We start from the raw sequence: 226,020 nt of genomic DNA on the forward strand, positions 1-226,020 counted from the left end.
CGTCCCGCGCGAGCCCCGAAACGAGGCCTGCGCACCCACCCTCAGTGCAGAATCTTCGCGAGAAAATCCTTCGCGCGATCCGACTTCGGATTCGCGAAGAAGTCTTCCTTGCGGTCGTCTTCGACGATCAAACCCTTGTCCATGAAAATCACGCGATGCGCGACCTTCTTCGCGAAGCCCATTTCGTGCGTCACGCACATCATCGTCATGCCTTCCTGCGCGAGTTCGACCATCACGTCGAGCACTTCGTTGATCATCTCCGGATCGAGCGCCGAGGTCGGCTCGTCGAACAGCATCGCGATCGGGTCCATGGAGAGCGCACGCGCAATCGCCACGCGCTGCTGCTGACCGCCGGACAACTGCCCCGGATACTTGTCCGCATGTGCGCGCAGACCGACGCGATCGAGCAGCTTCAGGGCCTTCGCGGTCGCCTCGTCGTTCGAGCGGCCGAGCACCTTGACCTGCGCGAGCGTCAGGTTCTGCACGATCGACAGATGCGGAAACAGTTCGAAGTGCTGGAACACCATGCCGACCTTCGAGCGCAGCTTCGACAGATTGGTTTTCTTGTCGGTCAGTGACTGGCCTTTGATGACGATCTCGCCCTTCTGGAACGGCTCGAGTCCGTTGACGGTCTTGATCAGCGTGGACTTGCCCGAACCGGACGGCCCGCACACCACGACCACTTCGCCCTTTTTGACTTCCGTCGTGCAGTCGGTCAGCACCTGGAAATGGCCGTACCACTTCGAAACATTCTTGATAGAGATCATCTTGCGACCTTTTTCTGAAGACCTTTGACGAGGCTCGACGCGATCACGCAGATCACGAAATAACACGCGCCCGCGAACAGTACCATCTCGACGTTCGTGCCGTCACGATCGCCAATATTCGTAGCCGTGCGGAAGAAGTCGGCGAGGCTGATCACGTAGACGAGCGACGTATCCTGAAACAGCACGATACCCTGCGTGAGCAGCAGCGGCACCATCGCGCGGAACGCCTGCGGCAGCACGATCAGGCGCATCGCCTGCCCATAGGTCATGCCGAGCGCGAACGACGCGTTGACCTGACCACGCGGCACCGCCTGAATGCCAGCGCGGATGATCTCCGAATAATACGCGGCCTCGAACAGCGAGAACGCGACCATCGCCGAGGCGAGCCGGATGTCGATGTCGGCCGACAGACCGAGCACGCTTTGCAGCACCTGCGGCACGATCAGGAAGAACCACAGCAGCACCATCACGAGCGGGATCGAACGGAAGAGCGTCACGTAAGCCTGCGCGAACCATCCGAGCGGCTTGATCGGCGACAGTCGAAACATCGCGAGAATGGTGCCCCAGATGATGCCGAATACGATCGCGATCAGCGTGATCTTGAACGTGATGATCGCGCCGGTCCATAGCGTAGGCAGCGCGCCCGGAATACCGCTCCAGTCGAAATGATGCATCACTTTCCTCCGATATAGCCGGGCAGCCGGGCCTTCACTTCGACCCAGCGCATCAGTTGCATCACGATCAGATTGATCAGCATGTATGCGACCGTGACCGCGATGAACGACTCGTAAGTTTGCGACGTGTAGTCGACGAGCTGGCGCGCCTGCGCGGACAGATCGAGCAGACCGATCGTCGAGGCAACCGCGGAGTTCTTGAAGATGTTCAGAAACTCGGAGGTGAGCGGCGGCACGATGATGCGGTACGCGACCGGCAGCAGCACATAGCGATACGTCTGCCACTGCGTGAGGCCTACCGCCAGACCGGCCGCGCGCTGGCCGCGCGGCAACGCGTTGATGCCCGAGCGCACCTGCTCGCACACGCGCGCGGCGGTGAAGAGGCCCAGACACACGATCGACGATGAGAAGAACTGCGCGCCCGGCGGCAATTGCTTGAACCAGTTGCCGATCGACACGGGCAGCAGCTCCGGTATCACCAGATACCAGATGAAGAACTGCACGATCAGCGGAATGTTACGGAAAATCGCGACGTAGACGGTGCCGACGCCCGACGCCCATTTGTTGGGCACCGTGCGCAGCACACCGAAGAGCGAGCCGACGATCAGCGCGATCACCCATGCCGACAGCGACACGGTGACCGTCACCCGCAGCCCCGAGAACAGCCAGCCCAGATAGGTGGTCGGCTCGCCCGTGGAGACGGGACTCAGCAGAATGCCCCAGTTCCAGTGATATGACATGGCCAAGACTCCGGCAAAAAGAAACGGAAGAAGCGCGTGGCCCCTTCCGTTGCGTTCAGCGTTTCGAAAGTGTCGAAAAAGCAGCTAGGGTTTAGTCGATTGCCTTGTCGTTCGGATTCTTGAACAGCGCACGCATATCGTCGCTCATCGGGAAGTTCAGGTTCAGGCCCTTCGGCGGGATCGGCGATTCGAACCAGCGCTTGTAGATCTGTTCGCCTTCGCCCGACGTTTGCACCTTCGCGATGGCGTCGTCGGCGACCTTCTTGAAGTCGGGGTCGTTCTTGCGCAGCATGCAGCCGTACGCCTCCCGCGATTGCGGCGTGCCGACGATCACGAAATCGCCCGGGTTGCTCGACTTGGCGCGCTCGCCGGCGAGCAGCGCGTCGTCCATCATGAACGCGGCGGCACGGCCCGTCGACAGCGTCAGGAACGATTCGCCGTGATCCTTCGCGCTGATGATGTTCATGCCCATGTTCTTGTCCTGGTTCATCTTGCGAAGCAGGCGCTCGGACGTGGTGCCGGCGGTCGTGACGACCGTCTTGCCCTTCAGGTCCGGGAAGTCCTTGATGCCGGAATCTTTCTTGGTCATCAGGCGCGTGCCGATCACGAAGATCGTGTTCGTGAAGGCGGCCTGTTGCTGACGCTCGAGGTTATTCGTGGTTGAGCCGCACTCGATGTCGACCGTGCCGTTCTGCACGAGCGGAATGCGGTTCTGCGACGTGACCGGCACGAGCTTCACCTTCAGGTTCGGCATGTTCAGCTTCTGCTTGACGGCCTCGACGATCTTCATCGCGTAATCCTGCGAGTAGCCGATCACGTTCTGCTTTTCGTCGTAATAGGAGAACGGGATCGACGATTCGCGATGGCCCAGCGAAATGACGCCCGTATCCTTGATCTTTTTCAGTGTGCCCGAGTCTTGCGCATGCGCGCCAACCGTAAACAGTCCGAGAGTCGCGAGCAGCAGCGCAGCTTTTTTAATCTTCATCTTGATCTCCTTGGCAAGAACCGGCGCCAGTGTAACAAAGTAATTTTTCTGAAAGTATCGCTATTAACCATTCTGTTGCGCGCACGCCGCGATGGGCTCGCGGCGCCGTGGCACGGCCGTTTCGCGCATATGAGAAGGCGGGCGGCATCGATAGGATGCCGCCCGCCGGTCAAACACGCCGTCTTGTGGACCGCGTTGATGCACGAAGTTTCGGCGGTGTGCGCCTCCCGGCCCGGATACCGGGCCGCGTCACCGCCGTTTCAAACAAGATAGGACACGGTCCATCACGGATACAAGCCGCGCATCTCGCGCGCCTGCAAAATCCGCTTACACGCGACGATGAACGCAGCCGTGCGCACCGACACGTTCTGCTCGCTCGACACCTGCCACACCGCCGCGAACGCTTCGCGCATCACGCGCTCGAGGCGCTCGTTGATCTCGTCCTCGGTCCAGAAGAAGCTCGAGAAGTCCTGGACCCATTCGAAATATGACACTGTCACACCGCCGGCATTCGCGACCACGTCCGGAATCACGAGGATGCCGCGATCGTGCAGGATGTCGTCCGCCGCCGTAGTGGTCGGGCCGTTCGCGCCCTCGACGATGATCCTGGTCTTGATCTTGCCGGCGTTTTTCTCGGTGATCTGATTTTCCAGCGCCGCCGGAATCAGGATGTCCGACTCGACGGTCCAGAACTCATCACCGGTGATCGCATCGGCTTCGGGGAAACCGCCGACGCCGCCCGTCTTCGCGACGTAGTCGAGCAGCGCGACCGCGTCGATGCCGGTGGACTTGTACACCGAGCCTGTATGGTCCTGCACCGCGACGACCTTCGCGCCCGCCTCCTGGAACAGACGCGCGGCGATGCCGCCGACGTTGCCGAAGCCCTGCACCGCGATACGTGCGCCTTCGATGTCGAAGCCGATGCGGCGAGCCGCTTCGCAGCCCACCACGAACACGCCGCGGCCGGTCGCCTCGCGACGGCCGAGCGAGCCGCCGAGCGTGATCGGCTTGCCAGTCACGACGCCGGTGGCCGTCTGGCCCTGATTCATCGAGTACGTGTCCATCATCCACGCCATGATCTGCTCGTTCGTGTTCACGTCCGGCGCGGGGATGTCGGTATTCGGTCCGATGATGATGCCGATCTCGCTCGTGTAGCGGCGCGTCACGCGCTCGAGCTCGCCACGCGACAGCGTGCGCGGATCGACGCGGATGCCGCCCTTCGCGCCGCCGTACGGCACGTTCACCGCCGCATTCTTCACCGACATCCACGCGGACAGCGCCATCACTTCGGATAGCGTAACGTCCTGGTGATAACGCACGCCGCCCTTGCCCGGACCGCGCGACACGTTGTGTTGCACGCGATAACCCTCGAAGTGCGCGACCGTGCCGTTGTCGAGTTCGATGGGCACGTCGACGACGAGAATGCGCTTCGGGCGCTTCAGGGTTTCGAGCCAGCGGGACAGCGAACCGAGATACGGCGCGACGCGGTCGACCTGGCGCAGATAGTTGCCCCATGGGCCGAGGTCTTCCTTATTGAGGTAGGAGGGAACGGCTTGCAACGTTGAGGCGGCTTGTACCGATTCTGCGGCTTGTTGCTGGGATGACATGAACGCTCCGGCGTTTGATCGAGTACGGGCATTGTGGAAAAACGCCGTATCGAAATCCAATGCCGTTTCCTTATCCCGTTATGTTTTTCTTGCATAACGTTCGCAAAGCCGCAAATTCGCGTCGTCGCGAGGCAGGTTCGAGTTTGAGTTTTATGCCGCGGCTCAGGCGGCGCTCTGCCGGAGTTCCTCCGACACCACGTCCCACAACCGGCGCACGAGAATCTGGCGCGCGTCGTCGCTTTTCGCGGCGAGCTTGTCGCGATACAGGCGAATCTCCATGCTGAGCGTCAGTTGCCCTTCGGGCGTGCCGCGCGTCGCGCGATCGAGGCGGATCAGCCGGCCTTCGGCCACCGCATCTTCGACCGCGCTATGCGGCAGAAACGCGATGCCGTGACCAGCGAGCGCCATCGCCTTGAGCCCCTCGGCCATGTCGGTTTCGTAGAGCCGGTCGAGGTACAGGCGCTCCGGCGCGTTCGCGAGAATCACCTCGGTCATGCGCCCGAGGTACGCGTTCGGCGTGTACGACAGATACGGCGCGGGCGCATCGGCCGAGCCTGGCAGCGTGTGACGCGGCCGCCCCGCGCGGGCCGGCGCCGAGAACGGGCTGATCGGCTCGTGGCCGAGCGTCAGCATGTCGTAGCGCGCCGGATCGAGCGCGACCGGATGGCTCGGATGGTGGTAGCCCATCATCAGATCGCAGCCGCCTTCCACCAGCGAGAGCGCCGCGTCGTGCACGTTCAGCGCGCGCAGCCGCGTGTGGATCGGGCCCATCTGCGCCTCGATGCGCTGCAGCCAGCGCGGGAAGTAAGTGAGCGACAGCGTGTGGGGGACCGCGAATTCGATCGTCGCCTGGGGCGTCGCCGTGTGGCCGCGCAGCAGCGCACGCGCCTCGTGGAATTGCGACAGCATCGCGAGCGCCTGCTCGTTGAACACCTGACCGGCCGCCGTGAGCCGCGTCGGATAAACAGAACGGTCGATCAGTTCCGTGCCGAGCCACGCTTCGAGCGCCTGGATGCGGCGCGAGAAAGCCGGCTGCGTGACGTGGCGCAACTCGGCCGAGCGGCTGAAGCTACGCGTTTCCGCGAGCGAAATGAAGTCTTCGAGCCATTTCAGTTCCATGCGATTGCGCTTGCCGTCGAGAGGGAAGAAGTCAGCATTCTAGCGGCGCGGATTGCGACCCACGCATCCGGGCGGGCCCATCGCGTCACAGTGGTAAAATCCACGGTTCCCTCCGTTCCCGACCCGCTCGCTGAGCGCTCAACCGCTTCAACCCGGTCCTCATCATGTCCGACACCCGCCCCGACACCCTGTTCGCGCTGAACGCGCTTTCCCCGCTCGACGGCCGCTACGCCGCCAAAACCGAAGCCCTGCGCGACTGGCTCTCGGAAGCCGCCTTCATGCGCAATCGCGTGACGGTCGAAATCCACTGGCTGATCGCGCTGTCGCGCGCCGGCTTCGCTGAAGTGCCGCGCTTCTCCGAGGCGTCCGAGCAATTCCTGCTGCAACTGGCCGAGCGCTTCACCGCGCACGATGCCGCGCGCATCAAGGAAATCGAGCGCGTGACGAACCACGACGTGAAGGCCGTCGAATACTGGCTGAAGGAATCGGTGAAGGGCCATGAAGAACTGGAGCGCGCGAGCGAGTTCATCCACTTCGCGTGCACGTCGGAAGACATCAACAACACGTCGCACGGCCTGATGCTCGCCGGCGCGCGCGAACACGTGATCCTGCCGGCGCTGCGCTCGGTGCATCAACGCCTCGTTGCGCTCGCGCACGCGCACGCCGCCCAGCCGATGCTGTCGCGCACGCACGGCCAGCCGGCCAGCCCGACCACGCTCGGCAAGGAAATCGCCAACGTCGCCGCGCGGCTCGCGCGTGCGATCGAGCGGATCGCGAAGGTCGAACTGCTCGGCAAGATGAATGGCGCGGTCGGCAACTTCAACGCGCACCTGTCCGCGTATCCGGAGTTCGACTGGGAAGCATTCTCGAAGGACGTCGTCGAGAACCGTCTGAAGCTCGCGTTCAATCCGTACACGACCCAGATCGAGCCGCACGACTACATGGCCGAGCTGTTCGACGCGATCTCGCGCGCGAACACGATCCTGCTGGATCTGGACCGCGACGTGTGGGGCTACATCTCGCTCGGCTACTTCAAGCAGCGCACGAAGGCCGGCGAAATCGGTTCGTCGACGATGCCGCACAAGGTCAACCCGATCGACTTCGAAAACTCGGAAGGCAACCTCGGCCTCGCGAACGCCACGTTGCGTCACCTCGCCGACAAGCTGCCGGTGTCGCGCTGGCAGCGCGACCTGACCGACTCGACGGTGCTGCGCAACATCGGCGTCGCGTTCGGCTACTCGCTGCTCGCGTACGACTCGCTGATCCGCGGCCTCGACAAGCTCGAAGTGAATGCGCAGCGTCTGAACGAAGACCTCGACAACTGCTGGGAAGTGCTGGCCGAGCCGGTGCAGACCGTAATGCGCCGTTACGGCATCGAGAATCCGTACGAGCAGCTGAAGGAGCTCACGCGCGGCAAGGGCATCACGCGCGAGGCGCTGCAGAGCTTCATTGGCGGCCTGGCGATTGCGCAGGACGCGAAGGACCGCCTGCTCGCGATGACGCCCGGCTCGTACATCGGCCGGGCCGTCGAACTGGCGAAGCGGATCGGCTGATCGGCTGGGCCAGCTTCTTCAATGCGTAAAAAAGCCGCTCCGGGGAGCGGCTTTTTTTTCGTCCCGCGTTCGAAGCTGGAACGCGAAGCAATCAGAGACTCAGCGCGCTTCGACCTGCCTGAGCACCTCGTCGACGATCTGTTCCGGCGTCAGATCGATGCTGACCGTGATCGCTTCGTCGTCACCGGGCTCCTCGAGCGTATCGAGCTGGCTTTGCAGCAGCGACGGATCGAAGAAATGCCCGGTGCGATCCCCGAGACGCTCCGCGAGCACCTCGCGCGAACCCTTCAGGTAGACGAAGCACACGTCCTTGTCGCCGGCACGCAGAATGTCGCGATACGAGCGCTTCAGCGACGAACACGTGAACACCGCCGTCTCGCCCGCTTTCTGCTTTTCCTCGATCGCCGCGCGGATCGTCTTCAGCCACGGCCAGCGGTCTTCGTCGGTGAGCGGAATGCCGTGGTGCATCTTCTCCTTGTTCGCCGCGCTATGGAACGCGTCGCCGTCGGTGAACGCGCAATGCAGGCGCTCGGCCAGCATTTCGCCAATCCTCGTCTTGCCGGCGCCCGACACGCCCATTGCGATCAGAATCATTTGAAACTCCTTACAGGACCGCCGCGAGTGCGAAGGTCAGGCCCAGCCCCATCACCGAAATGATGGTTTCGAGGAGCGACCACGTCTTGAAGGTCTGCACCACCGTCATGCCGAAATATTCCTTGATCAGCCAGAAGCCGCCGTCGTTCACGTGCGAGAAGATCAGCGAGCCCGAGCCGGTCGCGAGCACCATCAGTTCCGGCTTCACCTGCACCGCGCCCGCCGCCGCGATCGGCGCGACGATGCCGCAGGCGGTCGTCATCGCGACGGTGGCCGAGCCGGTCGCGAGACGCATCATCGCCGCGACGAGCCAGCCGAACAGCAGCGGCGACAGATGCACCGCGGTCGCCACGCTGGTGATTTCCTTCGAAATGCCGCTATCCATCAGTACGCGGCCAAAACCACCGCCCGCACCGACGATCAGTGTAATACCCGCGATCGGCGCGAGACACTCGCCGCAGAACTTCTGAATCTGCTCGCGGTTAAAGCCGCGGCTCGCGCCGAAGGTCCAGAAGCTGACCAGCACGGCCGTCAGCAGCGCGACGTCGGTGTTGCCGAAGAAGCGCAGCAGATCGTTCGGCAGCGTCTTCGGCTCGAAGACCAGGTCGGCCCAGCTGCCGACCAGCATCAGGACCACCGGCAACAGGATCGTGACCAGCGTGATGCCGAAGCCCGGCAGTTCGCGCTTCGGTGCAGCGGCCTTCGCGGCGTTACCACTTTGCACGCCGTTGGCGTCCTTCACGTCGCTGCCCAGAAATTGCGCGGCAAGCGGATTTTCCTTCGGCAACTGGATATGACGGCTCACCATCAACGCGAACAGCGGACCGGCGACGATCGCGCACGGCACGCCGACGATCAGACCGTAGGCGATCGTCTTGCCGATGTCCGCGTGATACGCCTGCACGGCGAGCAGTGCGGCCGGGTGCGGCGGAATCAGCCCGTGCACGACGGACAGACCCGCGACCATCGGCAGGCCGACCAGCAGCAGCGATTTGTTGGTGCGCTTGGCGACGTTGAACGCGATCGGAATCAGCAGCACGAAGCCGACTTCGAAGAACACCGGCAAGCCGACGATGATCGCGACCACCATCATCGCCCAGTGAATGTGTTTCTCACCGAACCAGTTGATCAGCGTGGTCGCGACGCGCTCGGCGCCGCCCGATTCGGCCATCATCTTGCCGAGCATCGTACCGAGACCGACGACGATGGCAATGTGCCCGAGCGTGTTGCCGTTCCCCGTTTCGAACGATTTGACGATGGTCTGCATCGGCATGCCGGCCACGAGGCCCAGCAGCAACGACACGATGATCAGAACGAGAAACGGATAGACCTTGAAGCGCGTGATCATCAAGATCAGCAGCGCGATCGCGATCAATGCGTAGACCAGCAGCAAGCTGCCGTGGGCAGATTCCATGAATCCCCTCCTTTGGTTTATTGACTTCAGAGTGCGGATGCCGCCGGCACTTCGTCTCACGGCAACCTGCGCGATGCCTGAAAACCCGGCTAGCCGCGCGGACGCTGAATTCTACTGTTTGTTTCCAGAAAGCGCGCGCAAATCCAGCACGCATATCAGGTAAAAAAAGAGTCTCGGCGCGACAGCCTGATGCGGCTGTATCGACGAGACTCCTGGGCCCGGTTCAGCTGACCGATGCGCTATTGGGTTGTGGGGCTTAGTGCGCGGGTGCCGCCAGCTGGCTCGCGGCGCGCGCGAGGCGGGTGAGCTCGTCCCAGTTCTGCGCGGCGAGCGCGGCCTTCGGCGTGAGCCACGAACCGCCGACACAGACCACGTTCGGCAGCGACAGGAAGTGCGGCGCGCTTTCCGGCGTGATGCCGCCGGTCGGGCAGAACTTCAGCGCCGGGAACGGGCCGTGGAACGCCTGCAGCATCGGCACGCCGCCCGCCTGCTGTGCGGGGAAGAACTTGACGATCTCGTAGCCGAGCTCGAGCGCGAGGATGATGTCCGACGGCGTCATCACGCCGGGCAACAGCGGCAGACCCACATCCTGCGCGGCCTTGTGCATGTCCTTCGTCAGACCCGGCGACACGCCGAACTGCGCGCCCGCCTTCTTCGCCTGGGCGCAATGCTCGGGCTTCGTGATCGTGCCGACACCGACCACGATATCGTCCGCGAGTTCGCACGCACGCTCGATCGCGCCGAGGCCCGCCGGCGTGCGCAGCGTGATTTCGAGCACCTTCACGCCGCCCGCGTGCAACGCGCGCGACACGTGTTCGCCCTGTTCGACCGTGTCGAACGCGAGCACCGGAATCACCGGGCCAAGGCGCACGATATCGCTTACTGTTTTCGACGTCATAGTCAGACTCCTTGTTTCTGCGGCGCCGCGCCGGCTTGCGCGGTGCTCGTGTGATGGTCGCTGGGTTGATGGCCGTGCTGATGGTCACCGTCGTGGCCGTGCTTGTGATGGCTGCCGTGGCCGTGCTGGCCGTCGACCGTGCCGCCCTCGCCGACCAGCTTGCCGAACACCGACGCGCCCTGCTCCGCCGGCGCCGCCGCCGCACGGAACACGCCGAACAGCTCGCGGCCGAAGCCGACTTCGTTGTCCGCCTGATGCAGCGGCTCGGCGTTCGGACGCGCGGCCCACTCGGCTGCGTCGATCTCGATGTCGAGCACGCCCGCCTCGGCGTCGATCACCAGCATGTCGCCCGTGCGCACTTTGCCGATCGGGCCTTGCAGCAACGCTTCCGGCGACAGATGGATGACCGCCGGCACCTTGCCCGACGCGCCCGACATACGGCCATCGGTCACCAGCGCGACATGGAAACCCTGATCCTGCAGCACACCGAGCAGCGGCGTCAAACGATGCAACTCGGGCATGCCGTTTGCGCGTGCGCCCTGGAAGCGCACCACCGCGATGAAGTCGCGCTTGAGCTCGCCCTTGTCGAACGCTTCCTGCACCGCTTCCTGCGAATCGAACACGATTGCCGGCGCCTTCACCTTGCGATGCTGCGCCGCGACCGCCGAAATCTTGATTACGCCGCGGCCGAGCTTGCCCTGCATCAGACGCAGGCCGCCGTCCGGCTGGAACGGCTCCCTGATGCCGCGCAGCACCGCTGTGTCCGCGCTCGCCTCGACACCTGCCACCCATTGCAGCTTGCCGTCGAGCAGCTTCGGCTCCTCGGTGTAGCGCTTCAGACCCTTGCCCGCGACCGTGTTCACGTCTTCATGCAGCAGACCGCCTTCGAGCAGATTGCGCACGAGGAACGCGACGCCGCCCGCCGCGTGAAAGTGGTTCACGTCGGCCTTGCCGTTCGGATAGATCTTCGCAAGCAGCGGTACCGCCTGCGACAGCGTGTCGAAGTCGTCCCAGTCGATCACGATGCCGGCCGCGCGCGCGATTGCGACGAGGTGCAGCGTGTGATTGGTCGAGCCGCCCGTCGCCAGCAGCGCGACGATGCCGTTGACGATCGCCTTCTCGTCGACCACATGGCCGATCGGCATGTAGTGGCCGCGCTCGACCGTCAGATCGAGCACGCGGCGCGCGGCCTGCGCGGTCAGCGCGTCGCGCAGCGGCGTGTGCGGATGCACGAAGGCCGAGCCCGGCAGATGCAGGCCCATCACTTCCATCAGCATCTGGTTACTGTTCGCGGTGCCGTAGAACGTGCAGGTGCCGTGGCTGTGATAGGCGGCCGCTTCCGCTTCGAGCAGCGCGTCGCGGCCGCACTGGCCGGTCGCGAACTGCTGACGCGTCCTGGCTTTGTCGTCGTTCGACAGGCCGCTTGCCATCGGGCCGGCCGGCACGAAGATGGTCGGCAAATGGCCGAACTGCAGCGCGCCGATCAGCAGGCCCGGCACGATCTTGTCGCAGATGCCGAGGCACAGCGCCGCGTCGAACATGTTGTGGGTGAGCGCGACGGCCGTGCTCATCGCGATCACTTCGCGCGAGAACAGCGACAGCTCCATGCCCGCGTTGCCCTGCGTGACGCCGTCGCACATCGCCGGCACGCCGCCCGCGAATTGCGCGACGCCGCCGTTTTCGCGCGCGGCCTGCTTGATGATGTCCGGGTAGTTTTTGTACGGCGCGTGCGCCGACAGCATCTCGTTGTACGACGACACGATGCCGATATTCGGCTCGCGGATCTGCTTGATCACGAGCTTGTCGTTGCCCTCGAGGCCGGCGAAACCGTGAGCGAGGTTCGCGCACGACAACGCGCCGCGCGCCGGAAAGCGCCCCTGCGCATGCTCGATGCGGGCCAGATACGCTGCGCGCGTGGGCTTGCTGCGCTCGATCACGCGTTGCGTGACCTTCAACAATTGCGAATGCGGGGAAACCATCGGAGCTCCTTCGTCGCTGGCGGCAGGCGCACGCATGACACCTGGCGGTATCGCGGGGTTGTGATATCGAACGACGCCATCTTAGTAGAAAAACTACACGATCACAATGACGAACTCTGTTGCAGCGCCGCATGGCGCGGATCGCCAAGTCGCCCTACTGGCGTCGCCTTAGCGCTTTACAGCAGAAACCCAGGGAATACACTTACTCGCCGATATGTAGTTTTTGTACCTAGCTTTTGTGCGTCAACGACCAATCGGATATAGTCCACACGTTCTTCAGCATAGTGCGAGTTTTCCGATGATGCTGTCCCAGGTGGAAGAGATGCGCGACCAGTTGCGCCCGTCCGAGCGCAAGCTGGCCGATTACGTGATCGAGGCGCCGCGCGAGGTGCTCGATCTGTCGATGACCGAGGTCGCCGCGCGCGCGGGCGTGAGTCAGCCGACGATCGCGCGCTTCTGCCACGCGCTCGGTTTCTCCGGCTTTCGCGAATTCAAGATCCGTCTCGCGCAGGGCATCGCCAGCGAAGTGCCCGCCGTCTATCGCGACGTGCGGCCCGACGAGCCGACGCCGGGCGTCGCCGCGAAGGTGCTCGACCGGACGATCGGCGCGCTGATTCAGGTGCGCAACAATCTGTCGTCGGATAGCGTCGCCGCGGCGATCGACATGCTCGCGCAAGCGAAGCGCATCGAGTTCTACGGGGCGGGCGGCTCAGGCATCGCCGCGCTCGACGTGCAGCACAAGTTCTTTCGGCTCGGCATGCCGAGCGTCGCGTATTCGGACCCGCATACGTTTCTGATGTCGGCCGCGCTGCTCGGACCTGGGGACGTGGTCGTCGCGATTTCCAATACGGGCCGCACGCGCGACATCATCGATGCCGCGAAGGCCGCGCTGAACGCGGGCGCGAAGGTGATCGCGATCACGCACGGCAATTCGCCGCTCGCGCGGCTCGCAACCGTGGGCCTCTTTGCGAACGTCGACGAAGACACCGACATCTTCTCCCCGATGACCTCGCGCGTGTCACATCTGGCGATCGGCGACATTCTGGCGGTCGGCGTCGCGCTGAGCCGCGGGCCCGAACTGCTGGAGAAGCTCGCGCAAACGAAGGAAGTGATCCACCGGCGGCGGGTGGATTCGCAGGGGTGATCCGCTGCGATGGAACGCGGAACGACGGGATAACGCAAAAGGGCGGTGTGCCATTCAACCGGCATACCGCCCTTTGATCTTTTCCAGCGCCCTGCTTAACGCCGTCAGCCGCTCAGAACGGCTTGATCACCACCAGCGCGACCGCGGCGAGCATACCGAGCACCGGCAGCTCGTTGAACATCCGATACCACTTGTCCGAGCGGCGATTCTCGCCGCGCTCGAACCTGCGCAACAGCACGCCGCAATACGCGTGATAGATGACGAGGAGCACGACCACGCCGACCTTCGCGTGAATCCAGCCCTGCCCGCTGCCGATGCCGATCACGAGCCACAACCACAGGCCGCACGCGATCGCGGGCACGGCGATGAAGCTCATGAAGCGGAACAGCTTGCGCGCCATCAGCAGAAGACGCGCCGTCGCGGCGGGTTCCGTTTCCATCGCCAGATTGACGAAGATGCGCGGCAGATAGAACAGGCCGGCAAACCAGGAGGCAATCAATACGATGTGAAACGTCTTTACCCAAAGCATCGGCGGGGGTCCTTGTGGTCCTTGTTGTTGTGGCGCTTCGATTCGTGCTTTATTGACGGCCTTCGCCATGACCCAGCACGACGTATTTCAGCGACGTCAGCCCTTCGAGGCCGACCGGGCCGCGCGCGTGCAGCTTGTCGTTCGAAATGCCGATCTCGGCGCCGAGGCCGAACTCGAAGCCGTCCGCGAAACGCGTCGACGCGTTGACCATCACGCTCGCCGAATCGACTTCGCGCAGGAAGCGCATCGCGCGGTCGTGGTCTTCGGTGACGATCGCGTCGGTGTGCTGCGAGCTATACGTGTTGATGTGCTCGATCGCCGCGTCGATGCCGTCGACCACCTTGATCGCGAGCACCGGCGCGAGATATTCGGTGCGCCAGTCTTCCTCGCTCGCATCGACGAGCGGACCGACGCCCGCGTCGGCCAGCACCGCGCGCGCCGCCGCATCGACGCGCAGCTCGACGTCCTTGCCGCGATACAGCTTGCCCAGCGGCGGTAGCACTTCGGCCGCAATGCCGCGCGCGACCAGCAGCGTCTCCATCGTGTTGCAGGTGCCGTAGCGGTGCGTTTTCGCGTTGTCGCAGACGTTCAGCGCCTTCGGCAGGTCCGCGCGATCGTCGACATAAACGTGGCAGATGCCGTCGAGGTGCTTGATCATCGGCACGCGCGCTTCGTTCATCAAACGCTCGATCAGGCTCTTGCCGCCGCGCGGCACGATCACATCGACGTACTCGGTCATCGTGATGAGCTTGCCGACCGCCGCGCGGTCCGACGTCGCGACCACCTGCACCGCGTCCTGCGGCAGACCGGCCGCTTCGAGGCCCTCGCCGATCAGCTTCGCGAGCGCGGTATTGCATTCGAGCGCTTCGGAGCCGCCGCGCAAAATGGTCGCGTTGCCGGACTTCAGGCACAGCGCCGCCGCGTCGATCGTCACGTTCGGGCGCGATTCGTAGATGATGCCGATCACCCCGAGCGGCACGCGCATCTGGCCGACCTGGATGCCGCTCGGCCGGTACTTCAGATTACTGATCTCGCCGATCGGGTCGGCCAGCGCCGCGACCTGGCGCAGGCCTTCGACCATCGTTTTCAGCGCCTTGTCGGACAGCGTCAACCGGTCGATGAACGCGGCATCGTGGCCCTTGCCGCGGGCGCGTTCGAGGTCGCGCGCGTTGGCGGCCTTCAGCAGATCGGCATCGCGCTCGATCGCCTCGGCAACGGCCGCAAGCGCCGCATTCTTCGCGGCGGTCGACGCCCGCGCCATCGCGCGCGAAGCCTGACGGGCGCGTTGGCCGAGGTCGGTCATGTACTGGTCGATATCCATGGTCATTCTCGTGATGCCCCGCACGTTGGCATGCGGTGGTCGGGCAGGATTAGCGAAAGATCAAACGATTGTAAGTCGGGTACCGGGGCTTTGCTCGCACGCGGGCGGCGGGTGCACTGTGCTGTCACAGGTTCGCCGATGCGTTTCGTTCGGCGCGTGGCACGCGAAACACGCTGGTCTGTATGTGTGGAACGACTGGCAGTTGGTACACGATGGCTCGCGTCAGCCACTGCTTCGACGCTCGCGCGAATCAGCTGTGCCGCTTCAGACTGGCCGCCGCGCTGGCGCCGCCGTTGGCACCCGAGGTCGCGGCGGCGGCACTGGCGAAGCTGCCGACGGTTTCGGCGCCGCCACCGTCATCGCGAGTTCGAACAGGCCGTCCCACGGATCGGGCGGCGGATCGTTGCGATGATTGCCCGGCGTGCCGCCCGACAGCCCCTTCACCTGCCGGTCGAGCCGCGCCGCCAGCGCGAGTGCCTTCTCGAGCGCCGCTTCGCTGACGCGCGACAGCGCAGGTCCGATCAGCCGTTCGCGCGGACCCCACACGCGGTTCTCGCGCGTGAGCATCGCGAGCGGCTTGCCGGCCGCGACGCCGCGCTTGATCCGCAGCAGCGTGCGCACTTCTTCGACGACCGCCCACAGCACGAGCACCGCGGCCTCGCCCTCACCGCGCAGCCCGTCGAGCATGCGCGCGAGACGGCCGACGTCGCCCGCGAGCATCGCCTCGTTGAGCTTGAACACGTCGTAGCGCGCAACGTTGAGCACCGCGTCCTGAACCTGATCGAAGCTCAGCGAGCCGTTCGGATACAGCAGCCCGAGCTTCTGGATTTCCTGATGCGCGGCGAGCAGATTGCCCTCGACGCGCTCGGCGATGAACGCGAGCGCTCGCCGCCCCTCCTCGCCGGCTGCGACGCGCTGACCCTGGGCCGCGAGCCGCTGCCCGACCCAGTTCGGCAGCTGCGCGCGCTCGACCGGATCGATCTTCAACGCGACGCCGGCGTCGGCGAGCGCGGTGAACCATGCCGACTTTTGCGTGGCCGCATCGAGGCGCGGCAGCGTAATCATCGTCAGCACGTCGTCGTTGACGGTGGATGCGAGCGCCTTCAGCGCATCGGCGCCTTCCTTACCGGGTTTGCCCGACGGAATGCGCAACTCGACCAGCTGACGGTCGCCGAACAGCGACATCGACTGGCTCGCGCCGAGCAGCGAGCTCCAGTCGAAACCGCGCTCGACCGTGAACACCGAGCGGTCGGTGAAGCCGGCCGCGCGCGCCGCCGCGCGGATGCGATCGCACGCTTCCTGCGCGAGCAGATGCTCGTCGCCGTATACGACGTACAGTCCGGCGAGGCCGCGGGCGAGATGCGCTTCGAGCGCGTCAGGTCGCAGTTGCATGGCTGGCGGTTGACGGGATGAATGAGATTCGACGAATCACGAACGGCGCGATGCTCACAGCGGCGGCGGCGGCAGCGGTGCGCGCGGCACAATGGCCGGCACGGCCTCGGCCGGCGTCGGATGCAGCGAGCGCACCACGCCGAGACGGCGGACGAGCTGATCGACCGCGTCGTTTTCCATGTCGGCGAACAGGATGTCGGACTCGGCGGCCTTCGCCTGCGAGAACTGGTCGCTATAGGTCATCGCGCGGTTCAGCGCGATCACGCTGCCCGGAATCAACACGGTGCCGTCCTTGCCGGTCAGCGTGTAGGTCATCTGCAGATTCAACTGATACTCGGCGACGACGCCCAGCGAATTCAGCGTCAGCGTGCTGACGTTGCGGTTCTGCGTGATCTGCAGGAGCGCATCGGCATTGGCGGGCGAGCTGACCACCACGGTGTCGCTGCCGCCCTGCACGATGCGCGTGAAGCGCGCCATGGCCGCGGGCGAGCCGCCCGCCACATAGAGGCGCTTGAACGCGAAGTCCTGCTGGCCGCGCAACTGGAAGCCGCAGGCCGACAACATCATTACGCTGCAAGCGAGCGTCAAAAACGATCTGCGAGTCACATTCGCTCCCGGTTCGCAGTGGATTCGCGGTGCCGAGGAACGCCGCCGGGCGGGCGGCGCTCCGTCTGCCGGATGAGGGCCTGGAACGTCAAACGACCACGTTCACGAGACGGCCCGGCACCACGATGATCTTCTTAGGCGCCTTGCCTTCGCTGAACTTCACGACCATTGCGTGCTCGGCCGAGAGCTGCTCGATCGCTTCGCGAGACGCGTCCTTCGCGACCGTGATCGCGCCGCGCACCTTACCGTTCACCTGCAGCACGAGTTCGATCTCGGCCTGTTCGAGCGCCTTCTCGTCGACCTTCGGCCACGGCGCGTCGAGCAGTGGGCCGAATTCGTCGGCATAGCCGAGCTCCTGCCACAGCTGGAACGTCAGGTGCGGCACGACCGGGTACAGCACGCGCAGCATCACACCGTAGGTTTCACGCAGCACGGCGGTCTGCGCGCCCTTCGCGCCGTCGAGCGCGTTGAGCATCTTCATCGCGGCCGATACCACCGTGTTGTACTGAAGACGCTGATAGTCGAAATCGGCCTGCTTCAGCACGCTATAGATCTCACGACGCAGCGCCTTGTCGGTGTCGTTGAATCGTGCGGCGTCCAACTGGCCGCCCGCGCGCAGCGCGGCTTCGTTCGTACAGCCGAAGTTCCACACGCGACGCAGGAAGCGGCTCGCGCCTTCGACGCCCGAACCCGACCACTCGAGCTGCTGCTCGGGCGGAGCCGCGAACATCACGAACAGACGCGCGGTGTCCGCGCCGTGCTGATCGATCAGCATCTGCGGGTCGACGCCGTTGTTCTTCGACTTCGACATCTTCTCGACGCCGCCGAGCACGACCGGCTGGCCGTCAGCGTTCAGCACCGCGCCGACCGGGCGGCCCTTGTCGTCGAACGACACGGTCACTTCCGCCGGGTTGTACCAGGTCTTCTTGCCCGCTTCGTTTTCGCGGTAATAGGTTTCGTTGAGCACCATACCCTGCGTGAGCAGGTTCTTCGCCGGTTCGCCGAACTTCACGAGACCGAGGTCGCGCATCACCTTCGCCCAGAAACGCGAGTACAGCAGGTGCAGGATCGCGTGTTCGATACCGCCGATGTATTGATCCATCGGCGCCCAGTAGTCGGTGCGCTCGTCGACCATCGTCTTCGCATCCGGCGACGCGTAGCGGTAGAAGTACCACGACGAATCGACGAAGGTGTCCATCGTGTCGGTTTCGCGCTTTGCCGCGCCGCCGCAGCTCGGGCACGTGCAGTTCAGGAACGCTTCGGACTTCGCGAGCGGATTGCCCGTGCCGTCCGGCACCAGGTCTTCCGGCAGCACGACCGGCAGGTCTTTTTCCGGCACCGGCACGTCGCCGCACTTCGGGCAGTGGATGATCGGGATCGGCGTGCCCCAGTAACGCTGGCGCGACACGCCCCAGTCACGCAGACGCCACGTGATCTGCTTGTCGCCGAGGCCCAGTTCCTTGAGATCGGCGGCGATACGGTCTACGGCCTCGTCGTAGGCAAGGCCGTCGTACTTGCCGCTGTTCACCAGCGTGCCGGTCTTCTCGCCGTACCACTCCGCCCACGCTTCGGTCGAGAATTCCTTGCCCTCGACCGCGACGACCTGCCTGACCGGCAGACCGTATTTCTTCACGAACGCGAAGTCGCGCTCGTCGTGCGCCGGCACGCCCATCACCGCGCCTTCGCCGTAAGTCATCAGCACGTAGTTGCCGATCCACACCTCGACCTTCGCCTGCGTCAGCGGATGCGTGACGTAGAAGCCGGTGGCCATGCCTTTCTTTTCCATCGTCGCGACGTCGGCTTCGGCGACGCCACCGCGCTTGCATTCGTCGATGAACGGCTGCAGTTCCGGCTTGTCTTGCGCGAGACGCGTGGCGAGCGGATGCTCGGCGGCGATCGCGCAGAACGTGACGCCCATGATCGTGTCGGCGCGCGTCGTGAACACGCGCAGCAGCTTCTGTTCGCCGTCGATTTCATACGGGAAGCCGAAGTTCACGCCGAAGCTCTTGCCGATCCAGTTCTGCTGCATGATCTTCACGCGCTCGGGCCAGCCGAGGCCTTCGAGATCGTTCAGCAGTTCATCCGCGTACTGCGTGATGCGCATGTAGTACATCGGGATTTCGCGCTTTTCGACGAGCGCGCCCGAGCGCCAGCCGCGCCCGTCGATCACCTGCTCGTTCGCGAGCACGGTCTGGTCGACCGGGTCCCAGTTCACGGTGCCGGTTTTCTTGTACGCGATGCCCTTTTCGAGCATCTTCAGGAACAGCCACTGGTTCCACTTGTAGTAGTCAGGGCTGCAGGTCGCGACTTCGCGTGACCAGTCGATCGCGAGGCCCATCGACTGCATCTGCTTCTTCATGTAAGCGATGTTGTCGTAGGTCCACTGCGCGGGCGGCACGTTGTTGGCCATCGCGGCGTTCTCCGCCGGCATGCCGAAGGCGTCCCAACCCATCGGCATCAGCACGTTGTAGCCGTTCATCCGCAGATAGCGGTACATCACGTCGTTGATCGTGTAGTTGCGCACGTGCCCCATGTGCAGCTTGCCCGACGGATACGGCAGCATCGAGACGCAGTAGAACTTGGGCTTGTCGGTGGTTTCCGTCGTCTTGTAGGCGTCGACGGCGCGCCATTGCCCTTGCGCGGCGGCTTCGACGTCGGAGGGAACGTATTTTTCGTGCATGGTGTGATGGGATCGCCAGGTTCGGTGCTTTCGCACCGGCCCGGTGCTCTGCAGAATGTCGTTGCGTCGTGTCCCCTTCGGCGGGGAAAGGGCTGATTATACCGTTCGCGGACGGGTGCGCCGCGCGGCGTGGCGCGGGACTGGGTATGCCGGATTCGTGAACGCGGTGCGCACCCGGTGGCGCTCAGTGCTGCGCGGCGGGCGGTGGCGGGTCCGTCACGAAGCCGATCCGCTCGAGCCCCGCCTGCTGCGCGGCGCCCATCACCTGCGCAATCACTTCGTAGCGCGTCGAGCGCTCCGCGCGCAACTGGAGGTCCGGCTGGTCCGCCCGCTTGCCGCCCTCGGCGAACTGCACGCGCATCTGCGCGAGCGTGATCGGCTTGCCGTTCCAGTAGAGCTTGCCGGCGCCGTCGATCGAAAGGGAGATGGTTTGCGGGGTCTGGCGCGCGGGCGCCGCCGCGACCTTCGGCAGATCGAGCCGGATCGCGTGCGAGAACAGCGGCGCGGTGATGATGAAAATCACCAGCAGCACCAGCATCACGTCGATCAGCGGCGTCATGTTGATCTCGGCCATCGGCGCGGCCGTCTGCTTCTTCTCGAGTCCGCCGAATGCCATGTCGCCTCCTTGCGTCTGAGCTTGCCCGTGCGATGGGCGGTGTGTCGTGCGAGGAAGGTCGCGATGTGCCGAGCCCGCCGCGCGTGACAAGTCAGCGGTGCGCCTCGCGCGCCGCCTGCTGCGCGCGCGGAGGCGTCGGCGCGTGCTCGGTTGGGGAGCACACGTACGCATGCAGATCGTGCGCGAAGCCGTCCAACTCCTCGGACAATTGCCGCACGAGGCGGCCCAGCACGTTGTACGCGAGCACCGCCGGAATCGCGACCACCAGACCGAACGCGGTCATGATCAGCGCCTCGCCCACCGGTCCCGCGACGTTCTCGATCTGCGCCTGCCCGCTCGCCGCGATGCTGCCGAGCGCGTGATAGATACCCCATACGGTGCCGAGCAGACCGACGAACGGCGCGGTGCTGCCAACCGACGCAAGCAGCACCTGACCGAACTCGAGCCGCCGCTGCGACGCATTGAGCGCCTGGCGCAGCGCGCGCAGCACCCGTTCGCTGCGCTCGACGCGCGCGAGCAGCGCGCCCGGAATGTCGACCTCGGCCGCATTCAACGCCGCTTCGGCGAGCGGCGCGAACACGCGCTCACGATCAGTGCGGCGCAGGATGGCGACGCCTTCGGCGAGCGTCGGCGCCTGCCAGAAGCGCGCGATCGCCCGGTTGGCCTGGCGTTTCGCGCGCGTCAGAATCCAGCTCTTGACGATCAGAAAACACCAGCTCGCAATCGACATGGCCAGCAGCACATAGGCGACGCCATGCGTGATTGCGTCGCTCGTTTGCAGGTAATGGATGATGCCGCTGCTGCCTGCCATCTGACCTCGCCTTGGGAAAGTGACTTCGGGAGGGCGCGCTCGGGATGCGCTACTCCGCCTCTGCGCAACGGGCTTCGCTCAACGCAGGCCGAGCACGTCCTGCATGTCGAAGAAGCCGTTGTCGTGGCCTTCGAGGAAGCGTACAGCACGAAGCGCGCCTTGTGCATATGACAGGCGGCTTGCCGATTTGTGCGTGATCTCGATGCGCTCGCCGATGCCCGCGAACAGCACCGTATGATCGCCCACGATATCGCCGCCGCGAATTGCCGAGAAGCCGATCGTCGACGGATCGCGCTCGCCGGTCACGCCTTCGCGACCGTAGATCGCGCAGTCGTCGAGATTGCGGCCGAGCGCGCTGGCGATCACTTCGCCCATCGTCAGCGCGGTGCCGGACGGCGCGTCGACCTTGTGACGATGATGCGCCTCGATGATCTCGATGTCGTAGCCGGTCGAGAAGTGCCGCGCCGCGTATTCGAGCAGCTTCAGCGTGACGTTCACGCCGACGCTCATGTTCGACGCGAACACGACGCCGATCTTCTGCGCCGCCGCGCGCAGCTGCGCTTTTTGCGCGTTGTCGAAGCCGGTCGTGCCGATCACCATTTTCACGTCGTGGCGCTGCGCGGCTTCGAGATGCGCGAGCGTCGCGTCGGGACGCGTGAAGTCGATCAGGTAGTCGGATTCGGCGAACACACGCTCGATGTCGTCGGACAGCAGCACGCCGGTCTCTTTGCCGAGGAACGCGCCGGCGTCCTGGCCAAACTGCGCAGCGCCCGTGCGGCAGAGCGCGCCGGACAGCGTCGCGTCGGCATCGTTGAGGACGGTTTCGATGAGCATGCGGCCCATCCGGCCCGATGCGCCTGCAATGGCAATTTTCATGACGATGAAGATTCGAAAAGAGTCAACCGGTATGGAGCCCGGCAAACGCGGCCCGGCGAATGCCCGGACCAGTGTGCCGGGGAATGCGCCCGGTCGATCTAGGGACACGCGGCGGCAGGGAGCAAAGTCACCCGGCTCGCTGCTGGAGCCAATGCGGGCGGCCAACCGGGACGGCTCGCTCAGGTGACTGACCGATACGGCCCGCTGCGGCGACCCACTGCCGCGGCAACCGCGGCAACACATTCATGCGGCCCAAGCGGCGCATTTCCGAGCTCGGCTGGTGCCGGACAAACACACATCTGGCGGGCGCCGCACATGTGGCGCGCAGCCCGCCTCACAACACCGACGAGCAAATCAGTTGCTCGTTCCCGGCGTCGCCGGCGAAGTGTTCAGCGTCGGGCTGCCGCTGCTTTGCGAGCCCGTCGGGCCGACCGGGTTGCTTTCGTTCTCCTGAGCGGGCGGCGGCGGACGCTTGAACTGGAACTGCGGCTGACCGCCGGACGTCGGGCCTTGCGTCGGGATCCCGCCGGCGTTCGCTCGCGGCACGGCGGAACGCACGGACGGCGGGCCGTTCGACGTCGACACCGCATTCGTCGCGCGATTGGCCGCCTGAGCGGCTTCCGCGTTGGCGTCCATGGACGGCGTGGCGGCCTGCTGGGCGCCTTCGACCGACGGCGAGCGCGTCGTATCCACGGTAGCCGGTGCCGCGGCGGCCGCCGCACTGGCGGCGGCTGCGTCGCTGGCGGCCACGGCGTTGGCGGCCTCGGCCGCGCTCGTCGCGCGCGGCGGCGTCGCGTTCGGGCGGCGGCCACGGCGATCACCGTCGATTTCGGCCAGCAATTCGAGATTGGTCGGCAGATCCTCGCCGCCCGTCCAGTGGGTCACGAGGTCGCCGGAGAAGTACACGACGAAGTCACGCTGCTGCACGATCGACGTCGAGCCGCGCTTGAAATAGAACACGTAATCCCAGCGATTCGCGTGGAACATGTCGGTCAACAGCGGCGTGCCGAGCAACTGACGCACCTGCGCGCGCGTCATGCCGACCTTCATCTGGTCGGCCATTTCCTGCGACACGAAATTACCTTGCACAACCGTAATCCGATACGGCGTAATGCGTTGGGCAATGCGCTGGGTCAGGCTGTCGTATGTGGAACATCCGGCAAGAACCGCGACAGTCGCAACAGCGATCAAGGTACCCCGCATGCGGCTCCCCCGGTAGATCAATTGAGATTTAGAAATCATTTCACTCACCGTGCGGGCCCGCTTGCGGGCCGCGCTCATTCCATCGAAGATGACCAGAACGGCAAAAACACATTACTATGAGAGCCCAGCATTGTACTCTAGGGATCCCTTGTCATGACCAATCCAACCGATCTCAAGAACATCGGGCTCAAGGCGACCCTTCCGCGCCTCAAAATCCTTGAGATTTTCCAGCATAGCCCGGTGCGTCACCTGACCGCCGAAGACGTGTACCGCAACCTCCTGCACGAGGAACTCGATATCGGTCTCGCCACCGTGTATCGTGTGCTGACGCAATTTGAGCAGGCCGGCCTGCTCTCGCGCAGCAATTTCGAATCGGGCAAGGCGGTGTTCGAACTGAACGAGGGGTCGCACCACGACCACCTCGTGTGCCTCGATTGCGGGCTGGTCGAAGAATTTTTCGACCCCGAAATCGAAAGCCGTCAGCAGTCCATCGCCAAGGCACGCGGCTTCAAGCTGCAGGAACACGCGCTGGCACTGTATGGGGCGTGCACGAAGGAGAATTGCCCGCATCGCAAGCACTGATGCGTCGCGGGTCGCCTGCGAACGCGACCTGGCAAGTCAGAAAAAAGACCCGGCCGATGGGCATCGGCCGGGTCTTTTTTATTCAGGCGGCGACAATCGCCGCTATCCGACCAGCTCCACGCTCGGCTCGAAGGCGAGGCGCCACGGCTCGGCCAACTGCAATTCGTCGCAATTCGGCGCATCGCCGCCGCGATCGACGACGATGAAATCGCTGACCTGATCGAGCGCGAGCAGCGGATGGTGCCAGACCCCTTTCGCGTAATTGACGCCCTGCCACGCATCGGTCCAGAACGCGCGCATGCGCGCGGCGTCGAACTCGCCGGCCGGCGCGACCACCATCAGATATCGGCCCGCGCGTAAGGGAATGAAAGCCTGGCTGCCGAGCGGATGCCGCTCCATCATCGTGATCTCGACGGGCAGCGCGCGCGGCTGCGCGCGAAACAGACTGACGAGCGGCCGGCCGCCCTGCTCCACCACGTCGACGCGCGCGAGGTCGTGATAGCGCTCGGTGGTACCGCCGTTGATCGGAAAACGACGCGCGCCGTCGAGTTCGATCACGTCGCCGAACGGCGCGAAGGCCGCGCGCGTCAGGCGTTCCATCTGCAGGATCTTCATGCGTGCCGCTCCATGACGTTGCTTGCGTTAAGCGATCTCGCCCCACAGACGCAGGCGCGACACGCCGCCGTCCGGGAAGATGTTGAAGCGCACGTGCGTGACCGGCCCGAGCGCGGCGAGGTCGTCCGCGAACGCGTGCACGTGATCCATCTGCAGTTTCTGTTCGCCGAGCAGCACCGGCCAGAACATCGCCTGCGTGACGAGGGAATCGTCTGTGCCGCCCGTCACCGATGCCGCCTGCAGCGAGCAGCGATCCGGGAAGTTGCCCTTGAAGTGCGCGGTGTCCACTTCGATCTTGCGGATCACGCCGGGCCGCGCGAGCGCGACGATCGCCCAGTCGTTGCCCGGCTCGCGACGCCGCCGCGTTTCCCAGCCGTCGCCCATGTTCACGCCACGGCCCGGTATAAGCATCTGCGAGGCCGGCCCGAAATGCTGGTTGTTCGCGGCGACGAGGTACGCGCCGTTTTCGATCGCGGCGAGATCGAGCAGCGTGCCGCGCTCGACGCGGCTCCAGTCGCGCTGCGGCTGGCCATACACGCGCAGTCGCGCGAGCCCGCCGTCCGGATACAGATTCACGCGCAGATGGGTGACCGGGCGCGCGTCTTTCACCTCGACGTAGTGATGCTGGTTGCCCTGTAGCGTTGTCGCCGGCACGAGCGGCTGCCAGTCGGCGTGCTCGGGCGGCACGTCAGCGTCGCTATGACAGGCATCGATCGACGCCGCCGGCGGGAAATTGCCGGTGAAGTGGCTCGTATCGAGATCGACCCCATGCACGACGCCCGGCCGCGCGAGCCGGATCACGCAATGGTCGTGGCCGGTCGTGCGCTTGCGACGCGTCTCCCAGCCGTCCATCCACTTGCCGTGGTCGTCGTATTTGCCGGGGATGAACACCGCCGGCTGCGGGTCGAGCATGCGCTCTTTCGGCGCGAAGAATTCGTCGCTGGCGAACAGCGCCTTCGCGCCGAGGCGCGGATCGGCGAGGTTCATGTAGCGGCGTGTGAAGGCGGGAGCGTTCGGGTCGAGGATCGGGTTGGCCATGATGTCGGTCGGTGTCGAAGAGGTCAGAAACAGCCGGCGACGCCACGGCAACCGCCGGCTTTACGAAAAAAGGTCGAGGAGCTATCTGGAAAGCGATGCCGGTTCGTCTGGTCAGACCAGATCCCCGCGCAGCCGTCAGACCGCCGGCGCGGGTTCGGCCGCACCGGGTTCGACGAGCGTGTCGTCGACGACGGGCACGTAGCGCAGCGCAGCGTCGCGATTCAGCACGCGATGCGCGCGCGCCTTGTCGATATCGTTTTCCCACACGGCGACCACCACCGTCGCGACGCAGTTGCCGATCAGGTTGGTGAGCGCCCGGGCGATGCCGACAAACCAGTCGACCGGCAGAATCAGCACGAGACCGAGCACAGGAATCGCGGGAATCGCGGAGAGCGTCGCCGCGAGAATCACGATCGCAGAGCCCGGAATGCCGTGCGCGCCCTTCGATGTCACCAGCGACACCAGCACGACGACGATCAGGTCATGAATAGACAGCGGCGTGTTGGTCGCCTGCGCGATGAACAGCACGGCGAGCGTCAGATAGATCGAGAAGCCGTCGAGGTTGAACGAGTAGCCGGTCGGAATCACGAGACCGACCGTCGAATCCTTGACGCCCATCCATTCGAGCTTGCGCATGATCTGCGGCAGCACGGCGTCGGACGACGCGGTGCCGAGCACGATCGACAGTTCTTCGCGCAGATAGCGGATCAGCTTGAAGATGCTGAAGCCGGCGAGCCGCATCACCGCGCCGAGCACGAGCACGACGAACACCACGCAGCTCGCGTAGAACACCAGCACGAGCATGCCGAGCTGCTTCAGCGACTCGACGCCGTAGGTGCCGGTCGTGAACGCGATCGCGCCGAGCACGCCGAGCGGCGCGAGCTTGATGATGAAGCCCATCACGCGGAAGAACACCTGCGACAGCTCATCGATCAACCCGCTCACGCGCTGCGCGCGCTTGCCGAGCAGCGACAGCGCCGAGCCGAACAGCACCGAGAACACGAGGATCTGCAGAATGTCGCCGGTCGCGAACGCGTTGATCGCCGTGTCGGGGATGATCTTCAGCAGGAAGCCCGCTGTGTCCTTCAGGCTCTTCGCGTGCTCGGTATAGGTCGCGAGCGACGCCGCATCGAGCGAGTTCAGGTTCACGTTCATACCTGCACCAGGACGCGTCGCGTAAGCGAGCACCGCGCCGATCACGAGCGCGATCGTCGTCATCGCCTCGAAGTAGATCACCGACTTCAAGCCCACGCGGCCGACCTTGCGCAGATCGCCCGCGTGCGCCATGCCGCTCACCACCACGCAGAACACGATCGGCCCGATCACCATCTTGATCAGCTTCAGAAAGCCGTCGCCAAGCGGCCGCAAGGACTGCGCGAAATGCGGAAACACGGCACCGAGCACGATGCCGACCACGAGCGCTATCACGACCCGGCCAAATAGCGAATTGAAGAATTTCAACACGGCTTCCTCCTGCAGATGGTTGTAACGGTCACTTCTGTTCAGACTGGTCCGACCAGTGCTGTTATGGCGAATAGTAGGAAGCCGATATACCCGCGTCAAGGACTCATCGAGCAGTGTTTACCCGTTGTGTTTTCGGCGATTTCGGGTCGGATTTCGGGTTTTCAGACGGCGCGCGGCGCGCCTTCTCGCGCGCAAGTATTAGAATTGCGGTCAGACCACGCTACCGAACGATCCCTCATGAAAAACGTCCCGCACACCGTCACCGACGCGGCCATCGCGACCATCCGCGAGCGTATCGAGGGGGGCGTCTATCCGGTGGGCAGTCTGCTGCCGGCGCAGCGCCAGCTATCCGATGAACTGTCGATCAGCCGCGCGTCACTGCGCGAAGCGCTTTCCACGCTGGAAGCGCTTGGTCTGCTGGTGATCCGCCCCGGCAAGGGCGTCTACGTGGAAAGCGCGCAGGCGAAAAACGCGCAGGCGTGGCGCTTCGCCGAGCAGTCGTCGCTGCCCGACACGTATCAGATGCGCTACGCGCTCGAAGGCTTCGTCGCGCGCATGGCGGTGCTCGCGGTCACCAACGACGACCTCGCGTGGCTCGAGGAAAACATCACCGCGATGCAAAGCGCGCTCGCCTGCGAGGAACTCGACGAAGCAGCTCGGCTCGACTACGCGTTCCATATGCGCATCGTCAGCATCGCGGGCAATGCGGCGATCGAGTCGATCCTGCGCAGCAGCGCCGAGATCATGCAGGAAAGCCAGCGCATGCCGTTCTACCGGCGCGAGCGGGTGCTGTCCACGTACACCGAACATCGCGCAATTCTCGACGCGTTGAAGGCCCGCGATTCGCTCGCCGCGGGCAAGGCGATCGAGACGCACATCGCGAACGCCGCGCAGCGCGCCGGCGTCTATTTCCCCACGCCGTAGACGGCAAAAATCGCAGACGAAAAAAAACCGCTCCGAAGAGCGGCTTTTTCATGCAGCGTGAAACCCGAAACTTACTTCGCGTTCGCGAGCGCCACAGCCGTGTCCAGCATGCGGTTCGAAAACCCCCACTCGTTGTCGTACCAGCTCGACACTTTCACGAGTCGGCCCGACACCTTGGTCAGCGTCGAGTCGAACGTCGACGAAGCCGGGTTGTGGTTGTAGTCGATCGACACGAGCGGTGCGTCGTTGTAACCGAGGACGCCCTTCAGCGCACCTTCCGATGCTTCCTTCATGATCGCGTTGACTTCCTCGACCGTCGTGTCGCGCGCGGCGATGAACGACAGGTCGACGACCGACACGTTGATCGTCGGGACGCGGATTGCGTAGCCGTCCAGCTTGCCGTTCAGTTCGGGCAGCACGAGGCCGACCGCCGATGCCGCGCCGGTCTTGGTCGGGATCTGGCTATGCGTGGCCGAACGCGCGCGGCGCAGGTCTTCGTGGTACACGTCGGTCAGAACCTGGTCGTTCGTGTACGCGTGGATCGTCGTCATCAGGCCGTTCACGAGGCCGATCTTGTCGTTCAGCGGCTTGACCAGCGGCGCGAGGCAGTTGGTCGTGCACGATGCGTTCGAGATGACCGTGTCCGACGCCTTCAGCACGTTGTGGTTCACGCCGTAGACAATCGTCGCGTCGACGTCCTTACCGCCCGGCGCCGAGATGATGACCTTCTTCGCGCCGCCCTTGATGTGCGCGCTCGCCTTTTCCTTGGTCGTGAAAAAACCCGTGCACTCCATCACGACGTCGACGCCCAGCTCGCCCCACGGCAGTTCGGCCGGGTTGCGGTTCGCCAGCACGCGGATCTTGTCGCCGTTCACGACGAGGTAGTCGCCGTCTACCGACACGTCGCCCGGGAACTTGCCGTGCGCGGTGTCGTACTGCGTCAGGTGGGCGTTGGTCTTCGCATCGCCCAGATCGTTGATGGCAACGATTTCGATATCGTGCTTCTTGCCGTTTTCATAGAAGGCGCGCAGGGTATTGCGGCCGATCCGGCCGTAGCCGTTGATTGCGACGCGAATCGTCATGATTTATCTCCTGATGGCTAAAAAATCCGTTTAGGTTCGCCTGGTCGGACATCCGGTTCGGTGCGTTGCCGCGCGCAGCCACGAGGGGCACGACGGCAACGCGACGCAACCATCAGCCGAGCGCGGCCTTGACCGTCGCCACCACGTGCTCGACGGTGAAACCGAAATGCTTGAACAGCACGCCTGCCGGGGCCGATTCGCCGAACGTGTCGATGCCGACCACGCCGCCTTCCAGACCCACGTACTTGCGCCAGAAATCCGACACGCCCGCTTCGATCGCGACGCGACGCACGCCATGCGGCAGCACGCGTTCGCGGTACTCGGCGTCCTGCTTGTCGAACACGGTCGTCGACGGAATCGACACGACGCGGGCGGCGATGCCTTCGCGCGCGAGCGGCTCGACGGCTTTCATCGCGAGTTCGACTTCCGAGCCCGTCGCGATCAGGATGATCTTACGCGCGACGATCTCTTCATCCCAGTCGCGCAGCACGTAGCCGCCCTTCTCGATGTTGGCGATCTGCGCGTCGGTGCGCTCGTTGAACTGCAGGTTCTGGCGACTGAAGATCAGGCACGACGGACCTTCATGCTCGATCGCATGGGTCCAGGCCACCGCGGTTTCGACCGTGTCGGCCGGGCGCCACGTTTGCAGATTCGGGATCAGGCGCAGGCTCGCGACGTGTTCGATCGACTGGTGGGTCGGGCCGTCTTCGCCGAGACCGATCGAGTCGTGCGTGAACACGAAGATCGACGGCGACTTCATCAGCGCGGCGACGCGCAGCGCGTTGCGGCTGTAGTCGGAGAACGTCAGGAACGTGCCGCCGAACGCCTTGTAGCCGCCATGCAGCGCGACGCCGTTGATCGCCGCGCTCATGCCGAATTCGCGCACGCCGTAGTTCACGTAGTTGCCGGCGGCACGGCCTTCGGCATTCACGCGCACCGGCTTGGCGGCCTTCCAGTTGGTGAGGTTCGAGCCGGTCAGGTCGGCGGAACCGCCGAGCAGTTCGGGCAACACGGCCGACAGACCTTCGATGGCCTGCTGCGATGCCTTACGCGTCGCCACGGTCTCAGCGCGCTCGTTCGCGCCGGCGATGATCGCTTTCGCCTTATCTTTCCAGTCGGCCGGCAGTTGCTTCGCGCTGCGGCGCTTGAATTCGGCCGCTTCCTGCGGGTACTTCGCCGCGTAGGCAGCGAACGCCTCGTCCCATTCCGCTTCGAAGCGCGCGCCCGCTTCCTTCGCGTCCCATGCCGTGTAGACTTCCTGCGGAATCACGAACGGCTCCCACTTCCAGCCGATCGCTTCGCGCGTCGCCGCGATTTCCTTGTCGCCGAGCGGCGCGCCGTGCGAATCGTGCGAGCCCGCCTTGGTCGGCGCGCCTTCACCGATCACGGTCTTGCAGCAGATCAGCGTCGGCTTGTCCGACAGCTTCGCCTGCCTGATCGCCGCGTCGACCGCGTCAACGTCATGGCCGACCACGTTCGGGATCACGTTCCAGCCGTATGCTTCGAAGCGCTTGGGCGTGTCGTCGTGGAACCAGTGCACCACTTCGCCGTCGATCGAAATGCCGTTGTCGTCGTAGAACGCGATCAGCTTGTTCAGCTTCAGTACGCCCGCGAGCGAGCAGGCTTCGTGCGAGATGCCTTCCATCAGGCAGCCGTCGCCGACGAACACGTACGTGTGGTGATCGACGATCCTGGCGTCGGGCTTGTTGAATTCGGTGGCGAGCAGCGATTCGGCGAGCGCCATGCCGACCGCGTTCGCGAGACCCTGGCCGAGCGGGCCGGTGGTCGTCTCGACGCCCGGCGTGATGCCGTATTCCGGGTGACCCGGCGTCTTCGAATGGAGCTGGCGGAAGTTCTTCAGCTCGTCCATCGGCAGGTCGTAGCCGGTCAGATGCAGCAGCGAGTACAGCAGCATCGAGCCGTGACCGTTCGACAGCACGAAGCGGTCGCGATCGGCCCATTGCGGGTTCTTCGGGTTATGGCGCAGATGACGCGACCACAGGGCGACGCCGATTTCGGCCATGCCCATCGGCATGCCGGGGTGACCGGAGTTCGCCTTTTGAACGGCGTCCATGGCCAACGCGCGGATCGCGTTGGCCATCAGGGAGGTGGGTGCGGGAGACGGGGTCGTCATGTCGAGTCCGGAGACAGAGTCAGAAAGCGGGGGCGCGCTTGAGGCCCGGAAGCTCGGCGGTCACTTCGCTACGGCGCACGATGCGGCGCCAGGAGACGCGAAACGGGCAGAGCAAGCGGACAAGGCTGAAAGCGTCACATTCTAGCAGAAGGCTACCCCCTATCCGGCCGGAAAGCCGCCTGGCCGCGTGGTTCAACGCGCACCGCCAGGCGGCGGCATTTACAATTCGAGCAGCTGTGTGTCCGCACTACCGATCGAGCCCGTCCGCCGTGAACGCCCCGCTATTGTTCCAGCCTTGTCCCGACGCCGTCTACGGCTTTCCTCACGCGCGCCTCGTCGAGCGTGTCGAATCCCGTTATCAGACGATCGAGATCTGGGACACGCCGCAGCTCGGCGCGCTGTTCACGCTCGACGGCCGTCCGATGACGTCCGCAGGCGACGAGTTCATCTACCACGAATGCATGGTGCATCCGGCCGCGCTCGCGCATCCTGCGCCGCGCGCGGCGCTGGTGCTCGGCGGCGGCGATGGCGGGGCCGCGAGGCAATTGCTCAGGCATCCGGGCATCGAGCGGATCGTCGTCGCTGAGCTCGATCCCGAGGTCGTGCGGCTCACGCGCGGACATTTGCCGCAGGTGCATGGCGGTGCGTTCGACGATCCGCGCGTCGAGCTGGTGATCGGCGATGCGGCGGACTACGTCGCGGCGGCGGCCCGCGCGACGCAGGGTGCAACGAACGTCGCGGCCGCGCAGTTCGACCTCGTAGTATTCGACCTGACGCCACCCGATTCGCCCGCGGCCGGCCTGTACACGCCGAGCTTCTACGCGCAGTTGAAGCGCGTGCTGCGTGCTGATGCGTTGCTGTCGCTTCATCTCGGCTCGCCGTACCACCACGCGCCGCGCATCGCCGCGCTGCTCGGCGATCTGCACGCCGCGTTCGCACAGGTGCGCACGCTGGGCACCTTCGTGCCGCTCTACGGCTCGCTATGGCTGATGGCGATCGCCAGCGACACGCTCGACCCCGCCGCGCTCACCGCCGACACGCTCACCGAGCGTCTCGCCGCGCGCGGCATCGATTCGCTGCGTCATTACGAACCAGCCCTGCACGCGGGGCTATTCTCGGCGGCGCGATCGGCGCGCGATAAACTGAGCCCGTTGACGAAGTCGTCCTTTTGAAGCGCGGACACCTTGCGCGAATCGGTTCGTGTGATGCCGGCGTGCCGCGCCCGACCGAAACCCGCAACCGTGGCCTCGCCGCCTCACGAGATCCGGAGAACTCCATGACCGCCCCCCACCCCGCCGGTGTGCCCTGGCTCACCCCCTATCTGACGGTGCGCGACGCGCGCGCGTCGACGGCATTCTTCTCGGCGGCGTTCGGTTTCGACGTGCGCGACAGCGTGCAGGACGACGGCGTCGTCATGCACGTCGAGATGACCTATCAAGGCCAGCTGATCGTGATGTTCGCGCCTGAAGGCGCGTTCGGCTCGACCGCGAAGACGCCGAAAAGCGCGGGCACGATCGCGCCGCAATCGTTCTATGTCTATGTCGAGGACGTCGATGCCGTGTATGCTCGCGCGCTCGCGGCCGGCGCGAAGTCGCTGAGCGAGCCACAGGACCAGTTCTGGGGCGACCGCTTCGCGCAGGTCGAGGATATCGACGGCTATCGCTGGGCACTCGCCCGCCACCTGTCCTGAATTCAAGAGTCTCCCGTCGATGCCCCGTTTTTTTGTTGATATCCCGCTTTACGCCGACGACGTGATCGCACTGCCCGACGACGTCGTGCGCCACGTGGCCGTGCTGCGTCTGCAGCCAGGCGACTCCCTGGCGTTGTTCAACGGCCAGGGCGGCGAATACGGCGCCGAGCTCGTGGAGGTCGAGCGTCGTGCGGCTCGCGTGAAAATCGGCGAATTTCGCGCGATCGAGGTCGAGCCGCCGTATCGGCTGACGCTCGCCCAAGGCATCGCCGGCGGCGACAAGATGGACTGGCTGATCGAGAAGGCGGTCGAACTCGGCGCCTCGGGCTTCGTGCCGCTCGCGACCGCGCGCAGCGTCGTGCGGCTTACCGGCGAGCGCGCGCAGCGGCGGCAGCAGCACTGGCAGGGTGTGGTGCGGGCGTCGTGTGAGCAGTGCGGACGTAATCGGGTTCCGGACGTGATGCCGGTGTGCGAGATTGGCGCGTGGCTCGATACGCTGTCGCGCGAGCCGGCGCCTGACGAGCTGCGCCTGCTGTTATCGCCGCGCGCGAGCATCGGCTTTGCGGCGCTGCCTGACGCGCCGCCGCCTGGTGGCGTGACGCTGCTGATCGGCCCCGAAGGCGGCCTTTGCGCCGACGAGGAAGCCGCCGCCGGCGAACAGGGCTTTACCGCGATTGGCTTGGGACCGCGTGTGCTGCGCACCGAGACCGCCGGCATCGCAGTGTTGGCGGGGCTCGCGGCGCGCTGGGGCGGCTGGTGAGCGGGTGCTTGCCCAAGCAGCGCGACAAAAGCAAAGGCCCGCCAATTAGCGGGCCTTTGCCGTTTATACCGCGACGTTCACTGTCAGACTCGAGCAGCTACGCCTGAACAGGCGAAAATCCGGCGAACTTCAAGCGAACGAGTAGAACACCCGGAACGCGACCTTGCGCTCGGCCCAGAATTCGGCCGCTTCACGGAACACGTCGAGCAGCGTCTCGCGCCCTTCCTTGTCGAATTTCTGCGCGATCGGCAGGTGTTCGAGCACGATCACGAAGCCGGGCTGCGCGCCGGCCTTGTGCACGAGGTCGGTCAGGCAGTCGTAGAGCGCGTCGTAGTTCTTGCCGAAATGCTTGGGAAAAAGGAACGACGTCGCGATCGTCTCGAGCACTTCCTGCTTCGAGGCGGCGTTCGCGCAGTACGCATACAGAAAGTGCTGGCCGAGCAGGTTGGCCTCGTCGGCGAGATCCTGCACGCGGAACGCGCGGATCGACTGCACGATGTTCGGCCGCACCGTCCTGAAAAGGCTCATGGGCTCCTCGTTCGATGAAACCACCGTGGCAGCCTCGCTTTGTTTGTCGCGACCCTGCTCGTCGGCGCGCATCTTCATGACGCGTTGGAACAAATTGCCGTCGCCGGCCGCGAAAAGATCCGTCGCGACTCCGGAATCGTGCGCGTAGATGTTGTCGCTCATGCCGTTCATCCCAATGTCATTCAACAATATGGTTAAAACTGGTGTAATGGTCGTCCGAGTAATAACAATTGTCGGTCCGCTGTAGCGGACCTCCGCAGACGATGCGGCGCGCCCCGCGATTACGCGCGTGAGGCGTGGGGACGGTGTATTCGTGGTAATAGCCGCGCCGGTGGGCGGGCAGCACCCGTTCGTAGTTGCCGAATACGATGCCGTCCTTCTGATACGGGTAAGGCCCGCCGGCGGCAATGAGGTTCAACGTATCGACCGCCTCGCGCGGCAATTGCGCCAGCGCGATGGTGCCCACCTGCGCTTCCACCCCAGCTGGCGCCGAGTAATCTCGCGCCAGCGCTTCGGGCGCGGAACTGGACAACGCGCAGAGTGCGGCGGCACCGATCAGCACGCCTTTCATGCGCAACCAGTTGCGTGCCATGTATCAGGTTTCCCCGCTGTCAGATCACGAGTTTGACAACCATGAAAGTCGTAAGGGTATCGCTAATAGCCTTTGGAATCAACGTTCGACGGCCGATGGCACCCCGCCTCACCCCGCGGAAAAGCCGGTGGCGCGGACTTTGACGACTTTTGACAGAATGTTTAGCTCGATCAGGCTAAACTGAGCTCAACCGTGATCGAATGCAGTGCGGGCGGTGCAAGCGGCCGCTGGCCGAGGCGCTCGATTGCGGTTGTTGGAGCCTGAAACCACTGAGCCGAAAGGCCGTGTCATTGCCATTTTTCGGGGTGGCGATCCCCAGCTTGCCCTGAGGGCGTGCCCATTGCGGGCACGCCTTTTTTTTCAGGTACGCCGGTTGGAAAACCGGCGCCGGGCCCGTCGCGGCCCGATCACGATGCGCAGTTAGCGGGTTGCGCTGACGTCCGCGACCAGCAGCGCCGTCATGTTGACGATCCGGCGCACCGTCGCCGACGGCGTCAGCACGTGCACCGGCTTGGCCGCGCCGAGCAGAATTGGGCCAATCGCAATGTTGTTGCCGGCCGCCGTCTTCAGCAGGTTGTACGAGATATTGGCCGCGTCGATGTTCGGCAGCACCAGCAGGTTCGCGTCGCCTTCGAGCGTCGAATCGGGCAATACCTCGCGGCGCAAGTTGGCGTCGAGCGCGACGTCGCCGTGCATTTCGCCGTCAACTTGCAGCCCCGGCGCGCGTTCGCGCAGGATCTCGAGCGTATCGCGCATCTTCTGCGCGGTCGGCGCGTTGCTCGAACCGAAGTTCGAGTGCGACACGAGTGCAACCTTCGGCTCGATGCCGAAACGGCGCACTTCCTCGGCTGCCATGATCGTGATCTCAGCCAGCTCGGCCGGTGTCGGATCGACGTTCACGTGCGTATCGACGAGGAAAATCTGCCGATTCGGCAGCACCAGCGCGTTCATCGCCGCATAGACTTTCGCGCCGGGCTTCTTGCCGATCACCTGATCGATGAAGTGCAGGTGGCGGTGCGTGGTGCTGACCGTACCGCAGATCATGCCGTCCGCCTCGCCCTTGTTGACCATCATCGAGCCAATCAGCGTGGTGCGGCGGCGCATCTCGAGCTTGGCCATCTGCGTGGTGATGCCCTTGCGCGACATCATCTTCGCGTATTCCTGCCAGAACTCGCGGTAACGTTCGTCATGATCGGTGTTGACGACCGTGTAGTCCTGCCCCGCGACGAGCCGCAGGCCATAACGCGCGATCCGCTGCTCGATCACGGCCGGCCGGCCGATCAGGATCGGCTTTGCGAGCTTTTCGTCGACGATGATCTGCATCGCGCGCAGCACGCGCTCTTCTTCGCCTTCCGCGAACACGATGCGCTTCTTCTCCGGCTCGACGCTGCGCGCGAGCTGGAAGATCGGCTTCATCGTCGTGCCGCTGTGATAAACGAACTGCTGCAGATGCTGCGCGTATGCGTCCATGTCCTCGATTGGACGCTCGGCGACGCCGCATTCCATCGCGGCCTTCGCCACCGCGGGCGCGACCTTCACGATCAGACGCGGATCGAAGGGTTTCGGAATCAGGTATTCCGGTCCGAACGATAGGTCCTGGATGCCGTACGCGGTCGCGACGATGTCGCTCTGCTCCTGGCGCGCCAGCTCGGCGATCGCGTTGACGGCGGCGATTTCCATTTCGCGCGTGACCGTCGTCGCGCCGGCGTCGAGCGCGCCGCGGAACAGGAACGGGAACACGAGCACGTTGTTGACCTGGTTCGGGTAGTCGGTGCGGCCCGTGCACAGCACCGCGTCCGGACGCACTTCGAGCGCGAGTTCCGGCAGGATTTCCGGCGTCGGGTTCGCAAGCGCGAGGATCAGCGGCCTGGCGGCCATCTGCTTGACCATGTCCTGCTTGAGCACGCCGCCGGCCGACAACCCGAGGAACACGTCCGCGCCTTCGATCACCTCGGCAAGCGAGCGCGCGTCGGTTTCACGCGCGAAACGCTCCTTGTCCGGGTCCATCAGTTCGGTGCGGCCCTTGTACACGACGCCCGCGAGGTCGGTCACGGTGATGTTTTCGAGCGACAGGCCGATGTCGACCAGCAGGTCCAGACACGCGAGCGCCGCCGCGCCCGCGCCCGACGCGACCAGCTTGACTTCCTTGATGTCCTTGCCGACGACCTTCAGGCCGTTGGTGACCGCCGCCGCGACGACGATCGCGGTGCCGTGCTGGTCGTCGTGGAAGACCGGAATCTTCATGCGCTTGCGGCATTCGCGTTCGACGATGAAGCAGTCCGGCGCCTTGATGTCTTCGAGGTTGATGCCGCCGAAGGTCGGTTCGAGCGCGGCGATCACCTCGACCAGCTTGTGCGGATCGTTCTCGTTGATCTCGATATCGAACACGTCGATGCCGGCGAACTTCTTGAACAGGACGGCCTTGCCTTCCATGACCGGCTTCGACGCGAGCGGCCCGATGTTGCCGAGGCCCAGCACCGCGGTCCCGTTCGTGACGACGCCAACGAGGTTGCTGCGCGCGGTGAAGCGCGCGGCGTTCAGCGGGCTCTCGACGATTTCCTCGCACGCGAACGCGACGCCAGGCGAATACGCCAGCGCGAGGTCGCGCTGGTTGATCATCTGCTTGGTCGGGGCGATCGCGATTTTGCCGGGAGTCGGGAACTCGTGGTAATCGAGAGCTGCTTCGCGGAGTTTGGTATTGACGGGATTCGACATAAGGCGGGCTTCGGAGGGCAGATTAGAATAGACGTTCGACGGCATTGTAGCCCCAATTGCCTACGCAATTCCTTCAATACGGGTACAACAGCCGCGACTGAAACAGCGTGAAAGCGCGCGTTGCCCGTTGTCCGGATGGTCCGGCGCTTGCGACGGGGCATCACGCTCAATCAGCCTGATCCGCGCCATTTCTCCAATCGTTCTCCGCTCACCGTCCGCCATCATGCTTTCCGAGTTTTCGCTGATCGATCGTTTCTTTGCCCGCCGCGCCGCCGCCGTGCGGCCCGCCAATGCCGAAGGCGGCACGCTCGGCATCGGCGACGATTGCGCGTTGCTGGCGCCGCCTGCCGGCGAAATGCTGGCGATATCGACGGACATGCTGGTCGAAGGCCGTCATTTCTTCGCCGATATCGATCCCGAAGCGCTCGGTCACAAGGCGCTTGCCGTCAATCTGTCTGACCTCGCCGCAATGGGCGCGCAGCCGCGGGCGTTCACGCTGGCCTTCTCGCTGCCGAAAGCCGACGAAGCCTGGCTTTCCGGTTTCAGCGAAGGCCTGTTCGCGCTCGCCGAGCGCTACGGTTGCGAGCTGATCGGCGGCGATACGACGGGCGGGCCGCTCAATCTGTGCATTACGGTATTCGGCAGCGTGCCGCCACGAACAGCCTTGCGCCGCGATGCCGCGCAACCCGGCGACGACATCTGGATCTCCGGCACTCTCGGCGACGCGCGCGCCGGCCTCGGCGCGCAGCGCGGCGAATGGTCCGCCACCCCGAATGACGCCGCGACGTTCCGCCGGGCGCTCGAACGCCCCGAGCCGCGCATCGCGCTCGGCCTCGCGCTGCGCGGCATCGCACACGCGGCGCTCGACCTGTCGGATGGACTCGCCGGCGATCTGCGGCACATCCTCGAACGCTCGTCGGTGGGCGCGAGCGTCGACGTCGATGCGGTGCCGCGCTCGGCCGCGCTACGCCGCCTGCCGCCCGACGTCCAGCAGCGCTGCACGCTCGCCGGCGGCGACGACTACGAGCTGTGCTTCACCGCGCCCGCCGCCGCACGCGCCGCGGTCGAGGCCGCCGCGCAGAAGGCCGCCGTGCCGGTCACCCGCATCGGTACAATAAGCGCACGGGAGGCGGCCACCGACCGCCCGGCCATCGCGTGGCGCAACGCCAGCGGCGCGCCGCTCACTCTGACCTTGCAAGGTTTCGATCACTTTCATGCAGAATGACCCCCCGCTCGGCCCCGCCGACGACTTCCTCGGCGGCGAGCCGCCCCAGGCGCCTGGACCGCGCGAGCCGAAGCCTGCTCAGCCGCGCCGCGCGACCGCGCGCTTCATGCTGTCGCATCCAGTCCACCTTCTGTCGCTCGGCTTCGGCAGCGGGCTGTCGCCCATCGCACCGGGCACGATCGGCACGCTGCTCGGGTGGGCCTCGTTCGCGGTGCTGAGTCGTTATCTGACAGTTATCGAATGGGGCGTGCTGATCGGCGTCGGCTTTCTCGGCGGCATCGCGTTGTGCGGCTTTACCGCGAAGCGGCTCGGCGTCGAGGATCCGTCGGCGGTCGTGTGGGACGAAATCGTCGCGATCTGGCTCGTGCTGCTGATGGTCACGCCTGCCACGCTCACCGGCCAGGTGTGGGCGTTCCTGATCTTCCGCTTCTTCGACATGGTGAAGCCGCCGCCGATCGGCTACTTCGACCGCCGGCTGAAAGGTGGCTTTGGCATCATGTTCGATGACCTGATCGCCGCATTTTTTACGTTGCTGGTGATTGCGCTGTGGCGGATGTCGGTTTGAGCGCTGCCTGTTCACCGTTCGAGTACCGTTCGACTGTTTTGGTCGCCGCCCGGCCCCTGCCGTTCGCCGCGCCGCCCGGCCGGCTTCGTTTTCCGGATTGACTGAGATCATGCCTACCGATTCCGTCGTTCACCAGCTTGCGATCCGCGTGAGCAACCGTCTGCGCGACGAGCGCCTGATGCTCGTGACCGCCGAGTCCTGCACGGGCGGTATGGTCGCGACCGCGATCACCGACATCTCCGGCAGCAGCGGCTGGTTCGAACGCGGCTTCGTCACGTATTCGAACCAGGCGAAAAGCGAAATGATCGGTGTGCCGGCCGACCTGATCGAAAAGCACGGCGCGGTCAGCGAGCCGGTCGCACGAGCGATGGCCGAAGGCGCGCTGCGCAACAGCCGAGCGCAGGTGTCGCTGTCGATCACCGGTGTCGCCGGCCCCGGCGGCGGCACGGAAACCAAGCCTGTCGGCATGGTGTCGTTCAGTTGGAGCAACCGGCTGCACACGTCGGTGGAAACGAAGATTTTCAAGGGCGACCGCGACCAGATCCGCGTGCAGGCCGCGGCGCACGCGCTGCGCGGCCTGCTGGCGCTACTCGACGAACGCGAGCATTGAGCGGCGGCTAACTATCACTGAGGAGGCGGACAATGCCGGATTCGCGCGCGATCGCAGACGAACTGATCCGCCGCTTCGATCTGAAGCCTCATCCTGAAGGCGGCTTTTTTGCGGAGACCTACCGCTCGGCCGCGCGCGTGCTGCGCGCCGGCGAGCCGAGCGAGGTTGGGAACGCCCGTGCGGCGTCGACTGCGATCCATTACTTGCTGTGCGACGGCGCGCATTCGGCGTGGCATCGGATCCGTTCCGATGAAGTCTGGCATTTCTATGCCGGCGAGCCGCTGCTGGTCCACGTGCTCGATGAAAGCGATGCCGGCGGTGCGCTCGTCACGCACCGGCTCGGCAATCCGCTCACGCATCCCGATACGGTCTGTCAGGCCGTCGTGCCGGCCGGCTTGTGGTTCGCGGCCGAGTGCGCCGATCCGGCATCGTTCGCGCTGGTCGGCTGCACGGTCGCGCCGGGTTTCGAATTCAGCGAGTTCGAACTCGCGGAGGTGGACGCGCTGAAGGCGCGGCATCCGCGGCATGCGGGGTTGATCGGGCGGCTCGCACCGGCGCGCTGACGCGCCGCGCCGGCCGTCGCGGGATCGCCCGCCGCGGGATCGCCCGCCGGTTCAACGAAACGCGTTGATCCGGTCGCGGGTGTCCTTCGCGGCCTGCGCGGCCGCTTGCACGAAATCGTCGCCCTTGCCCGCGTAGATGATCGCGCGCGAAGAGTTGATCAGCATGCCGGTGCCGTTCGCGGTGCGTCCGGCGCTCACGGTGGCCTGCACGTCGCCGCCTTGCGCGCCGATGCCCGGAATCAGCAGCGGCATGTCGCCGACGATTCCGCGCACCACTTCGATTTCCTTCGGAAACGTCGCGCCGACCACGAGCCCAAGCTGGCCGCTCGCATTCCACTTCTGCGCGGCCAGTTGCGCGACGACCTGATACAACGGCCGACCGCTTGTCTCGAGAAACTGCAGATCCGAGCCACCCGCGTTCGACGTGCGACACAGCACGATCACGCCCTTGCCTGCGTGCTCGAGATACGGCTCGATCGAATCGAAACCCATGTACGGATTGACCGTCACCGCGTCGGCCTGGTAGCGCTCGAAGGCCTCGCGTGCGTATTGCTCGGCCGTGCTGCCGATATCGCCGCGCTTGGCGTCGAGAATCACCGGCAGGCCCGGATGGTTCGCGTGAATGTGGGCGATCAGCTGCTCGAGCTGCTCTTCTGCGCGATGCGCGGCGAAGTAGGCGATCTGCGGCTTGAACGACGACGCGTACGGCGCGGTTGCATCGACGATCGTGCGGCAGAACTCGAAGATCGCGTCGGCGCGGCCCGCGAGCGCACCCGGGAATTTGCTGGGCTCGGGATCGAGGCCAACGCACAGCAGCGAGTTCGTGCGCTGCCAAGCGTCGTTGAGTGTCTGGATGAAATTGGACATGGTGAGTCTCGCGGCGAGCCGGTAATCGGAGGAGGCGCGTATTTTACCTGTCCCACGAACGCCGTCCGTCGATGGCGGTCACCGCGCGGCCCGCGCCTCATAGGCGATAGCAGCGCCAGGCCGCCCGTTCGGACGTTCGTCCGGCCGGCGGCCCGGCGGCTACGACTGCGGCTACTTCCTGCGCCGCGCGCCGCGCCCGCCCGGCATCGAGCGCAGTCCAGTCCGCTCGACCGTGAAGCGGAACGTGCGCGTCAACCGCTCGCCGCGCTTGAGCAGCGTCATGCCGTTTTCGCTCGCGCCGCCCGCCAGGTTCATTGCATTGATCGGATGATCGACCGGTTCGAAGCAGAAGAAGTCTTCGCCGGGCGGCGTGTACAGCACGTAATAGTCAGTGTCGGCGGCGATGTTCAGCGACAGACGGCGCTTCGGCCACACCACTGCCGCCTGGCCGCTCCAGCCGGTGAACGCGTGATTAACGATCGTCTCCGGCAGCGGATACGCGACGCCGAACTGCCACGCGGGGGGCGCCGGCACGTGGCGCACCGGCAGCCAGTCGTCGCTCGAGAGCCACAGGCCGCCGGCCGCCGCCGACAGCTCGGTGTCCGCGTCGCGCACGAAGAACGGATGCACGCCGAGCCCGAACGGCAGCGTCTCGCGGCCAGCGTTTTCGATGTCGAGCGAGACGACCAGCGTTGGGCCGTCCAGCGTGTAGGTTTGTGTCGCGCGGAACGCGTATGGCTTGCCGTCGCTGCGGTCGAGCGCGAGACGCACGTGCTCGCGGCCCGCGTCGAGCACCTGCCATTGCGCGAGCCAGCCGTCGCCGTGAATCGGCAGCGGCTCGTCGGCGCGGTTGCGCGGTACCTCGACGCGCCGCCCGGCCACGCTGAAATGGCCGCCGCCGATGCGGTTCGAGTACGGCAAGAGCGGATAGCAGGCCAGCTGGTTCGGTTGCGTATCGCCACCGACGTGACTGCAGCGCCGGAAGATCGGCGTCAGCGCGCCGTCGTCGCGCCAGTCGAAGCGGGTCACACCGCCGCCGAGCGTCGGCGCGACATCGAGACGCAATTGCGAGTTGGCGAGTGTGATGCACGCGACATCGCCGGCGCTGCCTTCGCCGAGGGCCACCGCCGACGTGCTCGGGCCCGCCAGCACGGGATTGGCCGCCGCGGCGAGTCGCGAGCGTCGCGTTTGAGAGGTTGGGGATGAGGCTGAAACGAGATTCGCAACAGTCATATCTGGCTCCATCGAGAGGCGTGGGACGTTGCCGTCAGGGTTGACGGGAGTTGCGGGCGACTTTTTGTGACCAATTCGCCTCGAGTCCGAACTGCATGCTGCCGATTCGTTGCCGGCCGGTCGCGGGCGTATTGCTCGCGGACCGAAACTGCCACATCGACTTCTGCTTCACCTTCAGGATCGCGGCCCCGGCGTGCGGCCGGGGCTGCGTCATTCTGCGCTAGATAGGCGCGCCCTGGAACAGCGGCTCCGCAACACCGCGCCGCGCGAGCGTCGCGACGAACAGGTCGCCCGCGAGCGTGTCGGCCGCGCGCGCCGTCGCATCGAGCTCGGCGTAGGCGCTCGTGATGTACAGCGTGTCGAGCGCCGACTCGCCCTGGGCGCTGCCCGTGGCCTGGCCGAGCGCGGCACCGCCGATCGCGACGCAGCTCGGCTGCGTGGTGGGCACGTCGATGCGCTCGGTTTCCACGCCATCGGGGCCGTAACGCACCACGCGCGCGCCGCCCCATTGCGCGTTCCACAGGCCGCCGTCGCTGTCGACGGTCGAGCCGTCGGGGATGCCTTTCGCATCGGTCAGGCGAGTGAACAGGCGATCGTTCGCGATGCCGCCGTCCGCGCGATAGTCGCACGCGCGGATTTCACGCGTCGGCGAATCGCAGTAGTACATCGTCGCGCCGTCGGGACTGAATGCGATGCTGTTCGAAATCGCCGGCGCTGGCAACGGTAAACGTTCGAGCGACAGATCGTGATTCAACCGATAAAAGCCGGCGACCGTCTGCCGTTGCCCGCTTTCGTCCTTGGTGCCGAACACGAAACGCCCTTGCCGATCGCAGCGGCCGTCGTTGACGCGCGTGTTGAGACCGGGCTCGACGTCGACGATGCGCTGCGTGCCGCCCTTCTCCAGATCGAAAAACGCGAGGTGCGATGCGAGCCCGAGCAGCACGTAGCGCGGGTTTTCGCACAGTGCGAAGGTGGCGAGCCGCTCGGGCATGTCGAACGAATCGCTGCGGCCGTCGGCCGGATCGTAGCGCCACAGCCGCGCGCCTTCGATGTCGGTCCAGTAGAAGCGGCCGCTCCTCGCGCACCAGGTCGCGCCTTCGCCGAGCTCGCATTGCGCGTCGAGCAGCAGCGTGGCCCGTTGCACGCGCGGGTTGGCGCTCACGCCCAGCCTCCGTCGACGACGATGTCCTGCGCGGTGATCATGCGGCTGTCGTCGGCGGCGAGGAACAGCGCCATGCGCGCGAGGTCGGCCGGCATCAGCTCGGCGTCGATGCACTGGCCTTCCTTGATCTGGCGGCGGCCGTTGTCGTCGAGCCACAGGCGCAGCTGCTTGTCGGTCATCACCCAGCCCGGCACCAGCGTGTTGACGCGGATATTGAAGTGGCCGAGGTCGCGCGCGAGCCCGCGCGTCAAACCCTGCACCGCCGACTTCGACATCACGTACACCGGATAGCCGCCGTTCTTCAGCATCCAGCTGATCGAGCCGAGGTTGATGATCGAGCCGCTACGCGCGGCCTTCATGTCCTCCATCACGGCCTGCGCCGCGAAGAACTGATGGCGGATGTTCACGGCGATGCCCGCGTCGAACGACTCGCGCGTCACGTCGCCGATCTGATGGCGCTTGTCGTTCGCCGCGTTGTTGATGAGCACCTGGATCGGACCCAGCGCGGCCTTCACGTCGGCGATCGCTTTTTGCAGCGCGTCGACGTCGGTCAGATCGCAGGCCAGAAACAGCGGCTTGTGCTTCGAATCGCCGAGCTGGTCGGCGAGCGCGTCGCCCGCGCTCGCGTCGATATCGAAGAACGCGACGCGCGCGCCCTGCGCCGCGAAGTGCTCGACGAACGATGCGCCGATGCCGGTCGCGCCGCCCGTGATCAGCACCGTACGGTCGACGAGGCTCGGATAGCGCGCGTACGCGGTGTCAGCGAGGCTGGCGTTTGCATTGGCCGGAGACGACATCGTTCGATTCCTTTATGAGCTTGGATGTGCTTGGGATGGGGTGAAAGCGACTCAATCGCGCGAGCCGCGGTTCTTCAACTGGTCGAGCAACACGGCCGCGAGCAGAATCGCGCCGCGCACCAGGTACTGATAGAACGCGTCGATGTTCAGCAGGTTCATCACGTTCTCGACCGTACCCATGATCAGCACGCCGATCACGACGCCGGAGATCGTCGCGCGGCCGCCCAACAGCGACACGCCGCCGAGCACGCACGCGGAGATCACGTTCAGCTCGAAGCCTTCGGCGGCGTTCGGCTGACCCGACGTGATACGCGACGCGAGAATCACGCCGGCAAGCGCGGTGACGGCACCCTGGATCAGAAAGATGTAAACGCGCGTGCGCTCCACGTTGATACCGGCGAGCCGCGACGCTTCCGGATTACCGCCGATCGCCAGCGTATTGCGGCCGTACACGGTCTGGTTAAGCATCACGCCGAACACGATGAAGCAGATCAGCGTGACCCAGATCGGCAGCGACACGCCGAAGAACGTCAGGCCGCCGAGCGCGATGAACGTATCCGACGACACGCCGACCGCCTGCCCATGCGACACGATGAAGCCGAGGCCACGCACGATTTCCATCGTCGCGAGCGTCGTGATCAGCGCGTTGATGCGCAGATAAGCGATCACCGCGCCGTTGACGAAGCCGATCACCGCGCCCGCCGCGACCGCCGCGATGATCGCGATGACCGTGCTGTTGGTCGCGTTGAGCACCATCGCGCACAGCACGCCGGCGAACGCGACGGTCGAGCCGACCGACAGGTCGAAGTCGCGCGACGCGAGGCAGAACATCATCGTGCACGCGACCATGCCGATCTGCGAGATCGACAGCGCGAGGCCGAGCATGTTCTCGATCGAGAAGAAATGATCGACGGTCAGCGACATCGTGACGAACATCAGGATGAAGATCACGATCAGGCTGTATTCGGTGATCTGCTGCCACCATTTGGCCTTGTCGCCGGTCTGCGGGATCAGCGCGTCGGCCGCGCTCTTGGCGGTCTGCTGCGCGAGGTTTTCTCTGGCTTGCATGTTCAATACTCCTCCCCGTTCCCCACGGGTTGCGGACTCGCGTCCGGATAAGGTTCAGGCCGCGCGCGACGCGCTCTGGTTGGCGGCGTTGGCGTTCGCGTTTTCAGGCAGCGCGGTCGAGCTTTGCGGCAGCGCGAGGCTCAGCACCGACTGTTCGGTCGCGTCCTTGCGCGCGAGCTCGCCGGAAATGCGGCCTTGGCGCATCACGACGATCCGGTCGGACACGCCGAGCACTTCCGGCAATTCCGACGAAATCATCACGATCGCGCAGCCGCGCTCCGCGAGCTGATAGATCACGTTATAGATCTCGTGTTTCGCGCCGACGTCGATGCCGCGAGTCGGTTCGTCGAGAATCACGACTTTCAGATCGGGCTCGGCGAGCCAGCGCGACAGAATCGCCTTCTGCTGGTTGCCGCCCGACAGGAAGCGGATCTTCTGCCGCCGATGCGGCGTCTTGATCTTCAGCAGCTTGATGAAACGATCCGCCGTCTGCGCCTCCTTCTTGCGATCGAGAAACACGCCCGCGCGCAGATAGTGACGGCGGCAGCTGATGTTGATGTTCTCCGCGACGCTCGCCATCGCGACGATGCCCTCTTCCTTGCGATCCTCGGGACACAGCACGATGCCGTGCTTAATCGCCTCGCCCGCGCTGCGCACCTTGATCGGCTTGCCGTCGAGTATGAGTTCGCCGCCCTTGCGATGCTCGGCGCCGTACACCAGATGCATCAGCTCGCTGCGGCCCGCGCCGACGAGTCCGAAGAAGCCGACGATCTCGCCGCGCCGCACCTCGAAGCTCGCCGGCTGCGCGAGCGGATGACCTTCGATCGCCTTCGCCGCGAAGCGCACTTCACCGAGCGGCCGCGCCGAATAGCTATAGATGTCCGAAATTTCGCGCCCGACCATCTCGCTGACGATCGTGTCGCGCGACACGCCTTCTAGCGTCGGATGCGACGCGACCTTGCGGCCGTCGCGGAAGATCGTGCACGCGTCGCACAGCTCGTAGATCTCATCCATCCGATGCGAGATGTAGATCATCGCGCGGTTGTCGGCGCGCAAATCGCGCACCAGCTTGAACAGCACCTCGGTCTCGCGGTGCGACAGCGAGCTGGTCGGCTCGTCGAGCGCGATCACGCGCGCGTTGCGCATCAGCGCCTTGCAGATTTCGACCATCTGCCGTTGCGCGATCGACAGCTTGCGCAGCTTCGCGTTCGGATCGAGCGCGACGCCCATCGCTGCGAGCCGCTCGCGCACGAAGCGCTTCGCCTCGCGCTTGTTGACCCAGCCGAGCGCATTGGGCAGTTGGCCGAGCAGCAGATTTTCCGCGACCGTGAGGTCGGGCACGTACTGCAGTTCCTGGTGAATCACCGCGATGCCGGCACCGATCGACGCGGCCGCGCTCGGAAAGCGCACCTCGTTGCCGTCGATCATCATGCGGCCCGAATCGGGCTGATACTCGCCGCCGAGAATTTTCAGCAGCGTCGATTTTCCCGCGCCGTTTTCGCCCATCAGGCCGTGCACCTGGCCGACGTTGACGTCGAAGGACACGCCGTCGAGCGCACGCACGCCTGGAAAAACCTTGCCGATATTGTCAAAACGTAGCGTCGCTGACACTTCGCCTCCTTGTCGACCGGAGTTAGCGCTTTAGCGCTTACTCCGGTGCCATGCAAGATATTGCTGCTTCATGTTGACCGTACGCGTTTCGCGCGCGGTCCGTCTGTCTACCGCAGATCGTCTCTCGCCGCCGGCGCGCCGTCTCCTGCGCCAGGCAGGGAAAGCGACGCGCCGGCGGTGTACTTCATACCACCGCAAGTGTTGCGATTACTTCGACGCGAGGCCCATCTTCTCGCGCACTTCGCCGACGTTGTCGCGCGTCGCCAGCATGCCGGTCGTCAGCGTCAGCAGCGGCGGTTCCTTGCCCTGCGTGATCCACGCGTACATCAGTTCCGAGGTTTCCTCGCCGTGGCGCTTCGGGCTGATGATCACGGTGCCGTAGAAGCCCGTCGGCTGCGGCTTCTTGAACTCGTTCATCGCGGACTCCGAACCGCCGATGCCGATGCCGATCATGTTGTCGGCCTTGAAGCCACGGCCTTCCGCCGCGCGCACCGCGCCGAGCACGCCTTCGTCGTTCAGCGCGTAAGCGACCCAGTGCTTGAACTGCGGGTTCTTCGTCAGCGCGATGTTGGCGGCGTTGAACGCGTTTTCCGTGTCGGTCTTCGCCTGCGGCGCGGTGACGATGTTCGCTTTCGGGAAGCCCGCGGCGACCAGCGCGTCGGTTGCGCCGGTGGTGCGGTCATGCGCGGTCGGCAACTGCTCGTAGGTCACGTCGATCGCGCCGACGTCCTTCATGTCCCAGCCGCGCTTCTTGATTTCAGCCGCGATGCCGTCGCCGACCTGCTTGCCGATGTTATACGCCGAGATGCCCATGTGCGGCACCGCTTCGATCGGCTTGCCCGCGCCGTCGACGAGGCGGTCGTCGACCGTCATCATCTTCAGGCCGTCCGCCTTCGCCTTCGCGACGATGCCCGGCCCGAGCTTGACGTCGGGCGTGCAGATCACGAAGCCCTGTGCCTTCTGCGCGGCGAGGTTATCGATCGCGCTCATTACCTTCTCGCCCGACGGCGCGCCGATCTTCACGAGCGTGAAGCCCTTCTGCTTGGCGGCGATCTCGGCGAACTTCCATTCGTCCTGGAACCAGGGCTCTTCCGGCTGCTTCACGAGGAAGCCGATCTTGACCGTATCGGCAGCCTGTACGACCGGTGCGTTGAAGAGCACACCCGCCGCCGCCGCTGCCAGCGTGAGGAAAATTCTGCGTTTCATAATGCGTGTCTCCTGACTAATTGATAACGAGAAGGTAATCGGCCGCGTCTTCTTGTACCGGTCTGACACACGCGGCCAGCGCGTCGTCCGGTGTTCTGTGCATCTCTTCGCGATGCGAATTCAGTCGTGATACAGCGCCGAGCGTCCGCCATCGACAGTGATGCAGCTCGCGTTGATGAACGGCGCTTCGTCCGACGCGAGGAACACCGCGGTCATCGCCACCTCCTCCGGGCGGCCGATGCGCTTCATCGGCTGCAGATCGAGTGTCGCCTGCTGCGCGGCGGCCGGATCGGACTGCTCGTTCCACCAGTCGTGCGTCAGCTGCGTTTCGATGTAGCCCGGCGCGATCGCGTTCACGCGCACGTTGCGCGGCGCGTACTCGATGCCGAGCGCGCGCGTGAGGCCAATCACGCCATGCTTCGCGACCGGGTACGGAAAGCAGCCCGGAATGATCTTGAACGCGTGCGTCGACGCGATGTTCACGATGCTGCCCGCGCCACGCTCGACCATGCCCGGCAGCACCGCGCGACAGCCGTTCCACACGCCGTCGAGATCGACCGCGAAGCAGCGCCGCCAGTCGGCGTCGGTCATCGTCAGCGGATCGCAGAACACGTTGATGCCCGCGTTGTTGACGAGGATGTCGAGCGCGCCGAACGCGCGTTCGCCTTCGCCGACCGCATGCTGCAGCGACGCCGGTTGCGTCACGTCGGTCCGCACCGCGAGCACGCGCGCGCCGGCGCCGGTGCCAACTTCCGCCTCGATCTGCGCGGCCGTGCGCTGCGCCAGGTCGAGGTCGAGTTCCGCCAGCACGACTGCCGCGCCCTCGCGCGCGAACGCCAGCGCGATCGCCGCGCCTATGCCGCGCCCAGCGCCCGTCACGAGAGCGGCTTTGCCGGCGAGCCGGTTCATTTCTTCGCGCCCGCGCGGGCGATCCGCAAACCGTTGATGAACGCCTTCGCATGCGACGCGGTCACCGCCGCGCTCTGGCCCGGCTTGTACAGCGCCGAGCCGAGGCCGAAACCGTTCGCGCCGGCGCTCAGGAACGGCCCCATGTTGTCGGGCGTGACGCCGCCGACCGGCACGAGCGGCACCTGCGCGGCGATCACCGCGCGCCATGCCTTGACGACCTGGCAGCCGAGTTGCTCGGCGGGGAACATCTTCAGCACGTCCGCGCCGTTCTTCAGCGCGATGAACGCCTCGGTCGGCGTCGCGACGCCGGGCGCGCAGGCGAGGCCCCGCGCCTTCGCGGCGATCACGACTTCCGGATCGCTGTGCGGCATCACGATGAGTTCGCCGCCCGCGGCCTTCACGTCGTCCACGAACAGCGGATGCAGCACCGTGCCCGCGCCGACGATCGCGTCGGCCGGCAGCACCTTGCGGATCGCCGAGATGCTGTCGAACGGCTGCGGCGAATTGAGCGGTACTTCGACGATGCGAAAACCGGCTTCGTACAGGGCCTGACCGTGATCGGCCGCGTCGGCGGGCGTGACGCCGCGCAGGATCGCGATCAGCGGACAGGCTTCGAACGCGGCGATCAGACCCGCGTGCGGCATGTACGGTGCGGGCAGATTGATGTGTGGTTGCATGTCGGTTCCTTGTTTCGTGAGCGTCGTAAAGGGCTCTGCCGCCGGTCAGCCTGCGCGCGCCGCCTGGGCGGACGGCCGGACGAGCCCCGCTTCGACGGCGACGCGCCACAGGCCGCGTTCGGTTGCATGCCTGACCGGCTCCGCGCGCAGACAGCCGAATTGCGCGAGCGCGAGGCGGTAGCGCTCGCACAGCGCGTCGTTGCCGATCAGCCGCAGACTCTGCTGCGCGAGCGAGCTGCCTTGCTGCGCGAGTACCGCTTCGAGGCCGGCGAGTTCGTGCCCGATCAGCAGGCCCGACAGATAGTCCGGCTGTGCCTCGCTCGACAGCGCGCCGGTCAAGCCGAGCGTGCGCGTGCTGAACACGGTCGCGAGCACGCCTGCCTGGCCCTGCTCGCGCGCGATGTTCACGCCGCGCAGAAATGCTTCGGTATCCGGGCGATCGGGCGTGACCATCGTGCGGCCGAGAATCGTGTGCTCGCGCAGCGCGGCGAACACCTCGCCGGTCATGAACGTATGAAAACGCTCGATGCGCTCCGCCTGCACGACCGCCCATTTCGCGTGCGTGCCGGGCAGGCCGATCAGCGAGCGGGTGTTGCTGTCGACCGAGTTCGCGTCGTGCGCGCCGTCCGCGTCCGCGCTGAGCGCGCCGAAAATTTGCGTCTCCTCGCCGCGCATCACGTTCGGCAATTCACCGCGTTGCAGCACGCCCGGCACGATATGCAGCGTCGCGCCGCGCGCGGTCTGCACGCGGACGATACCGGCCACCAGCGCATCGGCGTTCGCGGGTGTCTCGACATACGGCGCTTCGAGCCAGCCCTGCGCGCTGCCGACCATCCCCGCCGCGATCACCGGCACGCCGCGCGCATGGTCGAGCCATGCGCCGCAGGCGTCGTCGAACGCGGCGTCGAAGCCGCCCTCGGCCGCGCTACGCGGCAGATTCATGATGCCGGCCGTCGATGCGCGCATCGCCAGCACGCGACCGTGCGCGTCGAACAGATAGGCGCGCAGCGACGTCGTGCCCCAGTCGAGCGCGATCAGCGCGGCGTGCGTGAAATCGACGGCGGCGGTATCGGCGGCGGCGGTCGCGTCCGGCTTCACGCCCGAGGTGGGCGCGGCGGGCGCCCGGTGGTTCGCCGGCGTGGCGGTGCCCGCTTGTTTCATCGCTTGATCCTGCGCGTGGCCGGTCGCGGTGCGCGCCAACCGAGTTCTTCCGAAATCGCGCGCGCCTCGCGCTGCACGACCGGAATCAGTTCGTCCATCCGTTCGAGCGGCATATAGGGAATCGTGCTGGCCACCGACAACGCCGCGACGATCGCGCCCGACGCATCGCGCACCGGCGCCGCGACGCAACGGATCGCCGCTTCGTTCTCTTCGAGATCGAACGTGTAGCCGCCGGCCGCGTAGTTCGTCATGCGCTGCAGGAAGGTCGGCGCATCGGGGCGGTTGTCCGGCTTGAAGCTGACGCCTGCGAGCGCGCGGCGCGACGCGTCGAACAGCGACTGCCATGCGTCCGGCGCGAGGTCGAGCATCATCGCCTTGCCGATGCCGGTCGACGCGAGCGGCATCCGATGGCCGACGCGCGAGCGCATTTCGAGGCCGCGCGTGCCGGGGATCTTGTCGATGTACAGCACGTCGTCGCCGTCGCGCACGCCGAGGTGGATCGTGTCGAGCGTCTGCTCGGCCAGCGACTCGAGGTGCGCACGCGCGACGGCCGTCAGCGGCATCTGTTCGAGCGCGATCGTGCCGAGCTCGATCAGCTTCGGCCCGAGCAGATAGCCGCCCTGCACCTGGCGCAGATAGCGCGCCTGCACGAGGCTGCTGACGAGCCGGTGCGTGGTGCTGCGGGTCGTGCCGAGCGCGGCGCCGAAGCTGCGCAGATCGCGCACACCGGCCGCGGCTGCCTCGAGAATCGCAAGGCCGCGCAACAGCGTCTGCGTGCCGGCCTGCTGCGGCGTGATTTCCAGCAGCGTGACCGGCAGCCCGAGACCGTCGACGGTCGCCGCGCGCGCCACCGGGCGCGACGCCCTCGCGGTAGCGGACGCATTGGCGGCGACATTGGCGGTGACGGCTGAAGCCTCGCGCGGCGCGGAATTCAGCGCCGGATTCGCGGCGCTGTTCGGCCCGCCGTTCGAGCCCTGCGCGGCCTCGGCCGCGCTGGCGGCGGGAGTGGGCATCGCTTTGTTCATGGCGATTCGCCTTCGGATGGTTTCTGCGCTTAGCGCGCGGGGCCGGAGAACAGGGCGGGAACGGGTGCGGCGCCGCGCTCGCGCGGCTGCTGTGGTTGGCTGCCAGACATGGTCGGTCTCGTCTCCGGTTTTTTTCTGTCGCTGTTCGCTGTTTCGGCGCGCTGGGGCGCCGACTCGCGATGCATGTTGGCTTGGATTGTAGGGCGACTTTTGAGAATCACCAATATGTGAATGTTGAGTCCATATAGTGAGATTTTAGTGGGCGATCGAGTGTTTAGCGAACTGTCGCGGTCGCGGTCTGCTGAGGCAAAAAAGCCCGCGCGAGGCGGGCTTCGAAGCAGGACAACGGGATCGAGGGCTCTTTCAATCCGGCAATTCAGCCGCGCCCATCCGCCGCGCAATCACGCGCGCGCGTTGCGTGAGATACGCCGAATTCCTGTGTTCATCGAAATACCTGGGGCGTGGCAGCATCACCGCGAGCCGCGCCGACTGCGCGGCCGTGAGCTTGCTTGCCGAGGTCTTGAAGTAGTACTGCGCGGCCGCCTCGGCGCCGTACACGCCGCTGCCCCATTCGACCGAGTTCAGATAGATCTCGAAGATGCGCTGCTTGTCCATCAGCGTTTCGAGCATCCACGTGATGATCAGCTCCTGGCCTTTGCGGATATAGCTTTTCTCGCGCGACAGAAACAGGTTGCGCGCAAGCTGCTGCGAGATCGTCGAGCCGCCGCGCACGATCCGGCCTTGCGCCTTGTTGCGCTCCCACGCCTGCAGGATCGCGTCGGTTTCGTAGCCTTTGTTGTTGACGAAGTTCGCGTCTTCGGACGCGATGATCGCGCGCTTCAGGTTGCGCGAAATCTGCTCGTACGGGACCCACGTACGCTGCACCGACAGATCCGGCCGGTCCTGCGACAGACGCCATGCGTCCGAGCGCATGAACGCGGTCGAACGCGGATTGACGACGTTCCAGATTGCGATCTGCGCGAAGTAGTACGCCTGCGTCGCGAGCCAGGCGATGGCCACGACCGCGGTCAACCAGGCGAGCCAGCGCAGCGGGCCGGACTGGCCGCGCGAACCGCTGGCGCGCCGCGTCGCTGTCATGGTGCGTGCTATCCGCGCGCCGACGTTACGCGGGCGACGGCGCCGTCAGCAGCGCGCGCAATTCGGCGAGCACCGGCGCACTGTCCGGACGCACGCCGCGCCACACATAGAACGATTCGGCGGCCTGCTCGACCAGCATGCCGAGTCCGTCGGCGCCGCGCGCGCCGAGTTTCGCCGCGTGCTGCATGAAGATGGTCGGATGCGCGCCGTACATCATGTCGTAGGCGAGCGTGCCGTTGCCGAACGCGCGATCGTCGCACTCGGGCAGCGACGCATCGAGGCTGCCCGCGGTCGCGTTGACGATCACGTCGTACTGGCCCGCTTCGATCGCGCGGGCGCTGCCGCCGGTCAGACGGCAGTGCGCGCCGCTGGCAGCCTGCGCGAACTGGTCGACCAGCGTTTCGGCCTTCTGCGCCGTGCGATTGACGATCGTCAGCGTATGCGGTGCGCGCTCGAGCATCGGCAGCACGACACCGCGCGCGGCCCCGCCCGCGCCGAGCAGCAGGATGCGCGCGCCCTTCAGCGACACGCCGAGATTCACCTCGATGTCGCGCACGAGGCCGAAGCCGTCAGTGTTGTCGCCGTAGATGCCGTCGGCGTCGACCCGCAGCGTGTTCACCGCACCCGCCGCCGCCGCGCGCGGCGACAGCGTATTCGCGAATGCATGCGCGTCGAGCTTGAACGGCACCGTCACGTTCAGGCCGCGTCCGCCCGCTTCGATGAACGCGCGCACGTGCGGCACGAACGCGTCGAGCGGCGCGAGCAGATGACCGTACTCGACCGGCTCGCCGGTTTGCGCGGCGAAGCGGCCGTGGATGAACGGCGACTTGCTATGCCCGACGGGGTTGCCGATGACCGCGTAGCGCTCGCGCGTTGGGTTGCCGCTCATCGTCCCGGCTCCGTGACGTGTTGGTCGCGGTCGGCGTTGTTCGCGGCGTCGTTGCCGTCGCCGGTCGCCGCGGATTCGTCTGCGCTGGGGTTGTCGTTGGGATTGCCGCCTTCGCCTTCGGCTTCGGCTTCGGCTTCCGCTTCAGCTTCGGCTTCGCTTTCGGCGCTGTCATCGGATGCGTCGAGCAACTCTTCCTCGCTCTCGTCCTCGCCTTCTTCGGCTTCGGCGCCGCTCGTCACGGTCGGTGCATCGAGCACGTGCAACAGACGCACCGACGCTTCGATCGTCAGTTCATCGATCGACATGACTTCCATCTGCAAACGCGTGCCGCGCGCATGCACGCCGAGGCCCGGCACGTGCAGCAGCAGCGGAATTTCCTCGAGACGCACGAGATCGCCCTTCACGACCGACGCGACCACCTGCTTGCGGTTTTCCTGGGTGAGCCAGCGCAGACACCAGAAGTACTCCATGCGACGCTGATAGTCGGCGTACGCGGTGTAGGTGTCGTCGAAGCCTTGCACGACCGCGAACAGATCGGCGTCCTTCGGCTTGAACGGCGCGGCGAGCTTGGCGGTCACGCCATGCTGCACGCACGCGATCAGCTGCCACTGATTCACGAGGTCGACGTAGCGGCGCAGCGGCGACGTGCTCCACGCGTACTGCGTGACGCCGAGCCCTTCGTGCGGCGCGGCGTTGGTCTGCATGCGCGTGCGCTTCGGGCCGCTCGGCACGCCGAACGCGCGCTGCGTGCGATAGATGCCCGGCACGCCGTGATCGTGCAGGAACCCGCCCCACGACGAGTTCGCGAGAATCGCCAGCTCGGCGACGATCGTGTCGAGCGGCGAGCCGCGCCGGCGCGGCGTAATCGTGACATGCTCGCCGTCGACGTAGAAATTGAAGTCGGTATTGCGCTGCACTTCGCGGCGCAGGCCGTAGCCGGCGCGCGCGGTCTGGCGCTTTTCGAACAGCGCTTGCGCGAACGGCCACAGCACGGCGATATCGTCCTTGTGCGGATACTCGCCGGTGCCCTCGGCGAGCGCCTTCTCGGTGACGATTTCGTCGAGCGTGTTGTGGCGCAGATTGTTCTTCACGAACACGCGCTCGGCGCGCGTTTCGCTCGCGACGATCTCCTGCGTCTCGCGATTGACGATCACGTACAGCGACAGCGCCGGCCGATACCCACCCTCGGCAAGCGTGAAGGTGTCGACGACGCTGTCGGGCAGCATCGTGATCTTGTCGCCGGGCATGTAGACCGTCGACAGACGCGCGCGCGCAATCGCATCGACTTCGTCGCCACGCTGGATGCCGAGCGCCGGCGCGGCGATGTGCACGCCGATGCGCACACGGCCGTCGGCCAGATGCTCGACCGAGAACGCGTCGTCGATTTCGGTCGTGGTGATGTCGTCGATCGAGAACGCTTCGACGTCCGCCTGCGGCAGATCGTCGGGCACGTTCGCGGCCGCGACGGACGGGAAGCCGGTGCCGTGCGGGAAGAACTCGGACAGGAATTTCGCTTCGTGCAGCGCGCGCGGCGACGCGATCGCGCCGCATTCGAGCATCAGCCGCGCCTGCGAGATGCCGCGCGCGGCCGCGGCGCCCTCGAGCGCCTTGTACTCGATCGTGTTCTTGTCGGGCTTCGTCAAGAGCGCGAGCCCCTTGCCGCCCGCGAACGCTTCAGGCAGGCGGCCTGCCTTCAGCTCTTCCTCGTACTGCGCCTGCACGAGCGCCTGCTGACGCTTGCGCTCGAGGCCCGCGAGCGCCATCTTCAGCTGCTCTTGCGGCGCGCGCTGGTACATGCCGCGGCCCTTGCGGCGGAAGTACACCGGCGAGCCGTGCATGCGCAGCACCAGCGCCGCGCGCTCGATCGCGCCGAAGCTCGCGCCGAAGTACTCGGCGCCCAGCGTCGCGAACGGGAACTCATCGTCCGGCGCGCATTCCCACAGGAAGTCCAGATCGATCTCTTGCGCCAACGCGTCGGCCTGCTGCATCAGTTCGGCCGCGGTGGGCTTCTCGAACTCGATCAGCACATCCTTCGCGCGCACCTTCGCGCGCCGCCCGCCCGGCAACTCGACCTGAAACGCGTCGCCCTGGCGCGACAGCACGCTGCCGGCCTTGAAACTGCCCGATTCCTCGAAGAAGACGTTCACTCAATACTCTCGTTCTGACTTGCGTCTGCCGTCGCGCCCGACGCCCTGTGGCGGTCGATCACTGCATGCGCGGCACGGCAACCTGTTCGTGATAGTGAATCCGCGGCGCGCACTGCGCGTGCCAGCGGGTTGAATCTTGCGACCAGCGGTGGCGGTCGGTGTGTCTTTCTAATTGACGTCCTGGCAGGGTTCGGTGCCGCCGCCCTTGCGTGCCGTCAGGCCGCTGCGCGCGGCACCGGCGGCTCGACATGTTCGGCGTCGCAAAAGGCCAGCACGTCGCCGAGATACTGCGCGAACTCGCTGATCGCGTGGTCGCTGCCCTCGATCAGCGTGGTGCGCGCGCCCGGATAGTGCGCGAGCATTTCGCGGTAGTCGAGCACTTCGTCGCCGGTGGCTGCCATCAAATAATAGCGTTCGGGCTGCGTGATCGACGCCACGCCGAGCGCGCGCAATTCATCCAGATGATGCGGCTCGACGACGATGCTGCCGCCACCGTGCCACAACGGCTGCTCGCCGAGATACGCGCTCAGGTCGCGCTGCGGCACGACCGCCGGGTTCAGCAGCACGGCCGGCCAGCCGTGTTTCTCGGCCAGATGGGTGGCGAAGTAGCCGCCGAGCGAACTGCCGATCACGGTCACCTGCCGCGCATCGCCCTTCGCGCGCGCGTCGGCGACCAGCGATTCGGCGAGCGCCACGGTTTCGAACGGCGACACCGGCAGCATCGGGCAGCACCACTCGTCGGCGCGGCCCAGCTCGGCGAGACGCGCCGCGAGCAGGCGCGCCTTGAACGAATTCGGCGACGAACGGAAACCGTGCAGATACAGAATCACGACACGCCTCGCGTCGAAAGACCGTCGAGCAGTTTCTGATGCACCCCGCCGAAGCCGCCGTTGCTCATCACCAGAATCTGGTCGCCGGGGCGCGCCGCGCGGACCACCGCCTTCACGAGCGCGTCGAGGTTGTCGAACGCCTGCGCCTTGCCGTCGAGCGGCGCGAGCGCTTCGCCGAGGTTCCAGCCGAGCGCGTCGCGCCCGCTCGGCGCGCCGTAGCCGAACACGAGATCGGCGTCGGCGAGGCTCGCCGGCAGTTGCGCTTTCATCATGCCGAGCTTCATCGTGTTCGAGCGTGGTTCCAGCACCGCAAGGATTCGCGTGTTGTCGCGGCCGACCCGCGCGCGCAGGCCGGCCACCGTCGTCTCGATCGCGGTGGGGTGATGCGCGAAGTCGTCGTACACGGTCACACCCTCGACGCTGCCACGCACTTCCATGCGGCGCTTCACGTTGCGAAAGCCGGACAGCGACTTCGCGGCCTGCGCGGGCGGCACGCCGACATGGCGCGCGGCGGCGATCGCGGCGAGCGCGTTCAGGCGGTTATGCTCGCCCTGCACCCGCCAGTCGACCACGCCGACGCGCTCGCCGTTGTGATAGACGGCGAAGCGTTCGTCGACGGGCACGCCCTGCTCCGCCGCCTGGATCTCCCAGCCGCCCTGGACGCCGAAGCGCTCGACCTCGCTCCAGCAGCCGCGCGTCAGTACGCGCTCGAGCGCGTCCTCGCGACCGTTCGTGACGATGCGGCCCAAGCGTGGCACCGTGCGGATCAGATGATGGAACTGCGTTTCGATCGCGGCGAGATCAGGGAAGATGTCGGCGTGATCGAATTCGAGATTGTTCAGCACCGCCGTTTTCGGGCGGTAATGGACGAACTTCGAGCGTTTGTCGAAGAACGCGGTGTCGTATTCGTCGGCTTCGATCACGAAGAAGCTCGAATCGGTGAGCCGCGCCGACACGCCGAAATTGAGCGGCACACCGCCGATCAGGAAGCCGGGGTTCAGGCCCGCGTCTTCGAGCAGCCAGGTCAGCATCGAGCTCGTGGTGGTCTTGCCGTGCGTGCCGGCCACGGCCAGCACCCATTTGCCGTTCAGCACGTGCTCGCCGAGCCACTGCGGACCGGACACGTACGGCAGGCCGCGGTCCAGAATCGCTTCCATCAGCGGGTTGCCGCGCGTGACCACGTTGCCGATCACGAATAGATCCGCGTTCAGGCCGTTCAGTTGGTCCGCGTCATAACCCTCGATCAGACCGATGCCTTGCGCCTCGAGCTGCGTGCTCATCGGCGGATAGACGCCGGCGTCGCAGCCGGTCACCGTGTGGCCCGCATTGCGCGCGAGCACCGCGAGACCGCCCATGAAGGTGCCGCAGATGCCGAGGATGTGGATATGCATAAGCCTGTCGTGCCGCGGGGGCGTTTCTTGCGAGGGATGAGAGAGCCACAGGACGGTCGGAACGACCGTCTGCAAAGGACGCTATTGTAACCGACGCGACGCGCGCTGCCCCCTGCCGGCCACGCCCGGCGCCGCCCCGTGCGGGCCGCCGAACCGCGTCGCAGGCTCGATCGAGTATCATGCAAGGATGGTCCGCAAATCACATTTCGACCCGCAGCGCGTGCGCGAGGAAATCGCAATCGCGGCGGCACGCCTGATTGCCGAAGACGGCCTGGATTACGCCAGCGCGAAGCGCAAGGCGGCCCGGCAAGTCGTCGGCGAGACTCGTGTTGCCGGCGAATGGCTGCCGGACAACGATCAGATCGAAGAAGAAATCCGCGAATATCAGTCGCTGTTCCAGAGCGACAGCCAGCCGGCGCTGCTGCGGCGCCTGCGCATGATCGCGGTCGACTGGATGGAGCGGCTCGCGCCGTTCAATCCGTATCTGACGGGCGCGGTGCTCGGCGGTACGGCCGGCGAGCATTCGGATGTGCATCTGCAGGTGTTTTGCGACAACCCGAAGGAAGTCGCGATCTACATGCTCAATGCAAACATCCAGTACGACGTGTCGGAAACGCGCCACTTCGCGGGCCGCGGCTACGTGGAGACGCTGAGCTTTCTGTGGCGCCCCGCGGGCGAGCGCAACGCCGAGCCGGTCGGCATCCACGTCGCGCTGTACGAAACCGACGACCTGCGTGGCGCGGTACGCGCCGACGCGCGCGGCCGCACGGCGCGGGCCAATTTGCCGGCGGTGCAGGCGCTGCTCGACGGCGACGAAGTGCCGTCCTTCACCAATTGATCAGACAGAACGGAGCACGATGAACACGAGACGTATGCTGGCGGGCGCGGTCGTTGCGCTGATTGCCGCGGGCGGCGGCGTACTGGCCAATCACTGGCTCAATCGCGGTTCCGACGTCGCGTACGCGGCGCAGGCCGGAGCGCAGCCTGCCACCTCTGCGAGTCCCGTGCAGCAACTGTGGAGCGCGCCGGTCACGAACGTCGACGGCAAACCGCAGTCGCTGAGCCTGCTCAAGGGCCACCCGATCGTCGTCAACTTCTGGGCGTCGTGGTGCGCTCCGTGCGTCGAGGAAATGCCGGCGCTGTCGCAGATCCAGCGCGAGTACGCGAAGAAAGGCGTCCAGTTCGTCGGCCTCGGCGTCGACTCGGAAAAGAACATCCAGACCTTCCTGCAGAAGGTCAAGGTCGCGTACCCCGTCTACGTGACCGGCTTCGGCGGCGCCGACCTCGCGCGCGCGTTCGGCAACAATGCGGGCGGTTTGCCGTTTACCGTCGTGATCGACGCAAAAGGCAACATCCGCTCGACAAAATTGGGCCAGATCGACCCGACGGCGCTGCGTCAGACGCTCGACGCGCTGTAAATTCCCCGATTTCCCACGCTGCGCTTTTTGGCATGCGATTCCGTGCAGAACGAGCAAAAATACACGGATAATTCCCGAATTTGAGTGAAGTTGGACCCAAGGCTGCGCCGCGGCCCGCGCCGGCCGTCGCCGCGTACGCGCGCGAAACTAGACAAGTTTCTCTAATCAGCGCTAAAGTGCGCGCAATTCCACGGAAAAAGAAGCGACCATGACGCGACTGCTGGTACTGCACGGACCCAACCTCAATCTTCTCGGCAGCCGGGAACCCGAGGTCTACGGTCGCGTGACCCTGCCGCAGATCGATCAGGCGCTGGTGGACCGCGCAGCCGACGCAGGCGTCGAACTCGCGTCGTTTCAGAGCAATCACGAAGGCGCACTGGTCGACCGTATTCAGGCGGCCCGCACCGAGCAAACCGATTTCATCCTGATCAATCCCGCCGCGTACACACACACGAGCGTGGCCATTCGCGACGCACTGGCGGGGGTCGGCATCCCGTTCGTCGAGATCCATCTGTCGAACGTGCATCGCCGCGAACCGTTCCGGCATCACTCGTATTTCTCCGACCAGGCTGAGGGCGTCATTTGCGGCCTCGGCTGGAAGGGGTATCTGTACGCGCTCGAATTCGCGCTCGACCGGCTCGCGGCCGGGTCGTCGCGCGGCTGAATCCAAACACGTCCAATTTGAGCCGGCTACTGCGACTTGTACACGCCGGCACACTACGCATTGAAAGGGGCAACCTGATGGATCTACGTAAACTCAAAACTCTGATCGACCTCGTCTCGGAGTCCGGTATTTCCGAACTCGAAGTGACCGAGGGCGAAGGCAAGGTCCGCATCGTCAAGAATGCGCCGCCGGTTTACGTCCAACCGTCCGTCTCATACGCCGCACCGCAATTCGCACAACCGGCACCGTTCGGCGCTGTCGAAGCACCGGCAGCCCCCGCGGGCGCTCCGGCCACGCCGGCCGCCGCCGCGCCGCAGGGTCACGTCGTTACCTCGCCGATGGTCGGCACGTTCTACCGCGCGCCGTCGCCGGGCGCCGATCCGTTCGTGCAGGTCGGTGACACGGTCAAGGAAGGCCAGACCATCTGCATCATCGAAGCGATGAAGCTGCTCAACGAGATCGAGTCGGACAAGTCCGGCGTGGTCAAGGAAATCCTCGTCGAAAACGGCCAGGCGGTCGAATACGGCCAACCGCTGTTCGTGGTCGGCTAACGCGGCACGCACGATTTGCCGCCCGCGCGCCGCTCGTCCCGAGGCGCGCGACCGATCCTCTGCGGCAGCCGGCGTCGTGACCGACCCGGCGCCCATTGATGAGTCGAAAACCCGCTATGTTTGAAAAAATCCTCATTGCCAATCGTGGCGAGATCGCGCTTCGTATCCAGCGCGCCTGCCGCGAGCTCGGCGTCAAGACGGTCGTCGTCTATTCGGAAGCCGACAAGGAAGCCAAGTACGTGAAGCTCGCCGACGAGGCGGTCTGCATCGGCCCGGCACCGTCGAATCTGAGCTATCTGAACATGCCCGCGCTGATCAGCGCGGCCGAAGTCACCGACGCCGAAGCGATCCACCCCGGCTACGGCTTCCTGTCGGAGAACGCCGACTTCGCCGAGCGCGTCGAGCAGTCCGGCTTTACCTTCATCGGCCCGCGTCCGGAAACGATCCGCATGATGGGCGACAAGGTCACGGCCAAGCAGACCATGATCAAGACCGGCGTGCCTTGCGTGCCGGGTTCGGAAGGCGCGCTGCCGGACGATCCGAAGGAGATCGTAAAGATCGCCCGCCAGGTCGGCTATCCGGTCATCATCAAGGCGGCTGGCGGCGGCGGCGGCCGCGGCATGCGCGTGGTCCACACGGAAGCGGCGCTCGTCAACGCGGTCATCATGACCCGCGAGGAAGCCGGCCGCGCGTTCGGCAACCCGCAGGTCTACATGGAGAAATTCCTCGAGAACCCGCGGCACATCGAAATCCAGGTGCTGGCCGACTCGTTCAAGAACGCCGTGTGGCTCGGCGAGCGCGACTGCTCGATGCAACGCCGTCACCAGAAGGTGATCGAGGAAGCGCCGGCGCCGGGCATCGCGCGCCGTCTGATCGACCGCATCGGCGATCGTTGCGCGGACGCGTGCAAGAAGATGGGCTATCTCGGCGCGGGTACCTTCGAGTTCCTGTATGAGAACGGCGAGTTCTACTTCATCGAGATGAACACGCGCGTGCAGGTCGAGCATCCGGTGACCGAACTGATCACCGGTGTCGACATCGTGCAGGAACAGATCCGCATCGCGGCCGGCGAGAAGCTCACGTTCCGTCAGCGCGACATCCAGTTCCGCGGCCATGCGATCGAATGCCGGATCAACGCCGAAGATCCGTTCAAGTTCACGCCGTCACCGGGACGCCTGACCTCGTGGCATATGCCGGGCGGTCCCGGCATCCGCGTCGATTCGCACGCCTACAATGGTTATTTCGTGCCGCCGAACTACGATTCGATGATCGGCAAGCTGATCGCTTACGGCGCCACGCGCGAACAGGCGATCATGCGGATGCGCATCGCGCTGTCGGAAATGGTGGTCGAAGGTATTCAGACCAACATCCCGCTGCACCGTGAGCTGATGCTCGACGCGAAGTTCGTCGAAGGCGGCACCAGCATCCACTACCTCGAAAACCGGCTGGCCGCGCGTCAGCAGGTCGCGGAAGAAGCGTAAGTCATGAGCTATCGGGAACTGGTTGCCGAACTGGCGCGCGAGCACGCGGAGGAATTGTCCGACGCGCTGCTCGAGCTGGGCGCGCTGTCGGTGTCGGTCGAAGACGCCGACGCCGACACGCCCGACGAGCAGCCGCTGTTCGGCGAGCCCGGCCTCACGCCGGATCGCACGGCATGGCAGCATTCGCGCGTGATCGCGCTGCTCGCGCCGGAACACGATCCGGCCGTGCTGCTGACCGCCGCGGCCAACGAGATCGGACTCGATGCCGCGCCGGCATATACCGTGCGCGAGGTCGAGGAGCAGGACTGGGTGCGGCTCACGCAGTCGCAGTTCGATCCGATCCAGATCGGCGAGCGCATCTGGGTCGTGCCGTCGTGGCACGATGCGCCGGACCCCGAGGCGCTCGTGCTCGAACTCGATCCGGGTCTCGCGTTCGGCACCGGCAGCCACCCCACCACGCGTCTGTGCATGGAGTGGATCGAGCAGTCGATCAAGCCCGGCCAGTCCGTGCTCGACTACGGCTGCGGCTCGGGCATCCTCGCGATTCTCGCGAAGAAGTGCGGCGCCGATCCGGTGATCGGCATCGATATCGATCCGCAGGCGGTCGAATCGGCGCGTCACAATAGCGAACGCAATCACGCCGAAGTCACCTATGGCCTGCCCGACGCCTGTCCGGCCGGCGAATTCGACGTCGTGGTCGCGAACATTCTCTCCAATCCGCTCAAGCTGATGGCGTCGATGCTGTCGTCGAAGGTGAAGCCGGGCGGCCACATCGCGCTGTCGGGCATTCTCGCCCGCCAGGCCGAGGAGGTCGCGCAGGTCTACGCGCGCTGGATCGATATCAGCGTGTGGCGCGAACATGAAGGTTGGGTGTGCCTCGCCGGAACGCGCCGCGAAAGCAATTAGAATAAGGCGTATTGTCAACCTAACGGCCTCAGGCTCAACGGCTCGATATGCACCTGGCGACGCGTTGCCCCTTCTGCGAAACTGTCTTCCTTCTGCAACCGGCGCAGCTTGCGCAGCGCCGCGGCCTCGTGCGGTGCGGGCATTGCCAGGAAGTCTTCGACGCGTCGAGCAGTCTGTTCGACGTCTCCGAAGGCGGCGATTTTTCCACGGCCAAACCGGTTGCCGCCGCGGCGGCAATCGAAGCGCTGTCGGGTGTGCGGCAACCCAACCCGGACTTCAGCGGGGTCGCGTGGGACCCATGGGCGCCGGCTTCGGAACAAGACTCCACCAGCATTTCCCGCGGCACGCTCGATGCCCGTTTGCGCGACCACGCGAGCAGCGTGCCGCTCGCGCCGCTGCCGCTTGGCGGCAACGAGCACGCACCCGTCACATCGGGCACTCCTCGCCAGGCGACCGAACCGGAATTGCGCGCCGGCGCTTTCACGACACCGCTACCCGCGGACGATGAGCCGACGCTGGCCGACGCGCCGCTCGAACCCTTCGCCTATCCCGCCGACAACGCGGTCGATGAACCACCTGTCGTCCCGCCCACCGCGCCTGCTCCCCCACCGCGAGTCGAAGACGAAGCGCCGCGCGTCTGGCACAAGATCGAACGCCCGGAGCCGTCCACGCTCGATGAACCGGCGCTGCGCGAACCAGCAAGTCTGCATGGCATGCCCGACAACGAGCCGCACTTCGGCCCGGTCGGTGGGGGCGTAGGCGGCTTCGGCGCCGCCGCAGGCATGGGTGCCGCAGGTGCTTCGGGCGCCGGCGGTCCCGGCGGCCCGCGCCCGCCGGGCGGTCCGTCGCTCGCCCCATCGAGCGGCGAGCCATTCTCGGTTAATCCGCCCGTCAGCGATGGCGACGATCCGTTCCCGGTCGTGCGCGAAACCCGCCCGGTGGACGCCGGACGCGTCGGCTGGATCGTCGCCGGTGTGGTGCTCGCCGCGCTGCTCGTCATTGCGCTGCTCGCGCAACTCGCGTGGTGGCAACGCGAGACCGTGATGGTCAACCTGCCGCGCTCGCAGATCCTGTACGCGCAGGCCTGCGCGCATCTCGGCTGTCAGCTGACGCCGCCGCACGACCTCGAAGGCCTGCTGGTCGAGCCCTCCGATCTGCGGCAGATCGACGGCCCGCACAAGCTCGAGTTGAAGATGCCGCTGCACAACCGCCTGAACATCGCGCTCGCCTACCCCGCGATCGAACTCACGCTGCTCGACGAACAGAACAACGTCGCCGTGCGGCGCGTGCTGTGGCCGCAGGATTACGTGCCGCCCGGCACCGTGATCGCGTCCGGCCTGCCTGCGCACGCGACGCAGACGATGATCGTGCACCTCGACACCGGCAGCGCGATTGCCTCCAATTTTCGCGTACAGATTTTTTATCCGTAACGCACCCTCGCGCGCCCGCTCCCGAGCGGGCGCATCATTGTCATCACTGACGCCCTTTTCGGAGCACAACACATGAGTCAAGTCACGCTGGGTGGCAACCCGATCGAAGTAAGCGGCACGTTCCCGTCGGTCGGCCAGCAAGCCGCCGCATTCTCGCTGATCGGCCGAGACCTGAAGTCGCTCACGCTCGCCGACTTCGCCGGCAAGCGCAAGGTGCTCAACATCGTCCCGAGTCTCGACACGCCGACCTGCGCGACGTCGACGCGCAAGTTCAACGAAGCCGCCGCGAAGCTCAGCAACACGGCCGTCATCGTCGTGTCGGGCGACCTGCCGTTCGCGGCGTCGCGCTTCTGCACGACCGAGGGCATCGAGAACGTGGTGACCGCGTCGACGTTCCGCGGCCATGAGTTCGCGCAAGCGTACGGCGTCGACGTGACGAGCGGTCCGCTGACCGGCCTGACCGCGCGCGCGGTCGTCGTGCTCGACGAAAACGACAAGGTCGTGCACGCCGAGCTGGTCGGCGAGATCAAGAACGAGCCGAACTACGACGCAGCGCTCGCCGCGCTGAAGTAAGCCCTCTCGCGCGCGAACCACGGCGCCGCGCCTCGCGCGCGGCGCTGTCGGCGCGGCGCGTCTCTTCCCACCGCTTTCATACAGGAACGCTCGCCTTGGCTACGCTCATCTGCGGCTCGCTCGCGTACGACAACATCATGACCTTCGAAGGCCGCTTTCGGGAGCACATCCTGCCGGAGCAGGTCCACATCCTGAACGTAAGCTTTCTCGTGCCGACCATGCGTCGCGAGTTCGGCGGCTGCGCGGGCAACATCGCCTATGCGCTGAATCTGCTCGGCGGCGACGCACGCATCATGGGCGCGATCGGCGCCGTCGACGCACGGCTCTATCTGGACCGGCTCGCGCAGCTCGGCCTGTCGACGGAAAACGTGCTCGTCGTGCCCGACACCTACTCGGCGCAGGCGATGATCACGACCGACCTCGAGAACAACCAGATCACCGCTTTCCATCCGGGCGCGATGATGCAGTCGCATCAGAACCGCGCCGACGAAGTGGCGGGCCTGACGCTCGGCATCGTCGCGCCGGACGGCTATGACGGCATGGTCCAGCACTCCGAACAGCTTGCCGCCGCAGGCGTGCCGTTCATCTTCGATCCGGGCCAGGGCTTGCCGCTGTTCGACGGCGAGACGCTGCGGCGCATCATTGAACTTGCTACTTATGTAGCGGTCAACGATTACGAAGCCGCGCTGGTGAGCAACAGGACCGGCTGGTCGATCGAACAGATCGCCGGCAAGGTCGACGCGCTGATCATCACGCTCGGCGAGAAGGGTGCGCAGATCCATCACGGCGGCGGTATCGAAGAGATTCCGGCGGTCACGGCCAGGCAGGTGCTCGATCCCACCGGCTGCGGCGACGCGTTTCGCGGCGGCTTGCTCTACGGTATCGAGAAGGGTCTCGGGTGGGCCACGACCGGCCGTCTCGCCAGCCTGATGGGCGCACTGAAGATCGAGCATCAAGGCCCGCAAAACTACGCGCCCAGTCGGGCGGAAATCAACGAGCGGTTCAAGCAGGCCTTCGGATACGACCTGCACTGATATCGCGTGCTATGGGAGTTTGGGAATGAGAACATCGAGTCGCCTGATCGTCGTCACCTTGTTCGCCGGTTCGCTGGCCATGTCGGGGTGTGCGGTCAACAGCAGCTCTCCCGACGTTTTCACCGCCTCGCAGGCGCAGCGTGAACAGACGGTTCGCATGGCCACGGTGGAGAGCGTGCGCGCGGTGCGGATCAGCACGAACGACGGTCAGCCGATCGGCATCGGCGCACTCGGTGGCGCGGCGCTCGGCGCGCTCGCCGGCAGCACGATCGGCGGCGGACGTGGCTCGGTCGCGACGGGTATCGTCGGCGGCATCGGCGGTGCGGTCGCCGGCAATGCAATCGAAAACCGCGTCGCCATGCGCGACGGTATCGAAATCACCGTGCGCCTCGACAACGGCGACATGCGCGCCGTCACCCAAACTGCTACCGGCGAAATCTTCCGCGCCGGCGATCGCGTGAGGCTGCTGTCGAGCGGCGGCGTCACGCGCGTCACACACTAAGCGCACCTCCCGCGCGACGGCGCGTAGTTCAGCGCCGCGACGACGACTTCACACGCATGGGTCCTCACGGGTCCATGCGTGTTTTTTCTTTTCGGGACGACGGGCAAAAAAAACCCGCCACCGACACACCGGTAACGGGTCATTGACCGGGTGGCGCCCGCAAGAAATCGAGCACGACCCGGTCATCCGGCACATCGTACGATGTGTCGACTTACTGCTACTGCTTACGGACGGCTGCCCGTCGGGAACGGCCATGCCGCTGCCGGGTTCAGCGCGGTCTTCACCGTCGCCGCCGGTGCGCTCGAGACAGCGGGCGCAGCGGGAGCAGGCGCGGCCTTCTTGGCGACAGCCTTCTTCGCAGGGGCAGCCTTCTTCGCAGGCGCAGCGGCCTTCTTCGCGGCAGCCTTCTTGGCAGGTGCAGCTTTCTTGGCTGCAGCCTTTTTGGCAGGCGCCGCCTTCTTGGCAGCGGCCTTCTTCGCCGGTGCTGCCTTCTTCGCTGCGGCCTTCTTCGCCGGTGCTGCCTTCTTCGCTGCGACCTTCTTCGCTGCAACCTTCTTCACCGCGGCTTTCTTCGCCGGTGCTGCCTTCTTCGCCGCGACCTTCTTGGCTGCAACCTTCTTCGCCGCGACCTTCTTCACTGCGGCTTTCTTCGCCGGTGCTGCCTTCTTCGCCGCGACCTTCTTCGCTGCAACCTTCTTCGCTGCAACCTTCTTCGCAGCGACCTTCTTCACTGCGACCTTCTTCGCGGCGACCTTCTTCGCGGCGACCTTCTTGGCCGGAGCAGCCTTCTTAGCCGGAGCAGCCTTCTTTGCTGCGGTCTTCTTTGCTGCGGGCTTCTTGGCCGCGGCCTTCTTTGCAGTTGCCATCATTTTCTCCTTCAGGTTTTCAGATGAGGTCAGTTCAAACTACACCCTTCGTCAAAACCCGCTTCCCGCGGACGCTTCTCAGGGCGCGCGCTACGAAGCGGGCTATTCATCGGCGTACGCAGGTGCGGCGCGCTTACGCTAATGAATGCGGTAAGGCGCGCCGTGCCCGAAGGCACCGCGCGCCAAATCTGGTCGGCGTCGCAAGGCGACGCCGGCAATTGCTTGATCGGGCCGCCGGCAACGACGCCAGCGGCTTTTTCCGGGGGGAAGTTTGCCCATCCCACTGAAGGGTCCGCAAAGTGCCTGTCATGTTTGTGGGCCGTCAAGGCACCGGGCACGCTTTGCATCAGGCCGTTCTGCTCCTAACCCGGGGCGCCGCGGCCACAGGCGGCGGCATCCCCATCAATGAATACATCCGCGATACGAATCCCGGCTTACTCCCAGGAAAGCGCACCGCCAGTCTGATATTCGATCACTCGCGTCTCGAAGAAATTGCGTTCCTTCTTCAGGTCGATCATCTCGCTCATCCACGGGAACGGGTTTTCCTCGTTCGGGTACAGCGGATCGAGACCGATCTGCTGGCAACGGCGGTTGCAGATGAAGCGCAGATAGCTCTTGAACATCGACGCGTTGAGGCCGAGCACGCCGCGCGGCATCGTATCTTCGGCGTAGCGGTATTCGAGCTCGACCGCCTGCTGGAAGATCGCGCGAATTTCGGCGCGGAATTCGGCCGTCCACAGGTGCGGGTTTTCGAGTTTGATCTGGTTGATCAGGTCGATGCCGAAGTTGCAGTGCATCGACTCGTCACGCAGGATGTACTGGTACTGCTCCGCCGCGCCGGTCATCTTGTTCTGGCGGCCGAGCGCCAGGATTTGCGTAAAGCCGACGTAGAAGAACAGGCCTTCCATCACACAGGCGAACACGATCAGCGAGCGCAGCAGCGTCTGGTCTGCTTCGAGCGTACCGGTCTTGAAGGCCGGGTCGGTCAGCACGTGGATGTACGGAATCAGGAATTCGTCTTTCGCGCGGATCGACGGGACCTCGTGATACGCGTTGAAGATTTCGCCCTCGTCCAGACCGAGCGACTCGACGATGTACTGGTAAGCGTGCGTGTGGATCGCCTCTTCGAACGCCTGGCGCAGCAGGAACTGGCGGCATTCGGGCGCCGTGATGTGGCGGTAGGTGCCCAGCACGATGTTGTTGGCGGCGAGGGAATCTGCCGTCACGAAGAAACCCAGGTTGCGCTTGACGACACGGCGCTCGTCTTCGGTCAGCCCGTTCGGGTCTTTCCACAGGGCGATGTCGCGCGACATGTTCACTTCCTGCGGCATCCAGTGGTTGGCGCAACCCGCGAGATACTTTTCCCAAGCCCACTTGTACTTGAACGGCACCAACTGATTGACGTCAGTCTGGCCGTTGATGATGCGCTTGTCGGCGACATTGACGCGCGCTTCGGAAGCGGCCGCCGCGTTGGCAACCGCGTTGCCAATATGAGCGACGGGAGCGACAGCGACGTCGTTCGCGAAGACTTCTTGAGCGGAGGGAGCATGCGGAGCGGAACGCGTTCCGATTTGCGAATCAACAGCCGACCCCGCAGCGTTGCGCAACACGTTCGGTTGCGTCGCGCTCGAGGGAGTTACGGCAGTGATCTCGTCATCCCAGTTGAGCATAAATGTCACCATCAATTTAGAACGGTTTGTACCATCTTTTCACGAGCGATAAAAGAGTTCACTCGCGAAAATTCCTGTTTTCGATTCGCGTTGCTACGTTCATACAACACTTTGTTCGACATGCTGCGTGTGACCCATCCAGTGACGCGTGATGAACGCGAGTTGAACATGTGTTGCCGAGGTCCTTCGCGAACTCGAAGAGCAACGTTTCGACACGACGTTTCGTTGCTCTATCTATATGTATTGCGCAGTGCGTTCACGGCATCCGCCGACTGATCGATGGACTGATCGATGCCGCACGAGCCGCGCATCGCGAGAGTCGGCGGTGAGCCGTGTCGAGCGTGTTGCGTCAGCGTTGGCTGTCGAGGTGCGATGCCATGTCGTGCGATCGTCTGGTGTTGCCAACGGCTGGGTTGCTTCGCTGCATCGACGAGCGGTGAGACTTCGATACTGCTCACCGCTCGTCGACCTGCTTTCTACTTCATCGATGGGGCGCGTCGCTCACCGCCTGCGGATCACCACCTACGACCCTCGCGTGCAGTTAGCAAGCATCGCTCCCGCTGCTTGCCAATCTTTACTGGCAAGCCTCGCACTCGTCGAAGCCAGGATCGCCCGGACGCATCATGCAGACCGGACCATCCGCTTCGGGTGCCGCGTCGAGCGCGACCGCGGCAGTCGCTGCGACCGCTGCAGCAGCCTGGAAGCCGCCGCCCACACCACCCGCCGCGCCACCGCCCACGCCGAAGCCGCCTGCCGCGCCGCCTGCGCCACCCGAGCCGTCATGACCCGAGCTCACCGCGTTCAGCGCGCCGTGCGCGACCGTCGACTTCTCGACGTGCGTCGCCGCCATCGTGCGCAGGTAGTAGGTGGTCTTCAGTCCGCGCAGCCATGCGAGCTTGTAGATCTCGTCGAGCTTCTTGCCCGATGCGCCCGCCATGTAGATGTTCAGCGACTGCGCCTGGTCGATCCACTTCTGACGACGCGAAGCCGACTCGACGAGCCACACCGGATCGACTTCGAACGCGGTCGCGTAGATCGCGCGCAGGTCGGCCGGGATGCGGTCGATGCGCGACAGCGTGCCGTCGAAGTACTTCAGGTCGGCGACCATCACTTCGTCCCACAGGCCGCGCGCCTTCAGGTCGCGCACCAGGTAGTCGTTGACCACCGTGAACTCGCCCGACAGGTTCGACTTCACGTACAGGTTCTGATAGGTCGGCTCGATGCACGCCGACACGCCGATGATGTTCGAGATCGTCGCGGTCGGCGCAATCGCCACGCAGTTCGAGTTGCGCATGCCGTAGGTCGAGATACGCGAGCGCAGCGCGGGCCAGTCCATCGACTCGCTCGAATCGACCTCGACATAACCGCCGCGCGCCTCGGCGAGCAGCGCCACCGAATCCTGCGGGAGGATGCCGCGATCCCACAGCGAACCGCGGTAGCTCGAGTAGCGGCCGCGCTGTTCGGCAAGCTCGGTCGACGCGTAGTACGCGTAGTAGCAAACCGCTTCCATCGAGCGATCGGCGAACTCGACCGCTTCCTGCGACGCGTACGGCGTGCGCAGCACGTGCAGGCAGTCCTGGAAGCCCATGATGCCGAGGCCGACCGGACGGTGCTTGAGGTTCGAGTTGCGCGCCTTGGCGACCGCGTAGTAGTTGATGTCGATCACGTTGTCGAGCATGCGCATCGCGACGCTGACCGTGCGCTTCAGCTTGTCGTGGTCGAGCGCGAGCGTGCCGTCGGCCTGCTCCTTCAGGTGCGCGACGAGGTTCACCGAGCCGAGGTTGCAGACGGCGATTTCGGCGTCGCTCGTGTTCAGCGTGATTTCCGTGCATAGGTTCGACGAATGGACGACGCCGACGTGCTGCTGCGGCGAGCGCACGTTGCACGGATCCTTGAACGTGATCCACGGATGGCCGGTTTCGAACAGCATGCCCAGCATCTTGCGCCACAGTTGCGCCGCCGGGATCTTCTTGAACAGCTTGATCTCGCCGCGGGCGACCTTGTCTTCGTAAGCCGTGTAAGCCGTTTCGAACTCGGCGCCGAACTTGTCGTGCAGGTCCGGGCAGGTGGACGGCGAGAACAGCGTCCAGTCGCCGCCTTCCATCACGCGCTTCATGAACAGGTCGGGAATCCAGTTCGCGGTGTTCATGTCGTGCGTGCGACGACGGTCGTCGCCGGTGTTCTTGCGCAGCTCGAGGAATTCCTCGATGTCGAGGTGCCACGATTCGAGGTACGCGCACACCGCGCCCTTGCGCTTGCCGCCCTGGTTCACGGCGACCGCCGTGTCGTTGACGACCTTCAGGAACGGCACCACGCCCTGCGACTTGCCGTTGGTGCCCTTGATGTGCGAGCCGAGCGCGCGCACACGCGTCCAGTCGTTGCCGAGGCCGCCGGCGAACTTCGACAGCAGCGCGTTTTCCTTCAGCGCTTCGTAGATGCCGTCGAGGTCGTCATCGACCGTGGTCAGGTAGCAAGACGACAGCTGCGAGCGGCGCGTGCCGGAGTTGAACAGCGTCGGCGTCGAACTCATGAAGTCGAAGCTCGACAGCACGTTGTAGAACTCGATCGCGCGCGCTTCGCGGTCGATCTCGTTCAGCGACAGACCCATCGCGACACGCATAAAGAATGCCTGGGGCATTTCGATACGCACGTTGTCGTGATGCAGGAAGTAGCGGTCGTACAGCGTCTGCAGACCGAGGTAGCCGAACTGCAGGTCGCGGTTCGCGTCGAGCGCGGCCCCGAGGCGCTTCAGGTCGAACTGCAGCAGCTTGTCGTCGAGCAGCTCGGCTTGCACGCCGCGCTTGATGAACTGCGGGAAGTACTCGCCGTAGCGCTCGCCCATCTCGGCTTGCGTGACTTCCTCTTCGAGAATCTCGCGGCGGATCGTATGCAGCAGGATGCGCGCGGTGACCTGGCTGTAGGCCGGGTCCTTTTCGATCATCGTACGGGCAGCGAGGATCGCCGAGTCGTACACCTGGCTCATCGGCACGCCGTCGTACAGGTTCTTCACCGTTTCCGCGACGATCGGCTCGGCGCTTACGGCCTCGCCGAGGTTCGCGCACGCGGACTCGATGATGCCGCGCAGCGCAGCCATGTCCAGCGCACGCGTGATGCCGTTGTCGGTCACGTTCAGGCCCGGGGTGCTGGCGCTTTCCGCTGTCTGACCTTCAAGAGCGTCATGCGCGCGCGCCTGGTTGCGCTTCTCGCGATACAGCACGTAAGCACGCGCGACGTTGTGTTCGCCGCCGCGCATCAGCGCGAGTTCGACCTGATCCTGAATGTCTTCGATATGGAACGTGCCGCCATTCGGACGGCTGCGCACCAGCGCGCGCACCACGTTCTGCGTGAGTTGCTCGACCAGTTCGCGCACCCGTGCCGACGCCGCGCCCTGACCACCGTTGACGGCGAGGAACGCCTTCGTCACGGCGATCGCGATTTTCGACGGCTCGAACGACACCACGCTGCCGTTGCGGCGGATCACCTTGTAGTCGGCGTAATTCGCTTGCGCCGCGAGTGCCTGCGCGCCTTGGGTCTGGCCGAAGGCCTGGCCAGTCGGTGAGCCCTCGTAACGGGTCGTCACGTTGTCGGTGGTTTGCATGTGCAAAGCTCCTGGTCTTGGAAATATTGCGGCGAGTGCCGCGGATTAAATCGAACGCCGCGCCGCCGCGTGAGCGTGCGATGAGGTGCAGGAAGGCCGGCTACGCCGGTTGGCGGGATGCAACTTCGAGGAAGCCTGGTTCGATTTGATGACGGTCTTCATCGGGTCGGTCGCGATCACTGGCTGGTCCTTTCCTGAATGCTTCTGGATGCGGCCGGAGATCCCCTACCGGCTGCGCCCCAGGAATTTTTTTCGCTGTCTGGAATGCTTGCGGCGCCAGGCTCGGGGAGCGGGACGCCGCAGACTTATCCACTCCTATTCACTCGGTTATGCACATGGTTATTCACAGCACAACACAAGATATAGTGCGAAACTCAGTTGTTGGCACCAAGTATAGTGGAGTTTCGAGACAGGTCAAAAGGTTTTATTTGCGCTCGCAGTCTTGACTTTTGCTTCACGCGGCGCGCAGAAGCTCCCCGGAGAAGCAGGCTGCGCCTCGTTCTCCGTGGATCACGCAAGATCGTGCGAAGGGGTTACCGCGTTTCGGAAAACTTGAGATAGGGGAAATACCGCCCGTCGAGCAACGTGTCGCGCTGCAGTCGCGGCCACTCGAAATACGGACCGGGATCGGTCTTGCGACCGGGTGCGATGTCGGAGTGGCCGGCAAGCGCGTCGATCGGATAGCGTGCCTTCAGTGCTCTGACGAGCGCGGCGAGCGTGCGGTATTGCGCCGCTTCGAAGGCGGTGGTGTCGCTGCCTTCGAGCTCGATGCCGATCGAGAAATCATTGCAGCGCTCGCGGCCGAAAAAATTCGACGGCCCCGCGTGCCACGCGCGCTCGTTGCACGACACGAACTGCTCGAGTGCGCCATCGCGATGAATCACGAAATGCGCGGACACGCGCACGCCGCGCAGATGCGTGTCGTAGTACGGGTGAGTGTCGCAGTCGAGCGCGTTCTGGAACAGCTCGGCAATCGCGGTGCCGCCGAACTGGTTCGGCGGCAGGCTGATGTTGTGAACGACGATCAGCGTCGGCAGCGCGCCTTGCGGCCGCGCTTCGAAGTTTGGCGAGGCAAGCTTGCGTGCGGCAGGAACCCAACCGTCGGCATCGACGGTGTACGCGCCGCTCATCGGGCGTCGCGGCCGCTCGGACGCGCGCCGTGGCGCTGCGCGTGCGCGGCGCAGCAGAACGCCTGCCCCGCGACGCTGACCGAGTCGCTCTTCGGTGCGTGCACGCCGCACTCGACGCAGCGGATCATCGGCTCGGCAAGCTGCGGCTGTTGCCCATTCGAAGAACGCGCGCCGCCATTCGCGGTGCCGGCAGCGTTGGCGCCGCCGGCACCGGTGCGTTGCGCGGATTGCGCGTCGTGGCGGCGCAGCGCCTTCACGAGCCATTGACCGACGATGAACAGCAGAATCAGCAAAAAGATTTGTCGCATGGGGACACTCACACCACGGGCCGGTGCAACAGCACCTCGAAAACAAAACGGCTGCCGACGTACGCGAGCAACAGCGCGACGAACGAGGCCAGCACCCAGCGCAATGCCGCACGGCCGCGCCAGCCGGACACCTTGCGCGCGGTCAGCAGCGCGCCGAACATCACCCACGAAAGAATCGCGAACACGGTCTTGTGATCGAGCCGCAACGCGCGGTCGATCAGCTGCTCGCTGAACAGGATGCCCGACAGCAGCGTCAGCGTGAGCAGCACGAAGCCGGCGCCGATCAGACGGAACAGCAGCTTCTCGAGCGTGAGCAGCGGCGGCAGCGCGTCGAGCCAACTCGACCACCAGCCATTGTCCGCCGCCGCGTGCCTTTGCGCGAGACCACCGCGCATCGAATGCAGACGCCGCTCGACCGCCAGCATCAGCACCGCGTGCAGCGCCGCGATCGCGAACAGACCGTATGCGATATTCGCAATCAGGAAGTGCAGCTTGAACATCGGCGCGGCCGCATACGGCAGCACGCGCACGCCGCCGAACGCGAGCGGCAGCAGCGACGCGACGCACGCGAGTGGCAATACCAGCAGGCGCAGTCCGTCGAGCGGGAAAAAGAAACTCTCGATCCAGTAGATGCCGGCGCCGAGCCAGAACATCGCCGACAGCGCGAACGCGAAGCCGAACACCATCGCGTTCTGCGGGAAGATCGTGCTATGCAGCAGCACGCCGTGAGCGAGCAGCGCGACGAACAGCAGCGCGCGCCCGGGCGCGCTCATGCCGGAGGCCACCAGAGCGCCCGCGTTGGCGGCATGACCGGGCAGCGGCGGCACGCTCTCGAGCAGCGGCCGCACGGCCGCGTGCCGGTGCGAGCGCCAGCCGGCCACGGCAAGACCGCCATAGAGAAGCGCGGTGAGGGCATACAGTACAATATCCATATTCGAAGTTTACACTAGGGTCCTACTCCGCGACGTCTTGCGCTTCGCGCGCTGCGCGGGCCCCACCGTTCATCGCTCCCCATGCTCGACAATCTGACTCAACGGATGGCGCGCGTCGTCAAGACGCTGCGCGGCGAAGCCCGGCTCACCGAGGCGAACACCCAGGAAATGCTGCGCGAGGTGCGTCTCGCACTGCTCGAGGCCGACGTGGCGCTGCCCGTCGTGCGCGAGTTCATCGCGAAGGTCAAGGAGAAGGCGCTCGGCGAGGAAGTGATCTCCAGCCTGTCGCCGGGTCAGGCGCTCGTCGGCGTCGTGCAGCGCGAACTGACCGCGGTGATCGGCGGCGATTACGAAGGCAAGGCCTCCGAGCTCAATCTCGCCGTCGCGCCGCCCGCGATCATCCTGATGGCGGGTCTGCAGGGCGCCGGCAAAACGACCACGGTCGGCAAGCTCGCCAAGCTGCTGCGCGAGAAGTACAAGAAGAAGGTGCTGACCGTTTCGTGCGACGTCTATCGTCCCGCCGCCATCGCGCAGCTGAAAACGGTGACCGAGCAGGTCGGCGCGGACTTCTTCCCGTCGGAGCTGAACCAGAAGCCGGTCGACATTGCCCGCGCCGCGCTCGACTGGGCCAAGCGCCACTATCACGACGTGCTGCTCGTCGACACGGCCGGCCGTCTCGGTATCGACGAGGCGATGATGAACGAAATCACCGCGCTGCACGCCGAGCTGAAGCCGGCGGAAACGCTGTTCGTCGTCGACGCGATGCTCGGCCAGGACGCGGTCAACACCGCGAAGGCGTTCAGCGACGCGCTGCCGCTCACCGGCGTCGTGCTCACCAAGCTCGACGGTGATTCGCGCGGTGGCGCGGCGCTCTCGGTGCGTCACGTGACGGGCAAGCCGGTCAAGTTCGTGGGTGTCGCCGAAAAACTCGACGGCCTCGAAGTGTTCCACCCGGACCGCATGGCGAGCCGGATTCTCGGCATGGGCGACATTCTCGCGCTGGTGGAGGAAGCGCAGCGCGGCGTCGACGTGCAGGCCGCGCAGAAGCTCGCCGACAAGGTCAAGAAAGGCGGCGACTTCGACCTCAACGATTTCCGCGCTCAGCTCACGCAAATGAAGGGCATGGGCGGCCTGTCGTCGCTGATGGACAAGCTGCCCGCGCAGTTTCAGCAAGCCGCGGCCGGCGCCGACATGAGTCAGGCCGAGAAGCAGATGCGCCGCATGGAAGGCATCATCAACTCGATGACGCCGGCCGAGCGCGCCAAGCCCGAACTGATCAAGGCGACCCGCAAGCGCCGCATCGCCGCAGGTGCGGGCGTGCAGGTGCAGGAAGTCAACCGCATGCTGAACCAGTACGAACAGATGCGCACGATGATGAAGAAGCTCAAGGGCGGCAACCTGCAGAAGATGATGCGCGGCATGAAGGGCATGATGCCCGGCATGCGCTAAGCTTGATGGGACCGGCGCGCGCTCGCGCCGAGTGCGGCGCGGCTGACTTCGGCATTGTGCGGGTTTATTCTGTAGCGCATTGCGCCGTCCCTCGCGGGAACGTCTCTCGGGACGTTGCCACTCACACTATGTATACAGTTACCGTCCGTCAGACGTCATGAACCGCGAAGAAGCCTTCCATATTTTTCAACACTCCGAAGAGATAGTTTCGGCCTCGGACGTCACTGCGTCGATCGCCCGCATGGCGGCTGCCATCCGCGACGAGATGAGCGAGGACTTCCCGCTCGTGCTGTCGGTGATGGGCGGCGCCGCAGTATTCACCGGCATGCTGCTGCCGCACCTCGATTTCCCGCTCGAGTTCGACTACATCCACCTGACGCGCTACCGCAATACGACGAAGGGCAGCAACGAGATGCAATGGCGCGTCGCGCCGGCCGAGTCGGTCAAGGATCGCGTGGTGCTCGTGCTCGACGACATCCTCGACGAAGGCGAGACGATGGCCGCAATCCGCGACCGCATCCTCGCGATGGGCGCGAAGCGCTTCCTGTCCGCGGTGCTGTGCGAGAAGATCATTCCGAAGGCGAAACCGCTGCGCCCCGATTACTGCGGCTTCGAAGTGCCGGACCGGTACGTGTTCGGCTGCGGGATGGATGCGAAGGGCTACTGGCGCAACCTGCCGACCATTCGGGCGTTGACCGAGGGAGCGTGAGCGGGGCATCCGCCCCGCCCCACCGGCGAAAAAAAAGCAGCCTGCCTGGCTGCTTTTTTATGGCTGCGACGGTGGCAATGCGCGCACCGGCTCGCGTTTCACAGCTTGTGCACGAAAGAGCGGATTCCACCGAGCATCATCTCGACTGAAATCGCGACGAGCACGAGCCCCATCAGCCGCTCGAACGCCGCCATCACACGTTCACCGAGCCACGCCTGAATGCGCTCGGCGAGCATCAGCACGATCGCACAGATGATCATCGTGACGGTCAGCGCGCCGACCCACTCGACCGTTTTGCCCGGCGCCTGCGAGGTCAGCAGCATGACCGTCGCCAACGCTGACGGACCCGCTAGCGCAGGAATCGCGAGCGGCACGATCAGCGGCTCGCCGCCGCGCGCGTCGCCGCCGAACGGACCGTCCGGATGCGGAAACACCATGCGCAGCGCAATCAGAAACAGCACGATGCCGCCGCCGATCCGCAACGACTGGTCGCTGAGGCTCATCATGCGCAGAAAGCTCTGCCCGAGCATCATGAACACCAGCAGGATCGCAAACGCGATCGCGACCTCGCGCAGGATCACGACCGTGCGACGCTCCGGCGCCACACCGCGCAGACAGCTGACGAAGATCGGGATGTTGCCGAGCGGATCGGTGATCAGGATCAGCAGCACCGTCGCGGACAGGAAGGTGTACTCCACCGCCCGCTCCGCTTAGTTCGCCAGCGCCGCGCGCACTTTGCCGATCACGGTCTGCGCGGCATCCGCGACCGGCAGCAGCGTCGCTTCGGCCTCGCGACGGCCCTGATACTCGATCTTGCCGTCCTTCAGACCACGGTCGCCGATCACCAGTCGATGCGGCACGCCGATCAGTTCCCAGTCGGCGAACATCACGCCCGGCCGCTCGCCGCGATCGTCGAGGATCACGTCGATACCGGCCGCGACGAGTTCCGCGTACAGCTTGTCGGCCTGCTCACGCACCGCGTCGCTGCGGTCATAGCCCATCGGGCACAGCACGACTTCGAACGGCGCAATCGACTCCGGCCAGATGATGCCCTTGTCGTCGAAATTCTGTTCGATCGCGGCGCCGAGAATCCGCGTGACGCCGATGCCGTAGCAGCCCATTTCCATCGGCCGAGGCTTTCCGGTTTCGTCGAGACAGGCCGCGTTCATCGCTTCGGAATACTTGGTGCCGAGCTGGAACACGTGGCCCACTTCGATGCCGCGGCAGATGTCGAGCACGCCCCTGCCGTCCGGCGACGGATCGCCCTTCTTCACATTGCGGATGTCGGCGACGACCGGCTCCGGCAGGTCGCGGCCCCAGTTCACGCCGGTGGTGTGATAGTCGACGTCGTTCGAGCCGACCACGAAGTCGCTCATGTTCGCGACCGTGCGGTCCGCGATCACCTTGACTGGCTTCTTCGTGTTGATCGGACCGAGATAGCCCGGCGGTGTGCCGAACGTCTCGACGATCTCGGCCTCGGTCGCCATGCGGAAATTACCGAGGCCCGGGAGCTTGGCCGCCTTGATCTCGTTCAGATCATGATCGCCGCGCAGCATCAGCAGCCAGATCGTCGGCTCGGCGCCTTCGTTCTCGGTGGCGAGCACGACCGACTTGATCGTGCGTTCGAGCGGAATGTTCAGCAGTTCGGCAACCGCCTCGCACTTCGCCTTGCCGGGCGTCGCGGTCTTCTTCATCTCTTCTGCCGGCGCCGCGCGCTCTGCGATCAGCGGTAGCGCTTCGGCCGCCTCGACGTTCGCGGCGAAATCGGAGGTCGGGCAATACGCGATGTCGTCTTCGCCGGTGTCGGCGATCACATGGAACTCATGCGAGCCGCTGCCGCCGATCGAGCCGTTGTCGGCCGCCACCGCGCGGAAGTCGAGACCGAGACGCGTGAAGATGCGCACGTACGCGTCGTACATCTTGCGATACGACTCGCGCAGACCCTGCGCGTCCTTGTCGAACGAGTACGCGTCTTTCATGATGAACTCGCGGCCGCGCATCACGCCGAAACGCGGACGGATCTCGTCGCGGAACTTCGTCTGGATCTGATAGAAGTTGACCGGCAGTTGGCGATAGCTCTTGATCTGGTTGCGCGCGATGTCGGTGACGACTTCCTCGTGCGTCGGGCCCATCACGAAATCGGCCTGCTTGCGGTCTTTGAAGCGCAGCAGCTCGGGACCGTACTTCTCCCAGCGCCCCGATTCCTGCCACAGTTCGGCCGGCTGCACGGCCGGCATCAACAGCTCGATGGCGCCCGCCCGGTTCATTTCCTCGCGCACGATCGCTTCCACCTTGCGGATCGAACGCAGGCCGACCGGCAGGTAGTTATAGATACCGCCCGCGACGCGACGGATCATGCCCGCGCGCACCATGAGCTTGTGGCTGATGATTTCGGCGTCGGCGGGCGCTTCTTTGAGAGTGCCGATAAAGAAACGGGAAGCTTTCATTCAAGGTGTCCAAAAGCGGCGGCTTCCGGTAGGACCGCCAGAAAGGGGAAAATGAGGGAAATCGACACAGATCCGCTGCGAAGCCGGCAGGGTTCGCCCGACTGGCGGCGCCCTGCCCCCGTGCGGCGCCGAAACCGCCGCGCAAAGCCTCTCTCACAGGGGATAGGCACGGAAAACCGACAGGCTACCGCAAACCCGGGCCTGTTGCGGCGAATCGCTCCATTCTGATGCGATTCGGTGCGTAGGGTCCGTTATCTGTTTATAATCAAAGCAATTTTAAAGGATTCGAAGGTGGTTGTATGCTGGATCGTGAAGGCTTTCGCCCGAACGTCGGCATCATCCTCTTGAACGCGCACAACGAGGTGTTTTGGGGCAAACGACTCCGTGAACATTCCTGGCAGTTTCCGCAAGGGGGCATCAAATATGGTGAGACCCCCGTGCAAGCGATGTATCGGGAGTTACACGAAGAGACCGGGCTGCTTCCTGAGCACGTCAAGGTGATCGGTCGCACGCGCGACTGGTTGCGTTATGAGGTGCCTGACAAGTTCATCAAGCGCGAAGTACGCGGTCATTACCGCGGCCAGAAACAAATCTGGTTTTTGCTCCGGATGGTAGGACGCGACTGCGACATCTGTTTGCGCGCCACCGACCACCCTGAGTTCGATGCGTGGCGTTGGAACGAGTATTGGGTGCCGCTCGACTGTGTGATCGAGTTCAAGCGGGATGTGTATCAGTTGGCGCTAACGGAGCTGTCCCGTTTCATGCGCCGGCCTGCGCCGCGTGCGGAAAAACCTGGCGGGCATCATGGGTCGCGTTATCCCCGGATAGCGTCGTCGATGCAAAGCCCGCCGGATTCCACGGTAAGCACGGTGGTCACCACCGTCACGACCGTAACTTCGGTCAGCGTCGAAACTTCGACGCACGTGCTGGTCGCGCCGGATTGCGGTCCCGGCTCACCGGATGCCAACATGAGATCGGAGGATGAGCGCGAAACGGCCGAAGCCGACGAGGCCGTCGCCCCGTTAGTACGACGAGGCGTGCGCGATTAACCATTCCAGGCGGCGGCTCGCGCCGCCTCTCTCTGGCGCGGCTTTCGAGCCGCGTCTGTCTCTCGAGGGAATCAGATTGAAAGCACTTGCATTCGCCGTGGCGTGCGTCGCCACCGGCGCCCTGCTGGCAGGCTGTTCGAGCGCCGGCAAACCGACCAACAAAGACGACAGCGAGTTCACCTATCTGCTGGATCGCAAGAGCAACTGGGTTGAAAACAAGGTCGACACGTTGCCGCCGCTGCCCTCCGACGCGAACCTGCTGCCGTTCGAAGTCTCCGGCAATACGCCGCTGCAATTTGCGATCGACCCGAAGTCCGTCAGCGTCGGCGACGACGGCGTGGTGCGTTACACGGTGGTCGTCACGAGCCCGGGCGGTGCGCGCAACGTCAATTACGAGGGCATCCGCTGCGACACGTATGAATGGCGTCAGTATGCGGGCCTGAACGCCGATCACGACGGCTGGGACACGACGGTCGCAAACCCGTTTTCGCGGATAGAAAACGGCGCGCTGAATGCGTACCAGGCCGCGTTGTATCAGGACTATATGTGCGCAAACAAGATTCCGACCGGCAGCGCGCAGCACATCGTCGAGAACATTCGTTACAAGCGCACGCAGACGTCGCAGATTCATTGAGGCCGGTTGCGCGGCGCGCGCCCGACTCAGGCGCCGTTGCTTATCCGTGACGATTAAAAAGCCGTTCCAGCCTGCGCTGGAACGGCTTAATTGTTGGCTCTTCATACGCGCGATATGCGCGCCGCCTCGCAGATCAAAGCACCACGAGATTGTCGCGATGAATCAGTTCGGGCTCGAGCATATAGCCGAGCACTGACTCAATTTCGCCGCTCGGACGCCGCTGGATCAGTTTGGTTTCCGCGCTGCTGTAGTTCGTCAAACCACGTGCGACCTCGCGGCCTGACGCGCTCAGACACGCGATCACCTCGCCGCGCGCGAATGCACCCTGCACACCGACGATGCCGATCGGCAGCAAGCTCTTGCCGCCGGCGGTCAGTTTTTCGACCGCGCCGTCATCGATCACGACGTGGCCGCGCACCTGCAGGTGATCGGCCATCCATTGCTTGCGCGCCGCCATGCGCGCGGTGCGCGCGATCAGTTGGGTGCCGATCGCCTCGCCGGCCGCCAGTCTCACCAGCACGTCCGACTCGCGCCCACTTGCGATCACCGTATTGGCGCCGCTATGGGCCGCACGCTTCGCAGCGAGAATCTTGGTCAGCATGCCGCCGCGGCCGAGGCTCGAGCCCGCACCGCCCGCCATCGCCTCGAGCTCGGGCGCGCCGGCGTCGGCTTGCTGGACGAGTGTCGCGGTCGGGTCCTTGCGCGGATCTGCGGTGAAGAGGCCTTGCTGGTCCGTCAGAATGATCAGCCCGTCGCCCTCGATCAGATTGGCAACCAGCGCGCCGAGCGTGTCGTTGTCGCCGAACTTGATTTCGTCGGTGACGACCGTGTCGTTCTCGTTGATGATCGGTACAACTCCGAGCCCCAGCAGCGTGAGCAGCGTGGAGCGAGCGTTCAGATAGCGCTCGCGGTCAGCAAGGTCAGCGTGAGTAAGCAGGATCTGCGCAGTCTGGATGGAATGTTCGGCGAAGCGGCTTTCGTACACTTGCGCGAGACCCATCTGACCGACCGCCGCGGCTGCCTGCAGCTCATCGATTTCACGCGGCCGCTTCGTCCAGCCGAGCCGCTGCATGCCCTCGGCGATCGCGCCCGAGCTGACCAGCACGACTTCCTTGCCTTGCGCGCGCAGTGCGGCAATTTGCGCGGCCCAGCGGCCGATCGCGGCATGATCGAGGCCGCGCCCGTCGTTCGTGACGAGACTCGAACCGACTTTGACGACCAATCGCCGTGAATCTGCGATGACGGAACGCATTGTGCGCTGTCTCCCAAGATGACGCGTGATGCATACCGGCACCCGCCGCTGGCGCCGGCGCTCGAGTTGTTATTCCTGCGGATCGGTGCCGGCTTCGCGGGTCGCGGCCGGTACTTGCGTCCCGTCGCGGAAACGCACGTCGGAGGCCAGGTCTTCGGCTTCGGCCGCGCGTTGCGCGTCGGAGTGCTCGGCGAGGTAGTCGAACACGGCGTAGCAAAGATTTTCACAGCCCTGGCCAGTCAGCGCCGAGATCTCGAACACCGGACCGTCCCAGCCGAAGCCTTCGAGGAACGCCGCCACGCGCGCTTCGCGATCGTCCTCAGGCACCATGTCCAGCTTGTTCAGCACAAGCCAGCGCGGCTTCTGATAAAGCTCTTCGTCGTACTTGCGCAGTTCGTTGACGATCGCCTTCGCTTCGGCGACCGGATCGATCGATTCATCGAACGGTGCGATGTCGACGATGTGCAGCAGCAGCCCGGTGCGCTGCAGGTGACGCAGGAATTGATGGCCTAGGCCGGCGCCTTCCGCCGCGCCTTCGATCAGCCCCGGAATGTCGGCAATCACGAAGCTGCGGCTCGGCCCGACGCGCACGACGCCGAGGTTCGGCGCGAGCGTGGTGAACGGGTAATCGGCGATTTTCGGCTTCGCGTTCGACACCGACGAGATAAACGTCGACTTGCCCGCATTCGGCATGCCGAGCAGACCGACGTCGGCCAGCACTTTCAGTTCGAGGCGGACCATGCGGCGCTCGCCCGGCTTGCCGTCGGTCTTCTGACGCGGCGCGCGGTTCGTGCTGGACTTGAAATGGAGGTTGCCGAGGCCGCCGGCTCCCCCTTGCGCGATTTGCACGCTCTGGTTGTGCTCGGTCAGATCGGCGATCAGCTCGCCGGTTTCCATGTCCGTGATGGTGGTGCCGACCGGCATGCGCAGCGTGATGTCATCACCACCCTTGCCGTAGCAATCCGAGCCGCGGCCGTTTTCGCCGTTGCGCGCCAAATGTTTTTTCGCGTAGCGGTAATCAATCAGCGTGTTGATGTTGCGGTCAGCCACCGCGATCACGCTGCCGCCCCGGCCGCCGTCACCGCCATCGGGGCCGCCGAACGGGACGAACTTCTCGCGGCGCATCGACGCGCTGCCATCCCCTCCGTCGCCGGCGATGACTTCAATCCTCGCTTCGTCAATGAACTTCATGTGTTACTCCGTCCCGTGGTGTACTGCCCGATTCGATGCAGGGGTTGATACTGATTGGATGCTGCTATTTTGCCGCGCGCGCCGCGCGTTGATCAATCGACCGACCGGCATAGTCCGCCTATGAGGAGCGGTCGGCTGCGCGGCTTGGGCGCCAAGCTAAAGGGGCGCCGCAATAAAAAAAGCCCCGCGAACTTCGCGGGGCCTTTTTCCGGTCCTGAAGCCCGTGCCTGATTAAACTCAGGCTGCCGGGACGACGGAAACGGTGTGCTTCTTCGCCGCGCCCTTCGTCGAGAACTGGACGTGGCCGTCCTTCAGCGCGAACAGGGTGTGATCCTTGCCCATGCCGACGTTGTCGCCAGCGTGCATGCGCGTACCGCGCTGACGCACGATGATGCCACCAGCATTGATAGCCTGGCCGCCGTAAACCTTCACGCCGAGGCGCTTCGATTCGGAGTCGCGGCCGTTTCGGGACGATCCGCCTGCCTTTTTGTGTGCCATTTGATTTGCTCCTTAACCGGTGCGCTTACGCGTTGATCGCGTCGATGCGCAGTTCGGTATAGTTCTGGCGGTGGCCGCCATGCTTCTGGTAGTGCTTCCGGCGACGCATCTTGAAGATCGTCACTTTGGCGTGACGACCTTGCGACACGACGGTAGCCTTGACGGAAGCCCCACTGACCAGCGGCGTACCGAACTTAATCGATTCGCCTTCGCCCACTGCGAGAACCTGGTCGAGCGTGATTTCAGCGTCAATGTCTGCCGGTATCTGTTCTACTTTAAGTTTTTCGCCGACGGCAACCTTGTACTGCTTGCCACCGGTTTTTATGACCGCGTACATTGAGAACCTCACTCTGTATTCATTTTTCCCACGCACCGCGCGCGGAAACTGTCGATTATACATAGAGTTAGCTGCTCGGTCAAAACCTGCTTGCCAAACCGTCTACCGTCCGGCTTCGCCCTCCCTCGCAGATGGCATACCTGCGACGCGCGGCGCCCCGCAGACGGCCTTGGCAGGCGCCCCGCGCGCCATGCGGAGCGCATCCACGCCGCAGCCGACGACCCGGAAGCGCCCCGATCGCCTTATAATTCGCGGCACTACCCAATTCAGCCATCATGTCGTCGACTGCCACCACCTCCCCCAACGTCGCCAGCCTGCTTGCTCCAATCGCCGAAGACATGCAGCAGGTCAATCGCGTCATCCGGCAACGTCTTGCGTCGGACGTGATGCTGATCAATCAGATTTCCGAGTACATCATCAGCGCCGGCGGCAAGCGGCTGCGGCCCGCGCTGCTGTTGCTGGTGGCGGGCGCGCTCGGCGATACGACGGGGCACCGGCACGAGCTGGCAGCGGTCGTCGAATTCATCCACACGGCCACGCTGCTGCATGACGACGTGGTCGACGAGTCCGACCTGAGGCGCGGCCGCCAGACCGCCAATGCGCTGTTCGGCAACGCGGCGAGCGTGCTGGTCGGTGACTTTCTTTACTCACGGTCGTTCCAGATGATGGTCGGCGTGGGCAAGATGCGCGTGATGGAAATTCTGTCGGAAGCGACCAACATCATCTCTGAAGGCGAAGTGCTGCAGTTGTTGAACATGCACGATGCCGACGTCGACGAAGCCCGTTACATGCAGGTGATCCGCTACAAGACCGCAAAGTTGTTCGAGGCGGCCGCCCAGCTCGGCGCGGTGCTGGCCGGCGCGGACGCGAAAACCGAAGCCGCCGCCGCCGAGTACGGTCGTCGCATCGGCACCGCGTTCCAGATCATGGACGACTGGCTCGACTACACGGGGACGGCCGAGTCGATGGGCAAGAACGCCGGCGACGATCTGCGCGAAGGCAAACCGACGCTTCCGCTCATCTATCTGATCGAACGCGGCACGCCCGAGCAGTCGGCGCTTGCGCGCGAAGCCATCGAGCAAGGTGGCACCGACCGTTTCGATACCATTTTCGACGCGATCACGCGCTCGGGCGCGCTGGATCACACGCTCGAGTGCGCGAAACAGGAGGCGCATGCAGCCGCGGCAGCAATATCGTCATTTCCCCATTCCATTTTCAAGGAGAGCCTGCTAGAATTATGCTCTTACTCGACGGCAAGACAGTCTTGAACGAGACTGAAACACCGAATTAGTCTGAATCGAGTCAGCAGTACCCAATCGGGGTGTAGCTTAGCCTGGTAGAGCGCTACGTTCGGGACGTAGAGGCCGGAGGTTCGAATCCTCTCACCCCGACCAGAATTTAAGGCTCGTAAGTAACTGATTGAATTGGGAAACCAGGCCAGTCAAGGACTTACGAGCCTTTGTCTTTTCCGGCATCGTCAATCTACCTTGTCAATTCGCGTGTCAAAATGCGCGGATGGACGACATGACGACACTGCCTCCCGGACTGGAACCGCACCCCCAAAGCGGTATCTATCAACTCCGTATCGGCATCCCCAAGCACCTTCAACACCTGTTCCCCCGCACGAGCAGCGGCAAGCTGGCGACCGATGCTTACAGAGCCAGCCTCAAGACCCGCAACCGCACTGAAGCAATCACCATCGCACACCGGCTGATAGCCGAACACCGAGTCCGGTTTCAAGCGCTGGAGGACAGTACGCGCCCCGCGCCATTCGTCCCGCTGTCAGAAGAGCTAGAGGCTTACATCGCCCAGTCTGTACAAAACCTAGTCTTGACACTGGATGAACAAACCCGTGTCACCCCTCGACTGGTTAGCGCCTACAGGGGCCCCCTCCCCAATACCGATCAGGCTACATGGGAGCAAACGGGAGATTTCCTGACCCAAGAGCAGGCCGCAGCGGTGCAACGGTTTGACCAGGAACAGGCCCAAGCTTGGAAGACAGCATTAGCGCGCGGCGACTTCTCGTCCACCCGTGAGTACGTAGACTTCGTTTGCGCCCCTCTGTCTATTCGGGTGGAATGGGACACGACCGGGGGACGCTTGGCACTTCAGCGCATCACGCGAACTCTGGTTAGGGCCATGGAAGCAGTGGCGCAAAGAAGCCAAGGTGAACCCATAGATACGCCGCCTGAGCCTATCATCCCTAGGGAACTCACTCCGAACGGCGAACCTGCAAAGAAGACTCGAGAAGCACCCAAGACCCTTCGGGACATGGTGCCATCCTGGCAACAGTGGAACGGGTATGCCGGGGCAGACAACCCCGTAAGGCGCACCGGGAAGGCGCTAGAGTTATTCGAGGAAGCGTGCGGCACAGTCCCCTTACGCGATCTGACGCGAGCGACCGGAGCGGCCTTCGTCAAGTTCCTGCTGGACAGCAAAGCGCGGGGCTTTGGGGCCAAGACCGCTCACAATCATTACACCGCTGTAAATGCTTTAGTGAACACAGCGGTAAAGGATGGCATCCTCGATCGCAACCAGTTCACGGTTTCATTCGATAAAACCAAGGGCGCGAAGAAACGCGAAGGATGGACTGATAACGAGCTAGAGATATTGTTCGGGGCGCCCCTGTTCTCCGACCGGATGGAGCAGGTACGCCGCTGGGAAAATGTAACCCCCGAAGACGGCCGAGCCGCCCTGCTGTTGCTTCTGCATACCGGAGCCCGCATAGGCGAGATAGCGCAGTTACGCCGCGAGGATTTCCAAGTCCGCCACGGCGTCAAAACCGTTCGCATTACCGCTGAGGCCGGAACGGTCAAAACCGACGAATCGGAGCGTATCGTCGCACTAGCTTCTCACCTGCTGGCAGACCCATGGTTCTCCGCGTGGCATGAGAGGGTCGCGGGTGGTACGGGTGGTGCGTTCCCGTCATTGAGCGGCCGAGCAACCGCACCGGGCGACACCTTGGGTAGATGGTTCCTAGAGCTTAGGCGCTCCCTCGGGCTGCCAACTGGCCGCCTTCACGGATCGCACAAGTTCCGCCATTGGATACGCGGGGCGCTGGCCGATAAGGGGATCGGCACCGAAACGTCTGACTCAATCACGGGCCATGCGGCGCAGGGTTCTAGCGGTCGCGTGGACTACACCAAGGCAGCAAGCCCCAAGACCATGCGAGAGGCACTAGACAGTCTTGAATGGCCTAGGATCACGGCAACACCTCGACCTTACGTTTGCGGTTGATGCGCCCCTCCGTTGCTGCACCATGGCATTTGGCCGAGATCGACCCAGAAGGGACAGTCGGGTTTCTCGACAACGGTCATACATTCGGTCTTGTGTCGTCCCCGCGGACCTCCGGCGATCTGGGGCTGCCCGTGTTGTAGCGGGATGTGGTCCACCAGCATGCGGCCGCTCCAAGCGATAGCCCGATTGCAAAGAGCGTAGCCATGAGTACCCCTTGCCCTGGTGCCCACGCCGTACTCATCAACGCGCCAAAGGCAGCCACCGCGAATGCCGAGCCGCTCTGCCTGCTTGCATTGAGCACGCCAGCCGCCACCCCAGCACGGCCTGTGTCGACAGCCGTCATCACTGCGGCCGTGACGGCTGGCGTTATCACACCCGAGCCAAAGCCAACCGCCGTCAGATACAACGCCACACGCCAGTAGGATGTGTCACTCGACAAGCCGAGCAATCCTGCAAAACCGAGCGCGTAAAGCACGAAGCCCCCGACAACGACATGGCGGGTACCGTAAGCGCGGCAAAGTCGGCCGGCTGCAAAACTACCGCCCGCCACCAGCACCAGCACAGTTGCACCGGCCTTCAATCCACCATCGACGACGAGAGCTCGCCAAGCCGTTAGCCCTGCCGTTGTCAGCGTCGCTGCTTTGGCATGAGTGTAACCCGTCGGTGCGTGTGTGAAGGCGTGTACTGGTGCCACGACCGCTTCGCGTGCGTAACCGTCGATACCGTCGCCCGGCGGCGTCGCGAAATCGGCGATCTGCGGCTCGCCATCAAGCCACGTCGGAAAGAAAGTCGACACGACATGGTCGCCGACTGAGAAAGCCTCTACGTCCGGCCCGACCGCCTCGACCACGCCTGCTCCGTCCGCCATGGGGATGCGTCCCGGAGAGGCTGGAAGCCGCCCCGTCACGACGCCCAGATCGTGATAATTGAGCGAGGTCGCATGCAGGTGGACCCGGATTTCTCCCGGGCCGGTATGTCGGGATCGGGCAAGTCGACCATCGTGAGGGCTTCGAGGCCGACCTGACCGTTGGAGCGGAACGCGCGCATGATTGGCAATCCTGATCAGGCGCGGGCAAGCGCCGCGGGCTGTGATTCGGCTGAGTCCAGGTTCTCAACGGGATCGCCCTGTTGTGCCAGGTGGATGCGGAGGCCCGTTTCTCCGGAACCGAGACCGGGCTTGAGCACCTGCTGTCCATCATAGTGTCCGCCATTCTGAGTGCGATACGGGATTGGCGTGTCGGTGAAGAGATTCTCCATCCGGACCTTGAAGGCTGCCGCGACTTCCACCCAGCGCTCTTCAGACAGGCGGTCGCTCTGATAGATGGGGAAGGGCGGCATAACATTCATGCCCGGATAGAAAAGCTGTCCATGCTGGACGGGCCACAAGATCTCGTCGAGTCGGCCATTGACACCGCGCTCGCTATAGTGCGGCTCGCGGCCGCCCATGCTGACGACAACCATCGCCCGGCGACCGGCTAGCGTTCCTTCACCATACCGATCGCCCCAGCGCTCACCACCCTGCAGGCCGACGCCGTAAGCGAAGCCATGTGCATAGACACGCTCGACCCACCCCTTCAGGATCGCCGGCGTGCTGAACCACCACATCGGGAAGGTGAGGATGACCGCGTCGGCCCACAGCAGCTTCTGCTGCTCAGCCACGACATCGGCGGGTTGGGTGCCCGTGGCGAAGGCGTTGCCCGATTCCGATGCATAGCGTAGCCGATCGGCGTTCTTACGCTGCGGGAAGTCGGCTGCATCGGCGACGGCCTTCCAGTGCATGGCGTAAAGGTCAGATACTTGAACCTGATGGCCCTGCGCGGTCAGCGTTTCGACCGCGAGGTTCTTCAAAGAGCCGGTCAGCGACTGGGCCTCTGGATGGGCGTGGACGATAAGAACATTGCTCATGCGGTGATCCTGAATAAGAAAGGGAAGAGGCAGCTTTCGACCATTCTCCTCAAAGCTAGACAGCCCAAAGGACTTTCACCGTTCATCTCGTTGGTGGTGAAGCATGCAGCGTAAATGGTGATCAGGTATATTTGAAATGAATTTCATAGATACCTGGTATTGCCATGGATAATTTGCGTAGTCTCGACCTGAACCTTCTGCGCACGCTCAATGTATTGCTGGAGGAGCACCACGTAAGTCGGGCGGCCGAGCGCCTCAATCTGTCGCAGCCGTCTGTCAGCGTCCACCTATCGAAGCTCAGAAGAGTCTTTAAGGATCCTCTGCTTTTACCCGGGCCTCGCGGTATGCGACCAACGGCAAGAGCCGACTCGCTGCGGGAGTCGCTTTCCGTGGCCCTAGCTGCCCTGAACGAAGTCATGTCGCCGTTACAGCCGTTTGACCCATACACCGCAGCCCTAACTTGGAATATTGCAGCGACGGATTACAGTGAAACGACAGTACTGCTACCCACGCTTCCAAGGCTGCGTGAATATGCGCCGAATTCTCGCGTTAGCGTTACGCAGATCGCCCCCCGTCTCATCGCGAGACAATGCGAAAAAGGTGAAGTTGATCTAGCATTCCATACGGCGGACGAAGCACCTGACGGGTTGCGCCGAAAGACTTTGTTTCAGGAAAAGTATGTCTTGGTCGGACGGCCTGATCATCCGCGACTCAAACGAAGAATTACCGTGTCGCAGTTTTGCAAACTGGATCATGTAATCGTGTCACCGGATGGAGGGGGATTTGTCGGCGTCACTGATATGACTTTGGCGCAGATTGGTTTGAAGAGGCGAGTTGTACTTTCAGTACCTCATTTCACCTTCGTACAAGACGTTTTGTCGCGTACCGACTTGGTCGCGATGCTCCCATCGCGACTGCTTAAAGGCGAATCCAGATTGCAATCGATCGCGCCACCGGTCGAGGTTCCTGGGTACGAAATGGTAATGCTGTGGCACGAACGGTCACATCGCGACCTTTCGCATCAATGGTTACGAGAGCTTATCGGTTCAGGCATTAAGGGGGACAATTAGGAGGCGCGAAGATGTGACGACTTAGAAAGGGTTCCGTTGAAAAGTGGCCGTCCCGTGCGTCGCGTTGGCGAATTTAACTTATTAGCGTCACTCGGATGTTGAGGTTTTCTCTTTGCGTCGATCCGGCGCTCGCGTTATCGCCAGTTTTGTACCAGTGGCGTGCGGCGTCAGCCCTTGGAATTGAATGATAAGCGCGCGCTCAAAGTTTTCGATCATGTCTGGATAGGCAGCACCGCCCCACATGACTATTTGTCCACCGTGACGCGCAATAGACCGTGTCGTTAATGCGCTGGAGACATCACTCTTTTCGTCCACATCTCTGATTTCGACAACTACACCAAATTTCATGCGTCTGACCGGCCGCACCGACGGTCGGTCTCGCGCCCCAACCCCGCCAAATATGCTGTCCAGATCGGATTATTGCCATCGCATTTTCTATCGCCAACGAACCGTACGTAGAAATTCGTGAAGTCAAGAAGAGCCGCCTCCAAAGGGATGGCCCCTAACTCTGAGACCCTTTCGGCGAACTGAAGCCGAAGATCAAACAATTCTTTGGCGTAAAGCATTCCAATTGCATCCGGCGAGACGTTTTTTCCTGTTGCGAATCTAACGATTGTTGCCAATCCTCGGCTGGTTGTTGAATGTCCGAAAGTGGCCGATCCGCGCCCGACGACCGAGCGCGACGCTCATCCTGGCCGCGCGTGCAATGCAAAAGGCATGTGCCGACTCCGAAGAGCCGTTCGGCTTTCGGTATAACCGACATTCGATTTATCATCGCAGTTACGATTGAACCCGAGTGGACGATGAACCCGAACAGCATACCTCTGCAGCCCTCGGCCCTACGCGCCAGCCTGGCTTATTTGCTAGCCGTGACGGCAGCGAGCACCTATATTGTCGTCTCTAGGTTTCCGCACGTGATTGCACAGAGGGCATCGAGTGGACTGCTACACCCACTCTGGCAAACAATCTTGGTGCTCCTCTCAGACTGCCTTTTCATCGTCATCATTGGACTTCCTGCGGCGTTCTTTTCCGCTCTGCCATGCGTCCTGCTTAACCTACTTGCTCGCCGTTACCACTTCCGAAACCCGCTCTTTTACGTTTTCGTGGGATGCGGCCTAGCGCTTCTCGCTGTCTTCCCGTTTATCTCCGTAACGTCTGGATGGACGTGGTACACCGATCCTCCCAATCCCTCGCCACCGCTTGGGTTTTGGCCGGAGGTTCATTCTGTCGCGTCCGTGTTCGGGGTTGCAGGCGCCGTTGCAGGCCTGACGTTTTGGCTCGTGGCCGGTCGGTACTTTCTCGGGAAGTCTGCACTAGCCTGAACTTCGCTGATATCGTTTCCGGTCAACTGATCCTAACCATGCGTCAAGGACCGATTGTTGACGATTCTCGCAGCATGTCGAACGTCTCAAATTGGCCGGTCTGCGTCATTGCACCTAGGAAGCCCCCGAAGGGACTCCCGATCGATAGCCGGAGGCCGCCTATTGCAACCAGAGTGCGACGCTCCCCAACTGCGCAGCGGTCGGCACGCGATGCTCGACGATGGCGTAGCGGGTCAGCCCTGTCGCCGTCTGGTACTGGTAGGCGTACCAGACATCTGCGGCCTTCGCGTTGTCCTCCGTGTATGGAGTACCGTTCAATGAGGCGGTGAACGTGGCCTCGGGAATCGCGATGTTGCTCGTCGCGCCATTGTTCGTGACCGTGAAATCCGCATTGCCCGAACCGTCGATGGACAGATAGTTGCCCGTCGTCGTCGCTGGCGAAGTGCCGCCTTGAGAGCAACCGGCGTAGTAGCGGTTGAAACTGATGCCGATCAGTTGGGTCGGATCAGTAACGAGTTGGGCATTGGATGGGATCAGGACATCGCTCGATATCTGCGCACCGCCAATCGACTCGCAGACCATCGCAACCGCAGGCAGATTCGAGTCGCCGGCATTCTGGTCAAACGTCAGGCCCGCGACAACCGGCGAAGACCAGTTGAATCCGCCGGTACCATTGGCGGTGAGGGATGTCTGCTGCCCCGTACCGGCCACGGCATTCGTTCCGATATCGGAGATCGTGGCACCTGCCCACGGCGCACCACCGGCGTCTACTGCCGTGACGGTGTCCAACACGCCTTCCGATTCGTAATTGATCCCCGTGTAGCTGACGGTCGTACCGTTCTGGACCACCGAAGACGACAGCGGCTGAAGCTGGGCCACCGAGCCTGCCGAGCCACCACTATCACTGGAGGTAATCGTGAACGCCTGCCCCGTTGCCGGATTCGTTACCGAAGTCGTCACGGAGGTCGCCTGGACGCTTTCCTTGAGCGGCAGGGTCAAGGCCATGTTGTCGAAAGCAAAATCGATGCCCGTGTGATTTGCCGTAAAGACCGCATAGGGATCAAAGCCCGACCATGTCACGCCAGGGTAGGTCGAGGCAGGATACAGTTGCTGCAAGGTCTGAAGCAGATTGTTCTGCGTCGTGGAGAAACTGGATGCCGATACATTGGTCAGTGCCTGCGCCAATGCCGCGCTGCTCACCGTGCTGCTGACCGGCACCGTGCCGAAATAGATCGCGGTCGTGATCGGCGTGAGGCTCATCGTCACGGCGCCATTTGCCGGCAGAGCCTCGCCGGTCGCCATGGCGGCAACCAGTGGCCCCTGCGCCGTCTGTGCATACAGCAGATACGGAATCGTGCAGCCGCTCTGTCCGGTCTGGGCAGTCAACTGGAACGAGCCATCCGCCCCCGTCACCGTCCCCTGAAGACAGACTGCACCGTTCGACGCCTGAATGGCCTGCACCGTCGCACCGACAAGCGGGGCGCCGGTTGCAGCGACGCCCTGAATCGTGGTCACGGTACTCGGTGTCGCAGTCTGATTGCCGATATTCCCGCTATTTCCGCCGCCCCCGCATGCAGACACCACAACCGCAACGGTTACCGCCGCACTCAACACTCTGGCTCGCATCGCCATCCCCCGCAAAAAATGGTTCGGCCACGCTGCGTTGGCCGAACCCGGCATCAGTTAATGATTGTAAGAACCGGACGAATCCGCCTTAACGAGCGGCAGCCGTGTCGGCGCCAAGGCGCTTCAGGCCATCCACGAAGCCGCCCACGTAATCCGGGCTGAATTCGAATATCAAACCCTTGCGGACCTCATGCGCGACCGTCACCGGCTTGTACCCGTCGCTCGTCGACTCGTACCTCGTCAGTGCTCGGCCCGCGAAAATCCGGATAGGCTGATTCTGGCGCCAGGCATCCTCAAGCACCCTGGCCGGCAGGTTAATCATCTGAGTCCACGATGCCCCGCTACCGGTGTTGTTGAAGCATTCGAGGTCTTTGATCGTTTCGCCGTTCATGTCGGCGACGTGGCCCAGCGGTTCGTAGGTGCCATCGTTCTTCACAAGCCAGAATTCGATGCCTTGACCCGCATGGAACCCATGATAGCCATGCACGACCTCGTCATCGGTCGGGCAACGCTCTTCCGGATGGTTCGTACGCCATGCATCTACGAACCCACCGTTCACGATCACGCCAGCGACGATCCGGTATGCCTGTGCATGATCGGCCGTGTTGTAGTTCGTCGAGACGAGTTGCAGATTCAGATCCAGCCAGCCATGGAAATCCGGATCATTGATGAATTGCTGTTGGTAAATCTGCGGTGCGGCATACGTCCGGACCATGTTGCAGCCGTTGCAGCCGGGATACCCCGCCTTGACGGCGACCTTCGCGCCGACCTGGTCCCTGGTGAGCGGTGCCGTATTGACTGCGCAGCCAGACAGCGCAATAACACCCGCGAGCGATGCGGCAAACAGAAACTTCTTCATTGTTGATCCCCGAATTGAAAACGACGCGCAGCGGCGGACAGCATTCTGTCCGCGGCATGGATGACAACCAGATGGAGGGGCAGCAGGAACCTGAAGAGCTGATTCAGGTCAGGCCGCGTGAGCGGCACGTCACGGCAAGGTGTTTCGATGTCGACTTCTCATTTTTCTGGCCCCAGAGGTGCTGTTTTGTTCTTCCGGCTCAATTCTTCGCCGAAAAGTTGCGTTATTTGTAGCTGTTATCGGCATAGATTGCTACGATATTCGTAGCATGTCAACCACCCAGAGAACGACACCCGGAAGGGATAACGGCCACTCTCAATCGAGCAGGAATCTGTATGAATGCTTTTATGCAAGAAGTTGTCAGAGCCGCGAAGGAAAGCCCCAAACTGTTCTTTGCACCGCTGACTGGGGCCATTGATGCCATTCGTCGTGAGATGAATCACCTAGCTGCTGGTGATCGGCACGAGCCGGTTCGCCATTCCCACACAGTCACCAACGATCAACGCTGACGCAGATATTCGGACACGCACTGGCTACCCGGCTACAACCTTTATGCTTACAAGCCGAAAAAATGCAACGAAATACGTTGTATCCGAAAAACCTCTTAGCTACGACATTCGTAACTCTATTCATAGGGTTACGCAATGGCTGCAGCAGGAAATACCGTTTTCGGAGGTCGGCTCAAGGAAGCTCGCCTGCGTACGGGCCTGTCGCAAAAAAAGCTCGGCATCGCGGCTGGCCTTGACCCCTTTGTCGCGAGCAGCCGCATCAATCGTTACGAGCTTGGTCTACACAAGGTGGACTATCCGTTTGCCTGCCGGCTTGCAGCCGAACTGTCAGTGCCCGTCGCCTATTTTTATACCGAGAACGATGAACTAGCAGAATTGATCCTGCTGTATGGACGAGCAGCGCCGAAGGCACGATCAATATTGCTGACTATTGCGCGCGAGCTGTAGACTGCCTACTTGGTCGCAAGTCTTGAGATGATCCAGCATCTAGGCATCGGTGCACTGCGTTTCCCTCTCGTTGCCCTCCTACAATGCATCGATCATTGAGGCATAGCATGCAATTGTTTGCTTCAGGGTTTTCCATTGGAAAACCCTCATCACTCTGATCGCGATCGAGCTATCTGCGGGATGCCAGCACCAATCATTTGAGTCTGCCAAGCTGATCGTGTAAACCGGCTTCGGCATCGGAGTCTTCCGAAATCGCTCAAGAAATCCTTTTGGACGCTGATCAATCCGACTCCATCGCCCAACAATCGGGATTTCCAGGAGATCTCTCTCATTAAAAGTTTCGCGATCTTGACTGACAGCGAAACATTTGATGCGATCTGCCTTGTAAGACCCAATTCCCTTCGAAAGCGCACGCCCAATAATTTCTTGTGCGACGTGAGGATAGGCATACACGTGGATATGAGTTTCCGGATGAACAATTAGTATGGCCGCAACTCTTTCTCCATCTTCCTGTTTCATTAGGCGTGTTGTCCAGAATACAACTTCCGGTGCACCTGAAAAATTTATGAAATAATGGGGAAAGTAACCCCTGCTGCAAAATTTGGCCTGGCTATCGCTCAACAGAACGGCATTTGATGCTTTCCGCCAATTTCCGTCGATATCGAATACGTCGATGTCTTCCTTCGGAATACCATCGTGCGTCCATATTTGATCAGCATTACGTTTAGACTGACGCCAGAACAACCAAGCAGAATCTTTAAGAAAATCGTCATCGATGCGGCAGAATGTATTGAAAAACTGGTGGTCTGCCCTCACGCGCTGGACTACGTGCATACTGGGCCACAGATGATGCCCCATATTCAGCTTGGCAGCATCTAATGATTTCCAAAAACAGATCCGGAAGATTGACTCTCCCGGAGGAACGGTTTTTTCAGCTTCGATCAGAGGTTTGTGAGCCCAAGACCCTGCCGCAAGACTCCATCGTCTTGCGCGAAGCATATCGCCATGCATTTTGATATGTTCATGAAGTGGATCGTAGCGGTAAATATATTCCATTAATATTTAATCGAGTAAGAATATCAAAAAAAAGCAGCAGGAAGATCTTTCGGCCTTCCTGCTGCATATCGGTTAAATGAAGTAATCGCCACCTGACTGAGGCATCACCTTGGGCGGAACGCCACGTTCGAACGGCTGGGCGGTCGGAACAGCGCCGACCTCCGTGCGCACCGTTAGTCCGGTGCTCAGGCATTCCCATCCCCAACCAGTCAGGTCATCACCCTCTGGCAGTCGCCGCATGGACTGTTTTTCGTAGGCAAAAAATCTCCAGACTTGGCCGTGTTGGGTGTGGTGCACCTTCAGGACGCCAGTCTGTCCGATCAGATTGGGATCGATATGCATTTCCGGGGTAAGCGGTTCGCTATCAGTTTCAAAGACGGCGTACCGGTTGCGGATCGTTGTGCGCAGCGTAACGTCGTAGAACTCGTCAATCGTCACATGCGTGTTGATCGAAGGGAAGTTTTCCATGCGTTTTCTCCTGGCGCAAGGTGGCCCGAAATAGGCCGAAATTGCCTTGACCAAGCGTGATGCGGATCATGAATCGATAACCGCTTGAGCATGGAGCCGGTACTACGCGTACCTATGCTGCCAGCCTACTGATCTCAACGGGGGACCAGTCATCAGGCAATCGCTTGATGTATGGCAGAAAGGTCGGTAATGGTGGAGGTGGGCCATTGCGTAGCCGGCGCCATTCGCCTCGGATGTAGTTGACGAGTTCGCCAACCTGTTTCCGGACGAGCCGAAATCCAGCGCATCGGTAGAGGCGCCGGATAATTTCAAGCAGCTGATTTTGGTCGTCTTTTGCAATGGCTCGGTGAATGCTGGTTTTCCACTGTTTCATAGTAGCAGCACTGAACCGCCACGACCACGATACGCCGTCATGCACCATTTCATAGCCGCCAAGTTGGATGCGCGCCTGGTTTGCATCGGCGAGTGCTTCTCGTCGAATCAGCCCTTTACCTTCGGCCGTAACCATCAGGACCCCGCGCACGGTCTGATCGTCGGCCAGAGTCAGGAATTTGGCGCAGGCAATGCCTGATCTCCGGCGACGCCACCGAGCCTGCTTGCTGATCTCAGTTTCGTAGCTGGCGGCAAATTGCCGAGCCAGTTCTTTTGCCTTATCCAGGCTGCACTCGATCATCTGATATTCAGTATAGCCATCGACTAGCGCATCCTGAATCCGTTGCATCAGAACGAAACGGTGAAGATAGTGGCTTCGCATACCGATACGTAATAAAGAGACATATCGTTATCCTAGAGAGTTTTCTGCCGGTATACAAGCACAACACGCGAGACTTGATAACTAGAGGTTCCGGTGCGCTTCGCGCACGATACGGTTTTTATCTGTGCGCGTTACTCATACCCATCACGACCGTGTAGAACGGAGCGAGGTCGCCACCCTCGGCAGGATTCAGGGAGGCCGCCAACCTCCCGAACACACATACGTCGATCACGAAGCGGGCACGCCAATGCCCGTAAGTGCGCTGTAGCGTGGTGCATCTAACAGTGCTCGCCATGCTGCGAAGGGCGCTGGCCGGTGAAATCCCGGCCTTCGACCCAATCCTGAACGTGAGTTTGGGCGACGTGGAAACGGCTCATGGGAGGAAATGCCCATGAGACCTGGTCGTTGTGAAACTGGGTGAAAGTCCCTGCCGCGGGACCTGCCGAAAGGGGGTGACGCGTGCCGCACACGTGGGCTGCTGAGGTCGCTGAAATGCGACAGGGTGTCGAGGTGAAAACTGGAGACACTGGGACCTCTGGAAACAGGGGCTCGCTGGATAGCTTAAGCGTGTAACGGCGTCCAGAGAGGATGCTGTGCGGAGTGGTGCGAAGTCTGCGGTGCGGGAGGTGGAAGCCCCGCATCAGTCAGGCCGTGATGAGGCGTGCGCGTAGTAGTCGAGTTGCTTTGGAACCTCGGACCGATGAAACCCCGGAACATTGGGGGTAGGGTCATAGACCTAGGCGCGCATGGCGGAGCGGGCAGGCGTCGTATCACGTAGTAGTAACGATCTAACACGGGAACCGCTGACTGCCGGTGACTCTGGGTGGCACCAGGGTAGGTAAAAGCGAGGGAGCGCGGTTGAGTAGGGGTGATCTGTACCGTTGACCTGGCGGTGATGGTGTAGGGACCGAAAGACCGCAGCGTGCGTTTGATCGATGTATGTGTGTTTCGTGGCGGATCGGGGTTGGCGCCTCGATCCTTTTTACATGGAAGACTGTGGCTCGGATGAGCCGAACCAAGCTAATGGCCTGCGTGCCGAATGAAAAACCCGCGCGATCGCGGAAATGGCGGATGCCAGGATGGCTATCGCCTGTGAATGGCTGCGCCGACAAATCGGCGCAGTGAATCTAACCTCTATCCCCCGCGCACTGCAAAGTGCCCGGGGGATTTTCATGGGCAAGGGCTGAGTATTCACTGGATATTGTCCGCAATCCAACTTGGACTGCCGACGGGTTGTATCAGTAACCGTCTTCTATTCGAAGCCTTCTTGCCGGTAGAGGCAAACCAACTGTGCCCGAAGAATTCTCAAATCATGATTCTCGGTTTCCGGATCAAATTCATTAATTGAACTCCTAAGTATATTTACAGTGTCTTCCCAAGCCATGGATTTTTCAGAATTCTCCGGGGTAGCTGTCTTGTCCCCACGCTGCTTCCCTTCCCGGAATTCGACTTTTCTTTTCTTGGGCATCCCATTTTTACTACAAGCGTCTTCCAGTAGCGCATTCACGATGAGTCGAGCGGATCGGTATTTATAGGTATCGCTTGGCGGTGGGGCGGGCAGTGTTGTCAGGCCTTCGGGAAGCTGGACTGCAACTGCCTGAATGATTTCATCGGGCAGTTCAGCGATCTCGCCGGCGATGTCATCCAGCATTAGCCACTTTAGTTCCTGCGCCTTGGTGATCACGTTCTGGCGCGTGTAGTCACGTGCAATGCGATCTCCATTCATCCAGCATCTCCATAGCCGACCAGTGCCATCCCCGCACCCAAAAATGGCTTCTAGTCGCCAATACGGAACGCGCTTACTTCTGATAGTTGCCCTGTTTGAGATGCAGACGGTTATGAGCGACCACGCGACCGCCTGCTTCGTAAGTTTATCCTCTTTGTATTGTTTCATAACTGGTTGTATCGAACCGCATGAATTCGATTATTTTTTATTAAAAATCATATAGTTATTCGGTACAGATTATAGGCGAACTTTCTCGATTTGCCGCCCAAAATTGCACACCATGCACCTGACCGAATGCCCCACGGCAGGTGCGCTTGGGGCGAATCTCACCGGAAGTCATCATGGAAGAAGCAAAAGATTCTGTGGCAGGGAAGTCACAGACGAACATCACGCCGGGTCGTGATGCAGCAAGCCACGAGATGCGGGCGCAGCCGATGCTCCCCCCGAAGCGACCCGCGGAGCCGCCTCGCGGTGGCATCATGCTCTCGCGTGCCTCGGCAATTGTGCCCGAGCCGATTCGGTGGGTCTGGCAGGACTGGCTCCCCGAGGGGAAGTTGAGCGTGCTCGCGGGCTCGCCGGGAACGGGTAAGACCACGCTGGCCAGTGCGATGGCGGCGATTGTGTCTGCGGGGGGAGCGTGGCCGGACGGTCCCAGCTGCATCCACCAGGGCAATGTACTGTTCTGGAGTGGTGAGGACGATGTCGCCGATACTTTGGTTCCCCGCCTGATGGCGGCGGGTGCCAATCTCGATCGTGTGTACTTTGTCCGCAGCCGGATTGATGAGAAGGGCAAGGTTCAGCCGTTTGACCCAGCTTTTGACATCCCTCTGCTCGGCGAACGGATCGAGGCCATGGGTGGCGCAAGCCTGCTGGTCGTCGATCCGATCGTTAGTGCTGTATCGGGCGATGCGCACCGTGCAAATGATGTGCGCCGGGATTTGCAGGCACTGGTCGACATGGCCGCCCGGTACAGGTGCGCGGTGCTCGGGATTTCGCATTTTGCGAAGGGGACGAGGGGAACCAGTCCCGCCGAGCGGGTCATTGGTTCTGGCGCGTTTGTGGCGCTTGCCCGCATGGTGTTGGTGGCGGGAAAAGACGAAGCCGAAGAGCGCCGCATCCTTGCTCGCGCCAAAGCCAACATCACATTTGACGATGGCGGCATCGCCTATACGCTTGAGCAGGTTGACGTGGGCGGAATCCCTGCCACCAGGGTCGTGTGGGGTGGGCGGATCGAGGGCAACGCGCGTGAAATCCTGGGGGATTTGGAAACACTTCCCGGTGAAGACGAAAAGACTGAACGTGAAGAAGCTGCTGATTTCCTCGCCGGTCTTCTCGCCCAGGGTCCCGTGTCCGTCACGAGCATCAGGGCTGATGCGACCGGGGCCGGCTATGCATGGCGAACGATCGAGCGCGCCAAGCGCGACCTTGGCGTCGAGGCGCGCAAGACTGGAATGAAGGGCGGCTGGATGTGGGCAATTCCTACGGCCGTCAACCAAGATCGCGGCGAAGAAGCGGTGGACCACCGCACTCTCTCCGATGGCGGTCTTCGTCATTCGTGGCGGCCTTCGGAGGATGCTCGCCTTTCCATGAACGGTACTTCTGAAGACCGCCAGCTTTCCGAAGACCGCCACCGTAAGGAGAGTGATGGTTCTCGCGACTCTTCTGCCTGGCCGGCCGATGACGCAGCGGATGGCGTGGACCGCGACGACACCCCGTCGGAAAAATGACGCGTGCACACCCTGACTTCGGGTGAGGCGGTTTGCCCAGCGATGGCGGCTCCCCCTGCCTTCCCGCATGGCAGGAGGGGCTACGCGCTGAACGCACTACGCCCGCTTCGCAGCACCCGAAGCCCAGTGGTCCCTCCCCTCGGGGGAGGGACCAAGAAACAGAGAAAGGCACTTCGCGAAAAGCGTGGAGGTGGGGGCGGAAAGCGTTTGCAAATAAGAGGCCAGCGCAATCCCGGAGAAAACCCGCGCCTTCCGTGGTAAAGTGAGCACCAGTTACCTTGTCAATTCGACGCGCGTTTGACGTTGACGGATTGCCCGGAAAGCCTTATTCCATGGTCGACACAGAGAGGTTCGAATCCTCTCACCCCGACCAGATTCTCCTTGTTAGCTCAAGGTTCAAAACCGCCGCAGTGTTGCTGGGCGGTTTTTTGTTTTGCGCGGCGCTTTTTTCGTTGCTCTCGTGCTGCCCTTCGCCGCTTTCTTTCCTCCGGCTCGCCAGGCACAGCGCGTACGTTGCCACGTTGTCGTCCTAGCGGCGTCAGCCTTCGTCCACACCGGAGCGCGCGGCCCCCTCTGCTATATTCTCTCCATCCTTTCCCTTATTTTTCACGACGCGTGGAACAACTTCCCTTATGGGCGCAGATCGGCGCCGTCCTTCTGCTGCTTGTCTGCTCCGCCTTCTTTTCCATTTCCGAGACAGCGATGATGGCGCTCAATCGTCATCGCCTCAAACATCTCGCCAGCAAGAACACGCTCGGCGCAAAGACGACTCAGGGCCTGCTCGCAAAAACCGATCAGCTGCTCGGCGTGATCCTCATCGGCAACAACCTGTTCAACACGATCATTCCGGTACTGACGACATCGCTCGCGCTGCATACGTTCGGCCGCAATAGCCTCGTGCTGTCGATCGCGACCGGTATCGTCGCGTTCCTCATTATCGTGTTCGCGGAGATCACACCGAAGATCGTCGGCGCGACGTTTCCCGAGAAAATCGCGCTGCCCGCGAGCCTGCTGATCGCGCCGTTGATGCGCGTCGCGAGACCACTGATCTGGTTTGTCAACCTGTTCGCGACCGGCATCCTGCGCGTGCTGCACATCAACACGAAGGGCGCGCGCGACCAGCGGCTGTCCACCGAAGAACTGCGCACCATCGTGCTCGAGTCGGGAAGCTTCATGCCCACCAAGCACCGCAGCATCCTGCTGAACCTGTTCGACCTCGAAAACATCTCCGTCGATGACGTGATGATCCCGCGTCGCCGTATCGAGGCCCTCGACTTCGATGCCCCGTTCGAACAGATCCTGCATCAACTGGAGACCTGCTATCACAACAAGCTGATCGTCTACCAGGGCGACATCGACCGCGTGCTCGGTGTGCTGCACGTGCGCAAGACGCTGTCAGCGCTGCACAACCAGGAGCTCGAGCGCGATACCTTGCGCGAGCTGCTCGCCGAGCCGTACTTCGTGCCAAGCGGCACGCCGGTGTTCCAGCAGCTGCAATACTTTCAGGAGAGCCGGCAACGCATCGCGCTCGTCGTCAACGAATACGGCGAACTGCAAGGCCTCGTCACACCGGAAGACATCATCGAGGAACTGATCGGCGAATTCACCACGTCGATTCCGCGTAGCGCCAGCTCGCGCGGTGGCTGGAACGAGGCGGGCGAATGCATCGTCGCGGGAAGCATGCCGTTGCGCGAGCTGAACCGCTGGCTGCAACTCGGGCTACCCACCGATGGCCCCAAAACGCTGAACGGCCTGATTCTCGAAATCCTCGAAGACATCCCCGACGGCGACGTCTGCGTGCACATCGGAGACACCAAGCTCGAAGTGATGCGCAGCGACGATCAGGCGATCCGCACCGTCAAGCTTTTCAAACCGCCGTCGCGCACGAAGGCCGGTAAAGCAAGGTCAGGCTGAACTTCGCGCCGCCGCACGCTGATGTACGGTCAGCATCGCACAGGCTCGCGAAACGCGCCATTAGCCGAATGGCCGAATGGCATTCGGACGCCCGCAACCGGAAGATGAAGCCGTCATGTTCTAAAGGCGGCTCATCACCGGTCTCTCATGCAAACACCTTTTGCCACCGCCGCGGCATTGCCGCGCCCACTCGCTGTCGACGGCGAATCCAGCGCAACGAGTCTGAACGATCCCGACAACGCCCCGGCCGTGCGTCTGTTGACCGACACGTTGCACGAAGCGACGCGGCGCAATGCGTCGGATATCCACATCGAGCCGGCCGAGCATGGCTGGCGTGTGCGCCTGCGTATCGACGGCGTGCTGCATGAAATCCCGCGGCCGCCCGCCCATCTGCGCGACGCGTTCGTCACGCGTGTGAAAGTGCTCGCGCGCATGGACATCGCCGAGCGACGCGTGCCGCAGGACGGCCGGCTACGCCTGGCGACGTCGCCAGGGCGGCTCGAGGATTACCGCGTCAATTCGCTGCCGACACTGTTCGGCGAAAAGCTCGTGCTACGACGGCTCGACGCGTTGCCCGCCGATCTTTCGCTCGATTCGCTCGGCCTCGATCCGCGGCAGCGCGAAGCCGTCGACGCCGCGATCCGCGCGCCGCACGGTCTGATGCTCGTCACCGGACCGACGGGCAGCGGCAAGACACTATCGCTGTACTGCTTCCTGAACCTGCTGAATGGCGAGGCACGCAACCTCTGCTCGGTGGAAGACCCAGCCGAGATCCAGTTGGCCGGCATCAACCAGGTCAGCGTGCGCGAAAAAGCCGGACTGACTTTCGCGGTCGCGCTGCGGGCTTTTCTGCGTCAGGACCCGGACGTGATCATGGTCGGCGAAATCCGCGACAACGAAACCGCCGACGTTGCCGTGAAGGCCGCCCAAACCGGTCACCTCGTGCTGTCCACGCTGCATACGAACGACGCGCCCGCGGCCATCGCGCGGCTCATCGACATCGGTGTCGAGCCGTACAACCTTGCCGCCGCGCTGCGCATGGTGACCGCGCAGCGGCTGGTGCGGCGACTGTGCGTCGCATGCCGCGCGCCCGCGCCGCATTCGCCGGCGGCACTCCACGCCGCGGGCTTTGGCGAACATGAGCTCGACGGCTGGCAACCGTATGCGGCGACCGGCTGCGCGGTTTGTCATGGCATCGGCTATCGGGGGCGCGTCGGCATTCATCAGGTGATGCCCGTCTCCGACGCGATGCGTGAGCAGATCGTCGCGAGCGCGGGCGCGCACGAGTTGGCCCGCCTCGCGCAGATGGAACAGGTCGCGACGTTACGCGACGCGGCGCTTGCGCGCGTGCGCGACGGCACCACGAGTCTCGCCGAAGCGCTCGCCGCGACGGAGGTCGCATGAGTACCGCCGCGCTGTCACCAACCCGGTCCGTCTCAGCCGACCTACGCTTCAGATGGCGCGGCGTCGACGCGGACGGCACGCGCCAAAGCGGCACGCTGATCGCGCCCGACGCGAGCGCCGCACGCACGATGCTCAAACGCGACAACCTCTTTATCGTCGAACTCGCAACGCAAGGGCCGGCGCCACGCCCGAAGACGAGCGCGGCCGCTGTCACGCTGTTCACGCGACAACTGTCCAGTCTGCTGCGTGCCGGTTTGCCGCTCGCGCCCGCGCTCGAACTACTCGCGCAGGCGTCGACGTCGGGTCAGCGGCAAGGCATGCCGCGCATCGTCGGCACTATCGCGCGCGACATCACCGCCGGCCTGCGGTTTTCGGCGGCCTTGCAGCGGCACCCGGCGCAGTTCAATGCGCTGTATTGCCAGCTCGTCGAGGTGGGCGAAGCGGCGGGCGCGCTCGTCACCGTGCTCGCCCGCCTCGCCGACGATCGCGAACGCGCCGCTGCGCAGCGCGCGAAGGTGCGCGCGGCTCTCACCTATCCAGCCGCGATCCTGCTGCTCGCGCTCGCGATAACTGCCGCATTGCTGGTGTGGGTCGTGCCGACGTTCAAGCAGATCTTCGATGGCTTCGGCGCGAAGCTGCCCGCGCCGACGCAGTTCGTGCTGGCGCTCTCGGCGGCCGCCGCGCGCTGGAGTGTGCCGCTGTTCATACTGATGCTCGCAATGAGCTCGGCCATCACGCTCGTGCTGCGTCGTTCGGTAAGCGCGCGCATCCGCTTCGCGCGCCTGTCGCTCGACCTGCCGGTGGCCGGCCCGCTGCTGCGCACGCTGTGCGCGGCGCGCTGGAGTCGCGCGCTTGGCACCTTGCTGTCCGCCGGCACGCCGCTCGCCGACGCATTCGATTCGCTCACTCAGGCGACCGGCAATGCCTTCTTCGATCGCGCGACGGCAAGCATCGCCATCAGATTGCGGCGCGGCGAACGGCTCGCCGCGGCTATGCTCGCGGCCCGCTGCTTTCCTCCCGAAGTCGTGCAGCCCGTTGCGGTCGCGGAGGAATCCGGCGCGCTCGACAGCATGCTGCTCGATGTCGCGTCGCTTGCGGATCGCCAGGTCGACGACAGGATCGGCACGCTATCGAGCCTGTGTGAACCGCTCGTGATCGTCGTGCTCGGCACCCTGGTCGGCGGCCTCGTCATCGCGATGTATCTTCCCATTATTCAACTCGGCAACGTGGTGTAGCATCGCAGCCGAATCCACTTCGTCACCATGCAGGCTCCTCTTCCGCTCGTGTCACAAACTTCCTCCAGCCTGCTCGCGGGCTTACTGCCGGGCCGCTTTGCCAGCGATATCGGCCTCGCGCTCGCGAGCCTGCCCGCCGGCGTGCAGATCGCATTCGCGATCGTGCTTGGCCTCGTGATTGGCAGCTTCCTGAACGTGGTCGTGCATCGATTGCCGATCATGCTCGAGCGTGCATGGCGCGCCGAAATCAGCGAGACCACCGACGTGCCGCCGCCCGACCACGGACTGCCCGCGCGCTACAACCTGTGCGTGCCGCGCAGCGCGTGCCCGCATTGCGGCCATGTGCTGAGCGCGTGGGAAAACTTGCCGGTGCTGAGCTACCTGCTGTTACGCGGCCGTTGTTCCGCGTGCGGCACGCATATCAGCGCACGCTATCCGCTGCTCGAAATCGCGAGCGCCGCTTTCGCGGCAGGCGCACTGATAGCGTTCGGCCCGACGCTGATGGCACTCGCGGCGTTCGGCCTGTGCGCGACGTTGCTCGCGATGAGCGCGATCGACGTCGACACGCATTTGCTGCCCGACTCCTTGACGCTGCCGCTGTTGTGGGCCGGCCTGATCGTCAATTTCAACGGCATGTTCACGAATCTGCATGATGCGGTGCTCGGCGCTATCTTCGGATATCTGGCGTTGTGGGCCGTGCATTGGGCGTTCAAGCTCGTGCGTGGTATCGAAGGCATGGGCTATGGAGACTTCAAGCTGCTCGCCGCGCTCGGTGCGTGGCTCGGCTGGCCCGCGCTGCCGCAGATCGTGCTGGTCGCCGCGGTGGCCGGTGCCGTGATCGGCCTCGCGGCGACGTGGCGCGGCCGAATGCGCTTCGAGGAGCCGCTGCCGTTCGGGCCGTTTCTCGCGGCGGGCGGTGTGTTGACGCTGTTTGCCGGCACGCCGCTTTATCTGGCTCTGGGGGGCTGAATCATGTTCGTTGTGGGACTCACTGGCGGCATCGGCAGCGGCAAATCGACGGTGGCCGATCTGTTCGCCGCGCGCGGCGTGCCGCTCGTCGACACGGACGTGATCGCGCATCGCATCACCGCGCCGCATGGCCTCGCAATGCCGCACATCGCCGCCGCATTCGGCGCGCAATTCGTCGCCGCCGACGGCTCCCTCGATCGCGCGCGCATGCGCACGCTCGTGTTCAGCGACGAGACCGCGCGCAAACGTCTCGAAGGCATCACGCATCCGCTGATTCGCGCGGAAACCGAGCGCGAAGAGCGCGAAGCGAAAGGACCGTATGTGATCGTCGTGGTGCCGTTGCTGGTCGAGTCCGGGACCTGGAAGAACCGCGTGAATCGCGTGCTCACCGTCGATTGCAGCGTCGACACGCAGATCGCGCGTGTGGTGAGCCGCAACGGCTTCAGCCGTGAGCAGGTGCTCGCAATCATTGCGCGCCAGGCCACGCGCGAAGCGCGGCTCGCCGCCGCCGACGACGTGATCGTCAATGACAATGCGCCGCTCGAAGAACTCGAGGCGCAGGTGGACGCTCACCATCAAGCCTATCTGTCGCTGGCGAAGGGCGATGCCGAGTTGTAGCGCGCGCAGACGCGTCGTCACCGGCACATTGAACTTTGCGCGCACGCGGGAGCCGAAGCGCTCGTAACACCGGGAACTCACAAAAAAGTTGCGAAAGCGCGCAGAAAAAGTGCGTGATTGCCTGGGTAGTCCCACGGCATTAGAATGTTTTGCATTCCTGTCACCGACCACGCCCGAGGCGAGCCCGCTTGATCCTTTACGAGTACCCCTTCAATGAGCGAATCCGGACGCTGTTGCGGCTCGAAGATCTGTTCGAGCGCTTCACGTTCTTTCTGACTCAGGAAGACGCGCGGGAACATCACGTCGCACTGACAACGCTGTTCGAAATCTCCGAAGTGGCGGGCCGCGCGGATCTGAAATCGGATCTGATGAAAGAGCTCGAGCGGCAGCGGCAAACGCTCGCGCCATTTCGCGGCAATCCGGGCATCGAGCAGAACGCGCTCGAAGCGGTGCTCGGCGAAATCGAGCAGACGCTTGCGGGGCTCACGCAGATGCAAGGCAAGACCGGCCAGCATCTTGCAGACAACGAGTGGCTCGCGAGCATTCGCAGCCGCGCAATCATCCCCGGTGGTACCTGCAAATTCGACCTGCCCTCGTATTACGCGTGGCAACAGTTGCATCCCGATCAGCGTCGCCAAGACATCGCCAAGTGGGTGACACCGCTTTTGCCGCTGCGCGACGCGGCCACCATCGTGCTGCGGCTCGCGCGTGAGTCGGGCCAGGCGTCGAAGGTGATGGCGATGCAAGGCAGCTATCAGCAAATGCTGTCGGGCCGCTCGTATCAATTGATGCAGGTTCGCGTCGCTCCCGAATTGCGCGTGATTCCCGAAGCGAGCGCCAACAAGTACATGCTGTGGGTGCGCTTTACGGTGCAGGACGGCGATCTGCGGCCGCGCGCGGTCGACGTCGACGTGCCGTTCCAACTCACGCTCTGCAGCCTGTAATCGCCTGTCAATCACCGCCGCGTTGAGCAGCGCACACCGGATTTGACCGAACGCGCCTTTGAACCGGCGCGAAATAGCCCTATATTCGTTACTTGTTCCGTTTGCGATTGACCGTCCGACCGTATGCCTACCGTCGTCAAATGTCCTACCTGCGGTAAAGATGTCCGCTGGACCTCCGAGAGCCGCTTCCGTCCGTTCTGCTCCGAGCGCTGCAAACAGACCGATCTGGGCGCATGGGCCGCCGAAAAATACAGGATTGGCGGCAACGAACAGGAAGGATCTTCGTCCGAAGAGGAACCGCCGCGCGGCGACTACAATCCGCACTGAGCGAGTCAGTAAAAAAGCCACGCGAACCGGCGCTGCCGATACAGCGCCCGCTACCGCGTGGCTTTTTCAGTCACTGCCTTCAATCAATCACTTCTTCTCAGCCGCGAGCCACTCCAGCACCGGGATCGTGGCCGGCAGCAACGGCGAGACATCCGCAGGCAAGCTCTGCCAGACGAAAGCCTGGCCTTCACGCCCATGCGGCTCGCCCGACCACTGCGTCACCTTGCAGAAGAAGAGGCGCACATAGGCGTGCGGATAATCGTGTTCGAGCGTATGCCACAGATGGCTCGCCTCGACCTCGATTCCCAGCTCCTCGTGCAGCTCGCGCGCGAGCGCGTCCTCGACCGATTCGCCCGCTTCGAGCTTGCCGCCCGGAAACTCCCAGTAGCCCTCGTACGGCTTGCCCGCCGGACGCTGCGCGAGCAGATAGCGCCCATCTGGCTGCACCAGCACGCCGACCGCGACTTCGGTGACCGGACGGCCAGCGCCGTTGGCGCCGACGCTATTGCCGGCACTATTGCCGGCGCTTTTGTTAGCGTCGCTCATGCCGGCGTCTTACGGCCGGACCAGTCGCGCGCGAACTGCCATGCGACCCGTCCCGAGCGCGAGCCACGTTCGAGCGCCCACACGAGCGCATCGCCGCGCGCCGATTCGATCTCGGCGTCGTCGCAACCGAAATGGCGCAGCCAGTGCGCGATGATCGTCAGGTAGTCGTCCTGCTTGAACGGATAGAAGCTGACCCACAGCCCGAAACGCTCGGACAGCGAAATCTTCTCTTCGACCAGTTCACCCGGATGAATCTCGCCGTCCGAAGTGTGCTTGTACGTCTCGTTGTCGCTCATGTACTCGGGCAGCAGATGGCGGCGGTTCGACGTCGCATAGATCAGTACGTTGTCGGACTGCGCGGCCACCGAGCCGTCGAGCGCGACCTTCAGCGCCTTGTAGCCCGACTCGCCTTCTTCGAACGACAGGTCGTCGCAGAACACGACGAAGCGCTCCGGCCGCTTCGCGATCAGATCGACGATGTCGCCGAGGTCGTGCAGATCGTCCTTGTCCACTTCGATCAGGCGCAGGCCGTCTTTCGCATACGCGTTCAGGCACGCCTTGATCAGCGACGACTTGCCGGTACCGCGCGCGCCCGTCAGCAGCACGTTGTTGGCCGGCTGACCGCGCACGAACTGGCGCGTGTTCTGTTCGATCAACCCCTTCTGGCGATCGATGTTCTGCAGGTCGTCGAGCGTGATCGGCGAAATGGCATGCACCGGCTGCAAGTAGCCGCGACCCTGGCGCTTGCGCCAGCGGAAAGCGACCGCGGCCGACCAGTCGATGTCCGGCGCGGCGGGCGGAAGCATCGCTTCCAGGCGGCCGAGCACGGCTTCGACCCGGTTCAGAAACTGTTCGAGTTTGTCCATGGCGAGTAGGCGGCCCGTGGCCGCGCTTTGAAGCTGATTACGAGCGGTAGTCGGCGTTGATGCTCACGTAGTCGTGCGACAGATCGCAGGTCCAGATCGTGGCTTGCGCATTGCCGCGGCCGAGCACGACGCGGATGCCGATCTCGCTTTTTTTCATCACGCGCTGGCCGTCTTCTTCGCGGTAGGCCGGGTTGCGTCCGCCGGCAGTCGCGACCAGCACGTCGTCCAGATACAGATCGATCTTGCCGACGTCGAGATCGTCAACGCCGGCATAGCCGATGGCCGCGAGAATACGGCCGAGGTTCGGGTCCGATGCATAGAAGGCCGTCTTGACGAGCGGCGAGTGGCCGATCGCGTAGGCGATCTGGCGGCATTCGCCGACGCTCGAGCCGCCTTCGACATGCACGGTCATGAATTTGGTCGCGCCCTCGCCGTCGCGCACGATCAGTTGCGCGAGGTTCTGCGCGACCTCGGTCACCGCGTCGCGCAGCGCTGCATAAACGGGCGAATCGGTCGACGTGATCGCGGGCAGGCTCGATTTGCCCGACGCGATCAGGATGAACGAATCGTTGGTCGACGTATCGCCATCGATCGTGATGCAGTTGAACGAGCGATCCGCGACGTGCTTCACGAGCTCGTCGAGGACCGGCTGCGCGACGGCTGCGTCGAACGCGAGGAAGCCGAGCATGGTCGCCATGTTCGGCTTGATCATGCCGGCGCCCTTGCTGATGCCGGTCAGCGTGACCGTGTGACCGTCGATCGTGACCTGGCGCGAGCTCGCCTTCGGCAGCGTGTCGGTCGTCATGAGCGACTGCGCCGCGTCGTACCAGTTCGCTTCCTTGCGGCTCGCGAGCGCGGCCGGCAAGCCCGCCTTCAGACGATCGACCGGCAGCGGTTCGAGAATCACGCCCGTCGAGAACGGCAGCACCTGCTCGGGCACGATGTCGGCGAGACGCGCGAGTTCCGCGCAGGTTTCGCGCGTCGCGGCGAGGCCCGGCTCACCGGTGCCCGCGTTCGCGTTGCCGGTGTTGATCACCAGCGCGCGAATCGGCTTGCCGCCCGCGCGCACGCGCTGCAGGTTCTCGCGGCAGACCGTGACGGGCGCCGCGCAGAAGCGGTTCTGCGTGAACACGCCGCCTACCGTCGCGCCTTCGTCGACGGAAATGACGAGCACGTCCTTGCGGTTCGGTTTGCGGATATTCGCTTCCGCCCAGCCTAGCGTGACGCCGGCGACGGGGTGGAGTTGAGCGGGATCGATCGAGGGAAAGTTGACAGCCATGGTCGCGACCTGTCGAAGAAAATGCCGGCGGACGCCGGCATCGGGGAAACGGAACTGATGACCCGGGTGTGTTGCCGGGTCACCCGCGAAATCAAAACGGCCAAACGGCGCTTAAAAACGACACGGCGCGCCCGGAAGCGCGCCGCATCGCCATCAGGCGATCTTGCCGTGGCACTGCTTGTACTTCTTGCCGCTGCCGCACGGGCACGGGTCGTTGCGGCCGACCTTCGGCACGTTGTCGGCATTCATGTGCACGGCCGCCTGCGGCGCTGCGCCGTGGCCGTGGCTCATCGCGTCGCCGATCATCGCGGCGGTGGCCGCTTCGGCCGCGACCGGCGCGGCGGCGCCGGCTTCCGCGAACTCGGCATGACGGAACTCGACGTTCTCCAGATGACTGCCCTGCTCTTCCATCTGCTCCGCGGCCGCTTCGAGCTGCTCCGGCGACTGGATCTGCACGTTCATCACGATGCGCGTGACTTCGAGCTTCACGGCGTCGAGCATCGCGGCGAACAGTTCGAACGCCTCGCGCTTGTATTCCTGCTTCGGGTTCTTCTGCGCATAGCCGCGCAGATGGATGCCCTGACGCAGATGATCGAGCGCGGCCAGATGCTCGCGCCACGCGCGGTCGAGCGTCTGCAGCATGATCGAGCGCTCGAACGCGCTGAACGATTCGCGGCCGACCAGTTGGACCTTCGCCTCGTACCCTTCGTCCGCGGCGGCCTCGACCGCTTCGAGAATCTCTTCCGCGCTGATCGAGTTCGACTCGTTGATCATTTCCTGAATCGCGAGGTCGAGCTGCCATTCGTTGCGCAGCACTTCCTCGAGCTCGGGCACGTCCCACTGCTCTTCGATGCTGCCCACCGGCACGAACTGATGCACGATGTCGCCGACCACGCCGTGACGCATCGCGCTGATGGTCTCGGTGATGTCGTTCGCTTCGAGCAGTTCGTTGCGCTGCTGGTAGATCACCTTGCGCTGGTCGTTCGATACGTCGTCGTATTCGAGCAATTGCTTACGAATATCGAAGTTGCGCGCCTCGACCTTGCGTTGCGCCGATTCAATCGAGCGCGACACGATGCCCGCTTCGATCGCCTCGCCTTCCGGCATCTTCAGGCGGTCCATGATCGCGCGCACGCGGTCGCCCGCGAAAATGCGCAGCAGCGGATCTTCCAGCGACAGATAGAAGCGCGACGAACCCGGGTCACCCTGACGGCCCGCACGGCCGCGCAGCTGGTTGTCGATCCGGCGCGACTCGTGACGCTCGGTGCCGATGATGTGCAGACCGCCTGCGGCCTTCACCTGATCGTGCAGCGTCTGCCATTCGTCGTGCAGCTTCTGGATGCGGCGCTGCTTTTCGTCGGCGGCCAGCGTTTCGTCCTGCTCGATGAACGACGCCTGCTTCTCCGCGTTGCCGCCGAGCACGATGTCCGTACCACGGCCGGCCATGTTGGTCGCGATCGTGACGCGTTGCGGACGGCCCGCTTCGGCGACGATCTCCGCTTCGCGCGCGTGCTGCTTCGCGTTCAGCACTTCGTGCGGCAAGCTGACCTGCTTCAGCAGATGCGACAGCAGCTCCGAGTTCTCGATCGACGTCGTGCCAACCAGCACCGGCTGACCTCGTTCGAAGCACTCGCGAATGTCGCGGATCACCGCGTCGTAGCGTTCCTTCGCGGTCTTGTAGATCTGATCCTGCTTGTCGATCCGCTTCGGCGGACGGTTGGTCGGGATCACGACCGTTTCGAGACCGTAGATCTCGTTGAATTCGTACGCTTCGGTGTCGGCCGTGCCGGTCATGCCGGCCAGCTTCGCGTACATGCGGAAGTAGTTCTGGAACGTGATCGATGCGAGCGTCTGGTTCTCGCTCTGGATCTTCACGTGTTCCTTCGCCTCGACCGCCTGGTGCAGACCGTCAGACCAACGGCGGCCGGCCATCAGACGGCCGGTAAATTCGTCGACGATGATCACTTCGCCGTTCTGCACGACGTAGTGCTGATCCTTGAAGAACAGCGTGTGCGCGCGCAACGCCGCGTACACGTGGTGCATCAGCGTGATGTTCTGCGGCGCGTACAGGCTTTCGCCGTCGCCGATCAGGCCCCACTCGGAGAGCAGGCGCTCGGCCTTTTCGTGGCCCGACTCGGTCAGGAAGACCTGACGGCCTTTTTCGTCCAGCGTGTAGTCGCCCGGCTTCTCGACGCCGGTGCCGTCCGCCTTCTCTTCGCCGATCTGGCGCTCGAGCAGCGGCGGCAACGCGTTCATGCGCACGTAGAGTTCGGTGTGATCTTCGGCCTGGCCGGAGATGATCAGCGGCGTACGCGCTTCGTCGATCAGGATCGAGTCCACCTCGTCGACGACCGCGAAGTTCAGGCTACGCTGCACGCGCGCGTCGGTCTCGTAGACCATGTTGTCGCGCAGGTAGTCGAAGCCGAATTCGTTGTTGGTGCCGTAGGTGATGTCGGCGGCGTAGGCTTGCTGCTTCGCCGTGTGCTCCATCTGCGACAGGTTGATACCGACCGACAGACCGAGGAAGTTGTAGAGACGCGCCATCCATTCGGCGTCGCGCTGCGCGAGGTAGTCGTTGACCGTGACCACGTGGACGCCGCGGCCCGACAGCGCGTTCAGGTAGACCGGCAGCGTCGCGACGAGCGTCTTGCCCTCGCCGGTGCGCATTTCGCTGATCTTGCCGTAGTGCAGCGCCATACCGCCGATCAGCTGCACGTCGAAGTGGCGCATCTTCAGCACCCGCTTGCTGGCCTCGCGGCAGACCGCGAACGCTTCCGGCAGGATCTTGTCGAGCGATTCGCCGCTCGCGACGCGCTGGCGGAATTCACCCGTTTTGGCGCGCAGTTGGTCATCCGTCAATTGCTCGATCTGCGGCTCGAGCGCATTGATCGCCGCGACGGTCTTTTGATATTGCTTGACTAGCCGCTGATTACGGCTGCCAAAAATCTTCTGTAGAAAACCGGTGGTCATCGGATCGGTGTCTGCGTCGCGGCTTCGGCTGGCTCGCGGTATGCACTATGCGCATACCGCGCCTGGGTCGGAAAGTCCTCGGCGGCTTAGTCCAAGAGTGAATTCGAATCGGGCATTTTAGCACGCGCCTCCGGCCGCGCTCGTGTCGCAGGCGTGACGGCGCCGGCCTCCGCCAGCCCCGCCCGGCAACCTCCGGCGCGGCGCGGACCGACTTCGCAAGCTGCCCGCGCGGTACAATCGCGGCGTGAGCGCGCATGGGGCGAGCTCACGTCGTCAATCCCAAACATGAGCCGTTTTTCGTCCTTTTCAAGGCCGCCGAAGCAGTTCGATCGGCGCCGTCCGCAACCGCTTGCCGAGGTACTCGGCCGCACGGACGCGTTCGCTGCGCTGCGCGCAGGCGTCGAGCAGATCGCCGCGCTCGAGAAGGATCTGCGCGAGCTGCTGCCCGATTATCTGGCGACGAGCGTCGAGCCTGGCTTCATCAAGGAGGGCGTGCTGGCCCTGTTCGCCGCGCACAACGCGCTCGCGGCGCGTCTGCGGCATCTGGAGCCGCGGCTGCTGGCGGATTTGCAGCAGCGCGGCTGGCCCGTGCAGGCGCTGAAGATTCGCGTGCGGCCGCAGCCGCTGAAAGAACCGCCGCCCGTAAAACAGGCGCGCATGACGCCGGCGGGCGCCGCCGCACTGCAGGCGTTGAGCGAATCGCTCGAGCCTTCGCCGTTGCAGGAGGCGCTCGCGCGCATGGCCGCGAGGCATCGGCGCAATCGCTGAACGCTCGACGAAAAAAACGGCCCCGAGGGGCCGTTTTTCATTTGCTTGCCTGTTACGCTGGCTTTATGCGAACGCAGTCTGCGTCTCGTACGCGAAGCCGCGCGGGGCCTTCTGCGTGTCGTCGAAAGTGACGATTTCGTACGAGTCTTCGTGCGCGAGCAGCTCACGCAGCAACGCGTTGTTCAGACCGTGGCCCGACTTGTATGCGGTGTACGACGCGAGCAGCGGGTGGCCGACCACGTACAGGTCGCCGATGGCGTCGAGCATTTTGTGCTTGACGAACTCGTCGTCGTAACGCAAGCCGTCGTTGTTCAGGATGCGATACTCGTCGAGCACGATCGCGTTGTCCATGCTGCCGCCGCGCGCGAGGCCGAGCTCACGCATCATTTCCACTTCATGCGCGAAGCCGAACGTGCGGGCACGCGCGATTTCGCGCACGTACGACGTGTTGGCGAAATCCACTTCCAACGCCTGACCGGTTTTGTCCACGGCCGGGTGACGGAAGTCGATCGTGAATTTGAGCTTGAAACCGAAGTACGGATCGAGGCGCGCGAACTTGTCGCCGTCACGGATTTCGACCGGCTTCGTGACCTTGATGAATTTCTTCGGCGCGTTCTGCTCTTCGATACCCGCCGACTGGATCAGGAACACGAACGAACCCGCGCTGCCGTCCATGATCGGGATTTCCTCGGCGGTGACGTCGACGTAAAGATTGTCGATGCCAAGACCGGCGCAGGCGGACATCAGATGCTCAATTGTCGACACGCGCGCGCCGTCTTTCTGCAACACGGAAGCCAGACGCGTATCGCCAATCGCCAGCGCCGACGCAGGAATGTCCACCGGCGTGGGCAAATCCACGCGCGAAAAGACGATGCCAGTGCCCGGCGCCGCCGGGCGGAGCGTCAGATTGACTTTACGGCCGGAGTGCAGCCCGATGCCGACAGTCTTGACGATCGATTTAATTGTGCGCTGCTTCAACATGGTGGCATTCTGTTCGATTGAAAATCCTAATCAGGATTTTTTATTCCATAGCGCGAATTATACTCCAATCCCCAGACCAGCGTCTTTGCGGGGAACGTGACAATCTGTTTCGCTGCATTACCCACTGGGCTCCCCGACGGAAAGCGTGACGGGCCGATGCCCCGGAACGGAGGCGTTTCCGGTCATCGGCCCGCGTAACGGCCTGTCACAAAAGCGTCGTAATCACCGTTGCCGTAACACCACGCGGCATAAGCGCAGGGTCGCGACGAAGGTGCGACGTCAGCAACTAGCTCAACGTGGCGAGAATACTCGCTGCATCGCTGACTTCGAATTTGCCGGCAGCCTCGACGTTCAGCGTCTTGACCACGCCGTCGTCGATCACCATCGCGTAGCGCAGGGAACGGATCCCCATGCCGCGCGCCGACAGATCCTGCTCCAGACCAAGCGCCCGTGTGAAAGCCGCACTACCGTCCGCCATCATGCGCACCTTGCCCGAGGTGTGCTGATCGCGTCCCCACGCGCCCATGACGAACGCGTCGTTGACGGACACGCACCAGATTTCGTCGATGCCGGCAGCGCGCAACTGCTCGGCATGCTCGACATAGCCCGGTACATGTTTGGCCGAACAGGTCGGCGTGAACGCGCCGGGCAATCCGAAGATCACCACGCGCTTGCCCGCCGTCTGCTCGTGCACGTCGAAACTGTTCGGTCCGATCGTGCAGCCCGCCCGCTCGTCTTCGACGTACTCGAAGAGCGTCGCGTCGGGCAGCTTTTCACCTTCCTTGATCATGCTCAGTCCTTTGCATCGATGCGAAGCACGCTCGCACGTCCTCGTGTCGCAGTGAATTTCGGTTCGGCCCATTCAACTATAAGCCAACGCCGTTCGGCGGCAGTCACTTCGTCCGCTTCGCGAATCCGCAGAGGGCAGTTGCCCCTGCCGCGAATCAGACGATAAGCGACCTGCTTGCCGTTCACCCGCCACGCTCGTGCGTTCGTCCGCCAGCGCTGCATCTGCGACCTTACTCGCAACGCGGCAACGAAGCCTGCCCGTGCGCTCAGTCCGCCTGCTTGCGCAGGAATGCCGGAATGTCGTACGTATCGACGCCCTTTTCCTGCAGCGCCTGCACGTGCGAGGCCGCCGTGTCGCGCGAGGTGCGCCACACTGCCGGTGTATCGAGCGCGCCGTAGTCGGCCGTGCTGGCGTGGCCTGCCGCCGGTGCGTACGCCGCATGCGCCATCGCGCCGATCGGCTGGTTGTCGGTGCCGGTGCGCAGCAGCGTCATCGGTGCAGATTGCTGCTTCTTCGCCGCGCGGCCGAGGCCCGTCGCAACGACCGTCACGCGCAGCGCGTCGCCCATCGCGTCGTCGTACACGGCGCCGAAGATCACCGTGGCATCTTCCGCGGCATAGCTCTTGATCGTGTTCATCACTTCGCGCGTTTCCGACAGACGCAGCGAACGGCTCGACGTGATGTTGACCAGCACGCCACGCGCGCCCGACAGATCGACGCCTTCCAGCAGCGGGCTCGCGACGGCCTGTTCGGCCGCGAGACGCGCGCGATCGACGCCGGCAACCGTCGCCGTGCCCATCATCGCCTTGCCCTGCTCGCCCATCACGGTCTTCACGTCTTCGAAGTCGACGTTGACGAGACCGTCGACGTTGATGATTTCCGCAATGCCCGCGACCGCGTTGTTCAGAACGTCGTCAGCGCACTGGAAGCACTTGTCCATCTCGGCGTCGTCGCCCATCACCTCGAACAGCTTGTCGTTCAGCACGACGATCAGCGAGTCGACGTGATCCTCCAGTTGCTGCGAACCGGCTTCCGCCACGCGCATACGCTTGCCGCCTTCGAATTCGAACGGCTTGCTGACGACGCCAACGGTCAAAATACCCATTTCCTTCGCGATCTGCGCGACGACCGGTGCCGCGCCCGTGCCGGTACCGCCACCCATGCCGGCGGTGATGAACACCATATGCGCGCCGCGCAGTGCGTCGGCGATACGCTCGCGTGCTTCTTCAGCAGCGGCGTGGCCCATTTCCGGCTTGGCGCCCGCGCCCAGACCCGTGTTGCCGAGCTGGATCACCGCGGTGGCACGCGAACGCGACAGCGCCTGCGCGTCCGTGTTCATCACGATGAAGTCGACGCCTTGCACGCCTTTGTTGATCATGTGCTGAACGGCATTGCCGCCAGCGCCACCGACTCCGACGACCTTGATGATCGTGCCGCTCGTTTCGGTTTCCAGCATCTGGAATTCCATGTTGCCTCCGTCAAGATAAAAAGTTACCGCCACTCGGCGTTATCCGGCAGGAGATCGGGCAACCCCCTGTCGCGCGCCGGCCGCCGGCACCAGCGCGAATTTCTCGAAACCCGTAGTCAGAAGTTGCCGAGGAACCAGTCCTTCATGCGCGAGAACACCTGTCCCATCGACCCCGACTGCACCGCAACCTTGCGCCCGCGCATACGCTGCGAGCGTCCTTCGACGAGCAGACCCATCGCCGTCGAATAGCGCGGATTGCGCACGACGTCGGCGAGACCGCCCGCATACTCCGGCACGCCGATGCGCACCGGCTTCAGGAAAATGTCCTCACCGAGCTCGACCATGCCGATCATCATCGACGCGCCGCCCGTCAGCACGACGCCCGAGCTCAGCAGTTCTTCATAACCCGACTCGCGCACCACTTGCTGCACGAGCGAAAACAGCTCTTCGACGCGCGGCTCGATCACGGCCGCCAATGCCTGGCGCGACAGCGTGCGCGGCCCGCGCTCGCCGAGACCCGGCACTTCGATCATCTCGTCCGGATCGGCGAGCGCCTGCTTGGCGATGCCGTAGTCGACCTTGATGTCCTCGGCATCCGGCGTCGGCGTGCGCAGCGCCATCGCGATGTCGCTCGTGATCTGGTCGCCGGCGATCGGAATCACGGCCGTGTGGCGAATCGCGCCTTCGCTGAAGATCGCGATGTCCGTCGTGCCGCCGCCGATATCGACCAGCACCACGCCCAGTTCCTTTTCGTCTTCCGTCAGCACCGCGAGCGACGACGCGAGCGGCTGCAGAATCAGGTCGTTCACTTCGAGGCCGCAGCGACGCACGCACTTGACGATGTTCTGCGCCGCGCTCACGGCACCGGTCACGATATGCACCTTCACTTCGAGGCGGATGCCGCTCATGCCGATCGGCTCGCGCACGTCTTCCTGACCGTCGATGATGAATTCCTGCGTGAGGATATGCAGCACCTGCTGGTCGGTCGGAATGTTGATCGCCTTGGCGGTTTCGATCACGCGCGCGACGTCGGCCTGCGTGACTTCCTTCTCCTTGATCGCGACCATGCCGCTCGAATTGAAGCTGCGGATATGGCTGCCGGCGATCCCGGTGAACACGTTCGTGATCTTGCAGTCGGCCATCAGCTCGGCTTCCTCGAGCGCGCGCTGAATCGACTGCACGGTGGCTTCGATATTCACTACCACGCCCTTCTTGAGCCCCTTCGATTCGCTCTGGCCGAGACCGATCACCTCGTAGTGACCCTCGCCCTTCAACTCGGCGACGATGGCCACTACCTTCGACGTTCCGATGTCGAGGGCGACCAGCAGATCTTTATAGTCTTTACTCATAGCGTGCTCAGTGCGTGTGATGTCCGTTTACTTCTTGCCCTTGTCGGGTTCGCTGATGAAGCGCATGCCAGTGGCACGAATCGCGAAACCGTTCGGATAGCGCAAGTCCGCATTCTCGATATCCTTTCCCCAACGTTGCGTCACCGCGCTCCATGCCGCGGTCAGGCGCTTGCTGCGATCGGCCAGCGTGTCCTGATTGCGTTCGCGGCCCAACTCCACCTGCGTGCCGTTCGACAGCTTCACCGTCCACGCGTAGCGCGGCGACAGCGTCACTTCCTCGGGCGTCTCGTGGATCGCCGCGAACCACTTCTGGAAGTCGTGATAACGCGCGACGACTTCCTTCGCCGTACCGTCCGGGCCGTCGAACGCCGGCAGGTCTCCGTCGAGCTCGCCCTGGTTCGCGGTGAACAGCTCGCCGTCGACGCTCACCAGCTGATCGCTGCCCCACGTCCCAAGCGGCTTGTACTCCTCGAGCGTGACAGCCAGTGCATTCGGCCACACGCGCCGTACGCTCGCGTGACGCACCCACGGCATCTGCTCGAACGCCTGCCGTGCGGCGTCGAGATCGACCGTGAAGTAGTTGCCCTTCAGTCGCCCCACCACGCCGGCGCGTACCGTCGGCGAATTGATGTGCTCGGTATCGCCGTCGATCTGGATCTCGCGCAGCGCGAAATTCGGGCGCTGGATCAGCCAGTAACCGCCCGCCGCCAGCAGCACGAGCACCAGCAACGCGTGCAGCGCGTTGCTGGCGAGATTGAGCTGGCGAACGTTGTTCCACATGGTGTCGCTTGCGGTTGCCTTGGTTAATCCTGCAGCGTCAGCGCCAACACGCCGACCACCAGTTCCTGATAGCTGATGCCGACCGCGCGCGCCGCTTTCGGCGGCAGCGAGTGATCGGTCATGCCGGGCGCCGTATTCACTTCGAGGAAGTACGGCTTGCCTTCGCCGTCGAGCATGAAGTCCGCGCGGCCCCAGTCGGTGCAGCCGAGCACATCGAACGCGCGGCGCGCGAGCACCTTCAGGCGCGCTTCCTCTTCGGCGCCGAGACCGCACGGAATCAGATACTGCGTGTCGTTGGCGACGTACTTCGCGTGGTAGTCGTAGAACTCGCCGGCCGGCACGATGCGGATCACCGGCAGGTCCAGATTGCCGGCGATGCACGCGGTGTACTCGCCGCCGCCTTCGATGCTCTTCTCGACCACGACGATACGGTCGTGCTTCACGGCTTCGATCAACGCGGCCGGCAGCGCGTCCGCGCGCTTCACCTTGATCACGGCGACACTCGAACCTTCGCTCGCCGGCTTCACGAACAGCGGCAGACCGAGCTTCGCGACGATCTCCTTGGCGCGCGCTTCGTAGTCGTCACCGCGCAGCACCGCTTCGAACGGCGGAGTCGGAATGCCGAGCTGCTGCCACACGAGCTTGGTGCGGAACTTGTCGAGACCGAGCGCCGAGCCGAGCACGCCGCTACCGGTGTAACGGATGCCATAGAAATCCAGCGCGCCCTGGATCTGGCCGTTCTCGCCGTAGCCGCCATGCAGCGCGTTGAACGCGCGCACGAAGTCTTCATCCTTCAACGCGGACAGCGGACGCTCGGCCGGATCGAACGGATGCGCGTCGACGCCAGCGTCACGCAGGCCTTGCAACACCAGGCGCCCGGAATTGAGCGACACCTCGCGCTCGGCGGAATTACCGCCGAGCAGCACTGCCACCTTGCCGAATTGTTTAGGGTCGATACTGCTCATCTCACACCTTCTGTTCCTGAGCGAGTCGAACCGGCACACCGCCGATCGAACCCGCGCCCATCGTAATCACCACATCGCCGTCGCGCACCACCGTGGACAGCGCGTCCGGCACTTCATCCACCGTATCGACAAACACCGGCTCGACCTTGCCCGCGACGCGCAGCGCGCGCGCCAATGCGCGGCCGTCGGCGGCGACGATCGGCGCTTCGCCGGCCGCATAGACTTCGGTCAGCACGAGCGCGTCGACGGTCGACAGCACTTTCACGAAATCCTCGAAGCAATCACGCGTGCGCGTGAAGCGGTGCGGCTGGAACGCCAGCACCAGACGCCGGCTCGGAAATGCGCCGCGCGCCGCCGCCAACGTGGCGGCCATTTCGACCGGGTGGTGACCGTAGTCGTCCACCAGCGTGTAGGAGCCCGCGGCCTGGCCGTCGCTGAGAACCGGCACTTCGCCATAGCGTTGGAAGCGTCGGCCGACGCCGTTGAAATCCGCGAGCGCTCGCTGGATATCGGCATCTTTCACTTCGAGTTCAGTCGCAATTGCAATTGCGGCCAACGCGTTCTGCACGTTGTGCTCGCCCGGCAGGTTCAACGTGACGTCGAGCGGCGCCGCGTCTTCGCGCATTACGGTGAAATGCATGCGGCCTTCGCGAGCTTCGACGTTGACCGCGCGCACCTGCGCATCGGCCGCGAAACCGTAGCGGATGATCGGCTTCGACACGAACGGCAGGATCTCCTTCACGTTCGGATCGTCGACGCACAGCACCGCGATGCCGTAGAACGGCAAACGGTGCGTGAATTCGATGAAGGCCTGCTTCAGACGCGCGAAGTCGTGACCATAGGTGTCCATATGATCGGCGTCGATGTTCGTGATGACCTCGATCACCGGGAACAGGTTCAGGAACGACGCGTCCGATTCGTCCGCCTCGGCGACGATGAAGTCGCCGGTGCCGAGGCGCGCATTCGCGCCCGCGCTGATCAGCCGGCCGCCGATCACGAAGGTCGGATCGAGCCCGCCCGCGGCGAGCACGCTCGCGACCAGCGACGTGGTCGTGGTCTTGCCGTGCGTGCCGGCAATCGCGATGCCCTGCTTCAGACGCATCAACTCCGCGAGCATCACCGCGCGCGGCACGATCGGAATGCGGCGATGACGCGCGGCCAGCACTTCCGGGTTGTCGCTGCGCACCGCGGTCGACACCACCACCGCGTTCGCGCCTTCGATGTTCTCCGCCGCGTGCCCGATCGAAATGCGCGCGCCGAGCCCGGCGAGGCGCTCGGTGACCGCGTTGCCCGACAGGTCCGAGCCGCTCACCTGATAGCCGAGATTGACGAGCACTTCGGCGATGCCGCTCATGCCCACGCCGCCGATGCCGACGAAATGAATGTGTTTGACGATGTGTTTCATTGCTTTCCTTCTGGGCTCACGCCCGCCATCGAACCCGCAGCCGCCACCGTCGCGCAGATCTGCGCGACCTGTTCGGTGGCATCCGGTTTCGCGAGCGAGCGCGAACGCTCCGCCATTTCCGCGAGACTTTCCCGCGTCTGGCTGCGCAACCAGTCGGCGAGCTTTTCCGCCGACAGATCGCGTTGTTGTACGACCAGCGCCGCGCCGTTGTCGGCGAGGAACGCTGCATTAGTGGTCTGGTGATCGTCGACCGCGTACGGGAACGGCACGAACAGCGCCGCGACGCCGACCGCCGAGATCTCCGACACGGTCATCGCGCCCGAGCGGCAGATCACCAGATCGGCTGCTTCGTAGGCGCTCGTCATGTCGTCGATGAACGGCACGAGCGAGACGTCCGCACCAGCCTGCAAACCAGCCGCCGCGTAGTTCTCGCGCAGCGCGTCGATATGCTTCGCGCCCGCCTGATGCACGATGCGCGGTCTCTCGTTGGAGCCAAGCAGCGCGACGGCGCGCGGCACGACTTCGTTCAACGCCGCGGCGCCGAGACTGCCGCCCACGACGAGCATGTTCAGCGGACCATTACGCTGCGCGTAGCGTGCTTTGGGTGGATTCGCCCGCGCAAGTTCCTCGCGAATCGGATTACCGGTCCATTCGCTGTGCGGCAGCGCATTCGGAAATGCGACCAGCACGCGCTTCGCGAGCTTCGCGAGCACCTTGTTGGCGAGACCCGCGATCGAATTCTGTTCGTGCAGCACGAGCGGCCGGCCGCTCAGCGCGGTCATCAGACCGGCCGGGAACGTGATGTAGCCGCCCATGCCGAGCACGACGTCGGGCTTCACGCGACGCAGCACGCTCAAACTCTGCGTGCACGCGCGCAGCAGATTCACCGGCAGCATCAGCTTGGTCTTCAGACCCTTGCCGCGCACGCCGCCGAAGCGCAGGTACTCCATTGGAATGCCGTGCTTCGGTACCAGCGTCGCTTCCATGCCCGCGGGGTTGCCGAGCCACACGACTTTCCAGCCCCACGCCTGCATCAGATGTGCGACCGCGAGCCCCGGGAACACATGTCCCCCGGTGCCGCCGGCCATCACCATCAGCGTGCGTTGTGGCAGAGCCGTCATACCTTGCCCCCGCGCATCAACACCCGGTTCTCATAGTCGACCCGCATCAGCACCGCGATCGCCACGCAGTTCAACAAAATGCCCGAGCCGCCGTAACTGACGAGCGGCAACGTCAGGCCCTTGGTCGGCAGTAGGCCGAGGTTCACGCCCATGTTGATGAAGGTCTGCGCGCCGAACCATATGCCGACGCCCTTCGCGACCAGACCCGCGAACGTGCGATCGAGCGCGAGCGCCTGGCGGCCGATCTCGAACGAACGGCGCACGATCCAGTAGAACATCAGGATCACGACGAGCACGCCGACGAAACCCAGCTCCTCGCCGATCACCGCGAGAATGAAGTCGGTATGCGCTTCCGGCAGATAGTTGAGCTTCTCGACGCTGCCGCCGAGACCGACGCCGAACCACTCGCCGCGCCCGAACGCGATCAGCGAGTGCGTCAGCTGATATGCCTTGCCCTGCGCGTAGCGATCGTCCCACGGATCGAGGTAGGCGAAAATCCGCTCGCGACGCCACGGCGACGCCCACACCAGCAACGTGAACGTGCCCACCGCGGTCGCGACGAGGCCGCCAAACAGCTTGCCGTTCACACCGCCGAGGAACAGCACGCCCATCGCGATCGCCGCGATCACCATGAACGCGCCCATGTCCGGCTCGAGCAGCAGCAGCATGCCGACGAGACCGACCGCGACGGCCATCGGCAGAAAGCCCTTGGCGAAGCTGTGCATGTATTCCTGCTTGCGCACCGTGTAGTTCGCCGCGTAGATCGTCACCGCGAGCTTCATGATTTCCGACGGCTGCATGTTCGTGATGCCGAGCGGAATCCAGCGGCGCGCGCCGTTCACGCCCTTGCCGACGTGCGGGATCAGCACGATCACGAGCGCGACGAGCGATATCAGGAAGAGCTTCGGTGCGTACTTGTCCCACGTCGAAATCGGAATGCGGAACGACGCGACGCCGACCGCCGCGCCCATCAGCACGAAGATGATCTGGCGCACGAGGAACGCCCAATCGCGATACGACGCGTACTTCGGCGAATCGGGCATCGCGATCGACGCCGAGTACACCATCACGACGCCGAGCCCGAGCAGCGCGACGACGACCCACAGCAGCGAGTGGTCGTAGTCGAGCATGCGCGAGCGCAGCGGCCGCACGCCGTTGACCGCGCTCGCGAGACCGCTGCCGCCCGTGCGGGTGGACGTGCGCGCCGCGGCGCCGTTGCCGCCGGAGGGTTCGCGCGAGCCGAAACGTTCCGACCAGCTCATATCATCGTCCCCCGTTCGGCCGCGATATCTTCGACCGTGCTGCGGAATACCGCCGCGCGGTGTGCGTAACCCTTGAACATGTCGAAGCTCGCGCACGCGGGCGACAGCAGCACCGCGTCGCCGGGCTGCGCGAGCGCGGTGGCCGCGCGCGTCGCGTCTTCAAGAGTCGCGTGATCGGTCATCGCGACGCCGCAATGTTCGAGCGCCGCGCGAATCTGCGGCGCATCGCGGCCGATCAGCATCACCGCGCGGCACCAGCGCATCACCGGTGCGGCGAGCGGCTCGAACTCCTGACCCTTGCCGTCGCCGCCGGCGATCAGCACGACGCGCTGCGCGAGACCGTCGAGCGCGGCGACCGTCGCGCCGACGTTGGTGCCCTTGCTGTCGTCCACATAGTCGATGCCGTCGATCGACGCGATCAGTTCCACGCGATGCGGCTCGCCGCGATATTCGCGCAGGCCGTGCAAAAGCGGCGCGCCGGGCAGGCCGATCGCGCGTGCGAGCGCGTACGCGGCCAACGCGTTGGCCGCGTTGTGCAGGCCACGGATGTGCAGTGCGTCGGCGGGCATCAGACGCTTCAACGCGATGTCGGGCGTTGCGGCTGCTTCGTTCTTGCGACGGCGCTTCGGCGTCGGCGCCCCGAAGGAAGTCCCCTTGGGGGACTCGTCGCTCGCGTCGCGATCTTGCGCTTCGACGAGCCACACCATGCCGTTGTCGCGCAGGAGGCCATAGTCACCGTCGTTCTTCGGCTCGGTCACGCCGAACGTGACGACCTCCGCGTCGCCGCTGGCGGGCGCGAGCGCCATCACGCGTGCGTCGTCGCGGTTCAGCACGCGCACCGTCCGTGTACCGAAGATGCGGCCCTTCGCGGCTGCGTACGCATCGAGTCCGCCGTGCCAGTCCAGATGATCCTGCGTGATGTTAAGCACGGCGGCCGCGTCCGGCGTAAACGTATGCGAGGTCTCCAGCTGGAAGCTCGACAGTTCGAGCACCCACACGTCGGGCAGCGCGGTCTGGTCGATCGCTTCGGAGAGCTTGTCGAGCAGCGACGGGCTGATGTTGCCCGCCACCGCGACCTTCTTGCCCGCGCGTTCGCACAGCAAGCCGGCGAGACTCGTCGTCGTGGTCTTGCCGTTCGTGCCGGTGATCGCGATCACCTTCGGCGCGTAGCCGGACTCGCCGAGTGTGCGCAGCGCCTGCGAGAACAGTTCGAGTTCGCCCCACACCGGGATGCCCTGCTCGCGCGCCGCCGTGACCAGCGGCAGCAGATCGGCGGCCAGCGGCGACAGTCCCGGGCTGATCGCGACCAGCTCGACGCCTTCGAGCAGCACCGGCGAAAACGGACCGCCGACGAAATCGGCGTCGACGCCATGCGCTTCGAGCGCGGACAGATTCGGCGGCACTTCGCGCGTATCGGCCACGCGCAGCCGACAGCCGTGCCTGGCGCACCAGCGCGCCATCGCGAGACCGGATTCACCCAGTCCCAGCACGAGCACCATCGGCTTTTGCCGATCCCGAAACTTCTCGCCGAACATCGCCTGCTTCCTTAAATACTGCTGCTTAACGCAATTTGAGCGTGGACAAACCGAACAGGCACAACATCAACGTGATGATCCAGAAACGCACGACCACCTGCGTTTCCTTCCAGCCCGACAATTCGAAATGGTGATGCAGCGGTGCCATCTTGAAGAGCCGCCGCCCTTCGCCGTAACGGCGCTTCGTGTATTTGAACCACGTGACCTGCAACATCACCGACAGCGTTTCCGCGACGAAAATGCCGCCCATGATGAACAGCACGATTTCCTGACGCACGATCACCGCGACCGTGCCGAGCGCGCCGCCGAGCGCGAGCGCGCCGACGTCGCCCATGAACATCTGCGCCGGGTGCGTGTTGAACCACAAAAACGCGAGACCCGCGCCGCCCATCGCCGAACAGAAGATCAGCAATTCGCCGGCGCCGGGAATATGCGGGAACAGCAGGTATTTCGAGTAGACCGAGCTGCCCATCACGTACGCGAACACACCGAGCGACGCGCCGACCAGCACGACCGGCATGATCACGAGGCCATCGAGGCCGTCGGTCAGGTTCACCGCGTTGCTCGCGCCGACGATCACCAGATACGTGAGCACGATGAAGCCCCACACGCCGAGCGGATAGGTCATCGACTTGAAGAACGGCAACAGCAGGTCGGCGCGCGCGGGCAGGCCCATCGACAGACCGCTGCGCACCCACGCCATGAACAGGTCGAACACGCGCACGTTGCTCGCCTCGGACACGCTGAACGCGAGATAAACCGCCGCGAACAGGCCGATCACCGATTGCCAGAAATACTTCTCGCGCGATGACATGCCGCGCGGGTCCTTGTAGACGACCTTGCGGTAATCGTCGACCCAGCCGATCACGCCGAAGCCGAACGTGACGAGCATCACGATCCAGATGAAGCGGTTGGTCAGATCGGCCCACAGCAGCGTGGCCACGGCGATGCCGAGCAGGATCAGCACGCCGCCCATCGTCGGCGTGCCCGATTTGACGAGGTGAGTTTGCGGACCGTCCTTGCGAACGGCCTGGCCGACCTTCATCGCGGTCAGCTTGCGAATGACCGCCGGGCCGCAGACGAGCCCGATCAACAACGCGGTGATGGTCGCCATCACCGCGCGAAACGTCAGATAACTGAACACGCGCAAGAAGCTTGCGTCATTCTGCAGCCATTGCGCCAGCGCCAGTAGCATGCCTGGATCCTTCTATTTCAATGTGCAGCGGGCGTCGTGCCCGCGGCGTTGGGTTGTGGACTCGTAACGGCGTCCACCACGCGCTCCATCTGCATGAAGCGCGAGCCTTTCACGAGAAGCGTTGCGGCAGCGCCGAAGCCGGCCTGCTGCAGTTGCGCGACCAGTGCGCCGACATCGGCGACGTGGTGCGCGCCCGCGCCGTATGCGGTGCAGGCGTCGCGCGAGGCGTCGCCCAACGCATACAGCGCGTCGATACCGCTCTCTTTCGCATACGCGCCGATTTCGCGGTGAAACGCCGGGCCGTTGTCGCCGACTTCGCCCATGTCGCCCATCACGAGCACACGCGGCGATTCACGTGACGCGAGCACGTCGATCGCGGCGCGCATCGAATCGGGATTCGCGTTGTAGGTGTCGTCGATCACGGTTGCGCCCGCGAGCGTGCCGAGCACGGCCTGCTTGACCTGCAGACGGCCCTTCACCGCGCCGAACGATTCGAGGCCGCGCTGGATCGCGTCGAGCGACACGCCCGCTGCCAACGCCGCCGAGGTCGCCGCGAGCGCGTTGTGTGCGTTGTGATTGCCGAGCACCTGCAGCGTGACGTCGAGATGGCCTTGCGGCGTGTCGATACTCAAACGCTTGCCGTCGAACCTGCCCTTCACCGCGGCTTCGGTCGTGCTCTCCGCGCTGTTCAACGCGAAATCGATGATGCGACTGCCGGTCGCGGCGACGCGCCAGATGCTCGCGTATGCGTCGTCGGCGGGGAATACCGCCGTGCCTTCCGGCGACAGCGCGTGAATCACGCTCGCGTGTTCGAGCGCGACCGCCTCGACGGTCGCCATGAATTCCTGGTGCTCGCGCTGCGCGTTGTTGACGACGGCAACCGTCGGCTCGGCGAGTTTCGCGAGCAGTTCGGTTTCGCCAGGATGGTTCATGCCGAGCTCGACCACCGCGAGCCGATGCGCGGCATGCAGACGGAACAGCGTGAGCGGAAGGCCGATGTCGTTGTTGAAATTGCCCGCGGTCGCAAGACGCGCATCCGCGCCGACCGCGGCCGCGAAGATCGAGGCGATCATTTCCTTGACCGTGGTCTTGCCGTTGCTGCCCGTGACCGCGACGAGCGGCAGGTCGAACTGACGACGCCAGCCGCGCGCGAGCGCGCCGAGCGCTTCGCGCGTATCGGCGACGCGGATCGCGGGCACGCTCCAGCTATCCGGCGTGCGCGCGACGAGCACCGCCGCGACGTTGCGCTCGGCCACTTGCGGCAGGAAGTCGTGCGCGTCGAAACGGTCGCCCTTGATCGCGATGAACAGATCGCCGGGGCCGGCGCTGCGGCTGTCGGTCGACACGCGCTCGAAGCGCACGCTGTCGTCGCCGGTGACGCTCGCGCCGGGGATCTGCGCGGCGGCTGCACGTAGCGAGAACATGTTCATTCGCCACCTCCGCGTGTTTGTGTGGCGCGCGCGGCGAGTGCGAGGCGGGCGTGGTCCTGATCGGAGAAAGCGCGTTTCTTGCCCATGATTTCCTGTGTGGCTTCGTGCCCCTTGCCGGCCAGCACGATCACGTCTTCGCGCGCGGCGCCGCGGATCGCCTGCAGGATCGCGCTCGCGCGGTCCTCGATGCGGCGCGCCTTCGACGCTTCCTGCATGCCCGCGGCAATTTGCTCGATGATTGCGAGCGGATCCTCGCTGCGCGGGTTGTCGCTCGTCACGACGACGTTGTCCGCCAGCCGCTCGGCGATCGCGCCCATCAGCGGACGCTTGGTCGCATCGCGGTCGCCGCCGCAGCCGAACATGCAGACGAGTTCGCCGCCGCGCGCGGTCGCGATCGGCCGCAGTGCTTCGAGCGTCTTTTCGAGCGCATCGGGTGTGTGCGCGTAGTCGATCACGACGAGTGGCTCGTCGTTCTGCAGACGGCCGCCCAGACGCTGCATGCGGCCGTTCACCGGTTCGAGCTTCGCGAGTTCGGCGAGCGCCGCGTCGAACGGCACGTCGGCGGCGAGCAGCACGCCGAGTACCGCGAGCAGATTGCCGACATTGAAGAGGCCGAGCGTTTGCACTTCGACTTCGGCGTTGCCCCAGTCCGAGGTGCTCAGATGAAACGCGGTGCCGGTCGCGGTGGCATGCACGTTCGATGCAGTGAGCCACGCGTCGGCTTGCGGTGTGCCGTCAGCGTTGGCGTCGCCATGCTCGCCCTCGATGCCATACGCGATCGTGCGCGCGTGACTACGCGTGCTCGCGAGCAAACGCCGGCCGGCGGCATCGTCGCGATTGATCACGGCCGCGCGCAGCTCGGGCCAGGCGAACAGACGCACCTTGGCGGCTTCATAGGCCTCGAACGTGCCGTGATAGTCGAGATGGTCCTGCGTCAGGTTCGTGAACACCGCGATGTCGAAAGCGGTGCCGTTCACGCGCCCCTGGTGCAGCGCATGCGACGACACTTCCATCGCCACCGCCTGCGCGCCCGCGTCGCGCAATTGCGCGAGGCTGCGTTGCAATTGCGGTGCGTCGGGCGTCGTGAAGCCGGTGTGCACGAGTTGGCCGACGAGCCCTGTGCCGAGCGTGCCGACGATCGCGCAGCGCATGCCGCGCGCGGACAGCGCCGCGGCGACCCACTGGCTGCACGAGGTCTTGCCGTTCGTGCCGGTGATGCCGACCGCGAGCATCGCGTCGCTCGGATCGCGATACCACGCGCTCGCGATCATGCCGGCGAGTTCGTTCAACGCCGGCACCGCATGTGCGGCGGCCGCGTCGAGCGTGCCGCTGAAACCTTCGGGTTGCACGAGCACGGCGGCCGCACCGCGCTTGATGGCCGCGTCGATGAATGCGCGGTTGTCCGCGCCATCGACCGCGTACGCGAAGAACGCGTCGCCGGCCGCGAGCGAGCGCGTGTCGGCGTGCAGATGCGCGCCTGGCTGCACGTGCGCGTGCAGCCAGGCGAGGGCGTCGGCGATCTGCCGGTGCGCTGGATGTTGCTCGCGCAGCGCGCTCATCGCTCGACTCCTGGATGATTTTTCGGGGTGGCGGAAATGGTCATCCTCTTCACGCCGGGGCTCGTCGACAGCTTCTTCACCACGGGCGGCGTGGCCGGCGCGCCGGGCGCGGGCGGCGCCGAATCGTCGGACACGACCATCTGCTTGACGGGCATGTCGGGCGGCACGTTCAGCGCGCGCAGCGTATCCCCGGCGATGCCCGAAAACACCGGGCCCGACACCTGGCCGCCGAAGTGGCTACCGGCCGTCGGCTCGTCGACCGACACCGCAACGACGATGCGCGGATTCGGCATCGGCGCCATGCCGACGAACGAGGCGCGATATTTGGAGTGGTCGTAGCCGTGCGGACCGTGCTTGTACGCGGTACCGCTCTTGCCGCCGACGCGATAGCCGGGCACCGCCGCATCCGGCGACGTGCCTTGCGGCGACACCACGGTTTCGAGCATCGCGCGCACTTCACGCGCGGTGGTCGGCGAGAAGATCTGCGGACCGGTGGCCGGCGGGTCGCCCGGCGTGTGGAAAATCGTCACCGGCATGATTTCGCCGTCGTGCGCGATCGCGGTGTACGCGCGGCCGAGCTGGAACAGCGACACCGACAGGCCATAGCCGTACGACATCGTCGCCTGCTCGATACGGCGCCAGCTCTTCCACGGACGCAGACGGCCCGCCGCCGCGCCCGGAAAGCCGACCTTCGGTGCCTGGCCGAGACCGATGCTGGTGTACATGTTCCACATCTCTTCGGGCCGCAACTGCATCGCGATTTTGGTCGCGCCGATGTTGCTCGACTTCTGGATCACGCCGCCGACCGTCAGCACGCCGAAGCCGCTGTCGTCGGTAATCGGCGCGCCGTCGAGTACGAAGTGGCCGTTGCCCGTATCTACCAGTGTAGTCGGCGTCACCCGGTGCAGATCGAGGGCGAGCGACACCGTGAACGGCTTCATGATCGAACCCGGCTCGAACGTGTCGGTCAGGATGCGGTTGCGCAGCTGGTCGCCGGTCAGGTGCGAGCGGTCGTTCGGGTTGTAGGTCGGGTAATTGACGAGCGCGAGCACTTCGCCAGTGCGCACGTCGATCACCATCGCCGCGCCGGCCTTCGCCTTGAATTTCTCGACGGCCGCTTTCAGGTTCGTATAGGCGATGTACTGGATCTTGCTGTCGATCGACAGATCGACGTCCTTGCCGTTGTGCGGCACGACCTGTTCGTCGACGTCCTCGATGATGTGGCCCATCCGGTCCTTGATCACGCGACGGCTGCCCGACATGCCCGCGAGCAGCTTCTGGTCGCCGAGCTCGACGCCTTCCTGGCCCTCGTCCTCGACGTTCGTGAAGCCGATCAGGTGAGCGGTGATCTCGCCTTCCGGATAGAAGCGCTTGTACTCGTCGCGCGAGTAAATGCCGGGGATGTCGAGCGCCGCGACTTTTTCTGCGACGTCGACCGGCACCTGGCGCTTCACGTAGACGAAGGTCTTGTCTTCCGACAGCTTCGAGCGCAATTCCCTAGTGGTCATGCCGAGCAGTTTGCCGAGCGCGTCGAGCTTGTCGGCGCCGAGGTCGTCGGGCACCGATTCGGGAATCGCCCAGATTGCGCGCACCGGCAGACTCGTGGCGAGCACGAGACCGTTGCGGTCGAGAATCTTGCCGCGCGTGGCCGGCATGTCGATGCGGCGCTGATAGCGGATCTCGCCCTGCTTCAGATAGAACGCGTTGCCCGGGCCCTGAATCCAGAACGCGCGCGCGGCGAGCGCGACGAACGCCATGAACAGCAGGAACACGACGAGCTTCGAGCGCCACATCGGCAGGCGCACCGACAGAATCGGATTGGCCGAAAACGCAACGCTCTTGTGGGCCGACGATTTTTTCATCGCGTGGCTCCGCGACGGGTCGCGACCGGCGCCGAGGCCGGCGCGGAAGTCGGAATGGGTGCGTCGATCGCCGTCGCGGCGCCCGGGGCGAGCGTCAGGTACTGGGTGCGGCCGGTGGTGACCGATTGCATCTTCAGCGAGGCGGTGGCGAGCTGCTCGATGCGCGACGTTTTGGACAGCGCGCTCTGCTGATATTGAAGCTGCGAATAGTCCTGCTGCAGCTGACGCTCCTGCGACTGCGCGCGCTGCAGCTGAATAAAGATCTGACGCTGCTGATTGGTCGCGTTGACGACCGACAAGGCACAAGCCATCACGATGATCAGCAGGAAAATATTGAGGCGGTTCATGGCGCGATCCGCTCCGCCACGCGCATCACGGCAGAACGGGCGCGCGGGTTGCCGGCGACCTCAGCGTCGCTCGCGAAGACGCGGCCGATGATCTTGAGCGGAGGGCTCGGCAGGTCGACCGCGCGGATCGGCAGACGGCGATCCACCGCCGGCGCGCTCGCGTGCGCCTGCATGAATCGCTTGACGATCCGGTCCTCGAGCGAATGAAAGCTGATGACCACCAGCCGCCCCCCTTGCTCCAACAACGACAACGCTGCGTCTAGAACGACTTGCAGCTCCGCAAGCTCTTGATTGACGTGAATCCGTATAGCCTGAAAGGTGCGGGTTGCCGGGTCCTTGCCCTTCTCACGGGTTTTGACGACGTTAGCCACGATTTGGGCAAGCTCGCCCGTGCTGACGAGAGGCCCAAGACGGTCGGACTCTGCCCGGCGAGCAACAAGCGCCTTTGCAATCTGAAAAGCAAACCGTTCTTCCCCATAATCTCGTATCACCTCCGTCAATTCCTGCACCGTGGCCCGCGCGAGCCAGTCAGCGGCGGACTCGCCGCGCGTCGGGTCCATCCGCATGTCGAGCGGGCCGTCGGCGCGGAAGCTGAAGCCCCGCTCCGGATCGTCGACTTGCGGCGACGACACGCCCAGATCCAGCAACACCCCCGACACACGCCCTACCCCGCGCTCCGCCATCGCGGCGCGCAGTGAAGCAAAACTCTCGTGGACGATGGCAAAGCGCGGATCGGCGATCTTCTGCGCCGTCGCGATCGCGAGCGGATCTTTATCGAACGCGATCAGCCGCCCTGCTTCACCGAGCCGTTCCAGCAAGAGGCGGCTATGGCCGCCACGGCCGAACGTGCCGTCCACATACGTGCCGTCGGCGCGCGTGACCAGCGCATCGACCGCTTCGTTCAACAGCACCGTGCGATGCTGCAATTCGTTTCCCATCGCAGAAGCCATATAAATAAGCCGCGATCAGAACGTGAAATCTTTCAACGCGTCGGGCATGCCCTCGGCGATCGCCGCCTGTTCCTTCGCGGCGTAGATCTGTGCATCCCACAGCTCGAAATGGCGGCCCATGCCGAGCAAGGTCACTTCTTTCTCCAGCGAGCCAGCCGCTCGCAACTCCGGCGACACGAGCACACGGCCTGCGCCGTCCATATCCACATCCATTGCATTGCCGAGAAAAATGCGTTTCCACCAGGCGGCGTTCATGGGCAGCTTGTCGACCTTGTCACGGAAGATTTCCCATTCGGGGCGCGGAAAGAGCAACAGGCAGCCGTCCGGGTGCTTGGTGATCGTCACCCGGCCCTCTGCCTGTGTTTGCAGCGCATCCCGATAACGAGAGGGAATCGACATCCGCCCTTTCGCATCGAGCGTCAGCGCCGACGCCCCTTGGAACACTTCGCTCTCCCCTATTGCGGCGCTGTTTGCGCCGCCCGCCCGGTCCGTGAAAATCTACCCGAAAGTGGTGCCGAGAACACACAAAAATACACTTTCTCACACTGTCTCCCACTTTAGAGGAACGCTAAACACGGGTCAAGGGAGCGGCGCGCTTTTCGAGCGGATTTTGTTTGCTAGAACAAGGACTTAGCGCGACTCCTTCACGTCCAGCATAAAACAGAAAACCGTTATAAATGAAAGGGCTAGTGCAACTTGTGAAGGTGATACGTGAAATGTGCGAGGAAACAGCGCGAATTGAAAGAGATCGTCAAGGGATTCTGAAAGGGAAGAGGCGGCGTCGCCCGGACCGACGACGAACGGGGCGCGCGGCGCCGTCTCGCTTGCGAAAATGCGTTCAGCGATGGCTGAGGCGATACGTGCGGTGCTCCGGTTAGCGAAGCGAAGCGGGTGAAACGCTCATATGTAATAGGCGGTGCGCGTCATCACCTTCGACATCGCACGCATCAACGCGCGTGCAGGAAACGGCAATTCGATGCCGCCCGCGTCCATCGCGGCCTTGCCGTGCTGCGCTTCATCGACGCGCATCTGCTCGACGATCGCGCGCGATTCATGGTCCGCGGCGGGGAGCTGATCGAGATGACTGTCGAGATGCTGCTCGACCTGGCGCTCCGTTTCGGCCATGAAGCCAAGACTCACGCGATCGCCGAGACGTCCCGCGGCGAGACCGATCGCGAGCGCGCCGGTGTACCACAGCGGATTGAGCAGACTCGGACGCGAGTCGAGCGCCTGGAGGCGTTTGGCGGTCCACGCCAGATGATCCTCTTCTTCCGACGCGGCGTGATCGAACATGGCGCGCAATGAAGGTGAGCCGGTGGCGAGTTTCTGCGCCTGGTAAAGCGCCTGCGCGCACACTTCGCCGACGTGGTTCACACGCATCAAACCCGCCGCATGCGCGCGCTCCGCGGGCGAGAGTTCGGGAGCTTCGGCCGTCGCCGCGAAAGCCTGCGGAAGCGGCAGCGGACGGCTCATCCGCGAGACCCCCGTCAGTGAGCGTAAACCCCGATCAAACTCGCCAATCAACTCGTCCAGCAACATAAAGCGCTCCCTGATTCGATAACCGCCGCATCGTTCCGGAAGGTCCGTGCGACAAGGCCTCGCGACGCGAAACCGGTGGCCCGACAGGCACCAATCCGCATGAAATGGGCGGTTAATTTGCGATTCTAGACCATGTTGCGTAAACGAAACAGCGGCCTTCCGGAGCGACTCCTTTTTCTTTGTTCCATGTATGCCTTTTGTTACATTACGTGGCAACTTCTCGCGAAGTTGGACAGCAAGGCCTTCAGCACTAACTAAATATTTCGCCTTGTACAAAAGATTCGTATTCCTTGGAGATCATTCGATGAAAAAGTCGCTTCTCGCTCTCGCAGCACTGGGCGCATTCGCAGGCGTCGCTCATGCGCAGAGCAGCGTGACCCTGTACGGCATCGTTGACGTTGGTATCAACATGAACACCAACTCGGGCGGTAAGCATCTGTACAACATGTCCAGCGGCGTCCTGCAAGGCTCGCGTTTCGGCCTGCGTGGCACTGAAGATCTGGGCGGCGGTCTGAAGGCCCTGTTCGTGTTGGAAAACGGCTTTGACGTGACCAACGGCAAGCTCGGTCAAGGCGGCCTGATGTTCGGTCGTCAGGCATATGTCGGTCTGTCGAGCCAGTTCGGCACGGTCACGCTGGGTCGTCAGTACGACTCCGTCGTCGACTACGTGGGTCCGTTCGAATCGGGTGATCAGTGGGGCGGCTACATCGCCGCTCACCCGGGCGATATCGACAACTTCAACAACGCGTATCGCACCAATAACACGGTCAAGTACACCAGCAAAAACTACAACGGCCTGACGTTCGGCGGCACGTATAGCTTCGGCGGCGTCGCCGGTGACTTCACGCACAACCAGATCTGGTCGTTGGGTGCTGGCTATAACAACGGTCCGCTGCAATTGGGCTTGGGTTATTTGAACGCACGCACGCCGGCAGCTTCGGGCGGTCTGTTCAACAACGGCGGCACGATCGCAACGAATACGCCGGCCGTGGGTACTACTGCAGCTAACTTCGCAGTCACGACCCCGATCTACGCAGGCTTCGCATCGGCCAACACGTACCAGGTCGTCGGCGCGGGCGGTGCATACACGTTCGGCGCGGCAACCATCGGCCTAACGTATTCGAACATCCAGTTCGGCAACCTCGGCAAGACGTTCGCGTCGCCGTTCGCTGGCCAGAAGGCAACGTTCAACAACGGCGAAATCAACTTCAAGTATCAGTTGACCCCGGCACTGCTGGTCGGCGCAGCGTATGACTACACGCGCGGCGAGCAGATCGAAGGCAACTCGCGTGCTCAGTACCACCAAGGCGCGCTTGGCGTGGACTACTTCCTGTCCAAGCGTACCGACGTGTACCTGGTCGGCGTGTACCAGCACGCTTTGGGCGACACGGTCAACGCAACGGGTCAGGTGGTCGCAGCAACGGCAGGCATCAACGGCCTGACCGGTTCGACGAGCAGCAACCAGTTCACGGCTCGCATCGGTATCCGTCACAAGTTCTAATAAGTCGTAAAAAAACGCAGTTTGTCTCAAAGGCGCCTTCGGGCGCCTTTTTTTATGCGCGGATTTTGTACGGGCAACAAAAAGCCCGGCGCACTTTCGTGCGCCGGGCTTTGTTCTTCGCTCGCTTAAGCCCTGCCGTCGCGCAACTCGCGGCGCAGGATCTTGCCGACATTGCTCTTCGGCAACTCGGTGCGGAATTCGACGACCTTCGGCCGCTTGTAGCCGGTCAGTTGCGTTTTGCAGTACGCGAAGATCTGTTCGTCGGTCAGCGACGGATCCTTTTTCACGACGAACAGCTTCACTGCCTCGCCGGAATGCTGATCCGGTACGCCCACCGCCGCGACTTCGAACACACCCGGCAGCTTTGCGACGACGTCCTCGACTTCATTCGGATACACGTTGAAGCCGGACACCAGAATCATGTCCTTCTTGCGATCGACGATCTTCACAAAGCCGTCCGCGCCCATGATGCCGACGTCGCCTGATTTAAAGAAGCCGTCCGCCGTCATCACCTTGGCGGTTTCGTCGGGCCTGTTCCAGTAGCCCGCCATCACCTGCGGGCCGCGGATGCAGATCTCGCCGGACTGGCCGGGCGGCACTTCGTTGCCTTCGTCGTCGCGGATCGAGACTTCGGTCGACGGCAGCGGCAGGCCGATCGTGCCGTTGTATTCGGTGGCGGTGACGGGATTGCAGGTCACGCACGGCGACGTTTCCGACAGCCCGTAGCCCTCGACGATCGGCGTGCGCGTCAGCTCGAACCAGCGCTTCGCGACCGCCTCCTGCACCGCCATGCCGCCGCCGTTCGCGGTCAGCAGCTTCGAGAAGTCGAGCTTGTGGAAGTCGGGGCTGTTCAACATCGCGTTGTAGAGCGTGTTGACCGCGGGAATCGTCGTGATCGCATACCCCTCGAGCGACTTGATCATGCCGGGGATATCGCGCGGATTCGGAATCAGCACGCCGAGACCGCCGGTGCGGATCGTCAGCAGCCCGCACACGGTCAGCGCGAACACGTGATACAGCGGCAACGCGACGACCGTAATGAACTGATCGATATCCGTGCGGTTCGCGCGCACCGGATTGAGCCAGACCTCCGACTGCAGCACGTTCGCGATCAGGTTCCGGTGCAGCAGCGTCGCGCCCTTGGCCATGCCGGTGGTGCCGCCAGTGTATTGCAGGAACGCGATATCGTCGGGCCCCTGCCGGACCGGCTTGAACGTCAGACGTGCGCCCTCCGAGACCGTGTCGTTGAACTTGACGTGCCCAGCCAGGCTCCACGCCGGCACCATCTTCTTGACCTTGCGCACGACGAAGTTCACGAGCGGGCCTTTGATGCCCATCAGGTCGCCCATCGCCGCGACGACCACATGCTTGACCGCCGTATTGCGCACGATTGCCTGCAAGGTCCCCGCGAAATTCTCGAGCAGGATGATCGCCTCAGTGCCGCTGTCCTTCAGTTGGTGCTCGAGTTCGCGCGGCGTGTACAGCGGATTCACATTCACGACCACATAGCCCCCGCGCAGAATCGCGGCGAGCGCGACTGGATACTGCAGCACGTTCGGCATCATGATCGCGACACGCGAGCCGCGCGTGAGCCCTTTCGACTGCAGCCACGCTGCAAGATTGCGCGAAAGCTCGTCGAGTTCACCGTAGCTGATCTGCTTGCCCATGCACACGAACGCCGGCTTTGCGCGGTGTTCGCGAAAGGCTTCCTCGAGCAACTCGGCCACCGACGAATAGCGTGTCGGGTCGATCTCTGCTGGAACGCCGGGCGGATAAGATTTCAGCCAGATTTTCTCCATGCAGCGTCTCCTGAATTATTTTCGAATGGTCGTGCTAAAAACGCATCGTAGCATGGGCATGTTGCGGCCAATGGGCAAAGCGATGAGGTTAGACGGCAGCCTCGAACTTGCGAGGCTGGGCGCCAGCTTCAATGTGCGGCGCGGCTTTCAGGCCCGCTCGACTTCGACGAGACAGTCGTAAAACGTCGCCGAACCGCCGAGATCGGTGAGTGCCTGGCTCGTCAACTGGTTCGCGTTGCGGCCGTCCGGCGCGAGCTTCTTCCACCAGATCGACAACCCGACGACCAGGCCTTCGCGCGCCCGGTCGGTCACGCGGGCACGCGCTCGCATCGAGCCGCGGTCGTTGAAGATGCGCACCTGATCGCCGTCGCCGATGCCGCGCGCGTGCGCGTCGGCAGGGTGGATGTCCAGATGCGGCTCGCCTTCCGTCGCGCGCAGACTCTCGATGTTCACGAAGGTGCTGTTCAGGAAGTTGCGCGCGGGCGGTGAAATCATCGCGAGCGGATAGCGGGCCGCCAGTTCGGGCGCGCCGTCGGCCGATTCGTAGGGTGGCAGGTAGTCCGGCAGCGGGTCGAGGCCCTGTTGCGCAAGGCGCTCGCTGTAGAACTCGCACTTGCCGGATGGCGTGCGAAAACCACCGTCGGCAAATGGCGCATCAGGCACATTGAGACGGGCCCAGCCGGCTTGCTTCAGCATCGGCCAGTCGACACCGTCCAGCGTCTTGTCGTCCCAGCGAAATGCGGCTTGCGCGACGGCTTCGTCGCTGTCGAAGAGCGCCGGTTCCGTCATGCCCATGCGGCGCGCGAGGCTGCGGAAGATCTCGGTATTCGGCCGTGCGTCGCCGAACGGCGCGATGGCGGGCAGGTTGACCATCACGTGCGTGTGACCGTACGACTTGTGCACGTCGAGATGCTCGAGCTGCGTCGTGGCAGGCAACAGCAGGTCGGCATAATCCGCGGTGTCGGTCTGGAAATGCTCGAGCACGATCGTGAACAGATCCTCGCGCCCAAAACCCGCCGCGACGCGTTCGGAGTCCGGTGCGACCGCGACCGGATTCGAGTTGTAGACCACGATCGCCTCGACCTTGGGGCCGAACGTCGCGTCGCCCGGATGCAGCAACGCGTCGCCGATCGCATTCATATTGATCACGCGGCTCGGCTTCGACGGCCAACCGGGCATCAGGTCGGGACGCTGCAACGCGTGCGAGTCGACCGGTGCCCAACCGCTCGACGACAGCAGCGCCCCGCCCGCGCGCTCACGCCATGCGCCGGTCAGCGACGGCAGACACGCGATTGCGCGCACCGCATTGCCGCCGCCACGCACCCGCTGCAGACCGTAGTTCAAGCGGATCGCGGCTTTCCGCGTGCTGGCGTAAAGTCGCGCAAGATCGGCGATTTCCTCTTCTTCGACGCCGCAAATTTCACTAACCCGAGACAGTGGATAGCTGAGCGCACGCACCTTCAAGTCGGCGAAGCCCAGCGTGTGCGCCGCGATGTACTCGTAGTCGAGCAGATTCTCGGTAATCAGGACGTTCATGATGCCGAGCGCGAGAGCGCCGTCTGTGCCTGGCTTTAGCGCGATGTGTTGATGGCATTTCTCCGCGGTCAGCGAGCGATACGGATCGATTGCGATCAGCCGGGCGCCGCGACGTTTGGCTTCCTGCGCGCGCGTCCAGAAATGCAGATTCGATGCGATCGGATTCGCTCCCCAGATCAGGATCACCTCGCTCTCGGCGAAAAACTCGGTGTGCATACCGATGCCGGCGCCGTACGTGTATTTGAGGCCGGCAGCGCCGGCCGCCGCGCAAATCGCGCGATCCAGCTGCGATGCGCCGAGCTTGTGGAAAAAGCGTTGCGCGATGCTATCGCCCTGCACCAAGCCCATCGTGCCCGCGTAGCTGTAAGGCAGAATCGCTTCCGGCGCACGACGGACAATCTCGCCGAGGCGGCTTGCGGCAAGGTCGAACGCTTCGTCCCAGTTGATTGGCTCGAAACGGCCCTCGCCCTTGCGGCCGACACGCTTCATGGGCGTCGTCAATCGGTTCGGATGGTATACACGCTCCGCGTAACGACTGACCTTCGTGCACAGCACGCCCTGAGTCGGCGGATGGTCGGGATCGCCGGCGACCTTGATCGCCCGTCCATTGTCGATGGTCACGCGCATCGCGCAGGTGTCGGGGCAATCGTGCGGGCACACGGCGCGCGCGAATTCGGTCGGGGCGTTCATCGGCAATGTGTCCTGGCGAGCAGTAAGCGGTCGCGCAAAGTGGAATTTTATTACGTCTATAGGCCGCCGACCTCGGTGGCGCCACCAAAAATGCCTTCGGCGTAGAATCAATCATCCGCAGTGCCCGGGCCGACGTGGTCCGCGGCGATCTCATGCTCGTCAAGCACAAACGCATATTCACTCCATCATGAAACTCATCCCCGAAATTCAGGCCGCTCGCGGCGAAATCCAGACCCTTCGACGAACCATCCATGCCCACCCGGAGCTGCGCTACGAAGAGACGGCGACTGCTGATCTCGTCGCGCGTTCGCTCGAGTCCTGGGGCATCGAGACCCACCGTGGTTTCGGCAAGACGGGCGTGGTCGGCGTATTGAAACGAGGTAACGGCTCGCGCGCGATTGGTCTGCGAGCCGACATGGACGCGCTGCCGATCCAGGAGCTCAACAGCTTCGATCATCGGTCGACGAACGACGGCAAGATGCATGCGTGCGGGCACGACGGACATACGGCGATGCTGCTCGGTGCCGCGCACTACCTGGCCAAACATGGTGCTTTCGACGGCACGATCGTGTTCATTTTCCAGCCGGCTGAAGAAGGCGGCGCCGGCGCGAAGGCTATGATGGACGACGGCTTGTTCAACAAATTCCCCGTGGACGCCGTGTTTGGCATTCACAACTGGCCGGGCATGCCGGCGGGCCACTTCGGCGTGACCGAAGGCCCGATCATGGCGTCGAGCAATGAATTTCGCATCGAAATCAAGGGCGTCGGCTCGCATGCAGCGCTACCGCACAATGGCCGTGATCCGGTCTTTGCGGCGGTGCAAATTGCCAACGGGCTGCAAAGCATCATCACGCGAAACAAAAAGCCGCTGGATACTGCGGTATTGTCGATAACGCAGATACATGCGGGCGATGCGGTCAATGTAGTACCGGACGACGCATGGATCGCGGGGACCGTTCGGACCTTCACTACAGAAACGCTCGACCTGATCGAGTCACGCATGCGCAAGATCGCGCACAGTACAGCCGAAGCATACGATTGCTCCGTTCAGATCCAATTCCACCGGAACTATCCCCCGACGATCAACAGCAGCGAGGAAGCGCGTTTTGCGGCGTCGGTCATGAAAGAGATCGTTGGCGCGGAAAATGTCGATGACGCGGTTGAACCGACCATGGGTGCCGAAGATTTTTCGTTCATGCTGCTGGCGAAACCGGGTTGCTATGCGTTTTTGGGCAACGGCGATGGCGGCCACCGCGAGGCGGGCCACGGCGCGGGCCCTTGTATGCTGCACAACGCGAGTTATGACTTTAACGACGAGTTGTTGCCGGTGGGATCGACGTATTGGGTCCGACTGGCGCAGAAGTTTCTGGCGCAAGGGAAGTAGAGAGTTGATGGAGCGGCCCCCTGAATCGCCGGACACAGTTTCCCACTTAAAATAGCGGGAAAGCATATGACTGTGTTTTTGACTAACAACAAACAAGAAGTGATGGAAGTGTTGATGGGACCGGAACGCCGGCGGCGGTGGTCAGCGGAAGAGAAGTTGGCGATGGTGAGAGAGAGTTTCGAGCCGGGCAAGTCGGTCTCGATGGTTGCACGCCAGCACGGCGTGAATCCGAACCAGCTGTTTCACTGGGCGCAAGCTGTATCAGGATGGCAGCCTGTCGGCTGTCAGTGCCGGCGAGGAAGTCGTACCAGCGTCGGAGCTGAGCGATGCGCTGAAGCAAATCAGGAAACTCCAGCGACTGCTCAGCAAAAAGACAATGGAGAACGAGATTCTCCGTGAGGCGGTGGAGGTGGCGAAGTCGCGAAAATGGATTGCGCGCTCCCCCTCATTGCCGGGGGCCGGCCCACGCCAGGAAGACGGACGATGCCGGGCTGGTCGAAGAAATACGGCTGACCGTCACTGACCTGCCGAGCTATGGTTATCGCCGGGTCTGGGGTATATTGCGTCGGCAGCGGGAGAACCAGTTGAAGAGCGTTGAGGCGGGCGGAGGTGTCGCTTGCTTCAATGCTGTTTGTTAATTTTGGCCGCGTAAACGCAAAAACCCCACCGCGGCGGGTGGGGTTTCTGACTGGGGGGGAGCCTGACGATTACCTACTTTCACACGGGCAATCCGCACTATCATCGGCGTGGAGTCGTTTCACGGTCCTGTTCGGGATGGGAAGGGGTGGGGCCGACTCGCTATGGTCATCAGGCATGACGGGTTGCTGCGTCGCAGGGCTGGAGTCAACCGGTTGCGCCACAGCCAATCGGGAAGAAGCGTAAAGGATTCGGGTGTGGGGGGGTTGTGTTGTTTCTGGCACAACACTGAATCCCAACCGTGCGTTTCTGTGAGCTCCCGCGGGAGTTCACACCAATCCCCTTCGGGGATCGGACCCGCGTAAGTGCTGAAGCACTACTGCGGGTCGAGACACACCTGTTATAGGATCAAGCCTTACGGGCAATTAGTATCAGTTAGCTCAGTACATTACTGTACGTGCACACCTGACCTATCAACGTCCTGGTCTTGAACGACCCTTCAAGGGGCTCGAAGCCCCGGGGATATCTCATCTTAAGGCGAGTTTCCCGCTTAGATGCTTTCAGCGGTTATCTCTTCCGAACATAGCTACCCGGCGATGCCACTGGCGTGACAACCGGTACACCAGAGGTTCGTCCACCTTCGTCCACTCCGGTCCTCTCGTACTAGGAGCAGCCCCCTTCAAATATCCAGCGCCCACGGCAGATAGGGACCAAACTGTCTCACGACGTTTTAAACCCAGCTCACGTACCTCTTTAAATGGCGAACAGCCATACCCTTGGGACCGGCTACAGCCCCAGGATGAGATGAGCCGACATCGAGGTGCCAAACACCGCCGTCGATATGAACTCTTGGGCGGTATCAGCCTGTTATCCCCAGAGTACCTTTTATCCGTTGAGCGATGGCCCTTCCATACAGAACCACCGGATCACTATGACCTGCTTTCGCACCTGTTCGACTTGTCAGTCTCACAGTCAAGCACGCTTATGCCATTGCACTATCAGCACGATTTCCGACCGTACCTAGCGTACCTTCGTACTCCTCCGTTACACTTTGGGAGGAGACCGCCCCAGTCAAACTGCCTACCATGCACTGTCCCCGACCCGGATCACGGGCCAAGGTTAGAACCTCAAACAGATCAGGGTGGTATTTCAAGGACGGCTCCATTGAGACTGGCGTCCCAACTTCATAGCCTCCCACCTATCCTACACAGACCGGTTCAAAGTCCAATGCAAAGCTGCAGTAAAGGTTCATGGGGTCTTTCCGTCTAGCCGCGGGGAGATTGCATCATCACAAACACTTCAACTTCGCTGAGTCTCGGGAGGAGACAGTGTGGCCATCGTTACGCCATTCGTGCAGGTCGGAACTTACCCGACAAGGAATTTCGCTACCTTAGGACCGTTATAGTTACGGCCGCCGTTTACCGGGACTTCAATCAGGAGCTTGCACCCCATCATTTAATCTTCCGGCACCGGGCAGGCGTCACACCCTATACGTCCACTTTCGTGTTTGCAGAGTGCTGTGTTTTTATTAAACAGTCGCAGCCACCAGTTTATTGCAACCCTTTCACCCTTCTGGCGCAGGCCAGTCAGGCTATGAGGGCGTACCTTATCCCGAAGTTACGGTACCAATTTGCCGAGTTCCTTCTCCCGAGTTCTCTCAAGCGCCTTAGAATACTCATCTCGCCCACCTGTGTCGGTTTGCGGTACGGTCACTGTGAAACTGAAGCTTAGAGGCTTTTCCTGGAACCCCTTCCAGTTGCTTCGCCACCGAAGTGGCTCGCCTCGCACCCTTGAATTCTGCGCCCGGATTTGCCAAAGCGCCTTCTCCAATGCAAGGACCGGGACTTCCAACACCCGGACAACCTTCCGCGATCCGTCCCCCCATCGCATTTCACAATGGTGCAGAAATATTAATCTGCTTCCCATCAGCTACGCATTTCTGCCTCGCCTTAGGGGCCGACTCACCCTACGCCGATGAACGTTGCGTAGGAAACCTTGGGCTTACGGCGAGGGGGCCTTTCACCCCCTTTATCGCTACTCATGTCAGCATTCGCACTTCCGATACCTCCAGCACACTTTCCAGTGCACCTTCGCAGGCTTACGGAACGCTCTCCTACCATGCACATTACTGTGCATCCGCAGCTTCGGTATATGGCTTAGCCCCGTTACATCTTCCGCGCAGGACGACTCGATCAGTGAGCTATTACGCTTTCTTTAAAGGGTGGCTGCTTCTAAGCCAACCTCCTGACTGTTTTAGCCTTCCCACTTCGTTTCCCACTTAGCCATATTTGGGGACCTTAGCTGGCGGTCTGGGTTGTTTCCCTCTTGACACCGGACGTTAGCACCCGATGTCTGTCTCCCGTGATTGCACTCTTCGGTATTCGGAGTTTGCTATGGCGTAGTAATCCGCAATGGACCCCACAACCATGACAGTGCTCTACCCCCGAAGGTGAGACACGAGGCACTACCTAAATAGTTTTCGGAGAGAACCAGCTATTTCCAGGTTTGTTTAGCCTTTCACCCCTATCCACAGCTCATCCCCTAACTTTTCAACGTTAGTGGGTTCGGTCCTCCAGCACGTGTTACCGTGCCTTCAACCTGGCCATGGATAGATCACCTGGTTTCGGGTCTACACCCAGCGACTGGACGCCCTGTTCGGACTCGCTTTCGCTACGCCTGCCCTAATCGGTTAAGCTCGCCACTGAATGTAAGTCGCTGACCCATTATACAAAAGGTACGCCGTCACCCCTTCGCAGAGGCTCCGACTGTTTGTATGCATGCGGTTTCAGGATCTGTTTCACTCCCCTCCCGGGGTTCTTTTCGCCTTTCCCTCACGGTACTGGTTCACTATCGGTCGATCACGAGTATTTAGCCTTGGAGGATGGTCCCCCCATCTTCAGACAGGATTTCACGTGTCCCGCCCTACTTCTCGTACACCCAGTTCTTCCATGCTGTTTTCGTCTACAGGGCTATCACCTGCTATGGCCGCACTTTCCAGAGCGTTCGACTAACAATACAGATAACGTGTACCGGCTGATCCCATTTCGCTCGCCACTACTCTGGGAATCTCGGTTGATTTCTTTTCCTGCGGTTACTTAGATGTTTCAGTTCACCGCGTTCGCCTCACGCAGCCTATGGATTCAGCTACGGATACTCCATTAGGAGTGGGTTTCCCCATTCGGACATCTCCGGATCAATGCTCGTTTGCCAGCTCCCCGGAGCTTTTCGCAGGCTACCGCGTCCTTCATCGCCTGTGATCGCCAAGGCATCCACCACATGCACTTGTTCGCTTGACCCTATAACGGGTGTGTCTCTGTGTCGACCCACGTTAGCGCTTTAGCGCTTACGTGGGTCCCATCCCCGGAGGGGATAGACGCACTCGCTACAGGTTGAGTATTCGTGTTGCGCCGTATTCCAAAGCGATCTCTCGATCACCTTTAAAATACATCGATACAATCACAACCCTGATTCACCTACTCACACACCCATCTCCAGGTATGCTTTCGTGAATCTCTTTACTACTTCTTCCTGATTGTTAAAGAACGGCAGCCGGTATGAAGCCTGTGCCTCATACCGCTCTGACTGGCTCAATCGCCAATGCGCAACGCTCTGCCTTCATGCAGAACCCTGCGCATTGAGGATTGGTGGAGGATGACGGGATCGAACCGACGACCCCCTGCTTGCAAAGCAGGTGCTCTCCCAGCTGAGCTAATCCCCCAGTCCCACAGATACTCCAGCGGCCCCAGCCCTTCAGCTCACCAGACAAGACACTGGTGGGTCTGGATGGATTCGAACCATCGACCCCCGCCTTATCAAGACGGTGCTCTAACCGGCTGAGCTACAGACCCCTGAGCCTGTCTGCGTTTCTTCTAACCACAGCCGATAAGCGTGAGCACTTGAGTGCAATGAATGCACAGCTCTGGAAAGGAGGTGATCCAGCCGCACCTTCCGATACGGCTACCTTGTTACGACTTCACCCCAGTCATGAATCCTACCGTGGTGACCGTCCTCCTTGCGGTTAGACTAGCCACTTCTGGTAAAACCCACTCCCATGGTGTGACGGGCGGTGTGTACAAGACCCGGGAACGTATTCACCGCGGCATGCTGATCCGCGATTACTAGCGATTCCAGCTTCACGCACCCGAGTTGCAGAGTGCGATCCGGACTACGATCGGTTTTCTGGGATTGGCTCCACCTCGCGGCTTGGCAACCCTCTGTTCCGACCATTGTATGACGTGTGAAGCCCTACCCATAAGGGCCATGAGGACTTGACGTCATCCCCACCTTCCTCCGGTTTGTCACCGGCAGTCTCCCTGGAGTGCTCTTGCGTAGCAACTAGGGACAAGGGTTGCGCTCGTTGCGGGACTTAACCCAACATCTCACGACACGAGCTGACGACAGCCATGCAGCACCTGTGTTATGGCTCCCTTTCGGGCACTCCCGCCTCTCGGCAGGATTCCATACATGTCAAGGGTAGGTAAGGTTTTTCGCGTTGCATCGAATTAATCCACATCATCCACCGCTTGTGCGGGTCCCCGTCAATTCCTTTGAGTTTTAATCTTGCGACCGTACTCCCCAGGCGGTCAACTTCACGCGTTAGCTACGTTACCAAGCCAATGAAGGCCCGACAACCAGTTGACATCGTTTAGGGCGTGGACTACCAGGGTATCTAATCCTGTTTGCTCCCCACGCTTTCGTGCATGAGCGTCAGTATTGGCCCAGGGGGCTGCCTTCGCCATCGGTGTTCCTCCACATCTCTACGCATTTCACTGCTACACGTGGAATTCCACCCCCCTCTGCCATACTCCAGCGCTGCAGTCACCAATGCAGTTCCCAGGTTAAGCCCGGGGATTTCACATCGGTCTTACAGCACCGCCTGCGCACGCTTTACGCCCAGTAATTCCGATTAACGCTCGCACCCTACGTATTACCGCGGCTGCTGGCACGTAGTTAGCCGGTGCTTATTCTTCCGGTACCGTCATCCCTCACGGATATTAGCCACGAGGTTTTCTTTCCGGACAAAAGTGCTTTACAACCCGAAGGCCTTCTTCACACACGCGGCATTGCTGGATCAGGCTTGCGCCCATTGTCCAAAATTCCCCACTGCTGCCTCCCGTAGGAGTCTGGGCCGTGTCTCAGTCCCAGTGTGGCTGGTCGTCCTCTCAGACCAGCTACAGATCGTCGGCTTGGTAGGCCTTTACCCCACCAACTACCTAATCTGCCATCGGCCGCCCCTTGAGCGCGAGGTCCCGAAAGATCCCCCGCTTTCCTCTCCCGAGCGTATGCGGTATTAATCCGGCTTTCGCCGGGCTATCCCCCACTCCAGGACACGTTCCGATGTATTACTCACCCGTTCGCCACTCGCCACCAGACCGGAGTCCGTGCTGCCGTTCGACTTGCATGTGTAAGGCATGCCGCCAGCGTTCAATCTGAGCCAGGATCAAACTCTTCAGTTCAAACCTGTTACTGTGTTCGGGCTCTCTCGAACCCGGTCGCTCACTCAACGTACTGACGATGATTGATCCGTCTTTCGACAGACAAACCTTCCTCCAATACTGTGTGAGGCTTCTGATACTTCTGCCTGACAGCAGATTCCGGAGAATCCGCCGCCGCATTCCGCATCAAGCGCCCACACTTATCGACTGTTAGTTTTTAAAGATCGGTCCGCCAAACCCGCCGCGCCTGAACCACCACTACCCGGCACTGCTTCGTTTGCGTCGCTGCGTCTGCAGCAGAGAAGCGAGATTATGGAGAACTTCCGTCGGATCGTCAACAGGTTTTTATCACTCGCCTAACCTGCCCACGCCGCCGAAGCCCACGCCATCAAAGGCTTCCCGCTTCTCCGCACCCCGGCGTCCGGAGCACGAAAGTGCGGAATTCTAGTCGCCGACATCGGGACTTGCAAGCGATATTTTGACAAGCGTATTAACGGTGCTTGAAAACCGGTTTGCGCTTCTCCACGAACGCGGCCATGCCCTCTTTCTGGTCTTCGGTGGCGAAGAGCGAATGGAACAGGCGGCGCTCGAAATGCACGCCCTCCGCGAGCGTCGTTTCAAAGGCTCGGTTGACCGACTCCTTGACCATCAGCACCGCCGGCAGCGGGAATTCCGCAATGGTGGCGGCCGCGCCGACCGCTTCGTCAAGCAGCGATGCCTCCGGGATCACGCGCGAAACCAGTCCGGCGCGCTCCGCTTCGGCGGCATCCATGAAACGGGCGGTTAAACAGAGGTCCATCGCCTTCGCTTTTGACACCGCCCGCGGCAAGCGCTGCGTGCCGCCCGCGCCCGGCATGATCCCGAGCTTGATTTCCGGTTGACCGAACTTCGCCGTGTCGGCGGCGAAAATGATGTCGCACATCATCGCCAGTTCGCAGCCGCCGCCGAGCGCGAAGCCCGCCACCGCGGCGATGATCGGCTTACGGATCGAGCGAACCGTTTCCCAATTGCGCGTGATGTAGTCGCCCTTGTAGACATCCATATAGGAGTACGACGCCATCATCCCGATGTCCGCACCCGCCGCAAACGCTTTCTCGCTGCCCGTCACGACGATTGCGCCAATCGACTCGTCGCCGTCGAACTCGCGCAACGCTGCGCCTAGTTCGTCCATCAGCGCGTCGTTCAGTGCATTCAGAGCCTTCGGACGGTTGAGCGTAATCAGTCCGACCCGTCCCCGCGTCTCAACCAGAATGTTTTCGTAAGCCATGCCGCCTCCATAAGGGTTAATCGCACGCGAAAAACGCTTCGCGCATCGTCCGTAGTGATGCTACCATTTCCCAACCAACCGGTCGGTCAATTATTCGACAGGTATTTCCCCAACGTATAGCCGAGCCTCTTTGCCATGACACATCCGCTATTCACCAAGCACGAAGACACGCTGCACAAAGCGCTCGCCGCGCTCGAAACGCGCGGCTACTGGAGCCCGTTCGTCGAGATGCCCAGTCCGAAAGTGTACGGGGAAACAGCCAACGCGGACGGCGAAGCCGCGTTCAAGGCGCTTCTAGACAAAACGTTCGACCTGGACCAACCGTCGACGGGAGAGACCGTCGGCGCAGAGGTTTCGCCGTTCGGCTTCCAGCTCGGCGTGCGTTACCCGAAAGCCGACCCGAGCGCGCTCATCGCCGCATCTGCCGCGGCGCAACGCGATTGGCGCGCCGCCGGCTCGCAGGCATGGATCGGCGTGAGCCTCGAAATCCTCGCGCGCCTGAATCGCGCCAGCTTCGAGCTCGGCTACAGCGTGATGCACACGACCGGTCAGGCGTTCACGATGGCCTTCCAGGCAGGGGGCCCACACGCGCAGGATCGCGCGCTCGAAGCGGTCGCGTATGCCTGGGATCAGCTGCGCCGTATCCCCGCCGACGCGTACTGGGAAAAGCCGCAAGGCAAAAACCCGCCGCTCGCGATGCACAAGCGCTACACCGTCGTGCCGCGCGGCATCGGCCTCGTGCTCGGCTGCTGCACATTCCCGACGTGGAACGGCTATCCGGGCCTGTTCGCCGATCTGGCCACCGGCAACACGGTGATCGTCAAGCCGCATCCGGGCGCGATCCTGCCGCTCGCGCTGACCGTGCGCATCGCGCGTGACGTGTTGCGCGAAGCAGGCTTCGATCCGAACGTCGTCACGCTGCTGGCCACCGCCCCGAACGACGGCGCCCTCGTCCAGCAACTGGCCCAGCGCACCGAGATCAAACTGATCGACTTCACGGGCAGCACCCAGAACGGCACCTGGCTCGAGCGCAACGCGCACCAGGCGCAGGTCTACACCGAAAAAGCTGGCGTCAATCAGATCGTCATCGACTCGGTCGACGACATCAAGGCGGCCGCGCGCAACATCGCGTTCTCGCTGGCGCTGTACTCAGGCCAGATGTGCACCGCGCCGCAAAATATCTACGTACCGCGAGACGGCATTCGCACCGCGGAAGGCACGCTCAGCTTTGACGATGTCTCCCAGGCGCTTGCCGGCGCGGTGCAAAAGCTCGTCGCCGATCCGGCCCGCGCCGTCGAACTGCTCGGCGCGATCCAGAACGAAGGCGTCGTGCAGCGCATCAACGAAGCCGCCGGGCTCGGCCGCGTTCTCGTCGCGAGCCAGACGCTCGACCATCCGTCCTTTCCGGGCGCTCGCGTGCGCACACCGCTCGTATTGCAACTCGACGCCTCGACCGACCGCGCCCAGTTCACGAGAGAATGGTTCGGGCCGATCTCGTTCGTCATCGCGACGGACTCGACCGCGCAGTCACTCGACCTCGCTGGCGACATTGCTGCCGAGCACGGCGCGCTAACGCTGGCGGTCTACAGCACGGACGACGCCGTGCTCGACGCCGCGCACGAAGCGTCGATTCGCGGCGGCGTCGCACTGTCGATCAACCTGACCGGTGGCGTGTTCGTCAACCAGTCCGCGGCTTTTTCGGACTTTCACGGCACCGGCGCCAACCCGGCCGCGAATGCCGCGCTTGCCGATGCCGCTTTCGTCGCCAACCGCTTCCGTGTCGTTCAAAGCCGCGTTCATGTTGAACCGAAAGCGGCGCCCGCGGTAGCTGGCTGAACGGCATAAGAAGGCTTCAGCGCAACGCACGACTTCGTCCTATGCCGTTCGGCGGATGGACCGAGTCGTGCGCTCTGACTAACATCAGACATCGGATCGGCATCACGCGCCGACGCTAGTCGAGCGACCGTGCCCATCGGCCAAAGAGAGTTTGAGGAGACACCCCATGTCATATGAAGCGATCCGGCTGGACATCGACTCATCGAGCCACGTCGCCACCATCACGCTGAACCGCCCGGACAAGCTCAACAGTTTCACGCGCGCGATGCATCAGGAACTCGGCGCGGCACTCGACCAGGTCGAAAAGTCCGGCGCCCGTGCGCTCGTGCTCACCGGCGCGGGACGCGGCTTCTGCGCCGGCCAGGATCTCGCCGACCTCGATTTCACGCCCGGCGCGACGACCGACCTCGGCGCCGTAATCGATGAATACTTCAATCCGTTGATCCGCCGTCTGCAAGCGCTACCGTTTCCGGTGATCGCCGCGGTCAACGGCACGGCCGCCGGCGCGGGCGCCAATCTCGCGTTGGCCTGCGACCTGGTGCTCGCAGCTCGCTCCGCGAGTTTCATCCAAGCGTTCGTGAAGATCGGCCTCGTGCCGGATTCGGGCGGGACGTGGTTCCTGCCGCAACGCGTTGGCATGGCACGCGCGCTCGGCCTCGCGATCACCGGCGACAAGCTCAGCGCCGACACAGCCGAAAGCTGGGGCTTGATCTGGCAAGCGCTCGACGACGCCGAACTGGCTCCGGCCGCGGCAAAACTCGCGGCCCAGCTTGCCCAGCAACCGACGCGCGCGATCGCCGCGATCAAGCAGGCGATGCGTGCCGGCACGACGCAATCGCTCGACCAGCAGCTCGATCTCGAGCGTGATCTGCAGCGCCAACTAGGCGCCTCGCACGATTACGCGGAAGGCGTGCAGGCATTTATCGAAAAGCGCGCGCCGCGCTTCGAGGGGCGTTGAGATGTCCACGCAAACCACCCGCCCCGACCAGATGACTGCCGACGAACTCGCCCGCGCGACAGCTGCCGCGATGTACGAAAACGACGCCTGCAGTCGCGCGCTCGGGCTCGAGATTCTCGACGTGCGCCCCGGCTATGCGCGGCTGCGCATGGCGGTGCGCGACGACTTCCTGAACGGCCATCAGATCTGCCACGGCGGCCTGATCTTCACGCTCGCCGATTCGACCTTCGCGTTCGCCTGCAACACTTACAACATCAATACGGTTGCCGCCGGCTGCTCGATTGAATACCTCCGGCCGGTCTACGGCGGCGACGTGCTGAGCGCCGAAGCGGTCGAGCAGACATCGAGCGGGCGCACTGGCATCTACGATATTCGCGTCACGAATCGCGCCGGCGAGACCGTCGCGATGTTTCGCGGCAAGTCGGCGCAAATCAGGGGCCACCTGATTCCCACCGGCGACTGACATTGAGCGGCGGCAAGCCAGAGCCGCCCTCGCGGACGACTGTCTGCGTGGCTCTCTGACGCCAACGCGTTACATATCAAACTCAGATACTGAGGCAGCAAGGAGACATTCGATGAGCACCGCTCTTCCGCTCGATCCGATCGAGACCGCCAGCCGCGACGAGCTCGCCGCGCTCCAACTTGAACGGCTCAAATGGTCACTCACCCATGCGTATGAAAATTCGCCGGTGTACCGGCGCAAGTTCGACGAAGCCGGTGTTCATCCGGGCGATGTCAAGTCGCTCGCGGACCTCGCGCGCTTACCGTTCACGACGAAGAAGGATTTGCGCGACAACTATCCGTTCGGCATGTTCGCGGTGCCGCAGGAGCAGATTTCGCGAATCCATGCATCGTCTGGGACGACCGGCAAGCCGACCGTCGTCGGCTATACGGCGCGCGACATCGACACGTGGGCGAATCTCGTCGCCCGTTCGATACGCGCCGCCGGCGCGAAGCGCGGCGACAAGGTGCACGTGAGCTACGGCTACGGCCTCTTCACGGGCGGCCTCGGCGCGCATTACGGCGCCGAGCGCGCGGGGCTCACCGTGATTCCGTTCGGCGGTGGTCAGACCGAAAAGCAGGTGCAGCTGATCCAGGACTTCCGGCCGGACATCATCATGGTGACACCGAGCTACATGCTGTCGATCGCCGACGAACTCGAGCGCCAGGGTATCGACCCGGCTAGCTGCTCATTGCGCATCGGCATCTTCGGCGCTGAGCCGTGGACCAACGAAATGCGCGAGGCGATCGAAAAACGCATGGGCATCGACGCGGTCGACATCTACGGTCTCTCCGAAGTGATGGGCCCGGGCGTCGCCTCGGAGTGCATCGAGACCAAAGACGGCCCGACGATCTGGGAAGACCATTTCTATCCCGAGATCATCGACCCCGAAACGGGCGAGGTGCTGCCCGATGGCGAACTCGGCGAGCTCGTGTTCACGTCGCTGACGAAAGAAGCGCTGCCGATCATCCGCTACCGCACGCGCGATCTCACGCGCCTGCTGCCGGGCAGCGCCCGCACGATGCGGCGTATGGAAAAAATCACGGGCCGCTCGGACGACATGATGATCGTCCGTGGCGTCAATGTGTTCCCGACGCAGATCGAAGAGTTGCTGCTCAAGCAGCACGCGCTCGCGCCGCACTATCAGATCGTACTGACGAAGGAAGGGCCGCTCGACGTGTTGACGCTGAACGTCGAACCGTGCCCCGAAAGCGCGCCGGATACTTCCGCGCTAACCACCGCGAAAAACGCGCTGGCGTACGACATCAAGGCGCTGATTGGCGTAAGCGCGGTGGTGAACGTGCTGGCCGTGAATGGGATCGAGCGCTCGGTGGGCAAGGCGCGGCGGGTGGTCGACAAGCGCAGATCGGGGCTCTAAGTCAGGCAACGGGCAACGACGCGCAGCGTAAGAGCCCAACAAAAAACGGCGTCACGCCACGGATCCTGATCCGAACGTGACGCCGATTTCCACGACTTCTATTGACGGCTTCGCGGCAGCCTCCAACCCGCCTCCCGAAAACCGCTGTAACTCAAACGGCAGTCACGCTTCCGCCTGCGTCCCACCGCCTCACGAATTCGGCAGCAGCAACCACATCCGGCCACCCTGCTTCATCTTGCCAGCCAGATCACCGGCATCGTCGCCGAGGCCCCAGAAGTAGTCGGCGCGCACGCCGCCTTTGATCGCGGTGCCCGTGTCCTGCGCGAACACGAGGCGGTTCATCGGCGAGTTCGTCAGCGGCCGTGTAGTCTGCAGGAACACCGGCGTGCCGAGCGGAATCGCGCTCGGGTCGACCGCAATCGAGCGCTCCGGCGTCAGCGGCACGCCAAGCGCGCCGATCGGACCGTCCGCGCCACCGCTCGGCATACTTTCGGCCGACGGCATCTCGCGAAAAAACACGAAGCGCGGATTGGTGTCGAGCAATCCATCGACGCGCGTCGGATTCGCGCGTGCCCATGCCTTGATGCCCTGCATCGTTGCCTGCGCGGGTGTGATCTCGCCATGATCGAGCAGCCAGCGCCCGATCGACTTGTACGGCTGATCGTTGGTACCGCCAAAGCCGACGCGCATCACACTGCCGTCTTCCATCACGATGCGCCCGGAGCCCTGCACCTGCAAAAAGAATGCTTCGATCGGATCGTCGACCCACACGAGTTCGTTGCCGCTGAGCGCGCCCGAGCGTTCGAGTTGGGCGCGCGCCGGCAACGGCGCCCCCACGCGATAGCCGGCGGGCCAGCGGTACAGCGCGGTCTGATATACCCCATGCCGCGTGCGCGAGCCCCGCAGCAGTGGCTCGTAGTAACCGGTGACCAGACCGTCGAGCGTGCCGTCGCTATTCGCGAGCTGGAACGGCGTGAAGTAGGCTTCGAAGAAGGCGCGCGCGCCGGTGACGTCGAGATCGTCGATTTGCGCGGCGGCCGCGCATGCACGCGACCAGTTCGGCTGACGCGCGAGCCTCGTGCAGTTTTGCCGCAACGCGGCTGTCGCGCCGATCAGCGAGTCGTCCTGCCAGCCCGGCACCTGCTGCCACGCAACCGCGGTCAAGCGCGACGACGCGATCTGGCCGGGGATGATCGCCGCGCCGCTCGGCGGCGAAGGCCGGAGCGCGCCGCCGCCGCCGCAGGAGGCAAGCAACACCGCAACCGACAATGCACCGACCCACGCGCCGGCTCGGCGGACAAAACGCATACAATGTTCGTTGTTGATGGAAACCGCCATGTCTGATTTGTTCGACGAATACCCGATGCTCATCTTCGCGCTGGAATCGCTGCTCGCGCTGTTCCTGCTCGTCTTTATCGTTGTGTGGACGTCGTCTGGCAAGAAAAAAGCGCGACGTGCCAAGCCGGCGGAACGGTCCCAACAGCAAAAGCCGCAGTGAGCCTGGCCGGCGGGTTGCATACAGAACCGCACAACCCCTCGCGCCTCAAGCGCTCGTCTGAGCGCTCATCCAACCACCCACTCAACTGCCCGCTGCGCCGCGCGCCGATACGAACTCATTAAAGACCGCGCAACACCGCGCCGGTTCAATGCAACGTCCGCGGCATGCGCAACACGAACTCCGGCACCGGCGCCTCGAAGCGCTCACCATCCTCCGCCACGCAGAAGTAATCGCCGCGCATCGTGCCGACCGGCGTCGCGATCACTGCCCAACTCGTGTATTCGAAATGCTCGCCCGGCTTGAGCAGCGGCTGATGACCGACCACGCCCAGGCCTTTGACTTCCTGGACGGTGTTCTCGCTGTCGGTGATGATCCAGTGACGCGCGATCAACTGTGCGGGCACCTGGCCGGTGTTACGGATGGTCAGCGTGTAGGCAAAGGCGTACTGGCGACGCTCCGGGTCCGATTCTTCGGGCAGGTAGTGCACCTGCGCCGAGACGCTGAATTCGTACTGGCTCATCCTGATTCCGATCTGATCAAACGGGCTGTGAAAAATCGTGGAAGGCCCGAACGCCAATGGTCTGCGGGTGCAGCGGCGATGCGGCGCTCATGGAATGGCATTCTGCTTGATGCGGGGCATGGCCGCAACCGGATACGCCTTTCGGCCAGCAGTGTCTAAGACGTTGGGACACGGCTGCTTTGCCGCGCCCAGTCTCCATGTCGTTTTTGCGCCGGTACTTTGCGAAGTTTCATCGCGCGATTCCGCCACGCCAACCGCGGCCAGCACCCCGGTCTGCACGCGCAAAACCGGTAAAATGGCGCTTTCCCGCTTGCATCGGCCCCTGTCATGACGCAATTTCGCATCGCCCCCAGCATTCTCTCCGCCGACTTCGCCCGCCTGGGCGAAGAAGTCCGCAACGTCGTCGCCGCCGGCGCCGACTGGATCCACTTCGACGTGATGGACAACCACTACGTGCCGAACCTGACCATCGGCCCGCTCGTATGCGAAGCGATCCGCCCGCACGTGGACGTGCCAATCGACGTGCACCTGATGGTGCGTCCCGTCGACCGCATCGTGCCGGACTTCGCGAAAGCCGGCGCGAACCTGATCAGCTTTCACCCGGAAGCGTCGGATCACATCGACCGCACGCTGTCGCTGATCCGCGACCACGGCTGCAAGGCCGGCCTCGTGTTCAATCCGGCGACGTCGCTGAACTATCTCGATCATGTGATGGACAAGGTCGACCTCGTGCTGATCATGTCGGTGAACCCGGGCTTCGGCGGCCAGTCGTTCATCCCCGAGGCGCTCAACAAGCTGCGTGAAGCGCGCAAACGCATCGACGCGTACACCGAGCGCACCGGCCGCGACATCCACCTCGAAGTGGACGGCGGCGTGAAGGTCGACAACATCGCGGAAATCGCGGCGGCCGGCGCGGACACGTTCGTGGCCGGCTCGGCGATCTTTGGCCAGCCCGATCACAAGGTCGTGATCGACAAGATGCGCGCCGCCCTCGCGACCGTCCAGCGTTAAAAACCAGCGCCTCATGACCACTTCGTATCCCGCCCCGACGTTTACTGGCGCGCGCCTCGAAGCCGCGATCATCGACCTCGACGGCACGATGATCGACACGGCCGACGACTTCACCGCCGGCCTGAACGGTATGCTCGCTCAGCTCGACGCGGAGGAAACGACGCGCGAGGAAGTGGTCGGCTACGTCGGCAAGGGTTCGGAGCATCTGATCCGCAGCGTGCTTGCGCCGCGCTTCGAAGCCGAGCACGCGCAAGAGCGCTTCGACGAAGCGCTCGCGATCTATCAGGCCGAGTACGCGAAGATCAACGGCGTGCACACGCGGCTTTATCCAGACGTCGAGGCCGGTCTGCGCGCGCTGCGCGACGCGGGCCTGAAGCTCGCCTGCGTGACCAACAAGCCGCACCGCTTCGCGCTCGAACTGCTGCAGCAGTACCGGCTTGCACCGTATTTCAGCGTCGTGCTCGGCGGCGACAGTCTCGCGAAAAAGAAACCGGACCCGCTTCCGATGCTGACCGCCGCCGCGCAACTCGGCGTCGAGCCGAGCGCCACGGTGGCGATCGGCGACTCGGAAAACGACGCGCTGGCGGGCCGCGCGGCCGGCATGGCGACGCTGACCGTGCCCTACGGGTACAACCACGGCCAAGCTATACAAACGATAAAATCCGATGGTATAGTTGCCTCGCTGCTCGACGCCGCCAGGGCGATCGCAGCGCATCAATCCACGACTTAACAGTCCTTCATCCTCATGTTTCTGAATAAAAAACGGAGTCTGATTAGCATCGACCGGGGAGCCTGGCCCTGGCGTCGCTGGTCGCGCTAACCTCGCCTGAGGTACGCTGAAGCTCGTCTTCGGCAACCGTTTTTTACGTCGCTGCGCTCACGCGCTTTTTCCATCGATCTGTTTTTGCGCACCTGCATCGGCTGATTGAGCCTGCGCGTACCCGCAAGGTACCGTTGCTCACCCGCACCGCTCGCACGCGCCGATGGAAGACCCGCGCCGGTCGGTATCATTGTGTCGAGAACGTCGACCCACGCCCTGACCGGAGGCGCTTAGCCCCGCTTTGCCCGACGCTTGCTGCCGCCGGACCACCGTACAGGATCGGAACATGACCGAACTCGAATTCCAGTCCCTCGCCAACGAGGGTTTCAACCGCATCCCGCTGATCGCCGAAGCGCTCGCCGACCTCGAGACGCCGCTGTCGCTGTACCTGAAGCTCGCGCAGACCGAGCGCAACGGCGCGAACTCGTTCCTGCTGGAGTCGGTGGTCGGCGGCGAACGCTTCGGGCGTTATTCGTTCATCGGCCTGCCGGCGCGGACTCTCATGCGCACGCGCAACGGCGTGTCGGAAGTGGTCCGCGACGGCAAGGTCGTCGAGACGCACGAGGGCGATCCGCTCGCGTTCATCCAGCAATTCCAGGCGCGCTTCAAGGTCGCGCAACGCCCGGGGCTGCCGCGCTTCACCGGCGGTCTCGCCGGCTACTTCGGCTATGACGCGGTGCGCTACATCGAGAAGAAGCTCGCGCACAGTGCGCCGAAAGACGACCTCAATCTGCCCGACATCCAGCTGCTGCTGACCGAGGAAGTCGCCGTCATCGACAACCTCGCCGGCAAGCTCTATCTGGTGGTCTACGCCGACCCGACCCAGGCTGAGGCCTACACGAAAGCGAAGCACCGTCTGCGCGAACTGCGCCAGCGGCTGCGCGTCACCGTCGAGCCGCCCGTCGTGTCGGCCAGCGTACGCACCGAGATCTACCGCGAGTTCGCGAAAGACGATTACCTGGCGGCCGTGCGCAAGGCGAAGGAATACGTCGCCGCCGGCGAACTGATGCAGGTGCAGGTCGGCCAGCGCCTGATCAAGCCGTACCGCGACAATCCGCTGTCGCTGTATCGCGCGCTGCGCTCGCTGAATCCGTCGCCGTACATGTACTACTACAACTTCGGCGACTTCCACGTGGTCGGCGCGTCGCCGGAGATTCTGGTGCGCCAGGAAAAGCGCGCCGAGGACCGTATCGTCACGATCCGCCCGCTGGCCGGCACCCGTCCGCGCGGCAACACGCCCGAGCGCGATGCCGCGCTTGCGACCGAGCTGCTGAACGATCCGAAGGAAATCGCCGAGCATGTGATGCTGATCGACCTCGCGCGCAACGACGTCGGCCGCATCGCGCAGATCGGCTCGGTGGTCGTGACCGACAAGATGGTGATCGAGAAGTACTCGCACGTGCAGCACATCGTCAGCTCGGTCGAAGGCAAGCTCAAGAACGACATGACCAATTTCGACGTGCTGCGCGCCACCTTCCCGGCCGGCACGCTGTCGGGCGCGCCGAAGGTCCGCGCGATGGAGCTGATCGACGAGCTCGAACCCGTCAAGCGTGGCCTGTACGGCGGGGCGGTCGGCTATCTGTCGTTCACCGGCGAGATGGATCTGGCCATCACGATCCGCACCGGCGTGATCGCGAACGGCAATCTGTATGTGCAGGCGGCCGCGGGCGTGGTCGCCGATTCGGTGCCCGAATCCGAATGGCAGGAGACCGAGAACAAGGCACGCGCGGTAATGCGCGCCGCCGAGCAGGTCCAGGACGGCCTCGATAGCGACTTCTGACCGGAGACACACCATGCTGCTCATGATCGACAACTACGACTCGTTCACCTACAACCTGGTGCAGTACTTCGGCGAACTCGGCGAAGACGTGCGCACCTATCGCAACGACGAAATCACGCTCGACGAAATCGCCAGGCTGAACCCCGAGCGCATCTGCCTGTCTCCGGGCCCAAGCAATCCGCAACACGCGGGCATCACGCTCGACGTGCTGCGCGAATTCGCCGGCAAGACGCCGATTCTCGGCGTGTGCCTCGGCCATCAGGCGATCGGCGAGGCGTTCGGCGGCCGCGTCGTGCGCGCGCAGACCATCATGCACGGCAAGGTCAGCACGATCGAAACCGACTGCAAGGGCGTATTCGAAGACCTGCCGAAGCATTTCACGGTGACGCGCTACCACTCGCTCGCGATCGAGCGCGAATCGCTGCCCGACTGCCTCGAAGTATCGGCATGGACTGAAGACGGCGAAATCATGGGCGTGCGCCACAAGGAACTGGCCGTGGAAGGCGTGCAGTTCCACCCGGAATCGATCCTGTCCGAACACGGCCACGCGCTGCTCGAAAACTTCGTCAAGCAGTCGAAGCTCGCCGTCGCCGGCAAGGCCTCGAGTCACGCGGCGTCCCGCAATGCCTGACACAAAGGGAGACGAGATCATGTCCATTACGCCCCAGGAAGCCTTGCAGCGGACCATCGAGCACCGCGAGATTTTTCACGACGAAATGCTGCACCTGATGCGCCTCATCATGCGCGGCGAACTCTCGCCCGTGATGTCGGCGGCGATCATCACCGGCCTGCGCGTCAAAAAAGAGACCATCGGCGAAATCACCGCGGCCGCTACGGTGATGCGTGAATTTGCCCGGCACGTCGACGTGCAGGACAACTCGAACTTCGTCGATATCGTCGGCACCGGCGGCGACGGCGCGCACACGTTCAACATTTCCACCGCGACGATGTTCGTGTCGGCCGCGGCGGGCGCGAAGGTCGCAAAGCACGGCAATCGCGGCGTATCGAGCAAGTCGGGCAGCGCGGACGTGCTCGAAGCGCTCGGCGTCAACATCGATCTGCAGCCGGAGCAGGTCGCGGCATCGATTGCGGAAACGGGCATGGGCTTCATGTTCGCGCCGAACCATCATCCGGCGATGAAAAACGTCGCGCCGGTACGCCGGGAACTCGGCATCCGCACGATCTTCAATATCCTCGGGCCGCTCACCAATCCGGCCGGCGCGCCGAATCAGCTGATGGGCGTGTTTCACCCCGACCTCGTCGGCATTCAGGTGCGCGTGATGCAGCGCCTCGGTGCCAAACACGTGCTCGTCGTGTACGGGATGGACGGCATGGACGAAGTGTCGCTCGGCGGCGCCACGCTGGTCGGCGAGTTGCGCGACGGCGAGATCCGCGAGTACGAGATCCATCCGGAAGACTTCGGCATGCAGATGGTGTCGAACCGCACGCTCAAAGTCGCCGACGCGGGCGAGTCGAAGGTCATGCTGCTCGACGCGCTTAGCAACAAGCCCGGCGTCGCGCGGGAAATCGTCACGCTGAACGCCGGCACGGCACTCTATTCGGCGAACGTCGCGGCCACGATCGCGGACGGCATCGAGCTCGCGCGCGAAGCGATCGCGAGCGGCAAGGCACGCGCGAAGGTCGACGAACTGGTGCGCTTCACCCAGCAATTCAAGCAGTAATCACGTAGCGAGACATTTATGAGCGACATCCTCGACCGCATCATCGCGGTCAAACGCGAAGAAGTCCGGGCGGCCGAGCAAAGCGTGCCGCTCGAAGAACTGCGGCTCGAAGCGTCGTCGCGCGATCTCCGCGACTTCGTCGGCGCATTGCGCGCCAAGCACACGGCGGGTCTCGCCGCGGTGATCTCCGAAGTGAAGAAGGCGAGCCCGTCGAAGGGCGTGCTGCGCGAGCGCTTCGTGCCGGCCGACATCGCGCGTTCGTATGAGAAGCACGGCGCGGCGTGTCTGTCCGTGCTGACCGACGTGCAGTTCTTCCAGGGCAGCGTCGCCTATCTGCAGCAAGCGCGCGCCGCGTGCCAGTTGCCGGTGATACGCAAGGACTTCATCGTCGATCCGTATCAGGTTGTCGAAGCACGCGCGATGGGGGCCGACGCGATCCTGCTGATCGCCGCCGCGCTCGAAACCGCCGAGATGCAGGACCTCGAAGCGCTCGCGCATTCGCTGGGGCTCGCGGTGCTCGTCGAAGTGCACGACAGCGATGAACTCAAGGAAGCGCTGACGCTGAAGACGCCACTGATCGGCATCAACAACCGCAATCTGCGCACCTTCGAAACCTCGCTCGACACGACGCTCGGCATGCTCGACGCGATTCCCGACGATCGCATCGTCGTGACCGAATCGGGCATCCTGTCGCGCGACGACGTCGAGCGCATGCGCGCGCGGAATGTGCATACCTTCCTCGTCGGCGAAGCGTTCATGCGCGCGGACGAGCCGGGCGTGGAACTCGCGCGGATGTTTTTCTGAGCGTCGTATCGACGTATCCGCGTATCGGGCGCAGAGAAATCCACGCAACGAGGACACCCAGCATGGGCATGGAACGCGAAATCAAGCTGGCGCTGCCGGCTTCGCAGGTGCAGGCGGCGACGCAGTGGTTCGCCGCGCGCGCCGGCAAGAACGGACGCGCGATCAAGCTCGTGAACATTTACTTCGATACGCCGCAGTTGACGCTGGCGTCGTCAAAGAGCGCGCTGCGTCTACGGCAGACCCCGGACGGCTGGCTGCAGACCTTCAAGACGGTCGGCACGGCGACGAACGGCTTGCATAGCCGGCACGAATGGGAATTGCCGGTCGCGGGCGCGAAGCTCGAAATCGAATCGTTGCTGAGCGCTTGCGACGAACCCGCCGCCGCGGATGCACTGAAACAGGCCGCGCCTGCGCTGATCGAGCTGTTCCACACCAATTTCACGCGCACGCTATGGCTGCTCGACTCCGACGGCGCTCAGATCGAGGCGGCGATCGATCAGGGCGACGTGCTTGCCGAAGTCGACGATGAAGCGCGCCGCGCGCCGATCTCGGAGATCGAGCTCGAACTGAAATCGGGCGACGAAGCGGCGCTTCACACGCTCGCCGCCGAACTCGGCAAACGGATTGCCGGCCTCGCGCCGGATGACATCAGCAAGGCGCAGCGCGGGTATCGGTTGCGCGCCAGGTGAGCGCGTTGCCCGAAACCCGCGGCACCTCATGCGCTCGCTTGCCGCAACTTGAGCTAGTCCGCGTTTGCTGCGACACTTCCCCGCCATGACCTCCGCTTCCCGCACCCGCGCCAGTTTGCCGCAGGCATCGCTGTTCGACGATGTCGCGCCCGCCCCGGCCTCCGCCGCCCCCACCGCCGCACCGCCCACGCTCGAAGCACAATTCGCCGCGCTACCAGCGGCCTGGCGCGCGCACCTGAAACCCTTCATCGACAGCGACACCTACGCGCCGCTGTGCCGCTTCGTCGACGGTGAGCGTGCCGCCGGCAAAACGATCTACCCGGCCGACGTGTTCCGCGCGCTCCGCCTGACGAGCCCCGACGAAGTGAAAGTCGTAATCCTCGGCCAGGACCCGTACCACGGCGAAGACCGCGGCACGCCGCAGGCGCACGGTCTCGCGTTTTCGGTCGCGCCGCACGTGCGGCCGCCACCGTCGCTGCGCAACATCTTCAAGGAAATCGCCGCGAGTCTCGGTCACCGGACGCCGCAGCACGGTTGCCTCGACAGCTGGGCCAAACAGGGCGTGCTGCTGCTGAACACGGTGCTGACCGTCGAGCGCGACAGCGCCGCGAGCCACGCGAAACGCGGCTGGGAGAAATGTACCGACACGCTGATCCACGAACTCGCGACGCGGCATCAGAACCTCGTCTTCATGCTGTGGGGCGCGCATGCGCAGGCAAAGCGCGCGCTACTCGGCGGCAAGTCGCACTATGTGCTGGAGGCGCCGCATCCGTCGCCGCTGTCCGCGCATCGCGGCTTTCTCGGTTGCGGGCATTTCGCGAAGGCGAACGAATATCTGTTGCAGCACGGCCGGGAGCCGATCGACTGGCGTCTACCGGACGACGCGCAAATGCTTGCGTGAGAGCGTCGTCGTCAGAAGATTGCGATACACAACGAAAACGCCACGGAGGGTGGACCCATCCGTGGCGTTATTCTTTTCACCGCTCGCGCCGCATCGAAGCTGCGCAATGCGGCAGGACAAACCCGCTTAAACCGCGGCGATCGCTTCGCGTGCCGAGCTCAGCGCGGCGTTCGCGGCGTCCGGGCCCATGTTCAGGCCTTCGGCGTAGATGAAGTTCACGTCGGTCATGCCGAGGAAGCCGAGGAAGCTCTTCAGGTACGGCGTCTGGCTATCGTTCGGCGTGCCGAGATACTTGCCGCCGCGCGCCGACACGACGTGGACCTTCTTGCCCGTCACGAGGCCTTCCGGGCCGGTCGCGGTGTAACGGAACGTGATGCCCGCACGTGCGATGAAGTCGAAGTACGTCTTCAGTTGCGACGAGATGCCGAAGTTGTACATCGGCGCACCGATAACGATGACGTCGGCGGCTTGCAGTTCGGCGATCAGCGCTTCGCTGCGTGCGGCGATGGCGGCCTGTTCCGGGGTGCGCTGGTCGGCCGGCGTGAAGAACGCGCCGAGCACGGCGTCGTCGAGGTGCGGCAGCGGTTCGGCTTGCAGGTTACGGACGACGACTTGCGCGCCCGGATTCGACTGTTGCAGCTTTTCCGTCAGCTCGTTGACGAGAAGCGTCGAGTTCGCGCCTTGCGAACGGGCTGCCGAGTTGATTTGCAGGATCGTGGTCATGGTTGACTCCAGTAGGGGCGCGCAGTGTTGCGCGAGTGAAGTCATTGTGTTTTTTTACCGGCCGGCGAAAAAGCCGTCCGGCGGCGAAGGATTGTTGCATGGGTAGAACAATCAACCGCCCTCCTCCGCCGATTGACGACGGGACAGTCGACGATCGGTGGACCGTCCGGTGCGGCCCACCACCACGCCGATCACTTCGTCAGCCAGCGCTCAAGGGCTTTGCGCGCGGCGGGACGGTGATCGCTGACCGTGAGCTTGTAGCGGGCCACTTCGGGACCGTCGAGCTTCACCTGCGTGACCCGCAGCTCGTCGCGGCGGAACGCGTGCACGTCGACTTTCGCGCCCGGCTGATAGCGCATCAGTAGAGCATCGATATTCCCGCCGGTCACGCGCAGACCATCGATCGCGATCAGCACGTCGCCAGCGGAGAGGCCGGCCTTCTGCGCGGCGCTGCCCTCGTGCACGGTCGCGAGCGCGCAATCCGCGCCGCCGCGTAGCCGCACGCCGAGCGACGGCTTGCCGTTTTTGTCGACGTCCGGCGCGAGCGCCACGCCGAACGGCGCGAGCAGCGCGTCGAGCGGCAGATCGCGCGTGCCGCGCACGCCCTCGGCGAACAGTTCGGCCAGTTGCGCGCCGCTCGCTTCCGCGAAAATCGCCTCGATCTCGCTTTCGTCGACGCCGACCGGCTTGCCTCGATAAAAGTCACGGCCAAAGCGCTTCCACAGCAGACGCATCACGTCGTCGAGCGATTTCTGGTTGCCGGTCTGCGCGCGGATCGTCAGGTCGAAGGCGAGCGCGATCAGCGAGCCCTTCGTGTAATAGCTGACGATCGCATTCGGCGCGTTCTCGTCCTGCCGGTAGTACTTGACCCACGCATCGAACGAGCTTTCGGCGACGCTCTGCTTGAGGCGCCCGCTGCCGCGCTGCACCCCGCCGATCACCTTGCCGAGCAGGCCGAAATAGTCGTCCTGCGAGATCACCCCGCTGCGTACGAGAATCAGGTCGTCGTAATACGACGTGAAGCCCTCGAACAGCCACAGCATCGACGTGTAGTTTTCGACGCCGAGGTCATACGGCGCGAACACGGCCGGCTTGATCCGCTTCACATTCCACGTGTGGAAATACTCGTGGCTGCACAGACCGAGATAGGTCCGGTAGCCCTCGCTCATCGGCTCGCGGCCCTGCACCGGCAGATCGGTGCGATTGCAGATCAGCGCGGTCGACGCGCGATGCTCGAGCCCGCCGTAACCGTCGGTGACAGCCTGCGTCATGAACACGTAGCGCTCGACCGGCGCCTTCTTCGACTTCGGTTCGAACAAAGCGATCTGCGCTTCGCAGATGCGCTTCAGATCCTTGCACAGACGCTCCATGTCGAGCCCGATCACGCGACCGCCGATCACGACGTCGTGCGGCACGCCGTGCGCCTTGAACGTCGCGAGCGCGAATTCCCCGAGCGTCACAGGATGGTCGATCAGTTCGTCGTAGTTCTGCGCGCGGTATTCGCCGAAGCCATAGCGCTTCGTGCCGCGCGCTTCCGGCAGCGCGGTCGCGACGCGCCAGCCGCGATACGCGGCGCCCTGCGGCTTCTGGATATCGACCACGCACTGCGCGTCCTCATGGCCGAGCGGCGACAGGAACACGCTGGTGCCGTTGAAAAAGCCGATCGTGTCGTCCAGATGCGCGGCGCGCACCGACAGGTCCCATGCGTACACCTCGTAGCGCAGCGTCAAGGCTCCCTTGACCGGCGCGGCCTGCCACGTGTGCTTGTCGATCTTCTCGACGCGCACCTTGCGGCCCGCGTCGTTCACCGCGCGCAGCGTGACGATGTTGCGCGCGAACTCGCGCACCATGTAGCTGCCCGGAATCCACACCGGCAGCATGAAACGCTGGCCGGCCGGATCGGGATCGGCGACGGTCACGGTGACTTCGAACAGGTGGGCGGCGGGGTTACCCGGAACGATGGTGTAGCGGATCGGCTTCATCGGCGGCGCTTGGGAGTGTCAGGAGAGTGAGGCGGAGAAGTTCGGGGCTCGATGCGAAAGGAGGCGCTGCGTGCGCCTCCTTCAGTTTGAACGTTGCATCTGTTGCGCGCCCGGGGCGGGCGTGGCGCTGTGGCCAGCGCGCTGTTCAGTGCACGGCCGACAGTTCCTTGTCGAGCCGATCTGCCGGCACCGCGCCGGGCAGGCGGCGACCGTCGGCGAGAAACACGGTCGGCGTGCCTTCGACGTTCATCGAACGGCCGAGCGCGAGGTTCTTGTCGATCGCGGCGGTGTCGCAGGTGGCGGCGGCGGTCGGCGCCTGACGGTCCTGCATCCACGATTCCCACGCCTTCGCGCGATCGGCCGAGCACCAGATCGACTTCGACTTGGCCGTCGAATCGGGCGACAGCACCGGGTACAGGAACGTGTAGACCGTCACGTTGTCGATCGACAGCAGCGTTTTTTCGAGCTGCTTGCAGTACGGGCAGTTCGGATCGGAGAACACCGCGATCTTGCGCGCGCCGTTGCCGCGCACGACCTTCACCGCGTTGCCGAACGGCAGGCTCGCGAAGTCGATGCGGTTGGTTTCCGACAGGCGTGCCTCGGTCAGATTCTTGCGCGTCTTCGAGTCGACCATATCGCCGAGCATCAGGTAGTCGCCGCTCGCATCGCTGTAGACGATCTGCGTGCCGAGATTCACTTCGTACAGGCCCGCGATCGGCGTCTTCGACACGCTTTTGATCGTCACGTCGGAAAGACGGGTTTGCAAGGTGGCCTTGAGCTTGTCGGTGGTCTGGTCGGCCTGCGCCGAGCAGCCGAGCATAGCGGCACCGATCGCGAGCGCGGCGGCGGCGATGCGGAAGGTCTTTTTCATGCTGGAGTCCTGGAGTCAGTCGCGCACCTGCGCGTTTTTTACGTTCCGGCCGCGAGTTTCGGCCGCCTATCTGTTCAATCAGGCTCGATCAGGTTCGATCGGGGGTCGGATAAGGGGCGGATCGCAGCGCTTCGATCCGGTCATGATACCTGTCCCGGGCGCCGGTGACCGGCCATCGGCTATCCGCCCGACGCCTCGTCGCGGTTTACCCCAGCGCGGCCGACACGAGCCAGCGCTTGATGAATGGCTGCGCGCCGACGAACGCCATGCCGGTATTGCGCACGGCGCGCGCGAGCGGACCGGGCACCGAGAACAGTTTCTGCAGACCGTCGGTGGCGATCATCAGCGCGCGAATGTCTTCGCGGCGCGCGCGTTCGTAGCGACGCAGCAGCACCATGTCGCCGAGATCGCGGAACGACTCCTTGCCGCCGATCGTGCTCGCGAGCGCGGCGACGTCGCGCAAGCCGAGGTTCATGCCCTGTCCTGCCAACGGATGGATCAGATGTGCGGCATCGCCGACCAGCGCGACCCGCGGGGCGACGAGCCGGTCCACGGTCTGCAACGCGAGCGGGAAGCCCTGCGCGGGCGTCACGCAGTCGAGCGCACCGAACTGTTCACCGCTCACGTGCTCGACTTCGGCGGCGAGCCGCTCGGGATCGAGCGCGAGCAACTGCTCGGCGTGTTCGGTGCGCGCCGACCAGACCAGCGACACGTGGCCGTCCGGCATCGGCAGCAACGCGATGATCTCGCCCTCGCGGAACCACTGATACGCGGTTTCGCCGTGCGGCTTCGCAGCCTTGAAATTGGCGACCACACCGATCTGTCTGTAGTCGCGGCGCACCATCTTCGAGCCGATCTGCGCGCGCACCCACGAGTGCGCGCCGTCCGCGCCGACTACCAGATCCGCTTCGAGCACGCTGCCGTTCGCGAGGCCGACGCTCGCGTTGTCGACGGAGAAATCGAGCGCCTGCGCGCGCGCGTCGAACCACGTGAGGTTCGGCTGGAAGCGCAGCGCGGCATCGAGCGCGCGCTCGATCACCGACGACTCGACGATCCACGCAAGCTGCGGCACCGATGCCTGAAACGCCGAGAAATGCAGCTCGGCGTGCGCGTCGCCATAGACGCGCATGTCGTAGACGGGACCGAGCCGTGTGTGATCGAGCGCCTGCCAGACCCGCAGCCGTTCGAACAAGGCCTGCGAACTCGACGACAACGCATAGACGCGCGAGTCGAAGACAGCACCGGCGGGCAGCGCCGCGCAAGGCTGCGCGAGCAGTGCGACGCGCAGTCCGGCTTGCGTGAGCGCGAGCGCCGCGGTCTTGCCGACGAGCCCGCCGCCGATCACGGCGGCATCAAAGGTCTGGTGGTGTGCGTTCATGCGCGCATTATAGCCGCGGGGGGTGCGGGGGACGGATCGACGGGCGCGGCCGTTGGGCGCTGTGCGCGGGGCCTCGCGGGCTCGTGCCGGACATGGTGTCTGGGGGCAGAGCCTGAGGTTGTCGGCGGGACTGTGCGAGTCTGACGCCGACCGCTCGCGTAACCCGCACTTCATGCGTTGGCGGCCACGCGCATTTGAGTCCCGGGCCGCTGGCCGCGCGGCCTCGATGCGTCGTGCTAATGCGTCGCGGCGCTTGCCGCGAGCGCCGCGTTCGCCTCGCGCATGCGCATGAAGTCGCGATTGGACGAGAGGTTGCGCCACGCGGCCGCCTCGAGCTCCGCCTTGCGATCGCGCTGATCGCTGCGTACCGCGCAGTCGGGGAACACGCGGTCGAACACGCGCCATAGCGAGTCGTAGTCGTTCTTATCGGCGAACCGCGCGATGTCGGCGTGATCTTCGTGCGACAGGTGGGTCGTCAAACAATCGATGGTCTGCCGGTCCGTGGTGGCCTGCGCTTCGTCGAAATTCGGCGCGACCCATGTCGCGACCGAGCCCACCACGACCGCGGCGACGACGCCGATCCCAACCCATCTGATGAGTCCCACGCTGCTCCCCCGGAAATTGAGCTCTGCCGACTCTGAACTGACGATTCTACAGTGGCTTCGCGCCAATGCGCCGGCGGGTCCGCGCGGGCGAACGGGTTACAATTGCGCTTTCCGTGAAAACTCGCACTCAATCGTCGAGCCAACGCCCCGATTCGGTGTCTTGTCCGCTCCGCTGAGCCTGCCGCGCCCCACCTTACGCGAAGGCTTTCCGAATCCGCGCGCAGCGTCGAGCGCATCACGCAACCTACTGATTCACTGAAGGATTTCCATGAGCCTCAAATGCGGCATCGTCGGCCTGCCCAACGTCGGCAAGTCCACCCTGTTCAACGCGCTGACCAAGGCGGGAATCGCCGCCGAAAACTATCCGTTCTGCACGATCGAGCCGAACGTCGGCATCGTCGAGGTGCCGGACGCGCGGCTGAACGCGCTCGCCGAAATCGTCAAGCCGGAGCGCATCCTGCCGGCCGTGGTCGAGTTCGTCGACATCGCCGGTCTGGTGGCCGGCGCAAGCAAGGGCGAGGGCCTCGGCAACCAGTTCCTCGCGAACATCCGCGAAACCGACGCGATCACGCACGTCGTACGCTGCTTCGAAGACGACAACGTGATTCACGTCGCGAACAAGATCGATCCGCTGTCGGACATCGAGGTGATCAACACCGAGCTCGCGCTTGCCGACCTCGCCACCGTCGAGAAGGCGCTCGCGCGCTATTCCAAGGCGGCCAAGTCGGGTAACGACAAGGAAGCCGCGAAGAACGCGGCGGTGCTGGAGAAGGTCCGCGCGCAGCTCGACCAGGCGAAGCCGGTCCGCGCGCTCGATCTGACCGATGAAGAAAAGGCTACCCTCAAGCCGTTCTGCCTGATCACCGCCAAGCCCACGATGTACGTCGCCAACGTGAAGGAAAACGGCTTCGAGAACAACCCGCACCTCGACGCGATCACGAAGTTCGCGGCTGCTGAAGGCGCGCCGGTCGTGGCCGTGTGCGCGGCGGTCGAAGCGGAAATCGCCGACCTCGACGAAGCCGACATGGAAGTCTTCCTCGCCGACATGGGCATGCATGAGCCGGGCTTGAGCCGCGTGATCCGCGCAGGCTTCAAGCTGCTCGGCCTGCAGACCTACTTCACGGCCGGCGTGAAGGAAGTGCGCGCGTGGACGATCCACGTCGGCGATACGGCGCCGAAGGCAGCCGGCGCGATCCACACCGACTTCGAGCGCGGCTTCATTCGCGCGCAGACGATCAGCTTCGACGACTACATCACCTACAAAGGTGAACAAGGCGCGAAGGAAGCCGGCAAGATGCGCGCGGAAGGCAAGGAGTACGTCGTGCATGATGGCGACGTGATGAACTTTTTGTTCAACGTGTAAGCGCGAAGCAGCGCAAACTGCGCTGCGCGCTTAAGGCCCGCGAACCCTCAGGGGTTGCGGGCTTTTTTGTTTGCGCGCTACGACCCCCGCAACGCGTCGAGACAACGGGCCTTGATGTGCGGATTTGCAGTCATGACCGCCGAAACACTGTGCAACGCTTTGGCCTTGTAGTTTTTCGGCGCATCGTCAATAAACGGAATGCCGCACACACGCGATACCGCGAGAATGTGACTGTCGCCTTCGACAGGGTCTACGACCTTCAGCACAGCTGCGGGATTTCTCGGCAACGCATAGGCAAGAGCGATTCCCAAACCTTCCGCGTTCGCGCCGTCGGCCCCTATGGCCAGGCTACCCGGATGACTCTAGCTGTCGCCATGCATGAAGAAGGCGTCCCTGCCGAAAGTGTGCGTTCCCGGATTAGGCGTCAATGGCATGCCGAAAGCTCCGACATGATGGGAATGCCTTGGCGACCCAATCGTGTACGAACCTTCAGGTATCGGCCCGACCGATCGGACGTGTTGCATGAGGCGATTGCTTTTGCCCGCGCCGTGGCCCGAGTTGCATCACCCGTGATCTTCCCGAATAGATTCCCGTTTATTTCCTTTCCGTGACAGCCAATGCTAAATTTCGGCTTCCGGCGCGCCGCCGCCGGAATGTCATCGAACACAACTAGAATCGCGCGATTCGCGTCCGCGCCCCTTCCGAACCGGAGACAAATCGATGAATTACAAGCCGCTGTTCCGTTCACTTTCCGTCGCCGCTGTATTGAGCATCGGCGTCAGCCAGGCGGCTCACGCCGCGACCGAAATCCAGTTCTGGCACGCCATGGAAGCCGCACTGGGTGAACGTCTGAACGACATCGCGAACGACTTCAACAAATCGCAAAACGACTACAAGATCGTGCCCGTGTTCAAGGGCACCTACGACCAGACCCTCGCCGCCGGCATCGCCGCCTATCGCAGCGGCAATGCGCCGGCCATCCTGCAGGTCTACGAGGTCGGCACCGCGACGATGATGCAGGCGAAGAAAGCCATCGTCCCGGTCACGCAGGTATTCAAGGATGCGGGCCTGCCGCTCGATCAGAAAGCCTTCGTGCCGACCATCGCGAGCTATTACAGCGACTCGAAAACCGGCGAACTGATCTCGATGCCGTTCAACAGCTCGACGCCGGTGCTGTACTACAACAAGGATGCGTTCAAGAAGGCTGGCCTCGATCCCAACCAGCCGCCGAAGACCTGGGTCGAGTTGCACGCCGATGCGCAGAAGCTGAAGGCCTCGGGCATGTCATGCGGCTACTCGTCGGGCTGGCAAAGCTGGATTCAGCTCGAGAACTACAGCGCGTGGCATGCGGCGCCGTTCGCGTCGCGTAACAACGGCTTCGACGGCATGGACGCGCAGCTCGAATTCAACAAGCCGCTGCAGGTCGCGCACATCCAGTTCCTGCAGCACATGGCGAAGGACGGCACGTTCACCTATGTCGGCCGCAAGGACGAACCGGTGTCGAAGTTCTATAGCGGCGACTGCGGCATCATCACGAACTCGTCAGGCTCGCTCGCGACGATCAAGAAATACGCGAAGTTCAACTTCGGCACCGGCATGATGCCGTACGACGACAGCGTGAAGGGCGCGCCGCAGAACGCGATCATCGGCGGGGCGAGCCTGTGGGTGCTGTCGGGCAAGGACCCGGCCGTCTACAAGGGCGTCGCGAAGTTCCTCGCCTATCTGGCCACGGCGCCAGTCGCCGCGAAGTGGCATCAGGACACCGGCTATCTGCCGATCACGACCGCCGCGTATGACCTGACGCGCCAGCAGGGCTTCTACGACAAGAACCCCGGCAGCGACACCGCGATCCGCCAGATGCTGAACAAGCCGCCGCTGCCGTTCACGAAGGGTCTGCGTCTGGGCAACATGCCGCAGATCCGCACCGTGATCGACGAAGAACTCGAACAGGTGTGGGCGGACAAGAAGACGCCGCAACAGGCGCTCGACTCGTCCGTCGCGCGCGGCGACGACCTGCTGCGCCGCTTCGAAAAGGCCGGTAACTAAGCATCGCCTGCAGGCAGGGTTCCGGCGCTCCCGCGCGGGAACCCGTCGTTGCAGCACACTCTGGACATTCCGATGGAAAAGCGCTCCTACTTCGGCACCAGCGTGCTGCCCTACCTGCTCGTCGCGCCGCAGCTGCTCATCACGCTCGTGTTCTTCCTGTGGCCGGCGGGCGTCGCGCTCTGGCAATCGACGCAAACCCAGGACGCGTTCGGTACGTCGAGCGCGTTCGTCGGACTCGCGAACTTCAAACAGCTGTTCGCCGACCCGCTGTATCTGGCGTCGTTCAACACGACGATCGTGTTCTGCACGCTCGTCACCGTGTCGGGCCTCGTGATCTCGCTGTTGCTCGCGGTCTGCGCGGATCGCGTGACGCGCGGCGCGAAGGCCTATCAAACGCTGCTGATCTGGCCGTACGCGGTCGCGCCCGCGATCGCCGCGGTGCTGTGGTCGTTCCTGTTCAACCCGAGCATCGGCCTCGTCACGTATGCGCTCGCGAAACACGGCATCGTATGGAATCACGCGCTGAACCCCGGTCAGGCGATGTTCCTCGTCGTGCTCGCGTCGGTCTGGCAGCAGATCAGCTATAACTTCCTGTTCTTCTATGCGGGCCTGCAGGCGATTCCGCGCTCGCTGATCGAAGCGGCCGCGATCGACGGCGCCGGTCCGGTGCGCCGCTTCTTCGGCATCGCCCTGCCGCTGCTGTCGCCGACCACGTTCTTTCTGCTGGTGATCAACATCACCTACGCGTTCTTCGACACCTTTCCCGTGATCGACGCGGCGACCGGCGGCGGCCCCGGCCAGGCCACCCGCACGCTGATCTACAAGATTTTCGCCGAAGGCTTCCAGGGGCTCGACATCGGCAGTTCGGGCGCGCAGTCGGTCGTGCTGATGATCATCGTCGTGGCACTGACCGTCGTGCAATTCCGCTTCATCGAACGCAGGGTTCAATACTCATGATCGAGAACCGACGCGGTTTCGACCTGTTCTGTCACGCGGTGCTGATCATCGGCGTCGTGCTGGTGGTGTTTCCGGTGTACGTCGCGTTCTGCGCGGCGACGATGAGCGAGCACGAGGTGTTCACGGTGCCGCTGTCGCTCGTGCCGAGCACGCATCTGTTCGAGAACATCGTCACGATCTGGACGCAGGGCACCGGCAACGCCGCGGCGCCGTTCAATCGCATGCTGGTCAACAGCCTCGTGATGGCGCTCGTCATCGCGATCGGCAAGATCGCCGTGTCGATGATCTCCGCATACGCGATCGTCTACTTCCGCTTTCCGTTTCGCACGCTCGCGTTCTGGCTGATCTTCATCACGCTGATGCTGCCGGTCGAAGTGCGGATTTTCCCGACCGTGCAGGTGGTGTCGTCGATGCATCTGAGCAATACGTACACCGGTTTGACGCTGCCGCTGATCGCGTCGGCGACCGCGACGTTCCTGTTCCGCCAGTTCTTCAAGACGCTGCCGGACGAGCTGATGGAAGCCGCGCGCATCGACGGCGCGGGCGCGCTGCGCTTCTTCTGGGACGTCGTGCTGCCGCTGTCGCGGACCACGATGGCGGCGCTCTTCGTGATCACGTTCATCTACGGCTGGAACCAGTATCTGTGGCCGATCCTGATCACCAGCCAGCAGTCGCTGATCACCGCGGTGATCGGCATCAAGGGAATGATCGCCTCGGGCGATACCGCGACCGAATGGCATCTGGTGATGACGGCCACGCTGCTCGCGATGCTGCCGCCGCTCGTCGTCGTGCTGACGATGCAGCGCTGGTTCGTGCGCGGCCTCGTGGATTCGGAAAAATGATCCGGTATGGCGGACAGCGACAAGCACTCAAAATCAAAGGCTAGAACGGCATGGCTGCACTGACTCTGCAAAGCGTTAAGAAAACCTACGACGGCAAACAGTTCGTGTTGCACGGCATCGACGTCGACGTCGCCGACGGCGAATTCGTCGTCATGGTCGGGCCGTCCGGCTGCGGCAAATCGACCTTGCTGCGAATGGTCGCCGGGCTCGAGCGCATCTCCGACGGCAGCATTTCGATCGCCGGCAAGGTCGTCAACGAGCTTGAGCCGAAGGATCGCAACATCGCGATGGTGTTCCAGAACTACGCGCTGTATCCGCATATGAGCGTGGCCGAGAACATGGGTTACGCGCTGAAGATCGCGGGCGTCGATCGTGCGCAGATCGCGAAACGCGTCGAAGCCGCCGCGCAGATTCTCGAGCTCGGCGCGCTGCTGCAGCGCAAGCCGCGCGAGTTGTCGGGCGGGCAGCGGCAGCGCGTCGCGATGGGCCGCGCGATCGTGCGCGAGCCGGCGGTGTTTCTGTTCGACGAGCCGCTGTCGAATCTCGACGCGCGTTTGCGCGTGCAGATGCGCCTCGAAATCCAGCGCCTGCATGCGCGCCTCAAGACCACGAGTCTGTACGTCACGCACGATCAGATCGAAGCGATGACGCTGGCGCAGCGCGTGATCGTGATGAACCAGGGCCACGCCGAGCAGATCGGCGCGCCGACCGAAGTCTACGAGCGGCCGGCCACGGTGTTCGTCGCGAGCTTCATCGGCTCGCCGGGGATGAACCTGCTCGAAGGCCGTGTCGCGGACGACGGCTCGACCTTCGACGTCGCCGGCAACGGCCCGAAGCTGGCGCTCGCGGGCGTGCCGTCGATCGGCCGCGAAGTCGCGACAGGCCGCGAGTGGACGCTCGGCATTCGCCCCGAGCATCTGAGCCCGGGCACGGCCAACGCACCGTTCGCGACACTGAGCGTCGATTCTTGCGAAATTCTCGGCGCGGACAATCTCGCGCACGGCCGCTGGGGCAAGCACGATGTGACCGCGCGGCTGCCTCACGCGCATCGTCCCGCGGCCGGCGAGGCGCTGCAGGTCGTGCTGCCCGCGCAGCATCTGCACTTCTTCGATCCGGCGACTGGACGGCGCGCGAACTGAGACGCCCGCGGCGCGCCGCGACGGCGGCCCGCCGCCGGCCCCCCTGCCGCCCGGCCCTCGCCGCGAAGTACAATGCCACCTGAACCACATGCCGCGCGCGGCAGCGTCGTCGAATCCGACGCCGCGCCGGCCGGCGCCGGGTGTTCCGCCCGGCCCTCACACCGATTATCCATTCACCCCGACTGCCCGCCCGCACGCGGCCGGCGTCGTCAACGTCTACTGCAAGCTAATGGCCCAATACGTTTTCACCATGAACCGGGTCGGCAAAATCGTGCCGCCCAAGCGCCAGATCCTGAAAGACATTTCGCTATCGTTCTTCCCCGGCGCGAAGATCGGCCTGCTCGGCCTGAACGGCTCGGGCAAGTCGACCCTGATCCGCATCATGGCCGGTGTGGACACGGAGATCGAAGGCGAAGCGACACCGATGCCGAACCTGAACATCGGCTATCTGCCGCAGGAGCCGCAACTCGATCCGCAGAAAACCGTGCGTGAAGCGGTCGAGGAAGGCCTCGGCGACGTGTTCAAAGCGCAGAAGAAGCTCGACGAAGTCTACGCGGCCTACGCGGAGCCGGACGCCGACTTCGACGCGCTGGCCGCCGAGCAGGCGAAGTACGAAGCGATCCTCGCAACGACCGACGGCAGCGCCGAGCAGCAGATCGAAATCGCCGCCGACGCACTGCGCCTGCCGGCATGGGACGCGAAGATCGAGCATCTGTCGGGCGGCGAAAAGCGCCGCGTCGCGCTGTGCAAGCTGCTGCTGCAAAAGCCCGACATGCTGCTGCTCGACGAGCCGACCAACCACCTCGACGCGGAATCGGTCGAATGGCTCGAGCAGTTCCTGACGCGCTTCCCGGGCACCGTGGTCGCCGTCACGCACGATCGCTACTTCCTCGACAACGCCGCCGAGTGGATTCTCGAACTCGACCGCGGCCACGGCATTCCGTGGAAGGGCAACTACAGCAGCTGGCTCGATCAGAAGGAAGAGCGTCTGAAGCAGGAAGAAGCGTCGGAGTCCGCGCGCCAGAAGGCGATCAAGAAGGAACTCGAGTGGGTGCGCCAGAACCCGAAGGGCCGCCAGGCGAAGTCGAAGGCGCGTATCGCGCGCTTCGAGGAACTGAACAGCCAGGACTACCAGAAGCGCAACGAAACGCAGGAAATCTTCATTCCGGTCGGCGACCGCCTCGGCAATGAAGTGATCGAGTTCAAGAACGTCAGCAAGTCGTACGGCGACCGGCTGCTGCTCGATAACGTCAGCTTCAAGATCCCGGCCGGCGCGATCGTCGGCATCATCGGTCCGAACGGCGCCGGCAAATCGACGCTGTTCCGTATGCTGACCGGCCGCGAGCAACCCGATTCGGGCGAAATCGTGCAGGGTCCGACCGTCAAGCTCGCGTACGTGGACCAGAGCCGCGAAGCGCTCGCAGGCACCAAGACCGTGTTCGAGGAAATCTCGGGCGGCGCGGACGTGCTGACGGTCGGCAGGTACGAAACACCATCGCGCGCGTATATCGGCCGCTTCAATTTCAAGGGCGGCGACCAGCAGAAGATCGTCGGCAATCTGTCCGGCGGCGAGCGCGGTCGTCTGCATCTGGCGAAGACGCTGATCGCGGGCGGCAATGTACTGCTGCTCGACGAACCGTCGAACGACCTCGACGTCGAAACGCTGCGCGCGCTCGAAGACGCGCTGCTCGAATTCGCGGGCTCGGTGCTCGTGATTTCGCACGATCGCTGGTTCCTCGATCGCATCGCGACGCATATCCTCGCGTTCGAAGGCGACTCGCAAGTCACGTTCTTCGACGGCAACTACCAGGAATACGAAGCGGACAAGCGCGCGCGTCTCGGCGAGGAAGGCGCGCGGCCGAAGCGCCTGCGCTACAAGCCGATCTCGCGTTAGGAAGCGGGCGGACGACGGCCCGTCTGGCGCGATGCCGGACGGGCCGCGGGGCATGCGCGTTGCTAACCGTCGCTAGATGGAGGCGCGCGTGAAAGTCTCGCGCACGCGCCAGACGGTCAACACAGCGCCGCGCGACGCGGCAACGAGGAGACAGGCATGGCGATGTCGAAGGGCAGGCGCTGGATCGTCATCGTGGGCGGAACGCTTTTGGCGTTGGTTCTGATCGCGATCGGCGCGATGCAATTCGCGCAACAGGAAGTCAAGAATCGCGTCAGCGCGGCGCTCGGGCCGCTCGGCAGCGCCGACAGTATCGACGTCGGCCTCACCTCGGTACACCTCACCCACGTCGTGCTAAAAGCGCCGCCTGACTGGCCAGCGGGTGAACCGCTACGCGCCGACGAAATCACGATCACCCCGGACGTGCGCGATCTGATCGCGCGGCGCATGCATATCCGCGAGGTCGTCGTGCGCGGCTTTGACATGGCCGTGTTACGCACGAAGGACGGCTCGCTGAATCTGCTGCCGAACCTGCGCGAATCGCTGAACCGCGGCGATCAGCCGGGCAACGCCGGCACGGCGCCGCCGATCCCGCGCGAAAAGCTGGTCGACCATATCCGCTTCGAACACGGCAACTTCCATTTCTACGACATGACTGTCGGGCCGCCGCCGTTCAAGGTCACGGTCAGCAACGCGAACGCGAGCGTCGACCATCTGCATCTGCCGGCGCTTACCGAACCGACCCATGTCAGCGTTCGCGGCTCGATGAAGGGGCCGGCGCATACGGGCACCGTGACGTTCGACGGCTGGATCAAAATCGCCAGCCGCGATTCGCAGACGACGAGCACGCTGCACGGTGTCGATATTGCGATGCTCGATCCGTATCTGCTGAAGAAGGCCGGCACGCGCGCACAGGTGACGGGCGGCACCGTCGATCTGACGATCGAATCGACGGTGCGGAACTATCATCTCCATGCGCCCGGCACGGTGACAGTCCACAACCTGCAGCTCGCCGAATCCGACAATCCGCTCGAGACGTTCATGTCGATTCCGACCCGCGCCGCCGTCGCGGCACTGAAGACGCATAACGGCAATATCACGCTGCATTTCGTGCTCGACGGCGATCTGCGCGATCCGAAGTTCTCGGTGCGCGAAGGGATCCTCACGCGCATCGGCGCGGGGTTTGCGCAGGCGCTCGGGGTCAGCGTCGAAGGCGTCGCGAAGGGTGCGGGCGAGACCGTCAAGGGTCTCGGCAATGCGCTGAAGAATCTGCTGGGGCAGTAGCGGCGGCGGTCAGCTCAAACCGGCAAGCCCAACTCGCGCAGCTTGGCTTCCGTTTGCGCGGCGCTCGTGTGATGCACGCCGTGCCAGCCGAGCGCCTTCGCGGCTTCGGCGTTCTTCGCGTTGTCGTCGATGAAGACGAGTTCGGCCGGCTCGACACCGGGCATTTGCAGTTCGATGCGCCGGCGCATCTCCGCGAAGATCGCCGGGTCGGGCTTCACGAGTTTCACGCGCCCCGACACGACGACGTCGCGAAACCGCCGCAGCACCGGATAGTGCTCCCACGCGTACGGAAACGTCTCGGCCGACCAGTTGGTCAGCCCGAAGAGCGGCACCTCGGCCGCTTCGAGCTTTTCCATCAGCGCGATGCCGTCGTCGAGCACACCCGCCACCATCTGGTGCCAGCGCTCATAGAACGCGCGGATCAGCGGTTCGTGATCGGGAAACCGCGCGATCAGCTCGTCGGTGGCTTCGACGATCGGCTGACCGCCATCCTGGCGGATCACCCAGTCCATCGAGCAGACGTGCGTGAGGAACCAGCGGCGCTCGACTTCGTCGGGAATCAGCTCGCGGTACAGGTACTCGGGACTCCAGTCGATCAGCACACCGCCGAAATCGAACACCACTGCCTTGATCGCCATGCACCACGCTCCTTTGGAAGGTCGTCGCTATGCTCAGATGGGTTGCGTGCGCAGTTCCAGCCACGCTTTCGCGTCGCCCGATACATGCGGCGCGAGGCGCGCGCGCACCGTCTCGTGATACGCGTTGAGCCACGCGCGCTCGTCGTCGCGCAGCAGCGACAGCTCGATGCAGCGCGCGTCGATCGGGCACAGCGTCAGCGTTTCGAACTTCAGGAAGTCGCCGAATTCGGTTTTTTCCGCGGCCACGTTCAGCACGAGGTTTTCGATTCGCACGCCCCACTTGCCCGACCGATACAGACCCGGCTCGTTCGACGTGATCATGCCCTCCTCCATCGCGGTCCACGGTTCGGCCGGTGCGTAGTGCGAGATCACCTGCGGGCCTTCGTGCACGTTCAGGAAGTAGCCGACCCCGTGACCGGTGCCGTGGCCATAGTCGGCGCCGGCCTGCCAGATCGGCGCGCGCGCGATCGCGTCGAGCATCGGCGAGCGGATGCCGCGCGGGAATTGCGCGCGTGACAGCGCGATCATGCCCTTCAGCACGACGGTGAAATCGCGGCGCTGTTCGCTGCTCGGCGTGCCGACCGGGACGACGCGTGTGATGTCGGTCGTGCCGCTCAGATACTGGCCACCCGAATCGATCAGCAGCAGGCCATTGCCTTCGATCACCGCATGCGACTCCTCGGTCGCGCGATAGTGCGGCATCGCGCCGTTCGCATTGAAGCCCGCGATCGTCGCGAAGCTCAGCGACACGAAGCCGGGACGGCGCGCGCGAGCTGCCGTCAGACGCTCGTCGATCGTCAGCTCGGTGATGCGCTCGCGGCCCAGCGCGCTTTCGAACCACGCGAAGAATTCGGCGAGCGCGGCGCCGTCCTGCTCCATCGTCTCACGCACGTGCGCGGCATCGGCGGCGGTCTTGCACGACTTCAGGAAAGTGGACGGATTGACCGCCTCGACCACCCTGACCGACGGCGGCACCGCCTGCAGCGAGCCGTACGTGATGCGGCGCGGATCGATCAGCAGTGTGCTGCCGGCTGGCAGCACAGCAAGCGCGGCGGCGGTTTTCGCGTACGGCTCGACGCTGACGCCGTCGCGCGCGAGCACTTCGGCGAGCGCCGGCGACACCTTGCCGTCGGCGATAAATAGCGACACCCGATCCACGCCGATCAGCGCGTGCGCGACGAACACCGGGTTGTAGCTGACGTCGGCGCCGCGCAGATTCAGCAGCCAGGCGAGGTCGTCGAGCGTCGAGATGAAGTGCCACTGCGCGCCTTTCTCGACCATCGCGCGACGCACCTGCGCAAGCTTGTCCGCACGTGTGACGCCCGCTTGCGGCGCGGCGTGCTCGAAGACGGCGTCGGCGGGCAGCGCCGGGCGCTGCGCCCAGATCGCGTCGAACAGGTCGAGGTCGGTGCGCAATTGCACGCCGCGCGCGTTCAGTGCGGCGCTCAACGCGCGTGCGGCCGCGACGCCCAGCACCGCGCCGTCCACACCGACCGTGCCGCCGCTCGCGACGTTCTGCGCGAGCCATTCGAAATGCGGCGTCGTGAGCTGGCCGCCGGTCATCTTCATCAGCTCGACACCGCTGGCGGCGAGCTGCGCACTCGCCTGCTCCCAGTAGCGGCTGTCGGTCCAGACGCCGGCGAAATCGGCGGTGACGATCAGCGTGCCGGCCGAGCCGGTGAAGCCCGACAGCCACTGGCGGCCTTGCCAGCGCCCTGGCAGATACTCGGAAAGATGCGGATCCGCCGACGGCACGAGGTAAGCGGCAATGCCCTCGCGCGCCATCGCGGCGCGCAGGCTCGCGAGGCGCTCGGGAATGGAGGAGGTTTCGGGAAGTCGGGCGTTCATGGAGTTACCTGCAAGGATTCATCGACGGATTGACCGGCGCGTTGATTGACGCGACAAGAGGCCGACCGTCACGGCGACGGCGATGAGCGCGACGGCGGTGCATACCGGCCATTCGAGCATGTCGCCGTCATGGAAGAGACTTGTCACATTGCCGGCCATCCGCGCGACGCTCGTGCCGAGCACACCGGCCAACAGCGCGGCCCACCAGCGGGCGCGGCTCGCGCGGCGCTGCGGATGCAACCACCAGCCCGCGAGGCCGATCACCGCGCCGAGTACGAGAATGCCTGGCCAACCCATCAGGCGTCGACTCCAGACTGGGCGCTCAAACACGGCAAGATCAATTTCGGATTCGTCTCATAGGCGAAAGGAGCCGCCAACGCTAGCATTTTTGCCTCCTCAACTATACAAGTTCAGCACGGCGCTTTCCGCATAGCGGTTGAGTTTAGGGATCGGGGTGTGCTTAGGCAAGTTGTAAGTCTGACGAAAACGCCTCATGCTTCGCCCGTTGCCAGGCTGACGCAGCGCCATGCGCATCGCCCTTATCGAACCCGACGTGCAACACGCCAAACTGGTTGACCGGCTCATTTTCGCCAGCGGCCACGTGTGCCAGCACTTCACCACTAGCGCCACCTTCCTGCAGCGCGCTACCGACGAATTTTTCGACCTGTTGATCACCGAAAGTTGGGCCGGCGACCATTGCGCCGAAGACGTGATCCCGCGCGCGCGCTCCATTCTGCCGGGCCTGCCCATCATGATGCTGCTGAGCGCACCGCGCGAATGCCAGATCGTCGCCGCGCTGCATGCCGGCGCCGACGACTGTCTCAGCAAGCCAGTGCGCGGCCCCGAAATGCTCGCGCGTGTCGAGGCGCTGCAGCGCCGTGCGGGCCTGCGGCGGCCGCCCAACCGTCGACGCGACGTGATCGGCGGCTATACGTTCGACGCGGCGAATTTGGCCGTGACATTCCGCGACCAGACCGTGATCCTGACGCCGAAGGAATTCCGCCTCGCGCTGGTGCTGTTCAACAATCTCGCGCGGCCGGTGTCGCGCGCGCATATTCTCGAAACCGTGTGGGCCCGCCGCCGTGACGTAAATTCGCGCACCATCGACACCCACGCGTCGCGCGTGCGCAGCAAGTTGCAACTGCGCCCGGAGCTTGGCTACACGCTGACGCCGGTCTATGGTTACGGTTACCAGCTCGACGCGATCCCGCCGGAGGCCTGACAGGCGCGAACTGACGCATGCGGGATATATGGCGGGCAGAATGTGAGTATCGTGGAAACGCTATAATATAGGGCTGAACGATAGCTCCCCCAAATGCAGCTTCTAACGATCGGAATCAACCATCACACTGCGCCTGTCGCCTTGCGCGAACGCGTGGCGTTTCCGCTCGAACAGATAAAGCCCGCTCTGGATACGTTCAAAGGCATCTGGCTGGGCCACATGGCCCCCAACGCGCCCGAGGCGGCAATTCTGTCGACCTGCAACCGCACCGAACTCTACTGCGCGACCGACGACCTCGCCGCGCGCGAAGCCTCGGTGCAGTGGCTGTCGAAGTACCACAACCTCCCGATCGATGAACTCGCGCCGCACGTCTATGCGCTGCCGCAGTCCGAAGCCGTGCGCCATGCGTTCCGCGTCGCGTCGGGGCTCGATTCGATGGTGCTCGGCGAAACGCAGATCGTCGGACAAATGAAGGACGCGGTGCGCACCGCCTCCGAAGCCGGCGCCCTCGGCACTTACCTGAATCAGCTATTCCAGCGCACCTTCGCCGTCGCGAAGGAAGTGCGCAGCACCACCGAGATCGGCGCGCAGTCGGTGTCGATGGCCGCCGCCGCGGTACGCCTCGCCCAACGCATTTTCGACAAGATCGCGAACCAGCGCGTGCTGTTCATCGGTGCTGGCGAAATGATCGAGCTTTGCGCGACGCATTTCGCGGCGCAGCATCCGCGGGAACTCGTCGTCGCGAACCGAACCGCCGAGCGCGGCATGCGGCTCGCCGAGCGCTTCAACGGCCGCGCCATTCCGCTCTCCGAGCTCCCCGCGCGGATGCACGAATTCGACATCGTCGTGTCGTGCACGGCGTCCACGTTGCCGATCATCGGTCTTGGCGCGGTCGAGCGCGCGGTCAAGGCGCGCCGTCACCGGCCGATTTTCATGGTCGACCTCGCGGTGCCGCGTGACATCGAACCCGAAGCCGGCCAGCTCGAAGACGTGTTCCTGTACACCGTCGACGACCTCGGCGCGATCGTCCGCGAAGGCAATGCGTCGCGCCAGGCCGCGGTCGCGCAGGCCGAAGCGATCATCGAAACGCGCGTGCAGAACTTCATGCAGTGGCTTGATGCGCGCAGCATCGTGCCGGTGATCCGCCACATGCACACCCAGGCCGACACGCTGCGCCGCGCAGAGGTCGAACGCGCGCAGAAAATGCTCGCGCGCGGCGACGATCCGGCCGCAGTCCTCGAAGCACTGTCGCAATCGCTCACCAACAAGCTGATCCATGGTCCTACGCACGCGCTGAATCGCGCGAGCACCGACAACCGCGACAAGCTGATCGAGCTGATGAGCGGCTTCTACAAACACCCCGGCTCTACCGAGCGTTAGCGGCGCAGTGCTCGCCGCACCTCCGCGCGCCACCGCCGTGGCTCGCAAAGTGCTTCCGCCCCGGGCACTCGCCCGTTCCCTTGGCCGCATCCATTCCGGAGTCCGCTCCGCTACCCGCCCGATGAAAACGAGCATGCAACGCAAGCTCGACCAGCTGACCACCCGGCTGGCCGAACTGAACGACCTGTTGAGCCGCGAGGACATCACCGCCAACCTCGACCAGTACCGCAAGCTGACGCGCGAACACGCGGAGCTCGACCCGGTCGTCGAGCATTACGGGCTGTGGCGCCAGGCGCAAAACGACGCCGCCACCGCGCAGGAACTGCTCGCCGACGTGTCGATGCGCGATTTCGCCGAAGAGGAAATCCGCGCAGCACGCGATCGTATGGAGACGCTCGGCGTCGAACTGCAGAAAATGCTGCTGCCGAAAGACCCGAACGACGAGCGCAACATTTTCCTCGAAATCCGCGCGGGCACCGGCGGCGACGAATCCGCGCTGTTCGCGGGCGATCTGCTGCGCATGTATCTGCGCTATGCCGAGCGCAACCGCTGGCAGGTCGAGATGATGTCGGCGAGCGAATCGGACCTCGGGGGCTATCGCGAAGTGATCGTGCGAATTGCCGGCGATGCCGCGTATTCGAAGCTGAAGTTCGAGTCGGGCGGGCATCGCGTGCAGCGCGTGCCGGCCACCGAAACGCAGGGCCGCATCCATACCTCGGCGTGCACGGTCGCGGTGATGCCGGAAGCGGACGAGATCGGCGAAGTCGAGATCAATCCGGCCGATCTGCGTATCGACACGTTCCGCGCGTCGGGCGCGGGCGGCCAGCACATCAACAAGACCGACTCGGCGGTGCGCGTCACGCACTTGCCGACGGGCATCGTCGTCGAATGTCAGGACGACCGCTCGCAGCACAAGAACAAGGATCGCGCGCTGAAGGTGCTCGCCGCGCGCATCAAGGACAAGCAGGCGCACGAGCAGCAGGCGAAGGAAGCGGCGACGCGCAAGAACCTGATCGGCTCGGGCGACCGTTCGGAGCGCATCCGCACGTACAACTTCCCGCAGGGGCGCCTCACCGATCACCGCATCAACCTGACGCTGTATCGCCTCGACGCGATCATGGACGGCGATCTCGAAGAACTGATCGCGGCGCTCGTCAGCGAGCATCAGGCCGAACTGCTGGCTTCGCTCGGCGACGCGGACTAACGCCCCGACAATGACCGACGCCTCCCCGGCTCCGCTCGACCCCACCGCTCTGCCCGCCACGGCCGAGGCGCTATTGCGCGCATCGCCGCTGCCGCCGCTCGAAGCGCGGATTCTGCTCACGCATGTGCTCGGTTGGCGGCGCACGCAGCTGATCACGCGCGGCGAGGAGCCGCTCGAACGCGCAAGCGTCGAGCGTTATCGCACGCTCGAGGCGCGGCGCATGGCCGGCGAGCCGGTCGCGCAGCTCGTCGGTGCGCGCGAGTTCTTCGGGCTCGAATTCGAAGTGACGCCGCACGTGCTGATTCCGCGTCCTGAGACCGAGCTGCTGGTGGAGACCGCGCTCGCGGCGATCGAACCTCGGCCGCGCCCACGTGTGCTCGATCTCGGCACCGGGACCGGCGCAATCGCGGTGGCGATCGCGTCGATGCGGCCCGACGCGCAGGTCTGGGCGCTCGACCGCTCGGCCGACGCGCTCGCCGTCGCCGCGCGCAACGGCGCGCGCCTGCTCGACGTGAAACGCCCGGGGGGCGCCGTCGTTTTCCTGCCCAGCGACTGGTACGGCTCGCTCGACGCCGCGTTGCGCTTCGATGCGATCGTCAGCAATCCACCGTATATCGCGAGCGGCGACCCGCATCTGCGTGAGGGCGATCTGCGCTTCGAGCCGCGCGGCGCGCTCACCGACGAGGCCGACGGCCTCAGCGCGATCCGCGCGATCGTCGCCGGCGCCCCCGAGCGTCTCGCCGCCGACGGCACGCTTTGGATCGAACATGGCTACGACCAGGCCGAAGCCGTGCGCGCATTGTTGAGCGAACGCGGTTTCGCCGAGGTCCGCTCGGCGCGCGATCTCGCCGGCATCGAGCGGATCAGCGGCGGCGTGCTGCGCGCCGCTGCGGCCTGAGCGTGGTTCGCCGAGGCTAAAACCCCAGGCGCGACGTGGCTGCGGCCGCCCGTAGCGAAATCCGCTATCATTTCAGCCTATTCCCATCCTTTATCGGAACCGCAAGGTCAGTCATGGATACGCAACAACGCATCAAGCAAATCGTCGACGGCAACAACGTCGTTCTCTTCATGAAGGGCACGGCCCAGTTCCCGATGTGCGGTTTTTCCGGCCGCGCCATCCAGATCCTGAAGGCGTGCGGTGCCGGTGAGATCAAGACCGTCAACGTGCTCGAAGACGACGAAATCCGTCAGGGCATCAAGGTGTTCTCGAACTGGCCGACCATTCCGCAGCTTTACGTGAAGGGGGAATTCATCGGCGGCTCGGACATCATGATGGAGATGTACGAATCGGGCGAACTGCAGCAGCTGTTCGCCGCGGCCTGAGCGATCTACGCTTCGTTCGCTTCATCAGGCGCCGCAAGCCATGCAGCAAGCACGCACCGCGGCGGTGCCTCGCCGGCTGATCGTCGCGATCACCGGCGCCACCGGCGCCATCTACGGCATCCGGCTGCTCGAGACGCTGCGGCGGCTCGGCGGCGTCGAGAGCCACCTGCTGATTTCGAGCGCGGGTTGGCTCAACATCCAGCATGAACTCGAGTTGGGCAAGGAAGACGTGCATCCGCTCGCGGATGTCGTCCATTCGGTGCGCGATGTCGGCGCGAGCATCGCGTCCGGCTCGTTCGCGACCGACGGCATGATCGTCGCGCCCTGCTCGATGAAAACACTCGCGAGCATCGCGCACGGTTTCGCCGACAACCTGATCACCCGCGCCGCCGACGTCACACTGAAGGAGCGTCGCCGTCTCGTGCTGCTGGTGCGCGAAACGCCGTTCAATCTCGCGCATCTGCGCAATATGACGGCCGTCACCGAAATGGGCGGAGTGATCTTCCCGCCGCTGCCCGCGTTCTATAACCGGCCTGCTTCGATCGACGAGATGGTCGACCACACTGTCGCACGCGTGCTCGATCTGTTTGCGCTGGGGCCGGCGTTGTCGCCAGCGTGGGAAGGATTGCGGGGCGTGCAGGATTAACCGCGACAACGCGGATTAACAACGGCCGCGACGCAATCAATTCCCGCTGAACCCATTTATCAAGCTGGCGTGCGGACCTATATTGGTAGCAACCCAATTTCTCCGTGCCGTGCTTACACGGCCGCGTTGCTGTCATGAACCGCTTACCTTCGCTTTTCCTGTCTCACGGCGCACCCACGTTGCCGATCGATCCGTCGATGCCGTCCGCCGAGTTCGGCGCGCTCGCCACGCAATTGCCGCGTCCCGAGGCAATCCTGATGTTGTCGGCGCACTGGGGCACCGCGCAGCCACTCGCGAGCATCGCGACGGCGCCTGAGACCATCCACGATTTTTATGGTTTTCCGCGCCAGCTCTATGAAATCCAATATCCGGCGCCGGGCGCGCCCGACATCGCACGTAGCGCCGCCGCGCTGCTCGGCGCGAGCGGCATCGTCGCGGACGTGCAGCCGCACGGACTCGACCACGGCGCATGGGTGCCGATGCTGCTGATGTTTCCGCGAGCGGACGTGCCAATCGCGCAACTGTCGATCCAACCGCACAAGGACGCCGCGCATCATTTCCGCGTCGGCCGCGCGTTGCGCGCGCTAAAAGACGAAGGCGTGATGGTGATCGGCTCCGGCCAGATCACCCATAACCTGCGCGCCGCCGATTTCTCCGCGCGCCCGGAAGACGCCGATCCGCGTGTGGCCGAATTCACCGACTGGTTCGAGGACAAGCTCGTCGCGCGCGATATCGACGCGCTGCTCGACTATCGCCGCCAGGCGCCGCACGCGGTGTTGATGCATCCGACCGACGAGCATCTGTTGCCGGTATTCGCCGCGCTCGGTGCCGCCGACGACGACTATTCGCTCGCGATCCAGTCGCTCGGCACCTACCAACGCTCGCTCGCGATGACGAACTACGTGTTCGGGACCGCCTGATCCGGCGCGGGGTCGCGCACAAAGGTCAACAAAAAGCCCGCCTGATCATCGATCGGGCGGGCTTTTTATCGGCCCCGAAAGACCCGCGTCGAGCGGATCGTCGGTTTCGACCGGCGCTCAATGCGCGCCGATAACTTCGAGCACTTCGTCGTGCTCGAGCCGCTCGTCCAGATACTCCGAACGATAGCCGCTGTTCACGCCCCAGAAGTAGAACACCAACGCGAAGGCGATCACGACGAGCATGTCCCAGCCGTAAGGCAGAATGCCGAAGCCGCCAAACTCCTTGCTGCCGATCAGCGACAGGATCGCCATGATCGGCAGATACGCGACCAGCCACCAGGCAGCCTTCAGGTCACGGCCCCAGCCCTCGAAGCCCGACTTCGCCTGGAAGTAGAAATACACCGGCAGCGCGACGACCATCAGCAGAATGATTTCGCCGGTCAGGGGCCACCTCGCCCAGTACAGGATCAGCGACGCGCAGACGAACGCGAACGGCGCGATCACCTTCATGCCGGCGATGTGCAGCGGGCGCTCGAGATCGGTTGCCGCGCGGCGCAGTGCCATCAGGCTGATCGGGCCGGTCAGGTACGAGATCACGGTCGCGACCGAAATCACCGCCGCGAGCGAACTCCAGCCGCGGAAGAAGAACAGGAAGATGAACGAGACGAGCAGGTTGAACCACATCGCGTTGCGCGGAACGCCATAGAACGGGTGCACGTTACCGAACATCTTCGGCATCGTGTTGTTGCGCTCCATCGCGTAGATCATGCGCGAGGTGGTTGCCATGTAGGTCGTACCGGTGCCGCTCGGGCTCACGAACGCGTCGACGTACAGCAGGATCGCCAGCCAGTTCAGGTTCAGCGCAATCGCCAGTTCCGCGAACGGCGAAGCAAAGCTGAAGTGGCTCCAGCCCTTCATCACGTCGGCCGGATTCACGGCACCGATGTATGCGATCTGCAGCAACACGTAGATCACGAGCGCGAGCAGGATCGAGCCGATCACCGCGAACGGCACGCTCCTGGCCGGATTTCGCGCTTCACCGGCCAGGTTGATCGGGCTCTGGAAACCGTTGAATGCGAACACGATGCCGCTCGTCGCGACCGCGGTCAGCACCGCCGACCAGCCGTACGGCGCGAACGTGGTCGTCTGGCCAAAGTTCTCGGTGTGGACGCCTGTCATCATCAGGCCGACGATCGTTGCGCCCGGGATCAGGAACTTGAAGATCGTGATCGCCGAGTTGGCGCGCGCGAACAGCTTGACGCCCCAGTAGTTGAGCAGGAAATAGATGATGACGAGCCCGGCGGACAACAGCAGGCCGTTGGTCGTCAACGACCCGTCGACGAACAGCGCATGCGCCCAGGGATAGGGCCATGTACTCATATATTGGATCGATGCTTCGGCCTCGATCGGGATCACCGACACGATCGCGATCCAGTTGGCCCACGCGCTGATGAAACCGACCAGCGCGCCGTGCGAGTAGCGCGCATAGCGCACCATCCCGCCAGATTCCGGAAACATCGCGCCAAGTTCCGCGTAGGTCAGCGCAATCGCGAGAATCACGACCGCACCGATGATCCATGCGCAAATCGCAGCCGGACCGGCAATTTTTGCAGCCTTCCACGCGCCGAACAGCCAACCCGAACCGATGATCGAGCCCAGACCGGTCAGCATCAGCGCGAATGGCCCGATGTTCCGTTGTATAGAACTTTTCAAGTCTTCTCCTAAATCAGAACCATGTCGGCACCGCGTGACATCGCTTGTGGCGGTGGGGACGGGGTGACGCGCATGTAAGCGCGTCCAGATGCGGAATAGGTGCAACCGACGCGCGGCGCGTAGTTTAACGGTTGCACCGTGTTACTGCAGCGAAACCGCAGCCGAACTAAGGGTTCTCCCTAGCAAAAAGTTGTCCCCCTGCGCAAGCTTTGTAAGAAAATTTCGGATCAGTCCGGCAAAGTTTCGTCTAAACTGTTGACCTTCGTCCGAATTCGCCGTATAACGTTCGGGCAGGATTTCAAGTGGCGAGTGAAGTGGTTCTTTCGTAGTTCGCCCATCAACGGTACTCCGGTTGGTCCCATTACCCCCTTCCTTGATTTTCATGCACCCCGGGCTTCGGCCTTATTCACCATTTTTAGGAAAAAGTAATATGGAAACCGGTACCGTCAAGTGGTTCAACGACGCTAAGGGCTTTGGCTTCATCACTCCGGACGGCGGCGGTGAAGATCTGTTCGCGCATTTCTCGGAAATTCGCACTGAAGGCTTCAAGACGCTCCAAGAAAACCAGAAGGTCACGTTTGAAGTGAAGACGGGCCCGAAGGGCAAGCAAGCGGCTAACATCAAGCCGGTGTAAGCTCCGCGCTTCCTTCTGGACGCAAAAAAACCCCGCCTCGGCGGGGTTTTTTATTACGGCGGCCAATCTGAATGCGCCGATTAACTTCGCGTTACTTCGCAATCCGCGGCGGATTATTTGTTGATTATTCGGGATTATCCGAATACACGCCGCGCATGAATACCGAGGCCGGTCGCAACGCTCGCGAGACGATCGCCGAATACCGCTTGCGCGTCTGGAAACGCCGCGGCCAACGCGCCCGACAGAAACGCGAGGCCGGTCGACCCGCCGGTGAAATAGATCGCGTCGACATCGCGCGGCGCGACGCCCGCCGCCTGCACCGTATCGCGCGCGGCCTGCACGATGCGTCGCGTTTCTTCCTCGCCTGCTTTGACGAGCTGCGCTTCGTCGAACGCGAGACGCAGATCCTCTTCCACCTGCTCGAGATCGATCACGGTCTCGCCGCCCGCCGCCACGCCGATCTTCGCCTCTTCCGCGTGGGCGGCGAGCGCGTGCCCGAAACGGTGCTCGACCACGCGCATCAGCCGGTCGTGGTGCTTCGTCTCCGTGAAAAGGTGCCGCATCAGCGCGAGTTCGCTGACGCGCTTCGGCGTGTAGACGGTGTTGATCAGGTGCCAGGTCGCGAGATCGAAATAAATCCGGTTCGGGATTTCGCGCCCTTGCGGATCGAGCGACTGGTAGCCGAGTTCGCGCAGTATCGTGGCGAGTTCGACGCGGCGGTCGAAGTCCGTACCCGCGACGTGCACGCCGTGGTGCGCGAGCACATCGTCCTTGCGCTCGACGCGCTTCATCCGTTCCGGCCCCACTCGCACGAGCGAAAAGTCCGACGTACCGCCGCCGATGTCCGCCACAAGCACGAGCCCCTCGGCGCTCAGGTGCGATTCGTAGTCGAACGCAGCTGCGATCGGTTCATACTGAAAGTGGATGTCGCGCAAGCCGGCCGTGCGCGCGGCGGCTTCGAGCTGTTGCTGCGCCATCTGGTCGGCGCGCGGGTCGTCGTCGACGAAGAACACCGGGCGGCCCAGCACCGCGCGGTCAATCGCGCCGCCGGCGCTCGCCTCGGCCGCGCGCTTCAGGTGAGTCAGGAACGTCGCGATCACGTCGGTGTACTTGATCGCACTGCCGTCGCCGAGATCGGTCGTATTCTCGGCGAGCGGCGAGCCGAGAATGCTTTTCATCGAGCGCATCAGCCTGCCGTCGAAACCGTCGATGTAAGCAGCGAGCGCCGCGCGCCCGAATTCGCTGGTGTGTTCGTCGGTATTGAAGAAGACCGCGGTGGGCAGCGTCGTGTACGCGCCTTCGACCGGCGCCAGCTTCAGCTGCGGGCCGATCGGAACCGCGACGGCCGAATTGGAAGTACCGAAGTCAATCGCGCAATAGTTCATGGCAGGAATGGCCGCTCACGGCTGGCGCGCAAAGAAAGGGGAGCGGCTTTGTATCACGAAAACTCCGGCAGCATCAACTGAAGCTGCCGGGACGGCCGCAAGATCGATTGAAATCATGGCGCGGAATGGATCTTGCTGCGTCCGACCGGATATGCCGCCCCATTTCGCCATCGAGGAGACTTCGCGTCATGAGCGTGCCGCCCACCGCCGCCGTCGATGACCAGCACGCCACGCTGATCGAAACCGATCTGCCGTCGCGGCTAGACCGTCTGCCGTGGGGCCGCTTTCATACGCTGATCGTGGTTGCGCTCGGCGTGACGTGGCTGCTCGACGGCCTTGAGGTGACGCTCGCCGGCGCGGTCGCGAGCGCGCTGAAAACCAGCCCGGCGCTGCGCTTTTCGAATGCCGAGGTCGGCCTCGCGGGCAGCGCATACATTGCCGGCGCGGTGCTCGGTGCGCTCGGTTTCGGCTGGCTGACCGACCGGCTCGGCCGCCGCAAGCTGTTTTTCATCACGCTGACGCTGTATCTGGCCGCGACCGCGGCGACCGCGCTGTCGTGGAATCTGATGAGCTTCATGCTGTTCCGCTTCCTGACCGGCGCGGGTATCGGCGGCGAATACACGGCGATCAACTCGACGATCCAGGAATTCACGCCGGCACGCGTGCGCGGCTGGACCGACCTCGGCATCAACGGCACGTTCTGGGTGGGCGCGGGGCTCGGCGCCGCGGGCTCGCTGGTGCTGCTCGATCCGCACCTGCTGCCTTCCGACTGGGGCTGGCGCGCGTGTTTTTTCATCGGCGCGGTGCTCGCGCTGGTGATCCTGCCGATGCGCATCTGGATACCCGAAAGCCCGCGCTGGCTACTCACGCACGGCGACGAGCGCGACGCCCGCACGATCGTCGAGGGCATCGAGACGCGTTTTCGCGACGCCGGTCACACGCTCGCCGACGACGCCCTCACGCGGCTGCGGCTGCGCGCGCGCGACCATACGCCGTTGCGCGAGGTGTTCCACACGCTGTTCAACGTGCACCGGCGCCGCGCGCTGGTCGGTCTCACGATGATGACCGCGCAGGCATTCTTCTACAACGCGATCTTTTTCACCTACGCGCTCGTCCTCACCGACTTCTATCACGTGCCGGGCGACGACATCGGCTGGTATCTGCTGCCTTTCGCGCTCGGCAATTTCCTGGGGCCGCTCGTGCTCGGGCGGCTGTTCGACGTGATCGGTCGACGCAAGATGATCGCCGCGACCTACGCGATGTCGGCGATCCTGCTGACGCTGTCCGGTTATCTGTTCGAGCAGCAACTGCTGAGCGTCGTCACGCAGACGGTCGCCTGGATGGTCATTTTCTTCTTTGCGTCGGCGGCCGCGAGTTCCGCGTATCTGACCGTGAGCGAATCGTTTCCGCTCGAAATCCGCGCGCTCGCGATCGCGGTTTTCTATGCGTTCGGCACCGCGCTCGGCGGCATCATCGGGCCGGCGTTTTTCGGTCGGCTGATCGATACGCATCAGCGCAGCGAGGTGTTTTCGGGCTATCTGGTCGGCTCGGCGTTGATGCTCGCGGCGGCGCTCGTCGCGGCGATCTGGGGTGTCGACGCGGAGCGCAAGTCGCTCGAGCATGTGGCCGCGCCGCTGTCCAGCGTGACGGAGGGCGAGAACGGCATGGACGGCGCTGCATGAAAAACGCGCGGACCGTGCCGCGCGTGCCTGACTGCTTCGTTGCTCATCGACCGCTTTCTTCGCTTTACGCGAAATCGCGCGGCAAGCGCGGCGAATCCATCGCTCAGAACGCCTTCTTCCAGGCGCCGGCGTACGCGATATCCGCGAGCGCCGCGCGTTGACGCGGCGCCTTCTCGCGTTCGCGCAGGACCGGGTCCAGTTTGTCGACGTCGCCGTAATGGCCGAGCGAGATCATCGCGATCGGCTCGACGTCCTTTGGTAGTTCGAAGGTGGTACGGAACGCGTTCACGTCGAAGCCGCTCATCTGGTGCGCGGCGAGGCCGAGCGCGTGCGCCTGCAGCACCAGCGACATCGCCGCCGCGCCGGCGTCGTAGAACGCGCAGCGGTTTACGTCGCCCTTGTTGGTCAGTGTGTGCGCGGTCACCGCGATCAGCACCGGCGCGAGCGCATTCCAGCCCTGGTTGAACGGCACCAGCGTGGCGAAAGCCTTCTTGAACGCGACTTCGTCGACGCTGCGATCGAATACCACAAAACGCCAGGGCTGCACGTTATATGAAGACGGCGCCCAGCGCGCCGCTTCGAGCACGGCGCGCAACTGATCGCGGCTCACCGGCTCGCTCGAATACGCGCGAGGGCTCCAGCGGCCAGCAATGAGCTCGTGAATGGCAACTTCGGTTGAGGCGGGTTTGTTGGCCATGCGCTTCTCTCGGTAGATATTCATGTTCTCCGGGCGGCTGCCCGAGGCCACATAGCATAACGGGCTTTCGGTGCGCGCTCCAAGTTGCGGCGCGGCGCTATGCGTGCCGACTGAGAAAACGCGCACGACCCCGTTATGGGGCCGTGCGTCGTTGCTTCGCTGACGGTGAATCCGCGCGGCTCGCGAGGGCGCCTCAGATTGCCTGCGGCGTCGGCACCTTGGCCGGGCGGTTGATGCGCAGCACGATCACCGCGGCGATCAAACACAAGCCGCCGGAAATCATCGATGCGACCGTGTAGGTGCCAAGACTCGCGCGCAGCATGCCCGCGCCGAGCGCCGCGAACGCCGCGCCGAGCTGGTGGCCCGCGACCACCCAGCCGAATACGATCGGCGCCGATTCCTTGCCGTAGACGTCGGTCGCAAGACGCACGGTCGGCGGCACGGTGGCGATCCAGTCGAGACCGTAGAACACCGCGAACAGCGGCAGTCCGAAAAAGTCGATGCCGAACGCGTGCGGCAGATACATCAGCGACAGCCCCCGCAGCCCGTAATACCAGAACAGCAGCACGCGGCTATTGAAGCGGTCCGACAGCCAGCCCGACATCGTCGTGCCGAACAGGTCGAACACGCCCATCGCCGCGAGCAACGACGCGCCCTGCACTTCGGTCATCCCGTAGTCGCCGCACATCGCGATCAGATGGGTGCCGACATAGCCATTGGTGCTCGCGCCGCAAATGAAGAAGCTGAAGAACAGCAGCCAGAAGTCGCGCGTTTTGCTCGCCGACGCGAGCGTGCCGAATGCGATCGCGAGCGGATTCTGCCTGGTGACGGTCGTCGTGATGGGCGCGTCATGGGGTTCGCCGTACGGGCGCAGCTGCATGCTGGCCGGATGCTCGGGCAGCAGGAACGCGACGAGCGGAATCACGACGGCCGCCGCGAGCGCGACGACCCACACGACCTGACGCCAGCCGTAATGCTCGGCGATGGCCGCGAGCAGCGGCAGAAACACCAGTTGGCCGGTCGCCGAGCTGGCGGTCAGGATACCCATCACGAGACCGCGGCGCGTCGTGAACCAGCGCGTCACGACCGTCGCCGACAGCGACAGCGCCGCTACGCCGGTCGAGCCGCCGACCATCACGCCCCAGATCAGCACCATTTGCCACGGATGCGTCATCAGCGACGACAGCGCGACACCCGCGGCCATCGTACCGAGCGCGCTCAGCAGCGTGGGGCGCACACCGAAGCGCTGCATCGCGGCAGCCGCGAACGGCCCCATCAACCCGTACAGCGCGATGTTCACCGAGATCGCGAGCGAAATCGTCGCGCGGCTCCAGCCGAATTGGTGCTCGAGCGGCACCATCATCACGCTCGGTGTCGCTCGCGTACCCGCAGCCGCGAGCAACACCAGGAACACCACGGCGACGGTCAACCAGCCGTAGTGGAAACGCCCGCCTATCAGTCGCGCAGCCCAGTTCATCGATTCTCCCATCGACGCGGCCCGGGTGGCGGCGTCGTTCGTATTATTACGGCCTCGGTGAATGACTTGTGACAGATCGGTCACAATAGTGTTGCGATCTTAGTTACTGGTCGGTAACATGTCAAGGCGTCAATCTCATTCGGGTGACTTGCCATGTCCGACAGCGAAACCCCCAAGCCCGCCCCTACTCGTGCGCGGCGCGCGCGCGGCGCACAGACCACCGGGTCGCAGGCGCAGCTGCATCTGCTGCGCGCGGCCAGCGAGTTGTTCTATCGCGAGGGCGTGCGCACGGTCGGCGTCGATGCGGTGGTCGAGCGCGCGGGCGTGAACAAGATGAGTCTGTACCGGCAGTTTTCGTCGAAGGACGAGCTCGTGATGGCGTATCTGGAGCAGAAGGACGAGCAGTTCTTCCGCTACGTCGAGAAGAGCTTCGCGAAGCATCCTGGCGAGCCGGCGAGGCAGCTTCAGCAGTACTTCGACGACCTCGCGGTGCGCGCCTCGGTCGACGATTACCGCGGCTGCCCGTTCGTGAACGTGTCGGTGGAGTTTTCGGATACCGCGCATCCGGCGCGGCAGTTCGTGTTCCGCAACAAGCAGCGCTTGATGGCGCGCCTCGTCGAACTGTCGACAGCGGCCGGCGCCGGCGATCCGCAAGCGCTGGCCGATGGGCTCGGTCTGCTGATCGAGGGCGTGTACGCGGCGAGCCAGACTTACGGGCCGGGCTGCGGGCCGATCCTCGCCGCGCCGAAAGTCGCCGCGCAGTTGATAGCGGCCGCTTGCGCGGAGAAGCCGGTTCGCTGAGCCAGTCCGTCAGCTGGGTCCTTTAGAATTGCGCGTTTTCCCGTCACATCCGTCCGCCATGCCGTTGCCCGCCGAATCCCACGATGCCGTTATCGCCGCGACCCGTCATTGGCTGACGGAGGCCGTGATCGGCCTGAACCTGTGTCCGTTCGCGAAGGCCGTGCATGTGAAGGGGCAGATTCGCTATGCGCTCAGCGAAGCGGACACGCTCGAAGCGGTGCTGACCGACCTGGAAGCCGAGCTGCAGACCCTCGTCGCCGCCGACCCCGCCGCCATCGACACGACGTTGCTGATCCTGCCGTGCGCGTTCAAGGACTTTCCCGGCTTCAACGACTGCCTGTTCTTCGCCGACCGGCTGGTCCAGCAGCTACGGCTCGAAGGCACTATCCAGATCGCGAGCTTTCATCCGCATTACCAGTTCGAAGGCAGCGAGCCCGACGATATCGAAAACTACACGAACCGGGCGCCCTATCCGATCCTGCATCTGCTGCGCGAGGACAGCATCGAGCGGGCCGTGCAGGCCTTTCCCGACGCGGAAGAGATCTACGAGCGCAATCAGGAAACGCTGCGGCGCATTGGCCTCGCGGGCTGGGATGCGTTGATGAAGCGCTAAGTGAAGCGCCAGGCCGCGCCTCAGGCCGGCACGAAAAATCGCTCCTTCAGCGCATCGAGCCCGAGCGCGTCCAGAACTTCGCCGAGCCGCTCAGCGGGCCGGCGCCGCGGCAGGTCCTTGTACTGCGCGATGATCAACTCGTTTTTCATCGAGTGTTCCCAGCCGACCAGCTCGGTCACGCTGACCTGATAGCCATGCGCTTCGAGCTGCAGGCAGCGCAGCACGTTCGTGATCTGGCTGCCGAATTCGCGCGTGTGCAGCGGGTGCCGCCAGATTTCCGTCAGCGCGGTCTTCAGAGCCTTGCCCTTGTTCTGCCGCAGCACGCCGGCTACCTCGGCCTGGCAGCACGGCACGACGACGATGTACTTCGCGTGCTTTTCGAGCGCGAAACGGATCGCGTCGTCGGTGGCGGTATTGCACGCGTGCAGCGCGGTCACGATGTCGATTTCGGCGGGCAACCGCGTCGACGTGATCGACTCCGCCACCGACAGATTCAGAAACGACATCCCCTTGAAGCCGAGCCGCGCCGCCAGCTCTTCGGACTTCGTCACCAGCTCTTCGCGCGTTTCAATGCCGTAAATGTGCGAAGCCCCACCAGCCACGTCCTGAAACTCCTTGAAAAACAGGTCGTACAGGATAAAACCGAGGTATGACTTGCCCGCGCCGTGATCGACGAGCGTCAGCGCCCCCTGCTGGTCCTTCAGGTCCTTGAGTAGCGGCTCGATGAACTGGAACAGATGGTAGACCTGCTTCAGCTTGCGACGGCTGTCCTGATTCATCTTGCCGTCGCGCGTGAGGATGTGGAGCTCTTTGAGCAGTTCGACGGACTGGTTGGGACGGATTTCGTGGGTTTTGCCGGACATCGTATGGGCCGCCATCAATTGCAGTGCGAACGTGCGACAGATGACGGAAAAAGAGAAAGGTTGCTGCCAGTTTACCCAAAGTGCGGCAATCCCAGCGAGTACGCTGCCCGGGTCACGCGAGACAGGCGGTCCACCGGGAACACTTCCTGCTCGAAAGGCGCTGCGCGGAAGTGTCTCGAGAATGGCTGAAAACAGCTTGAGCGCCGGCTGAGCCTGCGGGTGCAAGCCGCGTCGCCGAAAACAGGAGGCTGTCCGGCCGTGCAACCGGACACGCGAACCGGATGCATTTGGGGAGAGCGGTCCCGCAACAAGGGGCGAACGTTACGTAACCAGCAGCGGCCGGCTTTGCAACGGGTCGCGCGCTCGGATGATCACAGAAGAGGCGGCAATGGATACGGTACCCAACGGAAATGTCGAACAGAAGTTTCAGGAAATGATGGCGAAGCTCACCGCCGCGCCGGCATGGTCGGAGAAACAGCAACTCGAACTGGAGATGGCTCGCGACATCTCCACGGAAATGCTGCGGCTCGCCGAGGTCATGCGTGACGGCAACGTCGACCTCGAGACCTGCCTGACGATGCTCAAGTACGCCAAGGTGCTCGACTTCGTGATGACGACGCTCGCGTCGCGACGCGACATCAAGCCGCAGACGTTGCGGGTGATCTTCAAGCTCGCCGGGCTGAAGGTCGATGAGGCGTATCCGGGTTAGCGCGTCGGCATGCTGGTTAGATTGGCTTGGTATCGCGTTTCTCGTGTCACCACAAGACTGCTGCAACACGCCCGCACGCGGCCGGCTGGATGCCGCTCGCGACGCGGGCTTCCACACTCCCCTTCCACGGGTGTCTCAAGCGTGCCGCGCCTCGACGGGCGGCGTTCCCTCATGAAATAGCGTCTTCAGCTGCTCGCGCAACTCCGGCGAATCCGCGTGCTTGTGAACGCTGACGGCATGCTGGACCGCGGCTTCGAGCAGTTCGCCGTCGCTGTCGGCGGATAGCGCGACAGTGCAGTTCGTTTCGCTCGGAAACTCGCGACAGTCGATATATTTGCGGGTCATGGCAATCTCCTTGAACCAGACGATCGACTCTTCCACCGATTCAACAGGCGCTTCGCGTCGGCTGCCGGCGAGCGGCAGTGAAGCGCGCCGCAGCGGCTGCGTCGCAAGCGACGTGATTGGGGATTGACGCGAGGAACGACGCGAACGGCGTCCGATGGAAGATGTTTGAAAAGTATAGGTCGCGTGCGGCGCGGGCCAAGCGGTGAATGCGATGCGCAACGGCCGGGAGAAAGACTGAATCCAGTATTTTCCGGTCTGGGGCGATCGAGCCCGGTCGCCTGGCGAATAGCCGCCTATTTGCCAGTACCGAGCACAGTTCCACAGAGTTTGTCGGCGTTTGCCGCGCGCCGCGCGCGGTGTGACAATAGCGCCCTTCGCGCCGCATATCCGTTCGGTCACCGCGGCGCACCGCCTTTTCTCCCCGTTGATCCGCTGAACCGCATGTCATTCTCGCTCGATTCCGCCCGCGTCGCCGTGATCGGCGGCGGCCCCGCCGGCCTGATGGCCGCGGAGACGCTTGCCGGGCGCGGCGTGCAAGTCCACGTATATGACGCGATGCCGTCGGTCGGCCGCAAATTCCTGATGGCGGGCAAAGGCGGCATGAACATCACGCATTCGGAAGCCCTCGCGCCGTTTCTCGACCGCTACGGCTCGCGCCGCGAGCGCATCGCGCCGTTACTCGACGCGTTCGGTCCCGACGCGCTGCGCACATGGTTGCGCGAGTTGGGCGTCGAGACGTTCGTCGGCAGTTCGGGGCGCGTATTTCCGTCCGACATGAAGGCCGCGCCGATGCTGCGCGCGTGGCTGCATCGGCTGCGCGAAGCGGGTGTGCAGTTTCATATGCGTCACAAGTGGAGCGGCTGGGCGTCAACATCCGAAGACGGTGCCGCCCACGCGTTACGCTTCGACACGCCCAACGGTGAGCAGACGATCAGCTGCGACGCGGTCGTGTTCGCGCTCGGCGGCGCCAGTTGGCCGCGTCTCGGCTCCGACGCCGCGTGGGTGCCGCTGATGACGTCGCGCGACGTGCCGGTGACGCCGCTGCGTCCCGCGAACTGCGGCTTCGACGCGGACTGGAGCCAGTATCTGCGCGAGCGTTTCGCGGGTCAGCCGATCAAGACGGTCGCGATTTCCGTCACCGGCGTAGACGAAAAAGTCCACAATCGACAAGGTGAAATACTTTTGACCGAAACGGGCCTCGAAGGGAGCCTGATTTACGCGTTGTCGGCGCCGATCCGCGAGCGGATTCTCGCCGGCGGCGAGGTCACGATCGCGCTGGATCTCGCGCCAGGCTTGCCGCTCGAGCGAGTCGTGGAGGAGGTGACGCGGCCGCGCGGCTCACGCTCGATCGCGAGTCATCTGCACGGGCGAATCGGAATCGGCGGGGTCAAGCTGGCGTTGTTGCATGAGGTTCTGTCGAAAGAAGCCTTCGCCGATGCGCGCGGCCTCGCCCACGCGATCAAGGCGCTGCCGATGCGACTGCTGCGCGCGCGACCGATCGAGGAAGCGATCAGTACGGCGGGCGGAATCCCGTTCGAGGCGTTGGACGCGCATCTGATGATCGACCGGATGCCCGGCGCATTCTGCGCGGGCGAAATGCTCGATTGGGAGGCGCCGACCGGTGGTTATCTGTTGACCGCCTGCTTTGCCAGCGGGCTGGTCGCTGGCCGGGGCGCGTGCGCGTATCTGGAAGCGCACGGCACGTCGGCGTGACGCGCGCAGTCGCCGTCACCGCGCCTTGAGCCGCCACAACGACGTGACCTCGGCCGCTCGCGCAACATACAACGGATCGTTCTGATCGCTGGCCTTCGGATGCCGTGGACGAATGTCCTCGCGCCCCACGACATTGAGCCCCGCATGCTCGATCGCCGCGAGCAGCCACTCGCGCGTACGCAGCCCAAGGTGCTCGGCGAAATCCGAAATGATCAGCCAGCCCTCGCCGCCCGGCATCAGATGATCGGCGAGGCCGTTCAGGAAGCCGACCAGCATGCGGCTGTCCGGATCGTAGACCGCGTATTCGAGCGGCGACGCCGGCCGCGCCGGCACCCACGGCGGATTGCAGACGACGAGCGGTGCGCGACCGTCCGGAAACAGATCGGCTTGTACGATCTCGACGTGCTCGGCGAAACCAAGACGCGCGAGATTTTCACGAGCACACGCAAGCGCGCGCGCATCCTGGTCCGTCGCGACGATCTTGCGCACGCCGCGTTTGGCCAGCAGCGCGGCCAGCACGCCAGTGCCGGTGCCGATATCGAACGCGAGGTCCAGCGACGGCAGCGGCGTGCGCGCGACCAGATCGACGTACTCGCCGCGCACCGGTGAGAACACACCGTAGTGCGGATGGATGCGCTCGCCGAGCGCCGTAATCTCGACGCCCTTCTTGCGCCATTCGTGCGCGCCGATCAAACCGAGCAACTCGCGCAACGACACGACCGACGCGTCACCGCTCGCCGGTCCATAAGCTTCGATGCAGGCCTGCCGCACGTCGGGCGCGCGCCGCAGCGCAATGGCGTAGTCGGCATCGAGCGGAATCAGGATCATGCCGAGCGTGCGCGCGCGCTGCGACTGCGCCTGCCGATGCTGGTTGAACGCGTCGAGCGGTGTGGCTCCCTGCTTGCGCGGCTTGCGTTCGAGCCGGCGCGTGACGGCCTGCAGCAGTTGGCGCGCGTTCTGGAAGTCGCCGCGCCACAGCAGCGCGGTGCCTTCGCAGGCGAGGCGGTAGGCCGAATCGGCGGTGGTGCGGTCGTCGGCGACGACGACGCGCTTCGGCGGCGGCACGGCCGCTTCGGAACGCCAGCGTGCGGTGCGCGGGCCGTCGGCTTCTGGCCAGGTGAGAGTTGCGGGGCTGGTCATGGTGCAATGGAGTCGATGTGACGTCGCCTGCGACGTGGACCGCGGCAGTGGACCGGAATGTCTGGCGGCTGCCCGCCATCCCGGGCGACGCCCGAATAGTAACGTACCGCCGCCGTGCGGATTCGCCGGGCATGAATTGGTGACGGTGATGAGGTGAGTCTAGACGCACCGAAAGTAGACAATAATGTCTACAATCGACAAGGTGAAAGAGATATCATGATTTTTGAGCCATCGCGCGGCTCACCTCACGCTGCCTTCGCACGTTTTGACGTGCGTGAAACCCTCGTCGCAAACAAGCCGGGCCAAGGCTTCGGTGATCGGCATCAGCAACGATCTAGGCAATTTCCACCGAAAAAAGAAAAACCCCGCCAAAGCGTGTGCTTCGACGGGGTTTTCTAGCATTTCCAGTTACTGCTGATAAAGCAATCTGGTGCCGGCTGCAGGACTCGAACCCGCCACCTCATGATTACAAGTCAAGCGCTCTACCTGATGAGCTAAGCCGGCATGAGGCCGTGATTCTACTTCATTTCACGATCTTAAGGCGAGCCCTTCCGCCGCCTTTCGAGCCATCGTCGTCGGGCTGCGGTTTGTCGGCGGCGTCGGTGGCCGCGGCAGGGTCGGCAGGGGCGGCGGGGGCGGTTTCGACGGCGCGCGGAGCCGCCGGCGTGTCAGCTTCGTCCGCGGCATCCGCGCCCGAATCCTGAGCCTCGCCGCCCGCCGATTCGACCGGGAACGCCATACCCTGGCCGTTCTCGCGCGCGTAGATCGCAAGAATATTGGCGACCGGCACTTCGATCTTGTGGGACTTGCCGGAGAAGCGCGCGTTGAACTCGATCCACTCGTTGCCCATCTGCAGCTGGCTGGTCGCCTCGAAGCTGATGTTCAACACGATCTCGTTGTCGCGCACGAACTGACGTGGCACGCGCGTCTGATTGTCGACGCGGACCGCGATATGCGGCGTGTAGCCGTTATCCGTGCACCACTCGTAGAGCGCGCGCAACAGATAAGGCTTCGTGGAAATCTCTTGCATCAACAGTCCTCTTGCGGGCGCGGGCGCGCATCGAAGCGATGCGGCGTCCGCGCTCCAAAGCCAAACTCAACGACGCATCACCTTTTCCGACGGCGTCAGCGCTTCGATATAAGCCGGGCGGCTGAAAATGCGCTCGGCGTACTTCATCAGCGGCGCGGCGTTCTTCGACAGCTCGATACCGTAGTGGTCAAGGCGCCAAAGCAGCGGCGCGATCGCGACGTCGAGCATCGAGAACTCTTCGCCGAGCATGTACTTGTTCTTCAGGAAGATCGGCGCGAGCTGCGTCAGGCGATCGCGGATCGCGAGGCGCGCCTTCTCGTGATTCTTCTCCGCTGCCTTGCCCTTCTCGTTTTCGAGCGTGCCGACGTGGACGAACAGCTCTTTCTCGAAGTTGAGCAGGAACAGGCGGGCACGCGCGCGCTGGACCGGATCGGCCGGCATCAGCTGCGGGTGCGGGAAGCGCTCGTCGATGTACTCGTTGATGATGTTCGATTCGTACAGAATCAGGTCCCGTTCGACGAGAATCGGCACCTGACCATACGGATTCATCACGGCGATGTCTTCCGGCTTGTTGAACAGGTCGACGTCGCGGATCTCGAAGTCCATGCCCTTTTCGAACAACACCAGCCGGCAACGCTGGGAGAACGGGCAAGTAGTGCCGGAATACAGAACCATCATGTTTACGTTTCCTCAAAAAGCTGAAGGGCCAGCGCGCGGAAAAACCGTTCAGCAGGTTTTTCCTGGCGCCGGCCCCACGCCATGTAGCGGCGTGATTATTTGATATGTTTCCAGTACGCGGCGTTCAGTCGCCAGGCGAAAAAGCTCAGGATACCGAGGAACAACAGCACCCACACGCCAAGTTGCCTGCGGGTTTGCTGCGTCGGTTCGGACATCCATGACAGGTACGACACGAGGTCGGCCACAGCAGAATCATAATCTACCGGCGACATCGTCCCCGGAGTCAGTTGCTGGAAGCCGAGGAATTTGTGTACTTTTTCGCCGGTTCTTTCGTCGGTTTCGTCGCCGAATTTCGCCGCACGCTGCCCCTGAAGCTGCCACAGCACGTGAGGCATGCTCACGTTTTGGTACACCAGATTGTTCCAGCCGGTCGGCCGCGTATCGTCGCGGTAAAAACTTCGCAGATACGTGTAAAGCCAGTCCGTGCCGCGCGCCCGCGCCTCCACCGACAGATCCGGCGGCGTCGCCCCAAACCACGCTTTCGCGTCCTCCGGGCGCATCGCCACGGTCATCGTGTTGCCGACCTTGTCGGTGGTGAACAGCAGGTTCGCCTGGATTTCGTTCGGCGTGATGCCGAGATCGGTCAGGCGGTTGTAGCGCATCAGGTTCGCGCTGTGGCAATTCAGGCAGTAGTTTACAAACAATTGCGCGCCGCGCTGCAAAGAAGCGAAATTGTTCGTGTTGTCCGGCGCGCGATCGAGCGGGAAATTCTCGTCCGCGTGAACCGGAGCGGCCAACAGTGCAAGCATGGTCACGCCGACCAGCGCGCACATCGAAAGCAGTTTTTTCATCTTCATGTTCTCCTGGCTCGCGATTAGTGAGGCTTGAACCGCACCCGTTCCGGCGGCTGCTTGAACTTGCCAAGCCGGGTCCAGAAGGGCATGCCGAGGAAAAACGCGAAGTAGATCAGCGCGCAGATCTGGGCGATCAGCGTCGCGGCCGGCGATGGCGGTCGCGTGCCGAGGAAGCCGAGCGTCAGGAACGCGATCACGAAGATCCCGAAGAAAACCTTGTGGAAGAACGGCCGGTAGCGAATAGACCTGACCGGCGACCGGTCGAGCCACGGCAGGAAGAACAGCGAAATCACCGCGCTGCCCATCACCACGACGCCCCAGAACTTCGATTCGGTGAACACCATCGCGACGATCACCAGCACCGCAAGCACCGGCAGACCGAGCTTCCACTTGCCGCGCGCGCGCACGAGCGCCAGCAACCCGAGTAGCGCGATGACGATCATCAGCACGATCTTGAATGGATCGGTAGTGGCGCGCAGCATCGCATAAAAGGCGGTGAAGTACCATACAGGCGCAATTTCCGGCGGCGTCTGCAGCGGATTCGCGGGGATGAAGTTGTTGGCTTCAAGGAAGTACCCACCCATTTCCGGCGCGAAGAAGATGATCGCCGCGAAGATCAGCAGGAAGATCGTTACGCCCATGAAGTCGTGCACCGAGTAGTACGGGTGGAACGGAATGCCGTCGAGCGGCACGCCATCCGGGCCCTTCTTGGCCTTGATCTCGATGCCGTCCGGGTTGTTCGAGCCGACTTCGTGCAGCGCGACGAGGTGCGCGATCACGAGGCCGATCAGCACCAGCGGAATCGCGATCACGTGAAACGCGAAGAAGCGGTTCAGCGTGACGTCGGAGACCACGTAGTCGCCGCGAATCCACAGCGACAGATCCGGACCGATGAACGGAATCGCCGAGAACAGGTTCACGATCACCTGCGCGCCCCAGAACGACATCTGCCCCCACGGCAGCAGATAGCCGAAGAATGCCTCGGCCATCAGGCTCAGGAAGATCAGGCAGCCGAAAATCCACACGAGCTCGCGCGGCTTGCGGTACGAGCCGTACATGAGCCCGCGGAACATGTGCAGATACACGACGACGAAAAACATCGACGCACCCGTCGAGTGCATGTAGCGGATCAGCCAGCCCCACGGCACCTCGCGCATGATGTACTCGACCGACGAGAACGCGAGCGTCGCGTCGGGCTTGTAGTTCATCGTCAGGAAAATGCCGGTGACGATCTGGTTGACCAGCACCAGCAACGCAAGCGAACCGAAGAAGTACCAGAAGTTGAAGTTCTTCGGCGCGTAGTACTCGGAAACGTGCTTCTTCCACGTGGCAGTCATCGGGAAGCGCTGGTCGATCCAACCAGCCAGCCCGGTCGTCTCTACTTCGTGTTCGCTCGCCATTACGCTTCTCCTTTTTCGTCCTTCCCGATCACAAGGGCCGTCGCCGACGTGAACATGAAGCGCGGGATGTCGAGGTTCTGCGGAGCGGGTTTGTTCTTGAAGACGCGGCCGGCCATGTCGTAGGTCGAGCCGTGGCACGGGCACAGGAAACCGCCGGGCCAGTCGTCGGGGAGATTCGGCTGCGGGCCTTCCTGGAAGCGCGGCGTCGGCGTGCAGCCCAGATGCGTGCAAACGGCGACGGCAACCAGCAGATGCTTGTTCTCGGCGCGTGAACGGAATTCGTTGTTGCAGTAGTCCGGCAGCGGCATCGAAAACGGATTCAGCGAGTGGGGGTCCGCTACCTGGCTGTCGGCTTTTTGAACATCGGCGAGCATGCGGTCCGTGCGGTTGATGATCCACACCGGCTTGCCACGCCAGGCGACCGTCATCATGTCGCCGGGCTTCAGACCACTGATATCGGCTTCGACCGGGGCACCTGCGGCCTTGGCCTTTTCGGATGGTGCAAAGGAACTAACAAAGGGTACGACAACGGCAACACCTCCTATGCCGCCTGCTACGGTCGTCGCTACCAGCCAGTTACGGCGGCTGCCATCGACGCGTTCCTCTTCTTTGTCTCGCATCACACGCCCCACTTCTGAGTTGGATTTTTCCTTCACGTCGCTTCTACCGCTAGTTTGCTCGAATGGAGTCGCCATTTACAAGGGCCGATTGCCAAAAACCGTGCGAAGCCCTTGATAACTCAGGGTTTGTCCGTACCGATCGCAAACTTTTTCGCACCTCCTTTTAAGTGCCTTCTGCGGTATTCCTGCTTTGTTCTTCGTTAATGCAATTCGCAATTCAAACGGGATTGGGGATATCGATAAACAGATGTTCGATATCGAACGATTCGGACAGATGCTTGCCCACCGCCTGCACGCCGAAGCGCTCGGTCGCGTGGTGGCCAGCTGCCAGAAACGCGACGCCGCTTTCCGCCGCCGTATGCATCACCGACTCCGAAACCTCGCCGGTCACGTAGACGTCGACACCCGCGTTGATCGCCGCGTCGAACATGCCTTGCGCGGCGCCCGTGCACCAGCCGACGCGGCGCAGCTCCATATCCGGATCGCCGAACACGAGCGGCGTGCGGCCCAGTGTCTGCGCGATCTCCGCGGTGAGGTGCGACAGCGTGATCGGCATTGGCAGCGTGGCGAGCCAGCCGAGATCGTTGTCGCCGAAACGCGCGTCGCTGATCCAGCCCATCTTCTCGCCGATCTGCGCGTTGTTGCCGAACTCGGGATGATCGTCGAGCGGCAGATGGTAGGCGAACAGGTTCAGGTCGTTGGCGAGCAGCAGCTTCAAACGAGCATGTTTGCGGCCAGTGATCTGCGGTGCCTCGTTGCGCCAGAAGTAGCCGTGATGAACCAGCACGGCGTCCGCGCCCCAGTCGAGCGCGGCCTCCAGGAAGGCCACCGACGCGGTCACGCCGGTCGCGAGCTTGTTGATCCGGCGGCGTCCTTCGACCTGCAATCCGTTCGGGCAATAGTCCTTGAAGCGCGCGGTTTCAAGGAGATTGTTCAAGTACAATTCAAGTTCAATCCGATCCATATAGACCTCTAGTCTTCAGATGCTTAGACGCTTCTGGCTGTTATTTGCCCAAGCGGTGACGGTGCTGTTGGCGCTGATGTTCATCATTGCGACCCTCAAACCGCAGTGGCTGCAGCGTCAAGGACAATTCGGCAGACAACTCGCCGAACCGATCGTCGCGCTACGGGAAGTGGCGCCGGGCATCGGCACTGGCCATGCCGAAACGTCCTATGCCGAGGCGGCGCAAAAGGCCATGCCCGCGGTCGTCAACGTGTTCTCCAGCAAGGATGGCTCGCTGCCTCCCGACCCGCGCGCCAAAGACCCGCTGTTCCGCTACTTCTTCGGCGACAGGAACAATCGCAAGCAGCAGGAGCAGCCTGCCTCGAATCTCGGCTCAGGCGTGATAGTGAGTTCGGAAGGTTACATTCTAACGAACCAGCACGTCGTCGACGGCGCCGATCAGATCGAAATCGCGCTCGCCGATGGCCGCACTGCCAGCGCGAAGGTCATCGGCATCGACCCCGAAACCGATCTGGCCGTGCTCAAGGTCAATATGACCAATCTGCCCACCATCACGCTCGGCCGGATGGACCAGACCCGCGTCGGCGACGTCGTGCTCGCGATCGGCAATCCGTTCGGCGTCGGGCAGACCGTAACGATGGGCATCGTCAGCGCGCTCGGCCGCAACCATCTCGGCATCAATACGTTCGAAAACTTCATCCAGACCGACGCCCCGATCAACCCCGGCAATTCGGGCGGTGCGCTCGTCGACGTGAACGGCAACCTGCTCGGCATCAACACCGCAATCTACTCGCGCTCGGGCGGCTCGCTCGGCATCGGCTTCGCGATTCCGGTGTCGACCGCGCGCAGCGTGCTCGAGAGCATCATTACGACCGGCACGGTCACGCGCGGCTGGATCGGCGTCGAACCGCAGGACGTCACGCCGGAAATCGCGGAGTCGTTCGGGCTCGATCAGAAGTCGGGCGCGATTGTCGCGGGCGTGCTGAAAAGCGGCCCGGCCGACCGCGCGGGCATCAAGCCCGGCGACATCCTGACGAGCGTAAACGGCCAGGCGATCACCGATACCACGCGTCTGTTGAACGTGATCGCGCAGATCAAGCCCGGTACGGCGGCGAAAGTGCATCTGGTGCGCAAAGGTCATCAGATCGATCTCGACGTGAAGATCGGCAAACGCCCGCCGCCGCCGAAACAGACGGAAGACGACAACGGCGGCGGCGATCAGCCGGATGACGAAGGCGGCTGAAGCTAATGCCGCGATTCCACGCAATGAATAAGGGCAGTCCGCAATGAACTGCCCTTTTTCATTTGACGCCCGGCACTGACTCGCGGCACTTCAACTAGACGGCGGCGGACTCGCATCCTCCACGACCACCGGCTGCTTGCCGACGATCAACCGCGCCGCGACGATGCCAGCTTCGTACAGCAGAATCAGCGGAACCGCGAGGATCAGCTGCGAAAACACGTCCGGCGGCGTTACGACGGCCGACACCACGAACGCGCCGACGATCACATACGGCCGGATCTCCTTCAGCTTCTTCAGCTTCACCACGTTCATCCGCACCAGCAGCACGACGACGATCGGTACCTCGAACGTGACGCCGAACGCGATGAACATCGTCAGCACGAAGCTCAGGTAATTGTTGATATCGGTTGTCATCTCCGCGCCGAGCGGCGCATTGTAGTGCGCCATCACGCGGAAGATGGTCGGAAACACGACGAAGTACGCGAACGCCATGCCGCACAGGAACAGCGTGTAGCTGCTCGCGACGAGCGGCGCGACGAGCTTCTTCTCGTGCTGATAGAGCCCAGGCGCGACGAACGCCCAGATCTGGTACAGCACGACCGGCAGCGCGATCACGAAGGCGACCAGCATCGTCACCTTCATCGGCACGAAGAACGAGCCGGTGACGTCGGTGACGATCATCTTGCCGTCCTTCGGCAGATTCATCATCAGCGGACGGGCGAGCAGTTTGAAGATGTCCGGCGCCCAGTACACGAGCCCGACGAACACGACGACGACAGCGAGCCCCGCACGGATGATGCGGTCACGCAGTTCGACGAGGTGGGAAATGAAGGTCTCTTCAGTGCCTTCGTTCTGGGATTGCTGGGGGTCGCTCACACCGGCCCTCGGTTGGGGATTGTCGATCTGAACATCAGAAAAACCGCGTCGGACGACGCAGGTTGGCAGGTGTGTGCCGCGCAACGCGCGCGGCGCCCGACTGCACGCGCGTGCGCCGCAGGCTCGCTCGCTTGTACCAGGTGGGCGTGGCGCTCTGCTGGACGCGCCAGGTCTTGCGTTTGGGCGCGGCGGCCGGCGTACTGACGGGCCACGAGGTGGCACCCGCGCTGCCGCTGGCTCCGCTGCCGGCGTCTTCGAGCGCGCCGCCGGCGATGCTCGGCGATACCGACGTACCGCTATTCCATGCTTCGTTCAGTTCATTCTCGTGCTTGCGCAGATTGTCCTGAACTGCCGTTTCGACATTGCTCGCGGCCTTCTCGAACTCGGTCTTCATGCGCCGCAATTCGTCGAGCTCGATTTCGCGCGTGACTTCGGCCTTAACGTCGTTGATGTACCGCTGTGCGCGGCCGAACAGCGCGCCGGCCGTGCGAGCGACACGCGGCAGGCGCTCAGGCCCGAGGACGACCAGCGCGACGACGCCGATCAGCGCCATCTTGGTTAGACCGAGGTCCAGCATGAAGTGGAATGTCCGTCAGAAACGCGGGAACGGCGCGAAGGCCGCGGCTTAGCGGTAATCGCTCGATTGCTGCGTCTTTTCCTTCGCTTCGACGTCCACCGCGCCGTTGCGCGGCAGCTCGCGCTGCTGCTCTTGCGCGTCGGCCGACGACGAATCGGCTTCCTTCATGCCTTCCTTGAAGCCCTTCACGGCGCCGCCCAGATCGCTGCCGATGTTGCGCAGCTTCTTCGTGCCGAACACGAGCGCGACGATCAACAGAACGATCAACCAATGCCAAATACTCAACGAACCCATGACTACTCTCCTTAACCCCGGCGCCGCATCTTGATGCGGCCAATTTGCATAACCTGAAGCGCGTGCGCTTCGTCTCGATATATCTCTACGTTACATCAGGCTGCACCGCCTCGCTCGCAATGCGGCCATCTTCGCCTGTCATTGTGGCCACACGATCGCGTCGACGTTATTACACAGCGGTAAAAACAACGAAGGCGCTATTGTCCTCGACCAAAACTCGCGGCGGTGCGCACTTGCCACGCAGCGCGCATGACGCGTGAACCGGCGCTCAGCCCATGCGTTGCCAGGGACGCGGTCCCGCGAGAATGTGCGCGTGCAGGTGATACACCTCCTGACCACCGCCCGGACCGGTATTGATTACCGTGCGAAAGCCCGTTTCGCCGCCGTTATAGGCGACCCCCAATTGTTCGGCCAGTCGCGCGGCCAGGACAAGCATTCTACCAAGCAGAGGCGCGTCGCTTTCCGTGCAGTTCGACAGCGTTGCAATGTGCTTGCGAGGAATCACCAGCACATGCGTTTCGGCCGCCGGACGGATGTCGCGGAAGGCGACGAACTCGTCGTCTTCGTGGACCCTGGTCGACGGGATTTCGCCAGCGGCAATCTTGCAGAAAAGGCAGTTCGGATCGTGACTCATCATATTCCTGACGCGGTATGACTTGGGCGAGCGAAGCCGCCCGCGCCGAAGTTCGATCCGAAAGCCGGCCCGCCCATACGGACCGGCTAGCGTTCAGACCCAACTGGCCGGATTCGCGAACGGCTTGTTATCGTACAGATACAGCCAGCCTTTGATAATACGGTACAACATCCATATGCTGACTGCCCACAGCACCGGAATGCCGATCACGACGAGCAGCAGCAACGCGCCGATCGCGTAACCGACGAGGCCCAGCCAGAACGTGCGGATCTGCCATTCGAAGTGCGCTTCGTACGGCGTGCCGGCCACGTCCGACCGTTTGACGTAGTTGATGATGATCGCGACCAGAATGGTGAGGCCGCCGGTCAGCCAGTGGACCGCATACAGCGCGTACAGCACGTGCGTGAGCGTGCGCAGGCTGCGCTCGCGCTCAGGCTCCATCGCGTGGCGGTAGACCGGCGGCGGATAGCTTCCCTGCGACTGTTCCATGCTTGCGTCCTCCCGGAGGTGCGGTTACCGCTATATTGGTGCCGGCGCGCGCGACTTCAAGCGGAAACGCCAGATTTCCGCTCCGGCTGCTCAGTCGCCGTTTTCCTCGCGCTCGCGGCTCTTGCGCAGCGCCTTTTCCTCGATGCCCGACAGGCCTTCGCGACGCTCGAGTTCGGCGATCACGTCGGCGGGGCTCAGATCGAAATGCGACAGCATCACGAGGCAGTGGAACCACAGGTCCGCAACCTCGCCGACCAGCGCCTTCGGTGCGCCGCCCTGGCGCACGTCCTTCGCGGCCAGCACGACTTCGGTGGCTTCTTCGCCGATCTTTTTCAGCACCGCGTCGTCGCCCTTGTGGAACAGGCGCGATACATACGAGATGTCCGGATCGCCGCCCTTGCGGTTGTCGATCACTGCCGCGAGGCGCAGCAGCGTGTCGAGCGTGGAAGCCGTGGCGGGCGACGGGTTTTGCGTGGATTGCGTCATTTGTAGATGTGTTCGGGGTCTTTCAGCACGGGATCGACGGCCTGCCAGTCGCCATCGTCCACCGAGCCTTCGAATTTCTGGAAAAAGCATGAGTGGCGGCCGGTATGGCACGCGATGCCCGATACCTGCTCGACTTTCAGCAGCACGACGTCTTCGTCGCAATCGAGTCGCACTTCATGCACATGCTGCACGTGGCCCGACTCCTCACCCTTGAACCACAGGCGCTGGCGCGAGCGCGAGAAATACACCGCGCGGCCGGTCTCGACGGTCTTCGCGAGGGCCTCGCGGTTCATCCACGCGAACATCAGCACGTCGTTCGTCGACGCTTCCTGCGCAATCACCGGCACGAGGCCGTTCGCGTCCCACTTGACCTTGTCGAGCCAGTTCACTGCCGAAGGATTCGTCACGTCACAACCTCACCGAAATGCCCTGATCGGCCATGAAGCGCTTGGCCTCGCCGACCGTGTGTTCGCCATAGTGGAAGATGCTCGCGGCGAGCACCGCGTCCGCGTGACCGCTCTTGATGCCGTCGGCGAGATGCTGCAGATTGCCGACGCCGCCCGAGGCGATCACCGGCACCGGCACCGCGTCCGACACCGCGCGCGTGAGCGCAAGGTCGAAGCCGCTCCTGGTGCCGTCGCGATCCATGCTTGTCAACAGGATTTCGCCCGCGCCCAACTCGGCCATCTTGCGCGCCCATTCGACCGCATCGAGACCGGTGGCCTTGCGGCCGCCGTGCGTGAACACTTCCCAGCGCGGCGTTTCGCCGTCGGCCGACACGCACTTCGCATCGATCGCGACGACGATGCACTGCGAGCCGTATTTGTCGGTCGCGTCCTTCACGAGTTGCGGATTCGCTACCGCCGACGAATTCATGCTGATCTTGTCTGCGCCCGCGTTCAGCAGGCGCCGCACGTCTTCGACCGCGCGCACGCCGCCGCCGACCGTCAGCGGAATGAACACCTGCGAAGCGACCGCCTCGATGATCGGCAGAATCAGGTCGCGCTGATCCGAGGTCGCGGTGATGTCGAGGAACGTCAGTTCGTCGGCGCCCTGATCGTCGTAACGGCGCGCGATTTCGACCGGGTCGCCCGCGTCGCGCAGTTCTACGAAGTTGACGCCCTTGACCACGCGGCCCGCGGTGACGTCGAGACAGGGGATGATGCGTTTAGCTAGAGCCATGATCGTGCAATTCTGCCAATACCGCTGATGAGGCCGCTCGCTTGCGGGCAAGCGGCACGGTGCCGGCGCGAGCGGTTGCGTCGCGCCGCGAGTGAGGTGCCGGCCGGAAGCTGGCGAGGTTCCGGGCGCTTGATCGTGCGACGCGCGTTACAGGCAAGCCATCGTTCGAACGAGCGCCGCAAGCCGACACGAGCGCAACGCCGGCGGCCCGCGCAAGCTGCCCAGCACGCGCAGCCGACGCCGTGCTTAAGCGTCGTCCGCTTCGCGCAGCTTGTCCGCGAGCGTCTGCGCGGCCGCGAAGTCGAGGTCGCCCGAATAGATCGCGCGACCGCAGATTACGCCCTCGATGCCCTCGCCTTCGACTTCGCACAGCGATTCGATGTCCGCGAGGTTCGACAGGCCGCCGCTCGCGATCACCGGAATCTTGACCGCGCGCGCAAGGCGCACCGTCGCTTCGATGTTGATGCCTTGCAGCATGCCGTCACGGCCGATGTCGGTGTAGATGATCGACTCGCAGCCGTAGTCCTCGAACTTGCGCGCGAGGTCGGCCACTTCGTGACCGGTCAGCTTGCTCCAGCCGTCGGTGGCGACCTTGCCGTCTTTCGCGTCGAGGCCGACGATGATGTGACCGCCGAACGCGGTGCACGCGTCCTGCAGAAAGCCGGGGTTCTTCACCGCGGCCGTGCCGATGATCACGTACGACAAACCGTCGTCCAGATAGCGCTCGATCGTGTTCAGGTCGCGGATGCCACCGCCCAACTGAACCGGAATCGCGCCGCCCACTTCATCGATGATCGCCCGGATTGCATCGCCGTTCTTCGGCTTGCCGGCGAACGCGCCATTCAGATCGACGAGATGCAGACGACGCGCGCCGCGGTCGACCCAATGTCGGGCCATTGCCGCCGGTTCCTCGGAGAAAATCGTCGCCTGGTCCATATCGCCCTGTTTGAGGCGTACACACTGACCGTCTTTCAGGTCGATGGCGGGAATCAGCAGCATAGCAATCGGGTGTTATCTGGGAGTGGATTGAAGGTCGGCGGCAGCGGCTGGCGAGTCAGCCCGCCGCAATACCGTCTCGCTAGTTTAGTACAACTCGTTCGGCGCTCCAGTGGGGCGCCGGTCGGATGCGGGACCGCGGCACCGCGCGACGCGCGCGCGGCAACGGGATGAAAAAAGGCGTTCACGGGTTCCAGTGCACGAAGTTGCGATACACGCGCAAACCCGCCTCGGCGCTCTTTTCAGGGTGGAATTGGGTGGCAAAGATGTTATCCCGCGCTACCGCCGAGGTAAAGGGCACGCCGTAGACCGTTTCGCCCGACGTATGCGCCGGGTTGTCCGGAACCACGTAGTAGCTGTGCACGAAGTAGAAGAACGCGTTGTCGGCGACACCGTCCCACAGCGGATGCGGCTGCGCCTGACGCACGCGGTTCCAGCCCATCTGCGGGACCTTGAAGCGCGAGCCGTCGTCCTGCACCTGGCCTTCGAGCTCGAAGCGCACCGCCTTGCCGGGCAACAGACCCAGACCCGGCGTGTCGCCCTCGGCGCTCCAGTCGAACAGCATCTGCTCGCCGACGCACACGCCCATCAGCGGCTTGCTGCGCGACGCCTCGACGACCGCTTCCTGCAAACCGGACGCGCCGAGACTGCGCATGCAGTCGGGCATCGCACCCTGGCCCGGCAGCACCACGCGGTCGGCCGAGCGGATCGCTTCCGGACGATCGACGATCGCCACCTCCGCTTCCGGCGCCGCTTTACGCAGTGCCTGGGCAACCGAGCGCAGGTTGCCCATTCCGTAATCCACAATCGCTATCGAAGTTTTCATTTCAAGTTTGGCCGCTCTGCCCTCGATCCATCGATGCCGCCGCGCGGCGTCAAACGACGTGCCGGCAAATGCGGTCCTGCCCGATGAATCGCCTGAAGGTGAGTGGCCTGAAGACGTTGGAGGCGGTGAAACCCGTGTTAAGGCCTGCTACGGCCGTTACGTTAGAGGCTGCCCTTGGTCGACGGAATCTGTCCGGCCGCGCGCTCGTCGAGTTCGACGGCCATGCGCAGCGCACGCCCGAATGCCTTGAACACCGTTTCGAGCTGATGGTGCGCGTTGATGCCACGCAGGTTGTCGATGTGCAGCGTCACGCCGGCATGGTTCACGAAGCCGCGGAAGAATTCGATCGACAGGTCGACGTCGAACGTGCCGATGCGCGCGCGCGTGAACGGCACGTGAAATTCGAGGCCCGGACGGCCGGAAAAATCGATCACGACGCGCGACAGCGCTTCGTCGAGCGGCACGTAGGAATGGCCGTAGCGGCGGATGCCCTTGCGATCGCCGATCGCCTTCGCGACGGCCTGGCCGAGCGTGATGCCGGTGTCTTCGACCGTGTGATGATCGTCGATATGCAGGTCGCCATGCGCTTCGATCTCGAGGTCGAACAACCCGTGGCGGGCGATCTGGTCGAGCATGTGGTCCAGGAACGGCACACCGGTGGCCAGCTTCTGCTGGCCGGTGCCGTCCAGGTTGATCTTCACACGGATCTGCGTTTCGCTGGTGTTGCGAACGACTTCCGCAAGGCGCATGGCAATTCCTCGAATCTGGCTTAAAAGCGCTAGTAATGTGGGATGGACAAACTGGCGGGCTGCTCAGTGCAGCCGTTCAACGCGGCGGGTTACCGCAACACGAGTTTCAGGCCGGCGAGCAACTGGGCGTTCTCGTTCGGCGAACCGACGGTCAAACGCACGCAATTGGCCAGCAATGGATGCATTTTACTCACGTTTTTGATCAGAATCCGCGCCGTTAGCAGGGTTTCGAACAATACCGACGCATCGGGCACCCGCACGAGCAGGAAGTTGCCCGCGCTAGTGAACACTTCGGCGCCCGGCAGCGCGGCCACCGCCTGCGCGAGTTTCTCGCGTTCGTCGCGCAATTGCGCGGCCTGCGCATCGAGCACGCCGATGTGGTCGAGCAGGAAATCAGCGGCGGCCTGCGTCAGCACGTTGGTGTTGTACGGCGGGCGGACCTTGTCGAACTCGGTCAGCCACGCGGGCTTGCCGACCAGGTAACCGAGGCGAATGCCGGCGAGGCCCAGCTTCGACACCGTGCGCATCACGACGACGTTGTCGAACTGGTCGGCGCGCGGCAGCCAGCTCTTCTGCGCGAACGGCTGATACGCCTCGTCGATCACGACGAGGCTCTTGCCCGCCGCGGCGATGACGCGCTCGATTTCGGCGTCATCGAACAGCGTGCCGGTCGGGTTGTTCGGATACGCGAGATAGATGATCGCCGGTTCATGCTCGGCGATCGCCGCGAGCATCGCGTCGGTATCGAGCGTGAAGTCGGCTTTGAGCGGCACGCCGACGAATTCGAGATTCGCCAGCTTCGCCGACATCTGATACATGACGAAGCCCGGCACCGGGGCGAGCACCTTCGCGCCCGGCTTCGCGCACGCGACCGACATGATGCTGATGATTTCATCCGAGCCATTGCCGAGCAGCACGTCGCACCCCGCCGGCACGCCCATCACGTGACGAATGCGCTCGATCAACTGCTCGGGGCGCGGCGCCGGATAACGGTTCAACGCGACGCCGGCCAGACGCTCGCCGAGATGCGCGGCAAGTTCCGGCGGCAGCGGAAACGGGTTTTCCATCGCGTCGAGCTTGATGAAGCCGGTGGCGTCGGGAACCGGATAGCTCGTCATTGCGAGCACGTCGCTGCGGATGATGTCTTGAGGTGTCGTCATAGGTTCGGGGGCCGGGCCGTGCGAAAGACGCCGGGTCGGCGTCGTCGGCATGGGGCGCTCGGGTTGGTCTCTGTCGTCGTTATTGAATGGGGCGGGTGGGCTCGAGCCGTCGCTCGAGCGGGTGGAAGCCGGAAAACATGGAAGCCGGTCGATGCGGCGGCGGTTGCCGCCCTCGCCGCTTCTCCTGCTCCCGCTTACGCCTGCTTGAGTTCCGCCGCGCGCCAGCGCGATCAGCGCTCCGCCTCAGCCGCGTTCGTTGGTGTTCTGCCGCATCCGGTATTCGGCGCTGCGTGCGTGCGCTTGCAGACCTTCGCCGTATGCCAGTTCCGCGGCAATCTCGCCGAGCGTCTGCGCACCTTCCGCACTGACCTCGATCAGGCTCGAACGCTTGAAGAAATCATAGACGCCGAGCGGCGACGAAAACCGTGCGGTACGCGACGTCGGCAGCACATGATTCGGGCCCGCGCAGTAGTCGCCGAGGCTCTCGCTCGTGTAACGGCCAAGGAAGATCGCGCCTGCGTGACGGATCTGCTGCGCCCACTGATGCGGCTCCAGCGCCGAAATTTCAAGGTGCTCCGGCGCGATGTCGTTGGCGATCGCGCAGGCCTCGGCCATGTCGCGCACCTTGATCAGCGCGCCGCGGTTTTCGAGCGACGTGCGGATCACTTCGCGGCGCGGCAGGGTGGGCAGCAGTTCGTCGATCGCTTCCTGCACGCGCGCGATGAACGCGTCGTTGGGGCACAGCAGGATCGACTGCGCGAGCTCGTCGTGCTCGGCTTGCGAAAACAGGTCCATCGCGACCCAGCGCGGGTCGGTCGTGCCGTCGCACAACACGAGGATTTCCGACGGCCCGGCGATCATGTCGATGCCGACCGTGCCGAACACGCGACGCTTCGCCGACGCGACGTACGCGTTGCCGGGGCCGCAGATCTTGTCGACCGCGGGCACAGTCTGCGTGCCGTACGCGAGCGCAGCTACCGCCTGCGCGCCGCCGATCGTGAACACGCGATCGACGCCACCCAGCAGAGCCGCCGCGAGCACGAGCGGATTCTTCACGCCGTCCGGCGTCGGCACGACCATCACGATTTCGCGCACGCCGGCCACCCGCGCCGGTATCGCGTTCATCAGCACCGACGACGGATACGCGGCCTTGCCACCCGGCACGTAGATCCCCGCGCGATCGAGCGGCGTGACCTTCTGGCCGAGCACGGTGCCGTCCGCTTCGGTGTACTGCCAGCTATGGCTGCCGCACTCGATCTTCTGCTTCTCGTGATAGCCGCGCACGCGTGCCGCCGCCGCTTCGAGCGACGCGCGCCGCTTCGGCTCGAGACTTTCGAGCGCCGCCTCGAGTTCGGCCATCGGCAGTTCGAGCTCGGCCACGCTTTTCGCATCGACGCGATCGAAGCGATTCGTGTACTCGAGCACCGCCTCGTCGCCGCGCGCCTTCACGTCGTTCAGAATCTGCGCGACCGCGCGCTCGATGGCTTCGTCTTCGCTCGCCTCGAACGCTAGCACCGCATGCAGCGACTTGTGGAAGTCGCGAGCGGTGGAATCGAGTTTGCGAATCTTGGTAGACATACAGGTATCCGTTTCGGTAAGGCGCGCTATCAGTGCAACGTCACATTGCCATCGTCAGTCAGGCCGCCGGGGCGGCGGTTTTCGACGAAGCATTGGCAAACGCGTCGAGAATCGGCCGCAACGCGGCGCGTTTGAGCTTCAGCGCTGCCTGGTTCACGACGAGACGCGACGAAATCTGCATGATCTCCTCCACCTCGACCAGATTGTTCGCGCGCAGCGTATTGCCCGAGCTGACCAGGTCGACGATCGCGTCGGCGAGACCAACCAGCGGAGCGAGTTCCATCGAACCGTACAGCTTGATCAGATCGACGTGAACGCCCTTGGCGGCAAAATGCTCACGAGCGGTTTCAACATACTTGGTAGCGACCCGCAGACGCGCGCCCTGGCGCACCGCGTTCGCATAATCGAAACCGGCCGCGACCGCGACCGACATGCGGCAACGCGCGATGTCCAGATCCACCGGCTGATACAGGCCGCTGCCGCCATGCTCGAGCAGCACGTCCTTGCCGGCCACGCCGAAGTCGGCCGCGCCGTACTCGACATAGGTCGGCACGTCGGTCGCGCGCACGACGATCACGCGCAGGTTCGGGTCGGTGGTCGGCAGAATCAGCTTGCGCGAGCTCTCCGGATCTTCCGCTACTTCGATGCCGGCCGCCGCGAGCAGCGGCAGCGTTTCCTCGAAGATACGCCCTTTCGACAACGCGAGCGTGAGCGGCGCGCTGACCGCCGGCGACGACGACGTTTGCGGCATCGAACTCATGCCCCGCTCCCGGAAACCCGGCGCACCTTCGCGCCGATCGCATTGAGCTTCGCTTCCATGCGGTCGTAGCCGCGATCGAGGTGATAGATGCGGTCGATCAGCGTCTCGCCCTCGGCGCGCAGCGCGGCGATCACAAGACTCGCGGACGCGCGCAGATCGGTGGCCATCACCTTCGCGCCGGACAGTTTTTCGACGCCGGTTACGAGCGCGGTGTTGCCGTCGATCGTGATGCTCGCGCCGAGGCGGTTCAGCTCCTGGACGTGCATGAAACGGTTTTCGAAGATCGTCTCCACGACTTGCGACGTACCGTCCGCGATCGTGTTGAGCGCCATGAACTGCGCCTGCATGTCGGTCGGAAACGCCGGGTATTCGGAGGTGCGGAACGTGACCGCGCTCGGGCGCTTGTCCATGCGCACGCGCATCCAGTCGTCGCCTTCCTCGACCGTGACGCCCGCTTCGCGCAGCTTTTCGGTGACGGCTTCGAGCAGCAGCGGACGCATCTTGCGCAGCATGACGTCGCCGCCGGCCGTCGCGACCGCGCACAGGAAAGTGCCCGCTTCGATGCGGTCCGGAATCACCGTGTGCTTCGCACCGTGCAGCTTGTCGACGCCATGGATCACCAGACGGTCGGTGCCGATGCCTTCGATCTTCGCGCCCATCGCGACGAGCAGACGCGCGAGGTCGACCACTTCGGGTTCGCGCGCTGCGTTCTCGATGACCGTCTCGCCTTCGGCGAGCACCGCCGCCATCAGCAGGTTCTCGGTACCGGTCACGGTGATCATGTCGGTGACGATGCGCGCGCCCTTCAGACGCTTCGCGCGCGCTTCGATGAAGCCGTGCTCGATCGTGATCTCGGCGCCCATCGCCTGCAGACCCTTGATGTGCTGATCGACCGGACGCGCGCCGATCGCGCAGCCGCCCGGCAGCGACACGCGCGCATGACCGAAGCGCGCGACGAGCGGACCGAGCACGAGGATCGACGCGCGCATCGTCTTCACCATTTCGTACGGCGCGACGAGGTTGTCGACCTTCGACGCGTCGAGCGCGACGCGCCCTTCGCCGGCTTCGATCCGCACGCCCATCTGGCCGAGCAGCTTGAGCATCGTGCGCACGTCCTGCAGATCGGGCACGTTCTCCAGATGCACCGGATCGGCGCTCAGCAGAGCCGCGCACAGGATCGGCAATGCCGCGTTTTTCGCACCCGAGACGACAACTTCACCGGAGAGCGGGTAGCCACCTTCAATGATGAGTTTATCCATGCCTGTCGGTTCCTGATCGGCCCGGTTCGCGTCCGGACCTGCTTTGTCTGTGTTCGGCGCGCCGCTAGCGGTGTCGCGCCCTTCCTGAGTAATTCGCACTAAGTTTCCAGATTACGCGTTCTGCCATTCGGCGGGCGTCAGCGTCTTCATGCTGAGCGCGTGGATTTCTTCGCGCATGCGGTCGCCGAGCGCCGCATACACGAGTTGGTGACGCTGGATCAGGCGCTTGCCTTCGAAGTTCGGCGAGACGATCGTCGCAAAGAAATGCTGACCGTCGCCTTCGACTTCGAGATGCTCGCACGCGAGTCCAGCTGCAATGTACTGTTTGACCTGTTCGGGAGTCGGCAACATGAGAGAAGCTCCTCGTCAGTGGCGCAGCTTGTAGCCGGTAGCGAGCATGCGCATCGCCACGGCGGCCAGCACCACGAAGAAACCGGCGACGATCGCGAGGCTCACCAGCGGGTCGATATCCGACACGCCGAAAAAACCATAGCGAAAGCCGTCGATCATGTAGAAAAACGGATTGAGCCGCGATACTTCGCGCCATACGGGCGGCAGCGTATGCGTCGAGTAGAACACGCCCGACAGGAACGTGAGCGGCATGATCAGAAAGTTCTGGAACGCGGCGAGCTGGTCGAACTTCTCGGCCCAAATGCCGGCGATCAGACCCAGCGTGCCGAGAATCGCCGAGCCGAACATCGCGAACACGATGATGTAGAGCGGCGCGGTGAAGGCGAGCGGCACGAACCAGATCGTCACGATGAACACGCCGAAGCCGACACACAGCCCGCGCGCCACGGCCGCGAGCACGTAGGCCGCGAACATCTCGTGGTGCGACAGCGGCGGCAGCAGCACGAACACGAGGTTGCCGGTGATCTTCGATTGAATCAGCGACGAAGAACTATTCGCGAACGCGTTCTGCAGCACGCTCATCATCACGAGGCCCGGAATCAGGAAGCTCGTGTATTCGACGCCCGGATAGACCTGCACGTGGCCGCGCAGCGCGTGGCCGAAGATGGTCAGGTAAAGCAGCGCGGTGATGACCGGCGCGAGCACGGTCTGGAAAGACACCTTCCAGAAGCGCAGCAGTTCTTTGTAAAACAGCGTGCTAAATCCACTGTACCCGCTCATGCAAGCCCCTCGATCACTTCTGGACCGTTCATCACCTGAACGAATACGTCTTCGAGGTCGGCCTTGCGGACCTCGATTTCTTCGAATGTACAACCGGCCGCGCGGCATTGCGCGAGGATGCGCTCGACGTCGTCGTAGCTCGTCAGGCGCAGCAGATGCTGGCGGCCATTACCGTTGCCGGCGCCGCTTTCCGCCTCGAGCGGACGCAGCTCGGCGGGCAGCACGCCCTGCGCGAAGCGCACGAACAGTTGCATGCCGGCGAAACGCTGCAGCAGTGTGCTGGTGCGATCGAGCGCGACGACCTCGCCACGGCGCAGCATCGCGATGCGGTCGCACAACGATTCGGCTTCTTCCAGATAGTGCGTGGTCAGCACGATCGTGTGGCCTTCGCGATTCAGGCGCGAGATGAACTTCCACAGCGTCTGGCGCAACTCGACGTCGACACCCGCGGTCGGCTCGTCGAGCACGATCACCGGCGGGCGGTGCACGAGCGCCTGCGCGACCAGCACGCGGCGCTTCATGCCGCCCGACAGCGCGCGCATGTTGGCATCGGCCTTTTCGGTGAGATCGAGATTGGCCATGATCTCGTCGATCCACGCGTCGTTGTTGCGCAGCCCGTAGTAGCCGGACTGGATGCGCAAGGTTTCGCGCACCGTGAAGAACGGATCGAACACGAGCTCCTGCGGCACCACGCCGAGCGCGCGGCGCGCGTTGCGGAAATCGTCGACGACGTCGTGACCGCGCACCGCGATGCTGCCTTCGTCGGCGCGCGCGAGACCCGCGAGTATGCTGATGAGCGTCGTCTTGCCCGCGCCGTTCGGACCGAGCAGTCCGAAGAACTCGCCTTCTTCGACCGTGAGGCTGACGCCCTTGAGCGCCTGCAAGTCCTTGTAGCGCTTCTTGACGTTACGAATTTCTATGGCTGACATGACTATGGGCCGCGTGCGTCGCGGCGCCTGAAGTAGCCCCAATGGAGCTTGGGGACGCGCAAATGCTGGAAGTAACGGGAACCGGGGCCGATTAGGGGGCCAGTTCGACGCCCCAAAAAAACGTTTGATTATAGGGCAAAAACTGACACCCCCGGCCTGGCCGGAAAGGGGGAGACGACGCTAGAGGAGCGTCAATGTCGCGCTGACGCAACCATGCTGGAGGCGCCAGAAGAGAGAAGTGTATCGACGCCGTAGGCCTGCGCGAGACTGGCGAGCCCAGCCGGCAGATTGACGATTTCGAACTTGCCGCCGCGCGCCGCCGCGGCCCGCACCCACGCGAGCAGGACGGCGAGCGCCGACGAATCGAATTGCGTGAGCGGCGCGCAATCGACGCCGCCCGCACCCGCCGCGATGCGTTGCAGACCCGCTGCGAGCGCGGCCTTCGCGCTCTCGTGGGTCAGCGTCGTGCCGCTGTCGAAGCGGTTCGCCACCGGGTTCAGCACGTCGCTCACGACTGCTTGCCCGCGGCGAGTTGCTGATTGCGCTGCGTGAGGAACTGGATCAGTCCGTCCACGCCCTTCTGCTGGATCTGCTCGTTGAACTGCTGCTGATACGCCTGGATCAGCCACGCGCCGAGCACGTTGATGTCATACACGCGCCAGCCCTGCGCCGTCTTGTACAGGCGGTAGTCGAGTTCGATCGGCTGGCCGCTGTTCATCACGACCGAGCGCACCACCGTGTCGGTGTCGTCCGGATTCATGCGGAACGGCTTGTACTGGATCTGCTGGTCGCGCACCTGCGCGAGCGCGCCCGCGTACGTGCGGATCAGCAGCATCTTGAACTGCTCGACCACCTGGTTCTGCTGTTCGGGCGTCGCGGTGCGCCAGTTACGGCCCATCGCGAGCTGGGTGGTGCGGCGGAAATCGGTGTACGGCAGGATCTTTTCGTTGACGAGCGCCGTGATGTGCGTGATGTCGCCCTGCTGGATCGACTTGTCGCCCCGAATCGCGTCCATCACCTGCTGGGTGACGGTCTTGATCAGCGCGTCGGGCGAGCTGGTGTCGACGGTTTGCGCCGATGCGCCCGCGCTGATGAACGAAAACAACGCGGCAAACAACGGAATCAGGAAGAATTTTTTCATATCGAGCTTTGCCTCAAAAATAATGCAACAGTTTGAATCGACCTTATCACGCGAGTTCGACGGCAATCCATGCGCAAACTGCGAGAGTCGTATCGATCTGTTACGGCTGCACGTTCAATGCAATCTTAAGGACGGGAAGTTGAAGCGCGTGGGCGGCACCAACTGACGCGGCCGGAACTTGCGTCTCCGGGCCGCCTTTCAGGTCGAGAGGCGGTGTTTCGGCGCCCGACGCGGCCTCCGGTGCCGACGCGCCTTGCGGCGTGCCCACGGCCGCGCCGGATGCGGGAGCCGGCTTGGCCGGCACACCTGCCGCGCCCGTCTCGCCTTCGTCGTACTTCGGCAGCGGCGCTTCCTCGTCGTAGCTCGGCAGTTCCTGCGGCCGCCGGCGGTTATCCGACAACAGATACTGCCGGCGCTGCAGATACGCGTTACGCACGAACGAGTATTTGTCGAGTGCCGCGCCTTCCAGCAGGTTGCTCGCTCCGAGCAGGTTCGCGCGCGTGTTGACGATGTTCAGGCCATACAGCGCCCAGCTCAGGCCCGGCGGGTCGACGTAGCTGATCGGGTTCACGTAGTAGTTGCCGAGCGAGCCGACCGCATCGCGCACCGTGCTCGGCCCGAACAGCGGCAGCACCAGATAGGGGCCCGCCGGCACGCCGTAGTGGCCGAGCGTCAGACCGAGGTCGTTGTCGTGCTTCGGGAGCTTCGCGAGCGTCGCGACGTCGAACAGGCCGCCGACGCCGAACAACGTGTTGATCACGATCCGCATGATGTCGGACACGCCGTCGGCGATGCGCAGCTGCAGCAGGTTGTTCGCCGCAATATAGACGTCGCCGATGTTCGAGAAAAAGTTCGTCACGCTGTCGCGAACCGGCTGCGGCGTGACCCAAACGTAGCCCTGCGCAACCGGCTTCAGCGCGTACTGGTCGATCTTGTCGTTGACGGTGAAGATCGTACGGTTCAGCCCTTCGAACGGGTCGCCCTTGGTAGGCGTATGCACGGTCGTGCAACCGGCGAGCAGCGCAGCCGCCACGGCGACCTTGCCGAACTGTAGGACGCGCGCGCCGCTGCGCGCCGTCTGCAGTGTCGTCTGCATCTAGTTCTCCTTGTTGGCCTTACTGGCC

The 226,020-nt window shown here is 63.8% G+C and carries 210 protein-coding genes, 4 tRNA genes, 3 rRNA genes and 3 pseudogenes (1 of these 220 cut by a window edge); 78 read left to right on the plus strand and 142 right to left on the minus strand.

What is annotated here, in order from left to right:
• Positions 1-41: 41 nt before the first annotated feature.
• The 6 genes from OKW26_RS31155 to OKW26_RS31180 all read right to left on the minus strand — a co-directional run bounded on the left by OKW26_RS31155 (position 42) and on the right by OKW26_RS31180 (position 5,892).
• Positions 42-767, minus strand: coding sequence for an amino acid ABC transporter ATP-binding protein (locus OKW26_RS31155; protein WP_429356142.1), 726 nt, complete (start codon positions 765-767; stop codon positions 42-44).
• Positions 764-1,441 (minus strand): glutamate/aspartate ABC transporter permease GltK, encoded by a 678-nt coding sequence (gltK, locus tag OKW26_RS31160; RefSeq protein ID WP_018421788.1) that lies wholly within the window; start codon positions 1,439-1,441, stop codon positions 764-766. The genes OKW26_RS31155 and gltK overlap by 4 nt, the downstream gene beginning before the upstream one ends.
• Positions 1,441-2,181 carry an amino acid ABC transporter permease gene (locus OKW26_RS31165; protein WP_184058438.1) on the minus strand — a complete coding sequence of 247 codons (741 nt, stop codon included), beginning with the start codon at positions 2,179-2,181 and terminating at the stop codon, positions 1,441-1,443. Before OKW26_RS31165 ends, gltK begins: the two co-directional genes overlap by 1 nt.
• Before the next feature lie 91 nt (positions 2,182-2,272).
• Positions 2,273-3,166: a glutamate/aspartate ABC transporter substrate-binding protein gene (locus OKW26_RS31170; protein WP_090801828.1), complete on the minus strand. Its 894-nt coding sequence runs from the start codon at positions 3,164-3,166 to the stop codon at positions 2,273-2,275.
• Positions 3,167-3,450: 284 nt separating this feature from the next.
• On the minus strand, positions 3,451-4,773 hold the full coding sequence (locus tag OKW26_RS31175) for a Glu/Leu/Phe/Val family dehydrogenase (protein WP_184022933.1): 1,323 nt from the start codon (positions 4,771-4,773) through the stop codon (positions 3,451-3,453).
• A 162-nt stretch (positions 4,774-4,935) separates the two neighbouring features.
• Positions 4,936-5,892 (minus strand): LysR family transcriptional regulator, encoded by a 957-nt coding sequence (locus tag OKW26_RS31180; RefSeq protein WP_184050911.1) that lies wholly within the window; start codon positions 5,890-5,892, stop codon positions 4,936-4,938.
• Between the two features lie 164 nt (positions 5,893-6,056).
• On the opposite strand from OKW26_RS31180, the gene purB reads away from it, so the two are divergent.
• Positions 6,057-7,445: an adenylosuccinate lyase gene (purB, locus tag OKW26_RS31185; protein ID WP_184058442.1), complete on the plus strand. Its 1,389-nt coding sequence runs from the start codon at positions 6,057-6,059 to the stop codon at positions 7,443-7,445.
• A 99-nt stretch (positions 7,446-7,544) separates the two neighbouring features.
• On the opposite strand, the gene OKW26_RS31190 is transcribed toward purB, so the two are convergent.
• From OKW26_RS31190 to edd, 4 genes are all read right to left on the minus strand, one after another.
• Positions 7,545-8,039: a gluconokinase gene (locus OKW26_RS31190; protein WP_090801834.1), complete on the minus strand. Its 495-nt coding sequence runs from the start codon at positions 8,037-8,039 to the stop codon at positions 7,545-7,547.
• Positions 8,040-8,049: 10 nt separating this feature from the next.
• Positions 8,050-9,453: a gluconate:H+ symporter gene (locus OKW26_RS31195; RefSeq protein ID WP_184058446.1), complete on the minus strand. Its 1,404-nt coding sequence runs from the start codon at positions 9,451-9,453 to the stop codon at positions 8,050-8,052.
• Positions 9,454-9,709: 256 nt separating this feature from the next.
• Positions 9,710-10,351, minus strand: coding sequence for a bifunctional 4-hydroxy-2-oxoglutarate aldolase/2-dehydro-3-deoxy-phosphogluconate aldolase (gene eda, locus OKW26_RS31200; protein ID WP_090801837.1), 642 nt, complete (start codon positions 10,349-10,351; stop codon positions 9,710-9,712).
• A 2-nt stretch (positions 10,352-10,353) separates the two neighbouring features.
• A complete protein-coding gene (edd, locus tag OKW26_RS31205; protein ID WP_429356143.1) occupies positions 10,354-12,330 on the minus strand; it encodes a phosphogluconate dehydratase in 1,977 nt (658 codons plus the stop codon).
• 298 nt (positions 12,331-12,628) lie between these two features.
• Here edd and OKW26_RS31210 point away from each other — a divergent pair, with 298 nt between their 5' ends.
• The gene (locus OKW26_RS31210) at positions 12,629-13,474 is read left to right on the plus strand and encodes a MurR/RpiR family transcriptional regulator (protein WP_090801838.1); all 846 of its coding nucleotides are present in this window, start codon (positions 12,629-12,631) and stop codon (positions 13,472-13,474) included.
• Positions 13,475-13,586: 112 nt separating this feature from the next.
• Here OKW26_RS31210 and OKW26_RS31215 read toward each other — a convergent pair whose 3' ends face one another.
• The 9 genes from OKW26_RS31215 to OKW26_RS31255 form a co-directional block, all read right to left on the minus strand.
• Positions 13,587-14,003 (minus strand): CopD family protein, encoded by a 417-nt coding sequence (locus tag OKW26_RS31215; protein ID WP_018421800.1) that lies wholly within the window; start codon positions 14,001-14,003, stop codon positions 13,587-13,589.
• Between the two features lie 49 nt (positions 14,004-14,052).
• On the minus strand, positions 14,053-15,324 hold the full coding sequence (locus OKW26_RS31220) for a glutamate-5-semialdehyde dehydrogenase (protein WP_184050922.1): 1,272 nt from the start codon (positions 15,322-15,324) through the stop codon (positions 14,053-14,055).
• Positions 15,325-15,588: 264 nt separating this feature from the next.
• Complete coding sequence (holA, locus tag OKW26_RS31225; protein ID WP_429356144.1) at positions 15,589-16,716, minus strand: DNA polymerase III subunit delta; 1,128 nt, start codon at positions 16,714-16,716, stop codon at positions 15,589-15,591.
• A gap of 54 nt (positions 16,717-16,770) precedes the next feature.
• Entirely contained in the window at positions 16,771-17,322 is a 552-nt protein-coding gene (lptE, locus tag OKW26_RS31230; RefSeq protein WP_176078962.1) for an LPS assembly lipoprotein LptE, read from the minus strand.
• 88 nt (positions 17,323-17,410) lie between these two features.
• Positions 17,411-20,002, minus strand: a complete 2,592-nt coding sequence (gene leuS, locus OKW26_RS31235) for a leucine--tRNA ligase (protein WP_429356145.1) — start codon at positions 20,000-20,002, stop codon at positions 17,411-17,413.
• A 184-nt stretch (positions 20,003-20,186) separates the two neighbouring features.
• Positions 20,187-20,618 carry an ExbD/TolR family protein gene (locus tag OKW26_RS31240; protein WP_429356146.1) on the minus strand — a complete coding sequence of 144 codons (432 nt, stop codon included), beginning with the start codon at positions 20,616-20,618 and terminating at the stop codon, positions 20,187-20,189.
• 91 nt (positions 20,619-20,709) lie between these two features.
• Positions 20,710-21,429: a MotA/TolQ/ExbB proton channel family protein gene (locus OKW26_RS31245; protein WP_184058458.1), complete on the minus strand. Its 720-nt coding sequence runs from the start codon at positions 21,427-21,429 to the stop codon at positions 20,710-20,712.
• A 78-nt stretch (positions 21,430-21,507) separates the two neighbouring features.
• A complete protein-coding gene (dapB, locus tag OKW26_RS31250) occupies positions 21,508-22,305 on the minus strand; it encodes a 4-hydroxy-tetrahydrodipicolinate reductase (RefSeq protein ID WP_429356147.1) in 798 nt (265 codons plus the stop codon).
• A 354-nt stretch (positions 22,306-22,659) separates the two neighbouring features.
• A complete protein-coding gene (locus tag OKW26_RS31255) occupies positions 22,660-23,508 on the minus strand; it encodes an outer membrane protein assembly factor BamE (RefSeq protein WP_187610026.1) in 849 nt (282 codons plus the stop codon).
• 153 nt (positions 23,509-23,661) lie between these two features.
• Here OKW26_RS31255 and fur point away from each other — a divergent pair, with 153 nt between their 5' ends.
• Positions 23,662-24,090, plus strand: coding sequence for a ferric iron uptake transcriptional regulator (gene fur / locus OKW26_RS31260; RefSeq protein WP_013090534.1), 429 nt, complete (start codon positions 23,662-23,664; stop codon positions 24,088-24,090).
• 102 nt (positions 24,091-24,192) lie between these two features.
• Here fur and OKW26_RS31265 read toward each other — a convergent pair whose 3' ends face one another.
• From OKW26_RS31265 to OKW26_RS31275, 3 genes are all read right to left on the minus strand, one after another.
• The gene (locus OKW26_RS31265; protein ID WP_184058462.1) at positions 24,193-24,705 is read right to left on the minus strand and encodes an ureidoglycolate lyase; all 513 of its coding nucleotides are present in this window, start codon (positions 24,703-24,705) and stop codon (positions 24,193-24,195) included.
• 27 nt (positions 24,706-24,732) lie between these two features.
• Entirely contained in the window at positions 24,733-25,743 is a 1,011-nt protein-coding gene (alc, locus tag OKW26_RS31270; protein WP_429356148.1) for an allantoicase, read from the minus strand.
• Positions 25,744-25,878: 135 nt separating this feature from the next.
• Positions 25,879-27,207: a C4-dicarboxylate transporter DctA gene (locus OKW26_RS31275; RefSeq protein WP_429356149.1), complete on the minus strand. Its 1,329-nt coding sequence runs from the start codon at positions 27,205-27,207 to the stop codon at positions 25,879-25,881.
• A 237-nt stretch (positions 27,208-27,444) separates the two neighbouring features.
• Here OKW26_RS31275 and OKW26_RS31280 point away from each other — a divergent pair, with 237 nt between their 5' ends.
• Complete coding sequence (locus OKW26_RS31280; RefSeq protein ID WP_090801859.1) at positions 27,445-28,131, plus strand: FadR/GntR family transcriptional regulator; 687 nt, start codon at positions 27,445-27,447, stop codon at positions 28,129-28,131.
• 71 nt (positions 28,132-28,202) lie between these two features.
• On the opposite strand, the gene gap is transcribed toward OKW26_RS31280, so the two are convergent.
• Both gap and tkt read right to left on the minus strand, forming a co-directional pair.
• On the minus strand, positions 28,203-29,213 hold the full coding sequence (gap, locus tag OKW26_RS31285; RefSeq protein ID WP_008923882.1) for a type I glyceraldehyde-3-phosphate dehydrogenase: 1,011 nt from the start codon (positions 29,211-29,213) through the stop codon (positions 28,203-28,205).
• A gap of 112 nt (positions 29,214-29,325) precedes the next feature.
• Positions 29,326-31,347, minus strand: a complete 2,022-nt coding sequence (tkt, locus tag OKW26_RS31290; RefSeq protein WP_429335320.1) for a transketolase — start codon at positions 31,345-31,347, stop codon at positions 29,326-29,328.
• Positions 31,348-31,616: 269 nt separating this feature from the next.
• On the opposite strand from tkt, the gene speE reads away from it, so the two are divergent.
• The 3 genes from speE (at position 31,617) to OKW26_RS31305 (ending at position 33,797) form a co-directional block, all read left to right on the plus strand.
• Positions 31,617-32,519 carry a polyamine aminopropyltransferase gene (gene speE, locus OKW26_RS31295; protein WP_429356150.1) on the plus strand — a complete coding sequence of 301 codons (903 nt, stop codon included), beginning with the start codon at positions 31,617-31,619 and terminating at the stop codon, positions 32,517-32,519.
• Positions 32,520-32,623: 104 nt separating this feature from the next.
• Positions 32,624-33,037, plus strand: a complete 414-nt coding sequence (locus OKW26_RS31300; protein ID WP_090801864.1) for a VOC family protein — start codon at positions 32,624-32,626, stop codon at positions 33,035-33,037.
• A gap of 19 nt (positions 33,038-33,056) precedes the next feature.
• Positions 33,057-33,797: a 16S rRNA (uracil(1498)-N(3))-methyltransferase gene (locus OKW26_RS31305; protein WP_090801866.1), complete on the plus strand. Its 741-nt coding sequence runs from the start codon at positions 33,057-33,059 to the stop codon at positions 33,795-33,797.
• Positions 33,798-33,926: 129 nt separating this feature from the next.
• Here the strand turns inward: OKW26_RS31305 and OKW26_RS31310 are convergent, their stop codons facing one another.
• From OKW26_RS31310 to OKW26_RS31320, 3 genes are all read right to left on the minus strand, one after another.
• Positions 33,927-34,487: a barstar family protein gene (locus OKW26_RS31310; protein ID WP_429356151.1), complete on the minus strand. Its 561-nt coding sequence runs from the start codon at positions 34,485-34,487 to the stop codon at positions 33,927-33,929.
• 16 nt (positions 34,488-34,503) lie between these two features.
• On the minus strand, positions 34,504-34,917 hold the full coding sequence (locus OKW26_RS31315; RefSeq protein ID WP_184058475.1) for a ribonuclease: 414 nt from the start codon (positions 34,915-34,917) through the stop codon (positions 34,504-34,506).
• A gap of 420 nt (positions 34,918-35,337) precedes the next feature.
• A complete protein-coding gene (locus OKW26_RS31320) occupies positions 35,338-37,677 on the minus strand; it encodes an NADP-dependent malic enzyme (protein ID WP_429356152.1) in 2,340 nt (779 codons plus the stop codon).
• Positions 37,678-37,855: 178 nt separating this feature from the next.
• Between OKW26_RS31320 and thiL the strand changes: the two genes are divergently transcribed.
• The 4 genes from thiL (at position 37,856) to OKW26_RS31340 (ending at position 40,595) form a co-directional block, all read left to right on the plus strand.
• On the plus strand, positions 37,856-38,857 hold the full coding sequence (gene thiL / locus OKW26_RS31325; RefSeq protein WP_429356153.1) for a thiamine-phosphate kinase: 1,002 nt from the start codon (positions 37,856-37,858) through the stop codon (positions 38,855-38,857).
• A complete protein-coding gene (locus OKW26_RS31330; protein WP_429356154.1) occupies positions 38,847-39,422 on the plus strand; it encodes a phosphatidylglycerophosphatase A family protein in 576 nt (191 codons plus the stop codon). The genes thiL and OKW26_RS31330 overlap by 11 nt, the downstream gene beginning before the upstream one ends.
• A 109-nt stretch (positions 39,423-39,531) precedes the next feature.
• Positions 39,532-40,032, plus strand: a complete 501-nt coding sequence (locus OKW26_RS31335; protein WP_184022908.1) for a CinA family protein — start codon at positions 39,532-39,534, stop codon at positions 40,030-40,032.
• A 32-nt stretch (positions 40,033-40,064) separates the two neighbouring features.
• Positions 40,065-40,595, plus strand: a complete 531-nt coding sequence (locus OKW26_RS31340) for a cupin domain-containing protein (protein WP_184058483.1) — start codon at positions 40,065-40,067, stop codon at positions 40,593-40,595.
• 51 nt (positions 40,596-40,646) lie between these two features.
• Here OKW26_RS31340 and pyrF read toward each other — a convergent pair whose 3' ends face one another.
• From pyrF to mpl, 16 genes are all read right to left on the minus strand, one after another.
• The gene (gene pyrF, locus OKW26_RS31345) at positions 40,647-41,462 is read right to left on the minus strand and encodes an orotidine-5'-phosphate decarboxylase (protein WP_184058485.1); all 816 of its coding nucleotides are present in this window, start codon (positions 41,460-41,462) and stop codon (positions 40,647-40,649) included.
• A 171-nt stretch (positions 41,463-41,633) separates the two neighbouring features.
• Positions 41,634-42,695: an aldose 1-epimerase gene (locus OKW26_RS31350; protein WP_429356155.1), complete on the minus strand. Its 1,062-nt coding sequence runs from the start codon at positions 42,693-42,695 to the stop codon at positions 41,634-41,636.
• A gap of 220 nt (positions 42,696-42,915) precedes the next feature.
• Positions 42,916-43,857 (minus strand): SMP-30/gluconolactonase/LRE family protein, encoded by a 942-nt coding sequence (locus OKW26_RS31355; protein ID WP_429356156.1) that lies wholly within the window; start codon positions 43,855-43,857, stop codon positions 42,916-42,918.
• A complete protein-coding gene (locus OKW26_RS31360) occupies positions 43,854-44,654 on the minus strand; it encodes an SDR family NAD(P)-dependent oxidoreductase (RefSeq protein WP_184058491.1) in 801 nt (266 codons plus the stop codon). The genes OKW26_RS31355 and OKW26_RS31360 overlap by 4 nt, the downstream gene beginning before the upstream one ends.
• Before the next feature lie 51 nt (positions 44,655-44,705).
• Positions 44,706-45,722: an L-arabinose ABC transporter permease AraH gene (araH, locus tag OKW26_RS31365; RefSeq protein WP_184022903.1), complete on the minus strand. Its 1,017-nt coding sequence runs from the start codon at positions 45,720-45,722 to the stop codon at positions 44,706-44,708.
• Between the two features lie 54 nt (positions 45,723-45,776).
• Entirely contained in the window at positions 45,777-47,333 is a 1,557-nt protein-coding gene (gene araG / locus OKW26_RS31370; RefSeq protein WP_429356157.1) for an L-arabinose ABC transporter ATP-binding protein AraG, read from the minus strand.
• A 207-nt stretch (positions 47,334-47,540) separates the two neighbouring features.
• Entirely contained in the window at positions 47,541-48,539 is a 999-nt protein-coding gene (locus OKW26_RS31375) for an arabinose ABC transporter substrate-binding protein (RefSeq protein ID WP_184058495.1), read from the minus strand.
• A 120-nt stretch (positions 48,540-48,659) separates the two neighbouring features.
• On the minus strand, positions 48,660-49,448 hold the full coding sequence (locus OKW26_RS31380; RefSeq protein ID WP_429356158.1) for an SDR family oxidoreductase: 789 nt from the start codon (positions 49,446-49,448) through the stop codon (positions 48,660-48,662).
• A complete protein-coding gene (locus OKW26_RS31385; protein WP_429356159.1) occupies positions 49,445-50,125 on the minus strand; it encodes a 2-dehydro-3-deoxy-6-phosphogalactonate aldolase in 681 nt (226 codons plus the stop codon). The genes OKW26_RS31380 and OKW26_RS31385 overlap by 4 nt, the downstream gene beginning before the upstream one ends.
• Positions 50,126-50,170: 45 nt before the next feature.
• The gene (locus OKW26_RS31390) at positions 50,171-51,286 is read right to left on the minus strand and encodes a 2-dehydro-3-deoxygalactonokinase (protein WP_429356160.1); all 1,116 of its coding nucleotides are present in this window, start codon (positions 51,284-51,286) and stop codon (positions 50,171-50,173) included.
• Positions 51,283-52,311: an IclR family transcriptional regulator gene (locus OKW26_RS31395; RefSeq protein ID WP_429356161.1), complete on the minus strand. Its 1,029-nt coding sequence runs from the start codon at positions 52,309-52,311 to the stop codon at positions 51,283-51,285. Before OKW26_RS31395 ends, OKW26_RS31390 begins: the two co-directional genes overlap by 4 nt.
• A 363-nt stretch (positions 52,312-52,674) precedes the next feature.
• Positions 52,675-53,409, minus strand: a complete 735-nt coding sequence (gene mtgA, locus OKW26_RS31400; protein WP_184058505.1) for a monofunctional biosynthetic peptidoglycan transglycosylase — start codon at positions 53,407-53,409, stop codon at positions 52,675-52,677.
• Between the two features lie 25 nt (positions 53,410-53,434).
• Complete coding sequence (gene aroE, locus OKW26_RS31405) at positions 53,435-54,298, minus strand: shikimate dehydrogenase (protein ID WP_429356162.1); 864 nt, start codon at positions 54,296-54,298, stop codon at positions 53,435-53,437.
• Complete coding sequence (locus OKW26_RS31410; RefSeq protein WP_429356163.1) at positions 54,295-56,445, minus strand: ribonuclease catalytic domain-containing protein; 2,151 nt, start codon at positions 56,443-56,445, stop codon at positions 54,295-54,297. The genes aroE and OKW26_RS31410 overlap by 4 nt, the downstream gene beginning before the upstream one ends.
• 215 nt (positions 56,446-56,660) lie before the next feature.
• Positions 56,661-57,275, minus strand: coding sequence for a YqiA/YcfP family alpha/beta fold hydrolase (locus OKW26_RS31415; RefSeq protein ID WP_429356164.1), 615 nt, complete (start codon positions 57,273-57,275; stop codon positions 56,661-56,663).
• Positions 57,272-58,666, minus strand: coding sequence for a UDP-N-acetylmuramate:L-alanyl-gamma-D-glutamyl-meso-diaminopimelate ligase (gene mpl, locus OKW26_RS31420; protein ID WP_429356165.1), 1,395 nt, complete (start codon positions 58,664-58,666; stop codon positions 57,272-57,274). The genes OKW26_RS31415 and mpl overlap by 4 nt, the downstream gene beginning before the upstream one ends.
• Positions 58,667-58,853: 187 nt before the next feature.
• Between mpl and OKW26_RS31425 the strand changes: the two genes are divergently transcribed.
• The 10 genes from OKW26_RS31425 to OKW26_RS31470 all read left to right on the plus strand — a co-directional run bounded on the left by OKW26_RS31425 (position 58,854) and on the right by OKW26_RS31470 (position 67,225).
• A complete protein-coding gene (locus OKW26_RS31425) occupies positions 58,854-59,504 on the plus strand; it encodes a UDP-N-acetylmuramate--alanine ligase (RefSeq protein WP_090801898.1) in 651 nt (216 codons plus the stop codon).
• A 19-nt stretch (positions 59,505-59,523) separates the two neighbouring features.
• Entirely contained in the window at positions 59,524-60,084 is a 561-nt protein-coding gene (locus tag OKW26_RS31430; RefSeq protein ID WP_429356166.1) for a TlpA family protein disulfide reductase, read from the plus strand.
• Between the two features lie 208 nt (positions 60,085-60,292).
• Positions 60,293-60,748: a type II 3-dehydroquinate dehydratase gene (gene aroQ / locus OKW26_RS31435; RefSeq protein WP_184058517.1), complete on the plus strand. Its 456-nt coding sequence runs from the start codon at positions 60,293-60,295 to the stop codon at positions 60,746-60,748.
• Between the two features lie 77 nt (positions 60,749-60,825).
• Positions 60,826-61,299: an acetyl-CoA carboxylase biotin carboxyl carrier protein gene (gene accB, locus OKW26_RS31440; RefSeq protein ID WP_184058519.1), complete on the plus strand. Its 474-nt coding sequence runs from the start codon at positions 60,826-60,828 to the stop codon at positions 61,297-61,299.
• Positions 61,300-61,415: 116 nt separating this feature from the next.
• A complete protein-coding gene (gene accC / locus OKW26_RS31445) occupies positions 61,416-62,780 on the plus strand; it encodes an acetyl-CoA carboxylase biotin carboxylase subunit (protein ID WP_090801904.1) in 1,365 nt (454 codons plus the stop codon).
• A gap of 3 nt (positions 62,781-62,783) precedes the next feature.
• Positions 62,784-63,686, plus strand: coding sequence for a 50S ribosomal protein L11 methyltransferase (gene prmA / locus OKW26_RS31450; protein WP_184058521.1), 903 nt, complete (start codon positions 62,784-62,786; stop codon positions 63,684-63,686).
• A 47-nt stretch (positions 63,687-63,733) separates the two neighbouring features.
• Positions 63,734-65,116, plus strand: a complete 1,383-nt coding sequence (locus OKW26_RS31455; RefSeq protein WP_429356167.1) for a zinc-ribbon and DUF3426 domain-containing protein — start codon at positions 63,734-63,736, stop codon at positions 65,114-65,116.
• Between the two features lie 72 nt (positions 65,117-65,188).
• Entirely contained in the window at positions 65,189-65,689 is a 501-nt protein-coding gene (gene tpx, locus OKW26_RS31460; protein WP_429356168.1) for a thiol peroxidase, read from the plus strand.
• Positions 65,690-65,784: 95 nt separating this feature from the next.
• Complete coding sequence (locus OKW26_RS31465; protein ID WP_429356169.1) at positions 65,785-66,723, plus strand: carbohydrate kinase family protein; 939 nt, start codon at positions 65,785-65,787, stop codon at positions 66,721-66,723.
• 25 nt (positions 66,724-66,748) lie between these two features.
• A complete protein-coding gene (locus tag OKW26_RS31470) occupies positions 66,749-67,225 on the plus strand; it encodes a glycine zipper 2TM domain-containing protein (protein WP_187617709.1) in 477 nt (158 codons plus the stop codon).
• 224 nt (positions 67,226-67,449) lie between these two features.
• Here OKW26_RS31470 and OKW26_RS31475 read toward each other — a convergent pair whose 3' ends face one another.
• The 7 genes from OKW26_RS31475 to OKW26_RS31505 all read right to left on the minus strand — a co-directional run bounded on the left by OKW26_RS31475 (position 67,450) and on the right by OKW26_RS31505 (position 75,729).
• Positions 67,450-68,091, minus strand: a complete 642-nt coding sequence (locus OKW26_RS31475) for a histone H1-like DNA-binding protein (protein WP_429356170.1) — start codon at positions 68,089-68,091, stop codon at positions 67,450-67,452.
• Positions 68,092-68,120: 29 nt separating this feature from the next.
• Positions 68,121-68,438, minus strand: a complete 318-nt coding sequence (locus OKW26_RS31480) for a hypothetical protein (RefSeq protein ID WP_084754174.1) — start codon at positions 68,436-68,438, stop codon at positions 68,121-68,123.
• Positions 68,439-68,525: 87 nt separating this feature from the next.
• The gene (locus OKW26_RS31485) at positions 68,526-69,761 is read right to left on the minus strand and encodes a ribonucleotide-diphosphate reductase subunit beta (RefSeq protein ID WP_090805471.1); all 1,236 of its coding nucleotides are present in this window, start codon (positions 69,759-69,761) and stop codon (positions 68,526-68,528) included.
• A 574-nt stretch (positions 69,762-70,335) separates the two neighbouring features.
• Positions 70,336-73,359 carry a ribonucleoside-diphosphate reductase subunit alpha gene (locus OKW26_RS31490; RefSeq protein WP_429356171.1) on the minus strand — a complete coding sequence of 1,008 codons (3,024 nt, stop codon included), beginning with the start codon at positions 73,357-73,359 and terminating at the stop codon, positions 70,336-70,338.
• A gap of 533 nt (positions 73,360-73,892) precedes the next feature.
• A complete protein-coding gene (ampD, locus tag OKW26_RS31495) occupies positions 73,893-74,489 on the minus strand; it encodes a 1,6-anhydro-N-acetylmuramyl-L-alanine amidase AmpD (RefSeq protein ID WP_429356172.1) in 597 nt (198 codons plus the stop codon).
• Positions 74,486-74,797 (minus strand): PP0621 family protein, encoded by a 312-nt coding sequence (locus tag OKW26_RS31500; RefSeq protein ID WP_090801917.1) that lies wholly within the window; start codon positions 74,795-74,797, stop codon positions 74,486-74,488. Before OKW26_RS31500 ends, ampD begins: the two co-directional genes overlap by 4 nt.
• 8 nt (positions 74,798-74,805) lie before the next feature.
• Positions 74,806-75,729: a cytochrome C assembly family protein gene (locus tag OKW26_RS31505; protein WP_090801919.1), complete on the minus strand. Its 924-nt coding sequence runs from the start codon at positions 75,727-75,729 to the stop codon at positions 74,806-74,808.
• 81 nt (positions 75,730-75,810) lie between these two features.
• Here OKW26_RS31505 and ffh point away from each other — a divergent pair, with 81 nt between their 5' ends.
• Complete coding sequence (gene ffh / locus OKW26_RS31510; RefSeq protein ID WP_429356173.1) at positions 75,811-77,178, plus strand: signal recognition particle protein; 1,368 nt, start codon at positions 75,811-75,813, stop codon at positions 77,176-77,178.
• Between the two features lie 157 nt (positions 77,179-77,335).
• The gene (locus OKW26_RS31515; RefSeq protein ID WP_184058538.1) at positions 77,336-77,887 is read left to right on the plus strand and encodes a hypoxanthine-guanine phosphoribosyltransferase; all 552 of its coding nucleotides are present in this window, start codon (positions 77,336-77,338) and stop codon (positions 77,885-77,887) included.
• A gap of 98 nt (positions 77,888-77,985) precedes the next feature.
• Here OKW26_RS31515 and OKW26_RS31520 read toward each other — a convergent pair whose 3' ends face one another.
• Complete coding sequence (locus tag OKW26_RS31520; RefSeq protein ID WP_184058540.1) at positions 77,986-78,585, minus strand: MarC family protein; 600 nt, start codon at positions 78,583-78,585, stop codon at positions 77,986-77,988.
• Positions 78,586-78,597: 12 nt separating this feature from the next.
• Complete coding sequence (locus OKW26_RS31525) at positions 78,598-80,334, minus strand: proline--tRNA ligase (protein WP_090801925.1); 1,737 nt, start codon at positions 80,332-80,334, stop codon at positions 78,598-78,600.
• Between the two features lie 299 nt (positions 80,335-80,633).
• Between OKW26_RS31525 and OKW26_RS31530 the strand changes: the two genes are divergently transcribed.
• Both OKW26_RS31530 and OKW26_RS31535 read left to right on the plus strand, forming a co-directional pair.
• A complete protein-coding gene (locus OKW26_RS31530; RefSeq protein WP_090801927.1) occupies positions 80,634-81,383 on the plus strand; it encodes an RNA pyrophosphohydrolase in 750 nt (249 codons plus the stop codon).
• Positions 81,384-81,459: 76 nt separating this feature from the next.
• Positions 81,460-82,017, plus strand: coding sequence for a CNP1-like family protein (locus tag OKW26_RS31535; protein ID WP_184058542.1), 558 nt, complete (start codon positions 81,460-81,462; stop codon positions 82,015-82,017).
• Positions 82,018-82,150: 133 nt separating this feature from the next.
• On the opposite strand, the gene proB is transcribed toward OKW26_RS31535, so the two are convergent.
• From proB to rplU, 4 genes are all read right to left on the minus strand, one after another.
• The gene (gene proB, locus OKW26_RS31540; protein WP_429356174.1) at positions 82,151-83,269 is read right to left on the minus strand and encodes a glutamate 5-kinase; all 1,119 of its coding nucleotides are present in this window, start codon (positions 83,267-83,269) and stop codon (positions 82,151-82,153) included.
• A gap of 69 nt (positions 83,270-83,338) precedes the next feature.
• The gene (gene cgtA / locus OKW26_RS31545; RefSeq protein ID WP_184051016.1) at positions 83,339-84,460 is read right to left on the minus strand and encodes an Obg family GTPase CgtA; all 1,122 of its coding nucleotides are present in this window, start codon (positions 84,458-84,460) and stop codon (positions 83,339-83,341) included.
• Positions 84,461-84,697: 237 nt separating this feature from the next.
• The gene (rpmA, locus tag OKW26_RS31550) at positions 84,698-84,958 is read right to left on the minus strand and encodes a 50S ribosomal protein L27 (RefSeq protein WP_184058546.1); all 261 of its coding nucleotides are present in this window, start codon (positions 84,956-84,958) and stop codon (positions 84,698-84,700) included.
• Between the two features lie 25 nt (positions 84,959-84,983).
• Positions 84,984-85,295 carry a 50S ribosomal protein L21 gene (gene rplU / locus OKW26_RS31555; RefSeq protein WP_007180329.1) on the minus strand — a complete coding sequence of 104 codons (312 nt, stop codon included), beginning with the start codon at positions 85,293-85,295 and terminating at the stop codon, positions 84,984-84,986.
• 275 nt (positions 85,296-85,570) lie between these two features.
• Between rplU and OKW26_RS31560 the strand changes: the two genes are divergently transcribed.
• The 3 genes from OKW26_RS31560 (at position 85,571) to OKW26_RS31570 (ending at position 88,532) form a co-directional block, all read left to right on the plus strand.
• Entirely contained in the window at positions 85,571-86,563 is a 993-nt protein-coding gene (locus OKW26_RS31560) for a polyprenyl synthetase family protein (protein WP_184058549.1), read from the plus strand.
• A gap of 49 nt (positions 86,564-86,612) precedes the next feature.
• Positions 86,613-86,689, plus strand: a tRNA-Pro gene (locus OKW26_RS31565).
• A gap of 25 nt (positions 86,690-86,714) precedes the next feature.
• A complete protein-coding gene (locus tag OKW26_RS31570; RefSeq protein WP_429356175.1) occupies positions 86,715-88,532 on the plus strand; it encodes a DUF6538 domain-containing protein in 1,818 nt (605 codons plus the stop codon).
• Positions 88,533-88,608: 76 nt separating this feature from the next.
• On the opposite strand, the pseudogene OKW26_RS31575 reads toward OKW26_RS31570, so the two are convergent.
• Both OKW26_RS31575 and OKW26_RS31580 read right to left on the minus strand, forming a co-directional pair.
• Positions 88,609-89,579 (minus strand): annotated as a pseudogene (locus OKW26_RS31575) (MFS transporter).
• A gap of 15 nt (positions 89,580-89,594) precedes the next feature.
• Positions 89,595-90,437: an NAD(P)H-dependent oxidoreductase gene (locus tag OKW26_RS31580; protein WP_121320607.1), complete on the minus strand. Its 843-nt coding sequence runs from the start codon at positions 90,435-90,437 to the stop codon at positions 89,595-89,597.
• A 164-nt stretch (positions 90,438-90,601) separates the two neighbouring features.
• Here OKW26_RS31580 and OKW26_RS31585 point away from each other — a divergent pair, with 164 nt between their 5' ends.
• Entirely contained in the window at positions 90,602-91,507 is a 906-nt protein-coding gene (locus OKW26_RS31585) for a LysR family transcriptional regulator (RefSeq protein ID WP_121320605.1), read from the plus strand.
• Between the two features lie 87 nt (positions 91,508-91,594).
• Here OKW26_RS31585 and OKW26_RS31590 read toward each other — a convergent pair whose 3' ends face one another.
• The 3 genes from OKW26_RS31590 to OKW26_RS31600 form a co-directional block, all read right to left on the minus strand.
• Entirely contained in the window at positions 91,595-91,855 is a 261-nt protein-coding gene (locus tag OKW26_RS31590; RefSeq protein ID WP_429356176.1) for a hypothetical protein, read from the minus strand.
• A 1,133-nt stretch (positions 91,856-92,988) separates the two neighbouring features.
• Positions 92,989-94,344, minus strand: coding sequence for a hypothetical protein (locus tag OKW26_RS31595; RefSeq protein WP_429356177.1), 1,356 nt, complete (start codon positions 94,342-94,344; stop codon positions 92,989-92,991).
• Between the two features lie 199 nt (positions 94,345-94,543).
• Positions 94,544-95,314 (minus strand): hypothetical protein, encoded by a 771-nt coding sequence (locus OKW26_RS31600; RefSeq protein ID WP_429356178.1) that lies wholly within the window; start codon positions 95,312-95,314, stop codon positions 94,544-94,546.
• On the opposite strand from OKW26_RS31600, the gene OKW26_RS31605 reads away from it, so the two are divergent.
• From OKW26_RS31605 to OKW26_RS31615, 3 genes are all read left to right on the plus strand, one after another.
• Positions 95,314-95,547: a hypothetical protein gene (locus tag OKW26_RS31605; RefSeq protein WP_429356179.1), complete on the plus strand. Its 234-nt coding sequence runs from the start codon at positions 95,314-95,316 to the stop codon at positions 95,545-95,547. The genes OKW26_RS31600 and OKW26_RS31605 overlap by 1 nt on opposite strands.
• Positions 95,548-95,649: 102 nt before the next feature.
• Entirely contained in the window at positions 95,650-95,823 is a 174-nt protein-coding gene (locus OKW26_RS31610) for a hypothetical protein (protein ID WP_429356180.1), read from the plus strand.
• A gap of 135 nt (positions 95,824-95,958) precedes the next feature.
• Positions 95,959-96,270 carry a helix-turn-helix domain-containing protein gene (locus tag OKW26_RS31615; protein ID WP_429356181.1) on the plus strand — a complete coding sequence of 104 codons (312 nt, stop codon included), beginning with the start codon at positions 95,959-95,961 and terminating at the stop codon, positions 96,268-96,270.
• A 78-nt stretch (positions 96,271-96,348) separates the two neighbouring features.
• Here OKW26_RS31615 and OKW26_RS31620 read toward each other — a convergent pair whose 3' ends face one another.
• The 4 genes from OKW26_RS31620 to OKW26_RS31635 all read right to left on the minus strand — a co-directional run bounded on the left by OKW26_RS31620 (position 96,349) and on the right by OKW26_RS31635 (position 100,274).
• On the minus strand, positions 96,349-97,326 hold the full coding sequence (locus tag OKW26_RS31620; protein WP_429356182.1) for a hypothetical protein: 978 nt from the start codon (positions 97,324-97,326) through the stop codon (positions 96,349-96,351).
• Positions 97,327-97,398: 72 nt separating this feature from the next.
• Positions 97,399-97,794: a hypothetical protein gene (locus OKW26_RS31625; protein WP_429356183.1), complete on the minus strand. Its 396-nt coding sequence runs from the start codon at positions 97,792-97,794 to the stop codon at positions 97,399-97,401.
• A 112-nt stretch (positions 97,795-97,906) separates the two neighbouring features.
• Complete coding sequence (locus OKW26_RS31630) at positions 97,907-98,515, minus strand: hypothetical protein (protein ID WP_429356184.1); 609 nt, start codon at positions 98,513-98,515, stop codon at positions 97,907-97,909.
• A gap of 1,285 nt (positions 98,516-99,800) precedes the next feature.
• Complete coding sequence (locus OKW26_RS31635) at positions 99,801-100,274, minus strand: hypothetical protein (RefSeq protein ID WP_429356185.1); 474 nt, start codon at positions 100,272-100,274, stop codon at positions 99,801-99,803.
• 341 nt (positions 100,275-100,615) lie between these two features.
• On the opposite strand from OKW26_RS31635, the gene OKW26_RS31640 reads away from it, so the two are divergent.
• Positions 100,616-102,001, plus strand: a complete 1,386-nt coding sequence (locus OKW26_RS31640; protein WP_429356186.1) for an AAA family ATPase — start codon at positions 100,616-100,618, stop codon at positions 101,999-102,001.
• Between the two features lie 389 nt (positions 102,002-102,390).
• Here the strand turns inward: OKW26_RS31640 and OKW26_RS31645 are convergent, their stop codons facing one another.
• A complete protein-coding gene (locus OKW26_RS31645; RefSeq protein ID WP_409259250.1) occupies positions 102,391-102,504 on the minus strand; it encodes a hypothetical protein in 114 nt (37 codons plus the stop codon).
• A 112-nt stretch (positions 102,505-102,616) separates the two neighbouring features.
• Here OKW26_RS31645 and OKW26_RS31650 point away from each other — a divergent pair, with 112 nt between their 5' ends.
• The 7 genes from OKW26_RS31650 to OKW26_RS31680 all read left to right on the plus strand — a co-directional run bounded on the left by OKW26_RS31650 (position 102,617) and on the right by OKW26_RS31680 (position 109,412).
• Positions 102,617-103,915, plus strand: a complete 1,299-nt coding sequence (locus OKW26_RS31650) for an HlyC/CorC family transporter (protein WP_090801938.1) — start codon at positions 102,617-102,619, stop codon at positions 103,913-103,915.
• Between the two features lie 147 nt (positions 103,916-104,062).
• Positions 104,063-105,319 (plus strand): GspE/PulE family protein, encoded by a 1,257-nt coding sequence (locus OKW26_RS31655; protein ID WP_184051022.1) that lies wholly within the window; start codon positions 104,063-104,065, stop codon positions 105,317-105,319.
• Positions 105,316-106,554 carry a type II secretion system F family protein gene (locus tag OKW26_RS31660; RefSeq protein WP_187628242.1) on the plus strand — a complete coding sequence of 413 codons (1,239 nt, stop codon included), beginning with the start codon at positions 105,316-105,318 and terminating at the stop codon, positions 106,552-106,554. The genes OKW26_RS31655 and OKW26_RS31660 overlap by 4 nt, the downstream gene beginning before the upstream one ends.
• A gap of 27 nt (positions 106,555-106,581) precedes the next feature.
• Complete coding sequence (locus OKW26_RS31665) at positions 106,582-107,523, plus strand: prepilin peptidase (protein ID WP_429356187.1); 942 nt, start codon at positions 106,582-106,584, stop codon at positions 107,521-107,523.
• Positions 107,524-107,526: 3 nt separating this feature from the next.
• The gene (gene coaE / locus OKW26_RS31670) at positions 107,527-108,141 is read left to right on the plus strand and encodes a dephospho-CoA kinase (RefSeq protein WP_429335348.1); all 615 of its coding nucleotides are present in this window, start codon (positions 107,527-107,529) and stop codon (positions 108,139-108,141) included.
• Positions 108,142-108,329: 188 nt separating this feature from the next.
• A complete protein-coding gene (gene zapD, locus OKW26_RS31675; protein ID WP_008921182.1) occupies positions 108,330-109,085 on the plus strand; it encodes a cell division protein ZapD in 756 nt (251 codons plus the stop codon).
• A gap of 123 nt (positions 109,086-109,208) precedes the next feature.
• Complete coding sequence (locus OKW26_RS31680; protein WP_429356188.1) at positions 109,209-109,412, plus strand: DNA gyrase inhibitor YacG; 204 nt, start codon at positions 109,209-109,211, stop codon at positions 109,410-109,412.
• Positions 109,413-109,499: 87 nt separating this feature from the next.
• Here the strand turns inward: OKW26_RS31680 and OKW26_RS31685 are convergent, their stop codons facing one another.
• The 4 genes from OKW26_RS31685 to secA form a co-directional block, all read right to left on the minus strand.
• Positions 109,500-109,958, minus strand: a complete 459-nt coding sequence (locus OKW26_RS31685) for an NUDIX domain-containing protein (RefSeq protein ID WP_429356189.1) — start codon at positions 109,956-109,958, stop codon at positions 109,500-109,502.
• The gene (locus OKW26_RS31690) at positions 109,955-110,824 is read right to left on the minus strand and encodes an ATP-binding protein (protein WP_429356190.1); all 870 of its coding nucleotides are present in this window, start codon (positions 110,822-110,824) and stop codon (positions 109,955-109,957) included. The genes OKW26_RS31685 and OKW26_RS31690 overlap by 4 nt, the downstream gene beginning before the upstream one ends.
• A gap of 37 nt (positions 110,825-110,861) precedes the next feature.
• Complete coding sequence (gene argJ / locus OKW26_RS31695) at positions 110,862-112,103, minus strand: bifunctional glutamate N-acetyltransferase/amino-acid acetyltransferase ArgJ (RefSeq protein ID WP_429356191.1); 1,242 nt, start codon at positions 112,101-112,103, stop codon at positions 110,862-110,864.
• A 153-nt stretch (positions 112,104-112,256) separates the two neighbouring features.
• Positions 112,257-115,073 (minus strand): preprotein translocase subunit SecA, encoded by a 2,817-nt coding sequence (gene secA / locus OKW26_RS31700; RefSeq protein ID WP_429356192.1) that lies wholly within the window; start codon positions 115,071-115,073, stop codon positions 112,257-112,259.
• A gap of 285 nt (positions 115,074-115,358) precedes the next feature.
• On the opposite strand from secA, the gene OKW26_RS31705 reads away from it, so the two are divergent.
• Positions 115,359-115,841 (plus strand): DciA family protein, encoded by a 483-nt coding sequence (locus OKW26_RS31705; protein WP_090801953.1) that lies wholly within the window; start codon positions 115,359-115,361, stop codon positions 115,839-115,841.
• A 63-nt stretch (positions 115,842-115,904) separates the two neighbouring features.
• Here OKW26_RS31705 and lpxC read toward each other — a convergent pair whose 3' ends face one another.
• From lpxC to coq7, 18 genes are all read right to left on the minus strand, one after another.
• The gene (gene lpxC / locus OKW26_RS31710; protein WP_090801955.1) at positions 115,905-116,822 is read right to left on the minus strand and encodes a UDP-3-O-acyl-N-acetylglucosamine deacetylase; all 918 of its coding nucleotides are present in this window, start codon (positions 116,820-116,822) and stop codon (positions 115,905-115,907) included.
• A 286-nt stretch (positions 116,823-117,108) separates the two neighbouring features.
• The gene (locus OKW26_RS31715) at positions 117,109-117,612 is read right to left on the minus strand and encodes a peroxiredoxin (RefSeq protein ID WP_184058568.1); all 504 of its coding nucleotides are present in this window, start codon (positions 117,610-117,612) and stop codon (positions 117,109-117,111) included.
• Positions 117,613-117,877: 265 nt separating this feature from the next.
• Positions 117,878-119,080: a cell division protein FtsZ gene (gene ftsZ, locus OKW26_RS31720; RefSeq protein WP_184058571.1), complete on the minus strand. Its 1,203-nt coding sequence runs from the start codon at positions 119,078-119,080 to the stop codon at positions 117,878-117,880.
• 116 nt (positions 119,081-119,196) lie between these two features.
• The gene (ftsA, locus tag OKW26_RS31725; protein WP_008921172.1) at positions 119,197-120,429 is read right to left on the minus strand and encodes a cell division protein FtsA; all 1,233 of its coding nucleotides are present in this window, start codon (positions 120,427-120,429) and stop codon (positions 119,197-119,199) included.
• A gap of 27 nt (positions 120,430-120,456) precedes the next feature.
• Positions 120,457-121,209 carry a cell division protein FtsQ/DivIB gene (locus OKW26_RS31730; protein WP_184051056.1) on the minus strand — a complete coding sequence of 251 codons (753 nt, stop codon included), beginning with the start codon at positions 121,207-121,209 and terminating at the stop codon, positions 120,457-120,459.
• Between the two features lie 23 nt (positions 121,210-121,232).
• Positions 121,233-122,174 carry a D-alanine--D-alanine ligase gene (locus OKW26_RS31735; protein WP_429356193.1) on the minus strand — a complete coding sequence of 314 codons (942 nt, stop codon included), beginning with the start codon at positions 122,172-122,174 and terminating at the stop codon, positions 121,233-121,235.
• A gap of 1 nt (position 122,175) precedes the next feature.
• On the minus strand, positions 122,176-123,579 hold the full coding sequence (murC, locus tag OKW26_RS31740) for a UDP-N-acetylmuramate--L-alanine ligase (RefSeq protein WP_429356194.1): 1,404 nt from the start codon (positions 123,577-123,579) through the stop codon (positions 122,176-122,178).
• Complete coding sequence (gene murG, locus OKW26_RS31745; protein WP_429356195.1) at positions 123,576-124,700, minus strand: undecaprenyldiphospho-muramoylpentapeptide beta-N-acetylglucosaminyltransferase; 1,125 nt, start codon at positions 124,698-124,700, stop codon at positions 123,576-123,578. Before murG ends, murC begins: the two co-directional genes overlap by 4 nt.
• Positions 124,697-125,962, minus strand: a complete 1,266-nt coding sequence (gene ftsW, locus OKW26_RS31750) for a putative lipid II flippase FtsW (RefSeq protein WP_184066909.1) — start codon at positions 125,960-125,962, stop codon at positions 124,697-124,699. Before ftsW ends, murG begins: the two co-directional genes overlap by 4 nt.
• A complete protein-coding gene (gene murD / locus OKW26_RS31755) occupies positions 125,959-127,497 on the minus strand; it encodes a UDP-N-acetylmuramoyl-L-alanine--D-glutamate ligase (RefSeq protein ID WP_429356196.1) in 1,539 nt (512 codons plus the stop codon). Before murD ends, ftsW begins: the two co-directional genes overlap by 4 nt.
• Positions 127,498-127,522: 25 nt before the next feature.
• On the minus strand, positions 127,523-128,692 hold the full coding sequence (mraY, locus tag OKW26_RS31760; RefSeq protein WP_184058581.1) for a phospho-N-acetylmuramoyl-pentapeptide-transferase: 1,170 nt from the start codon (positions 128,690-128,692) through the stop codon (positions 127,523-127,525).
• A gap of 17 nt (positions 128,693-128,709) precedes the next feature.
• Positions 128,710-130,122, minus strand: coding sequence for a UDP-N-acetylmuramoyl-tripeptide--D-alanyl-D-alanine ligase (locus OKW26_RS31765; RefSeq protein WP_429356197.1), 1,413 nt, complete (start codon positions 130,120-130,122; stop codon positions 128,710-128,712).
• Complete coding sequence (locus OKW26_RS31770; protein WP_429356198.1) at positions 130,119-131,681, minus strand: UDP-N-acetylmuramoyl-L-alanyl-D-glutamate--2,6-diaminopimelate ligase; 1,563 nt, start codon at positions 131,679-131,681, stop codon at positions 130,119-130,121. Before OKW26_RS31770 ends, OKW26_RS31765 begins: the two co-directional genes overlap by 4 nt.
• Positions 131,678-133,543: a peptidoglycan D,D-transpeptidase FtsI family protein gene (locus OKW26_RS31775; RefSeq protein ID WP_184058587.1), complete on the minus strand. Its 1,866-nt coding sequence runs from the start codon at positions 133,541-133,543 to the stop codon at positions 131,678-131,680. The genes OKW26_RS31770 and OKW26_RS31775 overlap by 4 nt, the downstream gene beginning before the upstream one ends.
• Positions 133,540-133,890 (minus strand): cell division protein FtsL, encoded by a 351-nt coding sequence (gene ftsL / locus OKW26_RS31780; RefSeq protein WP_429356199.1) that lies wholly within the window; start codon positions 133,888-133,890, stop codon positions 133,540-133,542. Before ftsL ends, OKW26_RS31775 begins: the two co-directional genes overlap by 4 nt.
• Positions 133,887-134,840, minus strand: coding sequence for a 16S rRNA (cytosine(1402)-N(4))-methyltransferase RsmH (gene rsmH, locus OKW26_RS31785; protein ID WP_429356200.1), 954 nt, complete (start codon positions 134,838-134,840; stop codon positions 133,887-133,889). The genes ftsL and rsmH overlap by 4 nt, the downstream gene beginning before the upstream one ends.
• Positions 134,841-134,855: 15 nt before the next feature.
• A complete protein-coding gene (gene mraZ / locus OKW26_RS31790) occupies positions 134,856-135,284 on the minus strand; it encodes a division/cell wall cluster transcriptional repressor MraZ (RefSeq protein ID WP_013090620.1) in 429 nt (142 codons plus the stop codon).
• A 456-nt stretch (positions 135,285-135,740) separates the two neighbouring features.
• Positions 135,741-136,379: a 2-polyprenyl-3-methyl-6-methoxy-1,4-benzoquinone monooxygenase gene (coq7, locus tag OKW26_RS31795; RefSeq protein ID WP_429357145.1), complete on the minus strand. Its 639-nt coding sequence runs from the start codon at positions 136,377-136,379 to the stop codon at positions 135,741-135,743.
• A 304-nt stretch (positions 136,380-136,683) separates the two neighbouring features.
• Here coq7 and OKW26_RS31800 point away from each other — a divergent pair, with 304 nt between their 5' ends.
• Positions 136,684-137,880, plus strand: coding sequence for a porin (locus OKW26_RS31800; protein ID WP_090801980.1), 1,197 nt, complete (start codon positions 136,684-136,686; stop codon positions 137,878-137,880).
• Between the two features lie 125 nt (positions 137,881-138,005).
• Here OKW26_RS31800 and OKW26_RS31805 read toward each other — a convergent pair whose 3' ends face one another.
• Both OKW26_RS31805 and OKW26_RS31810 read right to left on the minus strand, forming a co-directional pair.
• Positions 138,006-139,679 carry a long-chain fatty acid--CoA ligase gene (locus OKW26_RS31805; protein ID WP_429356201.1) on the minus strand — a complete coding sequence of 558 codons (1,674 nt, stop codon included), beginning with the start codon at positions 139,677-139,679 and terminating at the stop codon, positions 138,006-138,008.
• A gap of 147 nt (positions 139,680-139,826) precedes the next feature.
• Complete coding sequence (locus OKW26_RS31810) at positions 139,827-141,905, minus strand: molybdopterin-containing oxidoreductase family protein (RefSeq protein WP_429356202.1); 2,079 nt, start codon at positions 141,903-141,905, stop codon at positions 139,827-139,829.
• A 187-nt stretch (positions 141,906-142,092) separates the two neighbouring features.
• Between OKW26_RS31810 and OKW26_RS31815 the strand changes: the two genes are divergently transcribed.
• Complete coding sequence (locus tag OKW26_RS31815) at positions 142,093-143,289, plus strand: M20 aminoacylase family protein (protein ID WP_184022853.1); 1,197 nt, start codon at positions 142,093-142,095, stop codon at positions 143,287-143,289.
• A gap of 102 nt (positions 143,290-143,391) precedes the next feature.
• Positions 143,392-143,867 (plus strand): annotated as a pseudogene (locus OKW26_RS31820) (transposase); the annotation flags it as partial.
• Between the two features lie 120 nt (positions 143,868-143,987).
• On the opposite strand, the gene rrf reads toward OKW26_RS31820, so the two are convergent.
• From rrf to OKW26_RS31850, 6 genes are all read right to left on the minus strand, one after another.
• Positions 143,988-144,101: ribosomal RNA gene (rrf, locus tag OKW26_RS31825) — 5S ribosomal RNA — on the minus strand.
• Between the two features lie 228 nt (positions 144,102-144,329).
• A 23S ribosomal RNA gene (locus OKW26_RS31830) occupies positions 144,330-147,221 on the minus strand.
• Between the two features lie 346 nt (positions 147,222-147,567).
• Positions 147,568-147,643 (minus strand) — tRNA-Ala (locus OKW26_RS31835).
• Between the two features lie 53 nt (positions 147,644-147,696).
• Positions 147,697-147,773: transfer RNA gene (locus OKW26_RS31840), tRNA-Ile, on the minus strand.
• 75 nt (positions 147,774-147,848) lie between these two features.
• Positions 147,849-149,381 (minus strand): 16S ribosomal RNA (locus tag OKW26_RS31845).
• The 16S, 23S and 5S rRNA genes sit together here with 2 tRNA genes alongside, the layout of an rRNA operon.
• 469 nt (positions 149,382-149,850) lie before the next feature.
• Entirely contained in the window at positions 149,851-150,627 is a 777-nt protein-coding gene (locus OKW26_RS31850) for an enoyl-CoA hydratase (RefSeq protein WP_184065709.1), read from the minus strand.
• A 135-nt stretch (positions 150,628-150,762) separates the two neighbouring features.
• Here OKW26_RS31850 and paaN point away from each other — a divergent pair, with 135 nt between their 5' ends.
• The 4 genes from paaN (at position 150,763) to paaK (ending at position 155,301) form a co-directional block, all read left to right on the plus strand.
• Positions 150,763-152,463, plus strand: coding sequence for a phenylacetic acid degradation protein PaaN (paaN, locus tag OKW26_RS31855; RefSeq protein ID WP_429356203.1), 1,701 nt, complete (start codon positions 150,763-150,765; stop codon positions 152,461-152,463).
• A gap of 166 nt (positions 152,464-152,629) precedes the next feature.
• Entirely contained in the window at positions 152,630-153,421 is a 792-nt protein-coding gene (gene paaG / locus OKW26_RS31860; RefSeq protein ID WP_429356204.1) for a 2-(1,2-epoxy-1,2-dihydrophenyl)acetyl-CoA isomerase PaaG, read from the plus strand.
• A gap of 1 nt (position 153,422) precedes the next feature.
• A complete protein-coding gene (paaI, locus tag OKW26_RS31865) occupies positions 153,423-153,884 on the plus strand; it encodes a hydroxyphenylacetyl-CoA thioesterase PaaI (protein ID WP_429356205.1) in 462 nt (153 codons plus the stop codon).
• 112 nt (positions 153,885-153,996) lie between these two features.
• The gene (paaK, locus tag OKW26_RS31870) at positions 153,997-155,301 is read left to right on the plus strand and encodes a phenylacetate--CoA ligase PaaK (RefSeq protein WP_429356206.1); all 1,305 of its coding nucleotides are present in this window, start codon (positions 153,997-153,999) and stop codon (positions 155,299-155,301) included.
• Between the two features lie 189 nt (positions 155,302-155,490).
• Here the strand turns inward: paaK and mltA are convergent, their stop codons facing one another.
• The gene (gene mltA / locus OKW26_RS31875) at positions 155,491-156,609 is read right to left on the minus strand and encodes a murein transglycosylase A (protein ID WP_221309309.1); all 1,119 of its coding nucleotides are present in this window, start codon (positions 156,607-156,609) and stop codon (positions 155,491-155,493) included.
• Between the two features lie 28 nt (positions 156,610-156,637).
• Between mltA and OKW26_RS31880 the strand changes: the two genes are divergently transcribed.
• Positions 156,638-156,799 (plus strand): hypothetical protein, encoded by a 162-nt coding sequence (locus OKW26_RS31880; RefSeq protein WP_176078910.1) that lies wholly within the window; start codon positions 156,638-156,640, stop codon positions 156,797-156,799.
• 145 nt (positions 156,800-156,944) lie between these two features.
• Here OKW26_RS31880 and apaG read toward each other — a convergent pair whose 3' ends face one another.
• A complete protein-coding gene (gene apaG, locus OKW26_RS31885; protein WP_184009102.1) occupies positions 156,945-157,319 on the minus strand; it encodes a Co2+/Mg2+ efflux protein ApaG in 375 nt (124 codons plus the stop codon).
• 327 nt (positions 157,320-157,646) lie between these two features.
• Between apaG and rpe the strand changes: the two genes are divergently transcribed.
• The 8 genes from rpe to OKW26_RS31925 all read left to right on the plus strand — a co-directional run bounded on the left by rpe (position 157,647) and on the right by OKW26_RS31925 (position 165,006).
• Positions 157,647-158,330 carry a ribulose-phosphate 3-epimerase gene (rpe, locus tag OKW26_RS31890; protein WP_018420129.1) on the plus strand — a complete coding sequence of 228 codons (684 nt, stop codon included), beginning with the start codon at positions 157,647-157,649 and terminating at the stop codon, positions 158,328-158,330.
• 13 nt (positions 158,331-158,343) lie between these two features.
• Entirely contained in the window at positions 158,344-159,060 is a 717-nt protein-coding gene (locus OKW26_RS31895) for a phosphoglycolate phosphatase (RefSeq protein WP_184065695.1), read from the plus strand.
• A 376-nt stretch (positions 159,061-159,436) separates the two neighbouring features.
• The gene (gene trpE / locus OKW26_RS31900; RefSeq protein WP_429356207.1) at positions 159,437-160,930 is read left to right on the plus strand and encodes an anthranilate synthase component I; all 1,494 of its coding nucleotides are present in this window, start codon (positions 159,437-159,439) and stop codon (positions 160,928-160,930) included.
• 13 nt (positions 160,931-160,943) lie between these two features.
• Positions 160,944-161,561 (plus strand): aminodeoxychorismate/anthranilate synthase component II, encoded by a 618-nt coding sequence (locus tag OKW26_RS31905; protein WP_429356208.1) that lies wholly within the window; start codon positions 160,944-160,946, stop codon positions 161,559-161,561.
• Between the two features lie 19 nt (positions 161,562-161,580).
• Positions 161,581-162,612 (plus strand): anthranilate phosphoribosyltransferase, encoded by a 1,032-nt coding sequence (gene trpD / locus OKW26_RS31910; RefSeq protein ID WP_090805481.1) that lies wholly within the window; start codon positions 161,581-161,583, stop codon positions 162,610-162,612.
• A gap of 18 nt (positions 162,613-162,630) precedes the next feature.
• Entirely contained in the window at positions 162,631-163,416 is a 786-nt protein-coding gene (gene trpC / locus OKW26_RS31915) for an indole-3-glycerol phosphate synthase TrpC (RefSeq protein ID WP_429356209.1), read from the plus strand.
• A gap of 62 nt (positions 163,417-163,478) precedes the next feature.
• Positions 163,479-164,105 (plus strand): CYTH domain-containing protein, encoded by a 627-nt coding sequence (locus OKW26_RS31920; protein ID WP_090802018.1) that lies wholly within the window; start codon positions 163,479-163,481, stop codon positions 164,103-164,105.
• A gap of 85 nt (positions 164,106-164,190) precedes the next feature.
• Positions 164,191-165,006, plus strand: coding sequence for a uracil-DNA glycosylase (locus OKW26_RS31925; protein WP_429356210.1), 816 nt, complete (start codon positions 164,191-164,193; stop codon positions 165,004-165,006).
• Between the two features lie 126 nt (positions 165,007-165,132).
• Here the strand turns inward: OKW26_RS31925 and OKW26_RS31930 are convergent, their stop codons facing one another.
• From OKW26_RS31930 to OKW26_RS31950, 5 genes are all read right to left on the minus strand, one after another.
• Positions 165,133-165,729 (minus strand): FMN-dependent NADH-azoreductase, encoded by a 597-nt coding sequence (locus tag OKW26_RS31930; protein WP_429356211.1) that lies wholly within the window; start codon positions 165,727-165,729, stop codon positions 165,133-165,135.
• Positions 165,730-165,920: 191 nt separating this feature from the next.
• Entirely contained in the window at positions 165,921-167,711 is a 1,791-nt protein-coding gene (locus OKW26_RS31935) for a M61 family metallopeptidase (protein WP_429356212.1), read from the minus strand.
• A gap of 145 nt (positions 167,712-167,856) precedes the next feature.
• Positions 167,857-168,582: a DsbC family protein gene (locus OKW26_RS31940; RefSeq protein ID WP_090802025.1), complete on the minus strand. Its 726-nt coding sequence runs from the start codon at positions 168,580-168,582 to the stop codon at positions 167,857-167,859.
• A gap of 205 nt (positions 168,583-168,787) precedes the next feature.
• The gene (locus tag OKW26_RS31945; RefSeq protein WP_429356213.1) at positions 168,788-169,960 is read right to left on the minus strand and encodes a UbiH/UbiF family hydroxylase; all 1,173 of its coding nucleotides are present in this window, start codon (positions 169,958-169,960) and stop codon (positions 168,788-168,790) included.
• A gap of 236 nt (positions 169,961-170,196) precedes the next feature.
• Complete coding sequence (locus OKW26_RS31950; RefSeq protein WP_260321397.1) at positions 170,197-170,565, minus strand: hypothetical protein; 369 nt, start codon at positions 170,563-170,565, stop codon at positions 170,197-170,199.
• Between the two features lie 268 nt (positions 170,566-170,833).
• On the opposite strand from OKW26_RS31950, the gene ychF reads away from it, so the two are divergent.
• The 7 genes from ychF to OKW26_RS31985 all read left to right on the plus strand — a co-directional run bounded on the left by ychF (position 170,834) and on the right by OKW26_RS31985 (position 180,087).
• Positions 170,834-171,928, plus strand: coding sequence for a redox-regulated ATPase YchF (ychF, locus tag OKW26_RS31955; protein ID WP_429356214.1), 1,095 nt, complete (start codon positions 170,834-170,836; stop codon positions 171,926-171,928).
• A gap of 720 nt (positions 171,929-172,648) precedes the next feature.
• Positions 172,649-173,974, plus strand: coding sequence for a sn-glycerol-3-phosphate ABC transporter substrate-binding protein UgpB (gene ugpB / locus OKW26_RS31960; RefSeq protein ID WP_429356215.1), 1,326 nt, complete (start codon positions 172,649-172,651; stop codon positions 173,972-173,974).
• 72 nt (positions 173,975-174,046) lie between these two features.
• Positions 174,047-174,931, plus strand: a complete 885-nt coding sequence (gene ugpA / locus OKW26_RS31965; RefSeq protein ID WP_429356216.1) for a sn-glycerol-3-phosphate ABC transporter permease UgpA — start codon at positions 174,047-174,049, stop codon at positions 174,929-174,931.
• The gene (gene ugpE, locus OKW26_RS31970; protein ID WP_429356217.1) at positions 174,928-175,773 is read left to right on the plus strand and encodes a sn-glycerol-3-phosphate ABC transporter permease UgpE; all 846 of its coding nucleotides are present in this window, start codon (positions 174,928-174,930) and stop codon (positions 175,771-175,773) included. Before ugpA ends, ugpE begins: the two co-directional genes overlap by 4 nt.
• 50 nt (positions 175,774-175,823) lie before the next feature.
• A complete protein-coding gene (locus OKW26_RS31975; RefSeq protein WP_429356218.1) occupies positions 175,824-176,912 on the plus strand; it encodes a sn-glycerol-3-phosphate import ATP-binding protein UgpC in 1,089 nt (362 codons plus the stop codon).
• A 229-nt stretch (positions 176,913-177,141) separates the two neighbouring features.
• The gene (ettA, locus tag OKW26_RS31980) at positions 177,142-178,806 is read left to right on the plus strand and encodes an energy-dependent translational throttle protein EttA (protein WP_429357146.1); all 1,665 of its coding nucleotides are present in this window, start codon (positions 177,142-177,144) and stop codon (positions 178,804-178,806) included.
• 156 nt (positions 178,807-178,962) lie between these two features.
• The gene (locus OKW26_RS31985) at positions 178,963-180,087 is read left to right on the plus strand and encodes a DUF748 domain-containing protein (RefSeq protein ID WP_429356219.1); all 1,125 of its coding nucleotides are present in this window, start codon (positions 178,963-178,965) and stop codon (positions 180,085-180,087) included.
• Between the two features lie 14 nt (positions 180,088-180,101).
• On the opposite strand, the gene OKW26_RS31990 is transcribed toward OKW26_RS31985, so the two are convergent.
• From OKW26_RS31990 to OKW26_RS32000, 3 genes are read right to left on the minus strand one after another with little or no spacing between them, the layout of a single operon-like run.
• The gene (locus OKW26_RS31990; RefSeq protein WP_429356220.1) at positions 180,102-180,725 is read right to left on the minus strand and encodes an HAD family hydrolase; all 624 of its coding nucleotides are present in this window, start codon (positions 180,723-180,725) and stop codon (positions 180,102-180,104) included.
• Between the two features lie 33 nt (positions 180,726-180,758).
• A complete protein-coding gene (locus OKW26_RS31995) occupies positions 180,759-182,573 on the minus strand; it encodes an aminopeptidase P family protein (RefSeq protein ID WP_429356221.1) in 1,815 nt (604 codons plus the stop codon).
• Positions 182,574-182,591: 18 nt separating this feature from the next.
• Complete coding sequence (locus tag OKW26_RS32000) at positions 182,592-182,870, minus strand: hypothetical protein (protein WP_184009140.1); 279 nt, start codon at positions 182,868-182,870, stop codon at positions 182,592-182,594.
• 229 nt (positions 182,871-183,099) lie between these two features.
• On the opposite strand from OKW26_RS32000, the gene OKW26_RS32005 reads away from it, so the two are divergent.
• The 7 genes from OKW26_RS32005 (at position 183,100) to OKW26_RS32035 (ending at position 189,268) form a co-directional block, all read left to right on the plus strand.
• Positions 183,100-183,795 carry a response regulator transcription factor gene (locus OKW26_RS32005; RefSeq protein WP_429356222.1) on the plus strand — a complete coding sequence of 232 codons (696 nt, stop codon included), beginning with the start codon at positions 183,100-183,102 and terminating at the stop codon, positions 183,793-183,795.
• Positions 183,796-183,888: 93 nt separating this feature from the next.
• The gene (hemA, locus tag OKW26_RS32010; protein WP_429356223.1) at positions 183,889-185,175 is read left to right on the plus strand and encodes a glutamyl-tRNA reductase; all 1,287 of its coding nucleotides are present in this window, start codon (positions 183,889-183,891) and stop codon (positions 185,173-185,175) included.
• Between the two features lie 121 nt (positions 185,176-185,296).
• Positions 185,297-186,379 (plus strand): peptide chain release factor 1, encoded by a 1,083-nt coding sequence (prfA, locus tag OKW26_RS32015; RefSeq protein WP_184065650.1) that lies wholly within the window; start codon positions 185,297-185,299, stop codon positions 186,377-186,379.
• 10 nt (positions 186,380-186,389) lie between these two features.
• Positions 186,390-187,277 (plus strand): peptide chain release factor N(5)-glutamine methyltransferase, encoded by an 888-nt coding sequence (prmC, locus tag OKW26_RS32020; RefSeq protein WP_429356224.1) that lies wholly within the window; start codon positions 186,390-186,392, stop codon positions 187,275-187,277.
• Between the two features lie 113 nt (positions 187,278-187,390).
• Positions 187,391-187,702: a Grx4 family monothiol glutaredoxin gene (gene grxD / locus OKW26_RS32025; RefSeq protein WP_018420101.1), complete on the plus strand. Its 312-nt coding sequence runs from the start codon at positions 187,391-187,393 to the stop codon at positions 187,700-187,702.
• Positions 187,703-187,742: 40 nt separating this feature from the next.
• The gene (locus OKW26_RS32030; RefSeq protein ID WP_429356225.1) at positions 187,743-188,348 is read left to right on the plus strand and encodes a UbiX family flavin prenyltransferase; all 606 of its coding nucleotides are present in this window, start codon (positions 187,743-187,745) and stop codon (positions 188,346-188,348) included.
• 134 nt (positions 188,349-188,482) lie between these two features.
• Positions 188,483-189,268, plus strand: coding sequence for a DODA-type extradiol aromatic ring-opening family dioxygenase (locus tag OKW26_RS32035; protein ID WP_184065641.1), 786 nt, complete (start codon positions 188,483-188,485; stop codon positions 189,266-189,268).
• Between the two features lie 117 nt (positions 189,269-189,385).
• Here OKW26_RS32035 and OKW26_RS32040 read toward each other — a convergent pair whose 3' ends face one another.
• Positions 189,386-190,981, minus strand: coding sequence for an APC family permease (locus tag OKW26_RS32040; protein ID WP_090802055.1), 1,596 nt, complete (start codon positions 190,979-190,981; stop codon positions 189,386-189,388).
• 430 nt (positions 190,982-191,411) lie between these two features.
• Between OKW26_RS32040 and OKW26_RS32045 the strand changes: the two genes are divergently transcribed.
• Entirely contained in the window at positions 191,412-191,615 is a 204-nt protein-coding gene (locus tag OKW26_RS32045) for a cold-shock protein (RefSeq protein ID WP_007180251.1), read from the plus strand.
• Between the two features lie 134 nt (positions 191,616-191,749).
• Here OKW26_RS32045 and OKW26_RS32050 read toward each other — a convergent pair whose 3' ends face one another.
• Complete coding sequence (locus tag OKW26_RS32050) at positions 191,750-193,000, minus strand: Hsp70 family protein (protein WP_429356226.1); 1,251 nt, start codon at positions 192,998-193,000, stop codon at positions 191,750-191,752.
• A 188-nt stretch (positions 193,001-193,188) separates the two neighbouring features.
• Between OKW26_RS32050 and OKW26_RS32055 the strand changes: the two genes are divergently transcribed.
• Positions 193,189-194,682 (plus strand): MFS transporter, encoded by a 1,494-nt coding sequence (locus tag OKW26_RS32055; protein ID WP_429356227.1) that lies wholly within the window; start codon positions 193,189-193,191, stop codon positions 194,680-194,682.
• Between the two features lie 103 nt (positions 194,683-194,785).
• Here the strand turns inward: OKW26_RS32055 and OKW26_RS32060 are convergent, their stop codons facing one another.
• The gene (locus OKW26_RS32060) at positions 194,786-195,403 is read right to left on the minus strand and encodes a nitroreductase family protein (RefSeq protein WP_429356228.1); all 618 of its coding nucleotides are present in this window, start codon (positions 195,401-195,403) and stop codon (positions 194,786-194,788) included.
• A gap of 169 nt (positions 195,404-195,572) precedes the next feature.
• On the minus strand, positions 195,573-196,856 hold the full coding sequence (locus OKW26_RS32065; RefSeq protein ID WP_187612896.1) for an MFS transporter: 1,284 nt from the start codon (positions 196,854-196,856) through the stop codon (positions 195,573-195,575).
• Between the two features lie 153 nt (positions 196,857-197,009).
• Between OKW26_RS32065 and OKW26_RS32070 the strand changes: the two genes are divergently transcribed.
• Together OKW26_RS32070 and OKW26_RS32075 are read left to right on the plus strand one after the other, a co-directional pair.
• The gene (locus tag OKW26_RS32070) at positions 197,010-197,657 is read left to right on the plus strand and encodes a TetR/AcrR family transcriptional regulator (RefSeq protein WP_429356229.1); all 648 of its coding nucleotides are present in this window, start codon (positions 197,010-197,012) and stop codon (positions 197,655-197,657) included.
• 58 nt (positions 197,658-197,715) lie between these two features.
• Positions 197,716-198,270 carry a DUF1415 domain-containing protein gene (locus OKW26_RS32075; RefSeq protein ID WP_429356230.1) on the plus strand — a complete coding sequence of 185 codons (555 nt, stop codon included), beginning with the start codon at positions 197,716-197,718 and terminating at the stop codon, positions 198,268-198,270.
• Between the two features lie 20 nt (positions 198,271-198,290).
• Here OKW26_RS32075 and OKW26_RS32080 read toward each other — a convergent pair whose 3' ends face one another.
• Complete coding sequence (locus tag OKW26_RS32080) at positions 198,291-199,133, minus strand: class I SAM-dependent methyltransferase (protein ID WP_184009166.1); 843 nt, start codon at positions 199,131-199,133, stop codon at positions 198,291-198,293.
• Between the two features lie 388 nt (positions 199,134-199,521).
• Here OKW26_RS32080 and OKW26_RS32085 point away from each other — a divergent pair, with 388 nt between their 5' ends.
• Positions 199,522-199,842, plus strand: a complete 321-nt coding sequence (locus OKW26_RS32085) for a DNA-binding protein (RefSeq protein ID WP_090802066.1) — start codon at positions 199,522-199,524, stop codon at positions 199,840-199,842.
• Positions 199,843-199,977: 135 nt separating this feature from the next.
• Here the strand turns inward: OKW26_RS32085 and OKW26_RS32090 are convergent, their stop codons facing one another.
• Positions 199,978-200,187, minus strand: coding sequence for a DUF1059 domain-containing protein (locus OKW26_RS32090; protein ID WP_090805487.1), 210 nt, complete (start codon positions 200,185-200,187; stop codon positions 199,978-199,980).
• A 441-nt stretch (positions 200,188-200,628) separates the two neighbouring features.
• Between OKW26_RS32090 and OKW26_RS32095 the strand changes: the two genes are divergently transcribed.
• Positions 200,629-201,900 (plus strand): TIGR03862 family flavoprotein, encoded by a 1,272-nt coding sequence (locus OKW26_RS32095; RefSeq protein ID WP_429356231.1) that lies wholly within the window; start codon positions 200,629-200,631, stop codon positions 201,898-201,900.
• Between the two features lie 15 nt (positions 201,901-201,915).
• Here the strand turns inward: OKW26_RS32095 and OKW26_RS32100 are convergent, their stop codons facing one another.
• The 8 genes from OKW26_RS32100 to OKW26_RS32135 form a co-directional block, all read right to left on the minus strand.
• Complete coding sequence (locus OKW26_RS32100; protein ID WP_429356232.1) at positions 201,916-203,040, minus strand: methyltransferase; 1,125 nt, start codon at positions 203,038-203,040, stop codon at positions 201,916-201,918.
• A gap of 428 nt (positions 203,041-203,468) precedes the next feature.
• Positions 203,469-203,544 (minus strand) — tRNA-Thr (locus tag OKW26_RS32105).
• 19 nt (positions 203,545-203,563) lie between these two features.
• Positions 203,564-204,070 carry a ClpXP protease specificity-enhancing factor gene (locus tag OKW26_RS32110; RefSeq protein WP_184065609.1) on the minus strand — a complete coding sequence of 169 codons (507 nt, stop codon included), beginning with the start codon at positions 204,068-204,070 and terminating at the stop codon, positions 203,564-203,566.
• Positions 204,071-204,136: 66 nt separating this feature from the next.
• Positions 204,137-204,748 carry a glutathione S-transferase N-terminal domain-containing protein gene (locus OKW26_RS32115; protein ID WP_006052302.1) on the minus strand — a complete coding sequence of 204 codons (612 nt, stop codon included), beginning with the start codon at positions 204,746-204,748 and terminating at the stop codon, positions 204,137-204,139.
• 95 nt (positions 204,749-204,843) lie between these two features.
• A complete protein-coding gene (locus OKW26_RS32120; RefSeq protein WP_429356233.1) occupies positions 204,844-205,599 on the minus strand; it encodes a cytochrome c1 in 756 nt (251 codons plus the stop codon).
• Between the two features lie 23 nt (positions 205,600-205,622).
• Positions 205,623-207,002 carry a cytochrome b gene (locus tag OKW26_RS32125; RefSeq protein ID WP_187612904.1) on the minus strand — a complete coding sequence of 460 codons (1,380 nt, stop codon included), beginning with the start codon at positions 207,000-207,002 and terminating at the stop codon, positions 205,623-205,625.
• Positions 207,002-207,622 (minus strand): ubiquinol-cytochrome c reductase iron-sulfur subunit, encoded by a 621-nt coding sequence (gene petA, locus OKW26_RS32130; protein WP_184065716.1) that lies wholly within the window; start codon positions 207,620-207,622, stop codon positions 207,002-207,004. Before petA ends, OKW26_RS32125 begins: the two co-directional genes overlap by 1 nt.
• A 217-nt stretch (positions 207,623-207,839) precedes the next feature.
• The gene (locus OKW26_RS32135) at positions 207,840-208,586 is read right to left on the minus strand and encodes a Nif3-like dinuclear metal center hexameric protein (protein WP_090802074.1); all 747 of its coding nucleotides are present in this window, start codon (positions 208,584-208,586) and stop codon (positions 207,840-207,842) included.
• 19 nt (positions 208,587-208,605) lie between these two features.
• Here OKW26_RS32135 and OKW26_RS32140 point away from each other — a divergent pair, with 19 nt between their 5' ends.
• The gene (locus OKW26_RS32140; RefSeq protein ID WP_429356234.1) at positions 208,606-209,829 is read left to right on the plus strand and encodes a Do family serine endopeptidase; all 1,224 of its coding nucleotides are present in this window, start codon (positions 208,606-208,608) and stop codon (positions 209,827-209,829) included.
• A 90-nt stretch (positions 209,830-209,919) separates the two neighbouring features.
• On the opposite strand, the gene tatC is transcribed toward OKW26_RS32140, so the two are convergent.
• The 22 genes and pseudogenes from tatC to mlaD form a co-directional block, all read right to left on the minus strand.
• The gene (gene tatC / locus OKW26_RS32145; RefSeq protein WP_429356235.1) at positions 209,920-210,705 is read right to left on the minus strand and encodes a twin-arginine translocase subunit TatC; all 786 of its coding nucleotides are present in this window, start codon (positions 210,703-210,705) and stop codon (positions 209,920-209,922) included.
• A 34-nt stretch (positions 210,706-210,739) separates the two neighbouring features.
• The gene (tatB, locus tag OKW26_RS32150; protein ID WP_090802078.1) at positions 210,740-211,282 is read right to left on the minus strand and encodes a Sec-independent protein translocase protein TatB; all 543 of its coding nucleotides are present in this window, start codon (positions 211,280-211,282) and stop codon (positions 210,740-210,742) included.
• 48 nt (positions 211,283-211,330) lie between these two features.
• Positions 211,331-211,576 carry a Sec-independent protein translocase subunit TatA gene (tatA, locus tag OKW26_RS32155; RefSeq protein ID WP_187616847.1) on the minus strand — a complete coding sequence of 82 codons (246 nt, stop codon included), beginning with the start codon at positions 211,574-211,576 and terminating at the stop codon, positions 211,331-211,333.
• Positions 211,577-211,844: 268 nt separating this feature from the next.
• Positions 211,845-212,210 (minus strand): histidine triad nucleotide-binding protein, encoded by a 366-nt coding sequence (locus OKW26_RS32160; RefSeq protein WP_184035806.1) that lies wholly within the window; start codon positions 212,208-212,210, stop codon positions 211,845-211,847.
• A 93-nt stretch (positions 212,211-212,303) separates the two neighbouring features.
• The gene (locus tag OKW26_RS32165) at positions 212,304-212,699 is read right to left on the minus strand and encodes a DUF4870 family protein (RefSeq protein WP_184052320.1); all 396 of its coding nucleotides are present in this window, start codon (positions 212,697-212,699) and stop codon (positions 212,304-212,306) included.
• A 90-nt stretch (positions 212,700-212,789) separates the two neighbouring features.
• Positions 212,790-213,185, minus strand: a complete 396-nt coding sequence (locus tag OKW26_RS32170; RefSeq protein ID WP_090802085.1) for a phosphoribosyl-ATP diphosphatase — start codon at positions 213,183-213,185, stop codon at positions 212,790-212,792.
• The gene (gene hisI, locus OKW26_RS32175; protein ID WP_090802086.1) at positions 213,182-213,592 is read right to left on the minus strand and encodes a phosphoribosyl-AMP cyclohydrolase; all 411 of its coding nucleotides are present in this window, start codon (positions 213,590-213,592) and stop codon (positions 213,182-213,184) included. Before hisI ends, OKW26_RS32170 begins: the two co-directional genes overlap by 4 nt.
• 1 nt (position 213,593) lies before the next feature.
• Positions 213,594-214,367 carry an imidazole glycerol phosphate synthase subunit HisF gene (gene hisF, locus OKW26_RS32180; RefSeq protein ID WP_184065581.1) on the minus strand — a complete coding sequence of 258 codons (774 nt, stop codon included), beginning with the start codon at positions 214,365-214,367 and terminating at the stop codon, positions 213,594-213,596.
• 246 nt (positions 214,368-214,613) lie between these two features.
• Complete coding sequence (gene hisA, locus OKW26_RS32185; RefSeq protein ID WP_090802089.1) at positions 214,614-215,366, minus strand: 1-(5-phosphoribosyl)-5-[(5-phosphoribosylamino)methylideneamino]imidazole-4-carboxamide isomerase; 753 nt, start codon at positions 215,364-215,366, stop codon at positions 214,614-214,616.
• Between the two features lie 181 nt (positions 215,367-215,547).
• On the minus strand, positions 215,548-216,189 hold the full coding sequence (gene hisH / locus OKW26_RS32190) for an imidazole glycerol phosphate synthase subunit HisH (protein WP_429356236.1): 642 nt from the start codon (positions 216,187-216,189) through the stop codon (positions 215,548-215,550).
• 161 nt (positions 216,190-216,350) lie between these two features.
• Positions 216,351-216,938, minus strand: coding sequence for an imidazoleglycerol-phosphate dehydratase HisB (hisB, locus tag OKW26_RS32195; protein ID WP_013090696.1), 588 nt, complete (start codon positions 216,936-216,938; stop codon positions 216,351-216,353).
• Between the two features lie 89 nt (positions 216,939-217,027).
• Positions 217,028-218,098: a histidinol-phosphate transaminase gene (gene hisC, locus OKW26_RS32200; RefSeq protein WP_187612910.1), complete on the minus strand. Its 1,071-nt coding sequence runs from the start codon at positions 218,096-218,098 to the stop codon at positions 217,028-217,030.
• A 243-nt stretch (positions 218,099-218,341) separates the two neighbouring features.
• Positions 218,342-219,676, minus strand: a complete 1,335-nt coding sequence (gene hisD / locus OKW26_RS32205) for a histidinol dehydrogenase (protein ID WP_429356237.1) — start codon at positions 219,674-219,676, stop codon at positions 218,342-218,344.
• A gap of 58 nt (positions 219,677-219,734) precedes the next feature.
• Positions 219,735-220,436 (minus strand): ATP phosphoribosyltransferase, encoded by a 702-nt coding sequence (gene hisG, locus OKW26_RS32210; RefSeq protein WP_090802096.1) that lies wholly within the window; start codon positions 220,434-220,436, stop codon positions 219,735-219,737.
• Entirely contained in the window at positions 220,433-221,695 is a 1,263-nt protein-coding gene (gene murA / locus OKW26_RS32215) for a UDP-N-acetylglucosamine 1-carboxyvinyltransferase (RefSeq protein WP_090802097.1), read from the minus strand. The genes hisG and murA overlap by 4 nt, the downstream gene beginning before the upstream one ends.
• 111 nt (positions 221,696-221,806) lie before the next feature.
• Positions 221,807-222,046: a BolA family protein gene (locus OKW26_RS32220; RefSeq protein WP_008918725.1), complete on the minus strand. Its 240-nt coding sequence runs from the start codon at positions 222,044-222,046 to the stop codon at positions 221,807-221,809.
• A 15-nt stretch (positions 222,047-222,061) separates the two neighbouring features.
• A complete protein-coding gene (locus OKW26_RS32225) occupies positions 222,062-222,826 on the minus strand; it encodes an ABC transporter permease (protein WP_184052306.1) in 765 nt (254 codons plus the stop codon).
• Positions 222,823-223,755: an ABC transporter ATP-binding protein gene (locus OKW26_RS32230; RefSeq protein WP_090802100.1), complete on the minus strand. Its 933-nt coding sequence runs from the start codon at positions 223,753-223,755 to the stop codon at positions 222,823-222,825. Before OKW26_RS32230 ends, OKW26_RS32225 begins: the two co-directional genes overlap by 4 nt.
• A gap of 191 nt (positions 223,756-223,946) precedes the next feature.
• Positions 223,947-224,267, minus strand: coding sequence for an STAS domain-containing protein (locus tag OKW26_RS32235; RefSeq protein WP_184065569.1), 321 nt, complete (start codon positions 224,265-224,267; stop codon positions 223,947-223,949).
• Positions 224,264-224,896, minus strand: a complete 633-nt coding sequence (locus OKW26_RS32240) for an MlaC/ttg2D family ABC transporter substrate-binding protein (protein ID WP_429356238.1) — start codon at positions 224,894-224,896, stop codon at positions 224,264-224,266. Before OKW26_RS32240 ends, OKW26_RS32235 begins: the two co-directional genes overlap by 4 nt.
• Positions 224,897-225,010: 114 nt before the next feature.
• Positions 225,011-225,992 (minus strand): annotated as a pseudogene (locus OKW26_RS32245) (MlaA family lipoprotein).
• 19 nt (positions 225,993-226,011) lie between these two features.
• On the minus strand, positions 226,012-226,020 hold the end of the coding sequence (gene mlaD, locus OKW26_RS32250; RefSeq protein WP_187612918.1) for an outer membrane lipid asymmetry maintenance protein MlaD. The gene runs 522 nt beyond the window's last position; only the last 9 of its 531 coding nucleotides appear in the window; the start codon falls outside the window, past its right edge; the stop codon is at positions 226,012-226,014.

Source organism: Paraburkholderia sp. 32, assembly GCF_050435345.1.
Taxonomy (GTDB): domain Bacteria; phylum Pseudomonadota; class Gammaproteobacteria; order Burkholderiales; family Burkholderiaceae; genus Paraburkholderia; species Paraburkholderia tuberum.

What these genes read in the sequence shown, in the direction of transcription:
- OKW26_RS32080 (WP_184009166.1), bottom strand. Translation starts at nt 199,133, where the DNA reads ATGTCCGGCAAAACCCACGAAATCCGTCCCAACCAGTCCGTCGAACTG.
- OKW26_RS31945 (WP_429356213.1), bottom strand. Translation starts at nt 169,960, where the DNA reads ATGAACGCACACCACCAGACCTTTGATGCCGCCGTGATCGGCGGCGGG.
- OKW26_RS31505 (WP_090801919.1), bottom strand. Translation starts at nt 75,729, where the DNA reads ATGGATATTGTACTGTATGCCCTCACCGCGCTTCTCTATGGCGGTCTT.
- eda (WP_090801837.1), bottom strand. Translation starts at nt 10,351, where the DNA reads ATGACGTCGAAAACAGTAAGCGATATCGTGCGCCTTGGCCCGGTGATT.
- petA (WP_184065716.1), bottom strand. Translation starts at nt 207,622, where the DNA reads ATGCGAGACAAAGAAGAGGAACGCGTCGATGGCAGCCGCCGTAACTGG.
- murA (WP_090802097.1), bottom strand. Translation starts at nt 221,695, where the DNA reads ATGGATAAACTCATCATTGAAGGTGGCTACCCGCTCTCCGGTGAAGTT.
- tpx (WP_429356168.1), top strand. Translation starts at nt 65,189, where the DNA reads ATGAGTCAAGTCACGCTGGGTGGCAACCCGATCGAAGTAAGCGGCACG.
- OKW26_RS32075 (WP_429356230.1), top strand. Translation starts at nt 197,716, where the DNA reads ATGCCGTTGCCCGCCGAATCCCACGATGCCGTTATCGCCGCGACCCGT.
- OKW26_RS31190 (WP_090801834.1), bottom strand. Translation starts at nt 8,039, where the DNA reads ATGATTCTGATCGCAATGGGCGTGTCGGGCGCCGGCAAGACGAGGATT.
- OKW26_RS31590 (WP_429356176.1), bottom strand. Translation starts at nt 91,855, where the DNA reads ATGAAATTTGGTGTAGTTGTCGAAATCAGAGATGTGGACGAAAAGAGT.
- OKW26_RS31280 (WP_090801859.1), top strand. Translation starts at nt 27,445, where the DNA reads ATGAAAAACGTCCCGCACACCGTCACCGACGCGGCCATCGCGACCATC.
- OKW26_RS31170 (WP_090801828.1), bottom strand. Translation starts at nt 3,166, where the DNA reads ATGAAGATTAAAAAAGCTGCGCTGCTGCTCGCGACTCTCGGACTGTTT.
- OKW26_RS31265 (WP_184058462.1), bottom strand. Translation starts at nt 24,705, where the DNA reads ATGAAGATCCTGCAGATGGAACGCCTGACGCGCGCGGCCTTCGCGCCG.
- OKW26_RS31155 (WP_429356142.1), bottom strand. Translation starts at nt 767, where the DNA reads ATGATCTCTATCAAGAATGTTTCGAAGTGGTACGGCCATTTCCAGGTG.
- trpE (WP_429356207.1), top strand. Translation starts at nt 159,437, where the DNA reads ATGACCGAACTCGAATTCCAGTCCCTCGCCAACGAGGGTTTCAACCGC.
- OKW26_RS31940 (WP_090802025.1), bottom strand. Translation starts at nt 168,582, where the DNA reads ATGAAAAAGACCTTCCGCATCGCCGCCGCCGCGCTCGCGATCGGTGCC.
- OKW26_RS32000 (WP_184009140.1), bottom strand. Translation starts at nt 182,870, where the DNA reads ATGGGTTGGCCAGGCATTCTCGTACTCGGCGCGGTGATCGGCCTCGCG.
- gap (WP_008923882.1), bottom strand. Translation starts at nt 29,213, where the DNA reads ATGACGATTCGCGTCGCAATCAACGGCTACGGCCGGATCGGCCGCAAT.
- hisG (WP_090802096.1), bottom strand. Translation starts at nt 220,436, where the DNA reads ATGAGTTCGATGCCGCAAACGTCGTCGTCGCCGGCGGTCAGCGCGCCG.
- OKW26_RS32135 (WP_090802074.1), bottom strand. Translation starts at nt 208,586, where the DNA reads ATGGATCGGATTGAACTTGAATTGTACTTGAACAATCTCCTTGAAACC.
- OKW26_RS31925 (WP_429356210.1), top strand. Translation starts at nt 164,191, where the DNA reads ATGACCTCCGCTTCCCGCACCCGCGCCAGTTTGCCGCAGGCATCGCTG.
- aroE (WP_429356162.1), bottom strand. Translation starts at nt 54,298, where the DNA reads ATGAGCGGCAACCCAACGCGCGAGCGCTACGCGGTCATCGGCAACCCC.
- accC (WP_090801904.1), top strand. Translation starts at nt 61,416, where the DNA reads ATGTTTGAAAAAATCCTCATTGCCAATCGTGGCGAGATCGCGCTTCGT.
- hisH (WP_429356236.1), bottom strand. Translation starts at nt 216,189, where the DNA reads ATGAAAACTTCGATAGCGATTGTGGATTACGGAATGGGCAACCTGCGC.
- alc (WP_429356148.1), bottom strand. Translation starts at nt 25,743, where the DNA reads ATGGCCAACCCGATCCTCGACCCGAACGCTCCCGCCTTCACACGCCGC.
- OKW26_RS31620 (WP_429356182.1), bottom strand. Translation starts at nt 97,326, where the DNA reads ATGGAATATATTTACCGCTACGATCCACTTCATGAACATATCAAAATG.
- cgtA (WP_184051016.1), bottom strand. Translation starts at nt 84,460, where the DNA reads ATGAAGTTCATTGACGAAGCGAGGATTGAAGTCATCGCCGGCGACGGA.
- OKW26_RS31800 (WP_090801980.1), top strand. Translation starts at nt 136,684, where the DNA reads ATGAAAAAGTCGCTTCTCGCTCTCGCAGCACTGGGCGCATTCGCAGGC.
- rsmH (WP_429356200.1), bottom strand. Translation starts at nt 134,840, where the DNA reads ATGGCTTCTGCGATGGGAAACGAATTGCAGCATCGCACGGTGCTGTTG.
- tkt (WP_429335320.1), bottom strand. Translation starts at nt 31,347, where the DNA reads ATGACGACCCCGTCTCCCGCACCCACCTCCCTGATGGCCAACGCGATC.
- OKW26_RS32230 (WP_090802100.1), bottom strand. Translation starts at nt 223,755, where the DNA reads ATGTCAGCCATAGAAATTCGTAACGTCAAGAAGCGCTACAAGGACTTG.
- tatA (WP_187616847.1), bottom strand. Translation starts at nt 211,576, where the DNA reads ATGGGTTCGTTGAGTATTTGGCATTGGTTGATCGTTCTGTTGATCGTC.
- OKW26_RS31735 (WP_429356193.1), bottom strand. Translation starts at nt 122,174, where the DNA reads ATGAGCAGTATCGACCCTAAACAATTCGGCAAGGTGGCAGTGCTGCTC.
- OKW26_RS31895 (WP_184065695.1), top strand. Translation starts at nt 158,344, where the DNA reads ATGACCACTTCGTATCCCGCCCCGACGTTTACTGGCGCGCGCCTCGAA.
- OKW26_RS31390 (WP_429356160.1), bottom strand. Translation starts at nt 51,286, where the DNA reads ATGAAACAAGCGGGCACCGCCACGCCGGCGAACCACCGGGCGCCCGCC.
- OKW26_RS31990 (WP_429356220.1), bottom strand. Translation starts at nt 180,725, where the DNA reads ATGGCGATCAAGGCAGTGGTGTTCGATTTCGGCGGTGTGCTGATCGAC.
- hisA (WP_090802089.1), bottom strand. Translation starts at nt 215,366, where the DNA reads ATGCTGCTGATTCCCGCCATCGACCTGAAAGACGGTCAGTGTGTACGC.
- OKW26_RS31680 (WP_429356188.1), top strand. Translation starts at nt 109,209, where the DNA reads ATGCCTACCGTCGTCAAATGTCCTACCTGCGGTAAAGATGTCCGCTGG.
- ftsA (WP_008921172.1), bottom strand. Translation starts at nt 120,429, where the DNA reads ATGAGTAAAGACTATAAAGATCTGCTGGTCGCCCTCGACATCGGAACG.
- OKW26_RS32160 (WP_184035806.1), bottom strand. Translation starts at nt 212,210, where the DNA reads ATGAGTCACGATCCGAACTGCCTTTTCTGCAAGATTGCCGCTGGCGAA.
- lpxC (WP_090801955.1), bottom strand. Translation starts at nt 116,822, where the DNA reads ATGTTGAAGCAGCGCACAATTAAATCGATCGTCAAGACTGTCGGCATC.
- OKW26_RS31805 (WP_429356201.1), bottom strand. Translation starts at nt 139,679, where the DNA reads ATGGAGAAAATCTGGCTGAAATCTTATCCGCCCGGCGTTCCAGCAGAG.
- ampD (WP_429356172.1), bottom strand. Translation starts at nt 74,489, where the DNA reads ATGAGCGGCGCGTACACCGTCGATGCCGACGGTTGGGTTCCTGCCGCA.
- OKW26_RS31360 (WP_184058491.1), bottom strand. Translation starts at nt 44,654, where the DNA reads ATGTCGTCTCCGGCCAATGCAAACGCCAGCCTCGCTGACACCGCGTAC.
- coaE (WP_429335348.1), top strand. Translation starts at nt 107,527, where the DNA reads ATGTTCGTTGTGGGACTCACTGGCGGCATCGGCAGCGGCAAATCGACG.
- OKW26_RS32045 (WP_007180251.1), top strand. Translation starts at nt 191,412, where the DNA reads ATGGAAACCGGTACCGTCAAGTGGTTCAACGACGCTAAGGGCTTTGGC.
- OKW26_RS31500 (WP_090801917.1), bottom strand. Translation starts at nt 74,797, where the DNA reads ATGCGACAAATCTTTTTGCTGATTCTGCTGTTCATCGTCGGTCAATGG.
- ftsW (WP_184066909.1), bottom strand. Translation starts at nt 125,962, where the DNA reads ATGAGCTGGTCGGAACGTTTCGGCTCGCGCGAACCCTCCGGCGGCAAC.
- OKW26_RS31175 (WP_184022933.1), bottom strand. Translation starts at nt 4,773, where the DNA reads ATGTCATCCCAGCAACAAGCCGCAGAATCGGTACAAGCCGCCTCAACG.
- OKW26_RS31775 (WP_184058587.1), bottom strand. Translation starts at nt 133,543, where the DNA reads ATGAAAAAATCGTCGGCCCACAAGAGCGTTGCGTTTTCGGCCAATCCG.
- aroQ (WP_184058517.1), top strand. Translation starts at nt 60,293, where the DNA reads ATGACGCGACTGCTGGTACTGCACGGACCCAACCTCAATCTTCTCGGC.
- OKW26_RS32165 (WP_184052320.1), bottom strand. Translation starts at nt 212,699, where the DNA reads ATGGAACAGTCGCAGGGAAGCTATCCGCCGCCGGTCTACCGCCACGCG.
- OKW26_RS31690 (WP_429356190.1), bottom strand. Translation starts at nt 110,824, where the DNA reads ATGGACAAACTCGAACAGTTTCTGAACCGGGTCGAAGCCGTGCTCGGC.
- argJ (WP_429356191.1), bottom strand. Translation starts at nt 112,103, where the DNA reads ATGGCTGTCAACTTTCCCTCGATCGATCCCGCTCAACTCCACCCCGTC.
- OKW26_RS31330 (WP_429356154.1), top strand. Translation starts at nt 38,847, where the DNA reads ATGCAGAATGACCCCCCGCTCGGCCCCGCCGACGACTTCCTCGGCGGC.
- OKW26_RS32120 (WP_429356233.1), bottom strand. Translation starts at nt 205,599, where the DNA reads ATGAAAAAACTGCTTTCGATGTGCGCGCTGGTCGGCGTGACCATGCTT.
- trpC (WP_429356209.1), top strand. Translation starts at nt 162,631, where the DNA reads ATGAGCGACATCCTCGACCGCATCATCGCGGTCAAACGCGAAGAAGTC.
- murC (WP_429356194.1), bottom strand. Translation starts at nt 123,579, where the DNA reads ATGAAACACATCGTCAAACACATTCATTTCGTCGGCATCGGCGGCGTG.
- araH (WP_184022903.1), bottom strand. Translation starts at nt 45,722, where the DNA reads ATGCAAGCCAGAGAAAACCTCGCGCAGCAGACCGCCAAGAGCGCGGCC.
- OKW26_RS31770 (WP_429356198.1), bottom strand. Translation starts at nt 131,681, where the DNA reads ATGAGCGCGCTGCGCGAGCAACATCCAGCGCACCGGCAGATCGCCGAC.
- OKW26_RS31340 (WP_184058483.1), top strand. Translation starts at nt 40,065, where the DNA reads ATGCCGGATTCGCGCGCGATCGCAGACGAACTGATCCGCCGCTTCGAT.
- OKW26_RS31490 (WP_429356171.1), bottom strand. Translation starts at nt 73,359, where the DNA reads ATGCAAACCACCGACAACGTGACGACCCGTTACGAGGGCTCACCGACT.
- murD (WP_429356196.1), bottom strand. Translation starts at nt 127,497, where the DNA reads ATGTTCGGCGAGAAGTTTCGGGATCGGCAAAAGCCGATGGTGCTCGTG.
- OKW26_RS31905 (WP_429356208.1), top strand. Translation starts at nt 160,944, where the DNA reads ATGCTGCTCATGATCGACAACTACGACTCGTTCACCTACAACCTGGTG.
- OKW26_RS31220 (WP_184050922.1), bottom strand. Translation starts at nt 15,324, where the DNA reads ATGGATATCGACCAGTACATGACCGACCTCGGCCAACGCGCCCGTCAG.
- OKW26_RS31315 (WP_184058475.1), bottom strand. Translation starts at nt 34,917, where the DNA reads ATGGCACGCAACTGGTTGCGCATGAAAGGCGTGCTGATCGGTGCCGCC.
- rpe (WP_018420129.1), top strand. Translation starts at nt 157,647, where the DNA reads ATGACGCAATTTCGCATCGCCCCCAGCATTCTCTCCGCCGACTTCGCC.
- OKW26_RS31560 (WP_184058549.1), top strand. Translation starts at nt 85,571, where the DNA reads ATGTCGTCGACTGCCACCACCTCCCCCAACGTCGCCAGCCTGCTTGCT.
- gltK (WP_018421788.1), bottom strand. Translation starts at nt 1,441, where the DNA reads ATGCATCATTTCGACTGGAGCGGTATTCCGGGCGCGCTGCCTACGCTA.
- OKW26_RS31485 (WP_090805471.1), bottom strand. Translation starts at nt 69,761, where the DNA reads ATGCTCAACTGGGATGACGAGATCACTGCCGTAACTCCCTCGAGCGCG.
- OKW26_RS31425 (WP_090801898.1), top strand. Translation starts at nt 58,854, where the DNA reads ATGGTCCGCAAATCACATTTCGACCCGCAGCGCGTGCGCGAGGAAATC.
- OKW26_RS31935 (WP_429356212.1), bottom strand. Translation starts at nt 167,711, where the DNA reads ATGAAGCCGATCCGCTACACCATCGTTCCGGGTAACCCCGCCGCCCAC.
- OKW26_RS31730 (WP_184051056.1), bottom strand. Translation starts at nt 121,209, where the DNA reads ATGTGGAACAACGTTCGCCAGCTCAATCTCGCCAGCAACGCGCTGCAC.
- OKW26_RS32170 (WP_090802085.1), bottom strand. Translation starts at nt 213,185, where the DNA reads ATGACGCAATCCACGCAAAACCCGTCGCCCGCCACGGCTTCCACGCTC.
- OKW26_RS31975 (WP_429356218.1), top strand. Translation starts at nt 175,824, where the DNA reads ATGGCTGCACTGACTCTGCAAAGCGTTAAGAAAACCTACGACGGCAAA.
- OKW26_RS31320 (WP_429356152.1), bottom strand. Translation starts at nt 37,677, where the DNA reads ATGCCGTCGAACGTCTATTCTAATCTGCCCTCCGAAGCCCGCCTTATG.
- OKW26_RS31195 (WP_184058446.1), bottom strand. Translation starts at nt 9,453, where the DNA reads ATGGAATCTGCCCACGGCAGCTTGCTGCTGGTCTACGCATTGATCGCG.
- OKW26_RS31515 (WP_184058538.1), top strand. Translation starts at nt 77,336, where the DNA reads ATGAACCGCGAAGAAGCCTTCCATATTTTTCAACACTCCGAAGAGATA.
- OKW26_RS31430 (WP_429356166.1), top strand. Translation starts at nt 59,524, where the DNA reads ATGAACACGAGACGTATGCTGGCGGGCGCGGTCGTTGCGCTGATTGCC.
- OKW26_RS31215 (WP_018421800.1), bottom strand. Translation starts at nt 14,003, where the DNA reads ATGCTTTGGGTAAAGACGTTTCACATCGTATTGATTGCCTCCTGGTTT.
- ettA (WP_429357146.1), top strand. Translation starts at nt 177,142, where the DNA reads ATGGCCCAATACGTTTTCACCATGAACCGGGTCGGCAAAATCGTGCCG.
- mraY (WP_184058581.1), bottom strand. Translation starts at nt 128,692, where the DNA reads ATGCTACTGGCGCTGGCGCAATGGCTGCAGAATGACGCAAGCTTCTTG.
- grxD (WP_018420101.1), top strand. Translation starts at nt 187,391, where the DNA reads ATGGATACGCAACAACGCATCAAGCAAATCGTCGACGGCAACAACGTC.
- apaG (WP_184009102.1), bottom strand. Translation starts at nt 157,319, where the DNA reads ATGAGCCAGTACGAATTCAGCGTCTCGGCGCAGGTGCACTACCTGCCC.
- OKW26_RS31210 (WP_090801838.1), top strand. Translation starts at nt 12,629, where the DNA reads ATGATGCTGTCCCAGGTGGAAGAGATGCGCGACCAGTTGCGCCCGTCC.
- paaI (WP_429356205.1), top strand. Translation starts at nt 153,423, where the DNA reads ATGTCCACGCAAACCACCCGCCCCGACCAGATGACTGCCGACGAACTC.
- OKW26_RS31310 (WP_429356151.1), bottom strand. Translation starts at nt 34,487, where the DNA reads ATGAGCGACAACATCTACGCGCACGATTCCGGAGTCGCGACGGATCTT.
- coq7 (WP_429357145.1), bottom strand. Translation starts at nt 136,379, where the DNA reads ATGTTGCTGGACGAGTTGATTGGCGAGTTTGATCGGGGTTTACGCTCA.
- OKW26_RS31630 (WP_429356184.1), bottom strand. Translation starts at nt 98,515, where the DNA reads ATGCAACGGATTCAGGATGCGCTAGTCGATGGCTATACTGAATATCAG.
- ftsZ (WP_184058571.1), bottom strand. Translation starts at nt 119,080, where the DNA reads ATGGAATTCCAGATGCTGGAAACCGAAACGAGCGGCACGATCATCAAG.
- OKW26_RS32065 (WP_187612896.1), bottom strand. Translation starts at nt 196,856, where the DNA reads ATGAACTGGGCTGCGCGACTGATAGGCGGGCGTTTCCACTACGGCTGG.
- OKW26_RS31165 (WP_184058438.1), bottom strand. Translation starts at nt 2,181, where the DNA reads ATGTCATATCACTGGAACTGGGGCATTCTGCTGAGTCCCGTCTCCACG.
- rpmA (WP_184058546.1), bottom strand. Translation starts at nt 84,958, where the DNA reads ATGGCACACAAAAAGGCAGGCGGATCGTCCCGAAACGGCCGCGACTCC.
- holA (WP_429356144.1), bottom strand. Translation starts at nt 16,716, where the DNA reads ATGCAACTGCGACCTGACGCGCTCGAAGCGCATCTCGCCCGCGGCCTC.
- OKW26_RS31300 (WP_090801864.1), top strand. Translation starts at nt 32,624, where the DNA reads ATGACCGCCCCCCACCCCGCCGGTGTGCCCTGGCTCACCCCCTATCTG.
- secA (WP_429356192.1), bottom strand. Translation starts at nt 115,073, where the DNA reads ATGACCACCGGTTTTCTACAGAAGATTTTTGGCAGCCGTAATCAGCGG.
- hisF (WP_184065581.1), bottom strand. Translation starts at nt 214,367, where the DNA reads ATGGCTCTAGCTAAACGCATCATCCCCTGTCTCGACGTCACCGCGGGC.
- OKW26_RS31350 (WP_429356155.1), bottom strand. Translation starts at nt 42,695, where the DNA reads ATGACTGTTGCGAATCTCGTTTCAGCCTCATCCCCAACCTCTCAAACG.
- OKW26_RS31480 (WP_084754174.1), bottom strand. Translation starts at nt 68,438, where the DNA reads ATGCAAAGCGTGCCCGGTGCCTTGACGGCCCACAAACATGACAGGCAC.
- OKW26_RS31375 (WP_184058495.1), bottom strand. Translation starts at nt 48,539, where the DNA reads ATGAAACGCAGAATTTTCCTCACGCTGGCAGCGGCGGCGGCGGGTGTG.
- OKW26_RS32240 (WP_429356238.1), bottom strand. Translation starts at nt 224,896, where the DNA reads ATGAAAAAATTCTTCCTGATTCCGTTGTTTGCCGCGTTGTTTTCGTTC.
- OKW26_RS31765 (WP_429356197.1), bottom strand. Translation starts at nt 130,122, where the DNA reads ATGAACATGTTCTCGCTACGTGCAGCCGCCGCGCAGATCCCCGGCGCG.
- OKW26_RS31305 (WP_090801866.1), top strand. Translation starts at nt 33,057, where the DNA reads ATGCCCCGTTTTTTTGTTGATATCCCGCTTTACGCCGACGACGTGATC.
- ugpA (WP_429356216.1), top strand. Translation starts at nt 174,047, where the DNA reads ATGGAAAAGCGCTCCTACTTCGGCACCAGCGTGCTGCCCTACCTGCTC.
- OKW26_RS31685 (WP_429356189.1), bottom strand. Translation starts at nt 109,958, where the DNA reads ATGAGCGACGCTAACAAAAGCGCCGGCAATAGTGCCGGCAATAGCGTC.
- paaG (WP_429356204.1), top strand. Translation starts at nt 152,630, where the DNA reads ATGTCATATGAAGCGATCCGGCTGGACATCGACTCATCGAGCCACGTC.
- prmC (WP_429356224.1), top strand. Translation starts at nt 186,390, where the DNA reads ATGACCGACGCCTCCCCGGCTCCGCTCGACCCCACCGCTCTGCCCGCC.
- OKW26_RS32110 (WP_184065609.1), bottom strand. Translation starts at nt 204,070, where the DNA reads ATGCAAGAGATTTCCACGAAGCCTTATCTGTTGCGCGCGCTCTACGAG.
- OKW26_RS31640 (WP_429356186.1), top strand. Translation starts at nt 100,616, where the DNA reads ATGGAAGAAGCAAAAGATTCTGTGGCAGGGAAGTCACAGACGAACATC.
- OKW26_RS32035 (WP_184065641.1), top strand. Translation starts at nt 188,483, where the DNA reads ATGAACCGCTTACCTTCGCTTTTCCTGTCTCACGGCGCACCCACGTTG.
- mpl (WP_429356165.1), bottom strand. Translation starts at nt 58,666, where the DNA reads ATGCATATCCACATCCTCGGCATCTGCGGCACCTTCATGGGCGGTCTC.
- OKW26_RS31880 (WP_176078910.1), top strand. Translation starts at nt 156,638, where the DNA reads ATGTCTGATTTGTTCGACGAATACCCGATGCTCATCTTCGCGCTGGAA.
- ftsL (WP_429356199.1), bottom strand. Translation starts at nt 133,890, where the DNA reads ATGAACCGCCTCAATATTTTCCTGCTGATCATCGTGATGGCTTGTGCC.
- hisC (WP_187612910.1), bottom strand. Translation starts at nt 218,098, where the DNA reads ATGACGACACCTCAAGACATCATCCGCAGCGACGTGCTCGCAATGACG.
- OKW26_RS31240 (WP_429356146.1), bottom strand. Translation starts at nt 20,618, where the DNA reads ATGGCATTCGGCGGACTCGAGAAGAAGCAGACGGCCGCGCCGATGGCC.
- dapB (WP_429356147.1), bottom strand. Translation starts at nt 22,305, where the DNA reads ATGAAAATTGCCATTGCAGGCGCATCGGGCCGGATGGGCCGCATGCTC.
- ugpE (WP_429356217.1), top strand. Translation starts at nt 174,928, where the DNA reads ATGATCGAGAACCGACGCGGTTTCGACCTGTTCTGTCACGCGGTGCTG.
- OKW26_RS31985 (WP_429356219.1), top strand. Translation starts at nt 178,963, where the DNA reads ATGGCGATGTCGAAGGGCAGGCGCTGGATCGTCATCGTGGGCGGAACG.
- OKW26_RS31810 (WP_429356202.1), bottom strand. Translation starts at nt 141,905, where the DNA reads ATGAACGCCCCGACCGAATTCGCGCGCGCCGTGTGCCCGCACGATTGC.
- OKW26_RS32030 (WP_429356225.1), top strand. Translation starts at nt 187,743, where the DNA reads ATGCAGCAAGCACGCACCGCGGCGGTGCCTCGCCGGCTGATCGTCGCG.
- hisD (WP_429356237.1), bottom strand. Translation starts at nt 219,676, where the DNA reads ATGTCTACCAAGATTCGCAAACTCGATTCCACCGCTCGCGACTTCCAC.
- ychF (WP_429356214.1), top strand. Translation starts at nt 170,834, where the DNA reads ATGAGCCTCAAATGCGGCATCGTCGGCCTGCCCAACGTCGGCAAGTCC.
- OKW26_RS31600 (WP_429356178.1), bottom strand. Translation starts at nt 95,314, where the DNA reads ATGAAGAAGTTTCTGTTTGCCGCATCGCTCGCGGGTGTTATTGCGCTG.
- purB (WP_184058442.1), top strand. Translation starts at nt 6,057, where the DNA reads ATGTCCGACACCCGCCCCGACACCCTGTTCGCGCTGAACGCGCTTTCC.
- OKW26_RS31715 (WP_184058568.1), bottom strand. Translation starts at nt 117,612, where the DNA reads ATGATCAAGGAAGGTGAAAAGCTGCCCGACGCGACGCTCTTCGAGTAC.
- OKW26_RS31665 (WP_429356187.1), top strand. Translation starts at nt 106,582, where the DNA reads ATGCAGGCTCCTCTTCCGCTCGTGTCACAAACTTCCTCCAGCCTGCTC.
- OKW26_RS32005 (WP_429356222.1), top strand. Translation starts at nt 183,100, where the DNA reads ATGCGCATCGCCCTTATCGAACCCGACGTGCAACACGCCAAACTGGTT.
- hemA (WP_429356223.1), top strand. Translation starts at nt 183,889, where the DNA reads ATGCAGCTTCTAACGATCGGAATCAACCATCACACTGCGCCTGTCGCC.
- paaN (WP_429356203.1), top strand. Translation starts at nt 150,763, where the DNA reads ATGACACATCCGCTATTCACCAAGCACGAAGACACGCTGCACAAAGCG.
- OKW26_RS32070 (WP_429356229.1), top strand. Translation starts at nt 197,010, where the DNA reads ATGTCCGACAGCGAAACCCCCAAGCCCGCCCCTACTCGTGCGCGGCGC.
- tatB (WP_090802078.1), bottom strand. Translation starts at nt 211,282, where the DNA reads ATGCTGGACCTCGGTCTAACCAAGATGGCGCTGATCGGCGTCGTCGCG.
- OKW26_RS32100 (WP_429356232.1), bottom strand. Translation starts at nt 203,040, where the DNA reads ATGACCAGCCCCGCAACTCTCACCTGGCCAGAAGCCGACGGCCCGCGC.
- OKW26_RS32050 (WP_429356226.1), bottom strand. Translation starts at nt 193,000, where the DNA reads ATGAACTATTGCGCGATTGACTTCGGTACTTCCAATTCGGCCGTCGCG.
- OKW26_RS31385 (WP_429356159.1), bottom strand. Translation starts at nt 50,125, where the DNA reads ATGCAACCACACATCAATCTGCCCGCACCGTACATGCCGCACGCGGGT.
- prfA (WP_184065650.1), top strand. Translation starts at nt 185,297, where the DNA reads ATGAAAACGAGCATGCAACGCAAGCTCGACCAGCTGACCACCCGGCTG.
- OKW26_RS31635 (WP_429356185.1), bottom strand. Translation starts at nt 100,274, where the DNA reads ATGAATGGAGATCGCATTGCACGTGACTACACGCGCCAGAACGTGATC.
- OKW26_RS31930 (WP_429356211.1), bottom strand. Translation starts at nt 165,729, where the DNA reads ATGACCACGATCCTGCAAATCAACTCGGCAGCCCGTTCGCAAGGCGCG.
- rplU (WP_007180329.1), bottom strand. Translation starts at nt 85,295, where the DNA reads ATGTACGCGGTCATAAAAACCGGTGGCAAGCAGTACAAGGTTGCCGTC.
- OKW26_RS32060 (WP_429356228.1), bottom strand. Translation starts at nt 195,403, where the DNA reads ATGAATATCTACCGAGAGAAGCGCATGGCCAACAAACCCGCCTCAACC.
- OKW26_RS31705 (WP_090801953.1), top strand. Translation starts at nt 115,359, where the DNA reads ATGAGCCGTTTTTCGTCCTTTTCAAGGCCGCCGAAGCAGTTCGATCGG.
- OKW26_RS32085 (WP_090802066.1), top strand. Translation starts at nt 199,522, where the DNA reads ATGGATACGGTACCCAACGGAAATGTCGAACAGAAGTTTCAGGAAATG.
- edd (WP_429356143.1), bottom strand. Translation starts at nt 12,330, where the DNA reads ATGGTTTCCCCGCATTCGCAATTGTTGAAGGTCACGCAACGCGTGATC.
- OKW26_RS31245 (WP_184058458.1), bottom strand. Translation starts at nt 21,429, where the DNA reads ATGGCAGGCAGCAGCGGCATCATCCATTACCTGCAAACGAGCGACGCA.
- OKW26_RS32090 (WP_090805487.1), bottom strand. Translation starts at nt 200,187, where the DNA reads ATGACCCGCAAATATATCGACTGTCGCGAGTTTCCGAGCGAAACGAAC.
- OKW26_RS31660 (WP_187628242.1), top strand. Translation starts at nt 105,316, where the DNA reads ATGAGTACCGCCGCGCTGTCACCAACCCGGTCCGTCTCAGCCGACCTA.
- OKW26_RS31525 (WP_090801925.1), bottom strand. Translation starts at nt 80,334, where the DNA reads ATGAAAGCTTCCCGTTTCTTTATCGGCACTCTCAAAGAAGCGCCCGCC.
- fur (WP_013090534.1), top strand. Translation starts at nt 23,662, where the DNA reads ATGACCAATCCAACCGATCTCAAGAACATCGGGCTCAAGGCGACCCTT.
- OKW26_RS31335 (WP_184022908.1), top strand. Translation starts at nt 39,532, where the DNA reads ATGCCTACCGATTCCGTCGTTCACCAGCTTGCGATCCGCGTGAGCAAC.
- OKW26_RS32225 (WP_184052306.1), bottom strand. Translation starts at nt 222,826, where the DNA reads ATGAGCGGGTACAGTGGATTTAGCACGCTGTTTTACAAAGAACTGCTG.
- OKW26_RS31395 (WP_429356161.1), bottom strand. Translation starts at nt 52,311, where the DNA reads ATGAACAAAGCGATGCCCACTCCCGCCGCCAGCGCGGCCGAGGCCGCG.
- OKW26_RS32125 (WP_187612904.1), bottom strand. Translation starts at nt 207,002, where the DNA reads ATGGCGAGCGAACACGAAGTAGAGACGACCGGGCTGGCTGGTTGGATC.
- OKW26_RS32220 (WP_008918725.1), bottom strand. Translation starts at nt 222,046, where the DNA reads ATGTTGCCGACTCCCGAACAGGTCAAACAGTACATTGCAGCTGGACTC.
- pyrF (WP_184058485.1), bottom strand. Translation starts at nt 41,462, where the DNA reads ATGTCCAATTTCATCCAGACACTCAACGACGCTTGGCAGCGCACGAAC.
- ugpB (WP_429356215.1), top strand. Translation starts at nt 172,649, where the DNA reads ATGAATTACAAGCCGCTGTTCCGTTCACTTTCCGTCGCCGCTGTATTG.
- OKW26_RS32095 (WP_429356231.1), top strand. Translation starts at nt 200,629, where the DNA reads ATGTCATTCTCGCTCGATTCCGCCCGCGTCGCCGTGATCGGCGGCGGC.
- OKW26_RS31610 (WP_429356180.1), top strand. Translation starts at nt 95,650, where the DNA reads ATGAATGCTTTTATGCAAGAAGTTGTCAGAGCCGCGAAGGAAAGCCCC.
- trpD (WP_090805481.1), top strand. Translation starts at nt 161,581, where the DNA reads ATGTCCATTACGCCCCAGGAAGCCTTGCAGCGGACCATCGAGCACCGC.
- OKW26_RS31850 (WP_184065709.1), bottom strand. Translation starts at nt 150,627, where the DNA reads ATGGCTTACGAAAACATTCTGGTTGAGACGCGGGGACGGGTCGGACTG.
- OKW26_RS31530 (WP_090801927.1), top strand. Translation starts at nt 80,634, where the DNA reads ATGCTGGATCGTGAAGGCTTTCGCCCGAACGTCGGCATCATCCTCTTG.
- mltA (WP_221309309.1), bottom strand. Translation starts at nt 156,609, where the DNA reads ATGCGTTTTGTCCGCCGAGCCGGCGCGTGGGTCGGTGCATTGTCGGTT.
- OKW26_RS31615 (WP_429356181.1), top strand. Translation starts at nt 95,959, where the DNA reads ATGGCTGCAGCAGGAAATACCGTTTTCGGAGGTCGGCTCAAGGAAGCT.
- OKW26_RS31580 (WP_121320607.1), bottom strand. Translation starts at nt 90,437, where the DNA reads ATGAGCAATGTTCTTATCGTCCACGCCCATCCAGAGGCCCAGTCGCTG.
- mtgA (WP_184058505.1), bottom strand. Translation starts at nt 53,409, where the DNA reads ATGACAGCGACGCGGCGCGCCAGCGGTTCGCGCGGCCAGTCCGGCCCG.
- OKW26_RS31455 (WP_429356167.1), top strand. Translation starts at nt 63,734, where the DNA reads ATGCACCTGGCGACGCGTTGCCCCTTCTGCGAAACTGTCTTCCTTCTG.
- leuS (WP_429356145.1), bottom strand. Translation starts at nt 20,002, where the DNA reads ATGCACGAAAAATACGTTCCCTCCGACGTCGAAGCCGCCGCGCAAGGG.
- ffh (WP_429356173.1), top strand. Translation starts at nt 75,811, where the DNA reads ATGCTCGACAATCTGACTCAACGGATGGCGCGCGTCGTCAAGACGCTG.
- OKW26_RS31180 (WP_184050911.1), bottom strand. Translation starts at nt 5,892, where the DNA reads ATGGAACTGAAATGGCTCGAAGACTTCATTTCGCTCGCGGAAACGCGT.
- accB (WP_184058519.1), top strand. Translation starts at nt 60,826, where the DNA reads ATGGATCTACGTAAACTCAAAACTCTGATCGACCTCGTCTCGGAGTCC.
- prmA (WP_184058521.1), top strand. Translation starts at nt 62,784, where the DNA reads ATGAGCTATCGGGAACTGGTTGCCGAACTGGCGCGCGAGCACGCGGAG.
- OKW26_RS31380 (WP_429356158.1), bottom strand. Translation starts at nt 49,448, where the DNA reads ATGAACCGGCTCGCCGGCAAAGCCGCTCTCGTGACGGGCGCTGGGCGC.
- OKW26_RS31995 (WP_429356221.1), bottom strand. Translation starts at nt 182,573, where the DNA reads ATGAACGCCCGACTTCCCGAAACCTCCTCCATTCCCGAGCGCCTCGCG.
- OKW26_RS31655 (WP_184051022.1), top strand. Translation starts at nt 104,063, where the DNA reads ATGCAAACACCTTTTGCCACCGCCGCGGCATTGCCGCGCCCACTCGCT.
- murG (WP_429356195.1), bottom strand. Translation starts at nt 124,700, where the DNA reads ATGACGGCTCTGCCACAACGCACGCTGATGGTGATGGCCGGCGGCACC.
- OKW26_RS31475 (WP_429356170.1), bottom strand. Translation starts at nt 68,091, where the DNA reads ATGGCAACTGCAAAGAAGGCCGCGGCCAAGAAGCCCGCAGCAAAGAAG.
- OKW26_RS31920 (WP_090802018.1), top strand. Translation starts at nt 163,479, where the DNA reads ATGGGCATGGAACGCGAAATCAAGCTGGCGCTGCCGGCTTCGCAGGTG.
- OKW26_RS32055 (WP_429356227.1), top strand. Translation starts at nt 193,189, where the DNA reads ATGAGCGTGCCGCCCACCGCCGCCGTCGATGACCAGCACGCCACGCTG.
- thiL (WP_429356153.1), top strand. Translation starts at nt 37,856, where the DNA reads ATGCTTTCCGAGTTTTCGCTGATCGATCGTTTCTTTGCCCGCCGCGCC.
- OKW26_RS31585 (WP_121320605.1), top strand. Translation starts at nt 90,602, where the DNA reads ATGGATAATTTGCGTAGTCTCGACCTGAACCTTCTGCGCACGCTCAAT.
- OKW26_RS31815 (WP_184022853.1), top strand. Translation starts at nt 142,093, where the DNA reads ATGAAACTCATCCCCGAAATTCAGGCCGCTCGCGGCGAAATCCAGACC.
- paaK (WP_429356206.1), top strand. Translation starts at nt 153,997, where the DNA reads ATGAGCACCGCTCTTCCGCTCGATCCGATCGAGACCGCCAGCCGCGAC.
- proB (WP_429356174.1), bottom strand. Translation starts at nt 83,269, where the DNA reads ATGCGTTCCGTCATCGCAGATTCACGGCGATTGGTCGTCAAAGTCGGT.
- OKW26_RS31625 (WP_429356183.1), bottom strand. Translation starts at nt 97,794, where the DNA reads ATGGAAAACTTCCCTTCGATCAACACGCATGTGACGATTGACGAGTTC.
- OKW26_RS32115 (WP_006052302.1), bottom strand. Translation starts at nt 204,748, where the DNA reads ATGATGGTTCTGTATTCCGGCACTACTTGCCCGTTCTCCCAGCGTTGC.
- hisB (WP_013090696.1), bottom strand. Translation starts at nt 216,938, where the DNA reads ATGCGCCTTGCGGAAGTCGTTCGCAACACCAGCGAAACGCAGATCCGT.
- OKW26_RS31255 (WP_187610026.1), bottom strand. Translation starts at nt 23,508, where the DNA reads ATGCGGGGTACCTTGATCGCTGTTGCGACTGTCGCGGTTCTTGCCGGA.
- OKW26_RS31470 (WP_187617709.1), top strand. Translation starts at nt 66,749, where the DNA reads ATGAGAACATCGAGTCGCCTGATCGTCGTCACCTTGTTCGCCGGTTCG.
- OKW26_RS32140 (WP_429356234.1), top strand. Translation starts at nt 208,606, where the DNA reads ATGCTTAGACGCTTCTGGCTGTTATTTGCCCAAGCGGTGACGGTGCTG.